Genomic DNA, 226,995 nt, shown 5'->3' with positions numbered 1-226,995 from the left:
GTGCTTGCGGATGGCCTGGAGTTCCTCGCGGGAAGCGGCGATTGCCAGATCCAGGCGTGCGCTTTCCGCTTCCGCGTCCGAAACGGTGACTTTTTCGGTCTGGAGGTCGGGATGCTCCAGACGGAAGGCTTTTGCAATCGCAATGCCTCCGGAGGCCGCGATGCCTTTGATCCGCTGTTCCATTCAGCCGGCCAGCCCTTCGGATTTCATGACTTCATCGATTTTGGCGATGGCTTCATTTTCATCCGCGCCTTCCGCCCTCACCGTGATGGTGGATCCCGAGGCGACGCCGAGGGACATGACGCCGAGGATGGACTTCATGTTCACGGACTTATCCTTATAGATAAGGGTGATGTCGGAAGAAAACGGTGCGAGCGAACCGACGAGCAGGGAAGTCGGCCGCGCGTGGAGTCCTTCAGATGCGCTGATTGTATATTGTTTTTCGACCATGTGTATTTCCTCCTAAATGAAGACAGTCAGATAGATGACTGTTTTTGATTGTTTGTGAACGATTATGATGGATTTTGGAACCGATTTCAAGTAAAATGGGCTTAATCAACGACAGACGGGTGATCAAACATGCTGACAACAGAACGCCATGAGTGGATCATGGGCCAGCTAAAACAAAAACAGACTGTGAAAATTGCCGAGCTCATTGAAGGCACCGGCGCATCGGAGTCGACCATCCGCAGGGATCTGACGGAACTTGAGGCGATGAACCTTCTGGAGCGCATTCACGGGGGAGCCACGACCCGTGAACGGAACATCCAGGAATTGAGCGTTTCTGACAAATCGGTCAAAAACGAGCAGGAAAAGCAGCTGATCGCGGCTCATGCCGCCGGGCTCGTCGAGGAGGGGGAGTTTATCTTCCTTGACGCGGGCACGACAACTTTCCGGATGATCCCGTTTTTGGCGGGGAAGGGGGCCGTCGTCGTGACGAACGGCCTGACCCATGTGGATGCCCTCATCGACAACGGGATCACGACTTATCTGACCGGCGGCTACGTAAAGGGGAAAACGCGGGCGCTGGTCGGACCGCAGGCGACCGCTGCGCTTTCCGAGTACCGCTTTGACCGGTGCTTTCTCGGGGCAAACGGTTTCCACCCGGAGTACGGCTATACGACGCCTGACCCGGAGGAGGCCTCCGTCAAGAAACTGGCCGCTTCGCTGGCACGGCGCACCTATGTCGTCGCGGACCACAGCAAAGCAGGCAAGGTCAGCTTCACCAAAGCCCTTCCCCTCGCTGCTGCGGGACTGATCACGGATTCCCTGGACGCGGCCATGCTGGAAGCCGTTGAGAACGAAACAACTGTCAAGGTGGTGACGGAATGATCTACACCTATACGCTGACCCCTTCTCTGGACTATACCGTTTACCTTCCCGGCTTTACACCCGGAAAACTTAACCGTTCGGAAGAAGTGTACTACTATCCGGGCGGCAAGGGAATCAACGTTTCCCGCGTCTTGAAACGGCTTGGCACCGACAGCACTGCCGTCGGTCTTGCCGGAGGCTTTACGGGTGATTATCTGGAGCAGTTCCTGTGGAATGAAGGCATCCGGACAGAGCTGATCCGGACGGACAGCATCACCCGCATCAATGTAAAAATCAAATCGGAGCAGGAGACAGAACTGAACGGTCCGGGTCCGGACATCACGCAAAAGGAGCTCCGTCAGCTCCTGGACCGTGCCGGAAGGATGGAACGTGGAGACTGGCTCGTACTGGCGGGCAGAATTCCCGATTCGGCAGGAGCGGATTTTGCAGTGCAATTGGCGGGCATCTGCCGGGACAGCGGCATCCGTCTCGCGGTCGATACATCGGGTCCGGTTTTGAAAGAGCTTGCCGATATGAAACCCGAATTGATGAAACCGAACGAGCATGAGCTCGGTGAACTGTTCGGTGCAGAGATTAAAACGAAGGAAGACGCCCTGCATTATGCCCGTCTGCTCGTCCGGCAGGGGGTCCGGCACGTCATCGTCTCAATGGGCGGGGAAGGCGCGCTCTACGTTTCGGACACGATGGAAGCCGAGGCGCAGGCGCCAGAAGTAAAAGTGGTCAATACCGTCGGTGCCGGCGATTCACTCGTGTCGGGATTCATCGCGGCGCTCGAGTCGGGCAAAGGTGCGGAAGACGCCTTCAAGTACGGTGTCGCCGCGGGCAGCGCGACCGTCTCCCGTTCGGATCTGTGCCGGAAAGAAGACGTTGACTCACTGGCTCAACAGGTAACGGTCACCCATTTGAACGGAGGGAAAAACCGATGAACATCACTTCTTTGTTGACGAAAGATACAGTGCTTCTCGACCTGGCGGCTACAACCAAGGAATCCGCGCTCTCTGAACTTGTCGGCAAGCTCGATGAAGCGGGCAGGCTGTCGGACCGGGAAGCCTTCATGAACGACATCCTCGCCCGCGAGCAGCAAAGCACGACCGGCATCGGTGACGGGATCGCCATCCCGCATGCCAAATCCTCGGCGGTCCGCGAGCCGGCGATTGCGTTCGGCCGCTCCGCCGAAGGGATCGACTATGCCTCGCTCGACGGCCAGCCGGCCCATCTGTTCTTCATGATCGCCGCAAGCGAAGGGGCGAACAATGACCACCTCGAAGCGCTGTCCCGGCTCGCGACGTTCCTCATGGACGGGAAGTTCCGGGAGCGCGTCCTGAATGCCGAATCAGCCGATGAAGTGCTGGCGGCCGTGAATGACAAGGAGCGGGAGCTGGAGGGGCCGGAAGCCCCGGAAGAACCCGGAGCAAAGGCAGAATCTGACCGTGAACAGGCGGAGGCACAGGAGGCAGCACCTTCGCTCGGCAAGGTCCTCGCAGTCACTGCCTGCCCGACCGGCATTGCGCACACCTACATGGCGGCCGAGAAGTTGAATGAACGGGCGAAAGAGCGCGGGATACCGATCAAGGTCGAGACAAACGGTTCGTCCGGCGTGAAAAACCGGCTGACGCCGGAAGAGATCGCCGAGGCCGACGTCATCATCGTCGCCGCCGACACGAAAGTGGAGATGGCCCGCTTTGACGGCAAACCGGTGATCCAGACAAAGGTCGGCAAGGCCATCCATGAAACGGATGCGCTGCTGGACCGCGCCATTCACAAAGACGCCCCGATCTATCACGCCGAAGGCAAGGCGGACAAGGGCGATTCAACCGAGCCGAAAAGCGGATTTTATAAGCACCTGATGAACGGTGTGTCGAACATGCTGCCGTTTGTCGTCGGGGGCGGGATCCTGATCGCCCTGTCTTTCTTCTGGGGCATTCATTCCAGCGACCCGGCAAGCCCTGAGTACAATGCATTCGCCGCCATGTTGAACACGATCGGCGGCGGCAAGGCATTCTTCCTCATGGTTCCTGTATTGGCAGGTTTCATCGCTTCAAGCATCGCGGAGCGTCCCGGCTTTGCGCCAGGTATGGTCGGCGGCCTGATTGCGATTACCGTTTCCGGAGTGGAAGGAGCGGACGGCGGTTCCGGCTTCCTCGGCGGGATCATCGCCGGCTTCCTGGCCGGTTATGTCACACTCTTCGTGAAGAAGATGTTCGCCAAGCTGCCGGATGCGCTTGAAGGCCTCAAGCCGGTGCTTTTTTATCCGCTGTTTGGCATCGCCATCACCGGCATCATCATGATGCTGATCAATCCGCAGCTGACGAAGCTGTACACCGGCCTGTCCTCCTTCCTTGAAGGTCTCGGCGGCACCAATCAGGTCCTGGTCGGCCTGATCATCGGCGCCATGATGGCGGTCGATATGGGCGGCCCGGTCAACAAGGCGGCCTACACGTTCGGAATTGCCATGCTGGATGCAGGCAATTTCCACTTTATCGCTGCGGTCATGGCAGCGGGCATGGTGCCACCGCTCGGCATGGCGCTCGCGACGACGCTCTTCAAGAAGCGCTTCTCCAAACCGGAGCGCGAAGCCGGCAAGACGGCCTATGTGCTCGGTGCCTGCTTTATTACGGAAGGGGTCATCCCGTTTGCGGCGGCCGACCCGGCCCGCGTCATTCCGGCGTCCATCGGAGGCGCCGCCGTAACGGGCGCGCTCACAATGCTGTTCGACATCAGCCTCCGAGCGCCGCATGGCGGAATCTTCGTCATGGGCCTCGTGGACGGCGGCATCATAAAAGTGCTCCTCTACGCGGCGGCAATCATCGCGGGTGCGTTTGTCACGGCATTCCTCGCCGGCATGCTAAGAAAGCCTGCTGTGCAGGCTGCGTAAGAGCCTGGGGTGTTGGGACGTTGCCATACCGGGCTGAGTCGTTAACATTCTCTATTGAAACGTTGCCATACAAAAAAGGGCAGTCCCCAAAGCGGACTGCCCTTTAACTATTGAGGTGACTCAAGAATCGTGCTGCCTAGCAAGTACCCCGCACGATACTTTTCGGCCAGCCGTCGGATAAAGGAGAGAAGTTCCTCCTCACGGGCACTGCCTGACGAGAACCTCTCAAGGAGGATCCGGTACTCCTGCCTTTCACTTTCATCCGCCTGCTTCTTGAAATAGCCCCACATATGCTGGACGGCATTCCTTACCGATCCGGGCGTGGGCGGGGTCCGAACCGCTTCACCAATCAGTGACTCGATGTCCGCAAAAGTTGGGTTCCCTTTCAGAGTCTCCCGGATCCGGCCATAATGGACCTGGCTGTGATACATGACCCGGTATTTCTCCCGGCTCCACAAATCCTCCATCTGCCGCCGTTTATTCATGGACGCACGCCTCCTAGGAAATACCGAAAAACAGCCGGCACGGTTCCGATCCCGTGCCGGTTATTTTTCGTGGAGCAGTCAGCCGATATGCCGCTCGTCCAGGAGAGGAAAGCTTTCGACGATTCCCTGGACGACCCGCTCGCCTTCTTCTTCCCAATGCGACTTGCGGCGGATCGGGCCATCTTTTTCTTCCGGGCTCTGGAACTGGTTGAGGCCGGTGGTCGCCAGCAGGTCGTCACCTTCATGGTCGAGGCCGATGTTGGCCACGTGCTTGAGGACAAATGGCTGGCCGAAAACGATTTGTGTCTCGGGGTCTTCCAGCATGCCGGAAATGACATCAAACGGGATGCGGAGATAAATCGTTTCCTCGCCGTCCTTGCTCAGGACGCCGTCGAACATGGCCTCATCGTATTCCCAGTTGCCGCAAAGCGTAATGTTCCGTTCAAGCAGGATTGGATAAATATCACCAAACCGGGCCTGTTTGCCCTGAAGTTCCGTTTCCAGTTTCAGCATTTATACCACTCTCCTTTATCAAATTCCCAGGTAGATAGTCTATTCCCGGTATTGCGGGAATTAACCCCAATGAAAGAGAGTGGCACCTGAATCCGCGAAATTTCATCACGGCTGGCGCTATTTCCCGGGAAATATGTCGGATGCTGCGGTCAGCCTTTCGCCGCTTCCTTCAAGACAGCCATGGAAAGGCGTTTGCTTTCAGGACTGAACACAGGAGTGAGCGCCATAAGTTCATCGACGCCCAGTCCAGAGAGATTATCCATTTCGCGTCCGATAGTCTCCTTTGAGCCGATCAGGTAGGTGGACAGGATATCGCGGACTTCCTGCTTCTCCTTTTCCGTCATGCTTCCGGCAAGCGCTTCGGAAGGGTCGGTCAGCCTGCCCTGGATGCCGCGGTGGAATCCAAACTGCACATGGGCGGCACTCCGCGCAATCCACTCCGCTTCGTCATCCGTACCGGCCGCAAACACCCGGGAAGCAAGGACGACATAAGGGTTTTCCGTAAAGGAAGAAGGGCGGAAGTTCTTTCTGTACAGGCCGATCGTCTCCCGCATTTCATCTCGCTCCGCATTGATGAAGCGGGCGAAGGCATACGGGAGGCCGCGCTCTGCTGCAAGCAGGGCAGACGCGGGACCGGTCCCAAGAATCCAGGGGAGGGGCTTTTGGACGACGGCAGGGGAGGCCTCCAAATAGCCGCTCATCGGGTGGCTTTCCGGAAGCTTTTCTTCCAGGTACTCCATCAGTTCATCGACCATCTCCGGGAACAGTTCCTTTTGACGGGGCTTGGCGTCGGTAAGCGCACGGCCGCCCTGGAGTGCGATGGTCGGCAGGTGTGTGCCGCCGGGCGCCTTGCCGACGCCGAGATCGACACGGCCCGGGGCAAGCGCGCTCATCACCCGGAAGTTTTCGGCCACCTTGTACGGGGCATAGTGCGTCAGCATGACGCCGCCCGTTCCGATGCGGATCGTTTCCGTCTTTGCCAGCAGGTGAGCTGCGAGAATTTCGGGGGAAGAACCGGCAATCGTGTCGGAACTATGATGTTCCGACAACCAGAACCGACGGTACCCAAGCCGGTCTGCAAGGCGCGCGGCTTCCACGGTGCCGGCAAACCCCTCCTCGGCGGTTTGTCCCTCTGTGAGCTGTGTCTGATCAAGCATGCTTACTTCCATCTGTGCCGCCTCCTTTCTGCAAATGCTATCGGCCTCATACCGAATTTTCAACGAATGTCCACCGGAGAGAAGGGATGCGGGCTGTATTTATCGAAAAAATTGAGTTACGATGGAAGGTATATCATTCACTTACGAGGAAGGATCGGGATCAAAATGAGTGGGTTTCCAAAAGATGCGATGCGAGTACTGAAAGAAACAAGCCGGACATTTTATATTCCGATTACTTTTCTGCAGAAGGAGCTTAAGGCTTCCGTCGCCTCTGCCTATCTCGTTTTCCGGGCGATCGATGAGATTGAGGATCACGAAGAGATCGGCAATGATCTCAAACATTCCCTTCTCATGCAGGTGAGCGAGCTGTTCGGGCAGCCGTTCGACAATGAGCGCTACCTCGGCATCCTCGGGCCGGTCAGGGAGCGGATGCCGGAAGTGACGCTGAAGCTTGCCGACTGGATGGAGGCCTGCCCGGACGATGTGCGCCCGCGCGTCGCGGATGCGGCTCGGGAAATGTCGGAAGGCATGGCGAAGTGGGCAAAGGCCGGCTGGAGAATCCGCACCCGGGAAGACCTCGACGATTATACATACTACGTGGCGGGGCTCGTCGGTGTATTGCTGTCGGATCTCTGGGGTCACTATGCAGGGGAAAAAACGGACCGGGAGCTTGCAATCGGCTACGGGCGCGGCCTCCAGGCGGTCAATATCCTGCGCAATGAAAAAGAAGACATGGATGAGCGCGGCGTCCGCTTCGTGCCGGACGGCTGGACGCGTGACGACCTGTTCCGTTATACGGAAGACAATCTCGCCAAGGCAGACGAATACATGAAGGCGCTCCGCTCAAAGAGCGTTATTCTGTTCTGCCGACTGCCGCTGGCCCTTGCCCACAAGACGCTCGGCGCGCTGAAGGAAGGCCGCGAGAAGATGTCCAGGGACGAAGTGGTCCGGACGGTCGAGGAGGTCCGTGTCGAACCAGCAAAGACAAAAGGCGGTGTTGGCATTGGCGGGCTCGATTGAACAGAGAAAATCCGAACACATCCAGATCACGCTGAACGAAAAGGTCACGGGTGATGCGATCACTACGGGGTTTGAGTCATATGCTTTCATCCATAATGCCCTTCCCGAGATTGACTTCTCGGAGATTTCAATCGAGACGGAATTTCTGGGCCATGCTTGCCGGACGCCATTCCTGATCAGTTCGATGACGGGCGGTACGGCGCTGGCCGAAACGATCAACCGGAATCTGGCGGAAGCCGCCGAGGAACGCGGCTGGACGCTTGCGCTCGGTTCCACCCGCGCCCTCCTCGACAGCGACGGACACCCGCCATCGTTTCTCATGCGCAAGTATGCGCCGAGCGTGCCGATCATTGCGAATATCGGCGCCGTCCAGTTCAACTATGGCTACGGTGTCGATGAATGCAGGCGGATTGTCGAACTGACGGAGGCTGACATGCTCGTCCTGCACCTGAACAGCATCCAGGAAGTGGTCCAGGACGGCGGGGATACGAACTTCAAGGATCTCCTCATGAAAATAGAGACACTTTGCGCGGGGCTCGGCGTCCCGGTCGGCGTCAAGGAAGTCGGCTGGGGCATCGACGGCGAATCCGCGCGGCGTCTGGCGGATGCGGGCATCGCGTTCGTCGACGTCGCAGGCGCCGGCGGCACATCGTGGAGTCAGGTGGAAAAGTTCCGGTCCAAGGACCCGGTGCGCCGCGCCGCGGCCGAGGCATTCAGCGACTGGGGCATCCCGACGGCCGACTCGATCCGGATGGTCCGCGGTGAAATCGGCGGCCGCCCGCTTGTCGCAAGCGGCGGCATGAGGACGGGGCTCGACGGCGCAATAGCGCTGGCTCTCGGGGCGGACTTTGTCGGCTTTGGCCGCTCGATCCTGAAGGAAGCGACGCAAAGTGCAGAAGACGTGCTGGAGTCGATGGCTGTGCGCGAAATGGAGCTTCGCATGGCGATGTTCGGCATCGGCGCATCGGGCCTTCAGCAATTAAAGGATACGCCGCGCCTTGTGAGAAAAGGACACTGAAATACTGCACGCCCCGGCACCGTCCGGGGCGTGCAGTGTTGAGGGTGGGGAGACTTGGCAACGTTACTGGCCAGTATGTTAACGCCTCAATGAACTGAATCAACGTGTCACCGGAACCGCTGTGCATAAAGGCAAATTCCAGCGAAAAATGTAAACGCTTTATTGAAACGCCCGCTTACTTGTGGTATTCTATACCCATAAATTCACAGCGGTCTCATGTGACTGATCCGATCAGGCATGGGAGCAAGAGCGGAGCCTGCGGGTTCACGCTTTGCTCCTGTGCCTTTTCTCGTGATCAAACGGGACGGCCCGAAAGGTGGAATATGCGGATGCTATCCAATCTGTTCAAGAAAAAAGGCAAGGAAGAAAAGGTGCTGGCACCGGTATCGGGCCAATTGATGCCAATCGACCAAGTGCCGGATCCGGTCTTTAGCGGCAAAATGATGGGAGAAGGAATTGCTGTCATGCCTGATTCGGGGCGTGTCGTTGCGCCGGTGGACGGGACGGTCGTGCTGGTCGCAGACACGGGCCATGCGATCGGCATACGCTCTGCACAAGGGACCGAATACCTGATTCATATCGGACTTGATACGGTGGCCCTGGAGGGTGAAGGATTCAATGTTCTCGTACGCCAGGAAGACAAAGTCACTGCGGGGCAGCCGCTAATCGAGGCGGACTGGACGTATCTCGGAGAAAGCGCCAAAAGCACGGTCACGCCGATTGTCGTGACGAACGGGGAAGGAAAGACGGTCCGGCCGGAAGCCGAAGGCACCTGCACGGCTGGGGAAACTGTGATCATGACGGTCACAACCGGCTGAACCGCTTCCCGACTGGAGGAGGGGTCCGATGAAAATCAGCAAAATCCTCAATAACAACGCGGTCATCGTCCGTGACGGGGACCGGGAAAAGGTCGTGGTCGGAGCGGGCGTCGCCTTCGGCAAAAAGCGCAACGATCCCGTTCCGGCAGACAAGATCGAAAAGGTGTTTGTCATGACGGAAAACGAGCAGCTCAGCCAGCTGCTCGGCAGGATTCCGGAGGAACATTTCACGGTGTCGGAAGCGATCATCTCGCGCGCGGAGAAAGCGCTCGGAACCAAGCTCAATGAGCACATCCACCTCGTTCTGACCGATCATCTGTCGTTCGCCATCGAGCGGACAAAGGACGGCATCCATGTCCACAACAAGCTGCTCGGGGAGATCCGGCTCCTGTACCCGAAAGAGTACGGCATCGGGCTATGGGGAATCGGCCACATCCGCGATACGCTCGGCGTGGAGATGCCTGTCGACGAGGCGGGATTTATCGCGCTTCATCTCCATACGATGAAGCCGCACGGCAGCAACCTGAACGACACGATCCGCCAGGCGACCATCGTCCGCGACATGCTGCGCTCGATCCGCGGCTGCCTGCAGCAGGAGATCGAGGAAGACGACATCTCGTACCAGCGGCTTGTGACCCATCTTCAGCACTCCGTCGCGAACCTTGGCCGGTATGATGCACACACCCTGGACAGGGAAATGGCCGAGCTGATCCGCACCCGCTATGCGGAATCGTACCAGTGCGCGAAAGTGATGGCGGCCGAAAGCAGGCGGCTCCACGAGGTCGAAATACCGGAACCGGAATTGGCATATATTGCATTGCACATCGAAAGGCTCAGGAATCCAAGCAATCAGGGGACATGACGAAAGGGGGAAATTTCACATGAAAAAGTATTTGCAGAGGCTGGGGGGCTCCCTCATGCTTCCGGTCGCGGTCCTTCCGGCTGCGGCCATCCTGATGGGGATCGGCTACTGGATTGACCCGTCCGGCTGGGGGTCCGGAAACGTCTTTGCGGCGTTCCTGATCACAGCGGGGGACTCAATCCTGAAAAACATCCCGATCCTGTTCGCGGTGGGGGCTGCCATCGGGCTTTCCAGGGAAAAGGACGGAGCGGCGGCACTGAGCGGCTTGGTCGCCTACCTCGTGGTCACAACCATGCTGTCGACCAATTCCGTCTCTCTCTTGACACAGACTGACCCGGAAAACGTGGATATGGCATTTGGCCAGATCCAAAACGCATTTATCGGTATTCTTTCAGGAATCATCGCATCTGTCATGTACAACCGGTTCAGCCAGGTGAAGCTGCCGGACTTCCTGGCGTTCTTTAGCGGCAAGCGGCTCGTTCCGATTATGTCCGCTGTCGCCATGCTCGTCGCATCGGCCGTCCTGTTCTTTGTCTGGCCAATCGTCTACGGAGCGCTCGTGGCGTTCGGCCAGTCGATTCTCGACCTCGGGGCGGCGGGCGCCGGAATCTACGGATTCTTTAACCGTCTGCTGATCCCGACAGGGCTCCACCACGCGCTCAACGCCGTGTTCTGGTTTGACACGGTCGGCATCAACGACATCGGCAACTTCTGGAGCAGCACCGGAGAACAGGGCATCACGGGCCGCTATCAGGCCGGCTTCTTCCCGATCATGATGTTCGGACTGCCGGCAGCGGCGCTCGCAATGTACCATACCGCAAAGACAAAACGTCGCAAGCAGGCCGCCTCGCTCATGCTGGCAGCCGGATTCGCCTCGTTCTTCACAGGCGTTACCGAGCCGCTTGAGTTCTCGTTCATGTTCCTCGCGCCTGCACTGTACGTCGTGCACGCGGCACTCACGGGGCTGTCGCTCTTTATCGCGGCCACGTTCCAGTGGACGGCGGGCTTCGGATTCAGCGCCGGGCTGATCGACTTTGTGCTCAGCCTGCGCATCCCGATTGCCAACATGCCGCTCATGCTCCTTGTGCAGGGCTTGTTCTTCGCGCTCATCTACTACTTCCTGTTCCGCTTCCTCATCCGGAAGTTCGACCTGAAGACACCTGGGCGTGAAGACGATGAAGTCGTCGAAGAAGCGGAAACGGCAACAGGCGACGACAAGTTCAAGTCGATGGCCGCGAAAATCTACGACGGTCTTGGCGGCAAAGACAACGTCCGCAGTATCGACAACTGTGCAACAAGGCTGCGGGTTGAAGTGGCTGACATGGACAAAGTCGACCAGAAGAAAATCAAATCCACCGGCGTCCCGGGTATTAATGTCGTCGGCAAGCACAATATCCAAGTCATCGTCGGCACGAGCGTCCAGTTCGTTGCTGATGAAGTCAAAAAACTGCACAAAAAATAATCTTAAAACGGACTAACGGAGGCGTTTCCAGATGCAAAAGACATTCAAAATCACAGCACCCGAAGGGCTTCACGCCCGTCCCGCCACACAGCTTGTTTCGGCGGTCAACTCGTTGGACGCCGACATCCAGCTGATCCACGGCAGCAAGTCGGCCAACCTGAAGTCCATCATGGGCGTCATGGCACAGGCGGTCCCGCACGGCGCGGTCGTCACCGTCACCGCGGAAGGCGCCGACGCCGAACTGGCGATCGAGAAAGTGACGGAGGTTTTCATCTCCCAGTCGCTCGGGGAAGAAACGGAATAAAGAGTTGAGCGCTGCAGCAACTGTTGCGGCGCTTTTTCTATGGTCAGCCGAAATCCCAATTGTGCGATCCTGACTGTAAAATTTACTTGGCATAAAGGTGGTTCATCGGGCAATGGAGAAGTGGGTCAAAGCAGTCATCGCAGTTTCTTTGCTGGTTCTGGCAATAAACAGCTTTTTTATCGTGGGTTATCTAAAGAACATCACAGAGCTGATCGCGGGATTACTGAATGTGGTCTGAGGGTCAGTAACTCTTGAAACAGGGGGAGATATCATGTGGATCCAACAGCCGTTTGATGAATTTCTGGGCTATACATACAACCGCCTGTCTGACGGGGAAGTCGAGGTCGGGCTTGAAGTGAAGGACCTGTACGTCAACAGTGCCGGCGTTATCCATGGGGGCATCATTTCGTCGCTTGCCGATGTGGCGATGTCGAACCTGATTCCGGCTGATGAAAACGGCGTCCAGCAGATGGTGACAGTTGATTTGAACGTATCGTTCCTGAGGGCGGCAAGGGGGCAGTCGCTCCGGGCGGTCGCACGTCTTGAAAAGGATGGCCGTACGCTCGTCCATGCGATCTGTACGGTCTATGACGAACAGGAGCGCCCCGTCGCCTCGGCCAAGGGGATTTTCTGCAGGATATGAGGGAAAAGAAGTTGTGAGGTGATGGCATGCCCACATTCAAGAACGGGGACATTTCTCTTTATTATGAGGAGCAGGGAAGCGGGGAACCGCTGATTTTGCTGCACGGTCTCACGATGAACCATCTCCACTTCAGCGTGGACATGGCCCGGCTCCGACGGCACTTCCGTGTGATCGCCATGGATGCGCGCGGCCACGGCAAGTCGGACAAGCCGGAGACCTACACGATCGATGACCATATCGGCGATGTGCTCGCGCTCATGGACCATCTCGGGCTTGATAAGACTGATCTGCTCGGGGTGTCGATGGGCAGCTATATTGCGCAGGGGGTTGCAATCCGGGCACCGGAGCGGGTGGAGCGGCTGATCCTGGTGTCGACAAAATCTCACGGGACCACGTCTTCCTCACAGGCGCTTTTCGAGCGCCATGCGGAAGAACTGGAAGGAATGGACTTCCAGGAAAAGATGAATGCCGCGTCCAAGTACATGTTCCGCAATCTGCTGGAAGTGGCAGATATCATGCAGAATGAGGATTTGAACGTTCGGCTTACGAAAAAGCAGCAAAAAGCGGCGAACGAGGCGCTGAATGGGTTTGACTTCAGGCCGGAACTCGGCAAGGTCCGGGCAAAGACGCTCGTGATTGCCGGCAGCCACGACGGGCTCAATCCGCCTGAGGCCGGCCGTGAGACGGCGGCGCTCATACCGGATTCCGTGTTCATGGAATTCCGCGAATCCGGCCATCTGCCGAACATCGAGGAGCCCCGGCTGTTTTATTCCGTCGTGAAGGAGTTTCTTGACGATGACGGGGGCGGTTCGTTCCCGGGCTGGTGACTCGCGGGAGTGAGTTTGAAGAAAGCAGTCCTGAGTTTGAAGATTACATCCCCGAGTTTGAAGATTATGCCCCCGAGTTTGAAGAAAACACTCCTGAGTTTGAAGATTACAACCGGTCCGCACGATAAAAGACGTTTCGAAGCCCCGCCGGCTCCGGAACGTCTTTTTGCTGTCGGTTTCGAAAAACCGGGCCGTTCAGGTATGATGATGGAAAACGGCACGGGGAGCGAGAAGGATGGAAATCGAGAAAGACGCACTGATCATCGATGAACTGGTCGAACTGCTGGAAAGCGGGGACATCCGGCCGGGCGGGAAGCTCCCGTCAGAAAACACATTGGCCGAGCAATACAAGGTACCCCGTTATACCGTCAGGAATGCACTGAACCATCTGGAGGAGCGGGGGCTGATTGAATCTGTTCAAGGAAAAGGGCGATTTCTCAAACCAGGTCCTGCACGGGTCCGCATTCCGCTCAGCGGCAAGACGAGCTTTACGGAGAAGATGAAGGAACTTGGCCATTCGTTGGAGACGTCTGTTGTCTCATGCGAACCCAGTGACAACGGGGAAGCGGTACGGGTACTCGCTGCCGCACCCGGTGATACCGTCTGGCGGATCGGCCGGCTGCGTGTGGTGGACGGGGAACCGATCGCGATCCATTACTCCCATGTGCTCGAGTCCCGGTTTCCCGAAATCGGCGCTGACGGGCCGGGCATCCGGTCGATGTTCGAGTACTACCGGGAACGGGGCTATGGGGATTTCGGGAGCGGCAAGGCCCTTTTGAGCGTGGTGTTTCCGTCTTCCCGGGAACAGGAGCTGCTCCGCTGCAGCCGACTCGTCCCTCTTCTCGCCCTCGAGAGCAGTTGCCTGGACGGGCATTCCGGAGACACGCTCGAATTCACGCGGATCCTGTACCGGAGCGATACCTTCAAATACGATATTTCCGGCACACAGGAGTAGGAAAGGAGAGCAGAGTGATGTCCGAACACGGAACGAGAAGGGTCCTATTGGATCTAGCCGTCTCACTTGACGGATTCATCGAAGGAAAAGACGGTGAAACCGACTGGTGCATCATGGGGCCCGACATGAAGTTCGATGAATTCCTCAACGGGATCGATACGATCCTCTACGGAAGGAAAAGCTATGACATATGGGGAAAGTATGTCCCGGAAGAAGGGGCATCTGAAGAAGAGACCGACTTCTGGGAGCGGATCAACAGCAAGGAAAAGATCGTCTTCTCAAGAACGAAGGACGGCGATGATGCGGTTTACATCCGGGATGACATCCCCGGTGCGGTCGCCCGTCTGAAGGCGCAGCCGGGCAGGGACCTCTGGCTGTACGGCGGAGCGGGGCTGATTTCCACCTTTGTCAACGGTGGGCTGATTGACGAGTTCAGGCTTTCGGTCCATCCCGTTGTACTTGGCGATGGCAAGCCGCTGTTCACGGACGTCAGGGAGCGGCTGAACCTGAAACTGGCCGGAACCCGTTCGTTTTCATCGGGCGTGGTCCAGCTGATCTATCATCGGAATTAATACGAACATGCAAGACGGATTTCCGGATAACCGGAGGTCCGTCTTTTTGGAGCTTAGGAAATGATAAGACTTCACTCTGTGGAAGACGATTATTCCTATGTCGGCCACGTTGAGCTCCAGCGCCCAGCAACTAGCAAACTTCACCCTCCTCCACTGCGATAAGTCAACATCGGCTCGTACCTCGCCGTGTTTCCTTTATCTCATTACGAAGGGCTCCTGTTTGTACGTTGCTAAGCGGGCGCTTGCGCTTTTGATCTTTACATTTCTTAACACAGCCTTAACCCGCGCTAAGTTGTCGCCAAGTTAGGATGGAGTCAGTCAGAGGAGGGAGAGTCAAAATGAAGCGGAGACGCATGACTGAAATCCTGATTGAAGGGAACCCGGAGCTGGCCGAGCGGCTTGCATCTGAAATCAGGCATCACTATCCCGTACGGGAACTGGCCGCCCCCCGGCAGGGCCTCACGATGATCAAGATGAGGGAGACCGCCAAACAGTCGCTGTTTTATCTGGGCGAAGTGCTGGTGACGGAAGCGAAGGTCGAGATCGGCGACCACATCGGCGTCGGCATCGTTGCAGGCGTCCGGGAAAAGCTGGCCGGAGACCTGGCGGTGATCGACGCGGCCTGCCGCGCGGGGCTTTCCGAGACGGCCGGATGGACCGCGATGCTGGAGGCGGAGGAGATCCGCCTGGAAGACAGGAAGCGCAGGGAACTGGCCGCTCTGGAAAAGACAAAAGTCCAATTCGACACGATGGAAGGGTGAAGGGAGATCGCTATGCAACTCGATTCAGTGCATGACATCCAGAAAGTTTACCGTGAACTGCTGCAGTGCATGGCCAGGCCCGGGAAGATCGCGGACATCCGGGAATCGGCGGCAAAGGCAGACTTTGTCCGGGAATGCCATCCGGCGACGTTCCTCGTAATCCAGACGGTGCTTGACGCGGAAGTCACGTTCCATGTGCTCGGGGACCGTACCGATGCCATCCGACGCAAAATCTCGGATTACACGTTTGCCGTGCACACTTCTGTTGAGGAAGCGGACTATATCATTGCGCCCAAATGCACAAGTGAACCGGAACTGCTTGACGCCATGCGCGCCTGCAAGGCCGGCACGCTCGAGAATCCCCACCAGTCGGCCACGTGGCTCATCGAGTCCGAAGAACTGGAAGGGACGGCGGAATTGAAGTTGTCAGGTCCCGGCATCAAGGATGAAGCGGACGTTCCCATTGCCCTGAGTGAAGCGCTGGTCAGCACACGGAACATGAAAACGCAGGAGTTCCCGACGGGCATCGACCTCATCTTCACGGACGGCGACGGGCGCATTTCCTGCATTCCGCGCACGACGGCCATCTCGGCGAAGGAGGAATCGGCATGGGTTATGTAGCGGTCAAAGGCGGCACGGAGGCGATTGAAGCTTCCATCGACCGTCTGAAATACGAACGTCTCAAGGGCGGCGATCAGGTGGAAGTGTCCGCCATCCTGTCCTCGATGAGGCTGCTCATCGACCAGGTCATGTCCGAGGCGAGCCTCTACTCTCCGGAACTGGCGGCGCTCGCCATCAAGCAGGCGGAAGGCAGCATGGAGGAAGCGGTGTTTCTCCTTCGTGCGCACCGCTCGACTTTGCCGCGGCTGTATTACAGCGAGACGGTGGAGCCGGAGCGGATGGCGGTGGAGCGCCGGATCTCGGCAAGCTTCAAGGACATCCCCGGCGGGCAGCTGCTCGGCGCAACCCATGACTACACGCACCGGCTGATCGACTTTTCCCTTCTCGAAGAAAAGGAAGCAGAGCGGAAACAGTGGCTGGAACAATATGAGGCGGAACTGTCCGCCCTGGAAGATGCTGCAGGCGACGGCACATATCCGAAAGTGGTGGAGTACCTGAGGAACGAAGGGCTGTTCGAGACATTCGAGCCGGACAACACCGAGCCGGATGACGTCACGAAGAACGTGTTCCAGTTCCCTGCATCACGCAGCGAGCGCCTGCAGATCCTCACACGCGGGCAGACCGGCGCGGTGACGGCACTCGGCTATGCGTCGCTCAGGGGCTACGGCCAGGTCCACCCGACGGTCGGCGAAGTCCGCGTGGGCAATCTTCCGATTACGGTCCCGGCGCACGGCGGCGAGGACGGGGACGATTCGTACTACATCGGGTCGGTCCGTGCGACTGAAGTGGAGTCGTTTGTTCCGATGCCCATAAAAGGGCCGGACGGCAAGCAGGAGCTCCGGTTCGAGATCGGATACGGCATCTGCTACGGGCAGAACGAGACGAAGGCGATCGCCATGAGCATCCTCGACCAATGCCTGGAGCACCCTGGAAGCGATGCCCCGTCGCATGACGAGGAGTTTGTCCTGCTCCACGTGGACACGGTGGAATCGACCGGATTCATCTCGCACCTGAAGATGCCGCACTATGTCACATTCCAGTCCAAGCTGGACAGCGTGCGGAACACGAGGAAAGGAAGGGACGGACATGAAAGCTGAACCGCAATTCGCCTTCCTGGATGAAGGCTCGAAAAAAGAGATCCGCAGGGCGACGCTGAAGGCGGTCGCCATCCCGGGCTACCAGGTGCCGTTCGCCTCGCGGGAAATGCCGATGGCGCGCGGCTGGGGGACGGGTGGCCTGCAGCTTACCTGCTCGCTCGTCGGCAAAGACGATGTGCTGAAAGTGATCGACCAGGGGGCCGATGAATCGGTCAACGCCGTCAGCATCAAGAAGCTGGTACAGGCGACCACAGGCATCCCGGTCACCGAACGGACGGAAGAAGCGACGCTCATCCAGTCCCGCCACCGGATCCCCGAGGTCCCGCTCACCAAGGATCAGGTCCTTGTCCTGCAGGTGCCGATGCCGGAACCGCTCCGCCAGTATGAGAAAAAAGAATCCGTCACAAGGCGGCTCCATGCCGAGAGCGAATACAGCGGCGCGTGGCTCATGCTGTTCGAGCAGATCATGAAATACGGGCGCACGACAACCGGCGCCGATCATCCGGTCCTCGTCAACGGCCGTTACGTCATGGCGCCGAGCCCGATTCCCCGGTTCGATAACCCGAAAATGGACCATTCCGAGGCGCTGATCCTGCTCGGGGCCGGCAGGGAAAAGAAAATCTACGCCGTCCCGCCGTACACCGATATCCGCTCCCTCGCCTTTGAGGACCACCCGTTCGAGGGAGAAGACTTTTCAGGGAAGTCCTGCCGATTCTGCGGCGCGACCGGTGTTTTCCTGGATGAACTCCACATCGAAGCGTCCGGCGTGACGGAGTATCAGTGCAACGACACGAGCCACTGCGCGGACCGGTTGGAGCGCCAGGGCGAAAAAGAGGTGCAGCATGCAACGATTTGAAGAGCGTCCCCTTCTGAAAGTGGAGAACCTGACCAAGCAGTACGGCCCGGGCTGCGGTGAATGCAGCCAGCCCGGAAGGCCGGGACTCATCAAGAACTACTGCCCGTCCTGCGGCACGGTCTACGCCTGCAGTGACGTCTCGCTCGACGTGTACCCGGGGGAGATTCTCGGGATCGTGGGCGAAAGCGGAAGCGGGAAGTCGACCCTGATGCAGTGCCTGTATTTTGACCAGGACGTCACAGCCGGCACGCTGACAATCGACGACCCGGAACTGGCCGGGGAGAACCTGTTCGACGTGTCTTCCCAGCGAAAGCGGTACATCCGCAACCACAAATACGGCATGGTCTACCAGAACCCGGTCAGGGGCCTCCGGATGGACTTTTCCGCCATCAGCAACATCGCGGAAAAACAGATCGCCGCGGGCGGACGTCATGTTGGGAACATGCAATCCGCCGGGGAGCGCCTCCTTGACGTTGTGAGCATCCCGCTATTCCGGATGAAGGAAGAGCCGCGGAACTTCTCCGGCGGCATGCAGCAGCGCGTCCAGATCGCCAAGGCCCTGTCGAACGATCCGCCGATCCTGTTCCTCGACGAGGTGACGACAGGCCTTGACCTGTCGGTACAGGCGGCCGTCATCGACCTGATCAAACAGATCCGGCGCGACCTCGGCATCTCGATGATTGTCGTGTCCCACGACCTGGCCGTCATCCGGATGCTTGCCGACCGGACACTCGTCATGCTGAACGGCCGGGTGATCGAATCCGGCCTGACCGACCAGATCCTTGAAGACCCCAATCACGCATATACCCAGCAGCTGGTTTACTCGCTGCTGTAGGGAGGACGAAGAGTATGCACATTCTGCATAACGGAAAGATCATTCTGGAAGACCGGATTCTTGAGGGAATGGCCGTGCTCGTCGATGGAGACCGGATCGCGGACATCGTTCCGGAGGAGGAAATCGTGCACTGGCCGGATGCGGAGCGACTCGATGCAAACGGCGGCTACATCACGCCGGGCTTCGTTGACATCCATTCCGACTACATCGAGACGATTGCTTCTCCCCGTCCGACAAGCATGATGGACTTTAACATGGCCCTGCGGGAAGCCGAGAAGATTCTCATCAACCACGGGATTACGACGATGTTCCATTCCCTGTCTTTCTACAAGGAAGACATGTTCAGCCATAAGCCGATCCGGCAGCCGGAGAACGTCCAGCGCCTTGTCGATGCGATCAGTTCGCTTCGGGACGGGCTCCACCTGATCCGCCACCGGCTCCACGCCCGGTTCGAAGTCGACAACATCGGAGAAGTGGACACGCTGATGCAAAACATCCAAGACGGGAAGGTGCACCTCCTGTCGTTCATGGACCACACGCCGGGGCAGGGCCAGTACCGGGACCTCGAGGTGTACCGGAACACCCTGAAGGGTTACCGGGACATCTCGGACGATGAAGTGGGTGTCCTGATCGCCGAACGCACGAGCCGCGAACAGATGACGATCGAGCGTATCCAGGAAGTCGCCGAAATCGCAATTGCCAGGGGCATCGCGATTGCCTCCCACGATGACGACCATGAGAAGAAGCTGGAGCTGGTCCGTTCGTACGGCACGACCATCAGTGAGTTCCCGATCACATTGGATGTCGCCAAAAAAGCGAATGAACTGGGGATGGCCACGATCGTCGGTGCGCCGAACGTGCTGATGGGCGGCTCGCATTCGGGCAATTTGTCGGCCGCGGAAGCGATCCGGGAAGGCTGCGCGGACATTCTGTGCAGCGACTACTATCCGGCGGCGCTCCTGCATTCGATCTTCAAGCTCCACGACGAGTGCGGCCTGCCTCTCCACGAAGGGTTCGCCAAGGTGACGATCCGACCGGCACAGGCCGTCAACATGGAACAGGAAATCGGTTCGGTCTGCCCGGGGAAAAAAGCGGATCTGCTCATCATCGAGCGGATGGACGACGGCTACCCGATGCTGAGCGCAACGATGGTCAACGGCGTGGTCGTCACCCGGACGAATTACCGGAAAAGCTGAGAGGAGGGGGACAACTTGGTCATGCTTGAAGTGAAAGATTTCGGCAAGCGGTTCACGAGCCATCATCTGAACGCCACGAGGAAAGCAGTGGATGGCATCAGCTTCAGCTTGGAGCAGGGCGGATTTATCGGCATCGTCGGCAAGAGCGGAAGCGGCAAGTCGACCATCCTGAAAAGCGTTTACCGCACTTATCTGCCCGATGAGGGGGAGATCTGGTTCGACTCGGAGCGGTTCGGCAAAATCGATCTGCTGAAGGCGGAAGAGCGACAGATCATCTGGCTGAGAAAGCATGAGATCGGCTACGTCTCACAGTTCCTGAACGTCATGCCGCGCACGACGGCGAGGGAACTCGTCGAGCAGGCGCTCCTCGGCATGGGTCAAACGCCCGGGGAGGCAAAACTCGAGGCCGAGCGGTCGCTTCGCAATTTCGATCTGGATGAGCGGCTGTGGGATACGTTTCCGAACACGTTCTCCGGCGGGGAAAAACTCCGGCTGAACATCGCCATCGCGACGGTGAAGAAGCCGCGCCTTCTGCTGCTGGATGAGCCGACCGCAAGCCTGGATTATCAATCCAAGCTGAAGGTCCGGGAAGTCATCGAGAAGCTGAAGGCGGACGGCACGACGCTCGTCGGCATCTTCCACGACCTGGAGTTCATGGAAGGACTGTGCGACTGCGTGTATGACATGAACGAAAAAGCCCTTCGCGGAATGCCGGAGGTGCAGCGATGAAAGCAGATCTTCATGTCCACAGCCGGTACTCGGATGGGGCCGATACAATCCGGGAGGTTCTGGAGCAGGCTGTTGCTGCAGGCATCACCCACATCAGCTTTGTCGACCACGACACGACTGCCGGCCTGGAAGAGGCGCTCGCCTTGGGTCGTGAATATGGAGTGACCGTCATCCCGGGAATTGAAATCTCTGCCTATGACTTCAGACGGAACCGCAAAGTCCATGTGCTCGGATACGATTACCGCTCCGATGCGCGGCACATCCATGCCCTTTGCCGGCCGCTTTTGGAACGGCGCCACCGGCACACGCTTGCACAGGCCGGGAAAATCCGTGAAACCGGCCTCCGGCTTGACGAGGAGCAGGTGCTCGCCATGGTTCCGGAAGGCGGCATCGTCTACAAGCAGCACCTCATGGACCTGCTGACGGCACAGCCTTTTGAATCCGCAGACTACCAGCAGCTTTACCGCTCCCTGTTCAAGGACGGAGGGCCGGCCTCGGGTGATATCCGGTACATCGACGTGTTCGATGCCGTTCGTGCCATCAAGGAAGACGGCGGCTTCGCGGTCATTGCGCATCCCGGTCAGCTGGATTCCTACGAGCTCATTCCGGAACTTGCAGAAATCGGCCTGGACGGCATCGAACGCCACCATCCGGACCATACGGCGGAAGACCATGAACGTGTCGACGGGCTGGTTGCTGAATACGGCTTGTTCACAACGGGTGGGTCTGACTATCACGGCCGGTACGGCACCCCTGTAAACATGGGGGAATTCACCAGTCCGGACAACGCGCTGTTAATGTCTTGTAAATATTCTTAAAACCGTCTAAAGAAGCGGCCCAACCCATAGCCGCGCAGCCCGCTTCCGTGCTTCAATGAAGCTGAACCACGCAGGATCTGCAGAATGAAAAAGCCAAAACATCTGGAAAAGGGGATCGAATGATGAAAAAACGACGATTCGGACTGCTGCTTGCGGCCGCAGCCACTGCCGCACTGATGGGAGCTTGTTCAGAAGGAGACGCGGAAAGCACCGGCAAGGGAGACGACGTGGTCGACATCGTCTGGTATCCGAACGAATCCGGGAATGACCTGAAGAGTGCGCGTGACGCGATCGGGGACGCGGTCGGCGAAGCCACCGGCAAAGAAGTCAAGCACCACTTGACGACGGACTACGCCATCGCCATCGAAACGATCGTCAACAACAACGCAGAGCTCGCTTTCATGGGCGCACAGGGCTATATCGAGGCCAAGGAAGGCAACGACGCCATCGAACCGCTGGCCGTCCCGACCGGCCCATCCGGTACGCTGGATGACGCCAAGTATCATTCCTGGATTGCAGTCGAAAAGGAAAATGCGGACGAATACAAGAACGGCGACAATTATACGATCGACCCGATCGAGGGAAAGTCATTCTCCTTCGTCTCGAACAGCTCGACTTCGGGCTTTGTCGTCCCTTCTTCCTCAATCCTGAATCACTTCTCCGACAAGGGGCTGAGTGAGGAAGACCTGATGGAGGGCGGCCCGTTCTTTGAACAGGTCCAGTTCGGCGGCTCCCACCAAGGCTCGGCAGTGAACCTGCTTAAAGGAACCGTTGAAGCGGCCGCATTCTGCGATACGTGCGTGGATAACTATGTGGAAGTGGCCGAAGGAGAGGCCAACATGCCGGGCTCCGTCTACCGGGTGAAGGATGGAGCGGCAGAGCCGTTCCACACCGTGCCCGGAGAAGAGTTTGTGCTCGTCAGCGTGACGCCTGTCCTGAACGCGCCGTTTGTCGCCAACACGGAAGTGCTGAGCGAAGAGGACTTCAATAAGATTCGCGATGTCTTCACTTCGGAGGAAATCGCCGACAATGAAGAAATCTTTGTGCCGGAAGACTCGGAAGCATCCGGCCTCTTCAAGAAGACGGAGGGGGAGCGCTTCGTGGAAGTGGAAGACAGCTGGTTCGATCCGATCCGCGAGCTTTCCAACTGAGTTGATTGGTTCCCGGCCCGCCGGAACGGCGTGTTGCCGGCCGGCCACTCCGCCAAGGCCATCTTATCAAGAAAAGGAGTTTTTTCAGTGCCATTACTGGAAGTGAACGGTCTGACGAAGTCCTACCAGACGGGCAATCCGATCCTGAAGGATATTTCGTTTTCAATTGAAGCAGGGGAGTTTATCGCAGTGATCGGCCCATCGGGAGCGGGTAAATCGACGATGCTGCGCTGCCTGAACCGGCTGGTCGACATCGGGGATGGCCAGGTGTTCTTTGACGGCAAGGATGTCGGCGCGCAGAACAAGAAAGGTCTGCGCGATGTCCGCAAAAACATCGGCATGGTGTTTCAGCACTACAATCTCGTTCCGAGACTGACAGTCATCGAAAACGTCCTGCACGGGCGTTTCGGGTACAAGTCGACCCTTCAGGGGGTCCTCGGGCGTTTTACGGAAGCGGAAAAGCGCAAGGCGTTCGATCTGCTCGAAAAACTTGGGATTGCCGAGCATGCCTACAAGCGGTGCGACCAGTTGAGCGGCGGCCAGCAGCAGCGAGTCGGCATTTGCCGGGCGCTGATCCAGGATCCGAAAATCATCCTCTGCGACGAGCCGATCGCCTCACTCGACCCGAACTCATCCAAGGTCATCATGGATCACCTGAAAACGATCTCCATCGAGTTCGGCATCACGTGCATCGTCAACCTCCACCAGGTGTATGTGGCGAAGGACTATGCCAACCGGATCATCGGGCTGAGGAAAGGCGAAGTCGTCTTTGATGGCCCGAGCCCTCTGCTCTCGCAACGCTTCACCGATGAAATCTACGGCATGAAGACTGCCGTGGAGATGCGCGAACTGATCACTGTCTGAGGAGCCTTCCGCAAATGAATGAAACCGTGCTGAAAAAACGAAAATTCCAGATGACGATGCTGTTCCTTGGAGTCATCGTCCTCACCTATCTGTCCGCATGGGTCACCGACTACGGCTTTGTCAGCAGCCTCGAGGCTGTGCCGGGGGCAATGGCGTGGATGGCCTCCAACATGCTCGTGAACGGGGAGGCGCTCGGCAAGCTGCCGGACATCATGGAGAAACTGCTCGAGACCGTCTTCATGTCGATTGCCGCCACGACGATTGCCGCCGCACTGTCGCTGTTCCTTGCGATCATGGGCTCGAAGACGACAATGGTGTACCGGGCGTTCGGCGCCGTGGCCCGCTTTGTCGCCTCTTTGTCGCGTAATATCCCGGTCGTGGCCTGGTCGCTCATTCTTCTCCTCTCTTTCGGCCAAAACTCGGTGACCGGGTTCCTCGCCCTGTTCGTCGGTACGGTCGGTTTTCTGACCCGCGCCTTTATCGAGACAATCGATGAAGCGGCGCTCGGGTCGGTCGAGGCGCTCCGGGCGACAGGCGCCACGTACTGGCAGATTGTCAGCAAGGCCGTCGTTCCGCAGGGGCTCCCTCAGATGGTCAGCTGGGTGCTGTTCATGATCGAGACGAACATCCGCAGCGCCACGCTCGTGGGCATCCTGACCGGCACTGGAATCGGCTATATGTTCGACATGTACTACAAGACGATGAACTACGAAGTGGTCGCGCTGATCACGATCACGATCGTGCTGGCGGTCATTCTGATCGAACTCCTCTCGACGAGAATCCGGAAGGTGATCCTGTAAATGCAGCAGATAACCCAACAACCGTCCGTCATCCGGCATACCCGGGCAGGCAAGATCAACATCCGCTCCGGCAACCGGGTCAGCCTGGTCCTCCGAGCGACGCTCTGGACGCTTGGCGCACTGACGGTTCTCGCCTTCTTCTTTTTTGACTACACCGGTTTCCGGCCGCTTCAGGCGATTCCGGAAACCCTCTATAACCTTCAAGCCATGTTCTTGGAGCCAAAGCTCAGCCACTTCGGCTGGGGTGAGGCGGCCATGCAGGTCGCCATCACGCTCGGGCTCGGCGCGCTCGCCACGGTGTTTGGCGCAGTCTTCGCCTTTTTCCTGGCATTGGGTGCAGCAGAGAATCTCAGCGTCCCGTGGCTGTCCAAGTCGGTCCGCGTCGTTGTCGCATTTGTCCGCGCGGTGCCGACAGTCCTCTGGGTCCTGATCTTCGCCATTGCGGCGGGGCTCGGCAGCGAAGCGGCCGTCCTTGGGATGCTGTTCCACTCTGTCGCTTATCTTGTGAAGGCGTTCTCGGAAGCGTTTGAGGAGGTCGATCCGAAGATCCTGGAGGCGCTCCGTTCGACGGGTGCCGGCTGGTGGCAAACCGTCGTCCACGGCGTGCTGCCGTCCACGTTCACCTATCTCCTGTCCTGGACCTTCCTCCGTTTTGAGATCAACTTCTCGGTGGCCGTCGCGATGGGCGCGGCCGCCGGAGCCGGCGGCATCGGATTCGAGCTCTTCATGGCTTCCGGATTCTACTTCGACCTGCGTGAAGTCGGCGTGATCACGTATATGATCCTGGTTGTCGCCATCGTGCTCGAGGTGTTCTCGACACGCCTCAAGAGCCGTGTCTATTCGGCGGACTGATGAGGCGCCCTCCCTTCTCTTTATGGAGAGGGGATTTTTCCTTGGACTCCGTTATATTCCGACAGCCTTCGATTCATTTCCCGGGAAATATGTCGAGGGGTCCCGATAAAGACTGCGGTATAATGGGGTCACCAACAACAAAAGGAGTGCACGAACAATGGAAACGATCCGCTGGTCACAGCTTCAGCAAGGGGACTGGAACCTCATCATCGCCGCAACGGACAAAGGGCTCTGCTGGATCGGCTCGGAAGGGCGCGGCTTCGATGAGCTCGAGGAGTGGGCAGGCGCGCGCCGTCCCGGAGCTGAACTGGTCCGCGACGACGTGGCACTTGACCCGTACAGGATTCAGCTTGGGGAATATTTTGATGGCGGACGGACCGAGTTTGACGTACCCGCAGATCTTGGCGGCACTCCGTTCCAGCAGAAAGTCTGGCGGGCACTCCGGGAAATTCCGTGCGGTGAGACCGTGACATACTCTGATATCGCGGAGCGCATCGGGCGCCCGACCGCCGTCCGTGCCGTCGCCGCCGCCATCGGAGCCAACCCCGTGCTCATGCTCGTCCCATGCCACCGTGTGATCGGCAAAAACGGCAAGCTGACCGGATTCCGCGGCGGTTTGGAGATGAAAGAGCGGCTGCTTGCGCTGGAAACGGGGAAGTGACAGTCCGGATGTGAAAACGGCGTGAACCCGTGGAGATTCCGGTTGCCCGATTGCCGCGGTCCGTGGTATTCTGATTGCCCGCTCCCTTTTTGCTGTTCAGGAAGAAACAGGGGAATAAAACGATTCCAATTTCATCCTTTTCCCAATTATGGGGAAGGGGTTTTCTTTTGTCTCGGAATGGAAGAATAAATCTCATATCTTCAATTAAATTCCTGAATTTCTTCTTGCTTATGCCTTTTGGCGACAGTATGATAAAAAAATGTGATGGCCGGGCGCCGTTGCAACATTAAAAAAAGGAGAGTGGCTGGAATGGGTAAGTACACACGCGATGATATCTGGAAGTTTGTTGAGGAAGACAATGTAAATTTCATCCGTCTCCAATTCACCGACGTGCTCGGCACGATCAAAAATGTGGAGATCCCGGTCAGCCAGCTCGACAAGGCGCTCGACAACAAGATGATGTTCGACGGCTCTTCAATCGAAGGCTTTGTACGGATCGAGGAGTCCGATATGTACCTGATCCCGGACCTCGACACGTGGATGGTGTTTCCGTGGACGACCGGCAAGGGCAAGGTCGCGCGCCTGATCTGTGACATTTCCAAGGCGGACGGCACGCCGTTCGAGGGGGATCCGCGCAACAACCTGAAGCGCGTCCTGAAAGAGATGGAAGAGATGGGCTTTACCCACTTCAACCTCGGGCCGGAGCCGGAGTTTTTCCTGTTCAAGCTTGACCAGAACATGCAGCCGACGCTTGAGCTGAACGACAATGGCGGCTACTTCGACCTTGCACCGACCGATCTCGGCGAAAACTGCCGCCGGGACATCGTGCTCGAGCTTGAGGAAATGGGCTTCGAAATCGAGGCGTCCCACCACGAAGTGGCACCGGGCCAGCATGAAATCGACTTCAAGTATGCGGACGCACTTGCCGCATGTGACAATATCCAGACATTCAAGCTTGTTGTGAAAACAATCGCGCGCAAGCATGGCCTGCACGCCACCTTCATGCCGAAGCCGCTGTTCGGCGTGGCGGGCTCCGGCATGCACTGCAACATCTCGCTGTTCAAGGGCGAGGAGAACGCGTTCTTCGACGAGTCTGGCCAGATGAAACTGAGCGAGACCGCCTACAAGTTCATGGCGGGCGTCCTTGAACACGTCCGCAGCTTCACTGCGGTCACGAATCCGACCGTGAACTCGTACAAACGGCTCGTGCCGGGCTACGAGGCTCCTAGCTACGTGGCGTGGAGCGCCCAAAACCGCAGCCCGCTCGTCCGGATTCCGGCATCGCGCGGCCTGTCCACCCGGATCGAGGTGCGTTCCGTCGATCCGTCCGCGAACCCGTACCTGGCGCTAGCCGTCATTTTGAAGGCCGGCCTCGACGGCATCAAGCGGAACCTTGACGTTCCTGCGCCGGTCAACCGCAATCTGTATGAGATGACGCCCGAGGAACTGGAAGAAGCCGGTATCGGCACGCTGCCGACCGACCTCGACCATGCGCTCAACGCCCTGCAGGCCGACGAGACGATCATCGCCGCGCTCGGCAGCCATATCTACAACAACTACATGGCCGCCAAGCGCATGGAGTGGGAACAGTACCGCATGACGGTCCACCCTTGGGAACGCGAACAGTACATGAAGATGTACTGATACGCTACAATTAACCGCAGGAGGGATCGACATGAACGAAATATCGACGAAAGACTTGGAGGCGCGCCTCGAGGCAGGCGAGCAGCCGAACATGATCGACGTCCGCGAGCACGAGGAAGTTGCGGCCGGCATGATTCCCGGCGCGGTCCACATCCCGCTCATGGAACTGCCCGAGCGGCTTGGAGAACTGGATGAGGACAAGGAATACATCATCATTTGCCGCTCCGGCAACCGCAGTACGATGGCGTGCAACTTCCTCGGCGGCAACGGCTACAACGTAACGAATATGACCGGCGGAATGCTGGAATGGGAAGGCGAAGTCATCGCCTGACCGGATCGGATGACCGGCGCACCTTTTCATGGGTGCGCCGGTTTTCATATGGCCGGGCCGTCTTGGTGATCTTTCGCCGCCCCTTATTGATCTTTCACCCCAAATCCCCCGACCCGCCCGAAAAGAACCCGCACCGCCCGTCTCCGGTCCAAGCATAGCCGGTCCACCACCGGCGTATGATGATGAAAAAGGCGGTGACCGTTACGCATGGGGAAGTTGAAGAAGCGGGTAGTGGTTCTTGCATTTATCCTGATCGCGTCGGCGGCGTTCCTGGCATATGAAACGTTCGCGTCGGATCGCGACTTTTTCCTGCCGGAGCCGATGGGCGGGGTGAAAGTCGTGATTGATCCGGGACACGGCGGTCCGGACGGGGGCGCGTCTTCGGGAGAAATCATCGAGGGCGACATCAACCTGGCAATCGCGAAGGAGCTTGAGAAGCAGCTGAAGAAAAAGGGCGCGACCGTCATCATGACGCGGACGAAAAACGGCGACGCGCTCGCGGAGCGGGAGCCGGGAAAGGATTTCCCGTCAATCCGTGCGCGGAAGATGGCGGACCTGAAGCTCAGGGAACAGATTGCGCTTGATGAGGAGCCGGATATGTTCCTGAGCATCCACGGAAATGCGGTTCCGGAGGAAAAGTGGCGCGGGGCGCAGGTGTTTTACCATCAAGAAGGGCATCCGGGCAGCGAACTGCTCGCGAAGGCGGTGCAGGGTTCGATTGTCGAGAACGTAAAGAACACGGAGCGGGAGGCGCTTGCGGTCCGTCAGGTTTACTTGCTGAAGAAAGTGCCGACGCCGGCCGTCCTGATCGAAACCGGTTTCCTGAGCAACCCGGAAGAGCGTGGTCTGCTGACCGACCCGGGCTACCAGAAGAAGATGGCGTCCGCCATCGCGGACGGCGTATCGGATTATCTGTCGCAGGACGTCCAGTGAGCGGTCTGCTCGATTCGGCCTTTCCCTATGGTATAATGTAGGCAGAAATGACCGGATTGGGAGTGGCTGAAATTGATCAATGAACAACAAGTCCGGGAACTGGTCGGCGCGCTTGAGGACCCGTTCCTTCACCGTACACTGGACGAGACCGGCGGCATCGTCGAAGTCTCGATCAAAGAAGAAAAAGAGCACGTGAGCGTCAAGCTCGCGATTGCAAAGATCCAGAACGCCGAGCAGATGCAGCTTCAGATGAAAGTTGTCGACACGCTGAAGAAAGCAGGCGTGAAGACGGTCGGCATCCGTTTCGAAGAACTGCCGGCTGATAAGCTCGAGCAATTCCGCGGCACGGCGGACGTTGCAGAGGCGCAAGATATCCTGTCGCCGCTGAACAAGGTCCAAATCATCTCCGTCGCATCGGGCAAAGGCGGCGTCGGCAAGTCGACCGTTTCCGTCAACCTCGCCGTCGCACTCGCGCGCATGGGCAAGAAAGTCGGCCTCGTCGATGCCGATATCTATGGCTTCAGCGTCCCGAACATGATGGGCATCGAGCAGAACCCGGTCGTCCGCGGCAACTCGATTATCCCGGTCGAGCGTTTTGGCGTAAAGGTCATCTCGATGGACTTCTTCGTCGACCAGAACGCGCCGGTCGTCTGGCGCGGTCCGATGCTCGGCAAGGTGCTTGACCAGTTCTTCCGCGATGTGGAGTGGGGCGACCTAGACTTCCTCCTCCTCGACCTGCCTCCGGGCACGGGTGACGTCGCGCTCGACGTCCACCAGATGCTGCCGACTTCGAAGGAACTCATCGTCACGACGCCTCACCCGACGGCCGCGTTTGTTGCGGCTCGCGCGGGGGCGATGGCAATCAAGACCGAACACGAAATCCTCGGCGTCATCGAGAATATGTCGTGGTTCGAGTCCAAGTCGGGCGAGAAGGAATACATCTTCGGCAAGGGCGGCGGTCCGAAACTGGCCGAAGAACTCCGCACCGAACTGCTCGGCCAGATCCCGCTCGGCCAGCCGGACTGGGACGAAAACGACTTTGCTCCGTCCGTTTACGGCGAAGATCACCCGACGGGCAAGCTCTACGGCGAGATCGCCTCAGAAATCGTGGCAAAGCTCAGCAAGGACAGCGAGCCAGCACAAAACGAAGGCCCGGTCAGCCCGTTTGATCCTAGGAATAACTGATTGATCCAAGCCGCTGCATCCTCCGGGTGCGGCGGCTTTCCCATTCTGGGGGGATGCTCCGCCTTCGTCACTTTCGAGGCGAATCGTCACTTTCGGGAGCCTATTCGTCACTTTCAGGGGGTGAATCGTCACTTTCAGGACGTGATTCATCACTTTCGTTGCCACGGCTCTATCCTGAGGAGAGGAGCGGAGACGCCCGCCGTCGAATGGTTCGTCATGCGAGAAAGGGTGATCGACATGGAGATCCGGCCAATGGGAGAACGGGAAGCGAGGGAGATCACGGGTTGGGCGTATCCGCCTCCGTATGATTTCTACAATATGAACTGGGAAGGGGAAGAAGAGATCCAGGGGTATGAGGCTGTTTTCGATGACGGCAGCCTCATCGGTTTTTTCTGTACTGGAGCGGAAGCTCGCGTGCCGGCGGGCTAAGGGGCAGGCGCTTATCCGGAAGGAGACGGAATCATCGATATTGGTCTCGGGATGAAGCCGGAGCGAACGGGCCGCGGGGAAGGGATGGCATTTTTCACCCTCATCCTCGGCCAGTTGAGAGCGGACCGGTCACCCGCCTTCCGGCTCACTGTGGCTGACTTTAACGAACGTGCCATCCGGCTGTACCGGAAAGCCGGGTTTCGGGAGACCGCCTCCTTTACGCGGAATGATACGCGATTTCTTGTCATGGTGAAGAAAGAAATATAAATGGGGTTCCGGCAGCCCGGAACCCCGTTTTATTTGATCTCCAGTACCTGCCGGATCTGCCTGAAATGATGCTCATCGTGTTCAATCATTCCCCTGAAGTATTGACCGAGTGTCATCCGCGACTTCCCAATCCGGAACTCCCGGCCCCAGTCTTCGGCCGGCAAATCGCGGAGTGCGCTGATCAGTTGCCGGCGGACCGAGACGAATTCATCAATCGTGTCATCCCGGCTGCGACTGCCGCTTTCCCGCGCGGAGCGTGCATTCAGCGCATCAGCATCCGGTCCCTCCGGCAACGGATCATCCCCCAAGAAATACGGAAGCCGCAGCTCCAGGATAAATCGGTCCCACGGGGCAAAATGGCCGGCGACTTCCGCGACCGTCCACTTGCCGGGACCGAGCGGACGCCGCCACTCTTCTTCGGTCAGCATGCCGAGCGCCTGCATGAAACGGATGGATTCCTCGTTGTGCCACACGATTTCTGTTGCCTGCACGGTGCTTCCCCCCTTTGTCTCAATTATAAAGAAAACATTGAAAAAGGACGATTCCGATTTTCTCCGGAACGCCCTTTTCTTCGGTGTCAGGAGCCTCCGCCCCCGCCGCCCTCTTCTTCTTTTTTGCCGCCGCCCTCTTCACTCTTCCCGCCGCTTCCACTATCTCCGCCGCCTTCTTTCTTGCCAGCTTCCTCGATGAGCTTCTTCCATTTCGAGGCGAGAAGCGGGGAATTGATCGTCTCCTCGGCGACTTTCTTCATCTCTTCCCGCATGTCGGAAGACTTCATGACCTCACCGAGCGTCTTTTGCATCTCCGCCTGTCCGAACAGAGATTCCATGTCCTTGAGGAATTCCGGATCCTTCATGAGTTCCTTCATGACGTCCTTTTGTTGCTCCTGCATCGATTTGGCGATCGTTTCCTTGAACTTCGGGTCCTCGAATTGCTTTTTCCAGAACTCTTTCCCTTTGTCCGACAGCATCGTTTCCTCGATCGAGGTCTTTACTTCCTCCTGTTCGAGGGCGACCATATCCTTGAACTCCGGATCGGAGAGAAGGTCGCGGATCGCTTTTTTGCCGTCTTCGGTCTGAAGGGCATCGGTCACCATTTTTTTCGTCTCTTCATAGTTCGGAGCGGCCGGCCCGCCTCCGCATCCCGAAAGAAGGAGAAGAGCGAGTCCGGCCGGGAGGAACCGCTTCACGCGCATCAAATCCTTTCCCGCCATCGTTTCAATTATTGTTCACATTTCGGGGCAGGCTATGCATGCGTGAAATAGATTTTTTGGCTTATCGTTGGTACACTGAAGAATGGAAATGAAAAACGGAGGCTTAATCTGACGTGACAATACGTAACTGGTTTAAATTTTTCCTCAACGCACTCCTGATCGGGGGCGGAATCACCGGCCTCGTCGGTCTGATTGTGCGCTGGAACGATACGTTTTCTCCATTTATCCAGTCCGGGGAATATGGCGAATTCATCGCGGCTTTCCTCTGGATGGTCTTTCTCGGTTTCACGATGAGCGTCGTAGCACAGATGGGCTTTTTCGCCTATCTGACCGTCCACCAGTTCGGCGTGAACATTTTCCGCTCGCTGACCCTCTGGAATTGGGTTCAAATGCTCATCATCGCGGTCGTTTTGTTCGACCTCGTGTTTTTCCGCTTTGACATTACGCAAGGTGATGGAAGCAGGACCGCGCTTTACATGATGCTGCTTTTCTTCCTCATCGTCGTGCCTGCTCTGACCGCATGGCTGAAAGTGAAGATGACCGGCAAAAAACACGTCCTCATCTCGTCGCTTTTCTTTATGATCGTCATCACGACGCTGGAATGGCTTCCGGCGCTGATGGTCCGGAGCGGCAACATCGACCAGTGGGTCACCATCCTGTTGTTCCCGCTTCTGGCCGTTAATATGTACCAGCTGCTCATGCTGCCGAAATACAATGCCAAATCGGAAGAAGACATCAAAAAGCGGCAGGAGCGCCGCGAAGCCCGCAATCGGGCGGAAGGCACATCCGGCAATCCGAAACAAAAGAAAAAACGGACCGCCCAGTGATGGGGGACCGCGCTTGCACCCGGCCAACGCCGGGTGTTTTCTTGTTTACGGGAATTTCCTTTCTTTCGTCTCAACGCCGAACAGCACGTCTTCGATTGCCAGGAATTCATTGGCGGACAGAAGTTCGGAGACTTTTTTCAGATCTATCCGTTCTTCCTGGTGATGCTGGACGGACAAAATCAGCCCTTCCCGTTTTTTCGGCAGCTTGCCGCCGTCCCACCGCATCGTTGACCCAAGCGCATTCACCTCGGCCTCAAAAAGTTGTTTTTGGAGGGTTTTCGGAAACTCCTCGTCGGTTGTCCGGAAATAAAGCGGCTTGCGTCCGAAGTGTTCCACATACACGGCAATTTGCTCATCCAGCAGCTTCGGCTCATTTTCGTACCGTTCACCTTCGGTTCCGAGGAGGGCTACCGGGATGTTCCGCTCGATCATCAGCTCGACCAGCCCGGGAGACCGTTCCAGCCAGTCCGGATCGGCAAAAATGAGCGGATACGGCGCCTTTAGTTCCCCGAGCCACGCCTTCACCTCCGAATCGCCGAACGACAGGTCGACCGTCACCGCGGCACCGTGGCTGCCCTGCACGATGACATCCGGCTCCTGGGTGATATTGAAAACAGGAATGAGCGTCCCGCCGCCCGACGACCGGACAAGGACAAATGCGGTGAACAGGAAAAACAGCGTAAAAAGCAGCAACTTCTTCAATCGGGGGCGCCCCTTTCCATGTAACTCGCTCTTATCAGCTTATGCAGGGCAGGGGACGGGCATGAGCAAGATGGAAATGGGTATAGAAACCGGGAAATCCGGACAGACTGAAACAGGTTCCGTTAATCAATAAAATAGGGTTGAAACGTACCGGAGTCCTGTGTATAATGATATCTGTCGGTACGATATTTCAATATTCCGCAGTAGCTCAGTGGTAGAGCAATCGGCTGTTAACCGATCGGTCGTAGGTTCGAGTCCTACCTGCGGAGCCATTTTTATTTTATCCAATACATATGCTTCCATAGCTCAGTAGGCAGAGTGCTTCCATGGTAAGGAAGAGGTCGCCGGTTCGAGCCCGGCTGGAAGCTTACGCAAAAACGCTTGTCCCATAAGGGATTGAGCGTTTTTTGTTAATTGAGAAATAGATGACTTGTTGACACCTCAAAGGATTCTTAATTTGGACCGTCGAATTATGAAAGGAAAGTGATTTGTTCTTTTAAACAGAAAAGCAAATTCGATAATCAGATGCGGTAATTTTCATCTCGAATAAGAAATAGAACGCCATTCACACACTGTCTACCTGATGAAGAACGATGGTATCTCTCATTGGCTGCGCCTCACAAAGCATAGAGCAGTAAATACTGTCCACGGCCCATCCTTAAGAGGAGGGGGAATCCCGTCCTTTTTAACAAAGAGGTGTGAAGTATTGAGAAGAGGAGACGTTGTATTCGTCCAAGGCAAGGGGATCATCTCTCAAATCATTCATTATTTTGATAAAGGCAAGTTTAGTCATTGCGCAGTAGTAGCGTCACACGACATGGTTATTGAAGCAGATTACAATACAAGGGTCGCCCTAAGGAGATTTCAGGTAGATAAATACAACATCATTGAAGTGATCGATTTAGGTCTAACATGGGAACAGAGATCATCGGTATACAAATCAGCTATGGGTCACATCGGCAAGAGATATGACTACGTGCAATTGCTGTGGTATATGATCAGGAAGGTATTTAGAGTCAAAGGTCACAACAGACTGAATAATCCCAAGCACATGATCTGCTCAGAACTTGTTTTTTTAGTACTCGATGAGATCGGAGTACTTGACGACCTGGATATTAGAGATCGCTTTTTCCGAGGAATAGATCTTACCCCAAATGAATTGTATGACTTGGTTAGCTATGTGGCAAAAAGCAATCCCTTAAAAATCCCGACACGCAAGAATTTGAAGGGGATTAGGTGAGACGCTCCTTTCAAGGGGCGTTTTTTGGCAGCTGTACCAAAGAAGATTGCTTGGATATTGAGACGAAAAAAGCTCTGATAATCAGGCAGTTGTAAGTTGCATAAAAAGTAAATCCTATAGAGACATGGAAAGGAAGAGGTCGCCGGTTCGTTCACGGGCGGTAACTGACGTTGAAACGCTTAGCGATAGAGATAAAAAACGCTGCCCAGTCGGCAGCGTTTTGCTTATCGCTTCGTTTTGTTCAACACTTTAGTGTAAGCAACTACTTTGTATTCAAGCACCGTTTTGTTGACTTGCTTTCCCTGTTCCCCAAAATAGAAAGTTAATAGTTCTTTCGCTTCCTGGACATCGTCAAAAATAAATTCTGTATGAATCACTTCATACTCGAAACCACGCTCACTCCAAGGATCAACGGAACTGGTAATGTCATTCGGGGAGTATGAACAAAACTCATCATCCCCGTAATTATCAATGATGATGATCCGGCCGCCGTCTTTCACAACCCGTTCAACTTCACTGATACCTTTATCGATATCCTTAATCCCATCAAAGAAGAATGCCCAAGTCGAATACATCGCATCAAAGGTATTGGTATGGAAAGGGATAGATTGTGCCACGCCATTAGACCAGATTAGGTTCTTACTGCAATCAATCATTTTTTCGTCCGGTTCCATTGGGATGACAAGTCTTCCTTCACGGATTAGCTTTTCAGCCGTGAATCCGTTGCCTGCTCCCACATCTAAGACCAAACCATCCGGGAGCCGTTCATCCAGATACTTAATGACTTTCCCTTTTCTGTCCATGCATCTTCTTTCGATTTCAAATAGCTCAGGTTTGATTCCACCATAAAACGGGATGATCTTTGATGAAGTGTCGTTTTTCATGATTAGCCTCCTAAATATAAAATATGTTTAGAAGACCAGATAGCGTAGTCTATACAATTGTGTTCACTCCAATCATTAAATCCATGATAGCACGCCATTAGTATTTTTCGATTATTCAAACGGAGTTAAAATTCTATATGCCTGTTGGAAGTACTAAAATGCTTATCCCATTGAGGAATGAAATTTCTTCCTTGATTTTACCAATCACTGCCCTAATTGAAGAAAGTAGTCCCTTACGTCTTTTGGCAATTCATCTACCGCAAGAACTTCTAGCTTATTTGTACCAGGGGTAGTCATGATCACAAAAGTTTTTTCGTCATATTCAAAAAGAGAAAATTGCCCTATCGATTTTGGGGATTGATCCAAGTTCGAAATAAACGCAAAGTCTTCTTCTCGGAAATTCCCTTCGTATCCCTCTAGCATTAATTTTGTTGCCTCTTCGAAATCGTCTGCAAATGCGATGGCTTGGTAGAGTTCCAGCGAATTTTTAGGCGTATGGAAAGTCTCGTAATAGGTTGGCGCTCCTAGAATCAAAAAAACCAGGACCAAGAATAGCAGCCAACTTTTTAGCCATGTCTTCAGTGTCTTCGCCCCGGAATTCTCCACGCATGATTCCCCCTCTTATTTCACATCATCTCTACAGCAAATTCACGACAAGCAAGATGGTCACCAGGCTAATCCCCAAACCGATAACAATCGCTCTGGTTATTTTTTTGTTGTCGTTGGGTGCGGGGCGTAGAATCAATACAATCATGCAAAGCAGGATGGATAAGAAAGCAAAAGTTTTTGGTGTCATATGGTTAATTTTAGTTGATCTTCAACCTGCTGTCTATAATGCGTAATGCTCTCAAAGCCGGCGCTTACCGCTTTCCAGATTAGGGAATGAGAAAGGTGGAAACGCTTATTTCATACAGACAGCATGAGACAGGAGCAGTGATGAGATGGAGAATAATCTTACAAAAATAGATGAAATCAAAGATGAGTTGAATGCGAGGTTCCAGGAGCGCGAAGCGGAGATCGAGGCGATCCTTGTCGCGGCGCTGGCGCGGCAGCATATCCTCATGATCGGTCCTGCCGGTACGGCGAAATCCGCGCTGGTCATGGAACTTTCCAAGATGATCCGGGGCACGAAGTACTTCCAGTGGTTGCTGACGAGGTTCAGTACGCCGGAGGAGCTGTTCGGTCCGTTGTCGCTGAAGGACCTGGAGCAGGGCGTCTACAAGCGGAATACAAAAAATAAGATGCCGGAGGCGCATGTGGCGTTTCTGGATGAGATTTTCAAAGCGAACAGTGCGATCCTGAACAGCCTGCTGACCCTGCTGAACGAGCGGGTCTTTTACAATGACGGCGCTCCGGTTCAGGTGCCGCTCATGTCGGTGATCGGGGCGTCCAACGAATTTCCGGAGGACGGGGAGGGGCTTGAAGCCTTGTTCGACCGTTTCCTCCTCCGATTTGAAGTGGATTATATCGCCGATGAGGCGAATTTCATTGCGATGATGAAGGACTCGGGGCAACATCAGCAGATGCCGACGATGACACTGGAGGAACTGATCGACCTTCAGCACATGACAGATCAGGTAGCCATTCAGGACGACGTCTATACGGCGCTGCTGAAAATCCGGAACGAGCTGCGGGATGAAGGGATCCGCCCGTCCGACCGCCGCTTCAAGCAGTCGCTGTCCCTACTTCAGGCGAGGGCGCTGATCAACAAGCGCCAGACCGTATTGCCGGAAGACCTGATCCTCCTCGAACATTCCCTTTGGGAGACGACTGATCAGAAAGAAGCCGTCTGCGTCATCGTGCGCAGACATGCGCAGGATGCCCTGATCAAAACGCTTGATGCGATGAAAAATGAGGCCAAGGACATCTTTGGACGAGTCAGGAAGGACCCATCAGCGGAGTATGGAATGGAAGCCTCCCAGAAGCTGAAAAAGCTGGAGACGGACCTGGAAGGATTGAAGGCACGCCATCAAGGCCGAAATGAGGAAATCAATACAGTCCTCCTTAAAGTGAAATCGATGCAGCAGGAGCTCGCCGTGAACTCGATGTATGAAGGCGACAATGGCCAGGATACGTCCGGAATCTACTACAGAATGTGAGGCGATGCCGGATGAGTAAGCTGGACCTTGAAGAAAATAGCTCTGTCCTGAACACAGACGCCTTCGACAAGCGGCGGTTCAAGGAAATCATGGAGATGTCGAAGGGACTCCAAGAACTCAGGGAAGAAGCGGTCATGCCGACTTTCGAACCGCTGCTCGGAGACATTTGGGCTTCCCTGTACAAGATGAAGCCGGCACTCACGGAAGAGGAAGTGACCGGATCACTTGAGGCCAACAAACAGATCATGCAGGCGATCATGGCGGATCCGTCCTTTGAATCGTTCCGCCACTTCACCCGGTTAAATGATTGGGCCTCTGCAATCAGCACGGTGAAAACCGGCGAGAAAACCCACCAATGGCTCGTCCGGCAGACCGAAAAAGACCGGGGCCTGCGGAATCAGCTCCGGAATGTCCGGGAACAGTACAACCGGCAGCAAGACAAGCCAGATCCGGAAGCCCTAACGGAAAGCCTGGAAGAATTCAATGAGAAGCTCAAGCAGACGATCGAATTCAATCTTGAAAGCTTCCGGCAATCAATGGACCAGGCGCGGGACGAAGCCCAGCAGGCCGGAGAATGGCTGAAGTCACTCCTCGGCGGGAGCCGCGCGGGAAGCGGCGATGCGGAACTGAGAAAAGTCCCGCTCCGCGACAAGATCTACCTGGCGGAGAAAATCTCAACCGACCGCAGGCTGAAGGAGATTGCGGACTGGGCGGGACGGTTCAAGCAGGCGGCGCGGAAAAAGCAAAAGGCGAAAAAGACCGAGTCGGTGGCCAGGCAGGGCGTTACGACGGGAATTGACGTCGAGAACCTGCTGCCGGTCGAGCTCAGCCTGTATACACATCCGCTGACCAAAATGGATTTTCTCAGGCGATTCTCGGAAAGGCAGACGATGCAATTTGAACTCAAAGGCCCCGAACATCTCAATAAGGGCCCAATCGTCATTTGCCTGGACCAGTCGGACAGCATGAGGGAACTGGACACCCAGTCAAAGGGGTTCGTCCTTGCACTGATGTCTATCGCGAAAAGACAGAAGCGGGACTTATGCCTGATATTATTTTCATCGCAAGTCAGGCAATTTGAATTCAGCAAGGGCGACATCGGAGCGTCCCAAATCGTCAGGCTTGCCGAGGCCTTTCTCGGAGGCGGGACAAAGTTCGAACTCGCCCTTGAAGAAGCCCTGCAGGCGATCGGCGAAAGCCGATTTAAAGAGGCGGACCTCGTGTTTGTCACGGACGGTGAAGATGAAGTCACGGATGAATTTCTGGAGCGGTTCAACCAATTAAAACGCGAGAAGGCCTTTCAGGTGCTGTCCCTGCTGATCGGCACGGAGCCGGAATCAGTCGAAAGGTTCACCGACAGGATGGTACAAGTCAGTGATTTCAACGAAGAAGGCAGCTTTACTGCCTTTGAAGTATAAGCTGAACGAGTCTGCTCAGGTATGCCGTCCCCTCCTTTTGTAAATGCTGAAAAGGAACAACACAGAGGAGGAGACAGCATGCTGAAGCTTCAGACACAACTTGAAGGGCGAGAGGCATCTTACGGAATTGTGAGCGACTGCATTCGGGACCTTGGTTATCATATGGGCGGAAACTGGGACTATGACCACGGCTGCTTTGACCATATCCTTTGCCAGGAAGGCGGCGAAACCATCTATGTCCGGCTTCCCTTCGTCGTCGTGGACGGCCAGCTGGACCACCCGTTTGCCACCATCCGATTCGGCACGCCATACGTGATCAAGCATGTGGTGCATCTCGGACTGGAACATGACGGAAGTTCCCTGATGGATGCAACTGGTTTTAGCCAGTTCCAGAGTCCCGTGGACAAAGACGGGAACATCACGGATAAAAACAGGTGGATTCATGCGGGAGAAATGGCTGTCGAAGATCTCATGGACTGCATGCATTCGCAGGGATTGCTGAAAACAAGCTGAATACGAAAACGCCCGTCCCGAGTGGACAGGCGTTTTTTCGTGTTGGGACTGCGCCGGTGGTGTGCTTTCATTCTTCAATGTAAACACTGGCGCTCACGCAACCTAGGCTGAAGGAGGAGGGATATATTCCTTTGAGTTCACCATTTTGTTGTAGTCATCGATCATCTCCTGTAAGTCATTACGGTCAATCAGTTTAACGCGATTGGAGCGCGCAGAGATCTTTGCTTTCTTAGTGAAAAAGCGATTTGTGAGGACCACTTTCTTTTGAACCTTCCAATGGCCTGCCCCCCCACAAACTTCATTTACTGCTGCAACACCCACAGTTCGCCCCTCTCCATAACACTTTGCTTGGATTCCTGTTCTAATCCCGTCTTTTGCGACAATCAAGTCGATCCCAAAATCCGTATGAGGAGTCATTTCAACCCTATACCCTAAAGTTTGGTAAAGTTCCGAGAGGAAGACTTCAAATTCTATTCCTGTCATCTGATCAATATCCTCAAGGGAGCCATGACCGATCCTGATTCTCTTCTCAAATCTAAAGAGCGGCATAACCCTAAAGATGCCCCATACCATCGAAATCACCAATAAAAACAGAAGAGTTTCGATTATGAGTGTTGAGAACACGCTGATTAACTCTATTGCAAGAACAGGTAAAAAAACTGCAAATAGGTATCCGGGAGGTATATTGAATGTAAAAGTATTCGGGCTTTGTCTTTTTCTTTTACCTTTCTTTTTACCCATATCTAGACTCCTTTCCTTCCGTTGGGAATAGGGTGTCCAAAATGGATTGATAACTGCACAAGTAAAGTTCTGGAAAATGATCGCATGTGTTATAGGGGATTGATTGCCATCAAAAAAGACTCCGGTGCATTTCCGGAGTCACCTTATTATTGCAGGTTCAAATTAATTTAATTTTCCCGTCAAAATTACTCCACCAAAACTCCACCAAGCACCTGCTTGCCGTGCTGGTTGACGCAGCGGAATGTTGCGTGGATCGAGGTTTTCCGTTTGTCCTTCTTTTCCAGCTGTTCGATGGTGACGTCACAAACAATCGGATCTCCGGTGAATACGGGCCGGAAGAATTCGAAGTTCATCGTACGGGCTAACACATTATTGTCGCCGCCGACTTTTGTAGGCAGTGTCGCCGTCAGGCCGGACATGGTGGTTGCCTTCATCCTTCGAAACTTTCGTGAACAGCTCCACGTCTTCCTTCGTGAATGGCCGCTCGAAGCGGATGATATCTCCCGTTTTGATCCTCAATGCCGTTTCCCCAATTTCCCTCATGCATGATGCCCCCTACAGTTTGCTGGCGGTATTTTATAAGGTATTGCACAGTCCAGGCCGGTCCATTGCCAAGTGCTACATGTTTGCGAGACAATGTTGATAGACTATTCAAACAAAAAGTGAGGCAGGGGATATGAAAGTCATGGAATTGGACACGCCGGCACTGCTGATAGACCAAGAAATTCTTCTCGAAAATATCCGCTCGACGCAAGCATACGCAGATGCAAACGGGGTGAACTGCGGCCCCATACGAAGACGCATAAGATGCCATATGTGGCCAAGCTGCAAGAGAAAGCCGGCGCGACAGGCATCACAGTCGCCAAGACCGGCGAAGCGGAAGTGATGGCAGCGCGCGGACTGAATGACATTTTTATTGCCAATCAGGTCGTCGGCAAGACGAAGCTCGAGCGGGTCCGGAAACAGGCTGAGTCCATTGATGTCTCATTTGGGGTGGACAGCCCTGTCCAGATCAAACAGATCGAAGAGGTATTCCGGGGGGCGCAGAAGCCGGCGCAGGTGCTGGTGGAGATTGAAGTCGGCGAGAAGCGGTCGGGGGTCATCGAGGAAAGTGATTTCCGGACAATTTTGGAAGCGAACCGCACCACTGATCGCGTCCATTTCCGTGGGGTCTTTTCCCATGACGGGCATACGTACAAGGCGGAAAGCGCGGAACAGTACCGGGAACTGTTCGAGGAAGCGTCGGCCCGGACGCTGCGGTTCGCGAAGATTGCGCGGGAAGAGGGGATGGAGCCGGAAACCGTGAGCATCGGCTCGACTCCGCCGTTCCTGCTTGGTTTCGACATCCCTGAAGGCATCACGGAAATCCGTCCCGGTACGTATGTGTTCATGGACGCGTCGCAGTCGGGCGTGCTCGGTGACTATAGCCGCTACGCTGCCACGATCCTGACGACCGTCATCAGCAAGCCGACCCGCGAGCGCGCGTGATTCACCGACGTCGGGGCGAAGGGCATCACCGCCCAGACGGGGACCGCCGGCATCACTGCCACCAAGGGGCTCGGGAAAATCAAGGGGTTCGACGATGTGTATATCGATGGCGTCTTCGATGAGCATGCGATCGTTTATAACGAAAACTTCAGCCGCCAGGTCACAAACGGCGACAAAGTCCAAGTCATCCCGAACCATATCTGTCCGGTCTGTAACCTGCACGAACGCGCCTGGCTTGTCTCCGGGGACGGAGTTCTGAAGGACATTCCGGTTGAGGCAAGAGGAAAATTGACCTGACCCGACAAAGGACCTAAATTTCCGACTATTGGATCATTTAAAGAAAATCGAGTTGACCGATAAGGATACATGATGTAAGATATCAATCAAATCAAAATAATCTTATCCAGAGCGGCGGAGGGAACTGGCCCGATGAAGCCCGGCAACCTTCAGGCGATGCCTGAAAGGTGCCACATCCAGCCGGACATCCGTTTGTCCGGGAAGATAAGAGAGTACGGGACAGTCGGCCTCTCTGATCACTCAGGGAGGCTTTTAGAATCCCGTCAAAACTGAATAAACGAATTCTTATCAAGAGCGGCGGAGGGACTGGCCCGACGATGCCCGGCAACCACCAGATAATGTCTGGAAAGGTGCTAATTCCTGTGGGAAGCAATTCCCAAGAGATAAGAAGAGGACGGTACACCCGCGCTCTCTTCTTAGAAGAGGGCGTTTTTCAATGCAAAAGACAGCGGGATATATACGGATGAAGGGGAGAGGACAACATGAAAAACACGAAAATCAAACTGCTTGGACTGGCAGCGGCGGCACTATTGGCACTTGGAGGATGCTCATCTTCAAACGCGGAGGAAGACGGCAATCCGGAAAAGATCCGCGTGGACTACGCGCATTACTCTCCGACAAGTCTGGTCCTGAAAAAGTTCGGCTGGCTGGAAGAGGAATTTGAGGAAGACGGAATCAAGGTCGAGTGGGCGTTCAGTCAGGGCAGCAACAAGGCACTGGAATTCCTGAACAGCAACAGCGTCGACTTCGGGTCGGCGGCAGGAGCGGCATCGCTCATGTCGAAGGCGAACGGCGCACCGATTCGGAACGTCTACATCGCCTCGAAACCGGAATGGACGGCACTTGTGACAGATTCCGATTCCGGGATCGGAAGCGTGGAAGAACTGAAAGGCAAGAAAGTCGCGGCGACACTCGGTACGGACCCGTATATCTTCCTGCTGCGGGCGCTTGATGAAGCGGGCCTGTCAGCAGATGACGTAGAAATCGTAAATCTGCAGCACGGGGACGGCGCAAGTTCCCTCACGACGGGGGGTGTTGATGCCTGGGCGGGCCTTGACCCGCATATGGCACGACTTGAAGTGGAATCTGGTGCGGAACTGTTCTACCGCAATGAAGACTTCAACACCTACAGCTTCCTGAATGTCCGTGAAGAGTTCGCGGATAAGTACCCGGAACATGTCGAGCGGGTGATCGAAGCCTACGAGAAAGCGCGCCAGTGGGTGCTTGAGAACCCTGAAGAGGCGGCAGAGCTGCTTGCGGAAGAAGCGGAGATTCCTCTTGAAGTCGCGGAAATCCAGATGGAGCGCAATGACTTCTCCGAACCTGTTCCGGGAGATGCGCAGCGGGAAGCCCTGATCGAAGCCGGACGGATCCTTCAGGAAGGCGAAGTCATCAAGCCGGACACGGATGTGGAGAAGCTGACGGATGAACTGATCGACCCGGCATTTGCCGAAAAGGCGATCGGAGAGGAGTGACCGGAAAATGGTGAAACAGGCGATATCGATTCCCGGCATAAACCGGCAGACGAAGGATAAAGCGAACGCCAAAACGGGCGGTGTCCAGAAGGTATTGCTCGGCGGCATTCTGCCGCTCGCCCTCGTCATCGTATGGGAAGCGCTCAGCCGGGCGGGAGTTTTCCCGTCCTACCAGTTGCCGGCACCGAGCGTCATTTTGTCGACCATCACCGGGATGGCGCAGGACGGTTCCCTCTGGAGCCATGTCGGCATCACGGTCTACCGGGTGTTCGCAGGCTTCCTGATCGGGGCGCTTGTCGCGGTCGTGCTCGGCTCGGTCGTCGGGTTTTACAAAAAGGCGGAGCATGTGCTTGATCCGACGATCCAGGCTTTCCGTTCGATCCCGTCGCTGGCATGGGTGCCGCTGTTCATCCTCTGGATGGGAATCGGCGAGCCGTCTAAGGTGACGATGATCGCGGTCGGCGTGTTTTTCCCGGTTTACCTGAACACGGTGAGCGGCATCGCCGGCGTTGACCGGAAGCTGATCGAAGTCGGCCGCATGTACGGCCTGAATGCCTATCAGCTGGTTACGCGCGTCATCCTGCCGGCGGCGCTCCCGTCGTTCCTGACAGGGCTCCGGAGCGGACTCGGACTCGGCTGGATGTTCGTCGTCGCAGCGGAACTGATGGGCGCAAGCCAGGGGCTCGGCTACCTGCTCGTCGTCGGCCAGAACACGCTATCGCCGGAGATGATCATCGCGAGCATCATCCTGTTCGCCGTCATCGGCAAGCTGTCCGACTGGATCCTGAAAATCATCGAAGAGCGAGCCCTGCACTATCAGGATCGCGCGGTTAACTTATAAAAAGGGGGGCTCGGCCATGGCACTTGAACTGAAAAACGTCGGCCGCACATTCGACGGCCAGACAGCGGTGCGGAATGTCAACCTGTCCGCAGGGGAAGGCGAGATCATCGGACTTCTCGGCACGAGCGGCTGCGGGAAAAGCACGTTGCTCCGGGCGATTTCGGGACTGGATGGAAACTATGACGGAGAGATCCGCCTGAACGGCGAATTGGTGGACGGCGTGCAGGAGTCCGCCGGGTTTATCTTCCAGGAGCCGAGGCTATTCCCGTGGCTGACCGTTTTGGAGAACGTCACATTCGGATTGTCCAACAAGGCCGGGGACAAGGAGAGAAAAGGGCGTGAAATCCTCAGGAAAGTCGGGCTCGGAGACAGCGAAAATCTGTATCCGAAGGAACTGTCAGGCGGCATGGCGCAACGCGTCGCGATTGCCCGCGCGCTCGTCACTTCTCCGGAGGTCCTGCTTCTGGATGAACCGTTCAGTGCGCTGGACGCCTTCACGAAGATGCAGCTGCAGGACCTCCTGCTCGACATCTGGAAAGAGGCGGGCACAACGATGGTGCTCGTCACCCACGACATCGACGAAGCTTTGTATTTGTGCGACAGGATCGTCATCCTTCGCGGACGGCCGGGAGAGATCGTGAGTGAAATCAACGTCGGGGAGCCGCGTCCGAGACCGCGCGGCAGCACCCATCTTGCGGAACTGAAGACTGACATATTGGAGAGTCTGGACCTGAGCCGGTCCTGAGAGGAGGAAAACAGCATGACCATCGTAAAAGAAAAGGTCCTGGCACCGTTGCCGGGCAACTATAACCTGGAAAACTATGACGAGATCCGGAAGACATTCACCTGGGAGGACGCATCGGGCGAGCTGTTCTGGAAAGCCGGAAAGGTAAATGCGGCCTATGCCACGGTCGACCGACATGTCGACGAAGGCTACGGCGACAAAATCGCCCTCCACTACGCCAACGGGGACGAGCGGCGGTCCCTGACTTTTCGCGAGGTGAAGGAAAAGACGGACCACTATGCGCGGGTGCTGAAAAAGCACGGCGTCAAAAAAGGCGACCGGGTCTTCGTATTCCTGCCGAAAACGCCGGAGTGCTACATCGCGATCTTGTCGGTCATCAAAATCGGCGCCATCGCAGGGCCGCTGTTCGAAGCGTTCATGGAAGAAGCGGTAAAGGACCGGATCAACGACTGCAGCGGCACGCTGCTCATCACTGACCGGGAGCTCGGCAAGCGCGTTCCGCGGGAAGAGATCCCGTCGCTGCAAACGGTATTGTACGACGATGAAATCGAAGCGGAGGAAGTCGAAACGATACCGGGCGAGGAACTGACCGAGTGGGTCGGACCTGAAGACGGCATGCTGATCCACTACACGAGCGGTTCCACCGGCAAGCCGAAGGGCGTCCTGCACGCGCACCGCGCCGTGTCCCATCATTACGTCTCGGGCAAATGGGTGCTTGATGTGAAGGATGATGACGTCTACTGGTGCACCTCCCACCCGGGCTGGGTGACGGGCAGCGTATACGGCCTGTTCGCACCGTGGCTCAACCGCGCGACGGTCATCATCCAGGGCGGCCGATTTAAAGCCGAAGACTGGTACCGCCTCATCGAGGAATTCGGCGTGACGATCTGGTACAGCGCGCCTACTGCCTTCCGGATGCTGCTGTCAAAAGGGGATGCGCTCAAACAGTTCGATCTGTCCTCGCTCCGACACATCCTGAGCGTCGGGGAACCGCTGAATCCTGAAGTCATCCATTGGGCATGGAACGAACTCGGCGTCCGCATCCACGACACATGGTGGATGACCGAAACCGGAGGGCACCTGATCGTGAACCTGCCTGCCGAGCCGATCAAGCCCGGCTCGATGGGCCGTCCGTTCCCGGGCATCACCGTCGGCATCCTGGACGAAAACGGGCAGGAACTGCCGCGCGGCGAAGTCGGTCAGCTCGCAATCAAGACCCCATGGGCCGGCCTCATGAAGGAAATCTGGGGGAACAAAGACCGCTTCGACGCCTACTTTAAATACGAAGGCTGGTACCTGTCTGGCGACCTCGCTTATCAGGACGAGGACGACTACGTCTTCTTCCAGAGCCGGGACGACGACATGATCAACTCCTCCGGCGAACGCATCGGCCCGTTCGAAGTTGAAAGCAAACTGATCGAGCACCCGGCCGTCGCCGAAGCAGGCGTCATCGGCAAGCCCGACCCGGTTCGCGGAGAAATCGTCAAGGCATTCATCACGCTCCGCCCGGGCTTCCAAGAGTCGGCAGAGCTGCTCGAAGACATCCGTGTATTCGTCAAACAGGGCCTCGCCGCCCACGCCGCTCCGCGTGAGATTGAAGTCATCGCCGACCTGCCGAAAACCGTCATCTCCGGGAAGATCCTTCGCCGGGAACTGAAGGCGCTGGAAGTGAAGCGTGCCGAAGAAGCGGCAGCTGTCGTGGAGTGAAGGGTTAGCCGCATTCGTCACTTTCAAGAGGGGAATCGTCACTTTCAGGGCGTGAATCGTCACTTTCAAGAGGGGAATCGTCACTTTCACGGCACGATTCGTCACATTCATCAAAAGAGGCATCATCCGGTTCAGAATCCGGTTGATGCCTCTTCTTTATAATGAGCCGATCGCCTGCAAGATCCGTTCTCGAATCTCCCTGTATTCCGAGCTGTCCACCAATCTCACCATCGCTCTCCTTAATTCATCCGCATCCTCGATATTCCCGACAGGAACGGCGCGGGAGAAGATGCGGGTGTATTTTCTTCCTTCTTCGTAGGCCAGTGCCCGGACCGGAACGCCCTCTTCCTCGAGGAGTGACAGGAATTGATTTCTCTCCCCGGTTGGCAGGGGACCGACCTCGATGATCAGACGGAGCGCGGAATTCTTCAGCCGGAACCAGGCAATGAGCGGGTACCCGAGCCAGTAGTTCTCGGTCGGCTGGCAGCCTGCGGGAAAGCGGGTCCATTCCGTTTCGACGAAGTGTGGGAGGCGTTGGTGGATCTGATAGTGCCGGATGTCCTTGGCATCAAGCAGCTGACGGAAAGCCTGCTCGATCGGGGTGCCGCCCATCCTCCTGCTTTGCACACCTTCCTCGCCCAAGAGGACCGCTTCATTGGCGAGGCGAAGCAGGGATTGGAAGGCTTCTTTCTCATAAAGCCGTTCCATGACCCGCGCGAGCTCGCTGACGTCTTCCCATGACTCGGGCGCTTCCGCATCCATGTAGATGCGCGTGTACTGACTGCTTTCCCCATAAGCTTGCTCCCTGATGTCGAGTCCCCTTGCGGCAAGTCCCCGAAGCAGTCTGACGCGCAATTCGTGTTCGAGCGGACCGACTTCCATCCGCAATTTCAGCCGGTCGCCGGCCCGTTCAAACCAAGCGATCAGCCCTCTGTTCATCCACCAGCTTTTCCGAAGGTCAGTTTCCTTGTAGTACTCAAACCACGCCTGCTCGAGGAAATGTGGAACGCGGAAATGGGCGGTATATAGATGCTCCGGCCACTCCTGTTTTCGGGCGAACTTCAGGAACGCCTCTTTCAGGATGCTGTCCCCGACACTCTTGATGAAATCGACGGTCTCCTTATGACGCCGGTAAGTGCCGAACAGGATGGTTCCGTTCTGATCCGGGCCTTGCCTCAGCGAATGCAGGAGGTCGACCGCTTCCTTATGATTTCTGTACAAGTCCAGTCCTATCGCATTCAGCTTTTCATTCTCGACAAGCTGGTCTTCAAGAATGTCGGAGTAATATGAAAGGAAGCTATGTATGTGCGCATTCATATATTCTTTCCGGGTTTCAAGGAGTTGCTGCAGAATTGCAAGCACATCCGAATAACCGAGCATCAGATAATCCTCGTGTGTCGGCTCCTCATCCTGGAGAGTTAGGAAAACCGGAATGATCTTATATCCACCATAGACAGACCTGGCGTATTCGATATACTCTTCCAGCTGGCCTTCCGATTCGCCCGACCAATACTTGTTTTCGATCAGAAGGACGATTTTGTGGAGGGCAGACACGGCAAGCAGGTCGATCCTCTTCCGGTTTGAGGTCTGCAGCTCCTTGTAAACGGTGAGGTCATGGTAGGGATGGCCGGAAATCTCCAACACATCGTAATTGGAAAGCTTGTCCTCATCCTCTGTGTTCGCCGGGTTCGTAAACACTTTGGCGATGAACTTTTTCGCGAAAAAAGGACCAAGGTTGTGGTTCCCGGAGGGATCCATCAGCCAGCCCAGCACATTGGAATGGCGGATTTCATAGTTGTCGACCTGGAGAATCTTAAATGGGTTGAAGCGGTTGAAGTGATCGTCCAATACCGTGAAATCAGCGTCCTCCAACAGGGTGAGAACTTGCTGCGAGTGGTGGTTCATGGCTTGATTCCTCCTGATGGTTACTTAGCGGATGCCGTTCCATTCAGCATGAAACTCAGCCAGGAACGCCTCCATATACCGGTGCCTTTCTTCCGCGATCCGCCTGGCTTCATCCGTGTTCATCAGATTCTTTAGCTTCAGCAGCTTTTCATGGAAATGGGCGATGGACGTGCCTGTGTCGCGGTCCGGATCATGGAGCGCCTGTCCCCGGTTGCCGCCGAAGGCGAATGTCCGGGCGATGCCGATGGCGCCGATTGCATCCAGCCGGTCGGCGTCCTGGACGACCAGTCCCTCGAGTGTCGACGGCCGCTTCGCCCCATTTTTGCTGAAGGAGACTTCGCCGATGATCATGCAGATGGCTTCCGCCTGTGCGGGCGAAATCCCTTGCTCCTCCATGAATGCCCGGGCATTCGGCAGTCCGTCGCCGCCGCCGAACAGTTTCGGGTCGTCCGCATCATGGAGCATCGCGGCGAGCCCCACCAGTTCCCGGTCGGCACCTTCCGATTCCGCAATCCGCATCGCCATCCGGTACACCCGGAGCGTATGATGCACGTCGTGTCCGGTCGCATCCTCGCCGAACAGCCTGGTGATCCGTTTAAGAGCCGCTTCAAATAAAGCCGGATTCACTCAAATCCCCTCCTTGTGAGCAATTCATTCCATTTTATCATTCCGATGCGGTTAAGATGGAAGCAACAGGGAGGGATTTCGATGGAACGATTCCAGCGAGACATCAAAGACCATTGGCGGGTGCGCTACCAGAACCCCGGGTTCCCGCACGTCCAGCAGGGCTGGGTGCTGCCGCCGGGGCAGGAGGAGGCATTCGACCCGTTCATCATCATGGCCGACGACTGGTTTAAGCGGGGAACGTTCTCCGACCACCCGCACCGCGGTTTCCAGACGATCACGTACGTCATCGATGGCCGTCTCGAGCATATCGACAACGCCGGCGGCTACTCTGTGCTCGATGCGGGAGACGTGCAGTATATGAACGCCGGTTCCGGCGCCCGCCATGCCGAAGAGGCGTACGGGGACGACCTGATCCATACGCTGCAGCTCTGGCTGAACCTGCCGGAGCGGCTGAAGGAGTCTGATTCCTTCTATCAGAACATCCGCGTGGAAGAAGCGCCGGTTGTCCAAGTGGATGGGGGTGCAATCCGCGTTTATTCCGGTGATGTCGCCGGCTTGAAGGGACCGATGGAAAGCCTCGTGCCGATCACGATGGCGGAAGTCTCGCTCAGGGAAGGCGCCGAGTACACGCATGTGCTTCCTGAAAACCACAATGCTTTCCTATACGTGCTCGCAGGGGAACTGGCAGCGGGGGAATCCGGCACCGTCCTGTCCAAGACGGACGCCGCAACGCTTACCTTCAATGAAGAAGGGGAGGAGTCCGCGCCAAGCGAGCTGAAACTACGCGCCAACTCCAGGACACGCGTGCTGATTTATTCCGGCGTGCCGCTTCGCGAGAACGTCATTGCCCGGGGCCCGTTCGTCATGAACACCGAAGACGAGATCCGCCAGGCCTTCTTCGACTACCAGGCCGGCAAATTCGGCCCGCCCGCTGTTAAGTAAGAATAGGAAAGCCCCGCGGAACCGCGGGGCTTTTGTCGTGGGAGCGAATTGAGATATTGCTATCGCCGGGAGAAACGTTGAATATACTCCGCACCGTACACATAATAAAGCCACACCAAAAATAAATATTCCGACTTCAAAATATGGGTTGCATGGACAGTTTTTCTTTGCTAATATAAACGTTGTCCGATTGAGACACGGCCCCTTGGTCAAGCGGTTAAGACACCGCCCTTTCACGGCGGTAACACGGGTTCGAATCCCGTAGGGGTCATATGTTGGAGGGGTAGCGAAGTGGCTAAACGCGGCGGACTGTAAATCCGCTCCTTCGGGTTCGGCAGTTCGAATCTGCCCCCCTCCACCACTTTTCATGTTTAAATCACCCGTTTCCGGGTAACATTAAAAAGGCAGCACTTCATAGCGTTGGGGTATAGCCAAGCGGTAAGGCAACGGACTTTGACTCCGTCATTCGTTGGTTCGAATCCAGCTACCCCAGCCATTTTTTTATTTTCATGAGCCATTAGCTCAGTTGGTAGAGCATCTGACTTTTAATCAGAGGGTCGCAGGTTCGAGCCCTGCATGGCTCATACGGAACGCCTTCCCGGCAGCGGGAAGGCGTTTTTTCATTTCTTGAATCTCAATTATCCAGTCCGCCCAGTTTCCGCTCCTTGCGATCTTCCTCGTCTTCATCGCCGTCCCGCCTGACCTCCATGACCTCGTCGTTTTCTTTCATTTCCTTTGAGGCTTCTTCCATTTCTTCCATCTGTTCTTCAATCTCCTCCATTTCTTCCTGGTACTCCTCCTCAACCTTGGTGGTGGAGGGGATGAACGGCTCGTTGTTGTAGTCGACCCGCTTGCCGTAGCGTAGCATCTCGTAGATGATCATGCCGTTGTTCGGCATGCCGTTGACTGTTTTCATCGGTACGACGTCAAACAGGACATAATAGAACTGGTAAAACAGGAAGCGACTCCAGAACGTTTCATATTTGACGATAATGCCGTTGGCAAGCAGCGCATTCAGGATCAATGCAGGCACCATATTGACCAGGATCGGACCCGCGTAAATAAGCACGTAAATGAATTTGCCTTTGCGTTTCAGGTCATCATAGGAAAACCAGCTGTACAAGTGGTAATATCTGCGTACATCGAATATCCCGAACTTAAAGACCCGCGGGCCGGAACCGATCGTGAGGCGCGGATTTACCACGCCAAAAATCGCGCTCGTGATCACATAGCCCAATTCGCGAAGAAACACGACTGCCGGCAGGATGATAAATGCCGAGATGATCAATGAAATCAGATCCTGAAGGCCAAACACCGGCATCCTCCTTTCCACCCGAGGCATCTACCCCTTTGCTATACCCTTTAAACCGCGATGTATGACTGCCTCTTTATGGATAAAGCTGTACGGAAGCGGTCCGGCGAGATTTCGCCCGGCGCGTTGATATAATGGACATGGAAAGATGGAGAGGGGGATTCGACGTTGATTCTGAATAACGCGAAACTGTACGGCCGGGAAGGCCTATGGACGATCGATATTGAGGATGGCCGGATCCGGTCGGTGACCGCTGCCGGAGAGGCGGACGTGTTGGGCAAGGACGTCAGGGACCTGGAAGGAAAACTGGTCCTGCCGCCTTACGTGGAGCCGCACATCCACCTGGATTACGTTTTCACGGCAGGTACGCCGCGGTGGAGCAAGTCCGGATCGGTCTTTGAAGGGATCGAGATCTGGGCGGAGCGCAAGCAGATGCTGAATGAAACAAAGGACGACCTGAAAAAGCGCGCACTCCGGGCAATCGGGCTCCAGGTGAAAAACGGGATCCAGCATGTCCGGACGCATGTCGACGTCAGCGATCCGACGCTCAAGGGCATGGAAGCGCTGCTTGAAGTGAAGGAAGAAGTCAAACCGTGGGTGGACCTGCAGCTTGTGGCGTTCCCCCAGGAAGGGCTGTACACGAAGCCGGACGGCGAAGAGCTGCTGATCCGCGCAATCGAGATGGGCGCGGATGTCATCGGCGGCATCCCGCATTATGAGCTTACCCGTGAAGAGGGCGTGAAGTCGGTAATCCGCGCGCTTGACCTCGCGGAGGAATACGGCAAGCTCGTCGACATCCATTGCGACGAAATCGACGACGACCAGTCACGCTACCTGGAAGTGCTGGCGGGTGAAGCGCTCCGCCGCGGTATGGGAGACCGGGTAACCGCGAGCCACACGACCGCAATGGCTTCCTACAGCAACGCCTACACGTACAAGCTGTTCCAGACACTTAAAAAAGCAGGCATTCATTTCGTCTCGTTGCCGAAAGCGAACCTGCATCTGCAGGGCCGATTCGACGAGCACCCTGTGCGCCGCGGGGTGACGAGGGTCAAGGAGATGCTCGCGGAAGACATCAACGTCTGCTTCGGGCTCGATTCAATCGTGGATCCGTGGTACCCGCTCGGCAACGGCGAGCTGATGAGCGTCGTCGACACCGGCCTGCACGCCTGCCACATGACCGACTATGCGCATATCATCAAGGCGCTCGATCTGGTCAGCGTCAACGGGGCGAAGGCGCTCCACCTCGGTGACGATGAATATGGCGTGAAGGAAGGCAACCCGGCCAACCTGATCGTCATCGATGCCGACTCGGAGTATGAAGCGGTCCGCACACAGGCACCGGTTCTCCTGTCGGTCCGGAACGGCGAAATGATCGTGGAAACACAGCCGGCAGTGACGGAGACGACTTTCAGAACGGAATAAATGAAAACAGGGAGGTGGGCCCGTGCCGGTTCTCGGGCTAAACGGCGTCAGGCTCAGGCCGCTCGAGCGTGAAGATTTCGAAGCGCTCTGGGGGCTGTATTCGCCGGATATTTTCTTTTTTATGCTGAACCAGGTCGAGACGAAAGAGCGTTTCGACCAGTGGCTTGAAACGGGAATCACCGCGATGGAAACAGGGGAAAGCTGCCTGGCATTTGCAGTGGAAAACGAGGAGACCGGAGACATGATGGGCACGACACGAATCTTTGGCATCGACCCGTTCAACAAACTGTGCGAGATCGGGTCCACCTTCTACGGGAAGGCGTACCAGCGGACCCATGTGAACACCGTTTCGAAGTACCTGCTGCTCCGCCATTGCTTTGAAGAAATGGACATGATCCGCGTCCAGTTCAAGACCGACTCGGAAAACGTTCGATCGCAGAAAGCATTGGAGCGGATCGGGGCCAAGCTGGAAGGCGTCATGCGGAACGAACGCATCCGCTCCAATGGAAAACCGCGTGACGTCCACCTCTATTCGGTCATCGACCGCGAATGGCCGGAAGTGAAACGTCATCTGGAACGGCTGATGGACAGGGATTGAAGAATAAAAGCCGGCATGCCGTCCGCTACAGGAGGCATGCCGGTTTCATTTCCCGGTCAGGTCATTTAATTTGGCTTCGATTCTGTCCAGCTGTTCTTTCCGCTTTCTGTGGGAGCGGCTGAACAGCACAACAGCAGCGAGGATGCCTGCTACAACCGCCAGATAAAAAGTGACGGCTAAAAGGTCGCCCAGGTTGGTCAATGATCCCATCTCCTTTATCCTAATAGTTATAGCTTAACTTAGAAAAAGGACATGGAAAAGACCGGAAGAAATCAAGTGACGGAAGGAAGACATCCACAATGGATTTTAAAACAGTCATGCAGGAGCTTGAATCCCTGGGCAAGGAACGCACGAAAAAGATGTACATGTCCAACGGCGCGCATGAGCCGCTTTTCGGTGTGGCAACGGGTGCGATGAAACCGATGAAGAAAGAGATCAAGATCAACCAGCCCCTGGCGGAGCAACTGTACGCGACGGGCAATTATGACGCCATGTACTTTGCGGGGGTCATCGCCGACCCAAAAGTCATGACGGAAGCCGATTTTGACCGCTGGATGGATGCGGCGTATTTCTATATGCTGTCCGACTATGTGGTGGCCGTCACCCTGTCCGAGTCGCCTCTGGCACAGGACATCGCCGACAAATGGATTGCAAGCGGTGAGGAGCTGAGGATGTCGGCGGGCTGGAGCTGCTATTGCTGGCTGCTTGGCAGCCGCAAGGACGATGAATTTTCTGAGGACAAGCTTTCCTGGATGCTGGAGACGGTGAAGAACGAGATTCATGATGCGCCAGAGCGCACAAAATCGGCGATGAACAATTTCCTGTATACAGTCGGCATCTCTTACAGCCCGCTCAGTGAACAGGCGGTCGAAACGGCGCGTGAAGTCGGCACCGTCGAGATGAAGCGGCCCAACAAGAAAAGCAGCTTCCTGAATGCCTACGACAATATCCAGAAAGACCTGGACAAAGGAAGACTCGGCTTCAAGCGAAGATATGTCCGGTGCTAATGAAACCAAAAGCCTGTATCTGGGAGGAACCGCCTCCTCAGATACAGGCTTTTATTAGGCGTTCAGCTTCTCCCATTCGCTCAGCGTCATTCGCTCCGTCAGCTTGTTCGGGTTGTCCATCTTGCAGATAAACTCAAGGCTGTTGCCGTCCGGGTCGTTAAAGTGGATCTTGGCATGGGCGTATTCCGGCTGCGGCATCACGAAAGGTTCGTCCGGCCCGAAACCGAACGCTTCCCTCGGCTCGTATCCCCTGTCCCTGAGCCAGCTGACGGCACCTTTCAGCCCTTCGAGGGACACCTGGAAGGCGATGTGGCGGATGGAAGGGTGATAGTCCAGCTCCACCTTGTCGGTTTGCCAAAGCCCCAGCCAGCTTTTGCCCTTCTCGATCCATAGAAAAGCCAGCCCCTCTCCGTGGGTATGCGCAAGTTCAAGCCCGAGACCGGTGTAAAACTTAAGTGATCGTTCAAGATCACTGACCGGCAAATGGGCTTCATACAGTCCCCTGATCATCCTGGAAATCCCCCCTATTCCATACGGTATATGGTCATTATATCGAAACAGACTGATTCTTCCGATGAATAATTATCCTAAACTTTGTCCAGTTGAGCCATCTGCCATTTTAGATTCATAATAGTAGCCAGAGTCAGAAAAGGGGGATAAGCAACATGAACAGTCATAAAGAGATTTCAATCATCGGGGTTCCGGCGGATTTCGGCCAGAGCCGGCGCGGGGTCGATATGGGGCCGAGCGCGATCCGTTACGCGGGGGTCGTGGAGCGGATCGAAGCGTTGGGGCATATCGTAAGGGATGAAGGGGATATCCCGGTCGACATGGATGCGCCCCGCGAAGTGTCGGGCACGAACCTGAAAAACCTGAAGGCGGTCACCGAAGGGAACCGGAAGCTTGCCGGTAAAGTGTCGGAAACCGTCAGCGACGGGCGCTTTCCGCTTGTTCTCGGCGGCGACCACAGCATCGCAATCGGCACTTTGGCCGGTCTGAACGAGCATTACAGCAACCTTGGAGTCATCTGGTATGATGCGCATACCGACCTGAACACGGCAGAAACGTCGCCATCCGGTAATATCCACGGGATGCCGCTGGCCGTCGCAATGGGCCTCGGACACGGGGATCTGACCTCGATCGGCAACGGGCCGACAGTAAAGCCGGAAAATATCGTCGTCATCGGGGCGCGCTCGATTGATCCGGGAGAGCGCGAGCTCGTCAAGGAGAAGGGCATCCGCGTGTACACGATGCACGAAATCGACCGGGACGGCATGACGGCAATCATGGAGGACGCCATCCGCTACCTGGAAGAGCGCGGCGTGGACGGCGTGCATCTTTCGCTCGACCTGGACGGGCTCGACCCGCTTTACACACCGGGTGTCGGCACGCCGGTGCAGGGCGGCCTCAGCTACCGGGAAAGCCATCTGGCGATGGAGATGCTCCACTCAACGGGCCGGATCACATCGGCTGAATTTGTCGAGGTGAATCCGATTCTCGACGAGCGCAATAAAACAGCAGACGTCGCCGTCGGCCTGATGGGCTCCTTGTTCGGTGAAACCTTGATTTAAAGGCGTTATGGCCGGTTCCCGATGAAGGGGGCCGGTTTTATAGTTTTTCAACATTTTTAGATTTTCCTTTGATACAATGAAGTCAATAAGTGGAATTGTGACCATACGGATGAAAAGGGTAATCTGAATTCAAACTTTTTCACGGAAAAAGTGAAACCCTTTGACGCGCCCGTCCGTATACCAACTAGCCGCATGAAGCGGGGGGAAATCGAGAAGAATGGAAGACATCGTAAAAAAACGAATCAAACAAGTCCTGAAGGGGGACCAGTCGGCGTTCGAAGAAATCGTTTCCCTCTATCAGAACCGGCTGTACCAAGTATGCTATCGGATGCTGGGCAATCGGCATGAAGCCGAGGATATCGCGCAGGAAGCGTTCATCAGGGCGTACATCAACCTGCACACCTTCGACCAGAAGCGGAAGTTCTCGACGTGGCTGTACCGCATCGCGACCAATCTTTGCATCGACCGGATCCGCAAGAAAAAACCGGATACGTTCCTTGACGCTCCGGTGCCGGGGACGGACGGGCTGGATCACTATTCCAGGCTCGCCCACGATTCTCGGCTGCCGGAAGAGGAAGTCGAGAAGATGGAACAGCAGGAGCGGGTCCAGTACGAGATCAGCCGCCTGCCGGACAAATACCGGTCGGCGATCGTCCTGCGCTACATCGAGGAACTGCCGCTCCAGGAGATCAGCGAAATCCTTGATCTGCCGCTGGGCACAGTGAAGACACGCATACATAGGGGCCGAGAAGCCCTTAGGAAACAAATGAAGAAGTTGTAGGAGGGAATCGGGATGAAACCGTGTCCGGAAGAAATCGTCCAGTACATGCATGATTATCTGGACGGGGAAATCACCCGCCGGGACGAACAGATTCTGAAAGAGCATCTCGAGCAATGTCCGGCCTGCCAGGAACATATGGACCAGCTTAGCCGTTCGGTCGCGTTCCTGAAAAGCGCATCGCATATCGGGGCACCGGAAGGATTCAGCGACCGCATTATGGCGGCGCTTCCGAAAGAGCGCCAGGGAGCAGGCGTGCGCCGCTGGTTCGGCCGGCATCCGATGCTTGCCGCCGCGGCCATGTTCATGCTTCTCGCCGGGCTCGCCCTGTTCTCGAATTTTAATACATCCGACCAGCAGCTGGTCGTATCCACCCAGCCGAATCTTGTTGTCGAAGGAAACAAAGTCACTGTTCCGGAAGGCGAAACGGTCAAGGGGGATCTCGTCGTGAGAAACGGCGAGCTGCATATCGAAGGAGAAGTCGAGGGTGACGTCACCGTCATCAACGGCTCCAAATACATGGCCTCCACAGCTGTGGTCACCGGTCAGGTCGAAGAAATCAACCGGGCTTTTGAGTGGCTCTGGTACACGATCAAGTCTGGTGTCAAGGAGGGCCTCTCCGTCTTTGAGGGCCCGGACGCCGGTGACGAGGAAGAATAGAGGAAGCATCCGCTGAGGAGCGGATGCCCGGACTGCAGGCGAAGGGAATCCTTCTTTGCCTGCGGTTTTTTGATTGCGCCAATCAGAGAGGATTGATAGAAACTGAGGGGGTTCTTGGAACAGAACGGGATTGGAAGAGCGGCATCTTCCAATCCCGTTTTTTTATTTCGTGCAGCCTTTCCTGACAAGCGATATGGGCATCGAGACATTCTCCCGAACTGGGGAATATTCTCTGTGCGATTACCTCATTCATTGAAATGAAGAATCAAAGGCATTTGTCCAAAGTTAGATTTTCCCCTTTGAATATATTAAAGAAGTATAGGGAAAGGAGGGGAAATCATGAGCAAAGCCTGGATGAACGATTCCTTCTTCGAAGATTGGAACCGGGATAAAAACGAGCAGCGGAAACGGCGTCAAAAGCGTTCGTTCTTTGACGAGGAGGATGAGCGGCAAAATCGCAAAAATCGATCTGGCGACAATGAAGTCAAAGTTGAAATCAATATTAATGTTGTCAGCGACTCCGAGGTCAAGGTTCGTTTTCGCGATGAATCTGATTCCGATCAGGAAAAAAGAAAGAGATACGATTTCTAAAAGTCCTAAAAGGCTAGTGAGTACCAGTTCAATATGATACCCACTTCCTGCTCTTTGAGATGGAAAAATCCGCCGCCCCATTCCCGGGACGGCGGATTGATCATTTCACCATGTTTTCTGCGCCGATCTTGTCATACAGCCCGCTTTTTTTCAGCAGGATCTTCTTCTCTTCCGGGATGCCCTGGAAAAGAAGCCGGATTCCCTGCCGGTCTGCGAGGTCATGGGCAGCTGACAGGGCGGCAACGCCACCTGCATCCAGCGCGGAAAGCCCTTGGAGCCGGAGCATGAGGGCGTCGGAGGGGGTGTTGAGCTGTTTTTCGATTTCCCGTTCGAACTGCTGGGCGGTTCCGAAAAAGAGCGGGCCGTCGACGCGCACGGTGCGGAACACCGACCCCTTCGGGATGTTGCTGTAGATGTAATCGTCAGGCGTGGCTTCCCCGGGCTTCAGCAAAAGCTTTCCGCTCATTTTTCTCAGGAAAACGAGAACAGCGAGAATGAATCCGACCTGGACCCCGACAGTCAGATTGACGAAGACGGTGAGAAGGAACGTCACCCACAAAACGGCCGAGTCGCCGGTCCTCAGGTGTGAAATTTTTACGAATGACCGGAGCCCGCTCATATTCCAGGCGACAAGCATCAGAATCGGTGCCATGCTGGCGAGCGGGACATGCGAAGCGAAAGGCGCAAACATCAGCAGGACGAGCAGGACGAACAAACTTTGCACTACACCGGACAGCGGGCTCACGGCTCCGGCCCGGATGTTGGTCGCGGTGCGGGCGATGGCGCCGGTTGCCGGAATTCCGCCGAAAAGCGGAGCGGCCATGTTCGCGATGCCCTGTCCGAACAGCTCGCGGTTGGAAGCAGATTTTTTGCCGCCGGCCATGCTGTCGGCAACAACTGCGGACAGAAGCGACTCGATTGCGCCGAGCGCCGCGATGATCAGTGCCGGCTGCCACAGTTCAAGGATCTTTCCGCCGGTAATTGCCGGCAGGCGGAATTCAGGAAGCTGTTGCGGAATGCCGCCGTAGGCCGTGCCGATCGTCGGGAGCTGGCCGGGATAAAAAAGCACCGATACCAGTGTCGGGATCAAAAGGGCAGCAAGGAAAAGCGGAACGCGAGGCGCGATCCGGGGGAGAATGATGATGACGGCGAGTCCTATTGTCGCTGTTATGAATGCGTAGCCGTTGAGCGTGCCGATGTTGCGGAGGATCTCCCACATGTTCTCATGGAAGAACTCCCGGCGCTCCACGCCTTCGAGGCCGAGGAAGTTGCCGATCTGGCCGGTAAAGATTGTGACGGCGATCCCGGCAGTGAACCCGATTGTCACCGCCCTCGGGACGAAGTGGATCAGGTCACCGATTTTCAGGAAGGACATGATGACGAGGAAAATCCCCGCCATGAAGCCGGCGACCAGCAGATCCTCATAGCCGTATTCCAGGACAATGGCAAGCAGGATCGGGATGAACGCGCCCGTCGGTCCCGCAATCTGAAAGCGGGAACCGCCGAGAAGCGCCACAAGAAGCCCGGCGATCACGGTCGTATAGATTCCGTATTCCGGTTTAACGCCTGAAGCAATCGCGAACGCCATGCCGAGCGGGATGGCGACAATCCCGACCGTGATGCCGGCGAGGATGTCTTTCCTAGCCGTCCGGCCATTCAGCGACTCGAAACGGCCTAAATTCCTCATGTTGACTCACGCTCCAATGTTGATGTGGTCCGGTTGAAAAGAAAAACTCGGACCCTTCTATGTATCATTATAAGTCAAAATGAGGAAATATTGAAATATCGCATAGGAAAATAGTTTTACAGCCGGCGCGGGGACAGCAGCCGCGGATTCATTAAGACATTCTTCCGTATTTTCCGGCCCACCCGGGAATGGGCCTTTTCCGCCTGTCTCCCGGGTCACTGGTTCTTGCCGCCAAAAGTCTTCATCAGCCGAGCGGTGAAGCGGTCCGTTATGGTATACTAACCGATATGCAAGCGTTAAGAAAAGGCGGGGATGCCTGTGGCGTTTTTTGAGCGTTTTACGGACCTGACATGGGTGGAAGCACTGATCAATATCTTGGATATTCTCCTGGTCTGGTACGTTCTTTATAAACTGATAACCATCATCAAGGGCACGAAAGCCGTCCAGTTGCTGAAGGGCGTATTTGTCGTCGTTATCGCCTGGTTCGTCACGAAGGAACTCGGCCTGACGACAATGTACTGGATCATGGAGCAGGTGCTGACGTGGGGGTTCCTCGCGGTTATTATCATCTTCCAGCCGGAACTCAGGCGCGCGCTCGAGCAGATCGGGCGCGGGAAGCTGTTTTCCAGGGGCGGAATGGCCGTGGAAGAAGAGCGGGACCGCCTCGTCGGAGCCGTCACGAAATCGGTCGGCTATATGGCGAAGCGCCGGATCGGCGCATTGATCTCGATCGAACGGGAAACCGGGCTGTCGGAATACATCGAGACCGGGATTCCGATGCATTCCGATCTGACATCGGAGCTTCTCATCAACATTTTCATACCGAATACGCCGCTCCATGACGGAGCGGTCATCATCCAGCAGGACCGGATCGCGGCAGCGGCCTGCTACCTGCCTTTGTCCGAAAGCCCGTTCATCTCGAAGGAACTCGGCACGCGCCACCGCGCGGCACTGGGCCTGAGCGAGGTGACCGACGCCATCACGATCATCGTTTCCGAGGAGACCGGCGCGGTCAGCCTGACGCGCAACGGAGACCTTCACCGAAACCTGCCGCCTGAGGAATTCGAAACGCTGCTCCGGAAGATGTGGTTCGGCCCTGCGCCTGAACCGCAGGCCGCCTCGAAGCGGAAACGGGGAGGGAAGAAGAATGGATAAGTTCATGGACAATCCGTGGTTTATCCGCGGCATCGCCCTGTTCTTCGCCGTCCTGATGTTTCTCGTCGTGCAGTCGGACGAGGAGCAGGGAAGCCGCGCCGCCGGCGGAACGGATATCGCCGTCCTGCAGGATGTACCGCTTGAAGTGTATTATGATGATGAAAATACGGTCGTCACGGGCGCGCCCGAGACGGTCAGCGTAACCATCGAAGGGCCGGGCAACCTCGTCCGGACAACAAAGACGATCAAGGACTTCACGGTGTTCGTCGACCTCCGCACGCTCACGATGGGCGCGCATAAGGTCCGTGTACAAACTGAAAATCTGTCGGAAAAACTGCAAGTCTCCATCGAGCCCGAAACGGTCGATGTCGTCATTGAAGAGCGGATCAGCCGGGAGTTCCGGGTGGACCCGGAGATGAACGAAAGGCTGCTTGCAGAAAACTATATCATCAACTCGCTTGAGGTGGAGCCGGCGACCGTCATGGTCACGGGGGCCAAGAGCGTCATTGATTCCGTCAGCTTCGTCAAGGCGTCGGTCACGGCCGATTCCGGAGTGGACGGGCCTATCGAGCAACTGGCAAGCGTCCGCGTGCTCGACCGCGATCTGAACAAGCTGAACGTCGACATCGAGCCTGCCGAAGTGACGGTCAAAGCGGACATTTCCCAGTACTCCCGGTCCGTGCCGGTCACGCTGCAGCGATCCGGCACACCGGAGGAGGGTGTCACGATCAATTCCCTCAACACTGCGACGGAGACCGTCAAGCTGTTCGGTCCAAGAAATGTTCTCGATGAAATCGGCGAACTGACCGTCTCGGTCGATGTTTCGAAAGTGACCGCGAGCGGGAAGTTGACCGTGGAGCTCAAGAAACCGGCCGGCGTGACCAAAATATCACCGGGTTCGATTGATGTGGACGTCCAGGCGACGGTCAACGACAACGACGAGGAGACGGCGGAAGCGCCTGACGAGCCTGACGAGCCGGTTGCCGAGGCCGGTCCGCCGGAAGAAGAATCGGGAACGCCAAGCCAGGAAGGCGAATCGTCCGAAAGCGGCGAGACCGTACAAGGCAACGAATCCGGCGCAGAAGTACACAGCGGCACTGCCGATCAAGAGGCATCCGGCACCCTAGACGGACTGGCAGTGGAGGTCCGGGGCCTTGAGGAAGGGCAGACCGGAGAGGTGATCCAGCCGGAAGGGCCGCTCTCCCTCAAGATCCGGGGGCCGAAGAGTGCCGTGGACAGCGCCAAATCCGGCGACTTTACGCTATTTGTGAATGCAGGCGGCATCAATGAAGGCGAAGCATCACTCGTGGTCCAAGTGGACGGGCCAACCGGTATTAAAGCCGAACCGGCACCGGGCCGGGTCACTGTCCGCATTGCCGCCGCATGAATACAAACTGAACGTCAACAGTGAAGGAGAGAGTCATGATGGGAAAATACTTCGGAACAGACGGGGTGCGCGGTGTCGCCAATGAGGGCCTGACACCGGAACTCGCATTCAAGCTCGGCCGCTACGGCGGATATATCCTCACGAAACATGCATCCGGCAAACCGCAGGTCCTGATCGGACGCGACACGCGCGTCTCCGGCCATATGCTCGAAAACGCACTTGTCGCGGGACTTTTGTCGATCGGGGCGGATGTCATGCTGCTCGGCGTCATCAGCACGCCGGGCGTTGCCTACCTGACCCGTGCGATGAGCGCGGATGCGGGCGTCATGATTTCCGCATCACACAACCCGGTGGAAGACAACGGCATCAAGTTCTTCGGCGGTGACGGCTACAAGCTCAGCGACGAGCAGGAAGCAGAAATCGAAGAGCTGCTGGACAAGGAAACCGATGAACTGCCTCGCCCGACGGGTGCCAACCTGGGCACGGTCACCGATTACAAGGAGGGCGGGCAAAAGTACATCCAGTACCTCAAGCAGACGGTCGATGAAGACTTCACCGACATCCATGTCGCGCTTGACTGTGCGCACGGCGCGACATCGTCCCTCGCGACGCATCTGTTCGCCGACCTGGATGCGGATATCTCGTCGATGGGCTCTTCCCCTAACGGCCTGAACATCAACGATGGCTGCGGCTCGACCCACCCTGAAGTGCTCGCGAAATTTGTCGTGGACAAAGGCGCCGATATCGGCCTCGCCTTCGACGGTGACGGCGACCGCCTGATCGCCGTCGATGAAAACGGCGAGATCGTCAACGGCGACCAGATCCTGTTCATCCTGGCGCGCCACCTGAAAGAGGAAGGTCGCCTGGACAAGAATACAGTCGTTTCCACGATCATGAGCAATCTCGGATTCTACAAGGCGATCGGCGACAACGGCCTGGAAAGTGTAAAAACTGCCGTCGGCGACCGCTATGTCGTCGAAGAGATGAAGAAGAATGGCTACAACCTTGGCGGGGAGCAGTCCGGCCACATCATCATGCTGGACTACAACACGACCGGAGACGGCCTGCTGACCGCACTCCAGCTTGTAAACGTCCTGAAAATCACCGGGCGCACCCTGTCTGATCTTGCATCTGAAGTCAAGATGTTCCCTCAGGAACTCGTCAATGTACGGGTTACCGACAAGCATGCAGTCACGGACAATGCCAAAGTCGCGGCTGTCATCTCGGAAGTCGAGAAAGACATGGCCGGCAATGGCCGCGTCCTCGTCCGGCCTTCGGGCACCGAGCCGCTTGTACGCGTCATGGTCGAAGCACAGTCCGAGGAAGAAGCCTCCCGCTACGTCAACCGCATCGCGGAAGTGGTGCGCGCGGAAATGGGCACGGAAGCTTAATTGAATGATCCAGATCCGTCCGGAAGCCAAATCCGGACGGATCTTTTTTAATTCCGGGGGGAGCGGGTAAATAAGATGATAACAGGTGAATTTCCGGGAGGGAGGGATGACAGATGGCGCGGATCAGCTGGCTCGCATTCCCCGCGGCACTGTTGCTGATATTCGGGGCGTGCGGGCCGTCGGACATGAAGGAACCCGAAGTGCCTGGGGATACACAGAAACAGGGCGATCCTTCCCAAGTAAAGCAGGAAGTGCTGGCGGACGTGTGGGAAACCGTTGTGCAGAAGTCAGCTGCGGAGCCGAAACTTCCCCGGGATCTGGAGACCGGCGACCGGTACCTGACTGCCAGGGTGACTGCGGATGCCGACGGCTATAAAGTGGTTTATTACCTGATGGATGAGCCGGTTCCGCTGAACGACCCGGCGCTGAAGAAGGAAGCCCCTTATCTAACCGCGGGCGCCATCGTCCATGACTCCGCGGAAGGGGCCCACGCCGGCGTCAACTACGAGCCGGAAATGAAGACCGGGCAGCACACGGACCTTTGCCATGGCATCACCGGCTACACGGACGCCGGTGCAGGAAGCACACGGATCGTATGGCACGAAGGGAACTGGTCTTTCCTGGTACACCAGAGGAACGGTGAACGTGCGGGCGAAGAGATGAAGGAGCAGGCAACAGAGATGGTGGAGAAGCTTGAGAAACAGATGCTCCCGCCAACGCAGGAAGTCGGGGCCGGCACATTCGATATGACTGGAAACGGCGCATCGGCAAACTCCATCCGGTGGCAGGCGGAAAACATCGTCTATTCCATACATTTCGGAGAAGCGCTTGAGCTGATTGACATTGTGGCCAAGATGAATGAATAAAGGAAACCGCCTGATCGCAGTCGGGGGTGTAAGCCACCCGCTGCGTGAACAGGTTAATCCATTAGTAAAATCCGCCCGGGTCATCGCGATCCATGGCGGATTTTTTTATGGCGTTCGTTTTTACGGGTGGTGCTCACCCACGCCAGCGATAGCACTTTATTAGCTTTATATATTGTTGGCAAACGGCACGGACGGCTGCGGTAAGCGACAGAGTCCGGGCCGTTTGCGTGTTTGCTTTTTAAAAACATTTTCCTTGCATTGTGAATCAAACGCGAAGTTTTAAAATTGCTGCTCTTCCTGGCAAAACTCGCGGATCAGCCTCGAGGCTTTCGACTGGGAGATATCCAGGTCCTTTGCGACGCCCCGTGTCGTCCCGTGCTTGGCGTATGATCGCCGGATCAATGTGCGGGTCACTTCATTGACGGCATTGTCGAGCGAGTTGGGATGCATCAGTTCGGGCACTTCTTTGACACTGTCGGTGATGACCTGCGGGAGGTCGGATACTTCAATGATTGAATCGCTCGTGATGACAAGCCGCTCAATCAGGTTTTCCAGCTGGCGGATATTCCCCGGCCACGAATAGTGGAGAAGGACCTGCAGGCAGTTCTCCGAGATCACTTTGTTGACGTTGTATTTATTATTGAACGCATTCAGGAACCGGTAGGTCAGAGGGATAATGTCTTCCTTCCGCTCCGCCAAGGTCGGCATGTGAATATCGATGACATTCAGCCGGTAATACAGATCCTCCCGGAAGGTCTTGTTCTGGACCATCTTCTCCAGATCCTGATTGGTGGCCGCGATGATCCGGACATCCGCAGTTTTACTCGTGCTGCTGCCGATCGGGATGAATTGCTTGTCCTGGATGACTTGCAGCACCTTCGCCTGCAGCGGCAATGCCAGCTCCCCGATTTCATCCAAGAAGATGGTCCCTCCGTCAGCCGCTTCGAACAGACCCGTTTTGCCGCCTTTGTTGGCCCCCGTGAAGGAGCCTGCCGTGTAGCCGAACAGTTCGGATTCCAGAAGCTCTTCGGGGATGGCCGCACAGTTCACATTCAGGAAGGGGCCGTCCTTCCGCTTGCTGGTATCGTGCAGGTGGCGGGCGATGACCCCTTTGCCCGTTCCGGACTCTCCCCGGATCAGCACCGTGGAGTCGGTCGGAGCCACTTTCTCACAAAACTTCAGGATCTTCCTGACTTTTTCGTTGTTCGCGATCACGCTGTCGAGCGGGTTCTGGTGCTGGGTTCCTTCGTTCTCAAAAACCTCGGCCGTGAACATCCGGTTAAAGCCCTGCAGTTCGGTAGACGTGACCACGATGTAATCGATCTCCCCGGACTCGTCAAAAATCGGGACGCCAATGGACAGCAGCTCCGCGCCTATATAGGTCTGTTGCTTGAGGGAGACCGTCTCTTTTTTTTCAAACACCAAAGGAAGAATGGAGGGCGCCCAATAACCCTGGTCATACAGTTCGTGGTTCAGCTTGCCGAGAACTTCGTCTTTTTTCAGGCCATAATGCTTTTCGCAGTTTTTGTTTACATAGACAATCCGCGTATCACGATTGACGACATAAATTTCATCCGAAGAATAGTCCAGTATTTCCAGGATCGAATCGAACGTCAGGCCGACATTTTCCAACCGGATGCTTTCTTGCACGACACCAACCTCCTTTAAATGCATATGAGTCAATTTTGAATAAGTCAGTATTTTCAGTGAGTCAAACCGGACTCGATTATAGCATGCCCAAGGCCGAAAGACGAGATGATTCGTTAAATTTAGCACGCTATTGAACTTGGCACGCAAATTGCATATGAGTTGGATGACGTGAAAAGTTCTTGTCGCATCAAGAACATACCATCGTTCCCATTACGACGACAAGGAGGCAACCATATGAGTCAGGCATCTTCTGAAGTGACGGATATCACGATTATCGGCGGCGGTCCTGTAGGAATCTTCACCGCGTTTTATGCAGGGTTGCGCCAAACATCGGTGAAAATCATCGAAAGCCTGCCGCAATTGGGCGGGCAATTATCAGCGCTGTATCCGGAAAAATATATATATGACATTGCAGGTTTCCCGAAAGTGGGCGCACAGCAGCTGGTCGATCAGCTCGTCGAGCAGATGAACCAGTTTGAAACGACCGTCTGCCTCGGAGAGTCCGTGGAAGAGATTGAAAAAGACGAGGACGGCATTTTTAGGATGACGACCAACAAAGGCGTCCATTACACCAAGACAATCATTATCACGGCAGGGAACGGCGCGTTCCAGGCACGGAAGATGAATGTCGATGGAGAGGAAACATTCCAAGGGGCCAACCTCCATTACTTCGTCAATGACATGAACCGGTTCAAGGGGAAGAAGGTCGCCCTGTTCGGCGGAGGCGATTCGGCGGTCGACTGGGCGCTCATGCTGGAGCCGATTGCCGAAAAAGTGACCCTTGTCCATCGCCGGGACAAATTCCGGGCCCACGAACATAGCGTGGAGCTGTTGAAACAGTCAACCGTAGAAATTGTCACGCCGTATGTGCCCGTTGAGCTTTTCGGTGAAGAAAAGATTGAAAAAGTGATCATTCAAGAAACGAAAAATGAAGAGCGGCTGGAGATTGAAGTGGACGACGTGCTCGTGAACTACGGCTTCGTCTCGTCGCTCGGCCCGATCAAAGATTGGGGCCTGGAAATCGACAAAAACTCAATCGCTGTGAACTCAAAAATGGAAACCAATATTGAAGGCATTTACGCAGCAGGCGATATCTGCACGTATGACGGCAAAGTCAAGCTGATTGCCAGCGGGTTCGGCGAAGGGCCGATTGCGGTGAGCAATGCCAAAGTCTATATCGATCCATCCGCAAAAATCCAGCCGCTCCACAGCACGACTGTCATGGGCGAACAAGAAACAGCAACCAAAAAACAGGCTGTGAAGGTCTAGATCATAAGCAAGGAGGTTTTTCTGATGGCGGTATTCACCATGGTGGACCGGAGCACATGCATTGCGTGCGGCGCCTGCAATCCCAATGCACCGGATCTGTTTGACTACACAGACGACGGGTTCTCGTATTCGATTTTGGATGGCAATGAGGGCGTGACAGAAGTTCCCGAGGGTCTCATCGAAGACCTTGAGGACGCGATCGAGGGCTGCCCGACCGACTCAATCAAAATGAGCGACACGCCGTTTAACTGCCGGAAAGTCGAAGCGAGCTGAGAATCACCCATAACAACTTGAAGAGGAAAAGGGGAGACGGAAATGGCTTACAACAAAGTACAGAACGTGACAAACAGGACATTTGAAAGAACGATGACTTATGACATGTACACCGATCCGAAAGTGCTGGAAAAAGAAAGAGAATTGATCTTTGACAAGACGTGGCACCTGGTCGGCCATGTGAGCCAGGTTGAGAAGAAGGGGCAATTCTTCACGGCGGAAGTGATGGACGAACCGATCATCATCATGCGCGGAACGGACGAAGTGCTGCGCGCGTTCTATAATGTCTGCCCTCACCGTGCAACGAAGCTGGAACAGAATGAATCCGGCAAAAAGAAGATCCTCCAGTGCATGTACCATGGCTGGACATTCAAGACAGACGGCAAGCTGAACAAAGCACCGAACTTCCGCGGAGAAGAAGAGGCATGTGTCCAGGACGCCTGCCTGCGTTCCGTCAGAATGGAAGTTCTGGAATCGCTGATTTTCGTCAACCTCGACGACAATGCAAAGCCGTTGAGCGAGTCTTACGGCGACTTCTTTGAGCGCCTGAGCCAGTTTGAGTTCCTGAGTGACCTGAAGCGCACCCACCGGAAGACACGGATCTTCAAATCCAACTGGAAAGCGTTCATCGACAACTACCTGGAGTGCGATCACTGCCATGTCGCGCACCCAAGCTTCGTCGACACGCTCGACATGGATGACTACCAGATCTTTACGTGCGAAAACTATTCCTTCCAGGCGTCCATCGTGAAGCCGGACAAACAATACGGTGAAGTCGATCTGAACCAGTCCGAGATCCAGGGCGGATCGTTCTTCTGGCTCTGGCCGAACCTGATGCTGACGTTCTACCCGGGGCCGGGGAATATGGCATCGATTGAAATGATCCCGATTGACCATGAAACGACGATGGCCGTCTACACGTACTACTTCCGTGAGGACAGCCTCGACAAGATCTCCCAGGAAGAAAGGGATCTGATGGCATTCGCCGAACAAGTGCGTTCCGAGGATATTGAACTCGTTGAACTTGAGCAGATCGGCTTCCGTTCCCGCGCATTCCAGAAAGGCCGCTACTCGAAATCGGAGCAGGCAATCGTTCAATTCCATGAAATGGTACTGGAGGCCCTCGATGAATAAGACAGTAGAGCATACAGAGAAAAAGTATTTGATCATTAATGGCGAGAAAGTGGAGACGGCTGGCTACTCTCCGCTTTACTCTCCCTACTCCCGCGAGAAAATCGCCGATATCGCGGTTGCGGATGAGGAACTGGTGAAACAGGCGATCACCGCGGCTCACGAGGCGCAGGACGTCATCGGTGAAATGCCTGCCCACCAGCGCGCGCAGATTCTGGAGAACGTCGTGAGGATCCTGACGGAAAAGGCCGAGGAAGCCGCGACCATCATTTCCAAAGAGTCGGCCAAACCGATCGTGTTCGCGCGGGCGGAAGTGGCACGCACCATTGAAACGTATAAGTTCTCAGCCGAGGAAGCAAAGCGGATTCACGGGGAAACGATTCCGTTCGACGCGGCAAGCGGCGGAGTGGGCAGAGTCGGCTACACGTTAAAAGAGCCGATCGGCGTCATCGGCGCCATCACGCCGTTTAACTTCCCGCTGAACCTCGTCGCCCATAAAGTGGGACCTGCAATTGCGGCAGGGAACCCGATTGTGCTGAAGCCTGCTTCGCAGACGCCGCTTTCCGCCCTCTTTATCGCAGAAGTGTTCGAAGAAGCCGGCCTTCCGGCAGGAGTCTTGAATGTCGTGACAGGTCCGGGAAGTGTCGTGGGCGATGTGATCGTCGGAGACGACCGCGTAAAGATGGTGACGTTCACAGGAAGCCCCGGCGTCGGAATCGGCATCAGCAACAAGGCCGGCCTGAAAAAGACGACGCTGGAGCTTGGTTCGAACTCTGCATTGGTCATCGACAAAGACGTTGAGATCGATGAAGTCATCGGCCGATGTGTGATGGGGGCGTTTTCCAATCAGGGCCAGGTGTGCATCTCCCTGCAGCGCGTCTACGTGCACGAAGACCGTTACGAAGAGTTTGCCGAGAAGTTTGCTGCCGCAACAAATCAGCTGAAGCTCGGCGATCCGCTCGATCCGGACACATACGTTTCTTCGTTGATCTCGCCGCGTGAGCTGGAGCGGGCCGTTTCCTGGATTGAAGAAGCGGAAAAGGGCGGAGCGACGGTCGTCGCCGGCGGAAAAGCCCGCGATGGCGTGCTGGAACCGACGATTATCGCAAATGCGGATGCGTGCCTGAAAGTTTCCTGCCAGGAAGTGTTTGCGCCGATTGTTGTCCTGAACAAAGTGTCTTCTGTCGAAGAAGCGATTGAGCTCGTCAATGACTCCGAATTCGGATTGCAGGCAGGCATTTATACGAACAGCGTCAAGCACGCCCTTTACGCCACGAAAAAGCTTGAAGTGGGCGGCGTCATGATCAATGACGTGCCGACTTACCGGGTTGACCAGATGCCTTACGGCGGCTTGAAAAACAGCGGCACAGGCCGGGAAGGCATCAAGTATGCCGTCGAGGAAATGACCGAGCTGAAACTGATCGTCTGGAACCAGGGGGTGAACTAATTGTCGAAATCGTATAAAATTGCAGTGATCGCGGGGGATGGCATCGGCCCTGAAGTCATTGACCAGGGCATCAAAGTATTAAACAAAATCGCGGAGCTGGACGGCGGTTTCCAATTTGACTTTACCCACTTCCCGTGGGGATGCGAATATTACACCGAACATGGCCGGATGATGGCGGAAGACGGGATCGAACAGCTGAAAGCCTTTGATGCCATCTACCTGGGGGCGGTCGGCTTCCCGGGTGTTCCCGACCATATCTCCCTCTGGGACCTGCTGCTGATCATCCGAAAAAGCTTCGACCAGTACGTCAACATCCGTCCGGTCAAGCTGTTAAAAGGCGCTCACAGCACGCTCGCAGATGTCGAAAGAGAAGATGTCGACATGCTGTTCATCCGGGAAAACACGGAAGGGGAGTATTCCGGTGCGGGTGACTGGCTGTTCAAAGGGCAGGAAAACGAAGTGGTGCTCCAGAACGCTGTGTTTTCCCGGAAAGGGACGGAGCGGATCATCCGCTATGCATTCGAAACGGCGAAGAAGCAGGGGCGCAGCCTGACCAGCGTCAGCAAAGCGAATGCGCTGAACTACTCGATGGTCTTCTGGGATCAGGTGTTTGAGGAAGTAAGCGCGGAGTATCCGGAAGTGAAAACATCGTCTTACCTGGTGGACGCGGCGGCCATGCTCATGATCACCGATCCGAAAAGGTTTGAGGTGGTCGTGACATCGAACCTGTTCGGCGATATTCTAACGGACATCGGAGCTGCCCTGGCAGGAGGGATCGGGCTTGCCGCGGGGGCGAATGTCAACCCAGAGCGGGAGTTCCCGTCCATGTTTGAGCCGGTGCACGGTTCCGCGCCGGACATTGCCGGAAAGGGCATCGGGAATCCGCTGGCATCCATCTGGTCGGCGAGCCAGATGCTCGACCACCTCGGACACGAGAATTACGGCCGGCTTGTGGTGGATTCCATCGAAGAGCTGTTGGTCCGGAACACGGCACTGACGCCGGACATGAAAGGGACCGCTTCGACTTCGGAAGTCGGAGATGAAGTGGTTAGCATCATCGCAGAGTCGATATCGGCAAAGGTATAAATTTCTGCGATCGGCGTGAACTTTCACGCCGATTGCGCATTTTGCCGGATCCCTTTAATTGATTCGAATACGTCCATACCCTGACATGTGAAAACATAGGAGTGAATGCATGAGAGTCAATACAATTGACAAGCAGATACTTAGCATTGCATTAGCATTGGTGGCATTGTTGACTGTTCCGATCTTGATCAATCCCGAGAAAGGCACCGCGATTTTGAAAACGGTCCTGAACTCGATCACCTCCAATTTCGGTCCGCTGTATTTATGGGCCTGCCTGGGCATCTTCGGCTTTCTGATTTGGCTGGCGTTCGGCAAATACGGAAAAGTAAAACTGGGGAGCGGCGATCCCGAGTTTTCCACGTTCAGCTGGCTTGCGCTGATCTTCACTGCCGGAATCGGTTCCGGGATCATGTATTGGGGAATCATCGAGTGGGCGTACTACTATTCAAGCCCGCCATTCGGCCTCGAGCCATCCAGCGTGGATGCCGCCTCGTTTGCGCCGACTTACGGGATGTTCCACTGGGGCTTTTCGGCTTGGGCCATCTACTGTGTTCCGTCGATACCGATCGCTTACGCGGTCTATATCAAGAAATCCTCTTCATACAGGCTCAGTAATGCATGCCGCGGAATCATCGGCGATCATGCGGACGGCCTGATCGGCAAAATCATTGATGTATGCTTTATGTTTGGGCTCATCGGCGGAATCGGGACGTCCTTAGCTTTGGGGACACCACTTTTGGCCGAAGGAATCCATCATTTTACCGGAGTTGAGAAAACGCTTACACTCAATCTGGGAATTGTCGTTGCGCTGATGGTCTTTTTCTCGATTTGTCTTTATTTCGGATTGAAAAAAGGGCTGAAGCTGTTAAGTGACTGGAACCTGTATTTGTACGTGGCGATCGCCGTGTTCATCTTCATTTTCGGCCCGACGGCGTTTATCATTGCAAGTTTTACAGACAGCGTCGGGGTGCTGTTCCAAAACTTCTTCAGAATGAGCCTTTATACCGATCCTGTCGGAAAATCAGGCTTCAGTGAAGCGTGGACGCTGTTTTATTGGGGCTGGTGGTTTTCTTACGCACCGTTCACGGGCATGTTTGCGGCCCGGATTTCCAAGGGAAGAACGATCAAAGGGCTCATTCTCGGCCAGTTGTTGGGCGGCACGCTCGGTTGCTGGCTGGCGTTCTCGATCTTCGGGAACACGGGTATGTTTTTTGAGATGACCGGAATCGTTCCTGTAGTGGATATTCTTCAAAACCAAGGTGCCCCCGCCGCCATTCTTGCAACCTTGAACGCACTTCCTCTTGGAGGAGTCGTGATGTTCCTTTACCTGCTGGTTGCGGCAATCTTCCTGGCGACAACGGTTAACTCCGCGGCTTATACATTGTCGGATGTCGCCTCGAAAAACCTTCAGCCCGGGGAAGAACCGGCGCGCTGGTACCGGGTATTCTGGGGAATCCTTCTCACGAGCATATCGATTGTCCTCATGTATGGAGATGGATTGGAAGCTTTGCAGACGCTATCCATCATTACCGCGCTGCCGCTGGTGTTCGTCATGTTCCTGATGATCGGATCTTTCCTCAAATGGATCAGATCGGATTATGACGTAATCATGCAGGAACAGGAAAAAGCGGAACGGGCGGCCGTTTATTCCATTCCGGAACCCGGCCGGGCCAAAAGGAAACGCCCAAAAAAAGCGCCGGTAGTACCGAAAACCGGATTTGAAAATTAACGATTAACATGATCTCTGTCCATGAACGATGAACAGCACCTCCATTGCCTGCCGCAAAGCGGGCGATCGGGGTGCTATTTGATTTTCGGAACCGGTTGGAATGCTTCCGTACTGGGAAAGCTTTTTGATGGAGGCGAATCGCTTTTTATAAACTTTTGTTTAAAGAAAAAACAATTGACATAAAGCTGAACAAGAGTTTAAGATGTAAACAAATATAAATGAGGGGAGTGCCGCCGGATGAATGAGAAGGAAGCGGCCATTGTGGAGCTGATCCGACGGAATCCTTACCTCTCCCAGCAGGAGATGGCGGAGTCGCTCGGCATCTCAAGGCCTGCGCTGGCCAACTTGATTTCCGGGCTTATGCGGCGGGGCGTGATCAGGGGACGCGCATACATTCTTGCAGAGGAAAACCGCGTCGTGGCAATTGGCGGGGCGAACCTTGACCGCAAGTTTCATCTGAAGGCGCGGGCGCAGGCCGGTACCTCAAACCCGGCTTCGGTGACCGCGTCGGTCGGAGGCGTTGCGAGAAATGTTGCGGAGAACATCGGCCGGATGGGACATCCGGTCAGCCTCCTGACAGTCGCAGGCAACGACAGCGACTGGTTTCAGATCGAGCAGGAAACCGCGGGCCACGTCGACCTGTCACATGCCGCGCTGCTCCCGGAGAAAACGACCGGCTCTTATTCCGCCGTGCTGGACCCGGACGGGGAGATGGTCGTCGCGATGGCCGACATGGACGTCTATGAAGACCTGACCCCGCAGTATATCGACACCCATGCCCCGCTCCTGATCAATGCGGCGCTTGCCGTTGTTGACCTGAACTGCCCGAAGGAGACGGTCGCCCATATCAAGGAACTCACCCGCCGGAGCGGGAAGGAGCTTGCGATTGTTCCCGTGTCCTCGCCGAAGATGGACCGGATGCCGGATGATCTCGAAGGGGTCACCTGGCTGATCTGCAACCGCGACGAGGCGGAAGCCTATACCGGCATCCAGGTGGAAGACGAGTCTTCCTGGAAAAAAGCGGTCCGGCTTTTATTGGAAAAAGGGGCCGAAAACGCAGTCGTGACGGCCGGCGCGAAGGGCGTCATGGCAGGGAATGCCGACGGGATCCGCCACTACCCGGCGATCAGCGGTGTCCGCGTGGAAGATGTGACCGGAGCGGGCGATGCGTTCGTCTCGGGCGTGCTCCACGGGCATCTGTCCGGTTTCGGATTTGATGACAAGATTCGCTGCGGGCTGGTGAACGCGGCGAAAACATTGGCTTCTGGCGCGACCGTGCGCACGGAGCTCTCGGAAGAACAACTCAAAACTGAAATGGAGGAACTCCAATGAAACAATATCTCGAATTTTCCAAGGAAGTCAAAGAAGCGATTGAAGCAGGCAAGCCGATTGTGGCGCTAGAGTCGACGATCATCTCCCACGGCATGCCATACCCGCAAAACGTCCAGACCGCCCGTGAAGTCGAGCAGATCGTCCGTGACGGCGGCGCAGTACCGGCGACGATGGCGCTGATCGACGGCAAGATCAAGGTCGGCCTGTCCGATGACGAGCTTGAAATGTTCGGCAACGCGGACAATGTCGCGAAAGCATCCCGACGCGACATCGGCTACCTGCTCGCAACGAAGCAACTCGGAGCGACGACGGTTGCCGCGACAATGATCTGCGCGGACCTCGCCGGCATCCGGGTGTTCGTGACCGGCGGCATCGGCGGTGTTCACCGCGGCGCGGAAACAACGATGGACATTTCCGCGGACCTCGAGGAACTCGGCAAGACAAACGTCGCCGTCGTCTGCGCGGGCGCAAAGTCAATCCTGGACCTTGGCCTCACGCTTGAATACCTTGAGACAAAAGGCGTTCCGGTCGTCGGCTATGGCACGGACGAGCTTCCGGCGTTCTTCACCCGCAAAAGCGGCTTCCCGGTCAACTTCCGCTCCGACAGCGCGGAAGAAGTGGCGGGCATGCTGAAGGCGAAATGGGACCTCGGCCTCGAAGGCGGCGCGGTCATCGCGAATCCGATTCCGGAAGAGGATGAACTCGATGCGGAGTTCATCAACAGCATCATCGGGAACGCCCTGAAGGAAGCGGAAGCCAACGGCATTTCCGGCAAGGAAACGACTCCGTTCCTGCTCGGCAAAGTAAAAGAACTCACCGAAGGCAAGAGCCTGGTTGCCAACATCGCGCTCGTGAAGCACAACGCGAAGGTGGGCACCGGGATTGCGGTTGCGTTTAATGAATTAAATCAGTGATGGAATGAAAAGCCGCCTGTGATGGGCGGCTTTTTGGATTGTGGAGGGGAGTGCTCGATATATGCGGTGAAGTGCTCGATATATTTGGTAAAGTGCTCGATATGCATGGAGAAGTGCTCGAATCAATGATGGCGACGGCCATCACCTGCTTGCGCTTAAAGGTTTTTATGATCGGAAACATACTTTTATAGTTGCAATCAATGGTCAGCTGATTATAATAAAGGAATGAACGTTCATTCCGGTCTGGTTATCGGAGAGAACAGGAGGGGTCTTGTGGCGGATAATAAGCATGAAAGTATTCTGATGGCCGCGCAGAAGCTGTTTGCGGAGCGGGGCTATGACGGGACGACGGTGCCGATGATTGCCGAGGAAGCGAAGGTTGGCGCAGGGACGATCTACCGTTACTTTGAAAACAAACAGAAGCTGGTGAACGAGCTGTTCCGCGGATCTGTTGCCCGGTTTGCGGCCACGCTTCATGAAGGCTTCCCGGAGCAGAACGATTTCCGGGAGAGGTTCCGGCATGTGTTTTACCGGCTGGTCCGCTATTCCCGTGAACACCCGGAAGCGTTCCGGTTCATTAATGAGACGGCGAATGCCTACTTCCTGGATGAAGACAGCAAGTCGGATTTCGAAGGGTTTATGGACTTTATCGAGCGCCACCTCGATGAAGGGAAGAAAGCGGGGCTGTTGCGTGAACTGCCTGCACAGGCCTTTATCGCGATTGTCTACGGGACAGTTTTCCACTTGTCACGGATGTTCGAAGACGGGGCGCTTGAGCCGTCCGATGAACTGCTGGCCGGCATCGAGAAAAGTTGCTGGGACGCCGTCAGCGCGGACTGACGGCTTGGCCCGGAACAAGCGGAATGAATCTTCATTCCGCTATCCGCACTGAACGGAATGAACATTCACATGTTAATAAATGAAAGGTGATTTATGATGAAAACGAAGACATCCAGAATTGCAGCGCTCGTCCTCTGGCTGGCGGCCACGGTGCTGGCCGTCGTCACGATGCCGGACATGGAACAGCTGGTCCGGGAAAAAGGGCAGATTTCGATTCCCGAATCGTTCCAGAGCGTTGTCGCTGACGAGATGGCAAAAGACCTGAGCGGTGAAGGGGACCGGTATGAGCTGATCGCCGTCTTTAACAGCAACAATAAGAAAGAACTGAGCGATGCACAAAAGGAAGAAATTCGTTCGGTTATCGATGGGCTGGAGAAGGACCGGGGAAAACTCGGCATCACGGACCTCCTTACGCCGTTTGACAGCGAAGAGGCGGAAGCCCAGCTGGCATCCGAAGACGGGACGACATACCTGGCCCAGATCTCGGTCGACCAGAAGCAGGGGGAGCTCAAAGACGTCCGGGAAGATATCCGGGAAGCGGTGCAGGCGGAAGGCGTCAACACGTATTTGACCGGCGCGGGGCTGATCACCGATGATTTCTCGAGCTCGACGCAGGACGGCGTGAAAAAGACCGAGCTGATTGCGGTCGTCTTTATCGTCCTCATCCTGATCGCGGTGTTCCGCTCGCCGGTCGTGCCGTTTATCTCTCTGCTCGGCGTCGGGGTATCGTATCTCGTCTCGCTCGGCGTTGTTACGCAGCTGGTCGACAAGCTGGACTTCCCGTTTTCCAACTTCACGCAGGTGTTCCTTGTCGTGATCCTGTTCGGGATCGGGACGGACTATAACATCCTGCTGTTCACGCGCTTCAAGGAGGAACTGAGCCGCCAGGATAGCAAAGTTGCCGCCCTTCTTGAAACGTACAGGACTGCGGGGAAGACGGTGCTCTACAGCGGCGTGGCGGTCATGATCGGCGTGGCGGTGCTTGCGCTGGCCGAATTTTCGCTGTACCAGTCGACGTCTGCGATCGGCATCGGCGTCCTGGTGCTGCTGCTTGTCCTCATGACGCTGAACCCGTTTTTCATGGCTCTGCTCGGCCGGAAGATGTTCTGGCCGTCGAAGAATTTCGAAGGCCACGGAGACAGCAAGCTCTGGCATTTCCTGTCCAGGCAGTCGGTGCTCCGGCCGTTTCTCGCGCTGCTGTTCACGCTCGCGGTATGCGTGCCGTTCATTCTCCTGCATGACGGCGCGCTGAACTACAACGACCTGTACGAAGTGGACGATAAATACGAGTCCAAGCAGGGCATCAACGTGATTGAAGAGCATTTTGAACCGGGCTTTTCTTCTCCCGCGACCGTCATGATCCAGACAGATAAACCGATGGATTCGCAGGAAGCGCTCAAGACATTGGATGAGCTCGCCGGCAAAATCGGCAGGGTGGACGGCGTCTCCAAGGTGCTGTCCCCGACACGGCCGGCCGGCGAACGCATCGGGGAATTGTATATCGATGACCAATCGAAGACGCTGAACAATGGACTTGGCGATGCGAAATCGGGCGTCGAGGAAATCCGGGGCGGCCTTTCGGATGCGGAAGGGCAGGTCGGCAGCGGAGGCAGCACCGATCTGTCCAACGTCCAGCGCCTGATCGACGGCACAGGCGAGCTGAGGAGGGGAGCCGCGTCGCTCCAGGACGCCCTCGGCCAAGTGACGGCCGGGATGCAAAACGGGGCAGCCGGTGCCGGAGAGATCCGGCAGGGCCTGGCCACGGTCAATGAAAACGTCCGGACCCTCCAAAACGGTGTCGCCGAGCTTTACGACGGATACACGGCGATCGAATCGGGCCTCGGCTCGTTCACGCAGTCCTTTAACGGCATCCGCGAGGCGGTGGACGGCGCCCAGGGAGCGTTCGGCCAGATTGAGGCCTCGCTCACCGCACTGATCGAAAGCAATCCGGACATGGCGCAAGATCCGAATGTCCAGCAGGCGCTGGGAACAGCCAAGGCGGCTCAGGAAGAGCTGACCGGCCTGACCGCGCAGCTTGACCAGATGACGCCTCAATATGAGGGCGTGCTGGCGAAGTTCCGCGAAGCGAACGCCTCGCTCCAGTCCGTGGAAGACGGCCTGGCTGCCCTGCAGACAGGGGTCGTCCAGCTCCAGACGGGGGCATCCGAACTTGAATCGGGCCTGAGCGACGGGGCAACCGGCGCCGGGCTCATTGAGCAGGAATCCGGTGGCCTCGCGACAGGTCTGGACACGGTCAACGACGGCCAGCGGCAGCTGATGGCGGGCCTTTCCGACCTCCAGGAAAAGATGGGCAAGCTCCAGTCCGGACTTGCCGCGAGCACGGAAGGCCTCGGGCAGATCAGCGAAGGGCTGGAAGAGGCCCAGAGCTACCTCGGCGGCCTGAGCGACTCCGAAGCTTCCGGTACGTTCTATGTTCCGGAAGACGTCATGGAAGGCGAAGACTTCCAACAGGCGCTGGACATGTACATGTCCCCTGACCGGAAAACGGCAAAGATGACCGTCATCCTTGACGTGAATCCGTTCTCGGCGGAAGCGATGGATGTCGTGCAGGAAGTCCGGGACCAGGCGCAGTCCGCGGTGAAAGGGACGGACCTGGCGGATGCGGAGCTGGCCGTCGGCGGCAAGTCGTCGCAGAACGCGGATCTTCAGGAAATGTCGGCCGGCGACTTTAGCCGGACGGCGGCGATCATGCTGGTCGGCATTGCGATCGTGCTGATTTTCATCACGCGGTCCGTGTACCAGCCGATCTTCATCATTATTTCGCTCATCCTGTCGTACTTTACGGCACTCGGTGCCACTGAACTGCTGAGCGGCTGGCTCCTCGGAATGACCGAACTCGGCTGGAACGTACCGTTCTTCAGCTTCATCATGATCGTGGCGCTCGGTGTCGACTACAGCATCTTCCTCATGATGCGCTACAAGGAAACCGAAGGCGATCCAAAGCAAGCGATCGTTGACGCCGCCCGCCATATGGGCAGCGTCGTCATTTCGGCCGCGATCATCCTCGGCGGCACATTCGCCGCGCTGATCCCGTCCGGCATCCTGACGCTCATCCAGGTTGCGATCGTCGTCATCGTCGGGCTCGTCCTTTTGGCCTTCGTCATGATGCCGATCCTGCTTCCGGCACTGATCGCGCTGTCGAACAGGACGAAAGTAGAGAATTGATCAAGAAAGCCTCCGAACCGTTCGCGGTTTGGAGGCCTTTTGCTGTCTGAAGGAGAATGGGAACGGGAAAGAGAATGTTTAAGAAAAAGATTTCTGGGGGGATACCGATGAGCGGAAAGCTGGTGAGGGTCGGGACCGTCTACATTCCGGTGACGGATGTGGAACGTTCGGCCGGGTGGTATGCGGATCAGTTGGATGCAAAAGTCAGTTACCGGGACAAGGACAAAGCGATCGTCAATTTTGCGGGCATCAGCTTTTTTCTGGTGAAAGCGGCGGAAGGCGAGCGGTCGAATTTCACCGATATCCATGGGGAGGAGCGGTTTTCGCTGACCTTTGAAGTGGACGGCATTGAGGCGCTTGAAGACCTCCATGCGGAATTCACGGATCAGGGAATCCGGGTCGGCAACATCGAGAACAGGGGCCACGCCGGGCGGAACTTCGTGTTTTCCGACCCGGACGGCAACCGGTTCGATGTGTGGAGTGAACTGAGCCCGGTTTATGTCAGGCCCAACGCCTGATCAGTCCGCCGACTACCCAGCCGAACACGGCGTGGCCGAGCGTCCACCAGATCCAGGCTTCGCCGTCCGAGAAATCGGGCGGCTGTTCGGACAGGGCGGTCAGCGAAAACAGCAGCCCGCCGCCGATGGAATAGACCGCGACATATGGCAGTATCTGCTTTTCCATACCGAACGGCCTAAGCAGGAAATACAGCACGACCGCACTCGCTATGCAGGTGAGGGAATGGAAGGCGAGCCCGACGAGCCAGGCAGGCTGCCAGGTGTTCACCACCGGTATGTAGTCAAAGTTGAACAAAAGCACATAGGCCTGGCTCCCGGTCACCCATTGAATCACTTTCATGACCGCGATCAGCACCAAACCCGCGATAAAACCGATGAGCGCAAGTTTCCCGATGTTTTTCATTGTCCGCCACCCCGAAATCCTAAGAATAGTTTTCTATTCCCGGACCAGGGCCGGACAAACAGCATCGAAATGAAAATTGAGAGTCAATCAGGAAGGGAGCGGGAAGGATGGACCATCAGACAAAATGGCGGCTGGACGCCGCCCGTACGCTCGCGGAGAAACTGAAAGAGGCAGATGGCATCCGGGCGGTTGTGGCGGCTGGCTCTGCAGCGCGGAGCTATTCGGATGTGTATTCGGACCTGGAACTGATCGCCTACTGGGACCGGCCGCCGGGCATGGAGGAAAAACGGGCCATCGCCGGGGAGCTGGGTGCTGTCCACCGATATCCGAAGATCGATCATGGCCATGAGAGCGCCCTCGAGATCGAAGGATTTCCGGTGGACCTGTGGCATAAGTCTGTCTCGGAGGAAGAGGGCGTCCTGGACCGGGTGCTGAAAGGCTTCAGCACCGATCTCGGGGACAACAATGTGGCCGACACGGTCCGTACCGGCATCCCGCTGTACGGGGAGGAACTGATCCGGGAATGGCAAGCACGGACAGAAGAGTACCCAGATGAACTGGCCCGCCGCTTCCTGGACGGCTACCTGCCGCATTTCCACCTGCGACAGCTTCAATTTGCGGCCCGCCGCAATAACCCGGCCGCATTCTATAACATCCTCAGCAATATCCAGTCCAGCCTCTTTATCGTCCTGCTCGCGCTGAACGGCTCCTACTTCCCGACCTACAAGTGGATGTTCAAGCGGCTTCATGAGCTGCCGGCCAAGCCGGAAAACCTGGAATGGCGGCTGAGGGAGATGTACAAGGAGTCCCCGCCCAAAGCGGCCGGGAGAATGCGGGAAGTGCTCGAAGAGACGCTGGAGCTAGTGAAGGACCGGTACCCGGACCTCGACACCGAGTTTGCCAGATACGGCATTAACCAGCCGTTGCCGGAACGTTTTTCTGACAGTCCGTTTAAACCGGATCAACAGGGATAAGGAGAGGGTTCAAGTGTACAAGACCATCATTTTCGACGTTGATGGAACACTCATTGATACGGAAAAGGCCGTCCTGGGTTCGCTCCAGAAAATGCTGAAGGAAGAATACGGCAAACAGATGCCGCTGGAGGAGTTGACGTTTGTTCTCGGAATTCCGGGCTCCAGTTCTCTGCCCCAACTGGGGATCGGGGATATCAATCATGCGAACCAGCGCTGGAATCATTTCATGAAAGATTTCTATCAGGAAATTAAAGTGTTTGACGGCATGAAGGAAGTACTGGGGACCTTGGAGGACAGAGACCTGGTCCTGGGCATCGTAACATCAAAAACAAATCAGGAAATCATAGATGACTTCGAGCCGTTCGGACTTTCGGGTTATATGACGCACACCGTCTCTGCGGACGACACCGAAAAACACAAACCCGACCCGGATCCTTTATTGAAGTTTCTTGAGATTTCAGGCGCTGATCCGAAAACGGCAATCTACATAGGGGACACGGTCTACGATTATGCATGCGCAAGGGATGCGGGAATCGACTTTGGATTGGCCCTTTGGGGCTGCAAGAATTCGGAGGGGATTTCCGCGACATACAACTTTGAGAAACCCCAGGATGTGATTCGCCTACTCGTATGAGCGAATTACGTCTTTGTCCAACCGGTAATCCTCATCTCCATATTCCTCTTCCTTTCTGTAAAGCCAACCAAGGACGGCTCCGTACAGCGCATGTCCCGCTAGCCACCAGGCGAGCGACACCCAGTCGGCAACTGCCGGAGTACGGCCAGACAAGGAAGTGACCGGCCAGATCAGGACACCGACCAGCGCATTCACGGTGACGAGCCAGACGATAACGCGGGAGCCGAGCATCCGCATCCGCCTGATCAGCCATAAAAGGATGGTAGCGAGAATAACAGAGACAATCAGATGGAAAAGGAATTCGACCGGAGCGGGGAAGGTGACCGCGTTCATGACCGGAATATAATCGACATTCATGAGGAGCGTATACACCCTCCGGCCGCTCTGCTCCTCGACTGCCCAGAGGAATGCCCCGAGCAGGATGCCGCTGAAGATTCCGGCCCCAATCCCATGCCACATCCACTTCCGTTTCATTCCGATCACCTCCCATCTTTCACCAATTGTACAGGATTAGGAGATAGAAGGAAATGGGAGAGGAAAGCGAGTGCTTCGAAATTGAGCGCGAGTGCATCCAAATTCATGGTGAGTAAATTGAAAGCTGCCGGGGGTCCATTAAAGTGGTTTATAAGGATGAGCCCTGTCTCGTCAGTCGGACCGACACCTAATTTGAAAGGGGAAAAACCATGCCGTCATGCATCTTTTGCGACATTATTAATGGTAAAGCTGACGCACGCATCATCTTTGAGGATGACCTCGTCTGTTGTTTCCTGGATAAGTTTCCGATCAACCCGGGGCATGTCCTGGTCGTGCCGAAGCGTCATGCGGCAGAGTTCACCGACGTGGATCCGGAAAGCCTGCAGGCGGTGATCCTTGCCGCACAGCAAGCCGCCGGCGCAATCGAATCCACCTTCAAGACAGACGGCATCACCGTCATGCAAAATAACGGGGCGTTCAAGGACGTGGAACATTATCATATGCACATTGTTCCGCGGTATAGAGGGGATGGCTTCGGCTGGACAGAGCCGGAGACCGACGTGTCATCGATTGATTTTGATTCGTTGGAGATAAAGATCAGAGAAGCGATGGCGGAATGGCCGATTGTTTCGTGACTGACGTTCTTCCTCCGGTTTCATCATTTGAGCTCTAGGTCTCGTCATTCACCGTCTCACTTTCGTCATTCAACCGATTAGTCTCGTCATTCGCGACGGATCCCATGGCGAATGACGAAACTAGGGGGCGGAATGACGAAACTGCCGTCCTGAATGACGAAACGGGCAGAAGGAGAATGACGAAATCGAAGGTCATTCTCCAATTAAACAAGCCGCCCGGCTCCAGCCGGACGGCTTTCCTCATTCCAATATCTTCGCCATGTAGTATTCATCCACATAGCGGCCGTCGATGACGAGCGAATCCCGCTTCACGCCTTCCACTTGGAATCCCATCTTCCGGTAAAGGGCGACGGCGGCCTCGTTCTCCGTCATGACGGTCAGCTCCAGGCGGCGGAGTCCGCGTTCACGGGCCCATCCGTCAAGCTGGCGTAAAAGTACGGTGCCGGTCCCTTTGCCGCGGGCGCGTTGATGGACGCCGATGACGACGTAGGCGCGGTGGCGGGTGCGTCCGGTTTCATCTCCGCGTGCGATCAGGTAGCCGGCGATGCCACCGGTGTCTTCCGCGACGAATAGGGCGGATGCGGGATTCTCCCGGAAATTTACGATCATCCGCTCCACTTGTTCCGGAGTGAGTCGGCGCTCACCCGGGCCGAACAGCATCATCCCGGAGTCTTCCGCACTTCTCATTGCTTCCAAAAGACCGTTCGCATCAGCCGGGACGGCCTCTCGTGTATTTCTGCTCACAGCCAATCATTCACATAGGCCAGCGGCCCGAGGACGGCTCCGGCAACGGCTCCGAAAAAGATGAAATAACCGGTATGGATGTCAGCGGGGCTGAACGATTTGTTTTCATTCTCCATGATCGGACGCCTCCGCTCAATCAAAGATGTACTTAAGCGCCTTGATCGCCTGGTCGCAGTTCTCCACGGTCGCGCTCGCCTTGCGGGAAAGTTCCTTCAGCGCGTGGATATGCTGCTCCGGACGGATAAGGATGAGCGGCTTGCCGAGTGCAACGGCGGCACTCGCATCCATCGCGGTGTTCCACTGCTTGTATTTCTCGCCGAACAGCGCGATGACGAGATCGGCTTTTTGCATGAGCACTTCTGTGCGCAAGTTGTTGAAACTCGATGCCGCCCAGTCTTTGTAGAACGGACCCGGCTGTTCCCCGATGATCTCTTCGCCGATGTTATCGGAGCGGTCGTGGTCCTCCTGGGGACCGACAAAGTCGACCGGCAGTTTCAGGGCAGCCGCCTTCTCTTTGATTTCATCGCGCCAGGACGAGTGGATCTCTCCAGCCAAATAAACAGTCAAACGCATGATTATCCCCTCCGCAGAAAATTCAGTCTGCTTTTATTGTATCATGAGTGGCCGGGCTAATGCTAAATTTGGCAGGCAAGGCATGTACCATCGGAAGCCGGCACTTCAAGAGGGAGGAACAGCGTCCGGTCGATCAGGTCGGCAAACAGGACAAGAAGGCCGCCGATCAGGGCGGCGGCAGGAAGCAATGCGCCGTATGTGCCTCCGACCAGCCTTCTCGCCATGTGGGGGCCATCAGCCTGACAAAGCCCATCGTCCCTCCAAAAGCGACGGCCGCATCGACAAGCGCGGTACTGATGACAAGCAGGAACAGTCGCTGCCTCTGTACACGGCTTCCGAGCCCGGTCGCCAACTGTTCTCCAAGCTCCTGGATATTGAGCAGGCGGCGTAATTGCGGCAAACAAGATGCTCGATGACCTGGATCAGACCATGAGTAAGCAAAAGTAAAAGTCGGCATGCACATGAAGAGCCCTTGGAAACGATATGCGTTTCCGAGGGCTTTTAATGTGCTCGGGGAAAGATGCGCCGCACTCCGGTAAAATCCTGAAGTTGGGGTAAAGATACGAAAGAGAGAACACCCGGAAGGAGGCGGAACCTATGAAAGTCGGCTATGCCTGCATCAATACCACATTAAAAGGCGGTTTCCGTACATGCCGGGTGGCGACGGTGGAGAAGGAGGGCGAGCGGATTCTCAAGGAGCTGACGCTCGCAAACCTGCGCCATACGAAGAAAATCATCGGGTGGAACATCGTCCACGGCATCGGTTTCTACCGGCTGAGCAGCGACCTGATCGTGCTCGCGACGCATCCGGTGAACACGTGGGACTGGGCGAACGATCCCGACGTGAAGGAAATCTGCGGGGAGATCAAAGCCCTCCGCGATAAATTTAATCTTCGCATCTCCATGCATCCCGGCCAATATTCGGTGCTGAACTCGCCCAACCCAGAGGTCGTCAGGAAGACGCATGAGGACCTCGCACACCACGCGACCCTCATGGAGCTGACCGGCGCGGAAGACATGATCCTCCACCTCGGCGGGAAATACGGCGACCCGGAAGCCGCGCTCGGACGCCTGATCGAGGAGACGGATCGGCTCCCGGAATGGATCCGCAAGAAACTGCGCTATGAGAACGACGACCGGACATATAATCTTGCAGACGTGCTGCACGTCTGCGAAGCAGCCGGCATTCCGGCCTGCTTCGACATCCACCATCACCGCTGCCACCCGGCTGAAGAACCGCTGGACGAACTGCTTCCGCGCGTTTGGAATACTTGGGAGCGGGTGGGCGTCCCGAAGATCCACATCAGCTCGGGACGCGACCGCCCCGACGACCGCCCGCACCATAACTACATCGTGCCGGAAGACCTCGACTGGCTGCTTGCAGAGCTGGACGGGAAGGACGTAGACATCATGGTCGAGGCGAAGATGAAGGAACAGGCGGCACTTGGCGTGATCGGGATGCTGAAGGAGCGGGGGATTGAGGTGGACGAGCCATAAAGAAAAGGACCATCGGCGGCCGATGGTCCTTTTGAATGCACTGAAACGGAGGGCGAGTGCTCCGATTTCCGGCCCGAGTGCTTCCAAGTTTGATGCGAGTGCCTCGATTGTCCATTTAAGTGCTTCCCAAATTGAAGAGAGTGCTCCCAAGTCATCATTAGTTGTTCAGTGGGACAGTAGATATCCGTCTGCACATCCTAAAACTGTCCCGCATCGTCCGGATCCTTCCGCTTAAATAAACTAATTAGAAAAGTAAATAGACTGAGGAGCGCAGTGATTCCGGTCGAAATCAGAATGCCGATATCCCGGTAGCTCCAGTACACCCCAGCCAATAGTACACCCATCAGGACAGTGTCCAGAAATTTAAAGCCTTTGTGGTCAAAGACGGTATCGAGGTCTTTTCCAATCGTCTTGTTTGAAATCTCCCGGACAATGCCGATCGCGAGCAGCACAAGAATGGCTTCCAGCTCTGAAGTGCGGACGAACACCGATACAATCGCGGTGACTGCCGACAGGTAAAAAAGAAGATTGAACGTGATTTTCCATTGATTGGCGGAGATGATCATGGCTTATCTCTCCTGCAGACACATACCATCTGTCCGCTTCCAGCCACAAAGGGACGCCCGCTCCAGTCGCCGTACATGCCCTCCAATTGGAAGCCATGCTGCCGGAGGAGCCGCTCCAGTTCGAGCGGATACGTATAGCGGAGCGAGATGGCATCCTGGCCGAGCGGTGTGCCGTCTTCGGCGAACCGCTCAGTCGTGCAATGAAGGATTTGTGTGATGGGTTCATAAGTCTCGGTGTGAACCTCGCGGATCTGGCGCCCATCAGTTTCCGATTGCTCTTCGTACCGGTCCGGTTCGGCGAGTTCCGATGGCACGGGGTTCCGCGTGTCGAAGATGAACCGGCCGCCCGGCTCAAGATGCCGCCGGACGCTTTTCATCATCCGGTCTTGGTCCTCATTCGTCAGGAAGTGCTGGAACGAGTTGCCCGCCATGACAATGAGGGGAGCGGAAACAGGCAGGTCAAGCTCCCGGCAGTCCTGCCGAAGGAAGCGGATAGGGAGACCCTGTTCCGCCGCTTTCTCCCGGGCACGTTCAAGCATTCCCTCATGCAGGTCGACGCCGGTCACTTCATACCCGGCTTCTGCGACTGGAAGCGTGATCCGCCCCGTACCGCAGGCGAGGTCGATGACTGCCGAGCCGGCGGGGGGCAGGTGCCCGAGGATGAACCGTACATCTGCGTCGTACCCACCGTATTCCCTGTCATATTGGAGCGGGTCATTATAGATCTCCAGGTTATCCGTTGTCTTCATAAGAGTGCCTCCCCCTATTGTTCCCTTTCCATTTTCGCAATGCAATTTTCGTATTTCATTTTCACCAGTAAGGTCCCGCAAGCCTTTCCGGTATCATTATAAATTTCTTTATCGACTTTGAGCTCTACGCTGCGGTCGGATTCGGGATAGCCTGGCTCTTCATTCGTGACGGAAAGGAGGCCTTCATCTGTCCATTGGACATTGAAGCGGCTATTGGCTTCCGCGTAGTAGACTGTCTTCGGCTTGCTGCCTTCCGCTGTAACATCCACCCAGACAGTGACCCCGCCGGCCGCTCCGTCATACGGACGATAGTAGGTGCTCGCCGTGTACCTGCCGGAAGGGGAGTCGAGCGGCTCCATGTAGGATTCACCTCCGCTCCGGTCAAACGGATGGAAATGTGTTTCATAAATAGAAAGACCGATGGCTGCTGCCGCGAGTCCCAGAAATGCGGCGAGCATCCCTTTTGTAACCTTCTTCCGCGCAAGCAGCCGGACCAGCAGCAAGATGCCGGCCAGAGCGGCACAAAGTACAAATAGTGAAATCAGCAGAAAACTCCCCATCTTTATCCCCCAAATCCCCCTGTTATTTCCACTATACTGTAAAATCAGAGTTTGATGTAGAGGAAATTGGAATCATTCTGACAAAAGCCCCCGCCGAATCGCTCCATTGCAATCCGACGGGGGCTCAGCAGCTTTCTAGGCTAGGTCAATCAAGGACCTTCCTGAACACATAACTGACCCGGTCATACTCCATCTTTTCTTCATAGAAACGGTGTGCATCCTCACGCTGCAGGCCCGAAGACAGGGCGACGCTTGTGTAGCTGTTCTCCTTCGCCCAGTCGTGAACGTAGTCCAGCAGCTTTTGACCGGATCCGCCGGAGCTGCGGTTCTGATCGGTGACCAGGTCGCACACCCAGACGAATCTGCCGTAGTAGAGCGTGATCATCGGTTTAAAGCCGATCACCGAAATAATTTCATTGCCGTCCTGAAGGGCCAGAATCCTGTAGCTATCCTTTTCCTTTGCTTCTTTCACAAGTTCAAGGTAGGTGGTTTCATCAAGATGCGTCCGCAATTGCTTCATGATCGGAAAAGCGGCCAGCAGCGCACTGGTTGACTCAAGTTCTTTAATGATCAGTGTGTCCATGTCTACATCCCCCTCGGTGGTCTTCTTTTCTTTTACGCGCTTTCCGCCTCGAAATATCCGGCTTTCTTCCGGTCAAACACTGACGCTGACAAGGCGCAGGCCAGGACAATGGCAAGCAGGGCGAAGCCGATCGCCGCCCCCTGAACGCTGAACCATTCCGCCAGCATGCCAAGCAGAAGTGTGAAGAGAATCTGCAGGACGTTCTGGAAGATGGACGCCAGACTGCCGACGCGTCCCATGAGCGCTGTCGGCACGTTGCGTTGGTAGAACGTGTCGTAGCCGGCATTGCTGAAGGCCATGAAGATGCCGAGCAGGACAAAAGCGATCATCGCGGTATAGAAACCGGCAGAGCTATAGAATGCCGCGTACGCGGCCATCGTCAGTATCGTTCCGAATCCTAGGTAGGTCTGCAGAGACAGCTTTTTCGCAAATGCAGCGGAAAGCGAAGCCCCGATCAGCGACCCGGCTCCAGCGATACTCACGAGCAGCCCGTACTTCTGGTCGCCGAGCGCCAGGTCCTGCTTGATGAACGTCACTTCCTGTGAGTCCAGAGCAAACGCCAGCATGAGCGCGGTCTGGAAAATCAAATAGATGCGGAAGAAGAACGGCTCCGACCGGATAAATCGGGCGACTTCGTCGAAATCATCACGCAGCATCCGCCACCCAAATCGTCCGGAAGGGGCACCCGTTTCTTTTGGTACCGGCAGAAGCGCGATGGCGGCAGCGCAGACGAAGAACGTCGCGCTGTTCAGGAAAACAGTCCAAGTCGTCCCGACAGTCATGATCAGCACACCCGCAAGCGCCGGACCGACGAGGAACGCTCCGGAATTCATCATGCCCATGAACGAATTGAACCGCTTGCGATCATGGTCCGGGACCAGCTTTGTGATGACGAACGTCGAACTCGGACCGAAAAATGTCCCGGTCGCATTTGTCAGGAAGACCAGCAGATAAACGACCCAGATCGACCCGGCGAATGGCATCATGAAGACAAGCAGTCCCCGGATGAGGTCGGAGGCAATCATGAGCCGCTTCTTGTCGGAGCGGTCAATCACTGATCCGGCGAACAGGCTTATGAGCACCCGGGCGGAAGGGCCGATGACGTAAAGGAGGGCGACTGCCGCCGCCGAACCGGTCATGTCAAACACGAGCAGATTCAGCGCGATCAAATAAATCCAGTTGCCGAACTGAGATACCCCGATGCCCCCGATCAGCAATCCGTATAGCGTACTCCGCCTCATCCGCATCCCCCCGGAAAAACGTGTTAACCCAACTATACTGCAAGGACAGAAGGATAAGGAAAGGGAATTGTTGCAATTTTAATACATTGGATAGCTTCCGAATGTGAAATCTGGGCGGCCGAATATGCAAACTCGCGGCTTCAAAGTGCAGACTCGTGGCCCTAATGTGCAATCTCAAGCGCCGAACGTGCAAACTCGCCCGTCAGCCCAAAAGCGTGCTGCTGCCCGACCAGGGTGCAGCACGTTTCTTGTGTGAAGAAAAAGTTTTTCGATTTCCAATCATTATTTATTGATATTCGATATACATTTATCTATAATCGAGAAGAATCAACGGAGAGAGGTGTGCTTGATGAAGAGGGGATCCACATTGTTCCTGAGGCTCACTTTGATTGTGATGGCTCTGCCGGTGCTTCCAGTCGTCCTCCAGCTTGGCATCGAAGTATCGCTTGCGCTGATCCGCGGGGAAGCACTGCCGTTTGCGGATTGGGGACTGTTCGCCGTATTGGCCGGTTCGGCGGTGCCTTATTTCGGCGTTGCGCGAGACATGGCGGATGCTGGGAATGATTGAACGTCAGGAGGCGTTCTCGGGGCCGTCTGTCCAGGCACTGGCAAACATCAGGCGCTGCGCAGCCGCAGTCGCCATCCTGTTTGCGCTCGGCCTACCCGTATTCGCCGCCCTCGCCCGGATCGAAGATGCCCCGGGTCTCGTCGTCCTCGGCATGGCCGTCGTCGGGATATCCGTTGTCATCGCCATATTCACGGCGGTGCTCAGGCATCTTCTGAAACAGGCCATCTCCATCCGGGCGGAAAATGAATTTACGGTCTGAATGCCAGACCATCAACAAGAAACGAGGTGCACAATATGAAAAAAGGTTCTACATTGCTTTTGAAGCTCGCGGTCATCGTGATGGGTATTCCGGTGCTCCTGATTGCGGTGCTGATCCTACCGAAAATTGTCCTGGAAGCAATGGGATTTATCGGCGAAGGGATGCAACTGCCCTGGATCGTCCTCGGCCTGATGGCCATCATGTACATTTCAGCCATCCCGTTTTACATGGCCCTTTACCAGGCACTGAAGCTCCTGGGCTACATCGACCGCAACGAGGCGTTCTCGGAGCTGTCGGTCGGGTCGCTCAAGAAAATCCGCAACTACGCCTTCACGATCAGCGGCCTGTATGCGGTCGCGCTGCCGTTCATCTTCATGATCGCAGAATGGGATGACGCCCCGGGCCTCGCTTTGATCGGCCTGGTCATCGTCGGCGCGTCGCTCGTGATCGCCGTCTTCGCCGCGGTGCTTCAGCGACTGCTGAAACAGGCAATCGACATCAAACAAGAAAACGAACTGACGGTCTGAGGAGGGGGAGCCAAATGCCAATCATCATTAATCTCGACGTCATGCTCGCCAAGCGCAAGATGAGCGTCACCGAACTCTCCGAAAAAGTCGGCGTCACGATGGCCAACCTGTCCATCCTGAAAAACGGCAAGGCCAAGGCCGTCCGCTTCTCGACACTCGAAGCCATCTGCAAAGCGCTCGACTGCCAGCCGGGGGATATTTTGGAGTATCGGGAAGAGGAATAGCCTGCAACAGGGGCGAATGTTTATGTTCACCGTGTAATTAAAAAGCAGGAGCGTGTCCACATGATCCCTTTCTTTGAATACAACTGGCAGGTTAGAGACGAATGGTTTGCCTGGTGCAGCCAGCTGCCTGAAGAAGAGCTGGTCGGCCCCAGGACCGGTGGGGTAGGCAGTATCTTAGAGACACTGTTTTATATCATTGACGTCGAATACAGTTGGATCCGCGGAATTCAGGGCAAAGAGGATATCGTGTTTGGCTATGCCGACTGCGATACACTTGAGAAAGTTCGGTCCCTTTCTGACCGGTGCAGAGGTGAGGTCACTGAATTTTTGAAGGGATATGGAGAAGGGCTGAATGAGAAAGTAGTACGGGTCCCGTGGGATGATGAGGAATATACTATGGATGAGGTGTTGCACCACCTCATTGCACATGAAATCCACCACACCGGACAGCTCTCGGTCTGGGCGAGGGAACTGGATCTCACTAATGTTTCTGCACATTATGTGGGACGCTCATTAAAGACGCACTTCTCCAATTAGGAGTGGATGTAGAAGGAAAGGGACCATCGATTGCCGATGGTCCCTTTTAGATGGATTGAGGTCGAATGACGAAACTGGCGCCGCGAATGACGAGACTGCGCACACGAATGATGAAACCGGGACTGCAAATGACGAAACTGCACACCCGAATGACGATACCAACACTTAAGACGATTCTCCCGACAATTGTTCCCGCCCGGACACCCGCGGAAACTTATTATCTGCATTGGCTCCGGCCACCCATCTTCACGCATCCCAGTCGGCTGCAGATGATCCCTTTATTGTCAATAAATTAAGGAAGTGTAGGATCTTTTTGGTATAATTGAGTGAAGGAGATGTTGTCTACTTGATACTTCGAAGTCCGGGGGGATTAAATGAACAAAGGATTAAAGATTGTGATCAACCTTAGTTTTGTGGGTTATTTAGTTGCGTTGGCTGTATTGCTGTTCTTAAGTTCCCGGGGATCCTTATGGTCTGGGTTAACGTGGACGGAGTATATTAGAAATTCATCTAATTTTGTACCGTTTAAAACGATAAACACCTATCTAACAGGGTTTATGGATGGCAGTATGAATAAGGATATCCCGGTGAAAAATCTCCTCGGCAACTTATTGCTGTTTTTGCCGATGGGAGTCTATCTGCCATATTACATAAACAAGGTCCGAGAGATCAAAGGCTTTTTGGTTTCGATGAGCATCTTGTTGATCATTGTCGAAGTGGTCCAATTGGTTACGAGAAGAGGAAGTTTCGATATTGATGATTTCATGCTTAACCTGCTGGGTGCTCTGATAGGGTTTGGGATCTTGAAAACAGTGATTGTTCAAAGGCTGATTAGAGTGCCATTAAGAGGCGGTCACTAACTGTATTTGCCGGTATAAGAATATGGAGTCGTTAACAGGAAAGGGATCATCCGGTGCGGATGATCCCTTTTACGTTATCCAGATGATTAGCGGTACGTATTCGAATGACGAAACCGGCGCCGCGAATGACGAGACTGCGCACACGAATGATGAAACCGGGACTGCAAATGACGAAACTGCACACCCGAATGACGAAATCGCACGTCTGAATGACGAAACCAACACTTAAGACGATTCTCCCGGCAATTGCTCCCGCCCGGACACCCGTGGAAACTCAATCACCTGGGCAGACGCAGGCCGCTCATACAAGCTCATCAGCTCAATCGGCGTCTTCCTGAGCCGGTAGCTCATCTTCACACGGTCCCAGTCGGCCCCGAACTTGATTTCGTACTCATCCCGGAGCGCGCGCATCATGAATTCCAGATACGTCATGTCGTTCCGATTTTCCCTTGAATACACCTTCTCCGGTGTGATGATCCGGATGCCCCGGGCCATCATCAGGCCCATCATCGTGTCCCAGTCGAACTTGATGCCAAGCCCGAACGAATGGACGTGCCTCGTGACGATCGCATCGAACTCGCCCATGTCGGCCCATCGGAGCAGTTCCATAGCGGCTTCGTTCCGCTTGTAGCTGCTCGCTTCATAAAACAGGTCATAGTCACAGCGCCCCTCGACCACGCGCAGGAGAAGTTCCTCGTTGTCATCGGCTGAGGCATGGAGCGGCGCGCGGCCCCAGTAGGTCGAACGGACATATACGGCAGCTTTCCGGATCGGCGGCAGTTGGATAGTCATGGCTGATCTCCTCCAATAGATTTTGAGATGAACCTAGTGTGGGAGATTCGACGTGGAAATATACACACCGTCGGAGGGAGGAAGAGGGGTCGCGAAGAAATATGGTAAAATTATGGAAAGGAGGCGTTTCCTTTGCTCAGATTCCTTTCTGCTTCAGTATCCGCAATCATATTCACGGCATTGCTGTGCTTGTTTCAATACACACCAAAAGACGAGGTGGAGCCCGGAGTCTATCATTTCGGACTGGGTGAACTGTTTATGATCTATCTGATTTACATCGCACCGATCTATTTAACGTTGGGAATCGGCGTGTCCTGGACGGCTGATCAGTACATCCGCGGCAAGTTCGGGAAACTGAGGGCATATGTTCTGAGTGGAGCCGGAATCACGGGAATGATCGCGATTCTGACGATGCAGGATGACTTCATTCTTCTGTCACTCCTGCTCTCTGGCCTGCTTGGAGCTGCCGCTGCGCTGGTTTACTGGCTGACCGAATTATGGGTGGGCCGGATATGTAAGAAGAGCCGACACGTGCATCGTGTTCGGGCATAGCCAGGTGAAGGAGAGATGAAAGTTGGACTTTCTAATCACAGTCGCTGCAATCGGAGGATTAGTTTTTGTGATTTTTTTAGTTGCTTACGCGAATGCAATAAAAAGTATAAACAAAACGAAATAATCTCTCACAACGTTCTCGGGAAACGAGAATGTAGTGTCATCATAAAAGCATTCGTGAACGACCATATGATCCTGTCACAATAATTCTATAACATGAAAACATCTCATTAAAAATTGTAATGAGGTGGCTTTTGATTAGTTATTGATCGCTTTACAAAATGCTAATTGGGGGATGGGAAATGGGAAGTCATTCTTTGTTAAAGGGTTATAAAGTCTCTGTAGCAACAAGTAGAGAATCAGACCAAATCATATGTCTTTTGAAAGATGTGGCGAAATGGCTCAAGGAACAGAAAGTTGACCAATGGGGATTCCTGGCCGGCGGAGGGGAAGACGAAGAAATCAAACAAGCCATAAATAAAGGAGAGACCTTTATCGTTAATAGGGATGGAGAGGCGGTGGCCACCTTTACATTGTGTCAGCAACAAAGTTGGTGGGACCAACATACTTGGGGGAAATTAAGTGATGAAGCCATTTACCTTCATCGGTTAGCGGTAAGGCCTTCGGAAATCGGATCCGGCTTGGGTATGATTGTTCTCCAGTGGTTGGAAACTGACCTTAAGGATCAGGGGAAGAGCACATTAAGATTGGATTGTGTAAGAGATAACTTCAAATTAAACAACTTTTATCTATCCAATGGTTTTAATAAAGTGGGTGAGACTGACGGACATTCTTTGTATCAAAAGAGTCTTTTATGATGTAAAGCAATCTCGAAAGCTTAATGTACAAGTACCGAAAGTGGAAAAAGGAAACTAAAAACAACTCCTAACGTCCAGATTTCCAACACACTTACAGTTGTTGTGTTGGTGGAGTACATAAAAAATGGGGATGAAGCGATGTGGATCATATTAGGGGTTCTTGCGATCGCCGCAACATTTACGAATCTTTATTTGTACCGAGCAGGGAAGGATTATAAGCTTGCCATGGCGATGGGGTTATCGCTCACGACATTCACCCTTTGTGCAGAATACAGCCTGGTATCCGATTGGGTGAAAGCGGAAGACTGGGCAGCGCTGATGGACGTCGTCCCTGGCATGGAGCGGGCGTTATGGGTACTGACCATCATTTCGATTTTGCTGAATATCTCACCGATTCTTTTGGAACGAAAAGTTAAGAGATCATGGGGGTGAGGGCATCAAGAAAGAGATCAAGATTGGTTATGGGGAACTGGATGCCAGGGGGAAGTTTATTCGAACGCTTTGGGGCGGCCCTTTAATCCTTGCGTTTCTGTATTGGGCAGTTGCAGAGGCGGAAGGCCATCCGGATCTCGATAATGTGTACTTTAGGTTCTGGATCCCATTTATAGCCACTCTGGCCACTCTCGGTGATATCGTGTACGAGTATTTAAAGTGGAAAATAGACGAGAAATCCAAACAATAAGAACCTGAGTCCAGGGTGAAGGGGAACTGCAATGAGGAAATACTCGGGTATCTTATCTATTGTCATTTTGGTAGTCACTTATATCAGTTTACAATCGCTTGTCGGGAAGGATATCGGGTCCTCATGGGTCTTTATTGTCTTGATTGGATACTCGTCAGCTGTTCTGGCTTCTTGGTATAGCGAAAGCGGTTTTTGGCGGAAAGTATCAGCCGCTATCTTGATTGTGCTTCCGGCAGGATTTCTGGTCATCATTGCGATATTTATGCTTGGACTGAATGGTTTTTAACCTCGCCCAACAGAGAATACTGGCGTCTTTTCCTATTTCCCCCCTCCGGCGAAGTTGTATAAAATGGGGAGAGGCTTTTCAAGGAGGACAACATGGAAACAGATTTAATATTGATCATCAAAATGATCGTGATCGGGCTTGTCCAGGGCTTTACCGAACCGATTCCGGTATCGTCCAGCGGGCACGTCATGGTGGCGAGTGAACTGCTCGGTCTGGGGGAGCAGGGCTTCACGTTTGCGATCCTGACCAATACTGCTTCGCTGCTGGCGATTTTGTTCATCTACCGTCACGACATTGCAAGGCTGGCGGTCAACTCATGGCAGTATCTTCAAACGAAAAATGACCGATATAAAAGTGACTTTCGCTTTGTCTGCTTTATCATCATCGGAACGATTCCGGCAGGGGCCCTCGGCTTTTTACTGAGCGACTACATTGTGGAAAACGTCAGCATGACAACGATTGCCATCATGCTGTTCGTCACGGGGATCGCCCTGTGGCTGATCCGCAACATGAAGGGCACCAAAGGCGAAAGCGACCTCACGGCAAAAGACGCCATCCTAGTCGGCCTGGGGCAGGCTGTTGCGCTGACACCGGGAATCAGCCGTTCCGGCGCGACGATCATCTCGGCAATCGCCGTCGGCATGAAGCAAGAGACCGCCCTCCGGTTCTCGTTCATGCTTTACATTCCCGTCAGCCTCGGCGGCCTCGTGCTGGGCGTGGGGGATTTCATGGATGAACCGAACAAAGCGGGCCTGATGATCCCTTACTTCGCCGCATTTGTCGCCACCCTGTTCATGACCTACTTTGCACTCAAGTGGTTCATGGGCGTCATGAAGAGCGGGAAGCTCGTGTACTTTACATACTACTGCTTTATCGCAGGGATTCTGCTGCTGATCTTTTTCTGATAGAAAATCAAAAAGGAAGTCTCTTCGAACGGCCTGATTATCAGGCGTTTCGGAGGGACTTCCTTTTCTTTAGGATTACTTCTTTTCCATGACGGCAAAATAGTTGTCTTCATTGTCGGCGAAGTTAAAGACCCTGCCGGACGGCATGTTAACAATCTCCCCGACGGTCGTCTTTTCCTTCAGTTCACGGTGCAACTGATCGAACTTGTCCGTAAAGAACATGAGGGAAGGCGTGTCCAGATTTAAGCCTGGTGACATCTTAGAAACAAACGCTTTGATGTGAGGGATGATGCTCGTTTCCGCGTCTTTGGTCGGCGCGATTTCAATCCATCTGAAGCCCTGCTGGTTGTCTTCTTCCGCAATCACGGCAAACCCGAGTTGCTCCGTCCAAAACTTCACCGACTCGTCCTGGTCATTGACATACAGCATAATCTGGCCGACTTTGCTGATCATCGATCGTTCACCCCTTAAATAGGAAGACTGTGGATGACATTCTGGATTGGAAAGTAAAATTCCTTCTTGTTAAATTTCCTGATACTGAAAGGGCTTCACCGGCCGCAAGTCGAATTGGTTACCAGGTAAGGACTGGCTTGGACAGGAGGGACAGCGTTGGGTATTGAGTTCGAAGTGGAACGGGATGTCCGTGTGCCGAAGGAGCGGCTGTATGACGCGCTGCTCGACCTGGAGGCCGCAGAGCATTGGATGCAGGGGCTCGTCGGGATTGAGCGGCAGGACTCAGGACCGATGCGGGAAGGCAGCACGTGGATCGAGACGAGGAAGATGTACGGATCAAAGGCATCCGAGCATTTCGAAGTCGTGGAACTCGTGCCCAACGAGAAGGTCGTAATCAGAGTCGATGGGACAAAAGGCATGACAGGAAAAGGGGAGTACCTCTTCACGTACCGGGTCGGCGGGACAGGAGACAAGTCCAACGTCCATCTGCACGGCGAGATCGGGGGGCTCACCGGCCTGACGAAGCTGTTCGGCAAGATGATGGCCGGCCCATTCAAGAAAGCCACCGCGAAAGACCTGGATGCGTTAAAAGCATATCTGGAATCCAACAAGAAATAGGAAGGGGAGAGCAAGATGGGGAAAGTCATACACTTCGAGATTCACGTCGACGATATGGAGCGGGCGAAAGAGTTCTACGGGGAGGTATTCGGCTGGACGTTCGAGGACTGGAGCGAATACGCCGGCATGCCGTACTTCGGGGCGGTGACCGGGGACAAGGACGAAATGGGCATCAACGGCGCCCTCATGCAGCGCCAAGGCCCGCCACCGGATTCCGGGCAGCCGCTCAACGGATTCGCCTGCACGATGGGCGTCGAAGATTACGACGCCACAGAGGAGAAGATTCTCTCAAACGGTGGCACCGTCGCCCTCCCGAAATACGCCCTCCCCGGCATGGCCTGGCAGGGCTACTACACCGATTCGGAAGGGAACCTCTTTGGGATTCATCAGACGGATGAGAATGCGAAGTAAAACAAAACCTCCGAGACAGTTGCGGTTTTCAAACCAAGGAAGGGTTTATATGGAGCAAGTAAATTTCTTCGAAAATAATATTGAACAAGCTGAAAAAGCATTTATGTCACACAAGAAAATTATAAGCGAACACTTGCCATTTGCAGATATCCAGCACGTCGGAAGTTCAGCCATACCCAGTTGCCTGACCAAAGGCGACATTGATATACAGGTGCGTGTTCCAACGGAAAAATTTCCATTGGCTGTTAAAGCTCTTGAGACGTTATATGACATCAACGAAGGCAGTTCAAAAACAGATGACTTCAGAGCGTTTCAAGACGATTCAGCCACCCCTCCATTGGGAGTACAATTAACTGTAATCAATTCGGAAGTTGATTTCTTCTGGAAGTTCAGGGATGTTTTACTGGAAAATAATAAATACCTAAAAGAATATGATGACCTAAAGAAAAGTCATGAAGGCAGCGAAATGGATAATTACCGACAAGCAAAAAACAAGTTTTTCGAAAAAATTATGGAAACACCGGAATTCAAAAGACTGTGATTAATAATACCCGGTGTCTATCAGCCGGAGAATGCGCAATAACGACAGATCACAAACCGCCGGAACCCGGCGGTTTTTCGCATTTCACATTTAACAATTGTTTATCCCCAGTTAACAATGTCTCAACAGACCCCGCCTATACTAAGGCATGTAGGCATGCCGGATCATGGAGGGACGATGAAACGGGAAGCAAGCCTGCGCAGCACGACATACATAGGAAAGAGGGTCTGATCATGAAGTGGAAATCGCTGGCCGGTATCATCGCCATTGCCTGTGCAGTCGTTCTGATGACAACCAGCCTCATCAGCCCTTCGGTAGAAGGGAAGACGAACGAGAACAAAAAGCTGCAGTTCAACGCTGACGGCAACTATAAGATTGTCCAGTTCAACGATATCCAGGATGACGAGGAGACCGATCCCCGGACAATCGAATTGATGAACACGGTATTGGATGAAGAAAAGCCGGATCTCGCCATCCTCAACGGGGACATGATGAACGGGGACCTCGACACGGAAGAAGAGGTCAAACAGGCCATCGAAAACATCGCGAAGCCCATGGAAGAGCGGGGCGTCCACTGGGTGGTGACATTCGGGAATCACGATGAAGACCACACGCCGAAGACCGGCATGACTGAAGCGGATCTGCTGGATGTCTACATGTCGTATGAACACAACGTAAACAAGCCGGGCCCGAACGGAGTCACGGGGACCGGCAATGCATCGATCGGGATCAAGAACTCCAAGAACACGGAGACGGCATTTAACGTCTGGCTGTTCGACAGCGGACGCTATGCTCCGGGCGAGATTGCAGGGCAGGATTTCGAAGGCTACCAGCAGTATGAGTGGCTCGGCCAAGACCAGGTCCAGTGGTACTACGAGACGTCGAAAAAGCTGGAGCAGACAACCGGACACAAAGTCCCGTCACTCGCCTTCATGCACATCCCGCTCCCGGAATTTGAATTCATGTGGTATGCCAGCCCATTCGAGCGGACAGAAGAAAGCCATCAGAAAGCAGTGGGAAAGCACAGCATCGTCGGCGAGAAAAACGAATGCGTCTGCACCGGGCCAGTTAACAGCGGCATGTTCGCAGCCATGCTCGAGCGCGGCGACGTGCAGGGCGTCTTCTCCGGTCATGACCACATCAACACCTACGTCGGCAACTACTACGGCATCCAACTCGGCTACGCAGGCAACGCCGGCTTCGGCACATACGGCCTCGGCGGCGAAGAAAACGACCGCCTCCGCGGCGCACGCATCTTCAACCTGGATGAAAATGCAGAAGGGGTCCTGGTCGACACCAAGATGGTATTCGCGAGGGACTTTGGGATTCAATAAATTCTGCTGGAACATGAAAACCGCCGGAACCCCGGCGGTTTTTCCCTTTGAACCTAAACGGGAGTAATGCGACAAGTGAGCACATCCCGCCCCCTCGACTGGAAAACATTTATAATAGAAGGTACAAAGCTGTAACAAGAGGAGGACCATCCAATGCCCATCCACAACAAACTCGTACGTGACCGGATCCCGGAGATCATCGAACTCGCCGGGAAGGAAGCAAAAACACGAATTCTGAATGATGATGAATATATGCAGGAACTCAGAAAGAAGATCGGTGAAGAATACGAGGAATACCTGGCAGCCGAGAATGCCGTCGCAGCCGTCGAGGAACTCGCCGACATGCTTGAACTCATCTACGCAACAGCCGCCGCACACGGAGCAACACCTCACCAGCTGGACATGATCCGGGAGGAAAAAGCCAAGAAGCGGGGCGCGTTTGATGAGAAGATTTATTTGATAGAGGTTAAGTAATTAAAAACAATTGATTATCTATAAGAAGAAGCCACGGCATATGCCATGGCTTCTTTTTATAACTCGTTAAATACCGTCAGTTCTTCTTTTGTTGTCATAGATGACATAGAAAATCTTATTGAGGACCGTATCTCTTCATGGGAATAACCAGCGGCAGCAAGTACATGTGAGGGCTTGCTAGAGCTACATGCAGAACCGGTTGATGCTGCTACATAAGGAGCAAGCTGCTTGAGCAGTAACTCATTGTTAATCCCTTTAAATTGGACATTAAGAATGCCTGGGATTTTGTCTTTAATGTCACTGTTAAATGAGATTGCATCACCAAATTTATTATTGAGTAACCCCGTTAAATATTCTTCATTCTCAATCAGTCGGCGAATATTATTTTTCAAATTCTGTTCAGTGACTTTGGCTGCTTTTCCCATACCAACAATGTTATGCACTGCTAGTGTTCCGCTCCGGATTTCTTTTTCTTGCCCACCACCATGTAGAAGCGGGGTAATGGGAGTTGGAATCCCGTATTGATCTTTTTTAATATACACAGCTCCAATCCCTTTAGGTCCATGGAATTTATGAGCTGAGCAAGACATAAAGCTGATTCCTGGATAGTCTTCTAAAGAGAAGTCTAGCTTACCAACTACTTGAGTTGCATCTGTATGAAAAAAGGTGCCACTTTGCAGACAAATGTTTGAGATCGCCTCTATATTATTAAGGGATCCCAGCTCATTATTCCCCCACATAATAGTAACGAGAATGGTGTCTTGGCATATTTCCTGTTCAACAGATTTGGGATCCACTCTACCATATCGATCTGTCTCTAAATACGTAACGCGATATCCTTTGCTTTCAAGAAATTCGCATGTCTCTAAGACAGAAGGATGCTCTGCGACAGATGTAATAATGTGATTGCCTTTCTCTGAATAAAAATCTGCGACACCTTTAATAATCATATTATTACTCTCTGTCGATCCACTAGTGAAAATAATTTCATCAGTGGATGTACCTAATAGTGAAGAAAGTTGAAGTCTGGATTCTTCTACTGCCTTTTTTGACGTATTGGCTTGCGCATAATATTTACTGGAGGGGTTACCATACTCCCTTAACAAAAATGGCAGCATTGCCTCGTAAACTTCTTCGTACATTTTTGTAGTAGCACTATTATCGAGATAGACCAATCGGCTGGCCTCCCATCTCAAGTAAATTCAACAATAGTTTCTCAAAGTTCCCTGCATACCGGTATTCGTTTTCTAGGAGCTCCATACCCCGTTCAATATGAGCGTTAAATAGTTCTGGGAAATATTCTTCTTCAGAAACATTTCGCTTTGAGTGCTGTTTAATCAGCGTTTTATAAACGAAGTCCATTTCTCCGGTTAAAGCATTCCTATGGATTTCCAGTCCATTGCGGTCAGGGGCGGCTTCAGGAATAGAAGGATCATTAAGCGAAAGAGCAACTGCAATTCTTGCTAAAACGTTCCAGGTCAAGCCGGTGTTAGCTTGAAGTGTTAAAAGCCGTTCGCCTGTCGCAGATGATGTTTTTAGACGAAAATTCATGGGCGTACAGTCCCTTCAGTGAGTAGCGGCAGATATTCATGAAGTATATTCGTAGATTGGTCTCCAACATTGAAATGAAGAGTATATTCTTTAGCCAAATGTGGTTGAAGAATTGAGAAATACTCTTGGTCAATTTCTGAATCAGTAGATAAGATAATTGACTGCGTCCCAGCATGAGGAAGAAAGTCCGTAAGCAAAGCTCTCTTATGAGACTTGTCCAGTCTGCCTAGAAGTGTATCGAAAATAAACGGTACTTCTCGTTGGGAGCTCTTGAAGACGGCCCAGATCAAAGCAATTAATAACATTTGCTTCTCACCAGATGAAAGTGTCATTTTATTTAGCGGACGGTTTTCAGCATCGAGTAAGTCTACTTCGTATGTTTGCGGGTCAATAGAGATTGAATAAATATAGTTCTTCTTTCTAAAAAGTTTATTCAACATTCTAAGAGCTTCTTGCTCAACTTGCTGCATCTTTTTCTGAAGTTGTAGCTTTCTAAAGCGCTCACTTAATTGAATGATTTTCTTAGCTTCTTTAAAAGAGGTATCTGTCTTCTTATCGACAAAAATAGCGTGTTCTAATTTCTCTATAGAAGCGTTTATTGTTACAAGTTCTTCATTAACTTGATTAAGTTTGTTAGATAGAGCCTCAATCTTTTCATCATTCAAGACAAGCTCTTTTTGTAATTGCTCAATCTGACTCAAGATCTTCTCGAATTCTGAAGTGGAGTCATTGATTTTTAGCTTTTCTCTAAGATTTCTTAAACGTTGTAGTTTAGAATTGCTGTCTTCAATCTTCTCCTTGATCGTTATAGGCGATTCACTAGTAACTTTAAGGTATGTCTGTTCAATCATACTGCTATCTGAGAAAGAAGCGTCATGAATTACTTTTTGGCTATTCTCTCTATTAATCGACGAAAGTAAAGAGTGTTTTAAAATCTTCTTGTTTTCAATGCTTGGATTTAGTTGGAGCTGAGAAATAACCGCTTCAAGTTCCTGTTCCCCGAGAAGGTTATCCAATTTATTCACAAAATGAATTGCTTCTTCATCTCTAATTTGTTTACGTGCATCGTTAAGGAATTTAAATGAGAGATGTAAAGGAAGCATATTGGAAGTATAAGATTTTATTTCTTCGGATATTTTCTTTCGCTCAATTTCTAGATTGTTAATTTCACGAATTAACCGTTCTCGTTCTGCTTTGACCAAGCCCCCATTTTGATCAAAATCACTTTTGTGTTGAGAAAGTTCTTCTTGCAATTTTTCTTTGTTTAATTGGGCTTCTTCTAACAGCTTTGTTAGAGAAGCTTGTTCCTGTCTCAGATTCTTCTGTCGATCTATGTAATTTTGGAGTTCACTTTGATTTTTATCATTTGTAGATAATGCTTGTTGTGAATAGAGGTCAAGGTCCTCTTCCAGTTTTTCGAAAAGATTAAGCTTGAATACAACTTTAGAAAGTGCGCTTAGATGAGTTGATAACTCATTGTTATTAACTATATTCGCTATTTCTTCACCGTCAAACAAACAAAAATCCAGTAATTGAGGGGGAAGAGATTCTTTTAATTGTGATTGGAACCTATGTGTTTCATCGTCGCCTAATATACGACCTGATTCCTCTACAATAAGAAATTCTTGTATTTTTCCTTCCCGGTATTTCCATGAACGTGTTAGTTTATAGTCCTTTATCTCATATTCCTCGTTCATGGTAATACTGACCGAAATACTAAAGGGCTTAATTATACGCGATTCTTTGGCTTTGTTATTGAGTATTTGGATAATGCGATTAAAATACTCTTTGTTGTCAGATTTATAACCATAACTAAAAGAACCAAACAAACCAATTTTGATTGAGTTTAATAGTGTTGTCTTGCCCGCACCGTTTTTTCCGCCGATCAAGATAACTCTACGAGCAGAGTCGCCCGTAAAGTCAAATTTGTTTTTGCCCGCATACGGGCCAATATTATTGAGTTCTATTGTATTAAATTTCATAATATCCCCTTAAAGATGCAAGTAATCTTGCGTGAGAGTTTTTCTGATTTCATCCATGAGGCCACGCCTTACCTTTAATCCGGAGTATGCCTTTTCAATAGAGACTAACTGCTTGATTACATTGATATCTAAATTGTATTCATCACACAGCAACTCAAGATCAGAGATCTGATCCTTTTCAAATATTGGCTTCTCAACGACATCCCAATCTTCTTCATAGCCCATAACTTCAGAATAAATGGATGGTAGAGAGTCTTCCCAGTCGCCATTTTTTAACCAGATTTTCCGTATCTCAATTAATTCCTCTTTCTTGATTAATTCAAAATGAGGGTCATCAGGATGTTGAACTTCTTTTTGAACTTTAAGGAGATTATTGAGTATTTCTTTTCTGGCTTCGAATGTGTAAGGACCTAAGCCTAACTGAGCATACTTAGTCAGCTCTTCACCGTCTAACCCTTCTTCTTTATAAGTAACGAGAAGCTTGTGATCACCCGCAGCACTTAAGTCAATATTATTTGCGTTAAGATAAGAATTTAACTCCGTGCGTTTAATAATTGAGTATTCTTCAAGTTTAATTAGATCTTTTCTTCGACTACCTTTTTTAGGAACGACTACATAATCAGTCCCATCGATTTCTTCAACCTTTACTTCATTAAAGTATACTTGGCCATGCATTCGATATTTCATTCGTCTCGTACGGTCGTCTCGAATACCTGTTAGCCAATTTCTAAAATCAAGCAATGGCTTCAGCCAATCGTGGCCATTTTGAATAAATCCGTTCAGCGCTTTGTCTTCGTTTACTACAGTGCAGACCCAGCAACCGAAGCGGCTGTTCCCGCAAGATCCTGCCTGGTCTTTAGTGGCTTTATCAATTACTAACGGACATTCACCGCTATTAGAGTCTTGGTATAAACTATATAGTTCATAATTATCATCGCCCCAAGGGGAAGGGTAGTTCAATAAGTAATCCCAGACATCATCAACGCTAAAATAGCGAATAGGAGCGTAAACGTAGGCATTAGCAAGAGTGGTATGTTTCATGAAAAGTTTACCAGAGATCGTGTGTGAACGAATCGTATTGCCCCTACTAACACTTTCATCTTCGCGGACACCTAGAATCATAATGACTTCTCCGAAATCAGAAACTTTATCAAGAACGAATTGGTTTGCAGGGTCGATCTTTAACCTATCTGTACACCATCGGAATTGCTGATTTGGACTTGGATAACCACGTCCAATAATGTTCACCCAAAAGGATTGATCGATCTTTGGTTTAACTTTGTGAGTCTCCAAGGGCAATCCGCGTTTTAGTGCTTCATCTTGAATTCGTCTTAGGGTTTGATTAATAGAATTGATAATTAAAGGAGTTTCAACCAAAGTATCCGAAGAGATGACATATACCTTTTTGTGCAGCTCATTTTTCGGTAAGTCGCATAAAGCATCAAAAATTAATTGGACAACAACCGTGGAATCTTTTCCTCCACTGTAACCCACAATCCAGGGGCGAGAGTCTTCCTTATAAGCTTTTTGGATTTCTTCAATAGCATTTCTTGCGAGTTCATTTTGTTTAGTCAGCATATTGCTGATGATCCCTTTACTCACGTGAGGCACCTCCAGGGAAAAACTTTTCTTCGAGAGCAATTTCATTATTAGACAGTGGAACGTTTAATAATTGTTTCATTCTGATTGTTGTAAGTAGGACAGTATTATTGTTCTTTTGAATTCGACCTGTATTATTAAATGCTCTATCTAACCAATCAGAGGTATTTGTTCTGCTCCAATCAAGTTTCTCGAGCTTTTCAACATACTTCTTCCAATCTTTGGGGTATCTTTGTTTTAAATCATTTCCCAATACACCTAGAGCTTCGATAAATACTCCGTGCCCGTTAATATAGTGGGTCCTTAAATCCCGAGGAGACAACTCTTTTGCTAAAACCATTTTCCATTCGGGGATGGCTTTGCATACTGAGATCCAAAAATCCTTTGCAAACTGTTCCTCTTCCGGTTGGAAAGATTCTCCTTTGGACTTTCCTAGTAATTTTAAATTGGCATTAAAAATATGATTGAGCGCAAAGACTTTGGGAGAATTTTTGGAAAGAGAAACCTTTTCTGTGTCGGTGTATCTCTGCAAAAGTGGTATGGAAGATACAATGTCTTTTGTAAGCATAGCAATTTCATCGCGGTGGTCATATAAGATCCCTATAGATGAAGTCGTATTAACAGCATGACGATTTAAATCAGAAAACATTTGCTGTGCATGCTTAAGGTCAACGTCCTTATAAAAGACGACTGATATAGATTCATCAGATAATTCTGGTGCAATCTTTAGTGCCTCTTCAATCGCAGCTCTACGGTGTTGCCCATCATTAATAAGGAAGCGAGCATCCATAGATATTTTCAGCTGACCAATGTCATGAGAAGGGCTACTTTGATAGGGCTCGAAAATTGCTTCCCCATCAATTGATGCAGTTATAGATGAGAATACATAATCCTCTTTGTTTTCTACAATATAGTTAGTAAGTTCAGGTATTCTAGCTTTGTTCAAAATCCGTTGTGCACGAAACTGGGCAGGTATTTCCTCTTCGTTAAACAAAAATAACCTTGGAATTAAACGAAGCGGGCACATTACAACATAATATTCCTTGCCGGCTTGCTTACCTCTAAGAGCTGGAAAGCTATAACAAAAGCTTGTATCCATATGTAAACACCTCTTAATACGTACGTAATATGTGGTTTGTGTTGATTATATCATGCTGATTTACGGTAAAAAAGCATAAACGTTTATTAAATGTAAAAGAAATTAATAGCCTATGTTAGGATACTAATAAGTGAGTTTACAGATAAATCTAATGATGGAGTGAGGCTTAATAAAATGGTTAATAGTAATAAACTTTTCTCTTTTCTCCAAGGGGAAGCTCCAGAAGCGGCTGTTGCTGCTACACAAATGGAGAACTACATTTATTCAGATCCAGCAGCGGCCGGAGGAAAGGCTAGAACAGCAGCAGAATTCATTCTGAAGCGTGTTTTTGAGATAGAGAAGATCGAAGATGCCGTTAAACCAACACTTAGTGAAATGATCTATTATCTTACTCGACATGAATACATTAAAAGAGACATTCAAATGGCATTGGACCATATCCGTAGGATGGGGAATAAAGCAATTCATGACAATAGGGGGCTAATTCTTGAGGGATTACATCTTCATAGAGACCTTTATAAAGTTGCGAAATGGTTCTATGAGACATATGTTACTCATGCCAATCCTGTGCCCGAATATAGGGAGCCAATGCCTGTCAAAGAAGATCCAATTAGAATTGATTTAGAAGAGATTTTAAGTGCATTAGAAGAGAGACAGAAACAAAAAGATATGGGTGAACCTAGAAAGAAAGATATCATAGCCGACACTGCCGATACTTTGACTCATGGCAGAACAGATATTGAAGAGACTCCACCATTAATGGCGGTAGAGGCAGAAGCTAATACTGAAACAAACTATGAAGAGGAGCAGTCAGATCAAAGCTCGGGCCAAAACAACTATACTTTGCGTGAGCTCATCTCTAGGCTAAAGGATTCTTCAAAAGAGGCTATAGAAAATGCAAATGGTTTAAGTGAATTTAAGAAGTATCTCCATGTTGATCGGGATATTCAAAAAGAACTAATACATTATATAAAGTCTGAAATTCCACCCAAACTAATTCTATTGAGTGGTGGGGTAGGAGACGGGAAATCGCATTTACTCGCATACTTAAAAAGTACATATCCTGAATATATGGATAAGTACTATATTCACAATGATGCAACAGAAAGTTTTTTGCCTGAAATGAATGCCCTTCAAACATTAGAAAATGTACTTCAATCATATAAGGGCCGGGCTATAAATACTTCCGAACATACCATTGTTGCAATCAATCTCGGTGTTTTGCATAACTTCATCGACAGCGCTAACAGCAAAGAATTTGATGCCTTAAACCAATTCGTTTTGGAGAGTAAAGTATTTGAAGATCATGTAGTACCTAAATATGAGAGTGAAGACGGCAGACTAGTTTTATTTAATCTTTCAGATACTCGTCCATACGAACTAACCCCTGAGGGTCCCTCATCAAGTTTCTACAAAGCAATATTTAAAAAGATTTTTAATCCCGAGACTACAAACCCATTCTTTGCAGCATACCAAGATGATCTCACTCAGAATAAGAGGACTATAATTCATCAGAACTTTGAGTTTCTGCAAAATGGACTAGTTCAAGACCGAATTATTAATTTGGTCATACAAGCAATTGTAAAGGATAAACTTGTTGTCTCAACTCGTACTTTTTTAAATTTCATTGCAGATATCATTATTGGCAGTGAAGATGAGGAAATGGATAATATCACACCGAACCTTCTCTTCAATAGTGAGGAACGCTCCGACTTGTTAAATTCAATAGGAAAATTCGATCCTTTAAACAGACGTACCGAACTGGTCGACCAGCTGCATTTAGATCTAAAAGTTAGTAACGAGTGGGAACATGTAATAGAAAAAGTTATAGGGAAAAATGTGGGGAGTCAATGGTTAGATTTAAGTTACCATGAAGGGGATATGCTTGAGGTTACTTTTAATAAGTATTTCACTACATTAATTCGTACTGCTTTTTTAATGAATAAAGATTTCTCTAAATTAGACACAGAAGACTCACTGGCAGATCCGATTTTTAATAGGTTTATGGTAACGCTGTACCATTTTAATATAGGGGATAGGAAGAGAGTTAAAGAGTTTTATAATGAATTTAAAAACTTGATGTTTAAATGGAAAGGGCAGCCTAAAAAAGGATTTATCCTAATTAACGAACCTGATGATCCTTTTAAGCTTGCACAACAATTCACTCCTAATCCAATTATTGAGCCATATAAAATTCCTCAGCAGACTCGAGACCGATTAACTTATTTCAAAGACAATATTATAGTGGTCTACTCTCAAGAACAGAATTCTTACTCAACAATCACTAGATTAGAAATAGACTACACTCTTTATGAATTGCTTTATAAAGTTTCAAGAGGTTATCGACCAACTGTAGCAGACGAAGAGATTGCAGTAAACTTTATGGAATTCATGGACCGTATGATGAATTACGGGAATAGAGAAAATGAAATATTAATTGATTTTACAGAGAAAAGTAAAATGTATAAATTACGACATGATAGTTTTGGAGACTTTATTTTTGAGAGGGAATGAAGATGAGTCAAATATTAGATATATCAACTTTGGAAAGGCTTTACCAAAAGAATCATTCGCGGGGCAAGATTGCTGAGGTACTGCCGTTTACAACTCATAACAAATATTCAAATGCACACTGGACACAAATGATTGGTGAACTCGTTCAGTTAATAACAGATATTAAAATCAACTACGACAAAATTCCTGCAGCTGAATTTGAGACTAACTATAATGACTTAAGCTTATTCATTGCACAACAAATTGACTATGAAGACGAAGATGCTTTGGAGGATTTAGCAACCTTCATTGATCGATATTTGTTTAATGGAACGGAAATAAAAACGGTTCATCCGTTTTTGTTCAATTTTATTGCCAGTCAAAAAAGTAAAAACGAGGAAGCGAAATACGCTAGCTTTGTTTTAGATGTATTTTATGATGAAAATAGTGGGCTTAAGGATTTCTTTACAAATAAAAAAACAACTGACGTTCTAAATGAGACAATTCTAAAGGCACTTGATGACCAAATCGTAGGTAATAGAAAAAAGAAGAATCGTGAGTTTGATCGACTACTTGGGAACATGGCAGATTTGTATAATGAAGATTTAAAATATCTAATGAAAAAAACAAAGTATTTTAATGAAGTATTTCCTCTATTTACTCATTACTATCTATTTTCCTACTGTTGTCAGGTGATATATAGATTCGGCGAGTATGAAAACGCTAAATACAAAGAAATTATACCCTTTTACTATTCCTTAGAATGGGAATCACTTCGTGGAAGCAGGCAGGCAGCAACCGGAGCTAACAGCTATAAAATTATACAAGATAGAGCAAAGTCACTTTTTCCTAATATGCACGCTCAATTCCAATTAAGCCATATAGCTCTTAATGAGCAGTTAACTGAAGATCTCCGCTATTTTGTCGCTTTCCCTGAACTGCATAAGGTATTGGAAGAGAAGGGTCTAAAAGATCAATTCCTGTTAGAAGCAAATACTTGGATAGAGAGATACTGCGAAATTTGGGGATTAGAAGTTCCTCAAACACCTCAAAGTCTTGAAGGGAATCATGGAGTTTATAGAGTATTAGCTTCTTGTATTAGTCAAGGAATGAACCAGACTGCCATTCAAAAATATTCGAAAAACATTGAAAGTCTTGGGAAAGGAACATTTTTAAAATCCAGGGGTAGTTTAGGGTATGTTTTCAATTTGTCGCATGAAATGGTCATGCTTTTAATTACGGTATGTGTGAAAGACGAACGAATCCCATTAAAAAGTCTTTATGAAAAGCTTGAGGCGAGAGGAATTGCTTTGGATTATAGCTCTAAAAGGGAACTTGTGAAAATGCTAGAATCTCATAACCTTTTAGACAAAAAAAGTGATAGTGGGGATGCTCAATATGTCAAACCAATACTATAACTATTTGGCTGATTTAATATATGGATATATGGAAGAGGAACTAATACCCGGAGACCGTTATTTCCTAAGGTTTGAACGGGAGGCCGAGATTAAGGATATGATTGAAGCTATCTCTTCCATGGAACAATCTAGAGTCTTTACTTTTCCACTAAAAGATGGTTCAGTCTATGAAACCACCTGTATAGATGTCAATGGAATTAAGTTAATAATTGCAAGTACAATTGGGGGCGTGACACCAGATTTCTTGGTAACGTTAAGGAACCTGGTAGGCGAACAAACAGGTGAGTTGTGGGAGAATACAGCCCTATTAAGCTTTTTGGTTGGTCAGTTAGATTCTATAGAGGGGGGCAGCCGGAACCTAGAGTTAGAAGGGTTGCCGCTTCATCCCAGATCGATCTTCGCTTCTCTTGAAGTCGAAATTAAGAACTCATCACTTCAGGCTTTCGAGAAAATCATTCTAAACAACAGTTTAGAAGTACTGGTGAAAGAAAACGAAATTCAAAGAGTCACATTTCTAGACTTTTTACCCCTGTTTGATGTGTTGAAAAAAGAATCTATTGACGATCAAGATTATAAAAAGTTCGGCCTGTTTAAGGATAGTGAATTAGATACGTATACCGGTAAAAGTCAAAGTACCAGGTTAGATGAAAATCGGAATTTTTTTAATAGAGTTAAAGAGGCGCATGAATATGGTCAGAACGAAGAGGCACTGCAAAACTTTTTCTCATCCAAAGGATCCTCAGAGCTTCTAAAGGACGATTGGTCTGCAATACCGTTCTCTGATGTTGCAAAATATCGAGAGGATTTCTTAAAAACAACAAAAAATAAACGAGCCCTTTACCAATCTTTTAGTACAAAGGAACAGCTGACAGTCTGGGATCGGCCTCAAACGGAAACAGCAGCAGGAAAAAGGACTAGACATATTCTTATTTTTAATCCTGAGAAGCTGGAAGAGATAAACTTCGAAGCTTCTTTTGATCTTCAAGGAGATATAAAATTCCGGAACCAATTTTTAGACAGAAAGTCCAAAGGCGTTGTTAATGCTTCTTCTAATAAGCTAAAGGGAAGCATCTCTAAAGCTGATCAGTTCCAATACTTAAGAATTCGTTATAAACACGATGATATGGCGGCATTAGGGGCTACATTATTTATTTTAGTATTGCCAATCCAGCCTGCTATCTTAGAACATGTCAAATCTAAATTCTTAATTAACTCTAAAACCCCAAATCAAGGCGCTTTAGTATTCGACTATGATGAGAAAGTATTAGTTGGCGCTGGAGATTCCTATAGCTCCAGGGAATGCGCGATAAAGGAAAATGAGCAGAATATCTCTGTTACAGAGAGTGATTTAATTGAGTTAGTACCTACAGTCGACGAACTACCGGATGATGGGAGATTAGTTACCTACATTGATTGTGAATCCGTTAAAATCCCACTGATATTTGAGAACGCAAACGATAGATCTGTACCTGTTAAAGGGTTTAAATTATGGCATGACATTAGGGAGAGCCAAACTGATGCTAAGTGGGATACGGGCAACGATCGAATTATATTCGGCCATCAGGAATATTACCTTGACCCTGAATATAAAACATACTGGTTATGGGAGAAGCATTGGTTAGATCAATTGCCGATCATGCATGCCAAGAGAGAGGGCGAAGATCTACTTAGAATAGATCTGGAAATTGGAGAAGATTTAAGAGAGGCATATAGCAGGTTTACGACTATTTTTGCTAAAAAAAATAATCAGAATAACGTGGTTGTTATCCCTAGTTTAACTGCTGTAGATGATGAATATCGCAAGCGGGGAGAGGAATACATTCAAGCTTACATTGGCGAGATCTCCGCTGTCGATAATAATAATATTTCCGGAAAGAAAAGAAGTGACCTCTTTAAACTTGGAACGATCATTTCGAATGATGGATTGATTTTCACCCCCTTCCATCCGCTTATGGTGGCGTTTAAGTTAGAGTTATATGATCAACTCAAACAAGACCAAGTCGATCGGCCAATTCTTAAAAGACTAACTCCAGAGTCACTAATTCCTTTTGTGTATTTTCCTAATGAGGGAGAAAATCAGCTGCTTAAATCTAGCTATACACATTCGGTTATGGAATGGTTATTCTTTGAACCTACAGAACACATTAGTGTGTCAGATGCAGGTCTTTATTTGGCTAAAGTAGTTTCTGATAAGTTGACACAGTTTAAAAAACATTTTGCATCGCTATTCATGGATCATTCAAAAGCGCCTTACAGAATAAACGTTATTGAAATTGAAAATGACGAGGAAGTTCTTAAGGGCCTAGTTAATTGGATGCTGTTAGAGCTGCGAGATAATGGGCTTGCATCGCTGCCTTACATGGAAGTAACGCTCTATCGAAGTGTTAGATTAGAATCAGCTTTTGACTTGTTCTCAAGGATGTCTGGAGCAAAAGAGATCGGGGACTATCTAGATGTTAAGTTTATAAAGGTGGACCAATACGACGAAGATGATATAGCAAGGCTGATTCAAGAGAGAATTAGTTACTTTAAAAAAGATAAGAGTGAGCCCTACAAATACGCACACGTTGCATTCTATAAAATGGACCCATCAAGCCATTTCGCAATACAGTCTAGCCAAGCAATGAATACTGGAATTGCATTGGAAGGCCTGTCAGCAGCTGTTCCGTCTATGTATGACCATGATAGTGGAGTTTATAAGAGTGGATTTGGATTAAAGGGCTATGATAGTAATCAGCTGAATTTGCTGCTAAATTTAACTGTCAGATTTAATGAGTTGGCAGCAAATTTAAGAAATGGTGGAAATGACACATATAGAGGTAATGAAGTCATTCTTTCTACTTCAAATACAATAGATAAAGAACAACTATCTGATGTACTGAAAACTGCACATTGGGTAACCCTAGTTGATCCAATAGTGGACCTGGACTTTTTTGATTTAATCAATGAAGCAGTCGTTATTCATTACAGTGATCAATACTCATCCTCTAGCCGTTTTGATGCGATTACTTTAACCAGTAGATCTAATCAATATTACAAAGTAATCAATGATTTCTTGAAAGAAAAGAATATTAAGGGTACTGAGCAAAAGGTAAGAGATGCGGTAAAAGCTTTTAATACATTTAATGGTGAGTGGTTGCTTCGTATTATAGGAAGCAAGGGGCATTATGATCGAGAAAAGCTTAGCATCATATCAGGAATCAAATACACTTTAGCATACTATAACCATGAAAATATTTTATGGGTCCCTATATCCTTAGAGGAGATCTTGAGGATAGCAGGGGCTGTGGGACTGAGCCAGACAGATGGTGTATTTAGTGCAAGGAATCTGGGGCTTAGCGGTGCACACAGTGACGACTTGTTACTGCTTGGCTTGGAGGTTAAAGATGAAGAGTACTACTTGCACTTCTATCCAGTGGAGGTCAAGATCGGCATTAATTCTTCGACTGTCATTGACAAGGCGACTACGCAAGTACTGAGCACCTATAAAGGGATTATGGAAGCTTTTGAAGGTGATGCATTCAAGGATAAATTTTATAAGAACTTCTTTATAGAATTACTGATGTCTGGTGCCCGAAGAATAGAAAATAGTCAATTATGGCCGGAAAAAGATTACAGTATAACAGATGAGATTAAAAAACATTTACTAAGAAATGAAATTACAATAGGGAAACATCTACTTCGTTATATTGGCAAGGGCGCTGTTTTGTCTTTTAAAAAGGAGCAAGCTTACCGTAGCGTAGAATTCTCAGGAGAAGTAATGCAAATTACTCTAACTGAAGAGGACGGTTATTATGGTGTTGTTCGAACAATAGATGAATTAATCACTTGGATTAACAGTGGGACTGGCGATTTCAGAAGAGAATCGCTTTTATCTCAGCAATACCTTGTAAGTGAGAAATACCACGGACTTGCTGAGAAGTGCGAAGAAAATAATAAACAGAAAACTCAGCAACACGAAGGGCGCTACCACGAGACTCAATCTCAGACAAGCACTCCAGAAGCTATGAAAAATGTCCCGTTAGATTCAAAACTACCGAATGATAAAGAAACAAAACAAAATGAGGATGATCCTGGTTCAGAAGCTAATTGGACTTTACCAGTAAATAATGAGATGCCTGAGATACATGGGAATGTGGAGAAACAAGATTCAGCTAAAGAGGAGCAGATCCCTCTCAATGCAATTGCAGACTTGGCCCAGAAGCGAGTAAAAATAGGTAAAGCTAATCATTCAAATCGAGAGATATATTGGGAGTTTGGTCATCCGCAGTTAGCCAACCGTCATCTTTTGATTTCTGGTGGGTCTGGCCAAGGTAAGACTTACTTTATGCAATGTCTATTGCTGGAACAATCAAAGCTTGGGTTGTCTAACATTGTGATTGACTACACGGAGGGCTTCTTGCCAAATCAATTAGAATCTGAATTCCAAGAGTTTCTCGGCGATAAGCTTAAACACAGACTAGTAGTTACAGAAAAGCTACCCCTTAATCCTTTTAGAAAGAGCGTTAGAGATGTTGGAGGATTTGAAATACCTGAAAGCAATACCGATGTAGCAGAACGAGTGAAAAGTGTATTCTCTGCCGTCTATAAAAACCTAGGGATTCAACAGCAAAATGCAATATATGAAGCAGTGCTGGAAGGGTTAGAAACATATGGCGATGGCATGAGTTTTGAAAAATTAAAGTCACTGCTGGACAGTGCTGGTTCAGGTCCTGCGAGAACTGCACTTTCGACTATTAGACCGTTGATTGATCGAAATGTATTTGACTTTGATTCTAAAATGGAATGGGATGAAATACTTAGTAAGCAAGGCGAGATATATGTAATACAGTTAACATCATTTAATAGAGATGTTCAATTGATTATTACAGAGTTCATCCTGTGGGATCTTTGGAATTACTCTGTTCAAAAGGGAAGCAAAGATAGACCAATGCCTGTGTTGATGGATGAAGCTCAAAACTTAGATTTTGGCCGTAATTCACCATCAGGTAGAATCCTAACAGAGGGCCGGAAATTCGGATGGTCTGCTTGGTATGCCACACAATTTCTTAAATCCCAGCTTGACGCAGACGAGCTCTCCAGGCTTCAGAATGCAGCTCAGAAGATCTACTTCAAGCCGCCAGAACAGGAGCTTTCGAATATTGCATCCGCTTTGTCAAAGGATGCGAGTGAAAAGAAGGATTGGGAATATCGGCTTTCGAATCTCAAAAAGGGACAATGTGTAGTCCATAGTCCAATTTTAAAGGACAACGGAGATCTTTCGGAATCTGTCCCAATTATTGTCGATATCGCACCGTTATCTGAAAGAATATAAAAATAGACTTGCGTCCATTTGATGTTGGTCGCAAGTCTATTTTTAATGTTTTATATAATTGAAAACCTAAAATCTTCAACAGAAGTTCGATCAGCATTAATACGTCCCAAAATCTCCAACCCAATTTCAATATAGCGAATCATATATTTAGGTATTTCGCTATCAGTTATTGCTTTTTGGTGTTTTTGGATGATTAAGTGTTTAAACAGAAGCAGACTTTCATTGCTAAAGATGGTCCATCTAAATTCCCATTCTCTCTTATACCCAGTATCCGTAGAAGGGTCTATAACAGGTCCTTCAGCAATTCCTTTGGCTAATGCAATTTCGAGTACTTGTTTTCGATCAAACTCCAAAGCAGCACGAAGGTTTTCGAGAATTTCTTTGTGATATAAACTTAGTTTTTCAGAACCAGATATCATTTTACTCCTCCGATTAAATTGAAATAGCCATCCCTAATTACGGTATACTTTTTAGTTTGATCATAATCTAGGAGATACTCCCGGGCAGTATATTGTTTCATCGTATTAATATAGTCATTGGTAATTTCAGTGTCGGTAGACAAGATAATAACTTGTTGACTAAGGTTGCTGTAGTAATGATTGATTAGCTGACTGCGGTGATGACTATCCAAACGTCCAAGCGGAGTATCAATTACAACAGGAAGATCCAAATTTGAAGTCTTAATCAAAGCCCAAATTAAAGCGGAGGAAATCATTTGCATTTCACCGGCTGAACGGTCTTGAATACTAATTTCCTGCATTTTATCGTTGTACAGACGGATGGAATAGGATTCGATGTCGAACTCAATCTTTCCGAACTCATCTTGTTTTCGGAACAAAGTTTTCAGCATAGATGAGAATTCCGCCTGAATCGTTTGGGCTTTTAGTTTTGTGTCTTCTCGTATGAATTCTTTTAAAGCTTCGATGGTTGCAGTAACTTGGTCCAATTGTTTCTTTAGTAATTCAAAATCACCAACACGATTTAAATCTAATCTGGAGATCTGATTTCGTAATTGTGTCTTTTTGCTATCTAGCTCGTTTGTTTTCTTTACCAAAGCCCTTTGACGTAAGCTCAGTTCTCCTTCTTCACTACTCAAATTGCTAATCTTGTTGTCTATGCCTCCGGTAGATTGTACTTCAGGAGCATTTTCTAATTCTTTCATAATGCGTTGATTTTCAAGTTTCGAGGAAGCGATTTGATTACGCAATGCAGAGAAATTACCTTTGTCATAACTAGTAATACTCATCAAGGTGTTGTAGTCATTTCTAGTTAAGTCGTGAAGTTCAGTTAGCTCCTCTACGTGTTCTTTTGAATCTGATTTATCCAACCAAATCTCCTCTCCAAGCCGAACAATCTGAGCCATTTGCTCATTTGAAAGGGGAGGGTTTATTTCTTTGTTTAATAATGTATCTATGAATTTTCTATAGGGCTTAAGAGATTGCTCCTTTAAAATCTTAAATTCCCTATGGTCTTTTTCATTTTTGAGTGCTGATTTTAGTTGTTTAATTTGTTCGCTCAAAATAATGTTTATTACGTTTTTTCCATAGTCATTAGATAACTTATTTGTTACTTGTTTTATATTTTCTTCATTTCGTATTAATTTTTTTACAATCTCTTCTCGAGATTGAGAATTGGAGAGGAGGATCTGCTGTCTTTGATTTGATAATTTCTCCTTTTCATCTCTTACACGACCGATTTTTTTTCTTAAAACAGTTAGTTTCTTATCATTCTTTTCAAGAATATCTTCAACTTCACTTAATTCTTCAATCAACTTACCGGCTTTTTGGCTCTTTAATGCTGTTGAAAGTTCCCGATCTATTTGACGATGTGCTTCATATAGGTCATCTAACAATTGGTCATATACATGCATCCCCGTAATTTTGTGGATAGAATCTCGCATTTCGTTGCTGCTTTGTCTTAGAATTACTTCTTTAACTTCTTCGCCATCAAAGATGAAGAATGGTGAAGCGTGAAATGGCATAATTCGATCGATAAGCTGATTATAGGCATCAGTATCTTCGACCTTGCGCTTTTTTACTCGTGAGGAACCTGCTGGTTTGATAAATAAGTCTCTCTCGAAATGCGTCATTACCTTTTGATTATTAAAATACCACTTAACCTGTAATTGCCATTCTTCTTTGTTGTCAGTTTCTAAGAAAAGAGACACTGAGCAAGTTTTTCCGCCCTCGGCATAGAATGTGTTATTCAACACGTTTGCAAACTTCTTTTTATATTGTTCGTCACTAATATCTCTGTTTCCATAAAGAACATCTTGTATTGCGTTTATAATAGTGGTTTTGCCTGCTCCGTTAAGTCCTCCAATGAGGATGATATTTTTTATAGGGCCTTCTTGATCAGAAGATTGAGGAATAGAGAAATTAATTTCTTGTACTCCGTAGTACGTTTTATAGTTTTGAAAAACTAACTTTTTAAACAGCATTTTACTTCTCCTCGTTGTTGTAGTAACTAATTAATTTCCTATATTCAAGTGTGCGTTCTTTTTTTGATTTGTTTTCATAAGAGTTTTTTGATGCTTCTTTAAGTAACTGTTTCATAAGTTCAGCTGGAACTTTATTCTTTTTGCAAATTGAATGTAATAGGAAAACTTCGCGATCCCTTAGCCTTACCATGTAGATTCCTCTCCAATTCTTTAGGGTACATAATTTAATTCCTTCTAATATACTCTATTTTATCTTAATGACTTAAAATATTGAATACAAGATGTCCAAGTAAAAGCGGCTCTCGATTCGAAGGGCTGCTTTTCGTATTCGTTAAGGCTGAATGCTCTTGTCATCATTTTTAAGGCAATGTTCATTCTCAAGAACTTAGAACCGCCGGGCATCCCTCTGCTTCAACCTCCTCGTCACCGAATAGTTGATAATAGTGAGTCCGCTCCGGCTTTCCCTCTTCCTTCACAGATCCGTTGGCTCCGAATCGGATTTTCTCCTGTGAAAGTTCCTGCACTTTGTTCCCGGCCTGATCTACATAAAAGGCTCTTAACCGGTAAGACCCCGAGTTTTCTTTGCTCACCCAGCCGAAGTCAATCGGGGAGGACGTATCGATAATCCCGTCATCAGGGACTCGGTACACGATTTCATTGCCTTCGATTCTCAGGGGCGGGGCGCCTTCCACCTCATAGTTGATCAGGACGCATCCTTCGAAGCCCATCGGCAGCAGGAAGGTCTCGTTAACTCCCGGTTCGCTGTCGATTGCCGATAAATAGAGCACGGAGGCTATAAATAGAACGGATACAATCATGCCTGCCCGCTTTGTCAGGCTTCCTTTTCGGTCGTTCCAAAGCCCGATGAACAAGACGTAGAAGAGGAACCCCAATACCGCCAGCGCCACACCATAAAATTCGATTCCGAAGATGGTCTTCGTGAGATAGCAGAAAAGCAGGGTCACGGCGAACCCCGACAGCAACGTGAGTACGTCGGGGTTCCGGAACTTATGAAGAAGCTGACGGACAACAAAACCGATTCCTGCGCTGGCTAGCACTATTAGCGCGACTTGGTACAGCATGGTTATATACAAATGAGCCCCTCCCGCTCCGTACGTCATTTTCCTGTCCTAACCATTTGATAACGTTAGGGCATCGTGGTTGGTTCCCATTCCAAAGCCCGAAAGCCCCCGGAATCCTAAGAGATCCGGGGGCTTGATGCTTCGGTATTTAATTATTCTTACTTGGCCGTCGCGGTTTCCTCCCCGGCCACTTCTTTCGTCGCTTTTGCGATGCCGATTCCCGTGTAGCCGAGGATGATCGCGAAGATGAAGCCGGTATAGCAGAGGATGGCCCACGGCGCGTAGCTGAAGGTGGAGACGCCGAGGGTGCCGGCCATAAAGACGCCTGCGGACGACCAGGGGATCAGCGGCACGACGACAGTGCCGGAGTCTTCAAGGGTCCTGGAGAGGTTCTTGGCGGCGAGGCCTTTGACCTTGTAGGTGTCTTTGTAGATTTCCCCCGGGACGATGATGGACAGGTAGGAGTTGCCGGTCACCAGTGCCATCGTGATGCACGAAAGGACGGTCGACAGGATCAGGTCCCCTGTGCGTTTGACGATTTTCATGAGGGCGTCGATGATGACTTCGAGCGCGCCCATCTTCGTCAGGATGCCTGCGAAGATAAAGGCGGCGAAGGCGATCAGGACGACGCCGGTCATGGACTGCATGCCGCCCTGGTTGACGAGGCGGGTGACCTCGAAGATGACGCCGGCCGGGTCGAATCCGTCCCGTTCAACCATCTCCACGGTGAATCCCGAAACGGTCGAAGCGAAGATGTTCGATGCGCTGACGCCCTGGACCAGCCAGGCAAGGACCGCTGCCACGATCGACGACAGGATGATGACCGGGAGGGTCGGGTACTTCTTGATCGAGCCGAAAAGGACGATGGCCGGCGGCAGCAGGAGAAGCCAGCTGAATGTGAACATCTCTTGGAGCTGCGCCAGCATGGTGATCATCGTCTCCGGTGTGCCGGCGTTGCCGGTGTCCAGATTGAATCCGGCGATCAGGTAGATGATCATCGCGATGAGAGCTGCAGGGATGGTCGTCCAGAGCATGTGCCTGATGTGTTCGTACAGTTCGCTACCCGCGGCGATCGGCGCGAGGTTGGTCGTGTCGGACAGCGGGGACAGCTTGTCCCCGAAGTAGGCGCCGGACACGATGGCCCCTGCGGTTGCGGCGAGGTTCGCGTCGAGTCCGGTGGCGATGCCCATAAGCGCCACGCCGACCGTTCCGGCGGAGCCCCAGGAGGTTCCGGTGACAATCGAGATCAGGGCGGAGACGATAAAGGCGATCACGATCAGGTAGGTCGGGTTGATGATTTCAATGCCGTAGTAGATGAGCATCGGGATGGTTCCGGCGATCATCCACGTCCCGATCAGGATGCCGATCGAGATGAGGATGAGGATCGATGGCATCGCCTGGCGGATCTTGTCCTGGATGCCTTCCATCATCTCATCCCATTTCAGGCCGACGCGGAGGGCCATGAGCCCGGCGTACAGGGATGCCAGGATCAGAAGCGGCTCAGGCGGGAACTTAAAGACGCCGTAGCCGATGGCGAGCAACAGCAGCATCACGACAATCGGGGAAAAAGCTTCAAACAGATTCGGTTTTCGAGCGGTCATCGGGTGCCTCCTGTAGTGGATGTGTCATAGGTGTCAGTGTTTCTCGAATGTGCCGAACACGATGATTTCGCCGTCTTCCATCAGGCGCCGTCCTTTGGCGAAGACGTCGCGCAGGGCGAGCGTGTCCTTGTCGAGAATGAGCAGGTCGGCATCGGCACCTTTCGCGACGATGCCTTTGCGATTCAGTTTCAGCGCGCGTGCAGTGTTGGAAGTGAAGAGCGGGAGGACTTCTTCGAGCGGGAGTCCGTGCTCGTTCACGCTTGAGACGAACTGCTCGTACAGCGTCCTCATGCTGGCGACGCCGAGGCGGGTCATCACGCCGGCATCGTTGAAGACGGGCAAGCTTCCATTGCCGTCGGACGAGACGGTCAGCTGGTTCATGTCGCCGCCGTTTTCCTTGTAGTAGCGGATCCATTCGCCGGTCTTGCCGTCTGCTGTAATGTCGACGAACGAGCCGCGTGCGGCCAGGCGGATTGCGTCATCGACGAGGCCCCGGCTGCGTGTAATGTGGGTCGCATAAAGCGTGGTCGGCGGAATCTCGTAATGGTCGAGCAGTTCATGCAGCTGGGATAGATAGGCCTTTCCCGGGCCGGTGTGGAAGTGGACGACGCCGGCTTTTCCGCTGAGGAGCCCTCCGACCCGTGCCTGTGCGGCGAGTTTCGAAAGTTCTTCGACCGTCGGCTGGCCGGAGCGGGAATCCGAGATGGCGATTTCGGCGATGCCGACCACTTTGTCGATCAGGATGATATCGTCTTTCGCGCTGCCGGTGATCGTCGGGGTGTCGACGTCATAGTTTCCGGTATATATGTAGGTGGTGACACCTTCCTCCTCGAGGCCACGGGCTTTTGCCAGAAGGGAGGTCATGTGCCGGGTCGTACCGTCGGTGCCGAGCAGGCCGACTGCGGTCGTGATGCCGCCGCTGATCATATCGCTCAGCTGCAGCTCAGGCGTGCGTGTGGCGAAGCCGCCTTCGCCGCCTCCACCGATAAAGTGGACATGGGGGTCGATCAGCCCGGGAATGACGAGATTCCCTTCGGCATCGATGATCGTCACTTCGGCGCCGGAGTTCTTGAGGGCGGCTTCGTCGATTTCTCCGATTTTAAGGACTTCATTGCCCGCGAACAGGATGGAATGGGTTCCGAGTGGTTCGGGAGCATAAATTTCAGCATTTTTGATGAACGTCAGCATGTCGCGTCAGCCTCCTTATTTGACTACTATATTCAAACTACTCTTTCGTGTCACTGAAATTATTAAAGTAATAATATTTAGAATACGGTTCTGTGTGTTTAGCTTGAATTTTCATGGGTTTGGTTACAGCTTTTGTTTAATTTGGATAACAAAAACACTGTCCCAGACTTTCAGCTTCCGCTGAATCTGAGACAGTGTGATCTTATGTCCGATTCCAAAACCTCATCGTCCCGATCGCCTTCACAAATTCCTCGCCGAAGTTCTGGGTGTTCGAGGCGAAGACGACGCCGGCCAGGTTGTTTTGCTGGGTGGCCTGGAGGAAGTGGTTCGCGCCCGAGGCGACGCCGATCGGCTTGAAATGCGTATAGGCGACGCGGATAAACTCGACGATGTCCCGGTCGAATTTCTCCTGGTTCCTCGCGCTTCCGCCGACGACGTAGACCGAGTCGACGAGGTACGGGCTGTAGGTGAGGAACGTTTCGTCCACTTTGAGCATCGTGCCGTCGGATGCATGGACCGGGTTGAGGGTGTCGGAGATGATGGCGACAAAGACGCCGTTTTGCTTCAGGGTCTCGAGAGTCCGGCCGACTTCCTGGCTGTCGTAGCCGTCGCCGATCAGGACGCCGACTTTCTGGGTGGCCGGGGATTTCGGTGTGCTGTACTGGCTGAGCGAGTTGTAGCGGGCCTCTGCACCGACCTGGGAATTGTTCGATCGCCGGACGCCGATGTTGTCGGCGACGACGGCGGCCATGCCTTCGTCGACTTTGGCGAGGATGTCGACGTTCTGTTCACGGACGGAGATGTTCCTGCACCGTCCGAGCTGGTAGCTGAGCGCCTCGATCGTGTGCTGCTTCTCGATCGGGGTGAGGGAGTTCCAAAAGATCCTCGGCTGCGAGAAGAAGTCATTGAACGACTCGCTCCGGGCCCGGATCTTGTGGCCCTCGACGTACTGAGGATAATACTCGTAGCCGCCTTCTTCTACCGGGACGGTGTAAGGGGTGTTGTCGGCGAGCGAGTTCTGGTGGTAGTTCACCTGATCCGTGTCGATCCGGTAGCGCATGTAGCCGCGCCGGGTGTTGTTCGTGAACGGACAGAGCGGCCGGTTGATCGGGAGGTCCTGGAAGTTGTTGCTGCCGAGCCGGTGGTACTGGGTGTCCTGGTAGGCCATGAGGCGGCCCTGAAGGACCGGGTCGTTCGAGAAGTCGATGCCCGGTACGACGTTGCCCGGGTTGAAGGCGACCTGCTCGGACTCGGCGTGCTCGTTCGAGATGTTGCGGTTCAGCGTCATCTTGCCGATCAGCTTGACCGGGACGATCTCCTCAGGCCAGAACTTCGCCGGGTCGAGCACGTCGAAGTCGAAGTTGAACTCGTCTTCCATCGAGATCAGCTGGACACCGAGCTCGTACTCCGGGTAGTAGCCCTTGTCGATCGCCTCGCGGAGGTCGCGGCGGTGGAAGTCCGGGTCGATCCCGCCGATCTTGATCGCTTCGTCCTGAAGCAGCGAGTGGACGCCGAGCACCGGCTTCCATACAAACCGGACGAATGTCGCAACGCCTTCCGCGTTCACGAACAGGTACGTGTTGATCGACCACGATTCCATCATCCGGTAGCTTCGGAGGATGCCGCGGTCAGACATGACCCACAGTGTCATGTGGAGGGCTTCCTGGTTGTTCGCGACGTAGTCCCAGAACCGGTCATGGGCGCCGGTCGCGGTCGGGATGCCATCGTCCTGCTTGGCCTGGTAGGCGTGGATCACATCGGGGAACTTCATGGCGTCCTGGTTGATGAGGACCGGCATCGCGATCGTCGTCAGGTCATAGTTGCCTTCCTCGGTGTAGAACTTCACTCCCTTGCATCGGAGGTCGCGGGCGGTGTCGTACGAGCCGCGAGGCCCCTGGACGGTGGAGAACCGGACGAACGTCGGCGTCTTTTTCCCGGGCTTCTGGAGAAACCCGGCCTTCGTGAACTCGGCCATCGACTCATAGCACTCGAACTCGCCGTACGCCCCGTAGCCCCGAGCGTGTACGACCCGCTCCGGGATTTCTTCCCGCAGGAAGTGGGTCATTTTCTCGAAGAATTGATAGTCCTGCCGGAGCGCCGGGCCGCGGACGCCTGCCTTCAGCTGCTCCGAGTCGCCTGCCCGCTTCACGGACGCGTTCGTCGTCATCGGATTGCCGGTGTTCCGGATGCGGTACTCGTCTAGTTGCCGCTGCTTGGGATTGTCGGGACCTTCGAACGCTTCCAGGCCTTTATAGTCGTCGCTGCCTTCGCCGCCCTGGCCTTCGTTTTCCGGCCCTGGTGGAAACTGATCCATGTCATCACCCGTCCTTTCGTTTTCCATTCGCCTGTAAATGTATGCTTGAGGGTAGGGGAACATTCCCTTCATGGGAAGGGTTGCCAAGCAACCGAGTGATGATTCAGGGAAAGGAGAAATGGGGAAGGTTCATAAAGTGGGAACGACATCGGGGCAGGAATCGCCGCAATGATTAGCCAGCTTCACAAAATTAGGAGGACATCACATGCCAGTGCTCTTGCAAGTCGATTTCAAAACAGAAGGCCCATTCGGCCGGGAAATGTCGGAAGCCTACACGGACCTCGCCCAAAGCATCACCGGCGAGCCGGGCTTCCTCTGGAAAATCTGGACGGAAAGCGAAGAAAACCGGGAAGCCGGCGGCATCTACCTGTTCGAGACGAAACAGCACGCCGAGGACTATCTCGCCATGCACACCGCCCGCCTCCAAAGCTTCGGCATCACCGGGATCCGCGGCCGGATTTTCGACGTAAATGGACCGCTGACCGAAATGACGTCCGGGCCGGTCGGGTGAAGGTTTAATGAACACGGCCTGCAGACAACCCAAATAGAACCAGTTGATCCCGGCAGGCTGCCGGGACCATTTTTATCTCCCGAAACTCACATTCTTTCCTGAGAAACACGGTTAACTCAAAGTATTTCAGTCCATCCTTCATCTATGAATCCATTCCTGGAGGGGAGGTGCGGAGGATGAGTGATTTTCTGAAGCGGTTATTCAATGGACAGAGCGGTCAGCCGGAAAAGGGAGGGGCGCAGGGCGCGGTTCCGAAAGAGCCATTATCCCTGGACCTCGATTTTAATACGAAGCGGTTCGAAGACCTGTTCCGCTATCCCCTCAACAGTGCCCTGAAAAGGCGGGAGCTTCGGATTCCGTCTGTTAACCGCAGGGCGGTCGTGTTGTTTGTCGACGGGGCCGCCGATTCGGACAAGATCGCCGAACAGGTCATCAAGCCTCTCATGGAGTGGGAAGCGGGCAGGGAATCGGCGGACCACCTGGTGGACGAACTCAAAAACAACGTCTTGACGATCTCCGGCAGGGAGACCGTCGAAGACCTCAACCAGGCGGTCGCCAAGCTGATCAACGGCAGCGCGGTGCTGTTGATCGACGGCGAGAACCAGGCGATTGCGGTGGACTCCGCCGGCTTTGAAAATCGCTCGGTTTCCGAACCGACCCGGGAGATCGTGATCAAAGGCCCGAAAAGCGCCTTCGTGGAATCGTCGGCCATCAACCACTCCCTCATCCGCAGGCAGGTAAAGGATCACCGGCTGATATCCGAGACGATGACCGTCGGAACCCAATCCCCGCAGAATATCTCTGTCTTGTACCTGAGCCACATTGCGGATCCTCAACTGGTGGAAAACGTGAAGGACAAGATTTCACAGACGGACAGGGACGCCATTCTGACGCTTTCCCAGATGGAAGAGCTGCTGGAGGAGCGTCCGTATTCGCTGTTTCCTTCCACCATGACGACCGAGCGGCCGGACCGGGCCGGTTCGTTCCTCTTGGAAGGGCATGTCGTGTTGCTGATGGATAACTCACCCGATGCGCTCATCGCCCCGATCACCTTTTGGTCGCTATACCATACGGCGGAGGACCAGTTCCTGCGCTGGGCCTATGGCAACTTCGCAAGGCTGATCCGCCTGTTTGCGCTGTTTTTCTCCTTGCTGATGCCAGCGATCTATCTGGCTGTCGTCACCTTCCACCCGGAAATGATTCCGACCGACCTGCTGCTGGCGATTGCGGCGTCCCGGGAGCGGGTCCCGTTTCCGACGCTGTTGGAGCTGCTCCTTCTGGAACTCACGTTTGAAATCCTGAGGGAAGCGGGCATCCGCGTACCGACTCCGCTCGGAACCACCATCGGGATCGTCGGGGCGCTGATCCTCGGACAGGCGGCCGTCCAGGCCAACCTGGTCAGCCCCCTGCTTGTCGTCGTCATCGCCATCACCGGCCTTTCATCGTTTGCGATTCCCGACGTCGGACTCAGTGTCATGACGCGCATCATCCGGTTTACACTTGTGTTTGCGGCCTATGCGATGGGGTTCATTGGGATCGCGCTTGCGCTTGCGCTCTTGCTGGCCTACGCCACGTCGATCAAGTCGTTCGGGGTGCCGTTTTTCGCGCCGCTTTCCCCCCATATGCCGTCTTCCCGGGACCTGTTGTTTCGGCCGATCATCCGGAAACAATGGCTCCGTCCTTTGTCCATGAAGCCGCGTGATGCCATCAGGTCGAAACCCGAGGGAGGGGACCGCCAATGATCCAAGTGTCCGACGGCAAGATCGGCACAAGGGAGTTTTTCTCTATCCTGTACGGGATGATGGCAATCCGCGTCACCGACTCAACGCCGAACCTGCTGCATGAAACGGGGCTCACGGCAGCCTGGATGATGCCGCTGATTTCCGCGGCGGTCCTGTTTGTGCCATTGATGATGATGCTTTCCCTCCTGAAGAAAGGCGATACCGATACCGACCTGCTCCAGCTGCTGACGGAATCGACCGGGAGCATTCTGGGACGCCTGATCACTTTTCTCATATTCGCGTCCGTCTTCTCGTCAACGGTGCTCAACGGCCGGAGCTACGGGGACATTGTCACGGTGATGTATTATCCTGATACCGCTTTGTTGATCGTCATGACGCTTCTGCTGGGTGCGGCGCTTTATATCTCGCACAGGGGGCTGGAGGCCATCGGCAGGACCGCCTTGCTGGTGGTCCCGGTCTTCATGGTGACCTCGGTGATTCTCGTCTTGGGAGTGGCCAGTCAGCTGAATTTTCTTTATCTCTTTCCGATTGCCGGCGCGGGAGGGTGGGAAGTCATCAAGGGCGGCGTAGGGTACAGTTCGTTTTTCGCGGACATCATCATCGTCGGGGTGCTGGCTTCCCGGGTGCGGACATTCGAGGCGTTCCGGAAAGCGTCCATCTGGGGGTTGTGGGTGCCGGCATTCAAGATGGCGCTTTTTTTGGCGGTCTTCGTCATGATATTCGACTACCCTGCCGTGAGGAACATTGCGTATCCGTATCACCATCTCACCCGGATGGCCATGATTGGGTCTCTGGCAAACCACGTGGAAGCCTTCTTCCTGGCGCTATGGTTTATCGGCGCCGCCATTCACTTTGCGACTTACCTGTACATTTCCGCTTATTTGCTCGGCAAATTGATCGGCTATCCGCCGTATAAACGGCTTCTTCTACCTCTGGCGGGTGCGGCTGTCGTTCTTGGGATGATGCCGGAAAACCATTTGCAGGGGGACCATCTCCGAAAACTGCTGCTCCAGTCCACATCCGTCTTTTTCCTCTTGTTGCCTGTGTTGTTATGGGGATTGGACCGGTTCAGAAAGAAGGGAAAGCGATGAGAAGGAACGGATGGAAGCTTGGAATGGTTTTGATGATCCTGCTGCTTGTGTCAGGGTGCGGGGAGCGCCGGGAATTGGAGACGTCGGCTTTTGTCTCGGTCATCGGACTGGACAAAGCGGAACAGGACCATCAGGTGAAGGTTACCTTCCAGGTCTCCAACCCCCAGGTCAATACGACACAATCAGCGGAAGCGCAGAAGGAACCGCCTTCGGACATTGTCACCATCACCTCGGTGGATCTGCTGTCCGCCAAGGAACTGGCGCAATCCTCCCTTTCCAGGGAGATCACGTTCTCCCATCTCCAGACGATCATCGTCGGGGAGGAACTCGCCAGAGACGACCTGTTCAAGCACATCATCGGCTCTGCGATCATTGATCCGGAAATGAGGCGCGAAACGATCATGATCGTCTCGAAAGAACGGGCGCAAGCGTTCATCCATGCCAACAAGCCGACGATGGAAACGCGTCCGCACAAGTACTACCAGTTCATGAAGGACAATTGGAAAAAGACGGGATTCTCCCCGGTTTCCAATTTGAATGCCTTTTTCCAGCGGACTGAGGGGGAACTGTTTCTGGCGGCTTATGCCACCGCGGAAAGAGATCCGATTGGGATCCGGCATGACGATGACTACTCGGCAGGCGAAGTGCCGCAAGATTCGGGAGATCCCGTGCAAATGATCGGCTCGGCCGTCATGCAGGAGGGCAAGATGGTCGGAATGTTAAACGGAGAGGAAACAAGAATCTCCCAACTGCTCAGGAGAAAGAACCTGATCGAGACCATGACGGCTGAATTTCCCGATCCATTAAATGAGAACTATCAGATCTCCCTCGTCCTGAACCAAAGCTCACACACCGAAATCGAGGTGGACACGGACCGGTCTCCGGTCAAAATTGACGTGAAGGTTCCGCTTCAAGTCAAAGTCAACTCCAACATCGCCCTTGAAGACTTCACTGCCAGCCAAAAAAGGCGGGATGCCCTGAGGGAAATGGTTAAAGAGAAGATGGAAGAGGCGTCCGATTCGCTGATCAAAAAGCTGCAGGAAGACTACACCGGGGAACCGTTCGTCTGGTACGCCACGGCCAGGAGAAACTTCTGGACCGTGAGCGGGTTTGAAAATTTTGAGTGGGGAGAGAAGTTCAAAGAGGCCGATGTCGATGTGCACTACGAGGTCTCGGTCACCAGCTTTGGCGAACAGCTCAGCCCGCCCGCCTTCAAAAAGTTTGAGGAAGACAAATGAAAAACAGAACCGCCGGAAGGGTTGAAGGCCCTCCGGCGGTTCTTGTTGTATGGCGGATTGGGTTACGGAGATACTAGATTAAGCGGATTACTGACCGCCGTTTTTCATTTGCTGCTGGGCTTGGGCGATCAGGCGCTTTGTGATTTCTCCGCCGACGGAACCGTTGGCACGCGCTGTCGAGTTTTCACCCAGTTGTACGCCGAATTCACGTGCAATCTCTTCCTTCATCTGATCGAGTGCCTGGCGTACGCCCGGTACAAGCAGCTTGTTGGAATTGTTGTTGTTGTTTGGCATGTCGTTTTCGCCTCCTTTGTGCAGTTAGAATAACCGCTGGAGGCGGAACAATTCGATGAGATATTTTCCAGTTCATCTGTGATACAGTAAGTTAAGGGTAATTTTAGGTGGAGAATCATGAAGGCATTAAGGATAGCGGGAACGTTTATTGCCATCATGTTCATTGGATATTTGGTGTTTACGATGATTCGGATGAACTTCCCGTCTAATCAGGCAATCGATGTCTCTGAATATGAGGATGGAAACTTAACCGAGGGAGAGATCCCGCGAGAAGTGAATGAAACGGGTCTCAGAAATGGGGAAAAGGCCCCTGATTTTCAATTGGAGAATCTGGCCGGAGAGACTGTCAGCTTGTCGGACTTCCGCGGCAAAAAAGTCATTCTTAATTTCTGGGCGACCTGGTGTCCTCCATGCAGGGAAGAAATGCCCGAGATGCAATCGTACTATGAAGAAAAAACGAATGATCGGTTTGAAATTATCGCCGTCAATGCGACAACGACCGAACAAAGTAGCGGATAGGCAGTGGAACCTTTCGCTGCGGAACTCGGTTTGACTTTCCCGATCTTGATGGATATGGAAGGAACAATTACAGATCAATTTGAAGTAATGTTTTTTCCGACGACCTACTTATTGGATGAAGATGGTGTGATCATCGAACGTATCGTGCTCCCGCTAAATGAGCAATTGCTTGCCGATAAGATAAAGTGAAAAAGCAGCAGGCATCGATTCATTGCCAGCTGCTTTCATTTTATCTTAGGGAAAAAACCGTTTCGCCAAGCACGTCTTCCGTTTCAAACGAACCGTCCTGAAGCTCACGGGCGACGAAGCTGTCCACTTCGGTTTGGGGAATTCCGTAGAGCACTTCGATCTCTTTGGAGAAAAGCCGCTTTTCTTTCCCCAGGACGGTCTGGAGGTTCGGCGTGTCCGCTGCTTTCGGCTCGCCTTCGGTGAGGACTTGTTTCAGGGCTTCTTCGTACGCCTCGAGCGGGCGGGCGCCGACGATTTTGACGCCCTGCTGGTTTTTGTTGACTAGAACGATCGTCGGGAAGCCGCGGGCACCGAGGCTTGCGGCTGTCCGGAAATCTTCTTCGAGCAGCTGCTGCGCTTCCGGTGTTTCGGATTCCTTCACGATGGCGTCTCCGTCAAGTCCGAGTCCGTCGACGATTTCCTTCAGGACGCCGGCGTCGGAAATGTTGCGGTTAAAGGCGAACAGCTCCTCGCGGGCGCGGCGGAGGAAGAGGGGTGCGAGAGACGGATCGTACTTCTGGACAACTTTGAACACGCGGGACGGGATGAATGACGATGTGACGGGATCTGTGTGCCAGAGCGAGCCGTCGATCGGCATCCGGCTGTGCTCGCCGACTTCCCGCCAGTGCGACGCGACGTCCTGCGGCCCTGAAATTCCGTTGGCGCGGTCGGCGAAACCGTCCCATTTCTCGAGCAGGCCGCCCATGACCGTGTGGATGTTCAGGTGGTCGCGGTACCGCTCCGTGAACGCGCGGAACTGCGGCTCAAGCGCCCAGCAGTGCGAGCAGATCGGGTCGGTCACATAGTACAGGTCGACTTTTTCCTTCGGCTTGCTGAAGTCGAGCATCTGGAAACCGGTCGCGTTCGCCTCTCCCGGATCGCCGCAAATGCCGGTCTCCATGTCGCAGATCAGGTTGTTCTTGTTCATCATTCTTCCTCCTTTGTTGGGCTGAGTTAGACGTCGAGATGCTGTTGGGCCCATTCCTGGATGGGCTTCAGGCTTTCGGCCAGTGACGCGCCTTTGTCGGTCAGGCGGTAGCGGATGCTGACCGATGGCTCGTGATGGACAGTCTTCTCGATGAGGCCGGCCTCTGCCAGTTCGGTGAGCTTGAGCGACAGCGCGCGGGGCGTCATGCCGATGAGGTCCTGCTTCATCTCCGAGAAGTGGGCGGCATGGTTCTCGCGTGACCACAGATAGTGGACCAGCTGCCCGTTCCACTTCTTGCCGAGGATCTGGAACGCGGCCTCCATATAGGGACAAGTCTGCAAGGGCACGCCTCCTTTTGTGTGTTTGTGATGTTGTATACTTAGTATATCAAGTATAAAAAATACATCAAAAGGTGTGATTGCGAAAGATCATTGTCGGTGGCGGGTGAGTTTGCACATTCGCCCCTTGAGACTGCACATTCACACTGCGAGACTGCACGTTCCTCTTGCGAAATTGCACGTTCACACCGCGAGATTGCACATACACAACAAAAGAAGCATGCAGCCCGGTCCGGGCGGCATGCTTTGTTTAACGCTTATTCGGTTGTGGCCGCGATGGCCGTGTCATTTGTATAGACGGCCTGCCGGTCGATGATCCGCCAGCTGGAGGCGTTCAGTCCCTGGACGGTGACGTCGTTGCCGTTTTCCCTGAGCTTCAGGACCGCCTTGTCGATGGCGCCGACCGCGGAGTCGTCCCATACATGGGAGTCGGTGAAGTCGATGCGGATGTCCTTATTCGTCTCGGTCAAGTCAATGCCGGCGAGGAAGTCCTCGACCGAGGCGAAGAACAGCTGGCCCTGGACGCTGTAGAGAATGCCGGCGTCCGTCAGCTTTTTCTCGACCTTAATCTTCGAGATCTTGACGACGAAGAGGATCGCACTCAGGATAACGCCGGCGATGACGCCTTTGGACAGGTCGTGTGTGGCCACGACGATTCCCATCGTGACGACCATGACCGCCGCGTCCGATTTGGGGGCTTTCCTGAGATAGGAGAACGAGCCCCAGTCGAACGTGCCGATCGACACCATGATCATGATGCCGACGAGGACTGGCATCGGAATCTGGACAACGAGATCGCCGAGTACGATAATCAGGAACATGAGTAGAAGACCCGCTGTCAGCGTGGACAGACGGCCGCGTCCGCCGCTTTTCACGTTGATGACCGATTGGCCGATCATCGCGCAACCCGCCATACCGCCGAAGAATCCGTTGATGAGGTTCGCGATGCCCTGGCCGCGCGCTTCTTTGTTTTTATTGCTTCCCGTATCGGTCATGTCGTCAACAATCTGGGAGGTGAGGAGCGACTCCAGCAGCCCGACGATCGCGAGCGCGAGTGAGTACGGGAAGATAATCGCGAGTGTCTCCAGGTTAAACGGAACGTTCGGGATCAGGAAGGACGGAAGCGTTTGCGAAATCGTGCCGAGGTCGCCGACCGTGCGCAGCTCGAACCCGGAGAAAATCGCCACCGCCGTCAGGGTGACGATTGCGATCAGCGGAGCGGGAACCGCGCGGAAAAATCTCGGGACGATATAGACAATCGCAAGGGTGATTGCCACGAATACATAGGTCATGTTGTTGATGCCGAGAAAATGCGGCACCTGTGCCATGAAGATCAGGATCGCCAATGAGTTGACGAAGCCGATCATGACGGCGCGCGGGATGAATTTCATCAGCTTCGCGATCTTCAGCACGCCGAAGAGGATCTGGATGACCCCGGTGAGGATCGTCGCGGCAAGCAGATAGTCCAGCCCGTGTTCTCGGACGAGCGACACCATGAGAAGCGCCATCGCACCGGTGGCAGCCGAGATCATGCCCGGACGGCCGCCGACGAAGGCGATGATGACCGCGATGCAGAAGGAGGCATATAAGCCGACCATCGGGTCCACGCCTGCTATGATGGAAAAGGCGATCGCCTCGGGGATCAGGGCAAGGGCGACGACGGTCCCCGCCAGGATATCCCCGCGGACGTTGCCGAACCATTCTTTCTTAAGAGTATCTATCAATCGGTACACCTCTTTATTATAATCTGACTGACATATTCTAACACCGTTCGTCCCAAAAGGGAACCCTTTTGGACCTTGTTTTGGTCTACAATAAGATGAAGCTATTCCGGAAAGGAAGTCTATCATGAACTACGCATATATCCGCTGCCTGCCATCGGACCGCGATATGGCGGCGCAAAAGGAGACGCTCGGCACCCATCCGGTCGATGAATGGGTGCAGGAAGAGGAGTACCAGGAAAACGAGGCACTGGATGCGCTATTGGAACGGCTCGGGGAAGGGGACGTGATCTACGTCCACTCGCTCGTCACGCTCGCCCACTCGCCGGCGCATCTTATGGCAGTGCTCGAACAGGTATCGGAGAAAAAAGCCGTTATCCGCTTCCACCGCGAGGAGTTCGACTCCGAACAGCCGCTGTCGCTCACCCTGGAGCAGATGGTCCGCATGTTTACGGAATTCCAGTCGGAAACGGTGAGCCTGGCGACCAGGACCGGCATCGACCGGGCACGCGAAAAAGGCGTCTCCACCGGACGGCCGCGGAAAAAGGACCAAAACGTCCGCGAAGCGCTCCGCATGTACCGCTCCAACCTATACACGCTCGCCGAAATCCGAGAGAAAACGAACATCTCGAAAACGACGCTCTATCGTTATCTCGCATTGGAGAAAGACGAATGAACCCATGCGCCCGGGCGCATGGGTTTCCGTGTGTATCATCGGTGAAAGATCAATAAGCTTCCGTGAAAGATCATTAACGGGGCGCGAAAGATCAATAACGTGCTGTGAAAGATCAGCAAGCCGGAATGCAGGCGGGGGTGAGATTGCATATTTCTCCCTCAAGATTGCACGTTCTCCCCGCGAGATTACACGTTCGCCCCACGAGACTGCACATTCAATATGAAAAAGAAGCATGCTGCCCGGCCTGGGCGGCATGCTTCTTTTCAATTTAAGACTGAACCGGCACAGTGCGGAATGCGCGCATCTGGCCGAGGATCAGCGCACCGACAGTCTGGACGGCGGATTTCGCGATCACTTGGCTGAGGATGGCGATCGGGACGGCTTCCCATGGGATGAATCCGGCGCCAATCGGGCTCATGCCGACGATGACGAAGACGGCCGAGTCGAGGATGCCGCCGACGATGCCGCTGTAGAACACGCGCCATGCGAACGGCACGTTCAGACGGGTGTAGATCTCTGTGTCCGCCGATTCGGCGACGATGAATGCGAGTGCCGAAGCCCCGACGATGGCGAGCGTATCCCCGAGGATAAAGGAGACGGCCGCGGACAGGACGAGTGCGATCCCGATAAACATGTACGTCTTCTTGCGGCCGTACTTGTTCTGGACAAGGTCGCGGAAGATGAATGTCGCTCCGGCAAACAGGGTGCCGACCGGGATGATGAAGATTCCGAATTCAAGCGGCATGAGTGCTGCCGTCGCGACGTTGGCGATCACAATGGAGATCAGGTAAAGGAAGATCCTCATGGCTGTGCCTCCTCCTCAGCCGATCCGTCCGAGGGGAGGACGGTTCCGCCCTTCTTCCCAACGTAGGTTTCAAGGCCTTTTCTGCGCAGGCGGCACGCCGGGCATTCGCCGCAGCCGTCGGCCTGGATGCCGTTGTAGCAGGTGAGTGTCTTTGTGCGGATGTAGTTCAGCTTACCCAGCCGGTCGGACAGTTCCCACACCTGCGATTTGTCGAGCCACATGAGCGGCGTGTGGATGACGAACGGCTCGTCCATCGCGAGGTTGAGCGTGACGTTCAGCGATTTCACGAAAGCGTCGCGGCAGTCCGGATAGCCGCTGAAGTCCGTCTCGGAGACGCCTGTGACGATATGCTTCGCGCCGACCTGGCGGGCCAGGATCCCGGCGAATGAAAAGAAAAGCAGATTCCGCCCCGGTACGAATGTGGACGGGAGCCCGCCGTCCTCGCCGTCCGCGACCTCGATTCCGGTGTCCGTCAGCGCATTTGGCGCGAGCTGGCCGATCAGCGACAGGTCGAGGACATGGTGTTTCACGCCGAGCTCCGCGGCGATGTCTGTTGCGCATTCCACTTCAAGGGCGTGGCGCTGTCCGTAGTCGAACGTCACGGCCTCCACTTCGGCGAAGTTTTCCAGTGCCCAGAACAGGCAGGTCGTGCTGTCCTGGCCGCCGCTGAACACGACGACCGCTTTTTCTTGGTTCATGGGTAATCTCCTTTGATTGAAAACAGGGGGGCTGTTTCCCTTAGTTTTTTAAAGAAGGTCGCTAAGAACTTCTTCCGGATCCGGTCAGCGGTTGTCGATCGTTTCGGGGTTCATGTCATGGTTCATCAGCCGGTAGCTGGCCATTTCCTCATACTTCGTTCCCGGGCGGCCGTAGTTGCACCACGGGTCGATCGAGATGCCGCCGCGCGGCGTGAACTTGCCCCACACCTCGATGTAGCGCGGATCAAGCAGCTTGATCAGGTCGTTCATGATGATGTTCACACAGTCCTCGTGGAAATCTCCGTGGTTGCGGAAGCTGAACAAATACAGCTTCAGCGACTTGCTTTCCACAAGCTTCTTGTCCGGGATGAAGGAAATATACATCGTCGCGAAATCCGGCTGACCCGTGATCGGGCACAAACTCGTGAACTCCGGGCAGTTGAACTTCACGAAATAGTCGCGGTTTGTATGGAGATTATCCACCGCCTCGAGCACTTCCGGGGCGTATTCAGTCGAGTATTGCGTATTCTGATTCCCCAGCAGGGTCAGATCGTTCAAACCTTGTTCTTGGCTTCGGCCAGACATATGAAAAAGCCTCCTTGTATCATGCGCCCGGCATGCACAAGAGAGGCTTGGAAAGCTCCATAAAAAAACAAAAAGCCGTGTCCGGCATGGACATGGCTGAATCGTCATGAACCATAGTTTTTTATAGAGGGTATCCGCTATGAACCTCTCCCCGTGAATCCGGGCATTAACTTGTCGTTATTAGGATATAGGAAATTGGGGGGAGGGTCAATGCCTGCTCAATCTTCCTGGGTCTCATCCATCCGCCACGGCAGCACAGCCTCGAACTCGAGCATGAGGCCGTCTTCTGCTCGGGAAAAGCCAATGGTGAAATCACCGATTGCAGCGGTGACGGATTCATTCCAATGGCCGTCCATAACTTCCGGGCCGTCGAGGAGTCGGCCTGCCAGCTGATAGTGCCCGATATACAGACGCTTGTCCGGGGTCTCCGCCGGGAAATCCGAGAGCAGGTCCGGTAGAGCAGGGGTGACGCCGAGTTCTTCAAACCAGGGAAAGCCGGAAAAGGCTTTTCTGAAGTTCCGGCAATACAGGCATCCGCAGGGTGGGCCGGCACTCAGGTAATGGTCTTGCGTGGCTTCGGGATCCGCTTCGATCCGCCATTTGGCGATCTGCACTGTTTTCATGAGACCACCTGCACCCTGCCTTCCGCCTCGCGCTCTTTCTGCATCTTTTTAAACTTCCGGTCGAGGAAGAAGTTGGCGAATGGCACGAATGCGGCTGCGACGCCAAGCACCGACCAGATGATGTTCCAGCGGACCACGATCTGCGCCAGGAGGAGGGCAAGAACGTACGTGACAAAGATGCCGCCGTGGATTGCGCCGACAATCGACACGGCCAGCGGCATGCCGGCCATATATTTCATCGGCATCGCGATAAATAGCAGGACCAACAGGGATACGCCGTCGGCGATCCCCAAGCCCCGCGCGAATTTCAGTGCAGTGATGGACAATGGAAACTCCGCCTTTCATTTGATTGTTTCCAGTATAAAAGAAACTGGCGCCGGCCGGCTCGTTCCAAGGCTCCCGTTTCTATGACGATTTAATGGCTGATTTCATTTCACAAGTTTGGGCACCCAGCGGATATAGACGAGTTCCCCGGCAAGCTCCACGATCGTCTGTGTCACGATGACGGCCGCGGCCAATGTGCTGACGTCACCGGGAAGCGCAAGGGCGAGGGGGAGGACGACGAGGGAATTTCGGGTGGCCCCGCTAAAAGCCAGCGCGCGGCCCGCCCCGGCATCAAGATGCATCCGTTTGGCGATGAATCGCGAGATCACCGGCATGACGATCATGAAAGCAATGTAGAGCGGGATGACGGTGACGAGCTGTGCGGCAAAGGCAGAGACCTTTCCGATCTGGGAGGCGACGACGGCAAAAAGAGTCAGCGCCATGAATGGGACGGGAAGCCATGCCGAGAGGTCGATCAGGCGGTCGCCTGCGGCAGACTTCCGTGCCAGGAACTGGACGGCGATGGCGATGCCTAGCGGGATTACGATCAGCCCGAAAAACGCATGGAGGAACGGGCCGGATTGCACGATGCCCGCCGCGGACGGCCCCATGAACAGCCAAAGATACACCGGCAACAAAAGCAGTTGCGTGATGAAGAGGACCGGTGTCGACATCAGGACGAGTTTTTCGTCTCCCTTGCCGAGCGCCGTGAACACGATGACGTAATCAATGCAGGGCGTCAGCAAAACGAGGAAAAAACCGAGCAGGAGCGGCGGGTGATCCGGAAGAAATCTTGAAAGGATCCACACCACGGCCGGGACGGCCATATAATTCGTGAGCAAAAGCGCCCCAAGGTACCGGCGGTCTGCGAAAGCTTGCTTAAGCGACACAAATGGAATTTGCGAAAACATGCTGTACATCAGGATCGCGATGATGATGGATATGGATGCGCCGATTTTGTCTGCAAGGCCCGGCGCCATGAATCCAAACCCGAATGCCGCGGCCAGAACAACGATATAAAGCAGCACCTGGTGATTCTCTAATTTTTCCCTATACAACATGATGATCCTCCAGTAACCATGTACTACGGCAACTGTATCATAAGAATTATTGGGCAGGAATGTATGCAATGGAGACCCAAAAAATGCCGCCGAATCCGGCGGCTTTACTATGCTTTTCGTACTCGAACCCAATCGTCTGGCGACACGCAGTCAGTCCGTCGCCCCGGCTGTTCGGCGGTTCATCATTTCACCGGACTGGACATCAAACCGTTCGATGGTCCGTTCCCCGGACTTGCGGTGGTAGACGACTTTTATGAGGCACGCCTCCTCCTGGCTGAATGCGTGGATGGTCACTCGCTTTGTTTCTTCAAAAATGTGTATGGGAACATAGCCGGACCGTGTTTCCAGCTTCTCCATCCAGTCCGCCAGCGGGCTGTCGGTCAGCTCGGCCAGAAACCTTGAGTCTCTCATTGACCGTCTTCCTTTCCATTTAAACTTTAGCAAACATATTGGTTTTTATTGAAATAAGGAAGGGTCAGTTTAATGAGAAGAGAGGTGGTCAGTTGCCTGGTGAATTCGCCTTAATCCCTTCACACTTTCCCTGTCTGAAAAGTGCTACACTAAAAGAAAAATCACCTTACTGGAGGAATGGGAATGAAGACGCTCTGGCACGGGGGGACGTTTGTCACGATGGAACGGGAAGGGCACGCGGTCGAGGCGGTGCTCGTGGAGGACGGCCGGATCATCGCGACCGGTACATATGAAGAGCTGAAAGACCAGGCGGAGCGGGAGGAACATGTCGGCGGGGCGGTTGTTTATCCGGGATTCGTCGATACGCATATGCACCTGATCGGGCACGGCCGGCAGCTGCTCAGCAACAATCTGTCCGCGGTGACATCGTCCGAGGAATTGCTCGCGATCATGCGGAAAGCGGCAGAATCGGTGCCGGACGGCGAGTGGGTGCTCGGAGGAGGCTGGGATGAGAACCTGTTCCCGGACCGGCATGTCCCGACGCTTGCGGAACTGGATGCCGTGACGGACAAGCCGATGATGCTGAAGCGGACGTGCCGCCACATGCTGCTCGCAAACTCGGCGGCTCTGCGGCTTGCGGGCGTTACAAAAGAGACGCCGGATCCGGAAGGCGGCGTCATCGTGCGTGATGCGGACGGACATCCGACCGGTTTCCTGAAGGAAGACGCGCAGGACCTCGTCGAGGCGATCGTCCCGCATCCGTCGGAAGAAGCGATCCGCGCCGCTCTTGAAGCGGCGGTCGATGACCTCGTGTCGATGGGGCTGACGGGGGGCCATACCGATGACCTCGGCTACTTTGGCGGATACGAGAATCCGATGAAAGCGTTCCATGAAGTGCTCGGTGAGGGCAAGCGGAAGTTCCGCGCCCATCTGCTGCGCCGCTCGACTGTCTTCGATGACATGATGAAAGCGGATGTGGCCTACACCGAATGGGCGGAGCCCGGCGCGATGAAGTTCTTTATCGACGGGGCGCTCGGCGGCAAGACCGCCGCGCTGTCGGAGGACTATTCGGATGATCCGGGCAACCGCGGCACGTTCGTCGTCACCCAGGAAGAGACGGAAGAGCTGGTGCGCCTCGCACGCAGCCACGGCGAGGCGATCGCGGTGCACGTGATCGGCGACGCGGCAGCGGAGATGGCGATCGAAGCAATCGAAAAGTACCCGTGCCCGGAAGGCAAGCGCGACCGTCTGATCCATGTGTGCGTGCTGCGCGAGGACCTGGTCGACCGGATGGAAAAGCTTCCGGTCATCCTCGACATCCAGCCGATCTTTGTCGGCTCCGACTTCCCGTGGGCGGCAGACCGCCTCGGCCCGGAGCGGCTTGAGTGGGCATACGCCTGGAAAAAGCTCATGGACCGCGGATTCATCTGCGGCGGCGGCTCCGACACGCCGGTCGACTCCCCGGATCCGCTCCTCGGCATCTACACCGCCGTCGCCCGCAAGCTTCCGGACGACCCGGTGGCAGGCGGCTACCTGCCGGAAGAAAAACTTTCCCGCTACGAGGCGCTCCGACTTTATACGACCGAAGCGGCGAAAGTGCTCGGCCAGGAAGACATCCGCGGCAAAATCGCCCCAGGCCACTTCGCCGACTTTACGGTCGTCGACGCCGATCTTGAGCGCGTCGCGGAAGATGACATCGTGAAGGCGGCTATCGTGATGACGGTGGTCGATGGGGACGTGCAGTTCAGGAAGTGAGCGGAGAGGGGATGGATCGTAACTTTCCCGGCGTGAATTGTAACATTCGTGAGCAGTATCGTAACTTTCCTTGCCGGAATCGTAACATTCACGGGCAGTTTAGAATTGCCTGAATCTCGTCATTCGCAAAAATCGTTCCACCCATCCAGACGGCCGGGCTCACCCACACCGGCCGCACAACATGAGGAGGGATGGCCATGGCTTCACTGGCACGCCCCATCCGCAATTATCTGCCGGGGCTGCTCGTCCTGGCGGGCGGCTTATATACAGTGTGTTACTACTATATGTACTGGCTCCGTGTGTACGGGGCGCTCTGCATTCCCGGCTACGGGGATCCGATCAAGGTGGAAGTGACGCGGGGGATCTGGATCCGGCTGGATGCGATCCTGTTTCCGACGGTGTTCGGGGTGATCCTGACGCTCCTCGGGGTTATGCTCATTTGGAAAAAGAAGTTCGGGGCAGCGGTCGTGGCGCTTGTGCTGAGCGCGACGGTCATCAACTGGCCGGCCTTTGTCCTCATTGCCGGCGGCGCCCTTCTCGGTCTGCTGTTTTGGCGGAAAACACTTTTGCCGGCCATCGATCTTCCCGATGAGACGATGGAATGGCTTGACGCGGAGGCGGGGGGGTCTGTTCTGAAGTCGTTCCGGCGCTTGCCGGCGGAGCGGCTCGTCTACTCGTTCCGCAATGAAGGTGGCGGCCACTTTGTTGTGAAAGAAACGGCGTCCCCGGTAGCTGCCGAACGGGAAGCGCAAGCCCTCGCTGAAGCCGCTGACCGTGGACTTCCCGCACCAAGGGCGATCGCCACGGACGGCCCGTTCCTCCTGATGTCCAAGCTGGACGGGTACCCATTTTTGCAGCCACTTGATTTTGAGGCTTGGATTGGTGAAATTGCGGGTATATTATCCACCACCCACCAGGCCCGCATTTCGGAGATGCAGGCGCCCCCAAGACCGTCTGAACCGGTTATTCCCGGCTGGGCAATCGACCGCGCCAACTGGGAGCGGGCCGCCCGGATCTTCCAGGAGGAAACCGCGGATGCAGCGCCGGCCTTTATCCACGGCAATTTTGAACCGGCCACTGTGCTGTTCCGGGATGGCCAGGCGACCGGCTTGGCCGGATGGGGGCATGCCGGAAGCGGGCCGGCACAGCTGGACGTCGGACGGATGCGGGTCGCGCTCGAGCTGATCCACGGCGGAAACGTGGCGGACCGGTTCCTGGGCACGTATAAAAACTTGTCGAAAGACCGAAGCTTCACCTACAGCAGGTATTGGGACCTACTGGCGGTATATGGCTGGCTCGGACAGGAACCGGCCGGCATCGCTTCCCACTGGAGACGGTTCGGAATCACGACCCTTTCGGAGGATGAAGTGAGACGCCGCCTTGAACGTTTTGTGAAAACCTTGGCAGACTAGGAGTGAGGCCATGAAGGATATCGGGATCCTTCTCCTGTTTATCATCCCCGGCGCGATCATTGCCGTGACGGGGGCCGGCGCCGAATCCATGGCGCTAAAGATCGGATCCATGCTGCTTGCCGCATTGCTCGTGGTCGTGGCGCTGGTCGCGGGGATTCAATCCGTCGCCCAAAGCAGGGAGAAATACGGAAAACGGTGAAAGAGTCCGACTATTTTGGTTATTTCTCCGGTGAATAGGGAATGCTTCACGATAAGTCGTTCCGCTGGTGCGGGGCGGCTTTGCTGTGCCGCGAAACAGCCGCCATCCTGCACGGATGGCGGCTGCTTTCATTTTTCATTTTGCTGGTTGTCTTTCTTGTTTTGCTGTTTGTCCGCGGCGTCCGCGCGGTTGAAGTCGTCCTGATACAGCACTTCCTGCGTGTCGGAGAGGCTGTTGTTTTTTTCGGTCATGCGCTCGTGAGGCTGTTTTTGATCATCTTTCATTCGGGAACCCTCCTTCCATGCTACTCTTAGTATTTCCGTTACAGAACTGCTTAAACGTGGTACAACGGAGTAAGGAAGGAGCGATTTTGAATGAAAGACGGAAAAGCCCGCGCGGACGTGAAGCCCGGCCAGCGTGTGAAGATCGTGCTTAAAAAAGACCAGCGGACGGGCGTGCTGACCGAAGGGGTCGTGAAGGACCTCCTCACGAACTCCCCGACCCATCCCCACGGCATCAAGGTTCGCCTGGAGGACGGACAGGTCGGGCGCGTTAAGGAAATCATCGGATAAGGGAAGGGCGCATGCGGATTGCCGCATGCGTTTTTAATTCCTTAACAAACTCCTAAAACGCGCTTCATATGCCCTTCATACAGGATGGGTATGGTGGGGGCAGAAGGAGCGGGAGGAAGAGCGGATACAGGGAGGCGGCGCGATGAGACGGTTTTTGGTGATCGGGCTTGCGACGTTGTTCTTTTCGGGGTGCAGGATGGATGTGGCCGCGCCGGTGGAGCAGGCGCCGCCGGAGCAACGGGTGGAGGCGGCGGCCCTTCAGGCGGACGTGCTGCCGGAGGTGCCGGCCTACTACGGGGATTACCGGCCGAATCCGTCTTTCACCGATGACCGGCGGCTCAGGAATCCCGGTGAGGTCATGCGCGACAGCCGCGGTGAGATGGAAGTGCTGAAGGCGACCGGCGAGCAAAAGCGGGTGGGTGAGGGTCCCGCCGAGCTGACGGTCAGGGAAACGAAGATTCTCCGCTACGAGCCGGACTCACAGCCGGAATTTGCGTTCGTGAAACTGTTTGTTGAGGTGCGGAACAACGGGGACGAGCCGGTTCATGTGGAGCCGGTATCCGAGATGATTACCAATACGGGCGAGACGCTCCATTGGCAGGAAGAAATTTATCGAGAAGGGCTCGGCGGCATGATGGCACCCGGCGAGGTGAAGGCAGGGAACATCGGGTTTATTGTGGAGGACGCAGGTGCTCAAGTCCTGACCCTCCGTACCGGATCAGATGACGAGGTGGAAATCAGGTTCTAAAGGAAAATACCCGGAGGAGGCGCGATGGATGATTTTCAGGATAATGCGGTCATTTCCTTTTCGGCGGACGGCGCAGAAAGCTTGGGAACCGAACAGGCTCCGGAAAAAGAAAGTCGGCATTCCGATCAGGAGACGGAATACCCCATTTAACGAATGAAGGTAGGGAGGAATCTGGGATGAAACGAACTGCTCTTGTCATCGGACTCGCATCGCTCATTCTTACTGGCTGTTCATGGGAAATGGCAGAGGTGGAGCGGGTTCAAAACGTACACAAAGCGGAAGCGGCTGCACTGCCGGCAACTGAATGGAAGGAAGCGCCGCCTTATTACGAGGGCCACCCGGTCAACCCGCAAGTGACGGACGACAGGTTGCTCCAGCAGCCGGGCGGGACGGTCCTGGACGAACGCGGGGAGGCGGAACTGCTTAAAACAGGCGACGGGAAGCGGATCACGGCAGGCCCGGCCGAACTGACCGTCCGGGAAGCCAAGCTGTTTCATTACTATCCGGACGAGGAACTGATTGACTTCTACCATACATTTACCGATGAAATGGGCTTCCCGGTCGCCAAGATGTTTGTGGAAGTGAGGAATACCGGGAACCACCCGATCCACTTTGAACCCGCCGCTGTTCTGGAGACCGACACCGGTGAAAGCAAGCTTTGGGAGGATGACATCTATCTTGAGGGGCTCGGTGGTGAAGTCGGGCCTGGTGAGACGAAAAAGGGGAGTGTCGGATTTATCCTGGAAGATGGAAACGCCGAACGCCTGACCGTCAGGACTAGCGATGTTGTGGACGGGAGCGGCGAAAAACTCACCGGCGGCACAGAGTTTGAGATCCGGCTGGAATGAGGCGAAGGGGAATAGGAGCCCACAACGCATGCAGACGGCATGTGTTTTTTTATTGGGGTCGTTGGGGGATTAGAGGAGTGCGGTCATGCTGCGGTCGCGAATCTGCAGGCTGCGGCCGCGAAAACGTGGGTTGCAGTCGCGGAATCGTAAGTAGCGGTCGCGAAATCGCAAGCGTCGGACGCGAAACGACAGGTAGCGGCGCACCCAAAAAACGCATGCCAAAGGCGTGCGTGTTCAGCCCGGTTGCGTCCGGAATTTCCGCCCGGTGATCCAGTTTCCGATGATCCCGATCCACAGGACGCCCAGGAACCACCAGCGATAGTCATTGTAAAAGCCTCTTCCGATATCGAAAAACGCCAGCGCCACCGGAATCACGCCGATGATCATCAGCGCAAAAAAGAACTTGCTCAGTTTCTTCATAATTGCACCTGCTTTCAGGAAGTGGAACCGCACATAGATTTCTATGCGTGCTCACCGACCACCGCCCCATTATTCTACACGAAATGAGGATTGCAGGGCACCGCTGTTCATGCAATAATTGGAAATAAAAAGGGGGGTCGTTACATGAGACGGGCGGGGCAGGTGTTGGGATTGATCGGTATGATCGGATTTTTGCTGTTCCTGTCGGCACCTTTGGTGCTGATGGTGCTGTTCGCCGGCGGGCAGGCGTGGCTGCCGGTCACGGTGGCGGCTTTGCTTACGGTGATATTATGGTTCGCCTTCGCCATATTTGGAGTGAAACGGAAAACGTTCGTGTTCGGTATTCCTCTGGCGCTTCTCGCCATCGGGTTTCTCATCGCTGCGCCTTCGCTTTACAAACTGACAAAGCCGGTCGTGCAGGCAGACGGGGTGGACTTATACGAGTATGCGCCGTTTATGGACGGATCAAAGGCGGTTTCGTTGGAGGAACCGGCGTCCTTCGAGATGGAAGGCGACCTGCCCGTGATCGACGGCGCGACGGCGCTTTATCCGATGTACGCTGCGTTCGCGCAGGCGGTGTATCCGGAGAAGGACTACGATCCGTACATGAGTGAAGTGATGTCGAACCGGACCGGCCAGGCGTACGAAAGCCTGATCAATGGCGAAGTGGACCTGATCTTTGTCGCCGGACCATCGGAGGCCCAGCTGGAGCGTGCGAGGCAGGCCGGAAAGGAACTTAAACTCACACCGATCGGCAAGGAAGCGTTCGTCTTTTTCGTCAACAAAAGCAATCCGGTCAAAGGCCTCACACAGGAGGAAATCCGAGGCATCTACTCTGGAACAATCATCAACTGGAAGGAAGTCGGCGGCAAGAGCGAGGAAATCCGGGCCTACCAACGACCGCCGGACAGCGGGAGCCAGACGGCGCTTGAGGCGTTCATGGGGGACACGCCGATTATGGAGGCGCCGACCGAACAGACCGCGGACCTCATGAGCGGCATCATCGAAGACGTTGCCGACTACCGCAACTACGGCGGTGCGATCGGCTACACGTTCCGGTTTTATTCCCAATCGATGATCGGCAACCATGACGTCCGGCTGCTTGCGGTCGACGGCGTGGAGCCGACTGCGGACAACATCCGCTCCGGCGACTACCCGGTCGTCAGCGAACTGTACGCCATCACCGCCGGAACCGACAACCCGAACGTCCAGCCGTTCATCGAATGGATCCTGTCCGAGGAAGGGCAGGAGATTGTGGAGGAGACGGGGTATGTGGGGATTAATCAGTAAGCGTTCAGCCATGCCGGGGGCTGGCAGGTTTCCGTTTAAGGAGGTACCGCTATGTTATTAAGAAAAATACTTGCGATCGGGCTGCTGCTTCTTTTGGGTGCCTGCAGTCAGGAGGAAGCCTCCATCTACCCTGCGGATCTGACGGAGAGGGAGGAGGCCATCCTCAACATGGTGGCCGCTCAGTCATTTGTCTTCGACTTCGATTTTCCCGGTGACAACGGGGAGATTTCGGTATGGATCGAACACTATCAGTCCGGCTGGTTGGACAACGATCGATTCCTGGATGTCACGGCTCCGGTCGCTCAAAACGGGTTTGTCACTTTTGTCAGCACCATTCAGGACACGGACGGGAAACAATTGTTCCACCTTGGCATCAACAATAACGGAGACGCGATAGCTTCATCTTTGGCCATGGAGCCGGAACACTTAGAGGGGATGTCGGGCACTTGGGAAGCATTGCAGGTCGAGAGGAAGTGGGAAACCGACGAAGAAATGGTGTTGGCCTATATCGGCTTTTCTTCCGGCAGCCACATGAGCGGCCTTTCACTAGACTTTTTTGAAGACCCCGACAACCATCTGGATGAGTTGAAGCAATACGACGATGCCTATGTACTGAAAGCAAAAAGGGAAAAATGACCCCTGGCGAATCGGAAGCGCAGGTGGGGAAGACGAGAAAAGGAAAGCGGCTTTACTTTTTGCCACTTTCTTTTTACCGTTTCCTACGGTCAACCATCTTCCAGACCAAACACCCGATCAGCGCCCCGAACGTATTCAGGATGACATCATCCACATCCGTCGTGCGCCCGAGGAAATACTGGACCGCTTCCACACCCAAAGAAAGCAGCAGGCCGGCAAGCGTCGCTTTAAGGAGTATCTTGCTGCGGACGGTCCTTCGCGCGCCGAATAAAAATCCGAACGGCATGAACAGCAGGATATTCAGCCCGATGTTGCGCAGCAAGACACCCGGGCCTTCCACGTTCGCGATCATCTCCGCCATGCTCTGGAACGGAATCAGGTGGACGTTCTGCTCGCCTGCAGGGCCGATGTCTTCCGGGTACAGCGTGATGAACAGGATCGCCATGACGCTCAGCGCGAACAGCATATTCACGATTATCTGTTTTCGGTTCAGACCCGGGTTCCGTCGATATAGGACGTAAAAAACGGCACCTCCCACCACAGTTGTAAATAAGAACAGCGGTACCACGCCGCCGAATGCATTCCATAACAGCTCCATTTGCTTCACCTCTCTTAGATGAATTACCCGGAGCGACAAGGATGCAGGCTGGGAGAATCGGCTTATCCTGTCTAGGCACTATCGTCTTGATGATGGATGCGGTCAGGTTATCCGGGCTTCCTTTCCGAAGTTTGAACAGGCCCATCCGCCCTGTTGGCGGAAGAGTTCAGCGAACGCCGAGCGGTCCGCAGGCGGTCCATACTCCGACCAATCAAGAAGTGTGCGGACGACAGCCGCTCTGTCCGGAAAGTAGCGTGCAGCAACCACCGCCTGCTCGTTCAGACGGGTCGTCCAGATTTGGGAACGCGCCATGGTCATTGAGTAAAAGGTCCGGATCAGCTTTCGGGCGAAGCCCTGAACAATCCGGGTGGCCTTCCCGTCAGACGCAGCTTCGAGTTTCCTCAGCGTCCGGCGTAGCGATTCGCAAATGTCTCCATTGAACTGGATTGCGATCTCCGGCGTCAGTTTGTAGGGTCCGAACCGTTCTCCAAGGTCCTCTCCGTACACGCACACGCTCATTTCTCTCAGGAACGCATTTTCAAAGTAATTTGAAGGGTCAAGCGTGGTGTCATAATCCGCCATGGCCATCCCCACTTCCCGGACGAGTGAGCGATGACTGGCAGATTGGTCATCGGAGAGCTGCTTTAATTGGGCAGATTGGCCGGGGCCGAGCTTCCGTCGGAACAGGGCGATGAGGTCCGAATCGGATGTGGGTATAACCGCGTCCCCCCTGGCTACGCTGCCGTAGACATACACGCTATGGAGGAGATCGGGGAAAAGGTCCGTGAGTCGGTTTATGGTTTCCCGAATGCACGGCCAGTAGGCCACGCTGATCTTCCCGATGGCGGCCTCGCTTAAAATGAAGCCTTCCGCGTCCAGGTCATAGCCTGCCTTTAAATGGTCCATAGACAGTCCAATACCTCCTTTTGGCATCTGCATAAATCTGCTTTCTATGTAAATTACCCGTTTACCTCCCCGGGAGAAGGATTGCAGGGGGCAAAAGTGGAATAGCGTACGGGGAAGCAATTGAGGAGGGACAGTCATGGATCATTCATGGTGGAAAGCACTCGACATGGACTACCCGATCATCCAGGCGCCGATGGCCGGTTCGACGTCGCCGGAGTTTGTCGCGGCATGCCTGGATGCGGGGATCCTCGGTTCGCTCGGGGCGGGGTACATGACGGCAGAGGGAACGCGGGCGGCAATCCGGGAGATCCGGAATCTCTCCGATAAGCCGTTTAATGTGAATTTGTTTGTGCCGGAAAAGCTGGAGCGGGACGCCGGCGTGATTGGGGAGGCGCACCGGGCGCTGGCGCCTTACCGGAAGGAGCTCGGGTTGCCGGAGGAAATGCCTGACTTAAGCGAGAGCGAGTTTTCCCGCCAGGTCGGCGTCGTGATCGACGAACGCGTGGAAGTGGTGTCATTCACGTTCGGGCTGCCGGATGAGGACACCGTCCGGAGACTGAAGGATGCCGGAGCGTTTCTGATCGGCACGGCGACGACGCCTGAAGAGGCGGTGGAAGCGGAGCGGAGCGGGATGGACGCGGTCGTGCTGCAGGGGAAGGAAGCGGGGGGACACCGGGGCGCATTTATCGGGGAAGATCGCTTCCTGACGCTTCGCGAACTGCTCGCAGGCGCCAGACTGACGGTTCCGGTCATCGCCGCCGGAGGCATCCATGATGCGGGAACGGTCCGGGCGGCGCTGGATGCCGGCGCGTCCGCCGTCCAGGTCGGGACGGCGCTCCTCGTTACGGAGGAAAGCGGCGCAAACGCCCTACATAAGGAAGCGATTCTGAATTCATCCGAAGGCGAGACGGTCATCACAAACGCGTTCAGCGGGAAACATGCGCGCGGGCTCAACAACCGATTTATCGAGGAAATGGCAGAAGCCGCAATCGCGCCGTACCCGATCCAGAACGATCTGACGAAACCGATCCGCTCTGCCGCCGGCAAACAGGGAAAGACGGGTCTCCTGTCGCTCTGGTCGGGCGAGAGCGGATGGAAAGCCAGGCGCGGGAAGGTTTCGGAGATTGTCAGAAGGCTGATCGGAGAAGAGGAATGAAGCTCTTTGAATTTGACGTGACCAAAGCGAAGCGTGTTACGCACGGCGGATCCGATTTCACCATCCAGCCGTTTGTCCGCTCCGGGGGCCGCTGCCAAACCGCGTTAATGACACTCGGGAACAACGGTGTCATCGGGTATCATCAGGCTGCCGTGCCGCAGCTGCTGGTTGTGCTCGCTGGCAGCGGAACAGTCTGCAATGAAGAAAAGCGGCACGTCCCTGTCCGGGAAGGATCGGCCGTCTTTTGGGATAGGGGCGAGTGGCATGAGACCCGCTCGGCAAAGGGAATGACCGCCCTTGTCATCGAAGGGGAGGGCCTCAAGGAAAGCGACATTCTCCTATAAGATTGAATCCATCCTTCTGCGGGTCGTTGCCGCAGAAGGGTTTTTTATTGGATGGTTCTTTAACACGCCCTCAACAATCTTTCAACATTCGATTGTTACGCTCTCAGTTGAATGCATTTGAGTGGAGGGAACCGGAGTGAAGTTCAGGAATATCATGTGGACAGGTGTGGCCGCCGCCGGGCTGCTGATTGCGGGCGGACAAAGCTATAAGGTGCTCGGGGAGGAGCCGTCATTTTTCCAGTATCAGGGCGGTCATATGTCCGTGTCTCAGATCGGGCAGTATGACAGCGGCTCGGGGGAAGGCGGGACGGAGATCCTTGCCTATGATGAGAAGCTAAAGCGCGCGTTTGTGACGAACGGTGCGGAGTCGGCGATCGATGTGCTGTCATTCGAACGGCTGGATTCTGGTGAATTCAGCATGATGAAGCGGCTGGACCGCATCCATCTTGCTGAGTTCGATATCCGGGATGTGGACGACATCACGAGCGTGGCGGTCCATCCTGAACGTGATCTGGTCGCGCTGTCGGTCGTCAGCGATCCGAAGACCGATCCTGGCTACGTCGTTCTGCTGACGAAGGACGGAAAGTTCATCGATAAAATCGTGGTTGGTGCGCTGCCGGACATGGTGACGTTCACACCGGACGGCAAGAAACTGCTGGCCGCAAACGAAGGAGAGCCGGCAGATGATTATTCGGCCGATCCGAAAGGCAGCATCTCCGTCATCGACCTGGACAGGCTCACTTCAAAAACGCTGACGTTCGAAGGCGTGCCGCTGGATGACAAGGTCCGCGTCTCTTCCGAAGGGACCGTCCTGCAGCAGTTGGAGCCGGAGTACATCACCGTGTCCGACGACAGTAAAAAGGCGTTCGTGACTCTCCAGGAAAACAACGCCGTCGCGACGGTCGACCTGGAGTCCGACCGGATCATTGACGTCAAGGGGCTCGGCGCGAAGGACCACTCGCTCCCGGGCAATGAACTCGACGGGAAAGAAAATGGCGAGACGAAGCTGGAGCGGCTTCCGCTCCTCGGTCTTTATATGCCGGATGCGATCGATGCGTTCACAGCCGGCGGTAAGACCTACATCGTGACGCCGAACGAAGGCGACGCTAGGGACTACGATGCGTATTCCGAAGAAGCCGATATCGGCGACGTTGCGGACCGGATCAGGCTTAACGCGGATCATTACAAAGGCTTCAACCAGAAGCAGCTGGACCGCCTGACGGACAAGGGGCTGCTGGATGAATTGGCAGATACGAAAATTACGCTTGAAAACGGTTTGAACGGAGATGGCGAATACGAGGCGCTTTATACATACGGAGGCCGCAGCTTCTCCATCTTCGACGCCAAGACGATGGAACTCGTCTATGACAGTGGAAATGAGTTTGAAAAGATCACCTCAAAGGCGCTGCCGGAATTCTTCAATACGACAAACGATGAGATTGAGTATGACGGCCGCAGCTCTTCAAAAGGCCCGGAACCGGAAACCGTGGTGACCGGTGACATCAACGGCACGACCTATGCCTTCATCGCCCTCGAGCGCACAAGCGGCATCATGGTGTATGACCTGAGCCGTCCGGAAAAGCCGAGGTTCGTCACGTTCATCACGAGCCGTGACTTCAGTGAAGACGTGAAGGGAGACGTTTCTCCAGAAGGTCTTCAATTCATCCCGGCAGATACCAGCCCGACCGGAAAGCCGCTGCTTGCAGCGACACATGAAGTGTCGGGAACGGTTGCGGTCTATGAGTTTGAATCAAACAGAGGAAAGAAGAATTAAACTATAAAAACGAATCCTATCCCTGTTGCAGAAAGAAATCCGCAACGGGGGTTTTTCTGCCTGAATAAGCTAAAGCGCTTACATTTTTGAAATAAAACAATCTTATTGACGATGTTGAAATATCACACTATACTAACTCCAGTTAAACCTACTAACCTTATAGGGTTAATTGTGGTAGGGAGGTGCCAAATGATCAAGGTCACGGATCTGAAAAAAAGCTTTAACCGCACAGAAGTGCTGAAAGGCATAAATTTTGAAGTGAATGATGGGGAAGTGGTGGTCATTATCGGGCCATCGGGATCCGGCAAGTCTACAATGCTCCGCTGCCTGAACTTTCTCGAGCGTCCGGATTCCGGTCTGATCCAGATCGGCGATCAGACGGTTGATGCGTCCACGGCCAAGCGCTCGGATATCAACCGACTCCGGCTGCAGACATCCATGGTGTTCCAGCACTATAACTTGTTCAAGAACAAGACCGCCCTTGAAAATGTGGCGCATGCGCTGATCGTCTCCAAAAAGATGAAAAAGAGCGATGCGTTCGAAAAGAGCCGTGCTTTGCTGAAGGAAGTGGGGCTGTCGGATAAAGAGGACAACTACCCGGTCGCCCTGTCCGGCGGCCAGCAGCAGCGAGTCGGGATTGCCCGTGCGCTTGCAGTCAGCCCGTATGCCATCCTGTTCGATGAACCGACCAGCTCACTTGACCCCGAATGGGTGGGAGAAGTGCTCCGGGTCATTGCCCGCATTGCAGAAGAGCGGAAAACGATGGTGATCGTCACCCACGAAATGGAATTCGCCCGAGAAATCGCGGACCGAGTCGTGTTCATGGCGGATGGGTTCGTGGTCGAGGAAGGCGCGCCAGAAGACATTTTTGACCGTCCGAAAAACGAGCGGACGAAGAAATTCCTGCAAAGCTACAGAAACTCGGCTGCCCGCCGGGAGGCTGCCGTGCAGGCAACCGAACCATCCGGCAGCCCGGAGGCACCCTGATGTCCCAGTACGTTAATTTAATGGTTGGCGGTGTGTGTACATGGATTTCGACCTCGGTTACATGATTGCAATCATCCCGGAACTGCTTAAGTATTTGCCGATGACCCTTTACCTGGCGATAGTGTCCATGGTTATCGCGGTTATCATCGGCGTGGTCCTCGCATTGATTCTTGTGAATAAAACACCTGGGATTCTCCAGGTTGCCAAAGTGTACATCTCCTTTTTCCGGGGGACGCCTGCACTTGTCCAGCTGCTGCTGATCTACTTCGGATTGCCGCAGCTGTTCCCTGTGATGAATGAAATGACCGCCGCGACGGCCGCAATCATTGCATTCAGCCTGAACACCTCTGCCTATCTCGCCGAAATCTTCCGTGCTGGACTGCAATCGGTCGATAAGGGGCAGGCGGAGGCCGCAGTGTCGGTCGGCATGACGTATGCGCAGGCCATGAGGGGAATCGTCATTCCCCAGGCTGTGCGAAATGCAATACCGGCAACAGGTAATATTTTCATCGGCCTGATCAAAAACTCGTCGCTTGCGTTTACGATCGGCGTCACGGAACTGCTGGCGCAAGGGAAACTGATGGCGACGGCGAACCTGAGATTCTTCGAAGCTTACCTCGCCGTCGGCCTTATCTACTGGGCACTGACGATTTTGTACAACTGGCTCCAGCAATGGTATGAACACCGGATCGGCAAACCGTACCGGGTCTGAAACTAAAGGAGGATAACATCCAATGAGAACACTTAAATTGACACTGGTCCTGCTGGCGATCGCTGCCCTTCTTGCGGCATGCGGAAGCGGCGAGGCAAGCGAAAGCGGAGACTCCGATCAAAAGGTCGTCAAGGTCGGCGCGACACCTGACGGGTATCCGCAGTACTTCAAGGAAGACGGCGAACTCAAAGGCTTCAGCGTCGATGTCATCGAAGGGATCTATGAGGAACTGGGCTACGAAGTGCAGTGGGAATTGACAGACTGGACCGGCGTGCTCGCGAGCATGGAAACCGGCAAGATCGACACGGTCGCTAACTTTGCGGCCACGCCTGAGCGGGGCGAGAAGTACAACTTCTCCGATCCGTATTACAATTCCAAAGCCGTCCTGGCAACCGGCAAGGACCGGGAAGACATCTCGTTTGATGAACTGAAGAAAGGGCAGATTGCTGTAGCCATGGGAACCAACTATCCAAACGTCCTGACGGCGGCTTATCCGGACGAAGAGTTTGATTTTGTTACATACGAATCCGCTGATGTCATCTATAGTGATGTCGGCAGCGGAAAACTTGATGCTTTTGTCCACGGCAGGGAAATCCTCATGGCGCAGATCAATGATAAAGGCCTCCCGCTCCGTGTCGTAGGCGAACCGTTCGGCGACCAGCCGGTGGCGCTGCCGTTCAAGAAAACCGAAGAAGGCGACAAGATGATCGAAGAAGTCAACGGGGCGCTTGAGAAACTCCGCGAGGACGGAACGATCTCCGAGCTGTCGGAGAAATGGTACGGCATGGACCTGCTTGAAGATAACAAGAACTGAGGAAGAAGGGAATCAGACTTGACGAACAAACAGATCAACCTCGGCGTGTTGCTTTATGGACCGGGCGCCCATATGAATTCCTGGAAAGCACCGGACGTGCCCGCTGACGGCAGCATCAACCTCAATCATTACGTGAATATCACCAAGAAAGCGGAAGATGCCGGTTTTGCATTCGCGTTCATCGCGGACGGACTTTATATCGATGAGAAATCGATCCCGCATTTCCAGAACCGTTTTGAGCCGCTCACGCTTCTGTCCGCACTGGCCATGGTCACATCGAAAATCGGCCTTGTAGGCACGGTCTCGACGACATACAGCGAGCCGTTCAACATCGCCCGACAGTTCGCGTCACTCGACAAGCTCAGCGGCGGCCGCGCCGGCTGGAATGTCGTGACGTCCCCGCTCGAGGGCAGCGCGGAAAACTTCAACCGGGGAAATCACCCGGAGCATTCCCTCCGATATGAGATGGCTGCCGAGTATGTCGACGTCGTCCAGGGGCTGTGGGACTCGTGGGAAGACGATGCCTTCGTCCGGGATCGCGAAACCGGTCAATTCTCTGATTTCTCCAAGATGCACAGGCTCAACCATAAAGGCAAGTTCTTCAAGGCGCAGGGCCCGCTCAACATCCAGCGCTCCGAACAGGGCCAGCCGGTCATCTTCCAGGCCGGCGCCTCGAAGACCGGCCGGAACTTCGCCGCAAAATACGGGGAAGCGATCTTCACGGTCAGCGGACCGATCGAAAAGGCGAAGGCGCAATACCGGGAACTCAAACAGGCGGCTGTTGAAAAAGGGCGACGTGCGGAAGACCTCCTGATCTTCCCGTCACTGTCTCCGATCATCGGCCCGACCGAAGAAGCGGCTGAGCGGAAGTATGAGGAAATCAAGAACCTTCTTTCTGTCGAGGAAGCACTGACGTTCCTCAGCCGGTACTTTGACCACTTCGACTTCAGCGGGTTCCCGCTGGATGAGCCGTTCCCGGATATCGGAGACGTCGGCAAAAACGCCTTCCGGTCCACGACCGATGAGATCAAGCGGACTGCGAAGGAAGAAAACCTGACGCTCCGCGAAGTGGCGATGCGTGTTGCCACTCCGAAAGATCCGTTCTTCGGCTCGTACGAACAGGTCGCTGACCGCATGATCCAGTGGATCGACGAAGAGGCGGCGGACGGGTTCATGCTGAACCTCCAGGTGCTGGACGGCCAGTACGATGAATTCATCCATCACGTCCTCCCGATCCTCGAAGAAAAGGGATACTACAACCGCGCGGCGGGCGGCGGAACCTTGCGTGACGCGCTCGGCCTGCCATTCAAGGAAAACCGGCATCAGGCAAAGCCGTCAGAAGTTCACTAAAAAAGGCATACATCGCACTTATAAGAAAGGAAGATGCATCGTGTCAAAAGAAGATCTGTCCATTGTCGTCTGGTCCAAGCAAGGCTGCAGCTACTGCGGTGAAGTAAAGGAATACCTCGAGAAGAACGGTTATGACTACCGCACGGTCGATGTCACGGAGCATGACGACCGCCGGGACATTCTGGAAACGAAATACGGCGTGCGCCATGTGCCCGTCATCGAAATCGGTCGGGACAACCGGTATGAAGCGGTCACAGAAGTGGGCGTCGAGCACCTCGAGAGTGCACTCGGAAGGCTGTGAAGAAAGAAGGGATTGGAATGAGCGAGATCGTCATTTTGTCGGGAAGCCCTTCGGCAAATTCCCGTTCGGAAAAGGTCCTCCGTTATCTCGGCGGGCGCCTGGAACAGCGAGGGTTCTCCGTCACGCATATTTCAGTCAAGGACGTGCCGGCGGAAGACCTGATGTTCGGCAACTTCAAGAGCCCGGACGTAATCCGCATCGCTGAACAGATCGGGCAGGCAAAAGGCGTCATCGTCGGCACGCCGGTCTATAAGGCGTCTTATTCGGGTGTGCTGAAAGCACTGATCGACATCATGCCGCAGGATATCCTGGAAGACACGCCGGCGCTCCCGGTCATGACCGGCGGCAGCATGTCCCATCTGCTCGCACTGGAATACGCATTAAAGCCGCTGCTTGCCACACTGAAAGGTGTGAACCTGAAAGGCTTGTATTATATGGACAGCCAGCTGGATAAGTTGGCGGAGCAGCCAATCATAGATGAAGACGCCTTTTTGCGCACGGAAAAACAGCTGGACTATTTCATCCGGAAAGTCAGCCGGGAGCAGGCGGCCCGCGTGTATAGCTGAACCAAAAAGTATCCCTCTCAGCAGGATAGAATTCCTGCTGAGGGGGATTTTTATTGTTTATTTTACGATGGATACCGTAAGCCCATCCCCGATCGGAATCAGCAGGGACTCCAGTTTCGGGTGGTCCGCGAGTATCTTGTTAAAGGTTTTCATCGTCTCAGTGTGCCATGCTGGCTCTGCGGTTTCATGCGCCACGGTGCCGCGCGCGAGAACATTGTCACAGACGATCAGCGCGCCGTTTTCGGCGATCCGGATGCAGGCCTCCAGATAGTTCTCGTAGTTTTCCTTGTCGGCATCAATAAAGAAAAAGTCGAACGTCTCGTCTCGGTCGGCCAGTTGCTCCAGGCAGTCGAGCGCGGGTCCCGTCATGTAGGTGACCCGGTCACCGAAGCCGGCTTCGGTGAGGTTCCGGTGAGCCAGCTGGGCATAATCGTCGACGAGCTCAAGCGAAGTGAGCGTGCCGTCTTCCGCCATCCCCCTGGCGAGGCAGATGCCGCTGTAGCCGCCGAGCGCGCCGATTTCTAGGACACGTTTGGCACCGGAAATCGAGGCAAGCATCGTCAGCAGCTTTCCTGAAGCAGGCGGTACAGAAATCTGCCGCATGCCGTTTTCCTCGATGGAGGCAAGAACATCATCAAGCAGAGGATCGGGAGCCGTAAATACGGATTCGATGTATTGGTTGATCTTTTTCATGGCTCTCTCCTTTAAATCATCATGGTCGTTGTGTTCACCGGCAACCATTTCCCTATGATTGTATGACAAGGGGGCAATCTGTGGCCAACCATGCCGCTCCGTGCGGCCGCCGCTGGGACCAAGTAACCGGCGCCGGCCTAGGCTTGCCCAACACAAACACTCCCCTTCCCGGCGCAGACCAGCCCTGAAAGGGGAGTGTTTGTAAAGGATGTTCGTTTGTGAGCCATCAGTCCCTGTACGTCACAGCTGTGCCCGTCGCGATGCACATCATCATGCCCTCGCGGAGTGTTTCAAAGTCGAGGTCGACGCCAATCACCGCATTCGCGCCGAGGCGTTTTGCCGGTCCTCCATCTCCCGGAGTGCGATTTCCCTGCCTTCCGCCAGCTTGTTTTCATACGCCGAGCTGCGGCCGCCGATCACATCGGTCACCGATGCGAAAATGTCCCGGACGATATTCGCCCCCATGATCGCCTCTCCGACTACAATCCCGTGATACGTCTCGATCTTCTTGCCTTCCAAAGAATTCGTTGTCGTCACCAGCATGATGGATCCCTCCATTTTCTTGATAGCTGTTGTACGCTTCTCCGTCTGTGAATGTTTCAACTTCAGTAAATCTTCATGAATTCATGAGGGGAAACTTCACATCCGGAGCGTATGGTGGGAGGAGAGGGCGCGCCTGTCGGATAATCGAGACATTCGTCCGGCGTATTGAGACATTCACTTGCCGAATCGAGACATTCGAATAGCGTATCGGGACATTCACAAGGAGTATCGAGACATTTGAGCAGAGCGGCGGCTTTCCGCGTAACACTCGCGGGTCGTTCGGTAACACCCAACGGATGCTCCCTAAAAAATATTCCCCAACCTGGGGCTTTCGCCTGAAACATGAGGCACGGTTCGCCCGTATAGTGTAGTAACGGGATCGGCGGTCCCGGGGCGGAGTCGGTCTGGAGACTGAGACGGATTCCCGCCGGAGGCCGTTTTGGAAAAGGAGGGTCCGGTCCACAATGAAGATAACGAATGACAAGGCCGGGCCGGCATACCAAAGCGGGCCGGGGCCGGAAAACAGGGGGAACACCATCGTGCAGGAGATCTATATCGTACTGACCGATACGGGGACGGTGCTGTCAAAGATTATCCGCCGCTACACGGGCTGCCCGCTGAACCACGTCTCGATCGCCTTCGATGAGCGGCTCGGGGAGATGTACAGCTTCGGCCGCGTGCAGCAGCGCAATCCGTTCTCCGGCGGGTTTGTAAAAGAGCGGGCGGGAGAAGGGCTTTTAAAAGATGCACAGTGTGCAGTGTTCCGGTTCCGCGTAACGGAGGACGAGCTCCGGCAGATCCGCGGACGCATCCTGGAGATCGAGCGGGAACGGGATCGCTACACGTACAACTTCATCGGCCTGATCGGCGTGATCCTGAACCGGGAAATCTGCCGCAAGCGGGCGTACTTCTGCTCGCAGTTCGTCGTGGCCATGCTGGCGTCGGCGGGCGTTAAAATTACAGACGAGCCGGCGTGGCGGGCGCAGGCCCGTCATTTCACCCAGTCGAGCCAGCTGGAGCCGGTGTATGAGGGACCAATCCGCAATTTCGTGGCACCGGGGAATATCGTCACCATCAGCCCGCGCCGGGGGATCCGGGCACGCCTGCCGCGTGTCCCGTTCAGGCGGGCGGCATCGTGAAGGGCTGATTCCGGTATACTGAATCAAGGGTAGATGGGCTGCCAAGGTTGTTGCATGAACGTAATGAATGAGCGCCAGGAGACGGAAGAGTCCGTTCTCTGGCGCTTTATCAAATAAACAAACAGGATAGGGGGAGTCCGATGAAGTTGCTGCTGACGTCAAATGGCTTCTATACAGATGAGATCAAGAGGCGGTTTTTGGATCTGCTTGATGCGGACCCCCACTCCCTGGAAGCCGCCATCATCACGACGGCCTCGCCCCAGAAAGAACAGAACCGCTTTGCGAAAAAAGCGGCAAGTGATTTTGAGAAAATGGGTTTCCGGAAGGTGGACTGGGTGGATGTCGAATCGGAATCACCGAACGATCTTTTACAGAAAGACGTCATCTATATCAATGGCGGCAATCCGTTTCATCTGCTGGAGCAGGTGAGGAAAAGCGGGGCGGACCGGGTTCTGGTGGAACTTGCGCAGAAGGATGCGGTCATCGTGGGCGTCAGTGCCGGGGCGGTCCTTCTCGGCCCGGACATCAGGATCGTCCATCACTTCACGCCGCAGCTGAATGCGCGGAGTATCGAAGACTTTTCGGCACTGGGCCTGACGGACAAGCGGGTTTTCCCTCACTATGACCGGGAGGACCTATTCGGGGATGCAACGGGGAGGACGATCGGGGAGCGGATCCGTGAGTTTGAAACGATTGAATCATGCAGCGTCACGAGATTGAACGACGACGGTTATCTGGTGGTGGAAACATAAAAAAGCTCAGGGACAGCGTATCCCCTGAGCTTTTTTACATGATGATCAAAAAGAAGTTGTGGAACGAGTGAAGGATGATGACCGACCAGAGCGAACCGGTTTTCCTGAAAATCCACCCGAATACCAGGCCGACGAACAGGACGTACGCATGGCTGCCCGGATTAAAGAAGGTGCCCTGGTACAGCCAAATCGGATAATGGATGACCAGGAACAGGAGCGCCGCGGCCACATTCGCCTTCCAGAAGGGAAGCCGTTTCGCCAATGCCTGGAGAAACAGGCCACGGAAGACGATTTCCTCTGTGAGGCCGACTAGGAGAAAGACGTTCAGGAATCGATCGAACGAGACATTGAGATGAAAACCTCCGCCGGTCAACACATACGCCTGGAAGGTGAACCAGACTCCCAGCAGGGCGGACAGGCCGAAGCCCCAAAGGAGCCCCTGCCGGAGATTGGTGGTGAGCTTCAGGAAGTCTGCCGGGTCGCTTTTCAGGCGGTACCGGATCAGCAGCCAGACAGGAACGATCCAAATCACGATTTTGAGTGCCACTTTTGTCAGCGCTTCCGTTTTTTCCGGAAGTCCGCTCAAATACGGAGGAAGGACGATTTCCCGGAACGACCAGACGGCCAGGAAAAGAATGAAATAGATGCCAAGGGTCCTGTAGAAGCTGTCGGTTTTTTCTCCATAGCGGATGCTGTCCATGGTCGCGGTCGCCTCCTATTAGTGATCAGTCCGGACACTATTTTTCACCCGGAAAGCCGGCTTGACTTCTGCCACGAGCACGGCGACCAGGATCAGCGCTGCTCCGAACACCATCCGGCCGGTCATGACGTCATTGATGAACAGGACGGCAAGCACCGAGCCGAAAAACGATTCCAGTGACAAAATCACGGCCGCCTTTGTCGGTGTCGTGTAGCGGAACGCGAGGTTCTGGCAGACGTAGGCGATCGTCGTCGAGAAGACGGCGAGGTAGACGACAGACCAGATCGCTTCATTGGACGGACTTGCCGGGAAGCCTCCCTGGATAAGGACAGCCACCGTGCTGAGCAGAGCCGCCGTCGCGAACTGGACGATCGTCAGCGCCAAAGCATCCTCTTTTTTAACAAACATATTCGTATAGAAGATATCAAATGCGAACCCGACCGCGCACAGCAGGGTGAGCAGGTCGCCGATATTGATGGTGAACGAACCCTGCAGCGACAGGAACGCAATGCCGGTGAGCGCTATGACGGAAGCCATCAGCTCATGGCGGTCGATCCGCCGCCGGTACACGAGATAGGCGATCACCGGCACGATCACGACGTTGACCGCCGTCAGGAACGCGTTCTTGGAAGGCGTCGTATATTCGAGCCCGACAGTCTGCAGCGCAAAAGCCACAAACAGGATTGTCCCGAGCACCGCGCCTTTCCATAGCACGGACTTCGAGATCAGCCGGAGCTTCTTGTAGAAGAGGACTGTGATGATCAGCGTGCCCAGGAGGAACCTTCCGGCCATCACCTCATAAGCTGTCAGATGCTCGAGTGCAATTGCCGTCATGACAAAGCCGCTTCCCCAGACAATTGCGGTGATGAGAAGCAACATGTCCCCGATATACCGTTTCATGGCCGACCCTCCCCTTGATGTCATTCTTTTAATATATCATGTGGGTGAAGAATCGAGAGGGTCAAATTGCCTTAATATCCGACGGCAGGACTTATCCACGGTCGAATGAGAGCAGATGCATCCCCTATCCCCGGACTTATCCCAACATTCCACAGCCAAAATCCGATTTCGACGTCGAAACCGGGGATAACCCGGATATCCACAGCCGTTTTACAGGAGCGGAGAGAAGTTCTCCACAGGAGTTCGAATCAAAGATTGCCCTTGTTTTAATTTTCATGGCCGTCATTTCCAAGACTCGTGGGTAGTTAGTTCCAGCCAGGTTAACAGCTTTCCTATTTACCCAAGATCGAATACATACTTTTGTCCGATTAGAGAAACAGGGAATTTCTGAGAGAATTAATGACAATAGAGATTTCCGTTCCCGGGAGGTTGAATCAGTGAAGGTATTGGATGTACAGCAATTTCATGAGGGGCTACATCGGAATATAGAGAAGCTGAACCGCCTGGAAGAAGAGATACAGGGAATTAAACAGGCGGTGGAAGAACTTGTCTTGCTGGAAGATGCTTTAAAGGGAGAAGGCGGCAATGCCATTCGCTCGTTTTATCAGGAATGTCATTTGCCGCTGTTGAATTTCTTCATAAGTTTTAAAAGCCGTTTCGCTGATACTCTCCGGCGTATCGGAGAAGCACTGAATTCATTCGAGCCCGACCGGATGGGATACATCAGGCAGGAATTTCTCGAAGGAGATGTCCAGGCAGGGTTAGAGGAGATTCGAAGGATTACAGGAACCCTTACAGACGAGACGAACAGCATCATGGACAGTGTTGCAGATATTGTATCTCTTCCTCATCTCGATGACAGTGAAGTGCAGGAAGGTGTCAGATTCTCGGAGAGACAGAACGACTCTGCAATCGAGGGTCTAATGGAATTCGACCAGAGCCAGTCTGCGGCTTTATCTCTTGTTTCCATGGATTTGAAGAAGATGGAGCAGTGGATCATTGATGTCGAGAGTATGATGACCGAGGGATTGACAGGCGCCGATTTTCCAGCAGACTCCTGGAAAGCAATCACGGCCCGACATCCGCTGCGACTTTCCTTGACTGCGCACGACGCATCTGTTGATGGACTTACTAATATGTCAGGATCCAATCATCCAAACATGGTATTCGGAAAAAATTCCTATCAGCTAGCGGGCATAGCTGGCATTAATGCTTCGCCAGTTCTTGGAGCAACTGTTGGAGAATCGAATACATCCAATCTTTCACATACGGCTTCTGCTCAAGTGGAGAATTCAGAAGTAGGGAACAGTGTAGCGGATTTCTTCAAGGAAACAGGGAAAGATGCATTGGATGCAGGGAAATGGCTATTAAATGAATTCCTTCTGAATGATGTAAAAACGATTTTTGGCCAAGACGTCACTATAGGAGATAGGCTATTCGCAATGGGTTCATTCTTACCTGTTGGAAGGGTAGTAAAAGTTGCGAAGTTTGCAGATGGATTAGTAGACGCCAAGAAAGTGGGTAATGTTGCAGAAGATGGAAAAGGGCTTTCTTTGCCTAGAGGTTTGGAGTATAAAAACTATAGAGCTGTAGAGTATATTGGGAAAACAAAAGTTAATGGTGAAGTAAAGGATATTAGCAGGCGGATTTTTCAAAGGTTAGATATAGATTACAAAAAAGTTGACCCAGAGACTGGAAAGACAAATTATCAATTAATGAAAAGTGGAAGACCTCCAATTTGGAAAGATGGAACTAGAATAGAACTTCATCACTTAATTCAAAGGGAGCCTGGATCGATGGTAGAACTTCCCCAAAGTATGCATAAAGAATATGATAGAATATTGCATGGTTTAGTGGAAAATGGTGGGAGTTTTAGGAATGATCCTGTATTAAAAAAACAATATGAAAATTTTAGGACTAAATATTGGAGGTGGAGAGCTAAAGAAATAGATAAAAATGAAGAAGGAGGACATATTGAATGAATAAAGAGGAATTAATCGATTTTATTAAGAAAAATATGAACGATGACGACTTTACAGGTGGAGTAAATAATAAGCAGATTGAATATATTCAAGAGGCTTTGGAAATACCATTGCCCAAGAGTTATAAGTGGTTCTTAGCTAATTATGGATCTGGCGGTTTGTTCGGCGTTGCTATATTAGGAGTGGCTAAGTCAAATATAGCTACCGTTGTAAATGCAACAAAGAGTTATAGGGAAATAGGAATGAATAATGCTTTGGTTGTAATCGAGGACATCGGTGAATATGCTTATTGTTTGGATACAAGCAGAATGAAGCACGATGAGTGTCCGGTAATTGCATGGAATCGACAAGGAGGCCCGGATGATTATGATATAGCAGAGACCTTCTATGAGTTCATGTCAGAAAGATTATTGGATGCAAAAGAAGCTTGGGAAGAAGATTTTTGAGGTTGCTAAGCTTATGTTATTTTGAGTGTACCCAAGTTTCTTTTATAAAAGATACCTCCGGCTTGGGAGTAGACAGCGGGGAATGCATATCTAAGCAGTAATCAGTTTCGGTGATGAGGTTGTGGTCATAATGAAGAAACTCGAAGATCATCTTGCGGAAATTAAAACTGACATGGTCGCAGTTTGTTTGGAGTATGCGGATAATCAAGCAGAAGAAATATTTATTTATGGATCGTATGAGCCTAACATGTATGCTTTTGATGTCTTTTATAAAATTAACGGGCAGTTTGTTCACAGGGATCAATTAAATAATGCTGTTCAACAATCGGGTCTGCAAAAACACGAATATGATGTTTCCGATACTAGGCAGTTGGCCATACTGAAAATCGGCCGTGAGAATTTAAAAGCGATACGTAAAAAATGTGAAGAATATAATAGAGAAATGCCAACGGAAATTAAACTATATTATGACGTGAAAAAGAATCAACTTAAAGGACAATCTAAGTATGAATTAATGTATTCCCATAACGATGAATTATTGCCTAGCGATATTTTTGATGCATGGTTTGAAGAAGTGAAGAACCAAGAAACTGAGTGAAAAAGAAACCCGCAGGGACGTCTCTGCGGGTTTCTCGCCAGTTATTTGGGCACATTTATGCCTATGAAAAAAGGAAGTATATCTATCATGTTAAAGGTCAGAGATTATTGTCCACCAAAGTTCACCAAGGTTGAAGTGGATTTGTATATACCCATAACCATTGAACTCGGAACATGGAATGTTTCAGAAGAACCAACAACTTATTGGAGAACAGGGGACTTTAAAAAATCCTTAATTGAAATAGGAGTAGGGAAAGACTCAGGGGATATTCGATCGATTACATTAGCGGTATGTGAAAACGTGTATAAAGAAGACTATGAACACCTTTGTCTAAGTGATCCAGAGAGTATAGTGGGACTTCCTGTCATTCATTCCAATCAAGAAAATGATGAAATATACCATGACGAAAAAGGGACTTTGGAGGTTTTTCTGGGGGGAAGCACACTCTATATAAAGTTATCGGAAAATGAAGTTGTATCTTATATAAAGAGTGAACCTATCGAATTTGGGATTGATAATGAACACAGGATTTGTGGCATTTTAATAAAAGAGATTCATGAAAGAGAAAAAAGTATTTTAATTGAAGCCTTGGATCTCCAATTTGATTGACGTCAACCAGACCTCATTGTGATCGAAGAGCCAACTTCCATATGTAGAATCGATGCTGAAGTAAGGAGATTAATGTGAAAGCAAAACAAATCCAAAGAGATATTGAAGAAATACATTATTGGGATGCAAGGTTAATTCAAATGGACTGCTGTTTTTTTGGTGACGAGGTCGCAATTGTATTTGAAGATACGGATGACAACATTAAGATCCTTTTCACCGGTTGTTCCGCCTTTTCGTTTAAGACCCATGTAAACGACAGATTGGAACCCTTAAAAGAATTGGTGAAATCTCAAATTCCATACTTTATACAAGACATAAAGATTGAGGATATTCAAGTAGAAGATAAGTCTTTATTAAAATGCCAAATACAAATGCCTCCTTTAGATGTTGAGTTAGTCTGCACAAATATTCTTATTGAGAGAATCTCCACTGGCGAAGCTTTAGATGTGCCCATTGATTAACGGGAAATGAGCGGAACATCTCTCCGATAAGGAAAGTAAGGAGCTTATGATGACTATTCAAAAGTTCGGTAGTGCAACGCTGCAGGAAATCACTAAAATTGAAAAACAGTATAAAGTAAAACTGCCAAATGATTATGTGGAATTTTTGAAGGAATTCAATGGTGGCGTTATAGAAAAAAATGATGAGAACAAAATTTTTATAAAGGACACTTCTGCCTATATTCATGTTGACGTGTTGTATGGGATGCAGACTGATAGTAGAACATCTGATATTGAAACCTGGATGAACAAGTTTGATGATGAGTTACTGGAACATGCAATAATCATCGGTGACGACTTGATGCAGGGGTTCATTGTTCTGATTAGCGAGGGCGAATTTGAGGGCGTTTATTACTGGGATGACTCTTATCAATTTGATGAGTCTACGGATGAAGAGAACACCTATTGGATTGCAGATAGTTTCAGTTCGTTCGTAAAACAACTCATATAAAACGGGGAGATATTAGTGGGCAGGGCATTTGAAGATTACCTTTCTGAAGCACAGACTGATATGGTCGCAAGTTGTTTGGAGTATGTCGATGGGAAAGCAGATGACATCTATATTTACGGTTCTTATGAGCCTGACATGTACGCATTCAACGTTTTCTATAGAATTAATGGTGGTGAGGTAGTACGTAAACATCAATTAAACGAGGCAGTAGAATCAACTCAAAATCCAAAAGCGCAGGAGTATGATGTATCAAGGGAAAGAATGAGTGCATTAACAAGGATAGGAATGGATAACTTAGAATTAATTCATGAAAAGTGTCAGGAATTTAATAGAGAAATGCCGACAGAATTTAAATTGCATTATGATATAAAGCAAAACAAACTTGCAGGTAAATATCGATACGATTTAGCTTATTCAAATGATGACGAATTACTTCCTGCAGATATTTTTGACGCATGGTTTGAGGAAGTGAAAAACCAAGAAAACTGAGTGAAAAGAAACCTGCAGGCATGCCCTGCGGGTTTCTCGAAGTTATTCACGCTTGATTGGATCGGGAGGAGCCTATCGTGAGCAAAACATTTGAAGATTTCTTTTCACAACTACAAATGGATATGGTGGCTGTCTGTTTGGAATATGTAAATAATCAAGCGGACGATATCTATATATACGGGTCGTATGAACCTCAAATGTATTTTTTTGATGCTTTTTATAGGATGAATAAACAAGTTGTACATAAACATGAACTGAACAAGGTGAATGGCCAAAGATATGATGTTTCCGATGAGAGGCAGTGGGCATTACTTGATGCAGGTATAGAGGATTTAAAAGAAATTCACAAGAAACATAAGGAATTCAATCATGATATGCCAACAGAAATCAAGTTGCATTACGATGTGACCCAAAACAAACTTAGCGGAAAATATCGCTATGATCTGGTGTATTCAAATAGTGAAGAGTTGCTTCCGGACCATATCTTTGATGCGTGGTTTGAAGAAGTGAAACACCAAGAAAACTAAGTGAAAATAAAACCGCAGGGACTCCTTCCTGCGGGTATATTGCCTATTGCTCAGGCCGCCTTGGACTCATTACCAATGTACTTGAAGCTTATTTCCATCTGGGTCGTAAAAGTGGAAGAAGGCATGGCTGTGATCTTCTTTAATATCCTCGACCTTAACTTGATGATCAATCAAGTGTTGATGAAAATTGGATAATTCCGGGCTTGTAAAGCCGATGCTGAATTCTTGTTCATGGTCAAGCGTGAAATGTGCATATGTTTCATCTTCGGTAGGAACTAAGATCAGCAGGAAAGGTCCTTCGTTTACTTTTATAATTGCACGCTCATCCGTAGTGTTTAGCAGCTGGAGCCCTAATACATCCCTATACCATCGTGCGGACAGCTCTAAATCTTTTACGGGAATTCTAATGTAATGTACTTGTTCAATAAATGATTGACCCATAGCCTTCGCTCCTTTTTTCAAGCGGCATATTAAATTAGTTCCATTTCTATATACCTTGTTCCTTTAAAGGAACGATAAATTTACTATGACGGGCTTTAAGGATGGTGAATGATGAAAAGCTTTATATCTAAACTCGCAACACTTTTATGTACAGCGATATTTGGTGCCGTTTATTTTGCTGTCATTTTATTTCCTCCAATAGAGAATTTCATTACGGTTATTTATTACACTTGCATGATGTACCCGGTCATATTGTTATACATGTCACCGGGCATACTGGTTTCATACCTGGTTGATTTCATTAAAAAACGTACAGGCAAGACACATCTTCTTTATTCTGTAGGAATGTACCTGGTGATAAGTTTTATCCTTTTCTATGTGCCTTTTATATTGATTCAAAAGGGAACTTCCGTTCATGCGATGTTTTACTTTTTGGTGATCCCTGTTCTTTATGGTGTTTTGGAGCTCCCCATTAGAAAGAAGTTTTCAGTTGTTTAACCCGCAGGGAAGTTTCTCTGCGGTGGACATGCGAAATCAATTTTTCTCATTGGTTGAAGCCTTTTTGTTTCTTATATATCTATATATATTAATAGCCACATTGATAGGGAGAGTTATTGCAAGTGCTAGTACAAATGATGCAGTTTGAGGGAGAAACATTGATGGGCCAAATAAAAAGTTCAAGATTGCAACCACTCCCAATGCACCTAAAGCAACTAAAGTATATATCCAATTATATGTCCAATCCGTCTTTTTGTTAGGTTCCATGTTAACAATGCCCCCCTTTATCTAGAAGATTAACTTTTGAATCCGCTCTGACTAAAGCAATCATAATTCCAATTTTATCTATTTCATTTTATTATACTGAAGAAAATTGAAATTTATACCCGCAGGGACACCTCCCTGCGGGTTTGATAGGATAAGGAGAAGAATGATGCCTGGCGGAAGGCGGGAGGAGGCAAGCAGATGGAGAAGTTTCCGGTGGCAATGAAGTTCTGCCATCCTTGGCGGTCTTATCAGGAAGAGGTGTTGTCGGAACTTGATCAGCACCTGGACAACGGGCATCTCCATCTGGTCGCGCCGCCGGGTTCGGGGAAGACGGTGCTGGGGCTGGAGGTGATGCGTCGGATCGGCAGGCGGACGCTGATTGTCGCACCAACGATTGCGCTCCGTGAGCAGTGGGCGGACCGGCTCACCGAACTGTTCCTGGAGGGAGTGCGGCCGGACTGGCTGTCGTCTGATCTTTCGTCGCCGGCATTTGTGACGGTGACCACGTATCAGTCGCTTCATGCGCTGTTCAAGTCCGGAGGGGAAGGACCGCTGCTCTCCAAAGGTTTCGGGACGATCGTGTTGGATGAGGCGCATCACCTGCGGACTTCCTGGTGGAAGACGATGATGGACATCAAGGAGGGGCTGGGAAACCCGGCGGTTGTCGCACTGACCGCGACGCCTCCTTATGACGAGTCGCCTGCCGGCTGGCAGCGGTACGTTTCACTGTGCGGAACGATCGATCTCGAAATCCCGGTCGCCTCGCTCGTAAAGGCGGGCGACCTCTGTCCGCACCAAGATTATATCCGGTTCACGGTTCCATCGGCCGAAGAGCTCTCGGAGATTTTGGCGTTCCGGGAACGGACGGATGAATTCCTGGATGAGCTGCGGGAAGACGGGGAATTCATCCGCTATCTCGAGCAGCACCGGTGGATCGCGCAGACTGATGCCCATGTCGAGGAAATCCTCGGGATGCCCGGGGTATTTTCGGCGATGCTGATGATATTGAAGGAAAGCGGTTCGGAGGCATACCGGGAGGCGCTGCCGCTAATCGGCATGCCGGAGGAGACGATGCCGGCGCTTGACCGGAGCTGGATGGAAGAGCTGCTGACGGGGCTGTTGTTCAGGCTGGGGGACGAAGAAAAGGAAACGGTCAAACGTCTGCGTAAGGGGTTGTCCCGGATCGGGGCGATTCACCGGCGCTCCGTTTACCTGACGTCCACGCCGGCGATCAGCCGCGCGCTTGTCCAGAGCCAATCGAAGCTCAAGGCGGTTGCGGAAACCGTCCGTCTTGAAAAAGCGGTCTTGGGTGACCGGCTGCGCATGGTCATCCTGACCGATTACATACGGGCGGATGACATGCCGTCAGCGCCCGGCGATGAAAAGCCACTGACCCGGATCGGCGCGGTTCCGGTGTTCGAGATGCTGCGGCGGAAGTTGGGCGACCAAGTGAAGCCTGCCATTCTCACGGGATCGATTGCGGTTGTGCCGGCGTCTGCAGCGTCAAGGCTGGAAGGAGCGGTTCCGCTTCCGCATGATCCGTCGTTCGTGCGGATCCCGGTGAACGATGCGAACCGACAGGGAATGGTCGCGGCTTTGACCGCGCTGCTTGAAAAAGGCGAAATCGATGTGCTCACCGGGACGGCGGCTCTCCTCGGCGAGGGCTGGGACGCGCCATGCGTGAATTCGCTCATCATGGCGTCCTATGTCGGTTCGTACATGCTGTCCAATCAGATGCGCGGCCGGGCGATCCGCCGCAATCCGGCAGACCGGGACAAGACGGCGTCAATCTGGCATCTCGTCACCGTCGACCGCGACGCGAAGGACGGCGGTGATGACTGGCAGTCGCTCGTCCGACGGTTCCGCTCTCTAGCCGGATCGGGATCGGAGCGGAATGTGATCGAGACGGGAATCGGCCGGCTGGCTGTAGGGGAGCCACCGTTTTCAATGGAAGAGATCGACCGGCTCAATACGGAAATGGAGTGCCGGGTCCGTTCGCGGGAATCGCTCCGGGAACGGTGGATGCGTGCGGTTGATTCCGGCAGCCGGATGGTGGAGGAGGTGGTCCTGCCGCGGCGCTCCGTTCCGAGGCCTTTTTATCTCGACAATACATTGAAGGGGCTTTTGTATGTGGCGGGATTTACCGCCGCCGGTGCGGCATGGGACGCGGGCGGCTGGATCCGCCAGCTGACCGACACGCCGTTCGGTGAATCCACTCTTTGGGGCGGGCTTGCCGGACTTGCGGTCGCCGCGCCGTCATTCTGGCGTGCTGGCCGGCTGTACCTGCGGCATCCGTCCGTCGAGTCGAGTCTGAAGGAGATCGCGGAAGCGCTGTATGCCGCGATGCACCGGAGCGGGATGTTGGCCGAGCCGATAGAAGAGGATGCCATCCGGGTCACTGATGACGGGCAGGGCTATTACACATGCTGGCTCACGGTGGGCACGACCCATGAAAAGACCCGGTTCATGAACGCACTCGCCGAACTGCTCGGCCCCATTGGGAATCCGCGCTATCTGATCGTCAGGCGCTCCCGCCGTTTCGGAAAGCGGACCGATATCCATGTCGTTCCCGAAGAACTTGGACGGAAAAAGGAGACAGCGAAGTTGTTCTTGGAAGAATGGAAAAAGCGCGTCGGCCGGTGCGAGCTGATCTACACGCGGACACCGGAAGGCAGGAAACAACTGCTTGAAGCCAGAATGCGCGCGCTGTCTGCAGAATTCGTCCCGGAACCCGAACGCATCAGCGGCTGGCGCTAAAGTTATCCACGGATGGACGGAAGCCTGCATAACCTGAATCACCGGCTTATCCCCCTCCTCCACAGAAAAATCCGACTTTTGCACCCGAATCCGGGGATAACCCGGTTATCCACAGGCTTTTTCGTGTATTCGGGGTCCGCCCTTCCACAAAAATCCCTGCAGCTAGCGGACGCTCCCGTGGAGATATCGGCCACTTTCATCGGGATATCGAGCAGTTGCGCGCCGATATCGGCCACATTCCGCGGGATATCACTCACTCGCCCCAGATGAGGGCCGGAGAATCCAGAAGAAGATCAACGGCACCATCGCCCATTACACTTATGACGGAGGGGTCAAGTTGTCCATGCATAAGATAAATGAGGATCTATCATTAAAGTTAATAGAATTAAGTGATAGCGAAAGCGTATTTGAATTAACAGATAGGTCAAGAGATCACTTGAGAAAATGGCTGCCTTGGTTGGATTCTACTACAAAGATCGGTGACACCACAGAATTTATAAAAGGATGTTTAAAGGGGTTTGAAGAAAACAAGAGCTTGACTTCGGTCATTTTGTTTAAAGGAGAAATTGTTGGAGTTGCAGGCTACAACAACATTAATTGGTCAAATAAAACTGCATATATCGGGTATTGGCTTGGAGAAGGATTTCAGGGAAATGGAATCATGACCGAGGTGGCTAAGGCGTTGACCGATTATGCTTTTGACGAATTGGGTCTCAACAAGGTTGAAATCAGGGCTGCTGTCGGCAATAGGAAAAGCAGGACGATCCCTGAACGATTAAACTTTGTAAATGAAGGATGTATTCGACAAGCGGAGTGGCTATATGACCATTATGTAGATCATGTTGTATATGGGATATTGGCTGAAGAGTGGAAGGGGAATTAGGTTTCATCGAATCGGTGCAATTGAAAAGAAACAGGAGATACAAAAGATACGTTTTTGTATCTTTTTTGTTTTGTATGACTCTCACTGAAAGGGCCAGAGCTAAAGTTATCCACGGATGGCCGGGAGCCTGAATAATTAGAATCCCCGGCTTATCCCCGTCCTCCACAGAAAAATCCGACTTCTACACCGGAATCCGGGGATAACCCGGTTATCCACAGGCTGTTTCCCGGAAGCGGGGTCCGGTCTTCCACAAAAGTCCCTGCAGCTCCCGTAGAGATATCGGCCACTTTCAGTGGAATATCGAGCAGTTGCGCGCCGATATCGGCCACTTTCCTCAGGATATCACTCACTCCACCTCACACCAACAGCAGTGCATCCAGATCCACGATTTCAATCTCTTTCTGCCCATTCTGCCGAATCCATCCTGCATCCTCGAACTCCGCAAACTTGCGGCTGATCGTTTCTGGCGTCGTGCCGAGATGGGATGCCAGGTCCTTGCGTGTCATCGGCAGACGGACGACCGAAGAATTCGCCGCGTCCGCACGCTTTGCCAGGTACATCGCGATCCGTGTGTCGGCGGGTTCCGTCGCAAAGCTCGCGGCCTGTTTTTCCGACTGGCCGAGGCGCCTGGCGAATTCATCCATGATGCGGAGCGAGATGGTCGGGTATTTCAGGAGAAACGCTTGCAGGTCCCCGCGCCCGAGCGTGCAAAGCTCCGTGTTTTCAAGCGCCTCCGCGTAGGAATCATGGACCGTCTCGTTAAAGACGGCAAGCTCCCCGGTAAAGTCTCCCGGGCCAAGGATGCGGACGAGCTGCTCCTTGCCGTTTTCCGACAAGCGGTAAATCTTCACCCGGCCTTTATGGACGATGTAGAGCCGGTCGGAAGTTTCCCCCGCCGAGTAAATGGTCTCCCTGCGCTTCACTTGTCTTGGGACGACTGTCCGGACAATCTCCCGGAGTTCCCGGTCTTCCAGATGATTAAAAATCGGCACGATCGAGATGCACATCTCGTGGCCGTGACTTGCATCGGCGTGCGCACAGGAGGCACACTGTATCGGATTCTGTTCCATTGGGACCCGCTCCTTTCCTCTGCCTCGTATTTTTCCATACCCGATTTCTATCCCAACAGTGGTTTCGTCATTCGTCTCCGCCGTCTCGTCATTCCCGCCGCTGGTTTCGTCATTCATCACCATAGTTTCACCATTCGCACGCACAATCCCGCCACTCACAAACGCCCCGCCGTCATTCAGGCGGGGCATTAAAACTTCGGTCACTCCGCCACAGCCGACTGCGGCCCAAACGGCTCAACGCCCTCCGGCTTCCGCTTTCTCTTACCGCCATTATACCGGACAAGCCGGATGGCGTTCAGGATGACGATCAGGACGCTGAGTTCGTGGATCAGCATGCCGGATGCGAGGAAGATCTTGCCGAGCAGGACGCCTGCGAGCAGCAGGAAGACGGTGCCGACGGCGAACCAGGTGTTCTGCTTCATGTTGCGGACGGTGGCTTTGGCGAGCGAGCGGGCGTGTGCGAATTGGTCGAGACGGTCGGCCATGAGCACGACGTCCGCGGTTTCCATGGAGACATCCGTGCCGCCGGCGCCCATCGCGATGCCGATGTCAGCCGTTGCAATGGCCGGTGCGTCGTTGACCCCGTCGCCGGCCATCGCGACCCGGCGCCCGTTGTCTTTCTGCTTTTTCACGAATGCCACTTTGTCTTCCGGGAGAAGTTCGGCGTGCACTTCATCCAGGCCGAGCTGTCTGCCGACGAGCGCCGCGGCGTGGCGGTTGTCTCCTGTGAGCATGATGATCTGCTTGACGCCGCTTGCGCGGAGCCGGCGGATGGCGTCTTTGGCTTCCGGGCGGATACGGTCGGCGATGGAGATCAGGCCGCGGAGCTGTCCGTCGACCGCAGCGAAGATGGCGGTGTTGCCGGCTTTCTCACGCGCAGTGGCCGCAGCTTCCACTTCCGGTGTAACTCCGATGCCGTTTTCGGCCATCAGTTTCCTCGTTCCGGCAATGACTCGCTGTCCGCCGACCGTCGCCGCGAGCCCGTGCCCCTTGATGATTTCAACTTCTTCCGGCTGTTCCAATCCGATCATGCCACGGTTCCCGGCTTCTTCCACGATCGTGCGTCCCAGGTGGTGTTCCGAAGCGGTTTCCGCAGCAGCAATCAACCGCAGCAGTTCGTCCGCATCCCTGCCGAATGCATCGACCGCCGTTACTTCAGGCCGTCCTTTCGTCAGCGTGCCGGTTTTGTCGAACACGACCGTATCGATCTTCGCGAGGGCTTCGACCGACTCGCCGCCCTTGAACAGGACGCCGTTTTTGGCGCCGTTGCCGATGCCTGCGACGATCGAGACCGGAGCGGAGATGACAAGGGCACCTGGGCAGGCGATCACGAGGAATGTGAGCGTCAGTTCAATGTTGCGCGTGAACAGGTAAACGATGACCGACAAAACGACGATTCCCGGTGTGTAGATGTTCGCGAACTTCTCCAGAAACTGCTGGGTCTTTGTTTTTGAATCCTGGGCTTCTTCTACGAGCTCGATAATCCGCGCGAATGTCGTGTCATCACCGGTCTTTTCCGCGATGACTTCCAGATAGCCGCTGTCGACGATCGTGCCGCTAAAGACGGTGTCACCGTCCGTCTTCGCCGCGGGTACCGATTCTCCTGTGATCGCCGCTTCGTTCAGGTGCGCCCGCCCGCCGGCGACCCGTCCGTCGACCGGGACTTTGCCGCCTGTGCGGATGAGGACCCGGTCGCCCGCTTCCACTTCATCAGCAGGAATGACCATTTCACGGCCATCCCGCACGACGGTCGCTTCCTGCGGCGCCAAGTCGATCAGATCTTTCAGCGATTTGCGTGTTTTCTCAAGTGTCCGGGCTTCCAGATAAGCCCCGAACAGGAAGAGGAACGTGACGGCTGCCGACTCGACGTATTCGCCGATGAACAGCGCCCCGACGACGGCGATCGTGACGAGCAGCTCGATGCTGAAGGCCTTCATGCGAATAGCCTGCAGCGCTTTCAGGGCGATCGGGACGCCGGCGATGACGGTCGAGACAATCAGTGTATACGACTTGAGTTCCTGTAAGCCGGTCAGGTGAAAGAGGATGGCCAGGACCAGGAGGCCGCCGGTGACGGCCGTGATCCATGCCTTTTGTTTGCCTGTCATATTCGTTCACACCTTTCTTTTTAAGGGCAATCTACGACACTTTCTTCGACAGGATCGGATAGCCAAGTTTTGTGACTGTGCGTTCGATTTCCTCTGCGTTGACTTTTGCATCATCGAATCTTGCCTTTACCTTGCCGGAGTTGAACAGCACCTTTGCCTGTTCCACACCATCCATCTTGACGAGTGCGCCTTCGATTTTTTTGATGCAGCTTGGGCAAGTGAGGGCTTCCATTTGCAGGATGACTTGTTTCATTTCGATTCCTCCCTGTTTGTTGTTGTCTTCATTATCGGATGGATGGGTGGTTCAGTCCTTGACGCCCGTCAAGAGTGTGGGTTTATTTTTCCCGGTAAGCGTTTTAGGTGTGAGGAAGGGGAATACGGAAAGTAATGGACTGGAAGGAGGGGTGCGGATGGATACCGAACAGCAGCGGTTCTTGGAGATGAAGCGGCGAGTCTATAAAATCGTTCTTCCGGTGCTGGCGGCCTCGCTCGGCTTGAGCCTGTTCCTTTCGGAAAACGAGGGGCTGCTCCTGACGATCAATCTCATGCTGTTGGTCGGCATGCTGTTCGCCTGGCTGGTTCTGTCGACGAAACTTCCGCTTCGGGTCATTGAATGGTTCATGCTTCCCCTTGCCGGCATCTATCTGCTCACGATGGTGATTCAGGGAGTCTACACGCAGATGCTGGAGTACGGGGATTCGTCGCTCGGTGACTTTATCATCTGGATGCCGCTGATTTCCTTGCTGATGTTCCTTCTCTTTGACCGGATTCCCGCGCTGATTGCGAACCTGGTCCTATTCGGTGTTTTGCTGATTCCGTCAATTCCGGCATTCCCGCGTCTTCAATCGGAGCAGGTCGAGTCACTAATCCTGTTTTATGCGGGGATGGCGGTCTATACGAGCCTAGCTTATTTTCTTCACCAGCTATACAGAAGGCGCGCCGAACAAAACGCCATGCTGCGGTTTGCCTACATCGACGCGCTTACGGGGATTGCAAACCGGCACCGGATCGACAACTGGCTGAGGAAAAAGGTCGAGCTTGGAGAACAGACCGGGAAACTCTTTTCGGTCCTGTTTTTCGACCTCGATCATTTCAAAGACATCAATGACATCTATGGGCACAAAACGGGCGATGATGTTCTCCGGCAATTGGCAGTAGTGGTGCAAAAGGAACTGGACCACGGCGACCTGTTCGGCCGGTGGGGCGGAGAGGAGTTCATTATCCTGACCGACACGGGCGAGCCGGAATCCTTCCGGCTTGCGGAGCGGTTGCGGAGAGTGGTGGAAGATCACGACTTTGGAATCGCGGGCCGGGTGACCGCCAGTTTTGGCCTGTCCGTCAACCGCCCGGGCGACACTGCGGAATCGGTCGTTCTCCGGGCGGACGAGCGTATGTACCAATCCAAGCAGGCTGGCCGTAACCGGGTGACCGGTCGGACGATGGTGAGCGGAGAGGACTGAACGATAGGGCGGAGACTGACGTGGAAGGAGGGGGGAGGATGGGCAGTGAGCAAAAGCGGTTTGATGAACAGAAGCGGCGGGTCTACCTGTTTGTCCTGCCGATTATCGCTGCGTCTCTCGGGCTGAACCTCCTTATCACGGAGGAGGTCCGTCTTGTGCAGGTGATCAACATCATCCTGCTTCTCGGAATCATCGTCTGCTGGGGGCTTTTCTGGACCAGGCTGCCGCTGACCGTACCGGAGCTTACCATCCTTGCGCTTTCCCTTCTTTATCTGCTTACCGCCATTTTGAGCTCGTTGTTTGTTGATATGCTGGCTCAGGGCAAGCCCCGTGTCGGGGATTTCATTCTTTATATGCCGCTTGTCGTGGTCTTGGGCTTTCTCATCCTGGAGCGGAAGCAGGCGGTGGTTGCCAGCTTTACCCTCCTTCTCTTGATGATCGCTCCGGCCATCCCGGTATGGGGAAGCCTCACAAACAGCCAGATTGAATCGCTGATCACGCTGTATGTCAGCCTGTTCGTCTATACGTTCCTGGCGTATTTTCTGCACATTCTCTACAGAAGAAGGGCGGAGCAGCGCGCGATTGCCCGATTCGCCTACATTGACGCCCTTACCGGGGCGGCGAACCGCCACAGGATCGATGAATGGCTGGCGGAAAAGGTGGAACAGGCGGACCGGGAAGGCACCGAGTTCTCGGTCATCCTGTTTGACATGGACCATTTTAAACAAGTGAATGACCGATACGGGCACAAAACAGGGGATGACGTGCTGCGGCAGATGGCCGACATCGTCCGGATGCAGTTGGGTCCGGGGGAACTGTTCGGCCGGTGGGGCGGCGAGGAATTCATCATTATTACGGATGAGGAGCTGCCAGGCGCGGTGGCACTCGCGGGGCGTCTTTGCGAAGCGATCGGTTCACACCATTTCGGGAAGGCCGGCAAGGTGACCGCCAGCTTCGGCGTCGCGGGCGAGCTGCCGGGAGACACGCCGGAGCGGCTGCTGAACCGGGCGGATGAGCGGATGTACCATTCCAAGCGGACGGGCCGGAATCGGGTGACCGGAGAGACGGCAGTAGAGTGAAAAGACGTAAAATGTCTTTGTAAGCATTTATTAATGTTCGTCTTTCGGTTATAATTGTGTCAGATCAGCCGAAAGAGGTGGACTGTGTGAAGCGGATTTACGAAGGCAAGACAAAGGATGTCTACGAGCTGGAGGACGGGACAATCCAGCTGAAGTTCAAGGATGACGTGACCGGTGAGGACGGTGTATTCGACCCCGGCGCCAACACGGTCGGCCTGACAATAGAGGGTGCCGGGCGCGCCGGCCTCCGCATGACAGAATACTTTTTCGGAAAGCTTGCAGAGGCCGGTGTTCCGACCCACTTTATCGCAGCGGATCTGGACAACCAGACCATGAACGTCCGCAAGGCGGATGTGTTCGGCAAGGGGCTGGAAGTCATCTGCCGCTATCGCGCAGTCGGAAGCTTCCTGCGCCGCTACGGAGCCTATGCGGAAGAGGGACAGGCGCTTGATGCGTTCGTCGAGGTGACGATCAAGGATGATGAGCGCCAGGATCCGCCGATCAGCAAGGATGCCCTCGTCGAGCTGGGCATCCTGGATGCCAGGGAATATGACACGCTCAAACAGCTGACCAAACAGATTTCCGGCATCGTGAAGGTTGAGCTCGCCGACCGGGGACTGGAACTGTATGACATCAAGCTTGAATTCGGCCGCGACGCAGAAACCGGCGATATCCTCCTGATCGACGAGATCTCCGGAGGCAACATGCGTGTCTACAAAGACGGCGAATACATCGAACCGCTCCAGCTCGAACAACTGCTGTTCGGGTGAGAAACAACAAAGAAGCACCTGTCCCGGAAAATGGGCAGGTGCTTTAATATTGGAAGGGTTACATCGTCGGGCTCCGTCAATGGTGCGGATCCGTCCCGAACTTCTCCTCCAGCCGGCGGAGGCAGTCCCCGAATTCCGGATAGGGACGGAAAACGGCAAGGACGCCCCGGATTGCGGTGACATCGGCACTTGGTCCTGCATCGGCCTGTGTCCCCAGAAAGTCAAGGCTCGATGACAGGTACTGGGCGGTCGCGCGGGGAAGCGCCAGGCCGGACAGGATGGTGCGCATCCCATCAATGATGCCTGCCGCATCCGTCTCCTCCTCGCCTTCCGGGAAAAAGGAGAACAGTGTCCGCATCGTTTCGTCGTCAAGAAGCGGCCGGTAGGTTCCGGCAAGAAATTCCTCTGCCGCCTGGCCGGTCATCCGGACGATGAGTTCGGCCAGCGCCTCCGGATAAAGGGCCTGGGGATTCGAGATGAACTGCTGCATATAGTTGTTTTTGATGCCTTCCGTGATGACGGAGATGTCGTGGATAAATGGGCGGATCGCCTGGCCGTACATCGCGGTAAGCTGTTCCCGGTACCATTCGGCCTGTGACACCCGGAGTTCTTCGATAAAGCGGATCAGTTCCGGATTCAGGCTGTAGGCCTGGTCACGGACAACCATCGCAATAAAGTCGGTGTGGCGCTGGATCTGGGAGATCTGGACCTCGGTCTGGCGCAGGAAGTTCTCCTTGGCGGACAGCGCGGGGTCGACGGCATTCTCCATTTCCTCCTGGATCAGTGAGGTGTAATACCTGAAGATCTCCACTTGGAGAGCATCCTTTGATTTGAAGTGTAGATAGAAGGCGCCTTTTGAGATTCCGGCATGGGCGGCGATCTCCTGGATCGAGGTGCCGTGGAACCCTTTTTCCGTGAAAAGGGCGATTGCCGCCTCGATGATGCGCTTCTTGGTTTCGTTCATGGGCTTGGTCCTCCTTTGACCGGACGGTCAGTGACTCCAGTATAGCAGAATAAAAATGGATAAAGTGTGACAACTGACTCATATCATTGTATCCGGCGGGTGTTTCCTTTATCCTAATAGAGGTAAACTGACCGGTCAGTCACAGGAACGGAGGAAAGCAGGATTGAAAAAGATCATCAACTTTTCCATCAACAATAAGTTCGCCATCTGGCTTCTGACGATCATGGCCATTGCGGCGGGGATCTATTCCGCCGCCACCATGAAGCAGGAGTCGATGCCGGACATCACGGTACCGGTCGTATCGGTCATGACCGTCTATCCGGGGGCATCCCCGGATGAGGTTGCAGATTTGGTCACCGTCCCGGTAGAGCAGAGTTTAAGGAACGTCGAGGGCGTGAAGTCGATTCTCTCGTCCTCGATGGAAAACATCTCGTCCATCCAGCTCGAATTTGACTTCGAGAAGGATATGGACCGGGCGGTCACGGAAGTGGAGGGCGTCCTGAAAAACGTCTCACTTCCGGATGACGCACAGGATCCGGCCATCTCCCGGATCAGCATCAATGCCTTCCCGGTCGTCGCCCTCAGCATCACCGGCAACGGCCAGGACCTCGATGAACTGACGGAAATCGCCGTCAAGGACATTGTCCCGGCGATGGAAGAAGTTGAAGGGGTCGGGAACGTACAGGCAAGCGGCCAGAAGTCAAAAGAAGTCCGGATCGACTTTGACGCTGCCAAACTTGCCTCGGCCGGCCTTGACCGGGAAACGGTCACGGGCATCATCCAAGGCTCCAATATCGCCTTCCCGCTCGGGCTGAACCGGCTTGACGGCTCCATGAAGAACGTCGTCATCGACGGATCGATCGCTTCGCTCGAGGCGCTGGAAAATCTGCAGATTCCGGCGGTCCCTTCCCAGGGGGCAGGCCAGCCGGGCGCTGATGCGGCCATGGGCGGACAGGGAGCTGTTGCGGGCCAGAACGCGCCGGGAGCGGGTTCGGCCCAAGGCGGACAGGATGCCGGTGAAAGCCGGGCAACGCCGGATGCCGGTGTCGGGGCCATGTCGCCGGCTGCCATGGCCGGCCTGCCGACGGTCGCCCTGTCTGATGTGGCGGCCATCGAGGTCATCAATGAATCCGCATCCATCTCCCGCACGAACGGGAAAGACTCGATCGGCATCCAAATCGTCAAGAGCCCGGACGCCAACACGGTCGATGTCGTCAACGGAGTAAAAGATGAAGCGAAAAAGCTGGAGAAAGACTATGGCGTCGACATTGCCATTACGTTTGACCAGGGGGAGCCGATTGAGCAGTCAGTCGAAACGATGCTGTCGAAAGCGCTGTTCGGCGCACTTTTCGCAATCATCATCATCCTGCTGTTCCTGAGAAGCATCAAGACCACATTCATCGCGGTCATTTCAATTCCGCTGTCGCTTCTCCTCGCGCTGCTTGTCCTGAACTCGATGGACATCACGCTCAACATCATGACGCTCGGAGCGCTCACCGTCGCAATCGGGCGGGTCATCGACGACTCGATTGTCGTCGTCGAGAACATCTATCGGAGGATGCACCTGCCGGATGAGCCGCTTAAGGGGAAAAAATTGATCCTGGAAGCGACAAAGGAAATGTTTGTCCCGATCGCGTCCTCGACGATCGTCACTATCGCAGTGTTCCTGCCGCTCGCGCTCGTCTCCGGCCAGGTCGGGGAACTGTTCCTGCCGTTCGCGCTCGCAGTCGTGTTTGCGCTGCTCGCCTCGCTTCTCGTTGCGATCACGGTCGTGCCGATGCTGTCCCATTCGCTTTTCAAGAAGCAGCTTTACGGCAGCAATACCGGTGCTGCACGCAAGATCGAGAAGCCGGGCCGCCTTGCACAGTGGTATAAGGGTGTCCTGGAATGGGCACTCAATCATAAATGGATCACATCCGGCATTTCGGTCCTGCTTTTGGTGGGGAGCTTCCTGCTCGTGCCGCTGATCGGCGTCACGTTCCTGCCTGAAGAAGAACAGAAAGTGGTCATGGCGACCTACAACCCGGAAGCTGGACAGCCAAAGGAAGAAACGCTTGAAATCGTCTCCCGCGCCGAAGAGCTCCTGGAAGAGCGTAAGGGCGTCACATCCTACCAGTTCTCTATCGAGGAGGCCGGCGGAATGGGCATGATGATGGGCGGAAGCGCGAACTCCGCGCTGTTCTTCATCGAATACGACTCCGACTTCGAAAACTTCTCGGAAGAGCCGAAAAAGCTCATTGAGACGCTGAATGAAGAATCCGGGAAAGGGGAATGGGGCTCGATGGACTTTACGTCCATGAGCGGCGGCTTTGAACTGTTCGTCTACGCGGACAACGAGGACGACCTGAAAGCCGCATCCGACCGGGTGGAGGACATCTTGAACAACACGGCCGGCCTGGAAGCGGTCGAAAGCGACTTGACGGAAGCGTACGATCAGTACACCTTCGTCACCGACCAGCAGCGCCTCGCCGAACTCGGCCTGACGACAGCGCAGATCGGTATGGCACTGAATGAAGGCGCACAGGGAGCGGCCCTCACCTCGGTGAAGCACGAAGGAGACACGCTTGACGTCTTTGTCGCCGTTGAAGAAAAGGAATTTGAAACGTTTGATGCGCTTGAAACGACCGAAATCCCGACCGCTCTCGGCGGCACGGTCGAGCTTGGGGAAATTGCTGAAGTCGAAGAAGGCGAAGCACCGACGACGGTGACCCGCCGGAACGGCAAGCTGTACACGACCGTCTCCGCGGAAGTGACCGGCAAGGACTCCACAGCCATCTCCCGTGAAGTCCAGGAAGAAGTGGATAAGATGGATCTTCCGGCAGGGGCCACAGTCGAATTCGGCGGCGTCACCGAGCAGATCAACGAATCGTTCACGCAGCTCGGCCTCGCCATGCTCGCGGCGATTGCGATCGTCTACTTCGTCCTTGTTGTGACATTCGGCGGCGCGCTCGCACCTTTCGCCATCTTGTTCTCTTTGCCATTTGCACTGATCGGAAGCTTTGTGGCGCTCTGGATCGCGGACGAACCGATCTCGGTATCCGTCATGATCGGCGCGCTCATGCTGATCGGGATTGTTGTCACAAACGCAATCGTCCTCATCGACCGCGTCATCCACAAGGAAAACGAAGGCGAAACGACGCGCCAGGCACTGCTTGAAGCCGGCGCCACCCGCCTCCGCCCGATCTTGATGACCGCGCTCGCTACCGTCTTCGCCTTGATCCCGCTCGCCATCGGAGCAGAAGGCGGCGGCATGATCTCTAAAGGGCTTGGCATTACTGTCATCGGCGGCCTCGTCAGCTCCACCCTGCTGACGCTGCTGATCGTGCCGATTGTCTACGAAGTGCTCGCCAAATTCCGCAAAAAACCGATGGTCGAACCTGAATAAGTAGTGTGAGAGCACCTGTCCCTTTCAGGGGGCGGGTGCTTTTTTGATTTTGGGGCGTGGAGTTGCCACGTGGGCTAGGAAGTTGCCACATGGGTTGCGGAGTTGCCACATGGGCTAGGAAGTTGCCACATGGGTTGCGGAGTTGCCACATGGGTTGCGGAGTTGCCACATGGGCTGGGAAGTTGCCCCATGGGTTGCGGAGTTGCCACATGGGCTGGGAAGTTGCCCCATGGGTTGCGGAGTTGCCACATGGGTTGCGGAGTTGCCACATGGGTTGGGAAGTTGCCCCATGGGCTGGGAAGTTGCCACATAGGTGCGGATTTACCACATAAGGCGCCGCCATACTCCAAACTTGCGTCCCATACTCCGAATGGCGACGCCATACTCCAACTTCCACCCCATGCCCCGGAATTCCACTGCCGCCGTCGCCGCAGTGCCCGGCCCGATGAATACCTTTTCCGCGCCTTGACCATCCTCCAAAGGAAGGAGGATGATTGGAATGAAGAAATGGATATACGGAGCGGCTGCAGCAGCCGTGGTCCTTTCCGGATGCGGGATGCAGATGGGGAAGGAAGAGAAGATTCCGGTGATGAGCGAGGGGGTGAGCAGCGCCATTGAATCGGACCTGATCAATGCTGAAGGGAAGACGGTCGGAACGATCCTCCTCACGGGTGACAAGCAGGGGACCGGCATCCGCATCACCGCGGAGGGACTCGAACCCGGAACCAAGGCGATTCATGTGCACGAAAAAGGCGACTGCACGCCGCCTGACTTCGAGTCTGCGGGCTCCCACTTTAATCCGGAAAATAAGCAGCATGGGTTTGAAAACCCGAAAGGTTTCCATGCCGGAGATCTGCCGAACATCGAAGTGGACGAAGAAGGCAAGGTCGATCTCGAAACGGTTTCACAGTATATTTCCCTGAAGGAAGGCCACCCGGGTTACTTGCTGGATGAGGATGGCAGTGCGGTCGTTGTCCATGAAGGACCGGATGACTACAAGACTGATCCTGCCGGCAAATCCGGTGCCCGCATCGCGTGTGCGGCATTCAATAAGAAGTGAGGAAGACCCGCTGTCCACACAGCGGGTCTTCTTTATGCGAGTGAACTGAAAGTCATCCCGAGTGCCGCGAAAAACAAAACGAGTGCCTCGAAACGCCACCCGAGCGCATTTATTCACAAAAAAGCCCCCACGCCAATGGCATGCGGGTCCTTAAACTCATTTGAAAAGAAAGTTCTCCGTGTAGTATGGCTGGTCTTCTTCGTTGAAGGCGACACCCACGCCGAGCATGCGGAAGTCTTCGTTCAGGATGTTTTTTCGGTGGCCGAGCGAGTTCATGAGGCCTTCGTGGGCGAAGATGCTGCTCGGCTGGCCGTAGGCGAGGTTCTCGCCGGCACCCCGGAACTGGATGCCGTCTTCGGCCATGCGATCGAACGGCGATTGGCCTTGCTGGTTTTCATGGGCGAAGTAGTCATTCACCGCCATGTCCTCGCTGTGCTTGACCGCCGTGGCGGCGGTGCGCCCGTCCCAGTCAAGGACGCCGTAGCCGTGCGCCACGCGCGCGGCGTTCGTCAGGTCGAACAACTGGCGCTCGAATCCTTCCTTCAGTTCGGGATCCGCGGCACCGTAAAGCGCGCCGTGATCCTGCTCAAGCTCTTTTTCGATGATCTGGACGGCGGTGACGGTATCGTTCCGGTGGAGATCATAAAAGATGGTGACATAACTGTTGTCGATCTCGAACACATCATACTCGCCATTGCTCTGGATGAGGAATGCACTACGCCCTTTGACGATGCGGTCGAGCGGGCGGCCGTATTCCGCCCGGACGGAAGCTTTCTGGGAGCCGTAGGCGATATCGCTCGTGGAAGAGATAATGTCCTGGTTGGTATACAACCCGTTTACGCGGCCTTCCCCGTCGAACGACACCATGGCGAAGTTGTGGTAGCCGTCATGGTAGGCGTGCCATTCGGTGCCGTATTCGTTCATCGTGGAGCGGGCGGGTTCACCGAGTTCTTCCTGGACAAGCTCACGGGTGTCCCCGATCCCGATATTGTGCACGGTGATTGGGACGGACTCCGGCCGCTCGAGCTCCGGCTTTTCGGCCTCCGCGCCGGAAGACTGCCGGGCGCGCTCGTCCTTAACGGATTGCTCCAACTTCGCATACAGCGAATTGGCGCCTTCATTCAGCTTGCCAAGGGCCGAATCGACCGCGGGCTGCCCGCCGATGTTTGCAATCAGCTCGTCTGCCCGGTCGAGAAATGACAGATCAACGACACGGGACAGCGGTTCTTCCCAGAGAGGGCGGGCGAAAAAGACCAGGACGGCAAAAAGGATCAGTCCGAACAACCGTCTCACCATGCACAATCACCTCCTTTATCTTTCCATTTTACCACCTGGACACCTTGTTCATGCATAAAGACACATTTAATCAGTCAGCCGGGCTCCAAAAACAACCTTCTATAAATAAGGACAGAAACAATAAAGAGGATGTTCCTTTCAATAGAAAACAAAAAGACCCGGTTGGGGTCTTGGCAAAAGGAAGGACAGTCAAAGCCGTCCGGAATATTCTTCTGTAAGGAAACCGCGCACTTGGTCCAGCGGGATATCCGCACGGACGACGCCTGCCGCTCCTACCGCGACTTCATACTCATCGAAATAAATGGAGAGCCGGTCATTGCGGATCGCCCATTTCCAGGAGGTCGGGTCGTTCAGCGCGATTGCAAGCAAGTCGTTGAAGAGTTTGTCTTTCAGCGGCTTCTGCTCCTGCAGGTGCTCTTTCACCATCTTCTGAAGAATCCGGCCATCATGTTCGAGATCGAACAGGTCCGCCAGTTCAACGATTCGGCCCTCGGAGGGATCGATGTTGAACGTCTTGATTTTCATCGTGCCGTTTTCTCCTCCGGTGTACTGATACGACGTGTAGAGCAGGCTGTAGAGACTGCCGTTATGGGGCAGCTTTTCCGCCGTCAGCCTGAGATGCGCGCGCTCGCCGTCTTCGAGTTGTGTTTTATATTCGTCGACGCTGCCTTCAAAAAGATCTTTCTGCTCGTCGATCCACTTGGTGATCGGCTTCTCCACTTCCTGATGATCTGCCGTCACCGTATTAATGTCCATCGTATACCATTTTGTCTGTTCAGTAACCGTCTGAAGCTGAAGGCCGGGAGTTTCCGTTAGTTCCTTCGTTACGGCCGCGTCCGCGATTGCCGAATCTTCGCCGATCGCATCCGGCTCACCGGATTGCGAAAAGGCGATTCCGAGCAAGGCGGTAAGAGCCAGCACGGCCAAAAGGGTCCATGCTGGCCAGCCGGGCCGCTTCATTCGCGTTTTCATAAATGTAAATCAGCCCTTCTATTTTTTGGCCGCCTGTTTTTTATATGTTCTGGCGACCCCCCTAATAACTCGTACAGTATACCACTGATTTGTGCATGAAGGGAGGGAAAATGACAAAAGTATGCATCGATACGGGTTTTGTGAAAATAATGCAAAGGGAAATGCGGTTCTTGTCAACCTCCGGACCGGACAATTATTGGCGCCCGGAACACTTTTCCCGAAATAAAAAAGGCTTTCCTTTAACGGGAAAGCCCTTCATGACCATTTTAAGGTTTCAGGACAACTTTTGTGCATTCATCCCCATGTTCATAGAACGTCTTATACGCAATAGGCGCTTCGTCGAGCGGGACGATGTGGGAGATGATTTCGGTCGGGTCGAATTGTTTTTCCGTGATCATCTTGAACAGCTCCGGCATGAGGTGGGGCACAGGTGCCTGGCCGGTCTTGATCGTAATGTTGCGCTCAAAGAATCGCCCGAGCGGGAAGGCGTTGTACCACAGGCCGTAGACGCCGGTCAGCTGGACGGTGCCGAAGCGCCGTACGGCTCGATGGGCGGTGCGGAGCGCGGTGAGGGAGCCGCCGTGAAGTTTCATTTTATGCTGCACCTTTTCCGGAACGGTCTTTTCTCCGTCCATCCCGACGCAGTCGATGACGACATCGGCGCCGCCGGATGTGAGTTCCTTAAGATAGTTGCCGGTCTCTTCCGGTTCACGGTAGGTGACCGTCTCGACTTTATTCATTTCCCTTGCCTTGGCCAGGCGGTAAGGGACATGGTCAACCGCAATCACTCGTTTGGCACCCATCATCCAGGCGAACTTCTGGGTCATGAGGCCGATCGGTCCGCTTCCCAGGACAATGACCGTGTCGCCCTTTTTTACGCCGGAATGGAGCACGCTCCAATAGGCGGTCGGAAGTACATCAGACATGAAGAGGACCGCTTCATCCGGCACTTCCGCCGATTCCGGGATGACGAACGGCAGAAAGTTGCCGAACGGAACGCGCATGTACTCGGCCTGCCCGCCAGGATGGTTGCCGAACATCTCGGTATAGCCGAAGTAGCCGCCGAAGTCTGTGCCCGGCGTCGGGTTGCTGTCGGGGTGTTCGCACTGGCTTTCTAAATCATGCGTGCAGTACCAGCATTCGCCGCAGGCAACGTTGAACGGGATGACGACCCGGTCGCCCTTTTTGACTTTCGTAACGGCGGGGCCGACTTCCTCGACGATGCCCATCGGCTCATGGCCGATGACGAATCCGGGACGGGTCATCATCGAGCCTGCATAGATGTGCAGATCCGATCCGCAGATGGCGGTGGAGGTAACCCGGATGATGATGTCATCCTCTTTTTCGATTTTTGGGGCTTCCACATTTTTGACCTGGATGTCTTTTGTGCCTTGGAATGTCACTGCTCTCATTCGTCAAACTCCTCCTTTGGGGATGTCTCCCTTATAGTTTCCGCTTTCCGGTCCGGGTAAACGCCGGGGGTGCGAAGGAGCGGGCGGACAGGTATACTTGGAACATGAAAACCCGCAAATTGCGGGCTGAGGAGGAAAACGCATGATTTTCGGAATGGACAGTGTCCCGATGTGGTTTTACGTTCTCGCAATCTGCGTGGTGATCCTGTTCATCCTCTTCGCCGAGTGGTGGACGAGGTGACCGGTGTGAAAGTCCGGGCTCCAAAACTGATGAGGGAATTGCCCGAAACTACCTGGGAAGACGCATTCGATGAAGAAGATTCGTCCATCCGCACATCCTGCGTGGAGGGCGGACAGGCAAGTGCCGGCGGCCGGGTCATCTTCGACGGTGTCTTGTTCAGGAAAACCGATTTCCGCGGATTCAGAGCGCCCGCCTCAGAACTGATGGATGTTGTGTTCGATGGCTGCGACTTGTCGAACGCGGACTTTTCCCGGTCTTCGCTTCACCGCTGTGAATTCCGGGGATCGAAACTCACCGGTGCCGTCTTCAGTGAGTCGATGCTCCGCGATGTGCGCTTCACGGATTGTGCAGGTCGCTACTCGAGCTTTAACTTCTCGAAGCTGCTTAGTGTCGCATTCGATGGCTGCGAGCTCGAGTCGGCCGATTTCGTCGACTGTTCGATGAAGGCCGTGGCACTCGGCAAAAACCGGCTCGACGACATCAGCTTTCTTGATACGGATCTTAACGGCATCGATCTGACAAAAGCGGAATTCAGCCGGATCACCGTGACACCGGGAAAACTTGCGGGGTGTAAGGTGACGCGCGAACAGGCAATCGGCTTTGCCCGCACGTTCGGAATCGTCGTGGAAGAAGAGTAGGCAACTAGCGAAGTCCCTGCGGGTGAAACGGACACCCGGGGGAATGCTGGATAGAACAGAAAGAGATAAGGAAGGTGTTTAGCATGCTCAGTTTTCAAGAAAAAGAGGCCATCATCGCGAAATTCCCGGAATTGACCCGGAAGGAAGTATCGATGGGGCGAGTAAATTACCATTTCGATGAATCGCTCCATGAGAAGAAAATCGTCGTGCGCCACCTGCACGAAAACGGCAACGGCTTTGTCTACGTCGGCCAGTTGCCACAATTCGAAGCGGACAAAAAAGGGTTTATCAACATCCGTGACTTCTCGGCGGACGAGCTGGAAGAAGTGATCGCGGGATCGATCCGCTACCTCTCAACCGACCCTGCGGGAGAACCGGTCAATGAAGCATGGGTGAACCGTGAAGGCACCGAACTCCATCTGAAAGAGGAGAACGGCTACTTCAACCTGTACTACGGAGAGAACCTCGAAGAAGGGTTCGACTCCGCGAAGGAAGCCCGCTTGTACCTGAAGGAAGACGGCTTCCGCCTGAAATCGGGAGGCGCCGAGTAATGGACGGCAAGAAGTTTATCTTCGTCTTCCTTACGATTTTCATCCTCGTCGTGGTCGGCGTGTTGCTCAGTTTCTGGGTGTTCTACCAGGTGGACCAGTGAGCGGCGGACACTGTCCGTTCTGCGCCCTTTCCCTGATGGAAGGGAAGGAAATTGTACTGGAAAACAACCTATGCCGCTTCCTCATGATGCCGCAGGAAGTGCTGAAAGGCTCCGGGGTGATCGTACCCATTGAGCACCGTGAGACGGTATTCGAGCTTACGCCCGAGGAATGGCGGTCAACACAAGACCTGCTAACAGAGGCGAAGGCGATGATTGACCGGGAATTCTCGCCGGAAGGGTACAACATCGGCTGGAATGCCGGCGAGACCGGGGGCCAGCACATCCCGCACGCCCACCTTCATGTCATTCCGAGATTTGCTGATGAACCCTACGCCGGAAAAGGAATCCGGCACTGGCTGAAAAGCCGGGACAACAAGAGACCAGGACCATGAGAGCCTTTCATCATAATGGGCGCTTCCGTATCCCCGGAAGCGTCTTTTTAAGAGAGAAATACTGGGGGGAGAACGATGGACAACACCTCGAGGAAAACAGGATTTTTCCTTGTCATCACGGGAGCGACACTGTGGGGCATCGGCGGTACCGTCGCCCAAAAGCTGTTCCAGCAGTACGGAATCGACGTCAACTGGCTCGTCACGACCAGGCTTCTCATTGCCGGGCTGCTTCTATTAGCCATCCAGTTTCTGATGAAGGACCGGTCCCAGATTTTTGGCGTCTGGAAAGAAAAGCGGACAGGGGTCCAACTGATCGTGTTCGGGCTTCTTGGCATGCTGGCGGTCCAGTATACCTACATGGCCTCCATCAGACACGGCAATGCCGCGGTGGCGACATTGCTCCAGTACTTGGCGCCGGTCATGATCATCTTTTACTTGGTCCTCCGCAGGCAGGCTGTATTCCGCCGGGTAGATCTGGCAACAGTCATTCTCGCGCTGGGCGGCTGTTTTCTCCTGCTGACGAACGGCTCGCTTTCCGGCCTGTCCGTTCCGGCGCCCGCCGTCATCTGGGGTGTGCTGTCAGGAGTGTCTTTGGCCTTTTACACGCTGTACGCCATTCCGCTTCTCGCCAGGTTTGATTCACTGGTCATTGTCGGCTGGGCGATGATCATCGGTGGATTTGCGCTGAGTTTCGTTCATCCCCCGTGGAAGATCGACTTGTCGGGCCTGGACGCGGAGGCGATCGGCTACATTGCGTTTGTCATCATCTTCGGCACGATGATCGCCTTCTGGTTTTATATTGAAAGCCTTCAGAGCCTGGCGCCGAAGGAAACGAGTTTGCTTGGCAGCCTGGAGCCGCTGGCGGCAGTCCTGACGACTGTATTCTGGCTGGGCGTACCGTTCGGTTTTTATCAGTGGCTGGGCACGTCCTGCATCATCGCCATGATTCTGATGCTGGCTCTCTTGAAAAAACAAGATTCTATAAATAGTGAGTGAGACAGTTGCGCCCGAAGGGGGGGCAACTGTCTTTTTTTAATAAATGGTGAAACAATGTTGAAGCATTCGTAATGCCTGTGTCATAAAATAGGATTTTCCTGTATCCTTTAGAGAGACTTAGCATTACCTGAAAGGAAGTTTCTTGTGATTAAACGATTAAAGTTTCCGGCATGGGTCGTCATCGGTACGGCGATGATCTTGATTGTAGCCGGGGTGATCCAGCTTTCTGGTTCGGCGGATCTCCGCAAGTCGGCAGAAACCGTAACAACTATTAGTAAGTATCCGGGACTTGACCTCCATACGCTGACCAAGGAAACGGATCACTATACATATTCCATCAGCCAGCCTGAAACGGAGCATCAGGTCATCAATGAGTCGATCGACCGGTGGATCAACAGGGAAACAGAAGCGTTTCTCAAGGAAGTCGGGAAATACAAAGAGGACCCGGACGACTCCATGAGGGGACATCTCAACATTCAAGTTGAAACAAACCGGATGTCGGAACACTTCTATAGCCTGGTGTTCCGCTCTTATTCGATCACCGGGGGTGCCAACGGCCAGAACAAGGTGAACGTTTTTAACCTGGACATGTCGAACGGTCGGCTCCTCGAACTGGGCGACGTTCTGGAGCTGGACGGGGAGAGCATTGAGCAGATAAAGGAAATCATCTGGGAAGGGCTTCAAAGCAATCATGAATGGCAGCTTTATGTGGACCAAACCCTTTTCAATGAAGTAATGGGCAATCCGGACAACTGGAAATGGTCAATCGACAATGAGCATTTCACCTTGTACTGGGACGAATATGAAATCGCGGCGGGCGCCGCCGGGGAAGTGGAGCTGGACGTCCCGGTCGAGAAAATCGCAGTTTTTCTGAAAAAGAGCATCCAATCGTATTTGGCGATGCCCGAAGAGAAGGTCCGGGAACTGGACGCGATCCGGGAGCGCGAACAGCTGAAGCTTGACCCGGACGGAAAGTACATTGCACTGACATTCGATGATGGACCAAGCGCCACCGTCACGCCGAAAATCTTGCGGGCACTCAAGGAGCACAACGCCAAAGCGACCTTTTTCATGCTGGGAAGCCAGGCGGAGTACTACCCGGGACTTGTCAGAGAAGTGGCGGGGGCCGGTCATGAGATCGGCAACCATTCCGGAAGCCATCCGGATCTGTCCAAGGCAGACGCTGCAAAAATCCTTGACGAAATTGCGGGCACGACCAAGCGGATCAAAGACGCGGCAGGAGTGGACGTCAACCATTTCAGGCCTCCGTACGGCGCGTACAACGAGGGCGTCATTGACTACATGAACGAGACCGGGCAGTCAATCATCCTCTGGTCGGTAGATTCGCTGGACTGGAAACACCGGGATCCCGACACCATCCGGCAGACGATTCTCCAGCAGGCATCACCCGGGGCAATTGTTCTGATGCATGATATCCACCCGACGACCGCCGATTCACTGCCGGGCCTCCTTAGCGCTCTTGAACAGGAGGGGTATGAGTTCGTGACGGTCTCCCAGCTGCTGGAATGGAAAGGACAGGCCGGAGTCGGGCCGTACTTCGGCAGCAGGTGAGCTTCAGGAAAATACCAAATGCGGCTGTTCCAATGGGAGACAGCCGCATTTTCATACCATGATTTATTATTAAAACGGTTTAGCGCGAATGGAGGGAGTACTTGAAAACACGGTGGATACTGATAGGCGTATTACACCCGTTGCCTCAATAGTGATCACCAAAACAAAAAGGCGGCCGCCCACTTGGAGCAGCCGCTTTTTCCATTCCTCTATTGTTTTTTAATGCTAATTCCCGCCCTTGTACGGCCCTTTACGGAACGGCATCCACCAGTTCCATTTGCCGAACAGCTTCATGAGGCTCGGGACGAGGAGGAGGCGGATGATCGTTGCGTCGATGGCGACGGCGATCGCGATGCCGACGCCGATCTGCTTGACAGGCATGACTTCCGTGAACGCGAATGCGCCGGTGAGCACGATCATGATCAGTGCCGCGGACGTGATGATCTTGCTTGTCGCGGCAAGCCCTTCGACGGTCGCGCGGTCGTTGTCGTAGTCCTTCGTGTATTCCTCCTGGATGCGCGAGATAAGGAATACTTCGTAGTCCATGCTCAGTCCGAAGACGAGGCTGAAGACGAGCACCGGGATGATCAGGGCGATCGTGCCGGCTTCCAGGCCGAAGTGGCCGTACTGGAAGATATAGACGAGCGCGCCGAATGCCGCGGACAGGCCGATGACGTTCATGATGATCGCCTTCAGCGGAATCAGGACGGAGCGGAACGCAATCATCAGGATGATGTACGTCGATACGATGATGATCACGAGCACATAGGCGATCTTGTCCCAGATCTCATCGAAGATCTCCTGGTTGAATTTCGGATAACCGCCGATAGACAGATTCCATTCGGTCTCCTTTTCCGCCCAGTCGCGCGCCCAATCCTGGGCTTCTGCCGACGCGCCTTCCGGCTTCAGCGTGACCGGGACGAGAAGCGAGTCTCCTTCGATGAAGGAATCGAGGAGCGGCTCGACAGCTGCGGCCGTTTCCGGCATCTGGGTGGCCTGCAGCCATGTGTCGGCATCTTCGATTTCTCCTTCGGTGAAGATGGTGGAAACTTCATCGATGCGGCTGTCATCGAGGAGGGCATCCTGCAGCTTCTCGATTTCTCGGATGCCGTCTTCGTCTTCCCAGCCGCCCTCGCGCTCTGCGATCAGGTAGGCCGTGGAATTGGACAGGCCAAACTCATCCTCGATTTTTTCAAATGCTTGGCGCGTGTCATTGGAAGCCGGGAGTGAGTCCATCTCCGGAATGGTCAACTCCATGTCTTTCACCGGAATCATGCAGACGCCCAAGATGATAAGGGCGCCGATCGTGACGAGTACCGGTCGCCTGATGACGCGTTCCGCAAACTTGCGCCAGCCGCTCGCACCTTCCTCTTTCACCTTGAGGATCGTCCACTTGTTCAGCCGGTCGCCGAGAACAAGCAGAACGGCCGGAAGCAGGGTGAGTGACGACAGGACGGCCAGCGAGACGACCGCCATGCCGCCGACACCGATGTTCTTGAACAGGTCGATCTGGATGATGAACAGGGCGCCGAGCCCGATGAACACACAAAACGCGGAAAACAGGACGGATCGTCCCGCGGTGAGGATCGTTGTCCGGACTGCTCCCTCGACCGACTGCTTTTTCCGCTCCTCGCGGTAACGGTTGATGAACAGGAGCGAGAAGTCGATGCTGAGAGCGAGGCCCAGCATCGGCACGATATTCAGCATGAAGATCGACAGGTCCATCGATTGTCCGATCAGTGTCATCGTGCCGAATGTCGTGATGATCGTGGCGATCCCGACAAAGAACGGAACAAGTGCCGCGACGACCGAACCGAATGCGAGAAGCAAGACGACAAGCGCGATTGGCAGTCCGATCGCTTCCGCTTTGACCAGGTCGCGCTGGCTCGCTTTATTGATGTCTTCGCTGATTGCGGTGCCGCCGGTGAGGACGGCTCCATCATGGTCGGCGGTTTCCTGGATGGCCGACACCGCTGCGCTCATGTCCGTGTCTTCTTCAAAGTGAAGGAGGGCATAGGAGAGGTTCTCGGTGTAGAGGGAGTCGTCGTCCAATGGAGATATAATTTCTTCTGCGAGCCCCAGATCCTCCACATCCGAGACAGCAGTCCCGATTTCCTCATCGCTCATGTCCTCGAAGACGAGGAACATCGTCTCCGCCGGCAGGCCGAACTCCTCGGTCAGCCGGTCGGCCACTTGTTCGTATTCGCCGTCCATCCGGAAACCGTCCCCTTCGAGGACCCCCGGCAGCTTGATGGCCTGGAACGCCATGAAGGCGGCAATCACGATCCAGAGCGCAATGATCCACTTCGGGAACCGGATGACGAGATTCGCTAACGTGCGCAAAAGGCTTCTTCCTTTCAGGTCAATCATAGAATGTTTTTCTCCAATAGTTTACATGAGAGGAAGAGGATTTGTCGTGCGGGAAGAGCGGGGGGTTAGAAAGCGGATGAAGGTATATCGTAACCGTGGCAGTCGGGGTTCTGATCTTTCATGAGGTGTTATTGATCTTTCGTAGCGTGTAGTTGATCTTTCGTGCGGTGATGGTGATCTTTCGTAGGTTTCTCCGTTCCTGCAACAAAAAAACGCACCCCGTTTCCGGGATGCGTCTGCGAATCATGATTATTGTGGGGTGCCGGCCAGGATGCGCTCTTCCACCTGATTGGCCACATCTTCGACCGAGATGCCGAGGGCCATCGAAAGCTCCCTGAACAAAATCGATTGGACATGGTTCAGGAGTTTGCGGTCCTGGTCATAGATTTTCTGATCAGTGTTGAGTTTTTTGTCCATGAGTGCGCCGGTGACTTCTGCAATCTTCTGGCGTTCGCCCGACTGTACAAGGCTCTGGTAAGCGCGCGCCCGCTGTTTCGGGTTTTCCACCCATTCAATGCCCGGGCTACCGAACACGTCCATCAGTTCCTCGGCTTCCTTGCGGTTCATTGTCCGCATGAGCCGTTTTTTCTTGCCGTCCACCGGCGTGCTGATCTTCAGCGTCTGTTCTCCAATCGGATGGAGTACATAGTAAAGCCGGGTCTCGCCAAACAGATCCTTCTTGCAAATGTCATCGATTTTGCACAGTCCGTGCTCGGAATAGATGACGACATCACCGATCTCAAACATCCGCATGGCCTCCTCATGGCATATTGTCAACTAAGTTTACATTCATTGTACCCTTATCTAGCTGTATTGTCAAATCGGTTGACAATCAGACCGATGCTTGTCATGATAATCCCGTTAAGAAACGGATATAGAGAGGAAGGGTCAGGATGCAGGAAATGAGCGGCCTGGACTTGATTGATTTGCTTGGAGAGCGCCATTTCGGGCTTCGGCGGATTGCAGAGGAACTGTGGAATGAGCGCGGAGACATGGCAATTTCCAACTCGGAATGGTTTGTCATGGCAAGGATCGGCGGCGGGGAGCCAACAATTGCTGAAGTGAGCCGGCAGGTCGACATCACCCGCCAGGCGACCCACAAGCTGATCCGCAAAATGTTGGAAAAGGGGCTTGTCGCAGTGTCTGACGATGAGCGGAATAGAAAAGTAAAGCGCGTCCGCCTGACGGAACTCGGGCATGAGTGCTATGAGAATAATGAAAAGCTGAAAGCGGAACTGGAGACCCGGATCGCCGAGGCGATTGGAACCGACAAGGTTGCGGCGCTCAAGGAGATTCTGGCTATGGATTGGGGACTGAAAAACAGGGAATTGTAAAGGGGAGAGTCAAAGAAAGCAGGAGGGAATCCAGGTGAAGAATCTGTCGACAGCCGAAAAGATTCTTTTCGGGATTGCTTTGGTGATTTTTGTGGCTTCAATTTTTAACCGAGGTCTGTTCCGCTTTATGTTCCTTGCGTTTGCGCTTGCCTTCGTCTACCGGGTCATCCGGCCGAAGGAAGGGGAAAAGCGGGGATGGAACCTGCTGATCGTGGCGTTGCTGCTGATGGGGTTCCTGCTCGCCAATCCGTGGTAAACCAAAAAAACGCCGTCTCCCGGAGGAGACGGCGTTTTAGTTGTCGTTAAATGGATTACATTTTTACGACGTTCGCAGCTTGAAGACCACGTGGGCCTTCTTCGATTTCAAATTCTACTTCTTGACCTTCATCAAGGGACTTGAACCCGTCTTGCTGGATAGCGGAGAAGTGTACGAATACATCGTCGCCATCTTCGCGCTCGATGAAACCGAAGCCCTTTTCTGCGTTAAACCATTTTACTTTACCTTGTTCCATGTTTGTTTCCTCCTTGCATGCCATTTGGCACACGTGTGTTACTATCCTTGCTCAAGTCTTGATGTGTCAGGATGAAGCGAATTCCACCCGAACGTCATTGCCGAACAAAAATAATTCTTCTACATCATAACAGCCTATCCAGATCATTGCAAGTGAAATGCCGAAGAGTTTTGAGAAGACAGACCTCTGTCTTCTCGTATCAGCTTTTGTGAAATTTTTGAAACCATTCAAATCCTTGTTTCGTATAGAAGGTAAGCAAACAGAGGGGGTGGAGAAAATGGTCGTGTTCGGGCTGCCGGTGGAGCAGCTGTATCTGATTGTTCTGATCGTTGCCGGGCTTGCAACAGTGCTGTACCTGTTTTTCGGGGATGTTGCGGACGGTGCGGGAGAAGCATTGCCTTTCCTTAATCCGGCGGTGATCCTGGCATTCATTACATTTTTGTCGGCTTCCGGGTTCATCTTTGAGAACGTGACGGGGTTGGGAAGTGTCACAATCCTGGCGGTCTCGGCCGGAGTCTCGGCGGTGCTGTCGTTTCTTCTTTATTTCTTTGTTCTCCTGCCGCTCCGGTCTGCTGAGGCGTCGACCGCCTATACCGAGGAGTCGCTCCTCGGCCAGGTCGGCCGCGTAATCACGCCGGTTCCGGAAGACGGGTTCGGCGAGGTCGTCATCGAAACGGTGAACGGACTCATTTCAAAGCGGGCGGCAGGTCTGGAAAATGCCGCGATCGACTACGACAGGGAAGTGCTGATCATTGAGATCCGGGAAGGCACGCTCATCGTGAAGGAGTACGAACCGTTTCGGTTCAAAGAGCTTTCCTGAATCTTTCTCCACCACTTGTTCGCATGTTTGATTTTTATTAAAAGGGGGCTGTAAAAATGGTTTGGATTGCAATTGGGATTGTCGCATTCGTGCTTCTGGCCATTATCGGCGTTTATGTGACGCGCTACCGCACTGCAGGACCGGATGAAGCGCTGATTGTCACGGGAAGTTATCTGGGTTCGAAAAATGTGCACACGGATGAATCGGGGAACAAGATCAAGATCATCCGCGGCGGCGGAACGTTTGTCTTCCCGGTATTCCAGCAGGCGGAACCGCTCAGCTTGCTGTCGAGCAAGCTTGAGGTGACCACTCCGGAAGTGTACACCGAGCAGGGCGTGCCTGTCATGGCGGACGGCACGGCGATCATCAAGATCGGCGGCTCGATCTCCGAAATAGCAACGGCCGCCGAGCAGTTTCTCGGTAAGGCAAAGGAAGACCGTGAGAACGAAGCGAAGGAAGTGCTGGAAGGCCACCTCCGTTCGATTCTCGGATCGATGACTGTCGAGGAAATCTACAAGAACCGCGATAAATTCTCCCAGGAAGTGCAGCGCGTCGCTTCGCATGATCTCGCGAAAATGGGGCTTGTCATCGTTTCCTTTACGATTAAAGACGTCCGTGATAAAAACGGCTACCTCGACTCGCTCGGGAAGCCGCGGATCGCCCAGGTCAAACGCGATGCAGACATCGCGACGGCGGAAGCGGAAAAGGAAACGCGGATCAAGCGCGCTGAGGCCGACAAAGAAGCGAAGCAGGCGGAACTGTTCCGCGCGACCGAAATCGCCGAGTCCGAGAAGGATAATCAGCTGAAGGTCGCGGAATACCGCCGCGAGCAGGACGTAGCGAAAGCGCGCGCCGACCAGGCGTACGAACTGGAATCCGCCCGCGCCAAGCAGGAAGTCACCGAGCAGGAGATGCAGGTGCGCATCATCGAGCGTCAAAAACAGATTGAACTCGAGGAAAAGGAAATCCAGCGCCGTGAGCGCCAGTACGACTCCGAAGTCAAGAAAAAGGCGGACGCCGACCGCTACGCCGTCGAGCAGAGCGCGGCCGCGGACAAGGCGAAGCAGCTTGCCGAAGCGGACGCTGAGAAATATCGCATCGAAGCCCGCGCGAAAGCTGACGCAGAAAAGATCCGGCTGGACGGGATTGCCAAGGCCGAATCCGAGCGCGCGCAAGGTGAATCGGAAGCGGACGTTATCCGCCTGAAGGGTCTTGCCGAGGCGGAAGCCAAACGCAAGATTGCCGAAGCATTCGAACAGTACGGCCAGGCCGCGGTGCTCGATATGATCGTCCGGATGCTTCCGGAATACGCGAAAAACGTCGCGACTCCGCTCAGCAACATCGACAAGCTGACGGTCGTCGACACGGGTGGCGGGGAAGGCGGCGGCGCCAACCGCGTCGCGGGCTATGCCACCGGTCTTATGACGAGCCTTCAGGAATCACTCAAGGCAAGCTCCGGCATCGACGTGAAGGAAATGCTCGAGAACTATTCCGGCAAGCACAACCTGCGCCCGAGCCTCGACGACATCGCGTTTGAAATGAAGGAAAAGCGGGAGAAGAAAGAAGCATCTGTGCCTGAAGCAGCGGAAGAGGAATCCCCGACGGAAGACGTGGAGCAAGTGGAAGTTTGATGAAATGAATCAACCCGGATCCTGGCCTTGTAGGAGGCTTGGGATCCGGGTTCATCTTATCCCCTGATCTTCAGGATAGGGATAGCGGATAAAAGCGGGGATGGCGACCACCGCCATCAGGGAGATGAGCATGCCGATCAATGGAATGCTTGTAATGATCGCTTGGCCTTCTTGTCAGAGAACGCTCTGAATGATCGGGGGGAGCAGGATGACCACTGCAAGTGAAATGACGAAAGCGGCAGTCCGTTTCTTTTTAAGAGAGGTCATGAGCAGGATGATTCCGGTGACCATCAATGTCACAAGCGCAAGGCCGGAGGCAAAGTAACCTTGTTCAGAAGAAATCGGGACGCTGATCATGCTGGCGTCCGAGCCGGCAAAGTAACCAAGGCGAGTGAGGAGAATGTTCAGGCTGATGCCGGTCGCCAAAAGCACGACGGATACAGCTAGAAGACGGCGGTTGGAAATCATCGGCAGTCCTCCTTTTTTATCTATTTTACCCAACTGTGCTGAAGTGCGCTATTCAAAAATCAGGTTCTGAATGGCATGAAAGTGCGTATATTATATAGAAGATTTGCCTTAGATGCCCGCCAATCGAGGAGGTTTAATAGGAGCGTTTGAAAAAAGTTATTGCGGTGGTATACTGAAAACAAAGGGATCAGATGCATGAAAAAGCCACCCGGCTGCAACCGGATGGCCCAGCGAACGGTGCAACTGAGGCCTGCCCGTAATAAGGATCATCCAAAAAATGACCTCACCTATCGAGCGGCGAACTCAGCAGGGGGTCATTTTTTGTTCGTTGATTCCATAATTGCCACGCATAGTGCCGCGAAAGTGACTGCGAACATTAGCGCTTCATATATGGACAAAGGCCTCACCCCCTCTCGCGGGGAGTGGGCAGACCACCCTTTGCAAACCGTATCGCTGTCCATTTAGTTTAACATGCCACGAACCATCCGCCCCTGCTCCGGAAGAATCATTTTCGGACAGGGGCTTTTTTGATGAGTACCTTAGTCTGGCGGTCGCTTTGTTTTCCTGCGAACACCCACGCGCGCTGGATCAGGAAACCGCCAATGAACAGGCCGAAGTCGACGAGCACTTTGAGGATCGTTTCATTGATGAACCTGAACAGGAAGTGAAGAATGGTGACAAGAGCGGCGGAAGCGGCCATGTTGAAAAGAACGAGTGCCGCGTATTTCAGGAACAAATTTTCGATCCGGACTTAAAGACGAGGCGCCGGTTGACGGTGTAGTTGAACACCGCGGACATGGTCCGGGCAATGACGGTCGCAAACGTGATGTACATGACCGGCGAGTCTTCTTCAAGCCATCTCGAGAACACCCAGAACAGGCCGATGTCGATGGTAAATGAGGCGACGGCCGACAGCGTGAACCAGCTGAAGGTGCGGTACGTCTCTTTCCGGATTCTCTTCATGGCCGCACCTCCTTTTTATATGTCCCATACCCTTACGGCTGTCGGGTGAATCGGGGCGGGGATGTGTAAATTAGGGGGAACGTGTAGACTCGTAAGCCGAACGTGTAAACTCGGTGCACCAATGTGTAATCTCAAGGGCTAAATGTGCAATCTCGGGACCTGACCATGTAAACTCACGGGCGACGGCGCACTCTCTTCCAATCAATGAGACCACTCGCCTTCCCACCTTAAGAAAATCTTCACTTTCCCCCTCCGTAATCCTTCAGATTCTCCCCCTATACTGGAATCACCAACCACTTATTGGAGGAATGAACATGATAGAAGTAAAGGGGCTGTCCCATTCGTTCCGGGTCGGCAAGAAAGGAAGGGAGACGGAAGTGCCCGTCTTAAAAGAACTGTCATTAAAAGCTCAAGACGGGGAGATCGTGTCAATCGTCGGACGGAGCGGGTCCGGGAAGTCGACGCTTCTTCACATCCTGGCCGGATTCCTGCAGCCGGATGCGGGACGGGTGCTTGTGGACGGCGCGGATCTCACCTCCATGAACGAGGCGCAGCGGGCGGCATTCCGGCTCGACCGGTTTGGGTTCGTCTTTCAGAACTTCCAGCTGATGCCCGGGCTGACGGCGTTTGAGAACATCGAACTGCCATTGATACTAAAGGGCGTGCCGGCACGGGAACGGAAGCGGAAAGTGGAGGAACTGATGGAGAGCACTGGCCTGACAGCAATCCGCGGGCATTATCCGAACGAGCTGTCGGGCGGCCAGCAGCAGCGGGTCGGGATTGCCCGGGCTCTCATCACCGAGCCGCCGGTCATTTTCGCAGATGAGCCGACTGGCAGCCTCGACTCCGAGACCGAACAGGATATCCTGAACCTAATTTTGTCGCTCAACCGGAAATACGGCATCACGTTCGTTATTATCACGCATGACGACGAGGTTGCGGCCATCGCGAACCGCCAGTACCGCATGCACGACGGAGAGCTTACGGAAGGGGGCCTCCGCCATGTCGTTTAAGGACCAGGTCGCGTTTGTCCGCCAACATATCCGGCGAAACCGGCTGCGCGTGTTTATGACGGTGCTGGCCGCGACGATGGGCACGGCGTTCCTGATCGTCCTCGCATCAGTCGGATTCGGGCTGCAGAAGACGATCAAGGATGACATCCTGTCGAACCAGATGGTGACTCAGATCGAAGTGTACAGCGAAAACATGACAGACGCGAAAGCCGATGCGATGAAGGAGATCGGCCATGTCGAGGCGGTCGTCCACCGCAAGCAGCTCGCACCGGCGGCTGTTGGAGAAATAGGAGCCCATAGAGGGCATCTCAATACGTACTTCACCGACTTTAAAGACGAACAGGCCTCCGGCTTCAGGCTGGCAGAAGGGCGGTTCCCGGAAAAACCGGGCGAGGTGATCGTCGGATCCCAGTTTGCCGCGCAACTGATTGATGAAAGCGTGGAAGTGGAAGAAGGCGAAGAACCGGCTTCCTATGAAGGGAACGTCATCGGGCAAACATTCACGTTCTCATTCGAAGGCGGTAATGATGAAAGCGCACCGGCAACATGGCCATTCACCATCGTTGGAGTCAAAGAAGCGCCGGGCAAGGACTGGGCATTTGACGGGTACCTGTACCTGGATGAATCCTTTATGGAAGAAATGGGATCGGCATACGCGGCGGCTTCTGCGGGTCGGCCTGAAGAGGAAGGCATGCCGTTCACGAATAGCTCGGTGAATGTGTATGCAGATGACTTGGCCAATGTAAAGGCCATTACACAGGCGCTGAAGAATGACGGGTACGCGGTCTATTCGGTTTCTGAGGAGATCGAGCAGATCGATGTGTTCTTCCTTGCTCTGAAAGCGGGTCTTATTTTTGTCGGGACGATCGCAATCCTGATTGCCTCGATCGGCATCTTCAACACGATGACGATGGCAGTAACGGAACGGACCCGCGAGATCGGCGTCATGAAAGCGCTCGGTGCAGACCCGAAACTGATCCGGCGGCTGTTCCTGATGGAAAGTGCATGGATCGGGCTAATCGGCACGGTTATTGCGGTGGTAATCTCTTATGGCGTGAGTTTTGCGGCGAATGCGATTCTCCCGATCATTGTTGACGCCGCGCTCGGTGGGAAGACGGGGGATTCATTCGAGGTAACCTTCTCCGTCATCCCGTGGCAGCTTGTCCTGATTGCATCCGCCATCTCGTTGACCGTCGCCATGATCTCCGGCTGGCGTCCGGCGCGCAAAGCGACGAAGACGGATGTCATCGGTGCGCTGCGGCATGAGCTTTGAGTGGTTACCCCATAACTAAAAGGCATCCGCGCCGTGCCGGATGCCATTTCCTATGTAAGAGCCTGCCCGCCGTTTACGGTCGGGCGGCCTGTTTTATCCTATTCGGAACAGGCGGCCGCGATGCGTCCTCACCCGGTAATAAACGGCTGCGGTGAGGGCTCCCACTCCACCAAGCAGAAGGATGCCGAACAGGTCGACGCCCAGGTTGGCAGTGGACTCGATGTTCGGGGCATTCATCACTATATAGATCAGTGCACCGAAAAGGGCACCGTAGAAGATAAAATTGCCGAGGGACGCGCGCGGGTCGTAGTTGATCAGCATCTCTCCGAACAGGCAGCCAATGAGCGCGAACGGGATGCCAAACAGGAGAAGATAATAAAAGAAGAAATCAAGCTCGACCGTTTCTCCGTGGAAGGCAGAAAATGCGAAGGCAATCAGCAGAATTGCGCTGCTCATGGTCAGATACGAAGCGAGAAAGGCGGCAAACAACCTCATTTGGCCTCCGGCTCCGGACCTATGCCGCAAAGGCAGCTGTTTTTAGTGTCCATGTACAATACGCCTTCCGGATCTTCAATGGCGGATTTGACTATTTCCAAATGTGTCCTCCTGCAAATCAGTGATTGTTGCAAAAAGAATAACAGAACTTACAAAAAGCTTCCACCGTGCTTGGCCTGCCCGGCGTGCCTTCTATTGTGTCTTGCCCGGAAATGTAGCAAAATAGAGAAGGATTGAATTTCAGCAGACCCGAAAGGATGAGGAATGATGGAATACCGCATTGAACGCGATACGATCGGCGAGATCCAGGTGCCTGCGGACAAGCTTTGGGGCGCACAGACGCAGCGGAGCAAGCAGAACTTCAAAATCGGCTGGGAGAAAATGCCGATGGAAGTCGTCCGTGCATTCGCCCACCTGAAAAAGGCAGCAGCGATCACAAGCAACGAGCTCGGCAACCTGTCTGACGCAAAGGCGAAAGCGATTGCGGCTGCAGCCGACGAAGTGATCGAAGGCAAGCTCGACGACAACTTCCCGCTCGTTGTCTGGCAGACCGGTTCCGGCACGCAGTCGAACATGAACATGAACGAAGTGCTTGCTCACCGCGGCAACCAGCTGCTTGAAGAGTGGGGCGAGGAAGACCGTCTCCACCCGAACGATGACATCAACAAGTCCCAGTCGTCGAACGATACATATCCGACGGCGCTCCACGTTTCCGCAGTCGTTGCCGTTCTGAACGACCTTCTTCCGGCGATCGACAAGCTGAAAGAGACGCTTGAAGACAAGTCGAAGCAGTTCGACGACATCATCAAGATCGGCCGTACGCACCTGCAGGACGCAACACCGCTTACACTCGGCCAGGAAATCAGCGGCTGGGTGCGCATGCTTGAAAAAGACCGCGTCATGATTGAAACTGCAGTCGAACAAATGAAAGAACTTGCAATCGGCGGCACCGCTGTCGGTACGGGCCTGAACGCACCTGCAGGATTCGGCGACAAAGTCGCGGCACAGATCTCCAAGCAGGTGGGAATCGAGTTCACGTCCGCTGAAAACAAATTCCACGCGCTTACTAGCTATGATGAAGCTGTCTTCACACACGGCGCGATCAAAGCACTAGCGGCGGACCTCATGAAGATCGCGAACGACGTGCGCTGGCTCGCCAGTGGACCGCGTTCCGGCATCGGCGAAATCACGATCCCTGCCAACGAGCCGGGCAGCTCGATCATGCCGGGCAAGGTCAACCCGACTCAGAGCGAGGCGCTGACAATGGTCGTCGCCCAAGTCATGGGGAATGACGCGACCATCGGATTCGCGGCGAGCCAGGGCAACTTCGAACTGAACGTCTTCAAGCCGGTCATCGCCTACAACTTCCTCCAGTCTGTACGCCTGCTGACTGACGGGATCATCAGCTTCAACGACAACTGCGCGGTCGGCATCGAGCCGAACCACGAGAAGATCCAGGAGCTCCTGGACAACTCGCTTATGCTCGTGACGGCGCTGAACCCGCACATCGGCTATGAAAATGCGGCGAAAATCGCGAAGACCGCCCACGCGGAAGGCTCGACTCTGAAAGAAGCGACGATCAAGTCCGGCCTTCTGACAGAAGAGCAGTTTGATGAATACGTCGTTCCGTCGAAAATGATCGGACGATAATGGACTGATGCAGCCGGGGACTCGGGTTCCCGGCTGTTTTCTATTTTAAAGGGTCGGGAGGCCGGTTTCGTCATTCGCGGCTGCAGTCTCGTCATTCAAGCCTGCGGTTTCGTCATTCATCACCCAATCTTGCGCGAATGACGAAACTGGGGAGCTGAATGATGAAACCGGAAGGCCGAATGACGAAACCAAACCGGTGAATGACAAAACCAGATCTTCCGAAAGTACGGGAATGGGCGCTGATCAGCGTTGTCACCTTTTGCTCACAGCATCCCTCTGCAGAATCCGGTATAGTGGTACGCAAAGGAGTGATTCCATATGAAAAAACGGATCATCTATATACTTGCAGCGTTTGGGCTGGTTCTGTCTGCATGCGGAAACGATGCGGCGGGGGAGGCCGATGGCCATGAGGACGAAGCAGCACATGAAGGGCACGACCATGCGGCTCCGGCCGACCGGGAAGTAAAGGAAGGACAGACCGTTCTGCCGAATGGCGACCTGCAGGAAGTGACGGCATCCGCGGAGGAACTGCCTTCATTCCTCGATGACAAGCCGGAAGACATGCAGCTTGTCTACAAGGTGGCGGGTTCTGCGACGGAAATTCTCGAATGGATGCCATGCTATTGCGGCTGCGGGGATAGCGCCGGACATAAAAGCAACATGAACTGCTTTATCTCGGAGGTTCGTGAAGACGGGTCGGTTGTCTGGGATGACCACGGCACGCGCTGCCTCGTCTGCCTGGAAATCGCGGTGGAATCCGTGAAGATGGCACAGGACGGCAAGTCGCTCAAGGAAATCCGCGAGACGATCGATAAAACGTATAACGAAGGCTATGCAGAGCCAACCCCGACGCCGATGCCGGCGTGAGGGGGAAGCGGGGCGGATTCGCCCCGCTTTTTATATGGAGAAAAAAGAAGCCGCCGCAAATATGGGCTTTGCGGTCGCGAACCCGGCACATGCGGTCGCGAATTCCCGCTAATCCAATCACCCCCCTGATCACCCGCACCATATGCTACACTCTCCCTAAAGGGGGTCATACGATGAACAACCAACCATTTTTCGCTTCGTGGAGTGGGGGCAAGGATTCGGCTCTTGCGCTGTACCGGGCGATCCAAAACAGCGGGAGGCCGGAGCGGCTGCTGACGATGTTCGACGGTGAGGGGGACCGGTCGAAATCGCATGCGGTGAGCGAGGGGGTCATCCGCGCGCAGGCGGATGCGGTGGGCATTCCGCTGGTGATCCGGCGATCGGGATGGACAGATTATAAGGAGCAGTTCCTATCGGGATTGGATGAGATAAAGTCGGCTGGCATTGCAACAGGCGTGTTCGGTGATATCGACCTGGAGGATCACCGCAAGTGGGTGGCCGATACCTGTGAGGAGAAAGGCATCGAAGCGGTGCATCCGCTCTGGGGCATGAGCCGTACGGAAGTGGTCCGTTCCTTCCTCGACGCCGGCTTTCGGGCGACGGTCGTTGTCGGGCATGATGCGCGGTTTCCGGCCGGATGGGTCGGCCGGGCATTTGACCACGAACTGATCGGCGACATGGAAAGCCGAGGTATCGATCCGTGCGGGGAGGCGGGCGAGTTCCATACGCTCGTGACGGACGGTCCTCTCTTTAAAGAACCGCTCCGTCTCAAGCAGACCGATCTTCTGAAGCGTGACGGCTATTCCTTTGCGCGAATGGAGCTTGAGAAATGAAAGCGGCGTTCGATGCGTTCGAGCGGGAGGATTGGACGGAAGCGGAGCGCCTTTACCGCACACAGATTGCCAATCCGGAACAAGAAGAAGACGCGATGTATATGCTCGCGTTCACGTTGGCGATGAAAAATGAATTTACAGAGGCCCGCACTCTTTATAAAGAGCTCCTCCGCAGGGCGGAACGTCAGAATCACGATGAGTCCGCTGCCACCGCGATGCACCAGCTCGCAATGGTCTGCCGGATGGAAGGGGACGCGGCAGCCGCAAGAAAGTGGCTGGAGCGGGAGCGCACCCTCCGCCGCGACCGGCTTCAGGATGACCACGCCGGCCATTCAGCCAACGCCTATGAATTCGGCGAAGCGGCACTGATCGAAGGGAAGCTTGAGGAAGCGATCGGGGCTTTCCGGCTGGCACTCCGTGAGGGGAAAAAAGCCGGAGACGACATGTGCATCGCCTGCTCCTGGCGGGGAATCGGCCAGGCAAGCGTCCGGTTCGGGCATGATCCTGGCCCTGCCTACGAACAGAGCATCGGCGCCTTCCGGAGAGCCGGCGATTTCAAGGGCGAAGCAGAAGTCCGCCGCCTGCTGGAACAACAGTCCGGATAAAGGGAAAAATAAAAAAAGCACCGGATATCGGCGCTTTGCCCGGGCAAGCCGCCCGGCGCGGAGAGATCAGATGACTGTATAATCTTTCGGACGAACAGTCCGCTGCGTCCGGATGAATGACATCGCGTCCAACAGTTCGTTTTTCGACAACCGCCGGCCGTCCAGGCATAGCTCGTATTTATCGAGCATGTCGCCGGCCGCCTCCTTGATCTCCACGGAGACGGGTTCTCTGGCCAGCAAATAGTCGGTGGTCACTTGGAAGTAGTCTGCAAGGGCAATCAGCTGGGGATAGGTCGGCAGTTTCTTGTCGAGTTCAAACGTCCAGATCAGGCTTTTGGCGACGCCGATCGTCTCGGCCAACTGCTCGGGGGACACGTCATGCTGGATCCGGAGGGCTTTTAGCCGCTCGCCGAATGTGAGGGATTCGTTCAATGCTAACACCTTTCTATTCGAGAAATTAGAAAATTTAAATTCCTCTGATAGCATATCATATATCGCGGGAAAAAGAAAACGACACCCCATTTGGGTTGTCGTTTTTTGCAGATTTATGCCATTTCCGAGAGAACGCCTTTTACAAGGCCGGAGAATTTCGTCTTGACCTGAGCAGCGACCTCGATCACTTCGTCGTGGCTGAGCGGCTGGTCCAGGATGCCGGCCGCCATGTTCGTCAGGCAGGAAATGCCAAGTACGCGCATTCCGCCGTGCGCTGCGACAATCACTTCCGGAACGGTCGACATGCCGACCGCGTCGGCGCCGAGTGTGCGCATCATGCGGATTTCTGCAGGTGTTTCATACGTAGGACCGCTCCACCAGGCGTAGACGCCTTCGCGCAGGGTGAAACCGAGGCTCTCCGCAACGCTGAACGCCTTTATCTGCAATTCCTTGCTATACACTTGCGTCAGGTCCGGGAAGCGCGTGCCGAGTTCATCGTGGTTCGGTCCAATCAGTGGATTCGTTCCTGTCAGGTTCAGGTGGTCGGTGATCAGCATGAGGTCTCCGGGATTGTAGTCCTTGTTCACCGAGCCGCATGCGTTCGTGATGATCAGGTCTTCGATGCCGAGCGCTTTCATGACGCGCACCGGGAACGTGACTTCTTCGAGCGAATAGCCCTCGTAGTAGTGGTAGCGGCCCTTCATTGCTGCAACCGTCTTGCCGTTCAGCTTGCCGATGACCAGCTCGTTGGCGTGGCCGACGGCTGAAGAAGTTGCGAAATGCGGGATTTCCGCATATGGGATGCTGACGGCGTCTTCAATCTCATCGGCAAGCGATCCGAGGCCGGAGCCGAGGATCAGCCCGACCGTCGGGCGGTGGTCCGTTTTTTCTTGGATAAATGAAGTGGCTTCCCAGATATTATTGAACAGAGTCATCTGAATCTCTCCTTGTCTTTCGTTGGCCTGTGAGGCCCGTTCTGATTGCATTCATACCCGCACCCGCATTGGGGAAATCCTTACCCGAGGACGGGGATGAGTTCTTCCTTTAATTCCCGCTCCATGAACGGTTCGGCTCCGAGCATGTCCCGGAATGCCTTATATCGGGATACTCTCCCGGCATCGGCCGTCCGCCCGGTCTTGTAAGCGCGGATCATGATGTTTTTTGGCGTGTTCGCCATGTCGATGAATTCGAGCAGTTGCGCGTCGTAGCCAAGCAGGCTGAGCAACTCGGCGCGGATCGAGTCGGTTGCCAGTGCCGCGAAACGCTCTTTGACGAGCCCGTGCTGGAGCAGGATGCCCAGTTCCGGCGCATCCAGCTGGCTGAACAATTCATGCTGGCAGCACGGAACACTTAAGATGACATCCGCCCCCCAGCGCACCGCGCGGGCAAGTGCCATGTCGGTCGCCACGTCACAGGCGTGAAGCGTCACGACCATGTCGACGGCGGTCTCGTCATTATAATCGTTGATGTCGCCTACAAGGAACTCCAGGTCGTCTCCGTAGCCGAGGTCGCCGGCAATCTGCCGGCACTCCTCGATGACTTCCTTTTTCAGGTCGAGGCCGGTCACCCGGACATCTAGCTTTTTTTCGATCCTCAAGTAATGGTAAAGGGCGAACGTCAGATAAGACTTGCCCGAGCCGAAGTCGAGGATCCGGATCGTCCGGTCCGTCGGCAGGTGGGCAAGGCTGTCGGAAATGTATTCGGTAAACCGGTTGATTTGCCTGAACTTGTCCGCCTTGCCCTTTTTCACTTTCCCGTCCCCTGTCTGTACGCCAAGACGCATAAGGAACGGATAAGGCGTCCCTTCCTCGAAGATATAGCGTTTTTTACGGTTATGAGAGAGGTCCGGTTCCGCTTTTGTTTCGGACTGGCCGGTCTTCCAGGAAACCTTCAGTTTCTTTGAGAGCCGGATCTGCACTTCTTCATCGGTGAAGGTTGCCTGCATCTGGCGGAACGTGCGTAGCAGGCTGTCGAGGACAGGGAGTACTTGTCCGGCCGGCACGTTTTCGTGCTTCAGGATCCGTTCGTACTGATATTCGAGCTGGATATGGAGCTCACCGCGAAGCTCGACAGGCTTCAGCCTGATGCGCTTCAGCTCTTCAGACTTTAGGCGGGGCTGGCTGATGGTTGCCTTGACCAGCGTGCCGTTTGCCATGCGGGAAGCGAGCGCATCCATCATCTCATCAAACTCCATCGGTTGTCCTCCTTTCTGATTGTGCTCACTGCTTGAATAGATTTCGCATTATTCGAATCGGAAACCTTGCTTGGCAAGGAATTCCTTCAGATGCATACGGCGCGGCTCCTTCAGGAATGCCGCCATGTCCCCGGACCAGGTGGCGTCCTTCCGGTTGCTGCCGCGGCTCAGGTAATAGTCGTTCATTGTCCGGTCGTATTCCGGAAGCTGCTCTTCATACTTTTCACTATTGTACTCATTCTCATGCAGCACGGCACTTACCGGGAGGCGCGGCTTCACTTCGTTGCGGAACTTCGGCACGCCGATCGTCATGCCATAAAGCGGCGCGACGCCTTCCGGCAGGCCGAGGACTTCGCTGATTTCTTCGGGCGCATTGCGGACACCGCCGATATAGCAGATTCCGTAGCCTTCCGATTCAGCGGCGACGGCGACGTTCTGCGCAAACAATGCAGTGTCCGTAACTCCCACGACAAGCGCTTCGGCGTTGGAATAAACGATCTTTTCGCCTTGCAGGGATGCCGCGGCTTCCAGGCGGCGGAAGTCCATGCAGAAAACAAGAGCCGCCCCGGCAGTCAGGAACTGCTTCGGGTTTTTCGAAAGCCCGGCAAGTGCTTCGCGTTTTGCAGGATCGGTCACATGGATCACCGAGTACGCCTGGACAAAATGGGAGCTCGCCGCATGTTGGCCGGCGCTGACAAGACGCTCAACCGTTTCCCGGCTGAGGGGTACATCCTCGTAATCACGGACGGACGAGTGGGAGGCAAGAAGATCGATGACCAATTTATAAAGACCCCTTTCAAGTTTACGTATTCATGCGTACACCTTAGCTTATCAAAAGAGTTTTAGGGTAAACAATTTCAGAGGTCTGTACAATGCGGAAATACATAACTGAAAGGGGAGAAACTGAACATGAACACTTTATTTGAAAACGTGTCACTGACGGCGATGATTTTGTTTATCCTGCTTGTCATTGTGCCGATCGTGACACTGGTCTGGCTGTTTTTCTATGACCGCGGCCAAAAACAGCACTCGATTCTGCGGAATTTTCCGATTCTCGGGCGTGTCCGGTACTTTCTTGAGAAGACGGGCCCGGAGTTCAGGCAGTACCTGTTCTCCGATGACAACAGCGGCAAGCCGTTTAGCCGTGAGGAGTACTTGCACATGGTGCTTCCCGGTAAATACAAAAGCTCGCTCATCGGTTTCGGCTCGAAACGGGATTTCGAGGAACCCGGCTATTATATCCGGAATGCCATGTTCACGAAACAGAATGAAGAAATGCGTGTCGACAACTCTGATCTGGTCGACACCCGCCACTATGTGATTGACGACGAAGGCTTGTTTACGCGCCGAGAGCATATGGAAGACATTCCGGCGCTGCCTTGGCTGTTGCCTCCGGATGACGCGGTCGTGATCGGTCCGGATTGCCGGGAGCCGTTCCATGTACGGAGCCTGCTCGGCCAGTCGGCGATGAGCTTCGGGTCGCTCGGGAAAAATGCCATCACTGCGCTGTCAAAGGGGATCGGCATGGCAAAAGGTGCCTGGATGAACACGGGAGAGGGCGGCCTGTCGGATTACCACTTGTCGGGCGGACCGGAAATCATCGCGCAGATCAGCTCCGGCCTGTTCGGCTACCGGACGCCGGACGGGGAGTTCGACATCGAAAAGGTCAGGGAGAAAGCGGCCATTCCGAATGTCCGTGCGTTTGAGCTGAAGCTCGCACAGGGTGCGAAGATGCGCGGCGGCCACGTGGAAGGCGAAAAGGTGACCGAGGAGATTGCGAAGATCCGGACCGTCGAGCCGTATACGACGATCAACAGTCCGAACCGCTTCCGCGAGTTCGATGACTATCCATCGATGTTCGAGTTTATCGAACAGATCCGGAAGGCCGGCGGAAAGCCCGTCGGCATCAAGGTGGTCATCGGCAGCAAAAGCGAAGCTGATGAACTGTCAAACTGGATGAAGAAAACCGGAAAAGGCCCTGACTTTATATCGGTCGACGGCTCGGAGGGCGGTTCCGGCGCGACTTACCAAGACCTGGCGGACAGTCTCGGTCTGCCGATCAAGACGGCGCTTACGATTTTGGACGATTCGCTGCGTGAACACGGCGTGCGGGACCGGGTGAAAATCATTGCATCCGGCAAGATCACCACGCCCGACAAAGCGGCCATTGCCCTCGCGCTCGGGGCAGATCTCGTACAGGTCGCCCGCGGGTTCATGATCTCCGTCGGCTGTATTATGGCACTGAAATGCCATACAAATGAATGCCCGGCAGGTGTCGCGACAACCGACGAAGATCTTCAGCGAGCGTTGGTCGTGGATGAGAAAAAGTACCGCGTGACGAATTACATCCTGACCATGCGCGAAGGGCTCTTCCGCATCGCGGCGGCAGCCGGCCTTGATTCTCCGACAAAGCTGGACCGCAGCCACCTTGTGTATATGGATGAAAGGGGCCGCGCGCATCCCGTTCATTCCAATAACGAACATTTGAGTGTGCGATGACCGACCAACACGCTGTCCCTGAGGGGCGGCGTGTATTTTTTTGACATAATAAAGTTTCTAAACCGTCGGAAAAATGTGTTAACATACAACTGAAAACGATTTCAAAAGGGGGCGTTTGGATGGCACTGCTCAATAAAACCGTCGGAGAGGTGGTCCGGGAGAAGGCGCGGGAGTTCCCGGACGTGGAGGCCTACGTGTATCCGGAACACGGAATCCGAAAAACATATCGGGAATTCGACGAAGAAACGGACCGCCTGGCGAAGGCTTATCTCGGGATGGGAATCAAAAAGGGGGAACATGTGGCGATCTGGAGCGACAACAAGCGCCAGTGGTTCCTGAGCCAGTTTGCGACCGGCAAGATGGGGGCCGTGCTCGTGACGGTGAACACCAACTATCAGGCGGCGGAACTCGAGTACCTGCTGAAGCAGTCCGAGTCGACGACGCTCATTCTGGACGAAGGGTTCAAGGGGACGAGCTATATCGACATCGTCCGGCAGGTATGTCCGGAGGCCGAGGACTCGGAAAAGGGCGAGGTTTCGTGCAAGAACCTGCCGCATCTGAAACGGATTATCCTCATGACGGAGCGCGACGAGCCGGGAATGTTCAAATGGTCCGAATTCGAGGCGAAGGCCGAGGGGATTTCGGACGGGGAATTGGAAGAAGTGTTCCGCTCGCTGGATCCGGAAGACGCCATCAATATGCAGTACACATCGGGCACGACCGGCTTTCCGAAGGGCGTCATGCTGACGCATAATAACATCGTCAACAACGCGCAGCTGATCGGCGACCGGATGAAGCTGACCGAAAAAGACCGGCTGTGCATCCCGGTGCCGTTTTTCCACTGCTTCGGCTGCGTTCTCAGCACACTGACAGCGGTCACGCACGCTTCGACCTCTGTCATCATCGAGCAATTCAACCCGCTCACCGTGCTGAAGGCCGTCCAGGATGAGAAGTGCACGGCGCTCAATGGGGTGCCTACGATGTTCATTGCAGAGCTTCAGCATCCGGAGTTCAAAAACTTCGACACGTCGAGCCTCCGGACCGGGATCATGGCCGGCTCCACGTGCCCGATCGAGGTCATGAAGCAGGTCATCAACGAAATGGGGGCTGATGAAATCACAATCTGCTACGGTCAGACGGAGTCATCGCCGGTCATTACGCAGACGACGACGGATGACCCGATCGAGAAGCGCGTGGCGACCGTCGGCAAGCCGCATCCGTACGTCGAAGTGAAGATCATCGACCCGGTGACCGGCAAGGAAGTGCCTCAGGGCGAACCGGGCGAGTTGTGCACACGCGGCTACCACGTCATGAAGGGCTACTATAACAATGAAGAAGCGACCCGCCAGGCGATCGATGAGGACGGCTGGCTCCACACCGGTGACATCGCCGTCATGGACGAAGACGGTTATATCGACATTACGGGCCGAATCAAGGACATGGTGATCCGGGGCGGGGAAAATATCTATCCGCGTGAAATCGAAGAATTTCTCTATACCCATCCCTCTGTGAGTGACGTCCAGGTGGTCGGCGTGCCGGATCCGAAATACGGCGAAGAGCTGATGGCCTGGATTATCCTGAAGCCGGGAGCAGAGGAGGCGGAGGAGTCGATCCGCGAATTCTGCAAAGGGAAGATTTCATACCACAAGATTCCGCGCTACATCGAGTTTATCGACGAGTACCCGATGACCGCATCGGGCAAGATCCAGAAATTTAAGCTCCGCGAAATGTCCGAACAACGCACCGGCATCGGAGCGCAATAATGGAAAGACCGTCCCGGCATGGAGCCGGGACGGTCTTTTCGATGGGGCGAGGGGCGGGGTGCCCGTCGGAGCGGGAAACAGCAATGTCTGAATGAAGTGAACACGGCACATCAATCATAAAGAGTGTCTTCGAGTTCCCCGTCACCCTTATAGATTTTCAGAATGCCATTATTGTCGTTGACCCGCGGCTTGGCTGTTTCAAGAAGATCGTCTTTCGTACCCTCCCGCAGGATGGCCCTGTCGCTGCCTTTTTTTCGGAGCACCCATTCCTCTCCGTCTTCCCTTACCTCGTACACCGGCCTGTCGTCGTCGCCGTGCACGTATTCCCGTGCGCGTTCCAGCGCAATCGGGATGGCGCGGCTGTCCTCATAGCCGTCACGCACGAGGGCGTTGGCAATCTCGATCGCTTTTTCCCTGACCGGCCCGTCCAGGTTCTTGAACGAGTCCGGGTAATCCTGTCCGTTCCACGGCATTCCGGATCGCCTCCTTATAGATAAGAAAATTCCCCCGGACGCGAAGTTTAAACTAATCTAGATCCGCAAAAACAGCACGTGCCCTTATTGTCCGACACGGCATTTGTCACCGCCGGTCGATTTCCCGGGAAATAATGAAGAATCATGCGGGCTCCATTCTTCTGTTTCGCCACGAAAATTTTATTTTCTTCCTTTCTCATTTCTCCAAATTGGCAGTCATATAGGATCGGCTGTTGTGATAGGATGAATTACAGAAAGGAAGTGAACATTTTGTCAGATACTACGTTTAAATTAATCGCAATCATTATCTACATGGCAGCGATGCTGCTGATCGGCTGGTATGCCTATAGGAAAACTGCCAACCTGACGGACTACATGCTCGGCGGGCGCTCGCTGGGACCTGCAGTCACTGCGCTCAGTGCCGGTGCTGCTGATATGTCCGGTTGGCTGCTCATGGGGTTTCCGGGAGCCATCTACCTCGCCGGGCTGGGGGAAGCCTGGATCGGGATCGGCCTGACCATCGGTGCTTACCTGAACTGGTTGTATGTCGCACCCAGGCTCCGCGTCTACACACAGGTATCAAGCAACTCGATTACGATTCCAAGCTATCTTCAAAGCCGGCTCAAGGACCGCTCGCCGTTTCTGCGGATTGCATCCGGCCTGATCATCCTGATTTTCTTCACATTTTATGTGTCTTCCGGAATGGTTGCCGGCGGCGTCTTTTTCAAAAGTTCATTCGGCCTTGACTATCATACCGGACTGATCATCGTCTCTCTTGTCGTACTTGCCTACACCCTGTTCGGCGGCTTCCTTGCCGTCAGCTACACGGACTTTGTGCAGGGCCTCATCATGTTCCTTGCACTGATTATGGTTCCGGTCGTCGGAATTTTCCTGACGGGAGGGCCGGCTGAGACAATCAGTACGATCCGTGAAGCTGAACCGTTTCATCTGAGCCTGATTGGAGGCACGACCACAGCCGTTATTATCTCCTCCCTCGCCTGGGGGCTCGGCTACTTTGGTCAGCCGCATATCATCGTACGCTTCATGGCGATCAGTTCCGTCAGGGAAACCCGTTCCGCCCGCCGGATCGGAATCGGCTGGATGCTGCTCAGCCTGGTCGGCGCCACTCTGACCGCACTCGTCGGTTACGCGTATTTCCAACAGAACCCGCATCTGTCACTGACCGATCCGGAAGCCATCTTTATCGAGATGGGACAGGTGATTTTCCATCCGTTTATTGCAGGGGTCATTTTGTCCGCCGTGCTTGCGGCGATCATGAGTACCATTTCATCGCAGCTGATCGTCACTTCTTCGGCACTCATCGAAGACCTGTACAAGGCGATCATCAAATCGGACGCGGATGACAAGACGTATGTCCTGTATGGCCGGCTGGCCGTCCTTTTCGTGGCGATTGTGGCATTTATCTTGTCATGGGAGCAGAACGATACCATTCTGAAGCTTGTGTCGTTTGCATGGGCAGGTTTTGGAGCGGCGTTCGGCCCGGTGATCCTTCTATCGCTCTATTGGCGCAAGCTCACCTCCCAGGGGGCGCTGTGGGCAATGATTACCGGTGCGATTGTCGTCATCATCTGGGGGAACGTCAAGGTGCTGACCGGTACCCTCTATGAAATCGTCCCGGGATTCGCCCTTAGCCTGCTTGTGGCAATTCTCGTCAGCAACTTGACTTATCGTCCGAACAAAGAAATCGAGCAGGAGTTTACAGAGTCTCTCGAGATGCTCGAGCGGGAGCGCAAGTAAGTATTTAATATTTAATGAGGAGCGATTGGAGCTCCGGATGTTCAACAGGAAAATCCGATCCCGCAAAAAGCAGGATCGGATTTTCTTTAATGTTTGGATCGCTCCACTTTTTCTTTTTTCGACAGGTTCTCAAGGCGCTGGAATTGCCGGAGGTCCCGCTGTTGGATTGGCAACGGTTCTCTTTTCAGCAGGATGATCATGGAGAACATGAGCATGATGAGGATGATGCCAAACGGCAGTGCCGAGGCGAGCGAAGCGGTTTCCAATCCGTTGATGCCGCCGGTAAAGAGCAGGACACCGGCAATGGAGCCCATGAGGATTCCCCAGATCAGCTTGGCTGGCATTTTCGGGTTCAGCGAGCCGCCCGAAGTCATGCTGGCAAGGATATAGGTGGCCGAGTCGGCTGAAGTGACGATGAAAGTGAAAATCAGCAGGATGGCGAGGACGGAGAGCAGTCCCGGGAAAGGAAGCGTCTGCTCGAACGTCGTGAACAGGGCGGATGTGACGTCCTGATTGACCATCTCCGCAATGTTGGTGCCTTTGTTCAAATCGTTGTAGATGGCCGTGCCTCCGAACACAGCCATCCAGAACATGGCGATTGCCGGCGGAATGATCAGTGTGCCGATAATGAATTCCCTGATGGTCCGGCCACGCGATACTCGCGCGACAAATGCCCCGATGAATGGTGACCAGGCCATGACCCAAGCCCAGTAGAAGACGGTCCATTCCTGGACCCAGAGCCGGTCTTTATAAGGCTCGAGACGAAGGCTATACTGGACAAAGTTGGCGATGTAATCACCAAGCCCCACCACAAAGGTCTCAAGGATGAAGACGGTCGGCCCCGCAAAGAAGGTGAACAGCAGGAGACCAAGTGCCAGGCCCAGGTTGAGGTTGCTGAGATAGCGGATTCCGCGATGCAATCCCGTTGTGGAGGACATCAGGTAGGCGACCATCATGACAGCGATGATGCCGAGCTGGACATACGGGGAAATCTTGATGCCGGCGACGGCATGAAGCCCGCCGTTCATCTGAAGCACCCCAAGACCGATTGAAGTGGCCATCCCCATGATTGTCGCGATGACGGCAAGGATATCGATCGCATTCTTCACAGGTTTCGATGACCCGACGATCGGCTCGAGCGCTGTGGAGATGAGGCCATTCTTCCTTTTCCTGAATTGCAGGAAGGCGATGACAAGGCCGGTAAGGGTGAACATGACCCATTGGTGCATGCCCCAGTGGAACATGGAATAGCCCATTGCGTTCCGGGCGGTGTCCTCTGTCATCGGTTCCAGGTCGGTAAAAGCCGGCCTGAACATATGGCTCATCGGCTCGGCCACGCCCCAGAAAACAAGCCCCGCTCCGAAGCCGGCCGAGAAAAGCATGGCGGTCCAGGTGAAAAATGAGAATTCCGGTTTTTCGTCGTCCGCTCCAAGCCGGATACTGCCATACTTGCTCAGTGCGACCCCAAGCAAAAAGATGATAAAGATAAAGACTGCCAGCAGGTAGAACCAGCTGAATGTGTCAATCGTAAAGTCATAGACAACGGAGGCAACCGAAGCAAATGCATTCGGTGCAACCGCTCCCACCAAAACAAGTGCCAGGATAAAAAGTGCGGATACAAGAAAGACTGGATTTTTCCAGTTTGATCTGTCCATGTTCCTCTCCTTCAGTAATTTGGTTTTATTATGTAAAGGTTACATAATAGATGTATACCCGAGGGTACCGAAGTTGAACGGGGGCTTCAAGGCTAAAACGGGAAATGACAAAAAAGTTGGGTCTAAATGACTAAATTTGTCGGAAAACACAGAAAGGGGAGAGTCATTTGAAACTTGACCACGTTGTTTATCTCAGCAATAAGACGCCGGCAGAGGATGCGGCAGCCTGGCAGGAGCGGGGAATGGACGGGGCACCGGGCGGGCGACATGAGCAGTGGGGAACACAAAACGCGCTTTACTACGCCCGCAATGCCTATATCGAATCACTGTCTGTAGAAAAACCGGAAATTGCAGAGAGGAGCGACCAACCACTGGCGCGACTGCTCGTTCATGACTTGGAGGCATACGGTCCCGGATGGGGGACGGTCTGTCTGCGGCCGGGAAATCTATATGAGTTTGAGAGGAAACTGAATGAAAAAGGCTACCGGACGACGGGCGTGCAGGACGCTTCCCGGCGGACGGCATCGGGTGATTTGCTGGAATGGCAGCTGCTCTTCATTGATGAGAACATTGGGGAGGATCTGCCGAATCCGTTTTTTATCGACTGGGGAATGGAAGATGGAGCGCGTATGGAGCAATTGCTGTCTTCAGGTACGATGCCTGAAGAAAATTTGGCATCCTGCATCAGGGAAGCTGTGTTCAGGGTCCGTGATCCGGAGGCGACCGCAGGCCGGTGGGCCGAGATGCTCGGACTGGGCCAGCCGGCAGGCAACAGGCTGGCGCTCGGCAATGCTGAACTTGTCTTTGTGGAAGGTGAAGGGCCCGAGCGCCTCGCTGATGTCGCCATCACTCATGAAGACACGCGCTGAAGTTCTGCGGGACGGGTATACTAAGGACAGGCAGCCTTAACTGGAGGGATTTCAATGGAAGAAATACAGGAACGCGCCGTGCTCGTCGGCATCCGGCTCGACAACGATGAGCAGTTCGATTATTCGATGGAGGAACTGGCAAGCCTCGCGGAGGCCTGCGGCGTGGAAGTCTCAGGAATGATCACACAAAACCTTGAGCGTCCGAATCCGAGCCACTACATCGGCTCCGGGAAGGTAGGGGAGATCCTCACCTTCCATGACGCGACGGACTCCAACCTCGTCATCTTTAACGATGAGCTGTCTCCTTCACAGATCAGGAACCTGGAAACAGAACTTGATACGAAGGTGATTGACCGGACGATGCTTATTCTGGACATATTCGCAAGAAGGGCGAAAACCCGTGAGGCCCAGCTTCAGGTGGAACTGGCGCAGCTGCAGTATATGCTGCCGAGACTTGTCGGCCTGCGTGCGTCGCTCAGCCGGCAGGCCGGCTCTACAGGCGGCGGCGTGGCGACGCGGGGGCCCGGTGAAACAAAGCTTGAGCTTGACCGCCGGAGAATTGAGGACCAGATCGCGCGGCTTCGCCGCGAACTTGAATCAGTGAAAAGCCATCGTGAGACGCAGCGGAAGCGGCGGGTAAAACGGGACGTTCCGGTCGTCTCGCTTGTCGGCTATACAAACGCGGGCAAGTCGACAATCATGAACACGATGCTTGCAGGCATCGGGGACGGTGCCGGCCGCCAAGTCCTCGAGCGGGACATGCTGTTTGCGACATTGGATACATCGGTCCGGAATATCCATCTGCAGGACAACCGGGAGTTCCTGCTGACAGACACGGTCGGGTTTGTCGGGAAGTTGCCGCACCACTTGGTGAAGGCGTTCCGCTCGACACTCGAAGAAGCGGCGGATGCCGACCTGCTTCTCCATGTCGTCGACGTATCGCACCCCGAACACCGTTACATGATGGACGTCACCGAGGATACGCTAGCCGACATCGGAATCGAAGGAATCCCGGAAGTGCATGTCTACAACAAGTCTGACCTGGCAGACCTCGAGCATCCGAGAAAACAGGGGAACAGCATCTGGATCTCTGCGAAGGAATCAGGGGATATCCGCGAGTTGACCGAGTTGATCGCTTCAAAGGTCTTCGGCGACTACGGGCGGGCGAAGCTGCTGATCCCGTTCGACCGGGGGGATGTCGTCTCGTACCTGAATGAGCATGCGGATGTGAAAGAAACCGAGTATACGGAAGACGGCACCCTCATGGATGTTGAAATCCGAGAGGCCGACCGGAATCGGTTTGAGGAATTTTTTGCTCCGCCTGAGAAGTGATTTGTGCCATCGCATCAAAAAACTCCCTTCCGCGAAAGCGGGAGGGAGTTTTCGCTCTTTAATCAGACAGCGTGACGTCTTTTAGCTGATAATAACCGCTCGGGTCAACGCTGAATCCTTCAACACCGTTGGCGACACCGGCCAGGTATTCCTGGTGGTGGATGTATGAAATCGGGGCTTCCTCGATCAGGATCTGCTGAAGCTGGTCGTAAATTTCTTTGCGTTTTGCTTCATCGATTTCTGCACGGCCGGCATCAAGGAGCTTGTCGACTTCCCGATTACCGTAGAATGCCTTGTTTGCTCCCGTCCCTTTCTGGGTTGAGTGGAAAAGGGAGTAGAGCCCGTTGTCCGCGTCACCCGTCGCGTTGGACCAGCCCAGCTGATACATGTCCTGGTCCCCGGCGGTCAGCGTTTCGAGATAGCTGCCGAATTCCATCTGTTCGACTTTAACGTCGATATTCAGCTCTTTCAGCTTCTGTTGGAGCAGGACCGCGATATCGATCCGCTGCGGGTTGTCGTTCGTGATGAGTGTCGTGGAAAAGCCGTCGGCATATCCGGCTTCTTCAAGGAGTTGTTTGGCTTTTTCCGGGTTGTATCCGAGCCCTTCGATGCTTTCGTTGTATGCGAAAGTGCCAGGTGCAAGCGGGCCTTTGGCCGGCACGCCATGTCCGTCATAGATGCCGTTTACGATTTCTTCATTGTCGATCATCATCGAGATTGCCTGGCGGACACGGACATCGTTGAACGGTTCTTTTTCCGTATTGAACCCGACAAACGAGAGGGCGCGGGAAAGCTGCTTGTTGACTGTCGCGTAATCGCCGCTTTCAATTTGGGTGACTTCGTTTGGCTGGAGCGGATCGATGATATGGGCGTTGCCGGTTTCGAGTTCTGCGAGACGCGTGGCGCTTTCCGGAATCACGTTGAACGTGACGGAGTCGACGTTCGGTGCGCCATCCCAGTAGTCCTCGTTTTTGACGAGCTTGACCGCAACACCCGGCTCCCAGCTTTCAAACATGAAGAAACCTGTGCCGACCGGGTGCTCATTAATGGCTGATCCGGGCTCTTCACCATTCTCCATTGCCGCATAGTCTTCATCGATCAGCTTGGGGCTGATGATGGCGCCGCCGGAGTGGGACAGGTGGGAGAGGAGAGGCGAAAACGGATAGGCTGTCTTGATCTGGACGGTATGATCGTCGATGACTTCGACACTCTCGATCATTTCATACAGATAGGCCTTGCCGGATGCGACATCCGGGTCACGGACGCGGTCGAAGGTTTTCTTGACCGCGTCCGCGGTGAAGTCCGTACCGTCGTGGAACTTGACGCCTTCGCGGAGCTTGAACTCCCACGTCGTTTCATCAATCGTTTCCCATTCTGTTGCGAGGCTCGGGACAATTTCATTTTCGCTGTTCAGTTCAACTAGGGTGTCGAACAGATTGTTATGGATATTATTGGACGGAACATCGTTCGAGCCCTGCGGATCCAGTGTCGATGCGTCGGACAGGACTGCGAGGATCAGGTCGCCTCCTGACGCTGTCTCGCCTTCGCCGTTTCCGGTATCACTGCCGGTGTCTTCCTGGCCTCCGCCAGCACATGCCGCGAGAAGCATGGACAGCATAAGTGTCAGGATCAGGAGCAGCTGTGTGCTTTTTCTCATGGTGCTTATCCCCCTTTTCTTACCGCAGATTATGTCTAGTGCGATATTTCAGAAATATATCACATAATATCTAGGGGAACAATAGGGATTCGTGAATGTTTTGCTGCCAAGCGGCCCCTTTAACCAAACAAAAAGATCCTTCCCGCATTTGCGGGAAGAATCTTTTCGGATTACTCGGACAGGGTGACGTTCTTGAGCTGGTAGATACCGGAAGTATCGATATCAAAGCCTTTGACGTTGTTTGCGAGTCCTGTCAGGTATTCCTGGTGGTGGATGTAGATCATTGGCGCATCTTCGATCAAGTGTTCCTGAACCTTGTTGTAGATGTCCTGACGGGCTTCAGGATCTGTTTCCTGGCGGCCTTCGTCAAGAAGCTTGTCGACTTCAGGGTTTTCGTAGAACGAACGGTTGCCCGGGTCACCCTTCTGGGACGAGTGGAAGAGGGCATACATGCCGTAGTCCGCGTCGCCTGTCGGGTTGGACCAGCCGAGGATGAACATGTCGTGCTCGCCTGCAGCTGTCTGGTCGAGGTACGTTCCGAACTCCATCTGTTCGATCTTGACTTCGATGCCGACTTCCTTCAGTTCCTGCTGGAGAAGGACCGCTGCGTCAACACGCTGCGGGTTGTCGTTTGTCCAGATCGTAGTAGAGAAACCGTCAGCGTAGCCTGCTTCTTCAAGCAGCTTTTTCGCTTCTTCGACGTTGTACTCGATCGGCTTGGCGTCTTCATTGTAACCGAAGATTCCAGGAGCCAGAGGGCCTTTTGCCGGGATTCCGAAGCCTTCGTAAACGCCGGAGATGATGTCTTCCTTGTTCACGAGCATGGAAATCGCCTGGCGGACGCGAACGTCGTTGAACGGCTCTTTTTCCGTGTTGAAGCCGATGTAAGAAAGGCTCGAAGATGGCTTCTGGTGGACTGTTCCGCTGCCGGAGTCGTTGATCTGCTGAACTTCGTTAGGCTGAACCGGGTCGATGATGTGTGCGTTGCCAGTTTCAAGCTCAGCTACGCGTGTTGCTGCTTCAGGGACGACCTTGAAGGTAACGGAGTCGACCTTGGCCGGTTCGTTCCAGTAGTCTTCGTTTTTCACAAGCTTGATCTCGGAGCCCGGGTTCCAGCTTTCAAATTTGAAGTAGCCGGTACCTATAGGGTTCTCGGAGATCACGGAGCCCGGCTCTTCGCCGTTTTCCATTGCCGCATAGTCTTCTTCAATGGACTTAGGGCTGATGATGCTGCCTCCGTTATGGGACAGGTGAGCAAGAAGCGGTGCGAACGGGTACGCTGTCTTGATCTGGACAGTTTGGTCGTCGACAACATCTACGCTCTCGATCATCTCGAAAAGGAAATAGCGAGGAGAGGCGACTTCAGGGTCGCGTATGCGGTCAAGGCTCTTCTTGACTGCCTCTGCGTTGAACTCTTCGCCATCGTGGAAGGTGACGCCTTCCTGGAGTTTGAACTCCCAAGTTGTATCGTCGATTGCGTTCCATTCCGTCGCGAGGCCAGGCTCGATCTCGTTGTTGTCGTTGCGGTTGACGAGTGTTTCAAAGATATTTGCCTGGATATTGGAGGACGGAACATCGTTTGATCCGGCCGGATCAAGCGATGAAGCATCGGAAAGGACTGCGAGAATGAGGTCGCCGCCTTCGCCGCCGCCTTCAGTTGTGCCCTCTTCGCCCTGGCTGCCGTCATCACTTCCGCTGTCGGAAGCGCTGTCATTTCCGCCGCCGGCACATGCCGCGAGGAACATGGAGACGACCAGCATCAGGATCAAGAGCAACAATGAGCTGCGCTTATTCTTCATGCATATTCTCCCCCTATTTTGTTTTTGATATTGCGCAATCGACCGCAATATTCAGAAAGAATATACCATACCAAATAGTTTGTGACAATAGCCGTTCGTTGAAAATGCCGGAAGGGTGATATAAATGTATAGAGTCTTTTGCGCTTCAGCCCGGCAGTGAAAAAAAGAGAAATTGAAAGTATTGAAAATTGTATGATTTTTGTATTTTTCGGTTTTCAAATATTGTATGTCGAATTTGCACTATTCATGGTAAACTATCGATTACACATATTGAGAAAAAGGCGGCATTTAATTGCCGTTATGGGGAAAGAGGGATTATTATGTCTGAGCAAACAGCCAAAGCCACTACAAGTGAAAGGGCTTACAATCCTCGCCTCGAACTCTATAAGGGCTTTTGGAGGCGGTTCAAAAAGAACAAGTCAGCCCTTGTAGGCGGGATTGTGGTGCTGTTTTTCATCTTGGTGGCCATCTTCGGACCGATGCTGGTGAGCACAAACCCGAATGCCACGGACATCGCCAATAAGCTCCAGCCTCCGTCTGCTGAGCACTGGTTCGGTACAGACAACTACGGGCGTGACATTTTCTCGCGGATCGTCCATGGGACAGGGCTTACGCTCATCGTAGGTTTTGTCTCGGTTATGATCGGCGGTATTGTCGGTGTTCTGTTCGGGATCATTTCCGGCTACTACGGCGGCAAGGTTGATACGATCATCATGCGCCTGATGGATATCCTGCTCGCCTTCCCGGGGATTCTCCTTGCGCTTGCCATTGTGAGTGTACTCGGCGGCAGCCTCCAGAACATGATCATCGCAATCGGGATTTTCTCGGTTCCTACCTTTGCACGGATTGTGCGAGGATCGACGCTGTCGGTCAGGAAGCTTGAATACATCGATGCCATGAGGGCGCTTGGTGCATCCGATTTCAGGATTATCTTCAAGCATATTTTGCCGAACGTCCTGTCTCCGATCATTGTCCAGGCGACACTCCGGATTGCGACTGCGGTCCTGACGGCGAGCGGCCTGTCATTCCTCGGCCTCGGCGCGCAGCCGCCGACGCCGGAATGGGGCGCGATGCTGTCGGCAGGACGGTCATACATGGCGGAGTCGCCGCACATGATTCTCATTCCGGGACTTGCCATCGTTCTCGTCGTTCTTGCATTTAACATCTTTGGCGACGGACTGCGCGATGCGCTTGATCCGAAGGCGAACAAATAAGGAGGGAGAAGCGAAATGCTTAAATACATCATCCGGCGGGTCCTTCAGACCATCCCGGTGCTTATCGGTGTCTCCATTCTCGTCTTCTCCCTGATGCACCTGATCCCGGGCAACCCAGCCCAGATCATTGCGGGAGAAGGCGCTTCGGAGCAGACAGTCAGGCAGATCGAGGAACGCCTCGGCCTGAATGACCCGATTCATATCCAATACTTTAACTATATGAGTGGCGTCCTTCAGGGCGACCTCGGAAATTCTGTCCGGAGCGGCCGCGCCGTATCGGATGAGATTTCAGCGCGTTTCTGGGTCACGGTGGAATTATCATTCTATGCCACGGTCCTCGCCGTCTTCCTCGGACTGATGGCGGGGATCATATCGGCAGTCCGCCGCTATACGGTGGCAGACACAGCCATCATGATCGTGGCGCTGTTCGGGCTGTCCATGCCGAACTTCTGGCTCGGCCTGGTCCTCATCGATTGGTTCGCCATCGGGGGAGACTGGTTGCCGGAATGGGCGAAACTGCGTCCTTCAGGATGGGGGGACAGCTGGCGGCAAGTCATTTTGCCTGTCATTACGCTCGGGACAGGGGGCGCCGCGATTATCGCCCGCATGACCCGGTCTTCGATGCTTGAAGTCATCAACCAGGACTATATCCGGACAGCGCGGGCAAAAGGTCTGACCGACCGCATCGTCACATACCGGCACGCACTCAAAAATGCGCTGATCCCGGTCGTGACGGTTGTCGGACTTGAATTCGGCGGATTCCTCGGCGGCGCAGTCCTGACAGAGACCATCTTCGCCATCAACGGCATGGGCCGCCTGACGGTACAGGCCATCACCCAGCGGGACTTCCCGATTGTCCAGGGTGCTGTGCTCGTTCTCTCAGTCCTGTTCGTCTTCGTTAACCTGATCGTCGACATCTCATATAAACTGCTCAACAAGCGGATCGACCTGAACTGATCGGTCCCGGCCACGGCCCAAGGAGGAAAGATCAATTGGAAGAAACGATTTTGGACGTGCGCGGCCTGCGCACCTCTTTCTTCACGGACGAGGGGGAAGTCAAAGCCGTCGACGGCGTGAGCTTCTCCGTCCCGAAAGGTAAAACACTAGGAATCGTAGGCGAGTCGGGGTCCGGCAAGAGTATCACTTCTCTGTCGATCCTCCGGCTTCTCGCGGAAAACGGCAAGGTGGTCGACGGCGAGATCCGCTATAAAGGCGAGAACATCCTGGATTTCTCGGAAAAGAAGATGCGGAGCCTCCGGGGAAATCAGATTTCGATGATTTTCCAGGAGCCGATGACCTCGCTGAACCCGGTCTTCACGGTCGGCCAGCAGATTTCGGAATCCCTTACGACCCACCAGGGCATGAACAAAAAACAGGCAATGGCCAAATCGGTGGACCTGCTGAAGCTGGTCGGCATCCCGTCTCCGGAAAAGCGCGTCACTCAATATCCTTATGAATTGTCAGGCGGTATGCGCCAGCGTGTCATGATTGCGATGGCCCTGGCCTGCAACCCGGAGGTCCTTGTGGCCGACGAGCCGACAACCGCGCTCGACGTGACGATCCAGGCACAGATCCTCGGCCTGATCAGAGATCTCCAGAACCGTCTTGGCATGTCCGTGATCCTCATCACCCACGACCTTGGCGTGGTTGCGGAAACATGCGACTATGTCGCCGTCATGTACGCCGGACAGGTAGTTGAATACAGCGACGTGAGGACACTGTTCCGCAAGCCGCGCCATCCGTATACGGTCGGGCTGCTGAAATCACTGCCTCGTCCTGACGCGGATCAGGAAAAACTGGTTCCGATCCATGGCATGGTTCCGTCGCCGTTCAACATGCCGAAAGGCTGCCGGTTCGCGCCGCGCTGCCCGGCGGCGACAGACCTTTGCCGCGAAAAACTGCCGGAATTGTTTGATGATGGGGAAGGCAACCAGGTCCGCTGCTGGATTTACGATGAGGAATGGCCGGGGCCGAAGGAGGTGGATGTCTTTGGAGAAAAGAGAATTGCTCAAGGTTGACGGTCTCAAGCAGCATTTCCCGATCAAGGGCGGCTTTTTCGGCCGCACGGTCAACCATGTCAAAGCGGTTGACGATATCAGCTTCACCGTCTACGAGGGGGAGACCGTCAGTATCGTCGGAGAATCAGGATGCGGAAAGTCCACAACCGGACGCGCCATCCTCCGTCTTGAGGAGCCGTCCGACGGCAAGGTGTACTTCGAAGGCACCGATCTCGCTTCCTTGTCGAAGTCGGAAATGCGGAAATATCGGAAGGATCTTCAGATTATCTTCCAAGACCCGTACGCATCGATCAACCCGCGCCAATCGATTTCGGATGTCCTGAATGAAGCGATGGAGATCCAGAATGTGCTGCCGAGGAAAGAGCGCCGCAAGCGGATCATTGAACTGCTTGAAACCGTCGGCCTGAACGGCAGCCAGGCTGACCGTTACCCGCATGAGTTCTCGGGCGGCCAGCGCCAGCGGATCGGCATCGCCCGCGCGCTGTCGGTGAACCCGAAGCTCATCATCTGCGACGAAGCCGTATCGGCGCTCGATGTCTCCATCCAGGCACAAGTATTGAATCTGCTGGAAGAGCTGCAGGATGAGTACGGACTGACCTATCTGTTCATTTCCCATGACCTCGGCGTTGTCCGCCACATCTCGGACCGCGTGATCGTTATGTATCTCGGGAAGATCGTGGAGATCGGGGACAAAATTTCGATCTTCGACAGCCCAAAACACCCGTACACGAAGGCGCTCCTGTCGGCGATTCCCGTTCCGGATCCGGATCGGGAGCGGGAACACATCGTTCTTCGCGGCGACGTCCCATCGCCGATTGACCCGCCATCGGGTTGCCGCTTCCACACTCGCTGCCCGTTCGCGCAGGAAAAGTGCCGGGTGGACGTGCCGGAGCTTGTCACGCACGACGGCATGAAACCGGGCCACGAAGCCGCCTGCCACTTTGTCGAAGAAATCGAAAGCGGCCAGCTTAAACCGAACTACATGGAAAAAACAACTTTCTAATTATAAATAGAAGAAACTCCAAACCCGCTGCCGGAAAGGCAGCGGGTTTTCTTTTGGGAAGAAGGAGAGTTGCAACAAGGGGAGTGGAGTTGCAACAAGGGGTGAGGAGTTGCAACAAGGGGCGCGGAGTTGCAACAAGGGGCGCGGAGTTGCAACAAGGGGCGCGGAGTTGCAACAAGG

The 226,995-nt window shown here is 53.7% G+C and carries 234 protein-coding genes, 6 tRNA genes, 5 pseudogenes and 2 riboswitches (1 of these 247 only partly in view); of the genes and pseudogenes, 159 read left to right on the top strand and 86 right to left on the bottom strand.

Annotated features, from left to right (window positions below):
- Both ptsP and KHA84_RS01215 read right to left on the bottom strand, forming a co-directional pair.
- Positions 1–183, bottom strand: the start of a protein-coding gene (gene ptsP / locus KHA84_RS01220) for a phosphoenolpyruvate--protein phosphotransferase (RefSeq protein WP_213421485.1). 1,530 nt of this gene lie to the left of the window's left edge; 183 of the gene's 1,713 nt are visible here — the first part of the coding sequence; the start codon lies at positions 181–183; the stop codon falls past the left edge of the window.
- Positions 184–450: a phosphocarrier protein HPr gene (locus KHA84_RS01215; protein WP_213421484.1), complete on the bottom strand. Its 267-nt coding sequence runs from the start codon at positions 448–450 to the stop codon at positions 184–186. It abuts the gene before it with no gap.
- A gap of 129 nt (positions 451–579) precedes the next feature.
- Here KHA84_RS01215 and KHA84_RS01210 point away from each other — a divergent pair, with 129 nt between their 5' ends.
- From KHA84_RS01210 to KHA84_RS01200, 3 genes are read left to right on the top strand one after another with little or no spacing between them, the layout of a single operon-like run.
- Entirely contained in the window at positions 580–1,332 is a 753-nt protein-coding gene (locus tag KHA84_RS01210) for a DeoR/GlpR family DNA-binding transcription regulator (RefSeq protein ID WP_213421482.1), read from the top strand.
- Entirely contained in the window at positions 1,329–2,258 is a 930-nt protein-coding gene (gene pfkB / locus KHA84_RS01205; protein WP_213421480.1) for a 1-phosphofructokinase, read from the top strand. The genes KHA84_RS01210 and pfkB overlap by 4 nt, the downstream gene beginning before the upstream one ends.
- Complete coding sequence (locus KHA84_RS01200; protein ID WP_213421478.1) at positions 2,255–4,207, top strand: PTS fructose transporter subunit IIABC; 1,953 nt, start codon at positions 2,255–2,257, stop codon at positions 4,205–4,207. Before pfkB ends, KHA84_RS01200 begins: the two co-directional genes overlap by 4 nt.
- Positions 4,208–4,314: 107 nt before the next feature.
- Here the strand turns inward: KHA84_RS01200 and KHA84_RS01195 are convergent, their stop codons facing one another.
- From KHA84_RS01195 to KHA84_RS01185, 3 genes are all read right to left on the bottom strand, one after another.
- Complete coding sequence (locus tag KHA84_RS01195) at positions 4,315–4,692, bottom strand: YbgA family protein (protein ID WP_213421473.1); 378 nt, start codon at positions 4,690–4,692, stop codon at positions 4,315–4,317.
- A gap of 78 nt (positions 4,693–4,770) precedes the next feature.
- Positions 4,771–5,205, bottom strand: a complete 435-nt coding sequence (locus KHA84_RS01190) for a YugN family protein (protein WP_213421472.1) — start codon at positions 5,203–5,205, stop codon at positions 4,771–4,773.
- A gap of 149 nt (positions 5,206–5,354) precedes the next feature.
- Complete coding sequence (locus KHA84_RS01185; protein WP_213421471.1) at positions 5,355–6,374, bottom strand: LLM class flavin-dependent oxidoreductase; 1,020 nt, start codon at positions 6,372–6,374, stop codon at positions 5,355–5,357.
- Positions 6,375–6,527: 153 nt separating this feature from the next.
- Here KHA84_RS01185 and KHA84_RS01180 point away from each other — a divergent pair, with 153 nt between their 5' ends.
- The 30 genes from KHA84_RS01180 to KHA84_RS15330 all read left to right on the top strand — a co-directional run bounded on the left by KHA84_RS01180 (position 6,528) and on the right by KHA84_RS15330 (position 30,873).
- Positions 6,528–7,382: a squalene/phytoene synthase family protein gene (locus KHA84_RS01180; RefSeq protein ID WP_213421470.1), complete on the top strand. Its 855-nt coding sequence runs from the start codon at positions 6,528–6,530 to the stop codon at positions 7,380–7,382.
- Positions 7,366–8,400 carry a type 2 isopentenyl-diphosphate Delta-isomerase gene (gene fni, locus KHA84_RS01175; protein ID WP_213422000.1) on the top strand — a complete coding sequence of 345 codons (1,035 nt, stop codon included), beginning with the start codon at positions 7,366–7,368 and terminating at the stop codon, positions 8,398–8,400. Before KHA84_RS01180 ends, fni begins: the two co-directional genes overlap by 17 nt.
- 329 nt (positions 8,401–8,729) lie before the next feature.
- Complete coding sequence (locus tag KHA84_RS01170) at positions 8,730–9,218, top strand: PTS sugar transporter subunit IIA (protein WP_213421468.1); 489 nt, start codon at positions 8,730–8,732, stop codon at positions 9,216–9,218.
- 28 nt (positions 9,219–9,246) lie between these two features.
- Positions 9,247–10,080, top strand: coding sequence for a PRD domain-containing protein (locus tag KHA84_RS01165; RefSeq protein WP_213421465.1), 834 nt, complete (start codon positions 9,247–9,249; stop codon positions 10,078–10,080).
- 19 nt (positions 10,081–10,099) lie between these two features.
- The gene (gene nagE / locus KHA84_RS01160; RefSeq protein ID WP_213421463.1) at positions 10,100–11,542 is read left to right on the top strand and encodes an N-acetylglucosamine-specific PTS transporter subunit IIBC; all 1,443 of its coding nucleotides are present in this window, start codon (positions 10,100–10,102) and stop codon (positions 11,540–11,542) included.
- A gap of 31 nt (positions 11,543–11,573) precedes the next feature.
- Positions 11,574–11,846, top strand: coding sequence for an HPr family phosphocarrier protein (locus KHA84_RS01155; protein WP_213421461.1), 273 nt, complete (start codon positions 11,574–11,576; stop codon positions 11,844–11,846).
- Between the two features lie 112 nt (positions 11,847–11,958).
- Positions 11,959–12,084, top strand: coding sequence for a hypothetical protein (locus KHA84_RS15460; protein ID WP_272875228.1), 126 nt, complete (start codon positions 11,959–11,961; stop codon positions 12,082–12,084).
- A gap of 33 nt (positions 12,085–12,117) precedes the next feature.
- Entirely contained in the window at positions 12,118–12,489 is a 372-nt protein-coding gene (locus KHA84_RS01150; protein WP_236823043.1) for a PaaI family thioesterase, read from the top strand.
- A 26-nt stretch (positions 12,490–12,515) separates the two neighbouring features.
- The gene (locus tag KHA84_RS01145; protein ID WP_213421459.1) at positions 12,516–13,316 is read left to right on the top strand and encodes an alpha/beta fold hydrolase; all 801 of its coding nucleotides are present in this window, start codon (positions 12,516–12,518) and stop codon (positions 13,314–13,316) included.
- Between the two features lie 235 nt (positions 13,317–13,551).
- Positions 13,552–14,271 carry a GntR family transcriptional regulator gene (locus tag KHA84_RS01140; RefSeq protein WP_213421457.1) on the top strand — a complete coding sequence of 240 codons (720 nt, stop codon included), beginning with the start codon at positions 13,552–13,554 and terminating at the stop codon, positions 14,269–14,271.
- A 17-nt stretch (positions 14,272–14,288) separates the two neighbouring features.
- On the top strand, positions 14,289–14,843 hold the full coding sequence (locus tag KHA84_RS01135) for a dihydrofolate reductase family protein (protein WP_213421456.1): 555 nt from the start codon (positions 14,289–14,291) through the stop codon (positions 14,841–14,843).
- Between the two features lie 338 nt (positions 14,844–15,181).
- Positions 15,182–15,604: a phosphonate C-P lyase system protein PhnG gene (phnG, locus tag KHA84_RS01130; RefSeq protein ID WP_213421454.1), complete on the top strand. Its 423-nt coding sequence runs from the start codon at positions 15,182–15,184 to the stop codon at positions 15,602–15,604.
- 12 nt (positions 15,605–15,616) lie between these two features.
- Complete coding sequence (gene phnH / locus KHA84_RS01125; RefSeq protein WP_213421452.1) at positions 15,617–16,225, top strand: phosphonate C-P lyase system protein PhnH; 609 nt, start codon at positions 15,617–15,619, stop codon at positions 16,223–16,225.
- Positions 16,213–17,322 (top strand): carbon-phosphorus lyase complex subunit PhnI, encoded by a 1,110-nt coding sequence (locus KHA84_RS01120; RefSeq protein WP_213421450.1) that lies wholly within the window; start codon positions 16,213–16,215, stop codon positions 17,320–17,322. The genes phnH and KHA84_RS01120 overlap by 13 nt, the downstream gene beginning before the upstream one ends.
- Positions 17,312–18,178, top strand: coding sequence for an alpha-D-ribose 1-methylphosphonate 5-phosphate C-P-lyase PhnJ (locus KHA84_RS01115; RefSeq protein ID WP_213421448.1), 867 nt, complete (start codon positions 17,312–17,314; stop codon positions 18,176–18,178). The genes KHA84_RS01120 and KHA84_RS01115 overlap by 11 nt, the downstream gene beginning before the upstream one ends.
- Positions 18,165–19,013, top strand: a complete 849-nt coding sequence (locus KHA84_RS01110) for an ATP-binding cassette domain-containing protein (RefSeq protein ID WP_213421446.1) — start codon at positions 18,165–18,167, stop codon at positions 19,011–19,013. The genes KHA84_RS01115 and KHA84_RS01110 overlap by 14 nt, the downstream gene beginning before the upstream one ends.
- Before the next feature lie 14 nt (positions 19,014–19,027).
- Positions 19,028–20,209, top strand: coding sequence for a phosphonate metabolism protein PhnM (gene phnM, locus KHA84_RS01105; RefSeq protein WP_213421438.1), 1,182 nt, complete (start codon positions 19,028–19,030; stop codon positions 20,207–20,209).
- Positions 20,210–20,224: 15 nt separating this feature from the next.
- Positions 20,225–20,938: a phosphonate C-P lyase system protein PhnL gene (locus tag KHA84_RS01100; protein WP_213421436.1), complete on the top strand. Its 714-nt coding sequence runs from the start codon at positions 20,225–20,227 to the stop codon at positions 20,936–20,938.
- A complete protein-coding gene (locus KHA84_RS01095; RefSeq protein WP_213421434.1) occupies positions 20,935–21,756 on the top strand; it encodes a PHP domain-containing protein in 822 nt (273 codons plus the stop codon). Before KHA84_RS01100 ends, KHA84_RS01095 begins: the two co-directional genes overlap by 4 nt.
- 122 nt (positions 21,757–21,878) lie before the next feature.
- A complete protein-coding gene (locus tag KHA84_RS01090) occupies positions 21,879–22,907 on the top strand; it encodes a PhnD/SsuA/transferrin family substrate-binding protein (protein ID WP_213421432.1) in 1,029 nt (342 codons plus the stop codon).
- An 87-nt stretch (positions 22,908–22,994) separates the two neighbouring features.
- Positions 22,995–23,771, top strand: a complete 777-nt coding sequence (gene phnC, locus KHA84_RS01085) for a phosphonate ABC transporter ATP-binding protein (RefSeq protein ID WP_213421430.1) — start codon at positions 22,995–22,997, stop codon at positions 23,769–23,771.
- A 14-nt stretch (positions 23,772–23,785) separates the two neighbouring features.
- A complete protein-coding gene (locus tag KHA84_RS01080; protein WP_213421428.1) occupies positions 23,786–24,571 on the top strand; it encodes a phosphate/phosphonate ABC transporter permease in 786 nt (261 codons plus the stop codon).
- Complete coding sequence (locus KHA84_RS01075) at positions 24,572–25,423, top strand: ABC transporter permease subunit (protein WP_213421426.1); 852 nt, start codon at positions 24,572–24,574, stop codon at positions 25,421–25,423.
- A gap of 157 nt (positions 25,424–25,580) precedes the next feature.
- Positions 25,581–26,084 carry a methylated-DNA--[protein]-cysteine S-methyltransferase gene (locus tag KHA84_RS01070; protein WP_213421424.1) on the top strand — a complete coding sequence of 168 codons (504 nt, stop codon included), beginning with the start codon at positions 25,581–25,583 and terminating at the stop codon, positions 26,082–26,084.
- A 309-nt stretch (positions 26,085–26,393) separates the two neighbouring features.
- Positions 26,394–27,728 (top strand): type I glutamate--ammonia ligase, encoded by a 1,335-nt coding sequence (glnA, locus tag KHA84_RS01065; RefSeq protein ID WP_213421422.1) that lies wholly within the window; start codon positions 26,394–26,396, stop codon positions 27,726–27,728.
- A gap of 31 nt (positions 27,729–27,759) precedes the next feature.
- Positions 27,760–28,059, top strand: coding sequence for a rhodanese-like domain-containing protein (locus KHA84_RS01060; RefSeq protein WP_213421420.1), 300 nt, complete (start codon positions 27,760–27,762; stop codon positions 28,057–28,059).
- Positions 28,060–28,266: 207 nt separating this feature from the next.
- Complete coding sequence (locus KHA84_RS01055; protein ID WP_213421418.1) at positions 28,267–28,992, top strand: N-acetylmuramoyl-L-alanine amidase; 726 nt, start codon at positions 28,267–28,269, stop codon at positions 28,990–28,992.
- Between the two features lie 72 nt (positions 28,993–29,064).
- Positions 29,065–30,177, top strand: coding sequence for an Mrp/NBP35 family ATP-binding protein (locus KHA84_RS01050; protein WP_213421416.1), 1,113 nt, complete (start codon positions 29,065–29,067; stop codon positions 30,175–30,177).
- 216 nt (positions 30,178–30,393) lie between these two features.
- Entirely contained in the window at positions 30,394–30,606 is a 213-nt protein-coding gene (locus KHA84_RS15335) for a hypothetical protein (RefSeq protein ID WP_236823042.1), read from the top strand.
- 84 nt (positions 30,607–30,690) lie between these two features.
- Positions 30,691–30,873, top strand: a complete 183-nt coding sequence (locus KHA84_RS15330; RefSeq protein WP_336511066.1) for an N-acetyltransferase — start codon at positions 30,691–30,693, stop codon at positions 30,871–30,873.
- 29 nt (positions 30,874–30,902) lie between these two features.
- Here the strand turns inward: KHA84_RS15330 and KHA84_RS01040 are convergent, their stop codons facing one another.
- Both KHA84_RS01040 and gerD read right to left on the bottom strand, forming a co-directional pair.
- Entirely contained in the window at positions 30,903–31,364 is a 462-nt protein-coding gene (locus KHA84_RS01040) for a DinB family protein (protein ID WP_213421414.1), read from the bottom strand.
- A gap of 86 nt (positions 31,365–31,450) precedes the next feature.
- Entirely contained in the window at positions 31,451–32,068 is a 618-nt protein-coding gene (gerD, locus tag KHA84_RS01035) for a spore germination lipoprotein GerD (protein WP_213421412.1), read from the bottom strand.
- Between the two features lie 131 nt (positions 32,069–32,199).
- Between gerD and KHA84_RS01030 the strand changes: the two genes are divergently transcribed.
- A complete protein-coding gene (locus tag KHA84_RS01030; RefSeq protein WP_213421410.1) occupies positions 32,200–32,913 on the top strand; it encodes a KinB-signaling pathway activation protein in 714 nt (237 codons plus the stop codon).
- Between the two features lie 45 nt (positions 32,914–32,958).
- On the opposite strand, the gene KHA84_RS01025 is transcribed toward KHA84_RS01030, so the two are convergent.
- Positions 32,959–33,615 carry a hypothetical protein gene (locus KHA84_RS01025; protein ID WP_213421408.1) on the bottom strand — a complete coding sequence of 219 codons (657 nt, stop codon included), beginning with the start codon at positions 33,613–33,615 and terminating at the stop codon, positions 32,959–32,961.
- Between the two features lie 197 nt (positions 33,616–33,812).
- Here KHA84_RS01025 and KHA84_RS01020 point away from each other — a divergent pair.
- The 3 genes from KHA84_RS01020 (at position 33,813) to KHA84_RS01010 (ending at position 34,855) form a co-directional block, all read left to right on the top strand.
- Positions 33,813–33,887 (top strand) — tRNA-Asn (locus KHA84_RS01020).
- Positions 33,888–33,910: 23 nt separating this feature from the next.
- Positions 33,911–33,983, top strand: a tRNA-Thr gene (locus KHA84_RS01015).
- 338 nt (positions 33,984–34,321) lie between these two features.
- Complete coding sequence (locus KHA84_RS01010) at positions 34,322–34,855, top strand: C40 family peptidase (protein ID WP_213421406.1); 534 nt, start codon at positions 34,322–34,324, stop codon at positions 34,853–34,855.
- Between the two features lie 224 nt (positions 34,856–35,079).
- On the opposite strand, the gene KHA84_RS01005 is transcribed toward KHA84_RS01010, so the two are convergent.
- Both KHA84_RS01005 and KHA84_RS01000 read right to left on the bottom strand, forming a co-directional pair.
- On the bottom strand, positions 35,080–35,739 hold the full coding sequence (locus KHA84_RS01005) for a class I SAM-dependent methyltransferase (RefSeq protein ID WP_213421404.1): 660 nt from the start codon (positions 35,737–35,739) through the stop codon (positions 35,080–35,082).
- Between the two features lie 204 nt (positions 35,740–35,943).
- Complete coding sequence (locus KHA84_RS01000; protein WP_336511065.1) at positions 35,944–36,345, bottom strand: hypothetical protein; 402 nt, start codon at positions 36,343–36,345, stop codon at positions 35,944–35,946.
- A 335-nt stretch (positions 36,346–36,680) separates the two neighbouring features.
- Here KHA84_RS01000 and KHA84_RS00995 point away from each other — a divergent pair, with 335 nt between their 5' ends.
- From KHA84_RS00995 to KHA84_RS00985, 3 genes are all read left to right on the top strand, one after another.
- The gene (locus KHA84_RS00995) at positions 36,681–37,838 is read left to right on the top strand and encodes an AAA family ATPase (RefSeq protein ID WP_213421403.1); all 1,158 of its coding nucleotides are present in this window, start codon (positions 36,681–36,683) and stop codon (positions 37,836–37,838) included.
- Between the two features lie 11 nt (positions 37,839–37,849).
- Positions 37,850–39,256: a vWA domain-containing protein gene (locus KHA84_RS00990; protein WP_213421402.1), complete on the top strand. Its 1,407-nt coding sequence runs from the start codon at positions 37,850–37,852 to the stop codon at positions 39,254–39,256.
- A 78-nt stretch (positions 39,257–39,334) separates the two neighbouring features.
- Positions 39,335–39,769, top strand: coding sequence for a YugN family protein (locus KHA84_RS00985; RefSeq protein ID WP_213421401.1), 435 nt, complete (start codon positions 39,335–39,337; stop codon positions 39,767–39,769).
- Positions 39,770–39,871: 102 nt separating this feature from the next.
- On the opposite strand, the gene KHA84_RS00980 is transcribed toward KHA84_RS00985, so the two are convergent.
- Both KHA84_RS00980 and KHA84_RS00975 read right to left on the bottom strand, forming a co-directional pair.
- A complete protein-coding gene (locus KHA84_RS00980; protein WP_213421400.1) occupies positions 39,872–40,510 on the bottom strand; it encodes a restriction endonuclease in 639 nt (212 codons plus the stop codon).
- Between the two features lie 162 nt (positions 40,511–40,672).
- Positions 40,673–41,029: pseudogene (locus tag KHA84_RS00975) on the bottom strand (hotdog family protein).
- A gap of 157 nt (positions 41,030–41,186) precedes the next feature.
- Between KHA84_RS00975 and KHA84_RS00970 the strand changes: the two are divergent.
- The 5 genes and pseudogenes from KHA84_RS00970 (at position 41,187) to acsA (ending at position 47,063) form a co-directional block, all read left to right on the top strand.
- Positions 41,187–42,295 (top strand): annotated as a pseudogene (locus tag KHA84_RS00970) (alanine racemase).
- 99 nt (positions 42,296–42,394) lie between these two features.
- A riboswitch (SAM riboswitch) is annotated at positions 42,395–42,506 on the top strand.
- Positions 42,507–42,577: 71 nt separating this feature from the next.
- Positions 42,578–42,685, top strand: a riboswitch (SAM riboswitch).
- A 92-nt stretch (positions 42,686–42,777) separates the two neighbouring features.
- The gene (locus KHA84_RS00965) at positions 42,778–43,770 is read left to right on the top strand and encodes an aliphatic sulfonate ABC transporter substrate-binding protein (protein ID WP_213421399.1); all 993 of its coding nucleotides are present in this window, start codon (positions 42,778–42,780) and stop codon (positions 43,768–43,770) included.
- A gap of 7 nt (positions 43,771–43,777) precedes the next feature.
- Entirely contained in the window at positions 43,778–44,611 is an 834-nt protein-coding gene (locus KHA84_RS00960) for an ABC transporter permease (RefSeq protein ID WP_213421398.1), read from the top strand.
- A gap of 16 nt (positions 44,612–44,627) precedes the next feature.
- Positions 44,628–45,356, top strand: a complete 729-nt coding sequence (locus KHA84_RS00955; RefSeq protein ID WP_213421396.1) for an ABC transporter ATP-binding protein — start codon at positions 44,628–44,630, stop codon at positions 45,354–45,356.
- Positions 45,357–45,371: 15 nt separating this feature from the next.
- A complete protein-coding gene (gene acsA, locus KHA84_RS00950; protein ID WP_213421394.1) occupies positions 45,372–47,063 on the top strand; it encodes an acetate--CoA ligase in 1,692 nt (563 codons plus the stop codon).
- Positions 47,064–47,219: 156 nt separating this feature from the next.
- Here the strand turns inward: acsA and KHA84_RS00945 are convergent, their stop codons facing one another.
- Both KHA84_RS00945 and KHA84_RS00940 read right to left on the bottom strand, forming a co-directional pair.
- Complete coding sequence (locus tag KHA84_RS00945; protein ID WP_213421393.1) at positions 47,220–48,968, bottom strand: PDDEXK-like family protein; 1,749 nt, start codon at positions 48,966–48,968, stop codon at positions 47,220–47,222.
- Positions 48,969–48,992: 24 nt separating this feature from the next.
- A complete protein-coding gene (locus tag KHA84_RS00940) occupies positions 48,993–49,595 on the bottom strand; it encodes an HD domain-containing protein (RefSeq protein ID WP_213421392.1) in 603 nt (200 codons plus the stop codon).
- An 81-nt stretch (positions 49,596–49,676) separates the two neighbouring features.
- Between KHA84_RS00940 and KHA84_RS00935 the strand changes: the two genes are divergently transcribed.
- From KHA84_RS00935 to KHA84_RS00915, 5 genes are all read left to right on the top strand, one after another.
- Positions 49,677–50,537, top strand: a complete 861-nt coding sequence (locus tag KHA84_RS00935) for a pirin family protein (protein WP_213421391.1) — start codon at positions 49,677–49,679, stop codon at positions 50,535–50,537.
- Between the two features lie 199 nt (positions 50,538–50,736).
- A tRNA-Glu gene (locus KHA84_RS00930) sits at positions 50,737–50,808 on the top strand.
- 6 nt (positions 50,809–50,814) lie between these two features.
- Positions 50,815–50,898, top strand: a tRNA-Tyr gene (locus KHA84_RS00925).
- A 60-nt stretch (positions 50,899–50,958) separates the two neighbouring features.
- Positions 50,959–51,033: transfer RNA gene (locus KHA84_RS00920), tRNA-Gln, on the top strand.
- Positions 51,034–51,048: 15 nt separating this feature from the next.
- Positions 51,049–51,121: transfer RNA gene (locus KHA84_RS00915), tRNA-Lys, on the top strand.
- Positions 51,122–51,171: 50 nt separating this feature from the next.
- On the opposite strand, the gene KHA84_RS00910 is transcribed toward KHA84_RS00915, so the two are convergent.
- On the bottom strand, positions 51,172–51,852 hold the full coding sequence (locus KHA84_RS00910) for a hypothetical protein (protein ID WP_213421389.1): 681 nt from the start codon (positions 51,850–51,852) through the stop codon (positions 51,172–51,174).
- A 165-nt stretch (positions 51,853–52,017) separates the two neighbouring features.
- On the opposite strand from KHA84_RS00910, the gene codA reads away from it, so the two are divergent.
- Both codA and KHA84_RS00900 read left to right on the top strand, forming a co-directional pair.
- Positions 52,018–53,274 (top strand): cytosine deaminase, encoded by a 1,257-nt coding sequence (gene codA, locus KHA84_RS00905; RefSeq protein ID WP_213421387.1) that lies wholly within the window; start codon positions 52,018–52,020, stop codon positions 53,272–53,274.
- Positions 53,275–53,296: 22 nt separating this feature from the next.
- A complete protein-coding gene (locus KHA84_RS00900) occupies positions 53,297–53,872 on the top strand; it encodes a GNAT family N-acetyltransferase (protein WP_213421385.1) in 576 nt (191 codons plus the stop codon).
- A gap of 45 nt (positions 53,873–53,917) precedes the next feature.
- Here the strand turns inward: KHA84_RS00900 and KHA84_RS00895 are convergent, their stop codons facing one another.
- On the bottom strand, positions 53,918–54,073 hold the full coding sequence (locus KHA84_RS00895; protein WP_213422016.1) for a hypothetical protein: 156 nt from the start codon (positions 54,071–54,073) through the stop codon (positions 53,918–53,920).
- A 98-nt stretch (positions 54,074–54,171) separates the two neighbouring features.
- On the opposite strand from KHA84_RS00895, the gene KHA84_RS00890 reads away from it, so the two are divergent.
- A complete protein-coding gene (locus tag KHA84_RS00890) occupies positions 54,172–54,879 on the top strand; it encodes a DNA alkylation repair protein (protein ID WP_213421383.1) in 708 nt (235 codons plus the stop codon).
- A 54-nt stretch (positions 54,880–54,933) separates the two neighbouring features.
- On the opposite strand, the gene KHA84_RS00885 is transcribed toward KHA84_RS00890, so the two are convergent.
- The gene (locus KHA84_RS00885) at positions 54,934–55,389 is read right to left on the bottom strand and encodes a VOC family protein (RefSeq protein WP_213421381.1); all 456 of its coding nucleotides are present in this window, start codon (positions 55,387–55,389) and stop codon (positions 54,934–54,936) included.
- Between the two features lie 155 nt (positions 55,390–55,544).
- On the opposite strand from KHA84_RS00885, the gene rocF reads away from it, so the two are divergent.
- From rocF to KHA84_RS00865, 4 genes are all read left to right on the top strand, one after another.
- Entirely contained in the window at positions 55,545–56,450 is a 906-nt protein-coding gene (rocF, locus tag KHA84_RS00880; RefSeq protein WP_213421380.1) for an arginase, read from the top strand.
- A 217-nt stretch (positions 56,451–56,667) separates the two neighbouring features.
- The gene (sigW, locus tag KHA84_RS00875) at positions 56,668–57,231 is read left to right on the top strand and encodes an RNA polymerase sigma factor SigW (protein WP_213421379.1); all 564 of its coding nucleotides are present in this window, start codon (positions 56,668–56,670) and stop codon (positions 57,229–57,231) included.
- Positions 57,232–57,243: 12 nt separating this feature from the next.
- The gene (locus tag KHA84_RS00870) at positions 57,244–57,888 is read left to right on the top strand and encodes an anti-sigma factor family protein (protein WP_213421378.1); all 645 of its coding nucleotides are present in this window, start codon (positions 57,244–57,246) and stop codon (positions 57,886–57,888) included.
- Between the two features lie 339 nt (positions 57,889–58,227).
- Positions 58,228–58,479 carry a hypothetical protein gene (locus KHA84_RS00865; RefSeq protein WP_213421377.1) on the top strand — a complete coding sequence of 84 codons (252 nt, stop codon included), beginning with the start codon at positions 58,228–58,230 and terminating at the stop codon, positions 58,477–58,479.
- Positions 58,480–58,579: 100 nt separating this feature from the next.
- Here the strand turns inward: KHA84_RS00865 and KHA84_RS00860 are convergent, their stop codons facing one another.
- Positions 58,580–60,166: a SulP family inorganic anion transporter gene (locus tag KHA84_RS00860; protein WP_213421376.1), complete on the bottom strand. Its 1,587-nt coding sequence runs from the start codon at positions 60,164–60,166 to the stop codon at positions 58,580–58,582.
- Positions 60,167–60,484: 318 nt separating this feature from the next.
- On the opposite strand from KHA84_RS00860, the gene cdaA reads away from it, so the two are divergent.
- From cdaA to KHA84_RS00840, 4 genes are all read left to right on the top strand, one after another.
- Positions 60,485–61,321: a diadenylate cyclase CdaA gene (gene cdaA, locus KHA84_RS00855; RefSeq protein ID WP_336511064.1), complete on the top strand. Its 837-nt coding sequence runs from the start codon at positions 60,485–60,487 to the stop codon at positions 61,319–61,321.
- A complete protein-coding gene (locus tag KHA84_RS00850) occupies positions 61,314–62,708 on the top strand; it encodes a CdaR family protein (RefSeq protein ID WP_213421373.1) in 1,395 nt (464 codons plus the stop codon). The genes cdaA and KHA84_RS00850 overlap by 8 nt, the downstream gene beginning before the upstream one ends.
- A 38-nt stretch (positions 62,709–62,746) precedes the next feature.
- Positions 62,747–64,099: a phosphoglucosamine mutase gene (gene glmM / locus KHA84_RS00845; protein WP_213421371.1), complete on the top strand. Its 1,353-nt coding sequence runs from the start codon at positions 62,747–62,749 to the stop codon at positions 64,097–64,099.
- A gap of 113 nt (positions 64,100–64,212) precedes the next feature.
- The gene (locus tag KHA84_RS00840; protein WP_213421369.1) at positions 64,213–64,965 is read left to right on the top strand and encodes a hypothetical protein; all 753 of its coding nucleotides are present in this window, start codon (positions 64,213–64,215) and stop codon (positions 64,963–64,965) included.
- Between the two features lie 279 nt (positions 64,966–65,244).
- Here the strand turns inward: KHA84_RS00840 and KHA84_RS00835 are convergent, their stop codons facing one another.
- Positions 65,245–66,615, bottom strand: a complete 1,371-nt coding sequence (locus KHA84_RS00835; protein WP_336511063.1) for a sigma-54 interaction domain-containing protein — start codon at positions 66,613–66,615, stop codon at positions 65,245–65,247.
- A 234-nt stretch (positions 66,616–66,849) separates the two neighbouring features.
- On the opposite strand from KHA84_RS00835, the gene KHA84_RS00830 reads away from it, so the two are divergent.
- From KHA84_RS00830 to KHA84_RS00780, 11 genes are all read left to right on the top strand, one after another.
- Complete coding sequence (locus KHA84_RS00830) at positions 66,850–67,884, top strand: NAD(P)/FAD-dependent oxidoreductase (protein WP_213421365.1); 1,035 nt, start codon at positions 66,850–66,852, stop codon at positions 67,882–67,884.
- Between the two features lie 24 nt (positions 67,885–67,908).
- The gene (locus tag KHA84_RS00825; protein WP_213421363.1) at positions 67,909–68,157 is read left to right on the top strand and encodes a ferredoxin; all 249 of its coding nucleotides are present in this window, start codon (positions 67,909–67,911) and stop codon (positions 68,155–68,157) included.
- A gap of 42 nt (positions 68,158–68,199) precedes the next feature.
- Entirely contained in the window at positions 68,200–69,291 is a 1,092-nt protein-coding gene (locus tag KHA84_RS00820; protein ID WP_213421361.1) for an aromatic ring-hydroxylating oxygenase subunit alpha, read from the top strand.
- Complete coding sequence (locus KHA84_RS00815; protein WP_213421359.1) at positions 69,284–70,735, top strand: aldehyde dehydrogenase family protein; 1,452 nt, start codon at positions 69,284–69,286, stop codon at positions 70,733–70,735. Before KHA84_RS00820 ends, KHA84_RS00815 begins: the two co-directional genes overlap by 8 nt.
- Positions 70,736–71,821 (top strand): tartrate dehydrogenase, encoded by a 1,086-nt coding sequence (locus KHA84_RS00810; RefSeq protein ID WP_213421357.1) that lies wholly within the window; start codon positions 70,736–70,738, stop codon positions 71,819–71,821.
- A gap of 109 nt (positions 71,822–71,930) precedes the next feature.
- On the top strand, positions 71,931–73,550 hold the full coding sequence (locus KHA84_RS00805) for a BCCT family transporter (protein ID WP_213421355.1): 1,620 nt from the start codon (positions 71,931–71,933) through the stop codon (positions 73,548–73,550).
- 237 nt (positions 73,551–73,787) lie between these two features.
- The gene (locus KHA84_RS00800; protein WP_213421353.1) at positions 73,788–74,882 is read left to right on the top strand and encodes a carbohydrate kinase; all 1,095 of its coding nucleotides are present in this window, start codon (positions 73,788–73,790) and stop codon (positions 74,880–74,882) included.
- On the top strand, positions 74,879–75,796 hold the full coding sequence (locus tag KHA84_RS00795; RefSeq protein ID WP_213421352.1) for a pseudouridine-5'-phosphate glycosidase: 918 nt from the start codon (positions 74,879–74,881) through the stop codon (positions 75,794–75,796). The genes KHA84_RS00800 and KHA84_RS00795 overlap by 4 nt, the downstream gene beginning before the upstream one ends.
- Before the next feature lie 273 nt (positions 75,797–76,069).
- The gene (locus KHA84_RS00790; protein WP_213421350.1) at positions 76,070–76,636 is read left to right on the top strand and encodes a TetR/AcrR family transcriptional regulator; all 567 of its coding nucleotides are present in this window, start codon (positions 76,070–76,072) and stop codon (positions 76,634–76,636) included.
- A 93-nt stretch (positions 76,637–76,729) separates the two neighbouring features.
- Positions 76,730–79,822 (top strand): MMPL family transporter, encoded by a 3,093-nt coding sequence (locus KHA84_RS00785; protein WP_213421348.1) that lies wholly within the window; start codon positions 76,730–76,732, stop codon positions 79,820–79,822.
- Between the two features lie 107 nt (positions 79,823–79,929).
- Positions 79,930–80,340, top strand: coding sequence for a VOC family protein (locus tag KHA84_RS00780; protein ID WP_213421346.1), 411 nt, complete (start codon positions 79,930–79,932; stop codon positions 80,338–80,340).
- Here KHA84_RS00780 and KHA84_RS00775 read toward each other — a convergent pair.
- On the bottom strand, positions 80,324–80,743 hold the full coding sequence (locus KHA84_RS00775; protein WP_213421345.1) for a hypothetical protein: 420 nt from the start codon (positions 80,741–80,743) through the stop codon (positions 80,324–80,326). The two genes, KHA84_RS00780 and KHA84_RS00775, sit on opposite strands and share 17 nt — an antisense overlap.
- Positions 80,744–80,850: 107 nt before the next feature.
- Here KHA84_RS00775 and KHA84_RS00770 point away from each other — a divergent pair, with 107 nt between their 5' ends.
- Both KHA84_RS00770 and KHA84_RS00765 read left to right on the top strand, forming a co-directional pair.
- Complete coding sequence (locus KHA84_RS00770) at positions 80,851–81,717, top strand: DUF4037 domain-containing protein (protein WP_213421343.1); 867 nt, start codon at positions 80,851–80,853, stop codon at positions 81,715–81,717.
- Positions 81,718–81,730: 13 nt separating this feature from the next.
- Positions 81,731–82,351, top strand: coding sequence for an HAD family hydrolase (locus KHA84_RS00765; protein ID WP_213421341.1), 621 nt, complete (start codon positions 81,731–81,733; stop codon positions 82,349–82,351).
- On the opposite strand, the gene KHA84_RS00760 is transcribed toward KHA84_RS00765, so the two are convergent.
- Positions 82,340–82,825 (bottom strand): hypothetical protein, encoded by a 486-nt coding sequence (locus KHA84_RS00760; protein WP_213421339.1) that lies wholly within the window; start codon positions 82,823–82,825, stop codon positions 82,340–82,342. The two genes, KHA84_RS00765 and KHA84_RS00760, sit on opposite strands and share 12 nt — an antisense overlap.
- Before the next feature lie 209 nt (positions 82,826–83,034).
- Here KHA84_RS00760 and KHA84_RS00755 point away from each other — a divergent pair, with 209 nt between their 5' ends.
- On the top strand, positions 83,035–83,460 hold the full coding sequence (locus tag KHA84_RS00755; protein WP_213421337.1) for an HIT family protein: 426 nt from the start codon (positions 83,035–83,037) through the stop codon (positions 83,458–83,460).
- A gap of 34 nt (positions 83,461–83,494) precedes the next feature.
- On the opposite strand, the gene KHA84_RS00750 is transcribed toward KHA84_RS00755, so the two are convergent.
- The 4 genes and pseudogenes from KHA84_RS00750 to KHA84_RS00735 all read right to left on the bottom strand — a co-directional run.
- The gene (locus KHA84_RS00750; RefSeq protein ID WP_213421335.1) at positions 83,495–83,704 is read right to left on the bottom strand and encodes a hypothetical protein; all 210 of its coding nucleotides are present in this window, start codon (positions 83,702–83,704) and stop codon (positions 83,495–83,497) included.
- Positions 83,701–84,204, bottom strand: a complete 504-nt coding sequence (locus tag KHA84_RS00745) for a GNAT family N-acetyltransferase (protein WP_336511062.1) — start codon at positions 84,202–84,204, stop codon at positions 83,701–83,703. Before KHA84_RS00745 ends, KHA84_RS00750 begins: the two co-directional genes overlap by 4 nt.
- A gap of 132 nt (positions 84,205–84,336) precedes the next feature.
- On the bottom strand, positions 84,337–84,777 hold the full coding sequence (locus KHA84_RS00740) for a YtoQ family protein (protein WP_092093642.1): 441 nt from the start codon (positions 84,775–84,777) through the stop codon (positions 84,337–84,339).
- Positions 84,778–84,839: 62 nt separating this feature from the next.
- Positions 84,840–85,162 (bottom strand): annotated as a pseudogene (locus KHA84_RS00735) (iron chelate uptake ABC transporter family permease subunit); the annotation flags it as partial.
- Positions 85,163–85,374: 212 nt separating this feature from the next.
- Between KHA84_RS00735 and uvsE the strand changes: the two are divergent.
- Positions 85,375–86,274, top strand: coding sequence for a UV DNA damage repair endonuclease UvsE (gene uvsE / locus KHA84_RS00730; protein WP_213421333.1), 900 nt, complete (start codon positions 85,375–85,377; stop codon positions 86,272–86,274).
- Between the two features lie 197 nt (positions 86,275–86,471).
- On the opposite strand, the gene KHA84_RS00725 is transcribed toward uvsE, so the two are convergent.
- The 5 genes from KHA84_RS00725 to KHA84_RS00705 all read right to left on the bottom strand — a co-directional run bounded on the left by KHA84_RS00725 (position 86,472) and on the right by KHA84_RS00705 (position 89,973).
- Positions 86,472–86,840: a hypothetical protein gene (locus KHA84_RS00725; protein WP_213421331.1), complete on the bottom strand. Its 369-nt coding sequence runs from the start codon at positions 86,838–86,840 to the stop codon at positions 86,472–86,474.
- Positions 86,837–87,589, bottom strand: a complete 753-nt coding sequence (locus tag KHA84_RS00720) for a class I SAM-dependent methyltransferase (RefSeq protein WP_213421330.1) — start codon at positions 87,587–87,589, stop codon at positions 86,837–86,839. Before KHA84_RS00720 ends, KHA84_RS00725 begins: the two co-directional genes overlap by 4 nt.
- 14 nt (positions 87,590–87,603) lie before the next feature.
- The gene (locus KHA84_RS00715) at positions 87,604–88,149 is read right to left on the bottom strand and encodes a DUF5412 family protein (RefSeq protein WP_213421328.1); all 546 of its coding nucleotides are present in this window, start codon (positions 88,147–88,149) and stop codon (positions 87,604–87,606) included.
- Positions 88,150–88,294: 145 nt separating this feature from the next.
- The gene (locus tag KHA84_RS00710) at positions 88,295–88,732 is read right to left on the bottom strand and encodes a GNAT family N-acetyltransferase (protein WP_213421326.1); all 438 of its coding nucleotides are present in this window, start codon (positions 88,730–88,732) and stop codon (positions 88,295–88,297) included.
- Positions 88,733–88,764: 32 nt separating this feature from the next.
- A complete protein-coding gene (locus KHA84_RS00705; RefSeq protein ID WP_213421324.1) occupies positions 88,765–89,973 on the bottom strand; it encodes an MFS transporter in 1,209 nt (402 codons plus the stop codon).
- Positions 89,974–90,322: 349 nt separating this feature from the next.
- Here KHA84_RS00705 and KHA84_RS00700 point away from each other — a divergent pair, with 349 nt between their 5' ends.
- The 7 genes from KHA84_RS00700 (at position 90,323) to KHA84_RS00670 (ending at position 93,177) form a co-directional block, all read left to right on the top strand.
- The gene (locus tag KHA84_RS00700) at positions 90,323–90,541 is read left to right on the top strand and encodes a hypothetical protein (RefSeq protein WP_213421322.1); all 219 of its coding nucleotides are present in this window, start codon (positions 90,323–90,325) and stop codon (positions 90,539–90,541) included.
- A complete protein-coding gene (locus KHA84_RS00695) occupies positions 90,534–90,800 on the top strand; it encodes a DUF2975 domain-containing protein (protein ID WP_236823040.1) in 267 nt (88 codons plus the stop codon). The genes KHA84_RS00700 and KHA84_RS00695 overlap by 8 nt, the downstream gene beginning before the upstream one ends.
- 35 nt (positions 90,801–90,835) lie before the next feature.
- Positions 90,836–91,327 carry a DUF2975 domain-containing protein gene (locus KHA84_RS00690; RefSeq protein WP_213421318.1) on the top strand — a complete coding sequence of 164 codons (492 nt, stop codon included), beginning with the start codon at positions 90,836–90,838 and terminating at the stop codon, positions 91,325–91,327.
- Positions 91,328–91,341: 14 nt separating this feature from the next.
- Positions 91,342–91,551, top strand: a complete 210-nt coding sequence (locus KHA84_RS00685) for a helix-turn-helix domain-containing protein (protein ID WP_063182211.1) — start codon at positions 91,342–91,344, stop codon at positions 91,549–91,551.
- Positions 91,552–91,611: 60 nt separating this feature from the next.
- Complete coding sequence (locus KHA84_RS00680) at positions 91,612–92,088, top strand: DinB family protein (RefSeq protein ID WP_213421316.1); 477 nt, start codon at positions 91,612–91,614, stop codon at positions 92,086–92,088.
- Between the two features lie 374 nt (positions 92,089–92,462).
- The gene (locus KHA84_RS00675) at positions 92,463–92,948 is read left to right on the top strand and encodes a VanZ family protein (protein WP_213421314.1); all 486 of its coding nucleotides are present in this window, start codon (positions 92,463–92,465) and stop codon (positions 92,946–92,948) included.
- Between the two features lie 22 nt (positions 92,949–92,970).
- Positions 92,971–93,177 (top strand): hypothetical protein, encoded by a 207-nt coding sequence (locus KHA84_RS00670; protein ID WP_213421312.1) that lies wholly within the window; start codon positions 92,971–92,973, stop codon positions 93,175–93,177.
- Here KHA84_RS00670 and KHA84_RS00665 read toward each other — a convergent pair.
- Positions 93,174–93,740, bottom strand: a complete 567-nt coding sequence (locus KHA84_RS00665) for a recombinase family protein (RefSeq protein ID WP_213421311.1) — start codon at positions 93,738–93,740, stop codon at positions 93,174–93,176. The two genes, KHA84_RS00670 and KHA84_RS00665, sit on opposite strands and share 4 nt — an antisense overlap.
- A 132-nt stretch (positions 93,741–93,872) precedes the next feature.
- Between KHA84_RS00665 and KHA84_RS00660 the strand changes: the two genes are divergently transcribed.
- The 4 genes from KHA84_RS00660 to KHA84_RS00645 all read left to right on the top strand — a co-directional run bounded on the left by KHA84_RS00660 (position 93,873) and on the right by KHA84_RS00645 (position 96,983).
- Positions 93,873–94,292, top strand: a complete 420-nt coding sequence (locus tag KHA84_RS00660; RefSeq protein WP_213421310.1) for a hypothetical protein — start codon at positions 93,873–93,875, stop codon at positions 94,290–94,292.
- A gap of 302 nt (positions 94,293–94,594) precedes the next feature.
- Positions 94,595–95,110, top strand: a complete 516-nt coding sequence (locus KHA84_RS00655) for a GNAT family N-acetyltransferase (RefSeq protein ID WP_213421309.1) — start codon at positions 94,595–94,597, stop codon at positions 95,108–95,110.
- A gap of 138 nt (positions 95,111–95,248) precedes the next feature.
- Positions 95,249–95,542, top strand: a complete 294-nt coding sequence (locus KHA84_RS00650) for a hypothetical protein (RefSeq protein ID WP_213421308.1) — start codon at positions 95,249–95,251, stop codon at positions 95,540–95,542.
- Positions 95,543–96,170: 628 nt separating this feature from the next.
- On the top strand, positions 96,171–96,983 hold the full coding sequence (locus KHA84_RS00645) for an undecaprenyl-diphosphate phosphatase (RefSeq protein WP_213421307.1): 813 nt from the start codon (positions 96,171–96,173) through the stop codon (positions 96,981–96,983).
- A 75-nt stretch (positions 96,984–97,058) separates the two neighbouring features.
- Here the strand turns inward: KHA84_RS00645 and KHA84_RS00640 are convergent, their stop codons facing one another.
- The gene (locus tag KHA84_RS00640) at positions 97,059–97,436 is read right to left on the bottom strand and encodes a VOC family protein (RefSeq protein ID WP_213421306.1); all 378 of its coding nucleotides are present in this window, start codon (positions 97,434–97,436) and stop codon (positions 97,059–97,061) included.
- A gap of 156 nt (positions 97,437–97,592) precedes the next feature.
- Between KHA84_RS00640 and KHA84_RS00635 the strand changes: the two genes are divergently transcribed.
- From KHA84_RS00635 to KHA84_RS00615, 5 genes are all read left to right on the top strand, one after another.
- Entirely contained in the window at positions 97,593–98,054 is a 462-nt protein-coding gene (locus tag KHA84_RS00635) for an SRPBCC family protein (protein ID WP_213421305.1), read from the top strand.
- A 15-nt stretch (positions 98,055–98,069) separates the two neighbouring features.
- Positions 98,070–98,465, top strand: coding sequence for a VOC family protein (locus tag KHA84_RS00630; protein ID WP_213421304.1), 396 nt, complete (start codon positions 98,070–98,072; stop codon positions 98,463–98,465).
- A gap of 49 nt (positions 98,466–98,514) precedes the next feature.
- Positions 98,515–99,006 (top strand): GrpB family protein, encoded by a 492-nt coding sequence (locus KHA84_RS00625; RefSeq protein ID WP_213421303.1) that lies wholly within the window; start codon positions 98,515–98,517, stop codon positions 99,004–99,006.
- A gap of 233 nt (positions 99,007–99,239) precedes the next feature.
- The gene (locus KHA84_RS00620; RefSeq protein ID WP_213421302.1) at positions 99,240–100,340 is read left to right on the top strand and encodes a metallophosphoesterase family protein; all 1,101 of its coding nucleotides are present in this window, start codon (positions 99,240–99,242) and stop codon (positions 100,338–100,340) included.
- Between the two features lie 153 nt (positions 100,341–100,493).
- Complete coding sequence (locus KHA84_RS00615) at positions 100,494–100,814, top strand: nucleoside triphosphate pyrophosphohydrolase (protein WP_213421301.1); 321 nt, start codon at positions 100,494–100,496, stop codon at positions 100,812–100,814.
- A gap of 56 nt (positions 100,815–100,870) precedes the next feature.
- On the opposite strand, the gene KHA84_RS00610 is transcribed toward KHA84_RS00615, so the two are convergent.
- Genes KHA84_RS00610 through dndB form a run of 5 tightly spaced genes read right to left on the bottom strand, consistent with a single transcriptional unit; the run spans position 100,871 to position 107,045 of the window.
- Complete coding sequence (locus KHA84_RS00610) at positions 100,871–101,989, bottom strand: cysteine desulfurase family protein (protein WP_213421299.1); 1,119 nt, start codon at positions 101,987–101,989, stop codon at positions 100,871–100,873.
- Positions 101,973–102,365, bottom strand: coding sequence for a DNA sulfur modification protein DndE (gene dndE / locus KHA84_RS00605; RefSeq protein WP_213421297.1), 393 nt, complete (start codon positions 102,363–102,365; stop codon positions 101,973–101,975). The genes KHA84_RS00610 and dndE overlap by 17 nt, the downstream gene beginning before the upstream one ends.
- A complete protein-coding gene (dndD, locus tag KHA84_RS00600; RefSeq protein ID WP_213421296.1) occupies positions 102,362–104,347 on the bottom strand; it encodes a DNA sulfur modification protein DndD in 1,986 nt (661 codons plus the stop codon). Before dndD (KHA84_RS00600) ends, dndE begins: the two co-directional genes overlap by 4 nt.
- A 9-nt stretch (positions 104,348–104,356) precedes the next feature.
- Positions 104,357–105,949 (bottom strand): DNA phosphorothioation system sulfurtransferase DndC, encoded by a 1,593-nt coding sequence (gene dndC / locus KHA84_RS00595; RefSeq protein WP_213421294.1) that lies wholly within the window; start codon positions 105,947–105,949, stop codon positions 104,357–104,359.
- The gene (gene dndB, locus KHA84_RS00590) at positions 105,942–107,045 is read right to left on the bottom strand and encodes a DNA sulfur modification protein DndB (protein WP_213421292.1); all 1,104 of its coding nucleotides are present in this window, start codon (positions 107,043–107,045) and stop codon (positions 105,942–105,944) included. Before dndB ends, dndC begins: the two co-directional genes overlap by 8 nt.
- 174 nt (positions 107,046–107,219) lie before the next feature.
- Here dndB and dptF point away from each other — a divergent pair, with 174 nt between their 5' ends.
- Genes dptF through dptH form a run of 3 tightly spaced genes read left to right on the top strand, consistent with a single transcriptional unit; the run spans position 107,220 to position 116,270 of the window.
- On the top strand, positions 107,220–109,559 hold the full coding sequence (dptF, locus tag KHA84_RS00585; RefSeq protein ID WP_213421290.1) for a DNA phosphorothioation-dependent restriction protein DptF: 2,340 nt from the start codon (positions 107,220–107,222) through the stop codon (positions 109,557–109,559).
- Positions 109,560–109,561: 2 nt separating this feature from the next.
- Positions 109,562–110,956: a DNA phosphorothioation-dependent restriction protein DptG gene (gene dptG / locus KHA84_RS00580; protein ID WP_213421288.1), complete on the top strand. Its 1,395-nt coding sequence runs from the start codon at positions 109,562–109,564 to the stop codon at positions 110,954–110,956.
- A complete protein-coding gene (dptH, locus tag KHA84_RS15325; protein WP_236823039.1) occupies positions 110,937–116,270 on the top strand; it encodes a DNA phosphorothioation-dependent restriction protein DptH in 5,334 nt (1,777 codons plus the stop codon). Before dptG ends, dptH begins: the two co-directional genes overlap by 20 nt.
- 50 nt (positions 116,271–116,320) lie before the next feature.
- Here dptH and KHA84_RS00570 read toward each other — a convergent pair whose 3' ends face one another.
- From KHA84_RS00570 to KHA84_RS00545, 6 genes are all read right to left on the bottom strand, one after another.
- Positions 116,321–116,689 carry a DndE family protein gene (locus tag KHA84_RS00570; RefSeq protein WP_213421280.1) on the bottom strand — a complete coding sequence of 123 codons (369 nt, stop codon included), beginning with the start codon at positions 116,687–116,689 and terminating at the stop codon, positions 116,321–116,323.
- The gene (gene dndD / locus KHA84_RS00565; RefSeq protein ID WP_213421278.1) at positions 116,686–118,710 is read right to left on the bottom strand and encodes a DNA sulfur modification protein DndD; all 2,025 of its coding nucleotides are present in this window, start codon (positions 118,708–118,710) and stop codon (positions 116,686–116,688) included. Before dndD (KHA84_RS00565) ends, KHA84_RS00570 begins: the two co-directional genes overlap by 4 nt.
- 377 nt (positions 118,711–119,087) lie before the next feature.
- Entirely contained in the window at positions 119,088–119,804 is a 717-nt protein-coding gene (locus KHA84_RS00560) for a DUF6843 domain-containing protein (protein WP_213421276.1), read from the bottom strand.
- 146 nt (positions 119,805–119,950) lie between these two features.
- Entirely contained in the window at positions 119,951–121,393 is a 1,443-nt protein-coding gene (gene nhaC, locus KHA84_RS00555; RefSeq protein WP_213421274.1) for a Na+/H+ antiporter NhaC, read from the bottom strand.
- 33 nt (positions 121,394–121,426) lie between these two features.
- A complete protein-coding gene (gene iadA / locus KHA84_RS00550; RefSeq protein WP_213421272.1) occupies positions 121,427–122,581 on the bottom strand; it encodes a beta-aspartyl-peptidase in 1,155 nt (384 codons plus the stop codon).
- Between the two features lie 202 nt (positions 122,582–122,783).
- A complete protein-coding gene (locus KHA84_RS00545) occupies positions 122,784–124,895 on the bottom strand; it encodes a catalase (RefSeq protein ID WP_236823038.1) in 2,112 nt (703 codons plus the stop codon).
- A gap of 205 nt (positions 124,896–125,100) precedes the next feature.
- On the opposite strand from KHA84_RS00545, the gene KHA84_RS00540 reads away from it, so the two are divergent.
- From KHA84_RS00540 to KHA84_RS00525, 4 genes are all read left to right on the top strand, one after another.
- Positions 125,101–125,406, top strand: a complete 306-nt coding sequence (locus KHA84_RS00540) for a monooxygenase (protein WP_157294354.1) — start codon at positions 125,101–125,103, stop codon at positions 125,404–125,406.
- Positions 125,407–125,582: 176 nt separating this feature from the next.
- The gene (locus KHA84_RS00535; protein WP_213421271.1) at positions 125,583–127,148 is read left to right on the top strand and encodes a spore germination protein; all 1,566 of its coding nucleotides are present in this window, start codon (positions 125,583–125,585) and stop codon (positions 127,146–127,148) included.
- Positions 127,145–128,239: a GerAB/ArcD/ProY family transporter gene (locus KHA84_RS00530; protein WP_213421268.1), complete on the top strand. Its 1,095-nt coding sequence runs from the start codon at positions 127,145–127,147 to the stop codon at positions 128,237–128,239. The genes KHA84_RS00535 and KHA84_RS00530 overlap by 4 nt, the downstream gene beginning before the upstream one ends.
- The gene (locus KHA84_RS00525) at positions 128,236–129,477 is read left to right on the top strand and encodes a Ger(x)C family spore germination protein (protein WP_213421266.1); all 1,242 of its coding nucleotides are present in this window, start codon (positions 128,236–128,238) and stop codon (positions 129,475–129,477) included. The genes KHA84_RS00530 and KHA84_RS00525 overlap by 4 nt, the downstream gene beginning before the upstream one ends.
- 87 nt (positions 129,478–129,564) lie before the next feature.
- Here KHA84_RS00525 and KHA84_RS00520 read toward each other — a convergent pair whose 3' ends face one another.
- Positions 129,565–129,771: an alpha/beta-type small acid-soluble spore protein gene (locus tag KHA84_RS00520; RefSeq protein ID WP_213421265.1), complete on the bottom strand. Its 207-nt coding sequence runs from the start codon at positions 129,769–129,771 to the stop codon at positions 129,565–129,567.
- A 117-nt stretch (positions 129,772–129,888) separates the two neighbouring features.
- On the opposite strand from KHA84_RS00520, the pseudogene KHA84_RS15320 reads away from it, so the two are divergent.
- Positions 129,889–130,479 (top strand): annotated as a pseudogene (locus tag KHA84_RS15320) (TlpA disulfide reductase family protein).
- A 40-nt stretch (positions 130,480–130,519) separates the two neighbouring features.
- Here KHA84_RS15320 and KHA84_RS00505 read toward each other — a convergent pair.
- The 3 genes from KHA84_RS00505 to KHA84_RS00495 all read right to left on the bottom strand — a co-directional run bounded on the left by KHA84_RS00505 (position 130,520) and on the right by KHA84_RS00495 (position 133,508).
- Positions 130,520–131,446, bottom strand: coding sequence for a DsbA family protein (locus KHA84_RS00505; protein WP_213421263.1), 927 nt, complete (start codon positions 131,444–131,446; stop codon positions 130,520–130,522).
- A gap of 26 nt (positions 131,447–131,472) precedes the next feature.
- A complete protein-coding gene (locus KHA84_RS00500) occupies positions 131,473–131,787 on the bottom strand; it encodes a winged helix-turn-helix transcriptional regulator (RefSeq protein ID WP_213421262.1) in 315 nt (104 codons plus the stop codon).
- Between the two features lie 254 nt (positions 131,788–132,041).
- Positions 132,042–133,508, bottom strand: coding sequence for a SulP family inorganic anion transporter (locus tag KHA84_RS00495; protein WP_213421261.1), 1,467 nt, complete (start codon positions 133,506–133,508; stop codon positions 132,042–132,044).
- A 124-nt stretch (positions 133,509–133,632) separates the two neighbouring features.
- Between KHA84_RS00495 and KHA84_RS00490 the strand changes: the two genes are divergently transcribed.
- Positions 133,633–134,181 carry a recombinase family protein gene (locus KHA84_RS00490; protein WP_213421260.1) on the top strand — a complete coding sequence of 183 codons (549 nt, stop codon included), beginning with the start codon at positions 133,633–133,635 and terminating at the stop codon, positions 134,179–134,181.
- 268 nt (positions 134,182–134,449) lie between these two features.
- Here the strand turns inward: KHA84_RS00490 and KHA84_RS00485 are convergent, their stop codons facing one another.
- From KHA84_RS00485 to KHA84_RS00455, 7 genes are all read right to left on the bottom strand, one after another.
- Positions 134,450–134,986 (bottom strand): VUT family protein, encoded by a 537-nt coding sequence (locus KHA84_RS00485; RefSeq protein WP_213421258.1) that lies wholly within the window; start codon positions 134,984–134,986, stop codon positions 134,450–134,452.
- Entirely contained in the window at positions 134,983–135,684 is a 702-nt protein-coding gene (gene queC / locus KHA84_RS00480; RefSeq protein ID WP_213421256.1) for a 7-cyano-7-deazaguanine synthase QueC, read from the bottom strand. Before queC ends, KHA84_RS00485 begins: the two co-directional genes overlap by 4 nt.
- An 84-nt stretch (positions 135,685–135,768) precedes the next feature.
- Positions 135,769–136,269 carry a preQ(1) synthase gene (gene queF / locus KHA84_RS00475; protein ID WP_213421254.1) on the bottom strand — a complete coding sequence of 167 codons (501 nt, stop codon included), beginning with the start codon at positions 136,267–136,269 and terminating at the stop codon, positions 135,769–135,771.
- Between the two features lie 218 nt (positions 136,270–136,487).
- Positions 136,488–136,892, bottom strand: coding sequence for a hypothetical protein (locus KHA84_RS00470; protein WP_213421252.1), 405 nt, complete (start codon positions 136,890–136,892; stop codon positions 136,488–136,490).
- Entirely contained in the window at positions 136,889–137,218 is a 330-nt protein-coding gene (locus tag KHA84_RS00465) for a DUF3817 domain-containing protein (RefSeq protein ID WP_213421250.1), read from the bottom strand. The genes KHA84_RS00470 and KHA84_RS00465 overlap by 4 nt, the downstream gene beginning before the upstream one ends.
- A 102-nt stretch (positions 137,219–137,320) precedes the next feature.
- Positions 137,321–138,277 carry an arsenic resistance protein gene (locus tag KHA84_RS00460; RefSeq protein WP_213421249.1) on the bottom strand — a complete coding sequence of 319 codons (957 nt, stop codon included), beginning with the start codon at positions 138,275–138,277 and terminating at the stop codon, positions 137,321–137,323.
- Between the two features lie 150 nt (positions 138,278–138,427).
- Positions 138,428–138,688 (bottom strand): hypothetical protein, encoded by a 261-nt coding sequence (locus KHA84_RS00455; protein WP_213421248.1) that lies wholly within the window; start codon positions 138,686–138,688, stop codon positions 138,428–138,430.
- A gap of 183 nt (positions 138,689–138,871) precedes the next feature.
- Between KHA84_RS00455 and KHA84_RS00450 the strand changes: the two genes are divergently transcribed.
- The 3 genes from KHA84_RS00450 to KHA84_RS00440 all read left to right on the top strand — a co-directional run bounded on the left by KHA84_RS00450 (position 138,872) and on the right by KHA84_RS00440 (position 142,054).
- Positions 138,872–140,443 (top strand): amidohydrolase, encoded by a 1,572-nt coding sequence (locus KHA84_RS00450; protein ID WP_213421247.1) that lies wholly within the window; start codon positions 138,872–138,874, stop codon positions 140,441–140,443.
- Positions 140,444–140,640: 197 nt separating this feature from the next.
- Positions 140,641–141,855: a phosphotransferase gene (locus KHA84_RS00445; RefSeq protein ID WP_213421246.1), complete on the top strand. Its 1,215-nt coding sequence runs from the start codon at positions 140,641–140,643 to the stop codon at positions 141,853–141,855.
- Between the two features lie 10 nt (positions 141,856–141,865).
- Entirely contained in the window at positions 141,866–142,054 is a 189-nt protein-coding gene (locus tag KHA84_RS00440) for a hypothetical protein (protein WP_213421245.1), read from the top strand.
- A 128-nt stretch (positions 142,055–142,182) separates the two neighbouring features.
- Here the strand turns inward: KHA84_RS00440 and KHA84_RS00435 are convergent, their stop codons facing one another.
- Complete coding sequence (locus tag KHA84_RS00435) at positions 142,183–142,338, bottom strand: YfhE family protein (RefSeq protein WP_213421244.1); 156 nt, start codon at positions 142,336–142,338, stop codon at positions 142,183–142,185.
- A gap of 90 nt (positions 142,339–142,428) precedes the next feature.
- Here KHA84_RS00435 and KHA84_RS00430 point away from each other — a divergent pair, with 90 nt between their 5' ends.
- The 3 genes from KHA84_RS00430 (at position 142,429) to KHA84_RS00420 (ending at position 144,222) form a co-directional block, all read left to right on the top strand.
- On the top strand, positions 142,429–142,626 hold the full coding sequence (locus KHA84_RS00430) for a YwbE family protein (RefSeq protein ID WP_213421242.1): 198 nt from the start codon (positions 142,429–142,431) through the stop codon (positions 142,624–142,626).
- 142 nt (positions 142,627–142,768) lie between these two features.
- Complete coding sequence (locus KHA84_RS00425; protein ID WP_213421240.1) at positions 142,769–143,374, top strand: DUF4352 domain-containing protein; 606 nt, start codon at positions 142,769–142,771, stop codon at positions 143,372–143,374.
- Between the two features lie 176 nt (positions 143,375–143,550).
- Positions 143,551–144,222 (top strand): hypothetical protein, encoded by a 672-nt coding sequence (locus tag KHA84_RS00420; protein WP_213421238.1) that lies wholly within the window; start codon positions 143,551–143,553, stop codon positions 144,220–144,222.
- A 234-nt stretch (positions 144,223–144,456) separates the two neighbouring features.
- Here KHA84_RS00420 and KHA84_RS00415 read toward each other — a convergent pair whose 3' ends face one another.
- On the bottom strand, positions 144,457–144,642 hold the full coding sequence (locus KHA84_RS00415) for a hypothetical protein (protein ID WP_213421237.1): 186 nt from the start codon (positions 144,640–144,642) through the stop codon (positions 144,457–144,459).
- A 144-nt stretch (positions 144,643–144,786) separates the two neighbouring features.
- Here KHA84_RS00415 and KHA84_RS00410 point away from each other — a divergent pair, with 144 nt between their 5' ends.
- Positions 144,787–145,932, top strand: coding sequence for a substrate-binding domain-containing protein (locus KHA84_RS00410; RefSeq protein ID WP_213421236.1), 1,146 nt, complete (start codon positions 144,787–144,789; stop codon positions 145,930–145,932).
- 51 nt (positions 145,933–145,983) lie between these two features.
- Positions 145,984–146,568 carry a hypothetical protein gene (locus KHA84_RS00405; RefSeq protein WP_213421235.1) on the top strand — a complete coding sequence of 195 codons (585 nt, stop codon included), beginning with the start codon at positions 145,984–145,986 and terminating at the stop codon, positions 146,566–146,568.
- Positions 146,569–146,641: 73 nt separating this feature from the next.
- Here the strand turns inward: KHA84_RS00405 and KHA84_RS00400 are convergent, their stop codons facing one another.
- Positions 146,642–147,166 carry a VanZ family protein gene (locus KHA84_RS00400; protein WP_213421234.1) on the bottom strand — a complete coding sequence of 175 codons (525 nt, stop codon included), beginning with the start codon at positions 147,164–147,166 and terminating at the stop codon, positions 146,642–146,644.
- Positions 147,167–147,268: 102 nt separating this feature from the next.
- A complete protein-coding gene (locus KHA84_RS00395) occupies positions 147,269–148,072 on the bottom strand; it encodes a nucleotidyltransferase domain-containing protein (RefSeq protein WP_213421233.1) in 804 nt (267 codons plus the stop codon).
- A gap of 136 nt (positions 148,073–148,208) precedes the next feature.
- Between KHA84_RS00395 and KHA84_RS00390 the strand changes: the two genes are divergently transcribed.
- The 9 genes from KHA84_RS00390 (at position 148,209) to ssuE (ending at position 156,076) form a co-directional block, all read left to right on the top strand.
- Positions 148,209–149,228: an NAD(P)H-dependent flavin oxidoreductase gene (locus KHA84_RS00390; protein ID WP_213421232.1), complete on the top strand. Its 1,020-nt coding sequence runs from the start codon at positions 148,209–148,211 to the stop codon at positions 149,226–149,228.
- Positions 149,225–149,572: a cupin domain-containing protein gene (locus KHA84_RS00385; protein WP_213421230.1), complete on the top strand. Its 348-nt coding sequence runs from the start codon at positions 149,225–149,227 to the stop codon at positions 149,570–149,572. Before KHA84_RS00390 ends, KHA84_RS00385 begins: the two co-directional genes overlap by 4 nt.
- 136 nt (positions 149,573–149,708) lie before the next feature.
- A complete protein-coding gene (locus tag KHA84_RS00380; RefSeq protein ID WP_213421228.1) occupies positions 149,709–151,346 on the top strand; it encodes a choice-of-anchor I family protein in 1,638 nt (545 codons plus the stop codon).
- 189 nt (positions 151,347–151,535) lie between these two features.
- A complete protein-coding gene (locus KHA84_RS00375) occupies positions 151,536–152,333 on the top strand; it encodes an amino acid ABC transporter ATP-binding protein (protein WP_213421226.1) in 798 nt (265 codons plus the stop codon).
- A gap of 40 nt (positions 152,334–152,373) precedes the next feature.
- Positions 152,374–153,045, top strand: a complete 672-nt coding sequence (locus KHA84_RS00370) for an amino acid ABC transporter permease (RefSeq protein WP_213421224.1) — start codon at positions 152,374–152,376, stop codon at positions 153,043–153,045.
- Positions 153,046–153,067: 22 nt separating this feature from the next.
- Positions 153,068–153,859 carry a transporter substrate-binding domain-containing protein gene (locus KHA84_RS00365; RefSeq protein WP_213421222.1) on the top strand — a complete coding sequence of 264 codons (792 nt, stop codon included), beginning with the start codon at positions 153,068–153,070 and terminating at the stop codon, positions 153,857–153,859.
- Between the two features lie 18 nt (positions 153,860–153,877).
- Positions 153,878–155,209 carry an LLM class flavin-dependent oxidoreductase gene (locus tag KHA84_RS00360; RefSeq protein WP_213421220.1) on the top strand — a complete coding sequence of 444 codons (1,332 nt, stop codon included), beginning with the start codon at positions 153,878–153,880 and terminating at the stop codon, positions 155,207–155,209.
- A gap of 40 nt (positions 155,210–155,249) precedes the next feature.
- Complete coding sequence (locus tag KHA84_RS00355; RefSeq protein ID WP_213421218.1) at positions 155,250–155,510, top strand: glutaredoxin family protein; 261 nt, start codon at positions 155,250–155,252, stop codon at positions 155,508–155,510.
- A 17-nt stretch (positions 155,511–155,527) separates the two neighbouring features.
- Entirely contained in the window at positions 155,528–156,076 is a 549-nt protein-coding gene (gene ssuE / locus KHA84_RS00350) for an NADPH-dependent FMN reductase (protein WP_213421216.1), read from the top strand.
- 57 nt (positions 156,077–156,133) lie between these two features.
- Here the strand turns inward: ssuE and KHA84_RS00345 are convergent, their stop codons facing one another.
- Positions 156,134–156,769 carry an O-methyltransferase gene (locus tag KHA84_RS00345; RefSeq protein WP_213421214.1) on the bottom strand — a complete coding sequence of 212 codons (636 nt, stop codon included), beginning with the start codon at positions 156,767–156,769 and terminating at the stop codon, positions 156,134–156,136.
- Positions 156,770–156,995: 226 nt separating this feature from the next.
- A pseudogene (locus tag KHA84_RS00340) lies at positions 156,996–157,312 on the bottom strand (YbjQ family protein).
- Positions 157,313–157,776: 464 nt separating this feature from the next.
- Between KHA84_RS00340 and KHA84_RS00335 the strand changes: the two are divergent.
- Positions 157,777–158,451, top strand: a complete 675-nt coding sequence (locus tag KHA84_RS00335) for a hypothetical protein (RefSeq protein ID WP_213421212.1) — start codon at positions 157,777–157,779, stop codon at positions 158,449–158,451.
- Positions 158,452–158,591: 140 nt separating this feature from the next.
- Complete coding sequence (locus KHA84_RS00330) at positions 158,592–159,203, top strand: Type 1 glutamine amidotransferase-like domain-containing protein (RefSeq protein ID WP_213421210.1); 612 nt, start codon at positions 158,592–158,594, stop codon at positions 159,201–159,203.
- 34 nt (positions 159,204–159,237) lie between these two features.
- On the opposite strand, the gene KHA84_RS00325 is transcribed toward KHA84_RS00330, so the two are convergent.
- Both KHA84_RS00325 and KHA84_RS00320 read right to left on the bottom strand, forming a co-directional pair.
- A complete protein-coding gene (locus KHA84_RS00325) occupies positions 159,238–159,903 on the bottom strand; it encodes a CPBP family intramembrane glutamic endopeptidase (protein WP_213421208.1) in 666 nt (221 codons plus the stop codon).
- An 18-nt stretch (positions 159,904–159,921) separates the two neighbouring features.
- The gene (locus KHA84_RS00320; RefSeq protein WP_213421206.1) at positions 159,922–160,803 is read right to left on the bottom strand and encodes a DMT family transporter; all 882 of its coding nucleotides are present in this window, start codon (positions 160,801–160,803) and stop codon (positions 159,922–159,924) included.
- A 437-nt stretch (positions 160,804–161,240) separates the two neighbouring features.
- On the opposite strand from KHA84_RS00320, the gene KHA84_RS00315 reads away from it, so the two are divergent.
- The 8 genes from KHA84_RS00315 (at position 161,241) to KHA84_RS00280 (ending at position 166,405) form a co-directional block, all read left to right on the top strand.
- The gene (locus KHA84_RS00315; RefSeq protein WP_213421204.1) at positions 161,241–162,785 is read left to right on the top strand and encodes a T7SS effector LXG polymorphic toxin; all 1,545 of its coding nucleotides are present in this window, start codon (positions 161,241–161,243) and stop codon (positions 162,783–162,785) included.
- Positions 162,782–163,231, top strand: a complete 450-nt coding sequence (locus KHA84_RS00310; RefSeq protein ID WP_213421202.1) for an SMI1/KNR4 family protein — start codon at positions 162,782–162,784, stop codon at positions 163,229–163,231. Before KHA84_RS00315 ends, KHA84_RS00310 begins: the two co-directional genes overlap by 4 nt.
- 130 nt (positions 163,232–163,361) lie before the next feature.
- Entirely contained in the window at positions 163,362–163,829 is a 468-nt protein-coding gene (locus KHA84_RS00305; protein WP_213421200.1) for a DUF600 domain-containing protein, read from the top strand.
- 87 nt (positions 163,830–163,916) lie between these two features.
- Positions 163,917–164,438 carry a hypothetical protein gene (locus KHA84_RS00300; protein WP_213421198.1) on the top strand — a complete coding sequence of 174 codons (522 nt, stop codon included), beginning with the start codon at positions 163,917–163,919 and terminating at the stop codon, positions 164,436–164,438.
- Between the two features lie 74 nt (positions 164,439–164,512).
- On the top strand, positions 164,513–164,899 hold the full coding sequence (locus tag KHA84_RS00295; protein WP_213421196.1) for a hypothetical protein: 387 nt from the start codon (positions 164,513–164,515) through the stop codon (positions 164,897–164,899).
- Between the two features lie 49 nt (positions 164,900–164,948).
- Positions 164,949–165,389, top strand: a complete 441-nt coding sequence (locus KHA84_RS00290; RefSeq protein ID WP_213421194.1) for an SMI1/KNR4 family protein — start codon at positions 164,949–164,951, stop codon at positions 165,387–165,389.
- 60 nt (positions 165,390–165,449) lie between these two features.
- Positions 165,450–165,878 (top strand): DUF600 domain-containing protein, encoded by a 429-nt coding sequence (locus KHA84_RS00285; RefSeq protein ID WP_213421993.1) that lies wholly within the window; start codon positions 165,450–165,452, stop codon positions 165,876–165,878.
- Positions 165,879–165,955: 77 nt separating this feature from the next.
- The gene (locus KHA84_RS00280; RefSeq protein ID WP_336511058.1) at positions 165,956–166,405 is read left to right on the top strand and encodes a DUF600 domain-containing protein; all 450 of its coding nucleotides are present in this window, start codon (positions 165,956–165,958) and stop codon (positions 166,403–166,405) included.
- A 69-nt stretch (positions 166,406–166,474) separates the two neighbouring features.
- Here KHA84_RS00280 and KHA84_RS00275 read toward each other — a convergent pair whose 3' ends face one another.
- Both KHA84_RS00275 and KHA84_RS00270 read right to left on the bottom strand, forming a co-directional pair.
- Positions 166,475–166,846, bottom strand: a complete 372-nt coding sequence (locus KHA84_RS00275; protein WP_213421192.1) for a VOC family protein — start codon at positions 166,844–166,846, stop codon at positions 166,475–166,477.
- 534 nt (positions 166,847–167,380) lie between these two features.
- Positions 167,381–167,611: a hypothetical protein gene (locus KHA84_RS00270; protein WP_213421190.1), complete on the bottom strand. Its 231-nt coding sequence runs from the start codon at positions 167,609–167,611 to the stop codon at positions 167,381–167,383.
- A 198-nt stretch (positions 167,612–167,809) separates the two neighbouring features.
- Between KHA84_RS00270 and KHA84_RS00265 the strand changes: the two genes are divergently transcribed.
- Together KHA84_RS00265 and KHA84_RS00260 are read left to right on the top strand one after the other, a co-directional pair.
- On the top strand, positions 167,810–170,368 hold the full coding sequence (locus KHA84_RS00265) for a DEAD/DEAH box helicase family protein (RefSeq protein WP_213421188.1): 2,559 nt from the start codon (positions 167,810–167,812) through the stop codon (positions 170,366–170,368).
- 337 nt (positions 170,369–170,705) lie between these two features.
- Entirely contained in the window at positions 170,706–171,251 is a 546-nt protein-coding gene (locus tag KHA84_RS00260; RefSeq protein WP_213421186.1) for a GNAT family N-acetyltransferase, read from the top strand.
- A 356-nt stretch (positions 171,252–171,607) separates the two neighbouring features.
- On the opposite strand, the gene KHA84_RS00255 is transcribed toward KHA84_RS00260, so the two are convergent.
- Genes KHA84_RS00255 through KHA84_RS00245 form a run of 3 tightly spaced genes read right to left on the bottom strand, consistent with a single transcriptional unit; the run spans position 171,608 to position 174,679 of the window.
- Positions 171,608–172,525 (bottom strand): Crp/Fnr family transcriptional regulator, encoded by a 918-nt coding sequence (locus tag KHA84_RS00255; RefSeq protein ID WP_336511057.1) that lies wholly within the window; start codon positions 172,523–172,525, stop codon positions 171,608–171,610.
- Positions 172,522–174,426, bottom strand: coding sequence for a heavy metal translocating P-type ATPase (locus KHA84_RS00250; RefSeq protein ID WP_213421184.1), 1,905 nt, complete (start codon positions 174,424–174,426; stop codon positions 172,522–172,524). The genes KHA84_RS00255 and KHA84_RS00250 overlap by 4 nt, the downstream gene beginning before the upstream one ends.
- A 31-nt stretch (positions 174,427–174,457) precedes the next feature.
- Positions 174,458–174,679: a heavy-metal-associated domain-containing protein gene (locus tag KHA84_RS00245; RefSeq protein ID WP_213421183.1), complete on the bottom strand. Its 222-nt coding sequence runs from the start codon at positions 174,677–174,679 to the stop codon at positions 174,458–174,460.
- A 157-nt stretch (positions 174,680–174,836) separates the two neighbouring features.
- On the opposite strand from KHA84_RS00245, the gene KHA84_RS00240 reads away from it, so the two are divergent.
- The 3 genes from KHA84_RS00240 to KHA84_RS00230 all read left to right on the top strand — a co-directional run bounded on the left by KHA84_RS00240 (position 174,837) and on the right by KHA84_RS00230 (position 177,735).
- Positions 174,837–175,886, top strand: a complete 1,050-nt coding sequence (locus KHA84_RS00240) for a GGDEF domain-containing protein (RefSeq protein ID WP_213421182.1) — start codon at positions 174,837–174,839, stop codon at positions 175,884–175,886.
- 38 nt (positions 175,887–175,924) lie between these two features.
- Entirely contained in the window at positions 175,925–176,965 is a 1,041-nt protein-coding gene (locus KHA84_RS00235; protein WP_213421181.1) for a GGDEF domain-containing protein, read from the top strand.
- Between the two features lie 86 nt (positions 176,966–177,051).
- Positions 177,052–177,735, top strand: coding sequence for a phosphoribosylaminoimidazolesuccinocarboxamide synthase (locus tag KHA84_RS00230; protein ID WP_213421180.1), 684 nt, complete (start codon positions 177,052–177,054; stop codon positions 177,733–177,735).
- 76 nt (positions 177,736–177,811) lie between these two features.
- On the opposite strand, the gene KHA84_RS00225 is transcribed toward KHA84_RS00230, so the two are convergent.
- Positions 177,812–178,699 carry a TetR/AcrR family transcriptional regulator gene (locus KHA84_RS00225; protein ID WP_213421179.1) on the bottom strand — a complete coding sequence of 296 codons (888 nt, stop codon included), beginning with the start codon at positions 178,697–178,699 and terminating at the stop codon, positions 177,812–177,814.
- 163 nt (positions 178,700–178,862) lie between these two features.
- Here KHA84_RS00225 and KHA84_RS00220 point away from each other — a divergent pair, with 163 nt between their 5' ends.
- Both KHA84_RS00220 and KHA84_RS00215 read left to right on the top strand, forming a co-directional pair.
- On the top strand, positions 178,863–182,084 hold the full coding sequence (locus tag KHA84_RS00220; RefSeq protein WP_213421178.1) for an efflux RND transporter permease subunit: 3,222 nt from the start codon (positions 178,863–178,865) through the stop codon (positions 182,082–182,084).
- A gap of 499 nt (positions 182,085–182,583) precedes the next feature.
- Positions 182,584–183,144: a superoxide dismutase family protein gene (locus tag KHA84_RS00215; protein WP_213421177.1), complete on the top strand. Its 561-nt coding sequence runs from the start codon at positions 182,584–182,586 to the stop codon at positions 183,142–183,144.
- Between the two features lie 156 nt (positions 183,145–183,300).
- On the opposite strand, the gene KHA84_RS00210 is transcribed toward KHA84_RS00215, so the two are convergent.
- The 3 genes from KHA84_RS00210 to KHA84_RS00200 form a co-directional block, all read right to left on the bottom strand.
- Complete coding sequence (locus KHA84_RS00210) at positions 183,301–184,440, bottom strand: CAP domain-containing protein (protein WP_213421176.1); 1,140 nt, start codon at positions 184,438–184,440, stop codon at positions 183,301–183,303.
- A gap of 189 nt (positions 184,441–184,629) precedes the next feature.
- The gene (locus tag KHA84_RS00205) at positions 184,630–185,412 is read right to left on the bottom strand and encodes an RsiV family protein (RefSeq protein ID WP_213421174.1); all 783 of its coding nucleotides are present in this window, start codon (positions 185,410–185,412) and stop codon (positions 184,630–184,632) included.
- A gap of 266 nt (positions 185,413–185,678) precedes the next feature.
- Positions 185,679–186,824: a zinc-dependent alcohol dehydrogenase gene (locus KHA84_RS00200; protein ID WP_213421172.1), complete on the bottom strand. Its 1,146-nt coding sequence runs from the start codon at positions 186,822–186,824 to the stop codon at positions 185,679–185,681.
- A gap of 237 nt (positions 186,825–187,061) precedes the next feature.
- On the opposite strand from KHA84_RS00200, the gene KHA84_RS00195 reads away from it, so the two are divergent.
- The 5 genes from KHA84_RS00195 to KHA84_RS00175 all read left to right on the top strand — a co-directional run bounded on the left by KHA84_RS00195 (position 187,062) and on the right by KHA84_RS00175 (position 191,315).
- Complete coding sequence (locus KHA84_RS00195; RefSeq protein WP_213421169.1) at positions 187,062–187,703, top strand: pentapeptide repeat-containing protein; 642 nt, start codon at positions 187,062–187,064, stop codon at positions 187,701–187,703.
- An 83-nt stretch (positions 187,704–187,786) separates the two neighbouring features.
- Positions 187,787–188,254, top strand: a complete 468-nt coding sequence (locus KHA84_RS00190) for a hypothetical protein (protein ID WP_213421168.1) — start codon at positions 187,787–187,789, stop codon at positions 188,252–188,254.
- Positions 188,255–188,351: 97 nt separating this feature from the next.
- On the top strand, positions 188,352–188,747 hold the full coding sequence (locus KHA84_RS00185) for an HIT family protein (protein WP_336511056.1): 396 nt from the start codon (positions 188,352–188,354) through the stop codon (positions 188,745–188,747).
- A gap of 75 nt (positions 188,748–188,822) precedes the next feature.
- The gene (locus KHA84_RS00180; protein ID WP_213421167.1) at positions 188,823–189,743 is read left to right on the top strand and encodes a DMT family transporter; all 921 of its coding nucleotides are present in this window, start codon (positions 188,823–188,825) and stop codon (positions 189,741–189,743) included.
- A 144-nt stretch (positions 189,744–189,887) separates the two neighbouring features.
- Positions 189,888–191,315: a polysaccharide deacetylase family protein gene (locus KHA84_RS00175; RefSeq protein WP_213421165.1), complete on the top strand. Its 1,428-nt coding sequence runs from the start codon at positions 189,888–189,890 to the stop codon at positions 191,313–191,315.
- 225 nt (positions 191,316–191,540) lie between these two features.
- On the opposite strand, the gene KHA84_RS00170 is transcribed toward KHA84_RS00175, so the two are convergent.
- Together KHA84_RS00170 and KHA84_RS00165 are read right to left on the bottom strand one after the other, a co-directional pair.
- Positions 191,541–193,685 (bottom strand): MMPL family transporter, encoded by a 2,145-nt coding sequence (locus tag KHA84_RS00170; RefSeq protein WP_213421163.1) that lies wholly within the window; start codon positions 193,683–193,685, stop codon positions 191,541–191,543.
- Positions 193,686–193,934: 249 nt separating this feature from the next.
- On the bottom strand, positions 193,935–194,432 hold the full coding sequence (locus KHA84_RS00165; RefSeq protein ID WP_213421161.1) for a CarD family transcriptional regulator: 498 nt from the start codon (positions 194,430–194,432) through the stop codon (positions 193,935–193,937).
- Between the two features lie 146 nt (positions 194,433–194,578).
- On the opposite strand from KHA84_RS00165, the gene KHA84_RS00160 reads away from it, so the two are divergent.
- Positions 194,579–195,019, top strand: coding sequence for a MarR family winged helix-turn-helix transcriptional regulator (locus KHA84_RS00160; RefSeq protein WP_213421160.1), 441 nt, complete (start codon positions 194,579–194,581; stop codon positions 195,017–195,019).
- Positions 195,020–195,053: 34 nt separating this feature from the next.
- On the top strand, positions 195,054–195,275 hold the full coding sequence (locus tag KHA84_RS00155; protein ID WP_213421158.1) for a hypothetical protein: 222 nt from the start codon (positions 195,054–195,056) through the stop codon (positions 195,273–195,275).
- 55 nt (positions 195,276–195,330) lie between these two features.
- Here KHA84_RS00155 and KHA84_RS00150 read toward each other — a convergent pair whose 3' ends face one another.
- Entirely contained in the window at positions 195,331–195,531 is a 201-nt protein-coding gene (locus KHA84_RS00150; RefSeq protein ID WP_008297547.1) for a cold-shock protein, read from the bottom strand.
- A 277-nt stretch (positions 195,532–195,808) separates the two neighbouring features.
- Here KHA84_RS00150 and KHA84_RS00145 point away from each other — a divergent pair, with 277 nt between their 5' ends.
- Both KHA84_RS00145 and KHA84_RS00140 read left to right on the top strand, forming a co-directional pair.
- Positions 195,809–196,351, top strand: a complete 543-nt coding sequence (locus KHA84_RS00145; protein WP_213421156.1) for an NfeD family protein — start codon at positions 195,809–195,811, stop codon at positions 196,349–196,351.
- A gap of 56 nt (positions 196,352–196,407) precedes the next feature.
- Positions 196,408–197,982, top strand: a complete 1,575-nt coding sequence (locus KHA84_RS00140) for a flotillin family protein (protein WP_213421154.1) — start codon at positions 196,408–196,410, stop codon at positions 197,980–197,982.
- Positions 197,983–198,156: 174 nt separating this feature from the next.
- Here the strand turns inward: KHA84_RS00140 and KHA84_RS00135 are convergent, their stop codons facing one another.
- The 3 genes from KHA84_RS00135 to KHA84_RS00125 all read right to left on the bottom strand — a co-directional run bounded on the left by KHA84_RS00135 (position 198,157) and on the right by KHA84_RS00125 (position 199,413).
- Entirely contained in the window at positions 198,157–198,450 is a 294-nt protein-coding gene (locus KHA84_RS00135) for a hypothetical protein (RefSeq protein WP_213421152.1), read from the bottom strand.
- A 505-nt stretch (positions 198,451–198,955) separates the two neighbouring features.
- Positions 198,956–199,186, bottom strand: coding sequence for a hypothetical protein (locus KHA84_RS00130; protein WP_213421150.1), 231 nt, complete (start codon positions 199,184–199,186; stop codon positions 198,956–198,958).
- Positions 199,177–199,413 (bottom strand): GtrA family protein, encoded by a 237-nt coding sequence (locus tag KHA84_RS00125; protein ID WP_213421149.1) that lies wholly within the window; start codon positions 199,411–199,413, stop codon positions 199,177–199,179. Before KHA84_RS00125 ends, KHA84_RS00130 begins: the two co-directional genes overlap by 10 nt.
- 314 nt (positions 199,414–199,727) lie before the next feature.
- Here KHA84_RS00125 and KHA84_RS00120 point away from each other — a divergent pair, with 314 nt between their 5' ends.
- Positions 199,728–200,426 carry an ABC transporter ATP-binding protein gene (locus tag KHA84_RS00120; protein WP_213421148.1) on the top strand — a complete coding sequence of 233 codons (699 nt, stop codon included), beginning with the start codon at positions 199,728–199,730 and terminating at the stop codon, positions 200,424–200,426.
- Positions 200,416–201,699 (top strand): ABC transporter permease, encoded by a 1,284-nt coding sequence (locus KHA84_RS00115; protein ID WP_213421147.1) that lies wholly within the window; start codon positions 200,416–200,418, stop codon positions 201,697–201,699. Before KHA84_RS00120 ends, KHA84_RS00115 begins: the two co-directional genes overlap by 11 nt.
- 93 nt (positions 201,700–201,792) lie before the next feature.
- Here the strand turns inward: KHA84_RS00115 and KHA84_RS00110 are convergent, their stop codons facing one another.
- The gene (locus KHA84_RS00110; protein ID WP_213421146.1) at positions 201,793–202,194 is read right to left on the bottom strand and encodes a hypothetical protein; all 402 of its coding nucleotides are present in this window, start codon (positions 202,192–202,194) and stop codon (positions 201,793–201,795) included.
- Positions 202,195–202,461: 267 nt separating this feature from the next.
- Between KHA84_RS00110 and fumC the strand changes: the two genes are divergently transcribed.
- From fumC to KHA84_RS00090, 4 genes are all read left to right on the top strand, one after another.
- Entirely contained in the window at positions 202,462–203,844 is a 1,383-nt protein-coding gene (fumC, locus tag KHA84_RS00105; protein ID WP_213421145.1) for a class II fumarate hydratase, read from the top strand.
- Positions 203,845–204,162: 318 nt separating this feature from the next.
- On the top strand, positions 204,163–204,711 hold the full coding sequence (locus KHA84_RS00100) for a PCYCGC motif-containing (lipo)protein (protein ID WP_213421143.1): 549 nt from the start codon (positions 204,163–204,165) through the stop codon (positions 204,709–204,711).
- Positions 204,712–204,884: 173 nt separating this feature from the next.
- The gene (locus KHA84_RS00095) at positions 204,885–205,544 is read left to right on the top strand and encodes a Dph6-related ATP pyrophosphatase (protein ID WP_213421141.1); all 660 of its coding nucleotides are present in this window, start codon (positions 204,885–204,887) and stop codon (positions 205,542–205,544) included.
- The gene (locus KHA84_RS00090) at positions 205,541–206,149 is read left to right on the top strand and encodes a tetratricopeptide repeat protein (RefSeq protein ID WP_213421140.1); all 609 of its coding nucleotides are present in this window, start codon (positions 205,541–205,543) and stop codon (positions 206,147–206,149) included. The genes KHA84_RS00095 and KHA84_RS00090 overlap by 4 nt, the downstream gene beginning before the upstream one ends.
- 66 nt (positions 206,150–206,215) lie before the next feature.
- On the opposite strand, the gene KHA84_RS00085 is transcribed toward KHA84_RS00090, so the two are convergent.
- The 4 genes from KHA84_RS00085 to nfsA form a co-directional block, all read right to left on the bottom strand.
- On the bottom strand, positions 206,216–206,581 hold the full coding sequence (locus KHA84_RS00085; protein ID WP_213421138.1) for a helix-turn-helix domain-containing protein: 366 nt from the start codon (positions 206,579–206,581) through the stop codon (positions 206,216–206,218).
- A gap of 113 nt (positions 206,582–206,694) precedes the next feature.
- Entirely contained in the window at positions 206,695–207,516 is an 822-nt protein-coding gene (locus KHA84_RS00080; RefSeq protein ID WP_213421137.1) for a purine-nucleoside phosphorylase, read from the bottom strand.
- 80 nt (positions 207,517–207,596) lie between these two features.
- Positions 207,597–208,775 carry a class I SAM-dependent methyltransferase gene (locus KHA84_RS00075; protein WP_213421136.1) on the bottom strand — a complete coding sequence of 393 codons (1,179 nt, stop codon included), beginning with the start codon at positions 208,773–208,775 and terminating at the stop codon, positions 207,597–207,599.
- A gap of 48 nt (positions 208,776–208,823) precedes the next feature.
- Positions 208,824–209,555, bottom strand: coding sequence for an oxygen-insensitive NADPH nitroreductase (gene nfsA, locus KHA84_RS00070; protein WP_213421135.1), 732 nt, complete (start codon positions 209,553–209,555; stop codon positions 208,824–208,826).
- Positions 209,556–209,684: 129 nt separating this feature from the next.
- Here nfsA and KHA84_RS00065 point away from each other — a divergent pair, with 129 nt between their 5' ends.
- Entirely contained in the window at positions 209,685–211,274 is a 1,590-nt protein-coding gene (locus KHA84_RS00065; protein ID WP_213421134.1) for an FMN-binding glutamate synthase family protein, read from the top strand.
- Positions 211,275–211,372: 98 nt separating this feature from the next.
- The gene (locus KHA84_RS00060; RefSeq protein ID WP_336511070.1) at positions 211,373–213,037 is read left to right on the top strand and encodes an AMP-binding protein; all 1,665 of its coding nucleotides are present in this window, start codon (positions 211,373–211,375) and stop codon (positions 213,035–213,037) included.
- Positions 213,038–213,147: 110 nt separating this feature from the next.
- On the opposite strand, the gene KHA84_RS00055 is transcribed toward KHA84_RS00060, so the two are convergent.
- The gene (locus KHA84_RS00055; protein ID WP_213421132.1) at positions 213,148–213,510 is read right to left on the bottom strand and encodes a DUF2188 domain-containing protein; all 363 of its coding nucleotides are present in this window, start codon (positions 213,508–213,510) and stop codon (positions 213,148–213,150) included.
- A 270-nt stretch (positions 213,511–213,780) separates the two neighbouring features.
- Here KHA84_RS00055 and putP point away from each other — a divergent pair, with 270 nt between their 5' ends.
- A complete protein-coding gene (gene putP, locus KHA84_RS00050; RefSeq protein WP_272875220.1) occupies positions 213,781–215,268 on the top strand; it encodes a sodium/proline symporter PutP in 1,488 nt (495 codons plus the stop codon).
- Between the two features lie 86 nt (positions 215,269–215,354).
- Here putP and KHA84_RS00045 read toward each other — a convergent pair whose 3' ends face one another.
- The gene (locus tag KHA84_RS00045; protein ID WP_213421128.1) at positions 215,355–216,923 is read right to left on the bottom strand and encodes a BCCT family transporter; all 1,569 of its coding nucleotides are present in this window, start codon (positions 216,921–216,923) and stop codon (positions 215,355–215,357) included.
- 167 nt (positions 216,924–217,090) lie between these two features.
- On the opposite strand from KHA84_RS00045, the gene KHA84_RS00040 reads away from it, so the two are divergent.
- Both KHA84_RS00040 and hflX read left to right on the top strand, forming a co-directional pair.
- Positions 217,091–217,792 (top strand): VOC family protein, encoded by a 702-nt coding sequence (locus KHA84_RS00040; RefSeq protein ID WP_213421126.1) that lies wholly within the window; start codon positions 217,091–217,093, stop codon positions 217,790–217,792.
- 54 nt (positions 217,793–217,846) lie between these two features.
- Positions 217,847–219,124 (top strand): GTPase HflX, encoded by a 1,278-nt coding sequence (hflX, locus tag KHA84_RS00035; protein WP_213421125.1) that lies wholly within the window; start codon positions 217,847–217,849, stop codon positions 219,122–219,124.
- 58 nt (positions 219,125–219,182) lie between these two features.
- Here hflX and KHA84_RS00030 read toward each other — a convergent pair whose 3' ends face one another.
- Both KHA84_RS00030 and KHA84_RS00025 read right to left on the bottom strand, forming a co-directional pair.
- Positions 219,183–220,781, bottom strand: coding sequence for a glutathione ABC transporter substrate-binding protein (locus tag KHA84_RS00030; RefSeq protein ID WP_213421121.1), 1,599 nt, complete (start codon positions 220,779–220,781; stop codon positions 219,183–219,185).
- Between the two features lie 170 nt (positions 220,782–220,951).
- Entirely contained in the window at positions 220,952–222,580 is a 1,629-nt protein-coding gene (locus tag KHA84_RS00025; RefSeq protein ID WP_213421120.1) for a glutathione ABC transporter substrate-binding protein, read from the bottom strand.
- A 320-nt stretch (positions 222,581–222,900) separates the two neighbouring features.
- Here KHA84_RS00025 and nikC point away from each other — a divergent pair, with 320 nt between their 5' ends.
- Genes nikC through KHA84_RS00005 form a run of 4 tightly spaced genes read left to right on the top strand, consistent with a single transcriptional unit; the run spans position 222,901 to position 226,815 of the window.
- Complete coding sequence (nikC, locus tag KHA84_RS00020; RefSeq protein WP_213421119.1) at positions 222,901–223,794, top strand: nickel transporter permease; 894 nt, start codon at positions 222,901–222,903, stop codon at positions 223,792–223,794.
- A 15-nt stretch (positions 223,795–223,809) separates the two neighbouring features.
- Positions 223,810–224,751 (top strand): ABC transporter permease, encoded by a 942-nt coding sequence (locus tag KHA84_RS00015; protein WP_213421118.1) that lies wholly within the window; start codon positions 223,810–223,812, stop codon positions 224,749–224,751.
- Between the two features lie 35 nt (positions 224,752–224,786).
- Positions 224,787–225,812, top strand: coding sequence for an ABC transporter ATP-binding protein (locus tag KHA84_RS00010; protein WP_213421117.1), 1,026 nt, complete (start codon positions 224,787–224,789; stop codon positions 225,810–225,812).
- Complete coding sequence (locus tag KHA84_RS00005) at positions 225,784–226,815, top strand: ABC transporter ATP-binding protein (protein WP_419465574.1); 1,032 nt, start codon at positions 225,784–225,786, stop codon at positions 226,813–226,815. The genes KHA84_RS00010 and KHA84_RS00005 overlap by 29 nt, the downstream gene beginning before the upstream one ends.
- Positions 226,816–226,995: the final 180 nt, after the last annotated feature.

Origin of the sequence: Bhargavaea massiliensis, from assembly GCF_018390575.1 — a bacterium.
Lineage (GTDB): Bacteria > Bacillota > Bacilli > Bacillales_A > Planococcaceae > Bhargavaea > Bhargavaea massiliensis.
This window is presented reverse-complemented; position numbering and strand designations above follow the sequence as displayed.

What these genes read in the sequence shown, in the direction of transcription:
- KHA84_RS01215 (WP_213421484.1), bottom strand. Translation starts at nt 450, where the DNA reads ATGGTCGAAAAACAATATACAATCAGCGCATCTGAAGGACTCCACGCG.
- KHA84_RS01210 (WP_213421482.1), top strand. Translation starts at nt 580, where the DNA reads ATGCTGACAACAGAACGCCATGAGTGGATCATGGGCCAGCTAAAACAA.
- pfkB (WP_213421480.1), top strand. Translation starts at nt 1,329, where the DNA reads ATGATCTACACCTATACGCTGACCCCTTCTCTGGACTATACCGTTTAC.
- KHA84_RS01200 (WP_213421478.1), top strand. Translation starts at nt 2,255, where the DNA reads ATGAACATCACTTCTTTGTTGACGAAAGATACAGTGCTTCTCGACCTG.
- KHA84_RS01195 (WP_213421473.1), bottom strand. Translation starts at nt 4,692, where the DNA reads ATGAATAAACGGCGGCAGATGGAGGATTTGTGGAGCCGGGAGAAATAC.
- KHA84_RS01190 (WP_213421472.1), bottom strand. Translation starts at nt 5,205, where the DNA reads ATGCTGAAACTGGAAACGGAACTTCAGGGCAAACAGGCCCGGTTTGGT.
- KHA84_RS01185 (WP_213421471.1), bottom strand. Translation starts at nt 6,374, where the DNA reads ATGGAAGTAAGCATGCTTGATCAGACACAGCTCACAGAGGGACAAACC.
- KHA84_RS01180 (WP_213421470.1), top strand. Translation starts at nt 6,528, where the DNA reads ATGAGTGGGTTTCCAAAAGATGCGATGCGAGTACTGAAAGAAACAAGC.
- KHA84_RS01170 (WP_213421468.1), top strand. Translation starts at nt 8,730, where the DNA reads ATGCTATCCAATCTGTTCAAGAAAAAAGGCAAGGAAGAAAAGGTGCTG.
- KHA84_RS01165 (WP_213421465.1), top strand. Translation starts at nt 9,247, where the DNA reads ATGAAAATCAGCAAAATCCTCAATAACAACGCGGTCATCGTCCGTGAC.
- nagE (WP_213421463.1), top strand. Translation starts at nt 10,100, where the DNA reads ATGAAAAAGTATTTGCAGAGGCTGGGGGGCTCCCTCATGCTTCCGGTC.
- KHA84_RS01155 (WP_213421461.1), top strand. Translation starts at nt 11,574, where the DNA reads ATGCAAAAGACATTCAAAATCACAGCACCCGAAGGGCTTCACGCCCGT.
- KHA84_RS15460 (WP_272875228.1), top strand. Translation starts at nt 11,959, where the DNA reads ATGGAGAAGTGGGTCAAAGCAGTCATCGCAGTTTCTTTGCTGGTTCTG.
- KHA84_RS01150 (WP_236823043.1), top strand. Translation starts at nt 12,118, where the DNA reads ATGTGGATCCAACAGCCGTTTGATGAATTTCTGGGCTATACATACAAC.
- KHA84_RS01145 (WP_213421459.1), top strand. Translation starts at nt 12,516, where the DNA reads ATGCCCACATTCAAGAACGGGGACATTTCTCTTTATTATGAGGAGCAG.
- KHA84_RS01140 (WP_213421457.1), top strand. Translation starts at nt 13,552, where the DNA reads ATGGAAATCGAGAAAGACGCACTGATCATCGATGAACTGGTCGAACTG.
- KHA84_RS01135 (WP_213421456.1), top strand. Translation starts at nt 14,289, where the DNA reads ATGTCCGAACACGGAACGAGAAGGGTCCTATTGGATCTAGCCGTCTCA.
- phnG (WP_213421454.1), top strand. Translation starts at nt 15,182, where the DNA reads ATGAAGCGGAGACGCATGACTGAAATCCTGATTGAAGGGAACCCGGAG.
- phnH (WP_213421452.1), top strand. Translation starts at nt 15,617, where the DNA reads ATGCAACTCGATTCAGTGCATGACATCCAGAAAGTTTACCGTGAACTG.
- KHA84_RS01120 (WP_213421450.1), top strand. Translation starts at nt 16,213, where the DNA reads ATGGGTTATGTAGCGGTCAAAGGCGGCACGGAGGCGATTGAAGCTTCC.
- KHA84_RS01115 (WP_213421448.1), top strand. Translation starts at nt 17,312, where the DNA reads ATGAAAGCTGAACCGCAATTCGCCTTCCTGGATGAAGGCTCGAAAAAA.
- KHA84_RS01110 (WP_213421446.1), top strand. Translation starts at nt 18,165, where the DNA reads ATGCAACGATTTGAAGAGCGTCCCCTTCTGAAAGTGGAGAACCTGACC.
- phnM (WP_213421438.1), top strand. Translation starts at nt 19,028, where the DNA reads ATGCACATTCTGCATAACGGAAAGATCATTCTGGAAGACCGGATTCTT.
- KHA84_RS01095 (WP_213421434.1), top strand. Translation starts at nt 20,935, where the DNA reads ATGAAAGCAGATCTTCATGTCCACAGCCGGTACTCGGATGGGGCCGAT.
- KHA84_RS01090 (WP_213421432.1), top strand. Translation starts at nt 21,879, where the DNA reads ATGAAAAAACGACGATTCGGACTGCTGCTTGCGGCCGCAGCCACTGCC.
- KHA84_RS01080 (WP_213421428.1), top strand. Translation starts at nt 23,786, where the DNA reads ATGAATGAAACCGTGCTGAAAAAACGAAAATTCCAGATGACGATGCTG.
- KHA84_RS01075 (WP_213421426.1), top strand. Translation starts at nt 24,572, where the DNA reads ATGCAGCAGATAACCCAACAACCGTCCGTCATCCGGCATACCCGGGCA.
- KHA84_RS01070 (WP_213421424.1), top strand. Translation starts at nt 25,581, where the DNA reads ATGGAAACGATCCGCTGGTCACAGCTTCAGCAAGGGGACTGGAACCTC.
- glnA (WP_213421422.1), top strand. Translation starts at nt 26,394, where the DNA reads ATGGGTAAGTACACACGCGATGATATCTGGAAGTTTGTTGAGGAAGAC.
- KHA84_RS01060 (WP_213421420.1), top strand. Translation starts at nt 27,760, where the DNA reads ATGAACGAAATATCGACGAAAGACTTGGAGGCGCGCCTCGAGGCAGGC.
- KHA84_RS01055 (WP_213421418.1), top strand. Translation starts at nt 28,267, where the DNA reads ATGGGGAAGTTGAAGAAGCGGGTAGTGGTTCTTGCATTTATCCTGATC.
- KHA84_RS15335 (WP_236823042.1), top strand. Translation starts at nt 30,394, where the DNA reads ATGCGAGAAAGGGTGATCGACATGGAGATCCGGCCAATGGGAGAACGG.
- KHA84_RS15330 (WP_336511066.1), top strand. Translation starts at nt 30,691, where the DNA reads ATGGCATTTTTCACCCTCATCCTCGGCCAGTTGAGAGCGGACCGGTCA.
- gerD (WP_213421412.1), bottom strand. Translation starts at nt 32,068, where the DNA reads ATGCGCGTGAAGCGGTTCCTCCCGGCCGGACTCGCTCTTCTCCTTCTT.
- KHA84_RS01005 (WP_213421404.1), bottom strand. Translation starts at nt 35,739, where the DNA reads ATGAAAAACGACACTTCATCAAAGATCATCCCGTTTTATGGTGGAATC.
- KHA84_RS00995 (WP_213421403.1), top strand. Translation starts at nt 36,681, where the DNA reads ATGGAGAATAATCTTACAAAAATAGATGAAATCAAAGATGAGTTGAAT.
- KHA84_RS00990 (WP_213421402.1), top strand. Translation starts at nt 37,850, where the DNA reads ATGAGTAAGCTGGACCTTGAAGAAAATAGCTCTGTCCTGAACACAGAC.
- KHA84_RS00985 (WP_213421401.1), top strand. Translation starts at nt 39,335, where the DNA reads ATGCTGAAGCTTCAGACACAACTTGAAGGGCGAGAGGCATCTTACGGA.
- KHA84_RS00980 (WP_213421400.1), bottom strand. Translation starts at nt 40,510, where the DNA reads ATGGGTAAAAAGAAAGGTAAAAGAAAAAGACAAAGCCCGAATACTTTT.
- KHA84_RS00965 (WP_213421399.1), top strand. Translation starts at nt 42,778, where the DNA reads ATGAAAAACACGAAAATCAAACTGCTTGGACTGGCAGCGGCGGCACTA.
- KHA84_RS00960 (WP_213421398.1), top strand. Translation starts at nt 43,778, where the DNA reads ATGGTGAAACAGGCGATATCGATTCCCGGCATAAACCGGCAGACGAAG.
- KHA84_RS00955 (WP_213421396.1), top strand. Translation starts at nt 44,628, where the DNA reads ATGGCACTTGAACTGAAAAACGTCGGCCGCACATTCGACGGCCAGACA.
- acsA (WP_213421394.1), top strand. Translation starts at nt 45,372, where the DNA reads ATGACCATCGTAAAAGAAAAGGTCCTGGCACCGTTGCCGGGCAACTAT.
- KHA84_RS00945 (WP_213421393.1), bottom strand. Translation starts at nt 48,968, where the DNA reads ATGAACCACCACTCGCAGCAAGTTCTCACCCTGTTGGAGGACGCTGAT.
- KHA84_RS00935 (WP_213421391.1), top strand. Translation starts at nt 49,677, where the DNA reads ATGGAACGATTCCAGCGAGACATCAAAGACCATTGGCGGGTGCGCTAC.
- KHA84_RS00890 (WP_213421383.1), top strand. Translation starts at nt 54,172, where the DNA reads ATGGATTTTAAAACAGTCATGCAGGAGCTTGAATCCCTGGGCAAGGAA.
- KHA84_RS00885 (WP_213421381.1), bottom strand. Translation starts at nt 55,389, where the DNA reads ATGATCAGGGGACTGTATGAAGCCCATTTGCCGGTCAGTGATCTTGAA.
- rocF (WP_213421380.1), top strand. Translation starts at nt 55,545, where the DNA reads ATGAACAGTCATAAAGAGATTTCAATCATCGGGGTTCCGGCGGATTTC.
- sigW (WP_213421379.1), top strand. Translation starts at nt 56,668, where the DNA reads ATGGAAGACATCGTAAAAAAACGAATCAAACAAGTCCTGAAGGGGGAC.
- KHA84_RS00870 (WP_213421378.1), top strand. Translation starts at nt 57,244, where the DNA reads ATGAAACCGTGTCCGGAAGAAATCGTCCAGTACATGCATGATTATCTG.
- KHA84_RS00865 (WP_213421377.1), top strand. Translation starts at nt 58,228, where the DNA reads ATGAGCAAAGCCTGGATGAACGATTCCTTCTTCGAAGATTGGAACCGG.
- KHA84_RS00860 (WP_213421376.1), bottom strand. Translation starts at nt 60,166, where the DNA reads ATGAGGAATTTAGGCCGTTTCGAGTCGCTGAATGGCCGGACGGCTAGG.
- KHA84_RS00850 (WP_213421373.1), top strand. Translation starts at nt 61,314, where the DNA reads ATGGATAAGTTCATGGACAATCCGTGGTTTATCCGCGGCATCGCCCTG.
- glmM (WP_213421371.1), top strand. Translation starts at nt 62,747, where the DNA reads ATGGGAAAATACTTCGGAACAGACGGGGTGCGCGGTGTCGCCAATGAG.
- KHA84_RS00840 (WP_213421369.1), top strand. Translation starts at nt 64,213, where the DNA reads ATGGCGCGGATCAGCTGGCTCGCATTCCCCGCGGCACTGTTGCTGATA.
- KHA84_RS00830 (WP_213421365.1), top strand. Translation starts at nt 66,850, where the DNA reads ATGAGTCAGGCATCTTCTGAAGTGACGGATATCACGATTATCGGCGGC.
- KHA84_RS00825 (WP_213421363.1), top strand. Translation starts at nt 67,909, where the DNA reads ATGGCGGTATTCACCATGGTGGACCGGAGCACATGCATTGCGTGCGGC.
- KHA84_RS00820 (WP_213421361.1), top strand. Translation starts at nt 68,200, where the DNA reads ATGGCTTACAACAAAGTACAGAACGTGACAAACAGGACATTTGAAAGA.
- KHA84_RS00815 (WP_213421359.1), top strand. Translation starts at nt 69,284, where the DNA reads ATGAATAAGACAGTAGAGCATACAGAGAAAAAGTATTTGATCATTAAT.
- KHA84_RS00805 (WP_213421355.1), top strand. Translation starts at nt 71,931, where the DNA reads ATGAGAGTCAATACAATTGACAAGCAGATACTTAGCATTGCATTAGCA.
- KHA84_RS00800 (WP_213421353.1), top strand. Translation starts at nt 73,788, where the DNA reads ATGAATGAGAAGGAAGCGGCCATTGTGGAGCTGATCCGACGGAATCCT.
- KHA84_RS00795 (WP_213421352.1), top strand. Translation starts at nt 74,879, where the DNA reads ATGAAACAATATCTCGAATTTTCCAAGGAAGTCAAAGAAGCGATTGAA.
- KHA84_RS00785 (WP_213421348.1), top strand. Translation starts at nt 76,730, where the DNA reads ATGATGAAAACGAAGACATCCAGAATTGCAGCGCTCGTCCTCTGGCTG.
- KHA84_RS00780 (WP_213421346.1), top strand. Translation starts at nt 79,930, where the DNA reads ATGAGCGGAAAGCTGGTGAGGGTCGGGACCGTCTACATTCCGGTGACG.
- KHA84_RS00775 (WP_213421345.1), bottom strand. Translation starts at nt 80,743, where the DNA reads ATGAAAAACATCGGGAAACTTGCGCTCATCGGTTTTATCGCGGGTTTG.
- KHA84_RS00770 (WP_213421343.1), top strand. Translation starts at nt 80,851, where the DNA reads ATGGACCATCAGACAAAATGGCGGCTGGACGCCGCCCGTACGCTCGCG.
- KHA84_RS00760 (WP_213421339.1), bottom strand. Translation starts at nt 82,825, where the DNA reads ATGAAACGGAAGTGGATGTGGCATGGGATTGGGGCCGGAATCTTCAGC.
- KHA84_RS00755 (WP_213421337.1), top strand. Translation starts at nt 83,035, where the DNA reads ATGCCGTCATGCATCTTTTGCGACATTATTAATGGTAAAGCTGACGCA.
- KHA84_RS00750 (WP_213421335.1), bottom strand. Translation starts at nt 83,704, where the DNA reads ATGAGGAAAGCCGTCCGGCTGGAGCCGGGCGGCTTGTTTAATTGGAGA.
- KHA84_RS00740 (WP_092093642.1), bottom strand. Translation starts at nt 84,777, where the DNA reads ATGCGTTTGACTGTTTATTTGGCTGGAGAGATCCACTCGTCCTGGCGC.
- uvsE (WP_213421333.1), top strand. Translation starts at nt 85,375, where the DNA reads ATGAAAGTCGGCTATGCCTGCATCAATACCACATTAAAAGGCGGTTTC.
- KHA84_RS00725 (WP_213421331.1), bottom strand. Translation starts at nt 86,840, where the DNA reads ATGATCATCTCCGCCAATCAATGGAAAATCACGTTCAATCTTCTTTTT.
- KHA84_RS00720 (WP_213421330.1), bottom strand. Translation starts at nt 87,589, where the DNA reads ATGAAGACAACGGATAACCTGGAGATCTATAATGACCCGCTCCAATAT.
- KHA84_RS00715 (WP_213421328.1), bottom strand. Translation starts at nt 88,149, where the DNA reads ATGGGGAGTTTTCTGCTGATTTCACTATTTGTACTTTGTGCCGCTCTG.
- KHA84_RS00710 (WP_213421326.1), bottom strand. Translation starts at nt 88,732, where the DNA reads ATGGACACACTGATCATTAAAGAACTTGAGTCAACCAGTGCGCTGCTG.
- KHA84_RS00705 (WP_213421324.1), bottom strand. Translation starts at nt 89,973, where the DNA reads ATGAGGCGGAGTACGCTATACGGATTGCTGATCGGGGGCATCGGGGTA.
- KHA84_RS00700 (WP_213421322.1), top strand. Translation starts at nt 90,323, where the DNA reads ATGAAGAGGGGATCCACATTGTTCCTGAGGCTCACTTTGATTGTGATG.
- KHA84_RS00695 (WP_236823040.1), top strand. Translation starts at nt 90,534, where the DNA reads ATGATTGAACGTCAGGAGGCGTTCTCGGGGCCGTCTGTCCAGGCACTG.
- KHA84_RS00690 (WP_213421318.1), top strand. Translation starts at nt 90,836, where the DNA reads ATGAAAAAAGGTTCTACATTGCTTTTGAAGCTCGCGGTCATCGTGATG.
- KHA84_RS00685 (WP_063182211.1), top strand. Translation starts at nt 91,342, where the DNA reads ATGCCAATCATCATTAATCTCGACGTCATGCTCGCCAAGCGCAAGATG.
- KHA84_RS00680 (WP_213421316.1), top strand. Translation starts at nt 91,612, where the DNA reads ATGATCCCTTTCTTTGAATACAACTGGCAGGTTAGAGACGAATGGTTT.
- KHA84_RS00675 (WP_213421314.1), top strand. Translation starts at nt 92,463, where the DNA reads ATGAACAAAGGATTAAAGATTGTGATCAACCTTAGTTTTGTGGGTTAT.
- KHA84_RS00670 (WP_213421312.1), top strand. Translation starts at nt 92,971, where the DNA reads ATGGAGTCGTTAACAGGAAAGGGATCATCCGGTGCGGATGATCCCTTT.
- KHA84_RS00665 (WP_213421311.1), bottom strand. Translation starts at nt 93,740, where the DNA reads ATGACTATCCAACTGCCGCCGATCCGGAAAGCTGCCGTATATGTCCGT.
- KHA84_RS00655 (WP_213421309.1), top strand. Translation starts at nt 94,595, where the DNA reads ATGGGAAGTCATTCTTTGTTAAAGGGTTATAAAGTCTCTGTAGCAACA.
- KHA84_RS00650 (WP_213421308.1), top strand. Translation starts at nt 95,249, where the DNA reads ATGTGGATCATATTAGGGGTTCTTGCGATCGCCGCAACATTTACGAAT.
- KHA84_RS00645 (WP_213421307.1), top strand. Translation starts at nt 96,171, where the DNA reads ATGGAAACAGATTTAATATTGATCATCAAAATGATCGTGATCGGGCTT.
- KHA84_RS00640 (WP_213421306.1), bottom strand. Translation starts at nt 97,436, where the DNA reads ATGATCAGCAAAGTCGGCCAGATTATGCTGTATGTCAATGACCAGGAC.
- KHA84_RS00630 (WP_213421304.1), top strand. Translation starts at nt 98,070, where the DNA reads ATGGGGAAAGTCATACACTTCGAGATTCACGTCGACGATATGGAGCGG.
- KHA84_RS00625 (WP_213421303.1), top strand. Translation starts at nt 98,515, where the DNA reads ATGGAGCAAGTAAATTTCTTCGAAAATAATATTGAACAAGCTGAAAAA.
- KHA84_RS00620 (WP_213421302.1), top strand. Translation starts at nt 99,240, where the DNA reads ATGAAGTGGAAATCGCTGGCCGGTATCATCGCCATTGCCTGTGCAGTC.
- KHA84_RS00615 (WP_213421301.1), top strand. Translation starts at nt 100,494, where the DNA reads ATGCCCATCCACAACAAACTCGTACGTGACCGGATCCCGGAGATCATC.
- dndE (WP_213421297.1), bottom strand. Translation starts at nt 102,365, where the DNA reads ATGAATTTTCGTCTAAAAACATCATCTGCGACAGGCGAACGGCTTTTA.
- dndD (WP_213421296.1), bottom strand. Translation starts at nt 104,347, where the DNA reads ATGAAATTTAATACAATAGAACTCAATAATATTGGCCCGTATGCGGGC.
- dndB (WP_213421292.1), bottom strand. Translation starts at nt 107,045, where the DNA reads ATGGATACAAGCTTTTGTTATAGCTTTCCAGCTCTTAGAGGTAAGCAA.
- dptF (WP_213421290.1), top strand. Translation starts at nt 107,220, where the DNA reads ATGGTTAATAGTAATAAACTTTTCTCTTTTCTCCAAGGGGAAGCTCCA.
- dptG (WP_213421288.1), top strand. Translation starts at nt 109,562, where the DNA reads ATGAGTCAAATATTAGATATATCAACTTTGGAAAGGCTTTACCAAAAG.
- dptH (WP_236823039.1), top strand. Translation starts at nt 110,937, where the DNA reads ATGTCAAACCAATACTATAACTATTTGGCTGATTTAATATATGGATAT.
- KHA84_RS00570 (WP_213421280.1), bottom strand. Translation starts at nt 116,689, where the DNA reads ATGATATCTGGTTCTGAAAAACTAAGTTTATATCACAAAGAAATTCTC.
- dndD (WP_213421278.1), bottom strand. Translation starts at nt 118,710, where the DNA reads ATGCTGTTTAAAAAGTTAGTTTTTCAAAACTATAAAACGTACTACGGA.
- nhaC (WP_213421274.1), bottom strand. Translation starts at nt 121,393, where the DNA reads ATGACCGCTCGAAAACCGAATCTGTTTGAAGCTTTTTCCCCGATTGTC.
- iadA (WP_213421272.1), bottom strand. Translation starts at nt 122,581, where the DNA reads ATGCTGACGTTCATCAAAAATGCTGAAATTTATGCTCCCGAACCACTC.
- KHA84_RS00545 (WP_236823038.1), bottom strand. Translation starts at nt 124,895, where the DNA reads ATGGATCAGTTTCCACCAGGGCCGGAAAACGAAGGCCAGGGCGGCGAA.
- KHA84_RS00540 (WP_157294354.1), top strand. Translation starts at nt 125,101, where the DNA reads ATGCCAGTGCTCTTGCAAGTCGATTTCAAAACAGAAGGCCCATTCGGC.
- KHA84_RS00535 (WP_213421271.1), top strand. Translation starts at nt 125,583, where the DNA reads ATGAGTGATTTTCTGAAGCGGTTATTCAATGGACAGAGCGGTCAGCCG.
- KHA84_RS00530 (WP_213421268.1), top strand. Translation starts at nt 127,145, where the DNA reads ATGATCCAAGTGTCCGACGGCAAGATCGGCACAAGGGAGTTTTTCTCT.
- KHA84_RS00525 (WP_213421266.1), top strand. Translation starts at nt 128,236, where the DNA reads ATGAGAAGGAACGGATGGAAGCTTGGAATGGTTTTGATGATCCTGCTG.
- KHA84_RS00520 (WP_213421265.1), bottom strand. Translation starts at nt 129,771, where the DNA reads ATGCCAAACAACAACAACAATTCCAACAAGCTGCTTGTACCGGGCGTA.
- KHA84_RS00505 (WP_213421263.1), bottom strand. Translation starts at nt 131,446, where the DNA reads ATGAACAAGAACAACCTGATCTGCGACATGGAGACCGGCATTTGCGGC.
- KHA84_RS00490 (WP_213421260.1), top strand. Translation starts at nt 133,633, where the DNA reads ATGAACTACGCATATATCCGCTGCCTGCCATCGGACCGCGATATGGCG.
- KHA84_RS00485 (WP_213421258.1), bottom strand. Translation starts at nt 134,986, where the DNA reads ATGAGGATCTTCCTTTACCTGATCTCCATTGTGATCGCCAACGTCGCG.
- queC (WP_213421256.1), bottom strand. Translation starts at nt 135,684, where the DNA reads ATGAACCAAGAAAAAGCGGTCGTCGTGTTCAGCGGCGGCCAGGACAGC.
- queF (WP_213421254.1), bottom strand. Translation starts at nt 136,269, where the DNA reads ATGTCTGGCCGAAGCCAAGAACAAGGTTTGAACGATCTGACCCTGCTG.
- KHA84_RS00470 (WP_213421252.1), bottom strand. Translation starts at nt 136,892, where the DNA reads ATGAAAACAGTGCAGATCGCCAAATGGCGGATCGAAGCGGATCCCGAA.
- KHA84_RS00460 (WP_213421249.1), bottom strand. Translation starts at nt 138,277, where the DNA reads ATGTTGTATAGGGAAAAATTAGAGAATCACCAGGTGCTGCTTTATATC.
- KHA84_RS00455 (WP_213421248.1), bottom strand. Translation starts at nt 138,688, where the DNA reads ATGAGAGACTCAAGGTTTCTGGCCGAGCTGACCGACAGCCCGCTGGCG.
- KHA84_RS00450 (WP_213421247.1), top strand. Translation starts at nt 138,872, where the DNA reads ATGAAGACGCTCTGGCACGGGGGGACGTTTGTCACGATGGAACGGGAA.
- KHA84_RS00445 (WP_213421246.1), top strand. Translation starts at nt 140,641, where the DNA reads ATGGCTTCACTGGCACGCCCCATCCGCAATTATCTGCCGGGGCTGCTC.
- KHA84_RS00440 (WP_213421245.1), top strand. Translation starts at nt 141,866, where the DNA reads ATGAAGGATATCGGGATCCTTCTCCTGTTTATCATCCCCGGCGCGATC.
- KHA84_RS00435 (WP_213421244.1), bottom strand. Translation starts at nt 142,338, where the DNA reads ATGAAAGATGATCAAAAACAGCCTCACGAGCGCATGACCGAAAAAAAC.
- KHA84_RS00430 (WP_213421242.1), top strand. Translation starts at nt 142,429, where the DNA reads ATGAAAGACGGAAAAGCCCGCGCGGACGTGAAGCCCGGCCAGCGTGTG.
- KHA84_RS00425 (WP_213421240.1), top strand. Translation starts at nt 142,769, where the DNA reads ATGAGACGGTTTTTGGTGATCGGGCTTGCGACGTTGTTCTTTTCGGGG.
- KHA84_RS00420 (WP_213421238.1), top strand. Translation starts at nt 143,551, where the DNA reads ATGAAACGAACTGCTCTTGTCATCGGACTCGCATCGCTCATTCTTACT.
- KHA84_RS00415 (WP_213421237.1), bottom strand. Translation starts at nt 144,642, where the DNA reads ATGAAGAAACTGAGCAAGTTCTTTTTTGCGCTGATGATCATCGGCGTG.
- KHA84_RS00410 (WP_213421236.1), top strand. Translation starts at nt 144,787, where the DNA reads ATGAGACGGGCGGGGCAGGTGTTGGGATTGATCGGTATGATCGGATTT.
- KHA84_RS00405 (WP_213421235.1), top strand. Translation starts at nt 145,984, where the DNA reads ATGTTATTAAGAAAAATACTTGCGATCGGGCTGCTGCTTCTTTTGGGT.
- KHA84_RS00400 (WP_213421234.1), bottom strand. Translation starts at nt 147,166, where the DNA reads ATGGAGCTGTTATGGAATGCATTCGGCGGCGTGGTACCGCTGTTCTTA.
- KHA84_RS00395 (WP_213421233.1), bottom strand. Translation starts at nt 148,072, where the DNA reads ATGGACCATTTAAAGGCAGGCTATGACCTGGACGCGGAAGGCTTCATT.
- KHA84_RS00390 (WP_213421232.1), top strand. Translation starts at nt 148,209, where the DNA reads ATGGATCATTCATGGTGGAAAGCACTCGACATGGACTACCCGATCATC.
- KHA84_RS00385 (WP_213421230.1), top strand. Translation starts at nt 149,225, where the DNA reads ATGAAGCTCTTTGAATTTGACGTGACCAAAGCGAAGCGTGTTACGCAC.
- KHA84_RS00375 (WP_213421226.1), top strand. Translation starts at nt 151,536, where the DNA reads ATGATCAAGGTCACGGATCTGAAAAAAAGCTTTAACCGCACAGAAGTG.
- KHA84_RS00370 (WP_213421224.1), top strand. Translation starts at nt 152,374, where the DNA reads ATGGATTTCGACCTCGGTTACATGATTGCAATCATCCCGGAACTGCTT.
- KHA84_RS00365 (WP_213421222.1), top strand. Translation starts at nt 153,068, where the DNA reads ATGAGAACACTTAAATTGACACTGGTCCTGCTGGCGATCGCTGCCCTT.
- ssuE (WP_213421216.1), top strand. Translation starts at nt 155,528, where the DNA reads ATGAGCGAGATCGTCATTTTGTCGGGAAGCCCTTCGGCAAATTCCCGT.
- KHA84_RS00345 (WP_213421214.1), bottom strand. Translation starts at nt 156,769, where the DNA reads ATGAAAAAGATCAACCAATACATCGAATCCGTATTTACGGCTCCCGAT.
- KHA84_RS00335 (WP_213421212.1), top strand. Translation starts at nt 157,777, where the DNA reads ATGAAGATAACGAATGACAAGGCCGGGCCGGCATACCAAAGCGGGCCG.
- KHA84_RS00330 (WP_213421210.1), top strand. Translation starts at nt 158,592, where the DNA reads ATGAAGTTGCTGCTGACGTCAAATGGCTTCTATACAGATGAGATCAAG.
- KHA84_RS00325 (WP_213421208.1), bottom strand. Translation starts at nt 159,903, where the DNA reads ATGGACAGCATCCGCTATGGAGAAAAAACCGACAGCTTCTACAGGACC.
- KHA84_RS00320 (WP_213421206.1), bottom strand. Translation starts at nt 160,803, where the DNA reads ATGAAACGGTATATCGGGGACATGTTGCTTCTCATCACCGCAATTGTC.
- KHA84_RS00310 (WP_213421202.1), top strand. Translation starts at nt 162,782, where the DNA reads ATGAATAAAGAGGAATTAATCGATTTTATTAAGAAAAATATGAACGAT.
- KHA84_RS00305 (WP_213421200.1), top strand. Translation starts at nt 163,362, where the DNA reads ATGAAGAAACTCGAAGATCATCTTGCGGAAATTAAAACTGACATGGTC.
- KHA84_RS00300 (WP_213421198.1), top strand. Translation starts at nt 163,917, where the DNA reads ATGTTAAAGGTCAGAGATTATTGTCCACCAAAGTTCACCAAGGTTGAA.
- KHA84_RS00290 (WP_213421194.1), top strand. Translation starts at nt 164,949, where the DNA reads ATGACTATTCAAAAGTTCGGTAGTGCAACGCTGCAGGAAATCACTAAA.
- KHA84_RS00285 (WP_213421993.1), top strand. Translation starts at nt 165,450, where the DNA reads ATGGTCGCAAGTTGTTTGGAGTATGTCGATGGGAAAGCAGATGACATC.
- KHA84_RS00275 (WP_213421192.1), bottom strand. Translation starts at nt 166,846, where the DNA reads ATGGGTCAATCATTTATTGAACAAGTACATTACATTAGAATTCCCGTA.
- KHA84_RS00270 (WP_213421190.1), bottom strand. Translation starts at nt 167,611, where the DNA reads ATGGAACCTAACAAAAAGACGGATTGGACATATAATTGGATATATACT.
- KHA84_RS00265 (WP_213421188.1), top strand. Translation starts at nt 167,810, where the DNA reads ATGGAGAAGTTTCCGGTGGCAATGAAGTTCTGCCATCCTTGGCGGTCT.
- KHA84_RS00250 (WP_213421184.1), bottom strand. Translation starts at nt 174,426, where the DNA reads ATGACAGGCAAACAAAAGGCATGGATCACGGCCGTCACCGGCGGCCTC.
- KHA84_RS00245 (WP_213421183.1), bottom strand. Translation starts at nt 174,679, where the DNA reads ATGAAACAAGTCATCCTGCAAATGGAAGCCCTCACTTGCCCAAGCTGC.
- KHA84_RS00240 (WP_213421182.1), top strand. Translation starts at nt 174,837, where the DNA reads ATGGATACCGAACAGCAGCGGTTCTTGGAGATGAAGCGGCGAGTCTAT.
- KHA84_RS00235 (WP_213421181.1), top strand. Translation starts at nt 175,925, where the DNA reads ATGGGCAGTGAGCAAAAGCGGTTTGATGAACAGAAGCGGCGGGTCTAC.
- KHA84_RS00225 (WP_213421179.1), bottom strand. Translation starts at nt 178,699, where the DNA reads ATGAACGAAACCAAGAAGCGCATCATCGAGGCGGCAATCGCCCTTTTC.
- KHA84_RS00215 (WP_213421177.1), top strand. Translation starts at nt 182,584, where the DNA reads ATGAAGAAATGGATATACGGAGCGGCTGCAGCAGCCGTGGTCCTTTCC.
- KHA84_RS00210 (WP_213421176.1), bottom strand. Translation starts at nt 184,440, where the DNA reads ATGGTGAGACGGTTGTTCGGACTGATCCTTTTTGCCGTCCTGGTCTTT.
- KHA84_RS00205 (WP_213421174.1), bottom strand. Translation starts at nt 185,412, where the DNA reads ATGAAAACGCGAATGAAGCGGCCCGGCTGGCCAGCATGGACCCTTTTG.
- KHA84_RS00200 (WP_213421172.1), bottom strand. Translation starts at nt 186,824, where the DNA reads ATGAGAGCAGTGACATTCCAAGGCACAAAAGACATCCAGGTCAAAAAT.
- KHA84_RS00190 (WP_213421168.1), top strand. Translation starts at nt 187,787, where the DNA reads ATGCTCAGTTTTCAAGAAAAAGAGGCCATCATCGCGAAATTCCCGGAA.
- KHA84_RS00180 (WP_213421167.1), top strand. Translation starts at nt 188,823, where the DNA reads ATGGACAACACCTCGAGGAAAACAGGATTTTTCCTTGTCATCACGGGA.
- KHA84_RS00170 (WP_213421163.1), bottom strand. Translation starts at nt 193,685, where the DNA reads ATGATTGACCTGAAAGGAAGAAGCCTTTTGCGCACGTTAGCGAATCTC.
- KHA84_RS00165 (WP_213421161.1), bottom strand. Translation starts at nt 194,432, where the DNA reads ATGTTTGAGATCGGTGATGTCGTCATCTATTCCGAGCACGGACTGTGC.
- KHA84_RS00160 (WP_213421160.1), top strand. Translation starts at nt 194,579, where the DNA reads ATGCAGGAAATGAGCGGCCTGGACTTGATTGATTTGCTTGGAGAGCGC.
- KHA84_RS00150 (WP_008297547.1), bottom strand. Translation starts at nt 195,531, where the DNA reads ATGGAACAAGGTAAAGTAAAATGGTTTAACGCAGAAAAGGGCTTCGGT.
- KHA84_RS00145 (WP_213421156.1), top strand. Translation starts at nt 195,809, where the DNA reads ATGGTCGTGTTCGGGCTGCCGGTGGAGCAGCTGTATCTGATTGTTCTG.
- KHA84_RS00140 (WP_213421154.1), top strand. Translation starts at nt 196,408, where the DNA reads ATGGTTTGGATTGCAATTGGGATTGTCGCATTCGTGCTTCTGGCCATT.
- KHA84_RS00135 (WP_213421152.1), bottom strand. Translation starts at nt 198,450, where the DNA reads ATGATTTCCAACCGCCGTCTTCTAGCTGTATCCGTCGTGCTTTTGGCG.
- KHA84_RS00125 (WP_213421149.1), bottom strand. Translation starts at nt 199,413, where the DNA reads ATGAAGAGAATCCGGAAAGAGACGTACCGCACCTTCAGCTGGTTCACG.
- KHA84_RS00120 (WP_213421148.1), top strand. Translation starts at nt 199,728, where the DNA reads ATGATAGAAGTAAAGGGGCTGTCCCATTCGTTCCGGGTCGGCAAGAAA.
- KHA84_RS00115 (WP_213421147.1), top strand. Translation starts at nt 200,416, where the DNA reads ATGTCGTTTAAGGACCAGGTCGCGTTTGTCCGCCAACATATCCGGCGA.
- KHA84_RS00110 (WP_213421146.1), bottom strand. Translation starts at nt 202,194, where the DNA reads ATGAGGTTGTTTGCCGCCTTTCTCGCTTCGTATCTGACCATGAGCAGC.
- fumC (WP_213421145.1), top strand. Translation starts at nt 202,462, where the DNA reads ATGGAATACCGCATTGAACGCGATACGATCGGCGAGATCCAGGTGCCT.
- KHA84_RS00100 (WP_213421143.1), top strand. Translation starts at nt 204,163, where the DNA reads ATGAAAAAACGGATCATCTATATACTTGCAGCGTTTGGGCTGGTTCTG.
- KHA84_RS00095 (WP_213421141.1), top strand. Translation starts at nt 204,885, where the DNA reads ATGAACAACCAACCATTTTTCGCTTCGTGGAGTGGGGGCAAGGATTCG.
- KHA84_RS00090 (WP_213421140.1), top strand. Translation starts at nt 205,541, where the DNA reads ATGAAAGCGGCGTTCGATGCGTTCGAGCGGGAGGATTGGACGGAAGCG.
- KHA84_RS00080 (WP_213421137.1), bottom strand. Translation starts at nt 207,516, where the DNA reads ATGACTCTGTTCAATAATATCTGGGAAGCCACTTCATTTATCCAAGAA.
- KHA84_RS00075 (WP_213421136.1), bottom strand. Translation starts at nt 208,775, where the DNA reads ATGGAGTTTGATGAGATGATGGATGCGCTCGCTTCCCGCATGGCAAAC.
- KHA84_RS00065 (WP_213421134.1), top strand. Translation starts at nt 209,685, where the DNA reads ATGAACACTTTATTTGAAAACGTGTCACTGACGGCGATGATTTTGTTT.
- KHA84_RS00055 (WP_213421132.1), bottom strand. Translation starts at nt 213,510, where the DNA reads ATGCCGTGGAACGGACAGGATTACCCGGACTCGTTCAAGAACCTGGAC.
- KHA84_RS00045 (WP_213421128.1), bottom strand. Translation starts at nt 216,923, where the DNA reads ATGGACAGATCAAACTGGAAAAATCCAGTCTTTCTTGTATCCGCACTT.
- hflX (WP_213421125.1), top strand. Translation starts at nt 217,847, where the DNA reads ATGGAAGAAATACAGGAACGCGCCGTGCTCGTCGGCATCCGGCTCGAC.
- KHA84_RS00030 (WP_213421121.1), bottom strand. Translation starts at nt 220,781, where the DNA reads ATGAGAAAAAGCACACAGCTGCTCCTGATCCTGACACTTATGCTGTCC.
- KHA84_RS00025 (WP_213421120.1), bottom strand. Translation starts at nt 222,580, where the DNA reads ATGAAGAATAAGCGCAGCTCATTGTTGCTCTTGATCCTGATGCTGGTC.
- nikC (WP_213421119.1), top strand. Translation starts at nt 222,901, where the DNA reads ATGTCTGAGCAAACAGCCAAAGCCACTACAAGTGAAAGGGCTTACAAT.
- KHA84_RS00015 (WP_213421118.1), top strand. Translation starts at nt 223,810, where the DNA reads ATGCTTAAATACATCATCCGGCGGGTCCTTCAGACCATCCCGGTGCTT.